Origin of the sequence: Wolbachia endosymbiont of Armadillidium vulgare str. wVulC (assembly GCF_001027565.1) — a bacterium.
Lineage (GTDB): Bacteria > Pseudomonadota > Alphaproteobacteria > Rickettsiales > Anaplasmataceae > Wolbachia.
This window is the reverse complement of record NZ_ALWU01000010.1, coordinates 1-230,686: the sequence shown is the minus strand read 5'-3', so window position 1 is coordinate 230,686 and position 230,686 is coordinate 1. Positions and strand designations below refer to the sequence as shown.

At 34.3% G+C, this 230,686-nt stretch carries 181 protein-coding genes, 7 tRNA genes, 2 other RNA genes and 49 pseudogenes (1 of these 239 cut by a window edge); 124 read left to right on the top strand and 115 right to left on the bottom strand.

The features are described 5' to 3' along the window. The 15 genes and pseudogenes from wVul_RS06685 to wVul_RS06615 all read left to right on the top strand — a co-directional run. Nucleotides 1-309: pseudogene (locus wVul_RS06685) on the top strand (IS110 family RNA-guided transposase); it begins 997 nt to the left of the window's first position. Beyond that, nucleotides 306-620 (top strand): head-tail joining protein, encoded by a 315-nt coding sequence (locus wVul_RS06680; protein ID WP_047759657.1) that lies wholly within the window; start codon nt 306-308, stop codon nt 618-620. Before wVul_RS06685 ends, wVul_RS06680 begins: the two are co-directional and overlap by 4 nt. Further along, nucleotides 621-1,102, top strand: a pseudogene (locus wVul_RS06675) (phage tail protein). Nucleotides 1,103-1,111: 9 nt separating this feature from the next. Further along, on the top strand, nt 1,112-1,594 hold the full coding sequence (locus wVul_RS06670; RefSeq protein ID WP_015588266.1) for a hypothetical protein: 483 nt from the start codon (nt 1,112-1,114) through the stop codon (nt 1,592-1,594). Then, nucleotides 1,581-2,045, top strand: coding sequence for a phage baseplate assembly protein V (locus wVul_RS06665; protein ID WP_047759656.1), 465 nt, complete (start codon nt 1,581-1,583; stop codon nt 2,043-2,045). The genes wVul_RS06670 and wVul_RS06665 overlap by 14 nt, the downstream gene beginning before the upstream one ends. Continuing rightward, nucleotides 2,042-2,296, top strand: a complete 255-nt coding sequence (locus tag wVul_RS06660) for a PAAR domain-containing protein (protein ID WP_047759655.1) — start codon at nt 2,042-2,044, stop codon at nt 2,294-2,296. Before wVul_RS06665 ends, wVul_RS06660 begins: the two co-directional genes overlap by 4 nt. Before the next feature lie 2 nt (nt 2,297-2,298). Continuing rightward, nucleotides 2,299-2,634: a GPW/gp25 family protein gene (locus wVul_RS06655; RefSeq protein WP_015588269.1), complete on the top strand. Its 336-nt coding sequence runs from the start codon at nt 2,299-2,301 to the stop codon at nt 2,632-2,634. A 2-nt stretch (nt 2,635-2,636) separates the two neighbouring features. Beyond that, nucleotides 2,637-3,437, top strand: a complete 801-nt coding sequence (locus wVul_RS06650; RefSeq protein WP_047759654.1) for a baseplate assembly protein — start codon at nt 2,637-2,639, stop codon at nt 3,435-3,437. Continuing rightward, complete coding sequence (locus wVul_RS06645; protein WP_047759653.1) at nt 3,437-4,597, top strand: phage tail protein; 1,161 nt, start codon at nt 3,437-3,439, stop codon at nt 4,595-4,597. The genes wVul_RS06650 and wVul_RS06645 overlap by 1 nt, the downstream gene beginning before the upstream one ends. Before the next feature lie 168 nt (nt 4,598-4,765). Continuing rightward, a complete protein-coding gene (locus wVul_RS06640) occupies nt 4,766-5,476 on the top strand; it encodes an ankyrin repeat domain-containing protein (RefSeq protein ID WP_047759241.1) in 711 nt (236 codons plus the stop codon). Between the two features lie 38 nt (nt 5,477-5,514). After that, nucleotides 5,515-6,012 (top strand): ankyrin repeat domain-containing protein, encoded by a 498-nt coding sequence (locus wVul_RS06635; protein WP_047759349.1) that lies wholly within the window; start codon nt 5,515-5,517, stop codon nt 6,010-6,012. 4 nt (nt 6,013-6,016) lie between these two features. Then, nucleotides 6,017-6,448: a DUF2924 domain-containing protein gene (locus wVul_RS06630; protein WP_047759350.1), complete on the top strand. Its 432-nt coding sequence runs from the start codon at nt 6,017-6,019 to the stop codon at nt 6,446-6,448. 2 nt (nt 6,449-6,450) lie between these two features. Then, nucleotides 6,451-7,926 (top strand): recombinase family protein, encoded by a 1,476-nt coding sequence (locus wVul_RS06625; RefSeq protein WP_047759351.1) that lies wholly within the window; start codon nt 6,451-6,453, stop codon nt 7,924-7,926. A 271-nt stretch (nt 7,927-8,197) separates the two neighbouring features. Further along, a pseudogene (locus tag wVul_RS06620) lies at nt 8,198-9,170 on the top strand (IS481 family transposase). Nucleotides 9,171-9,422: 252 nt separating this feature from the next. Beyond that, nucleotides 9,423-9,836, top strand: a complete 414-nt coding sequence (locus wVul_RS06615) for a hypothetical protein (RefSeq protein ID WP_047759652.1) — start codon at nt 9,423-9,425, stop codon at nt 9,834-9,836. Nucleotides 9,837-9,865: 29 nt separating this feature from the next. On the opposite strand, the gene wVul_RS06610 is transcribed toward wVul_RS06615, so the two are convergent. The 4 genes from wVul_RS06610 to wVul_RS06595 all read right to left on the bottom strand — a co-directional run bounded on the left by wVul_RS06610 (nt 9,866) and on the right by wVul_RS06595 (nt 15,875). After that, nucleotides 9,866-11,245, bottom strand: coding sequence for a hypothetical protein (locus wVul_RS06610; protein WP_047759651.1), 1,380 nt, complete (start codon nt 11,243-11,245; stop codon nt 9,866-9,868). Between the two features lie 214 nt (nt 11,246-11,459). Next, entirely contained in the window at nt 11,460-11,813 is a 354-nt protein-coding gene (locus wVul_RS06605) for an ankyrin repeat domain-containing protein (protein WP_047759354.1), read from the bottom strand. A 219-nt stretch (nt 11,814-12,032) separates the two neighbouring features. After that, complete coding sequence (locus wVul_RS09155) at nt 12,033-13,988, bottom strand: hypothetical protein (RefSeq protein ID WP_153295675.1); 1,956 nt, start codon at nt 13,986-13,988, stop codon at nt 12,033-12,035. A 714-nt stretch (nt 13,989-14,702) separates the two neighbouring features. Further along, a complete protein-coding gene (locus wVul_RS06595) occupies nt 14,703-15,875 on the bottom strand; it encodes an ankyrin repeat domain-containing protein (RefSeq protein ID WP_047759650.1) in 1,173 nt (390 codons plus the stop codon). A 149-nt stretch (nt 15,876-16,024) separates the two neighbouring features. Between wVul_RS06595 and wVul_RS10595 the strand changes: the two are divergent. Further along, a pseudogene (locus tag wVul_RS10595) lies at nt 16,025-16,427 on the top strand (IS3 family transposase); the annotation flags it as partial. A 44-nt stretch (nt 16,428-16,471) separates the two neighbouring features. On the opposite strand, the gene wVul_RS06585 reads toward wVul_RS10595, so the two are convergent. The 9 genes and pseudogenes from wVul_RS06585 to wVul_RS09125 form a co-directional block, all read right to left on the bottom strand. Beyond that, a complete protein-coding gene (locus tag wVul_RS06585) occupies nt 16,472-17,506 on the bottom strand; it encodes an Rpn family recombination-promoting nuclease/putative transposase (RefSeq protein WP_238580436.1) in 1,035 nt (344 codons plus the stop codon). Next, on the bottom strand, nt 17,503-17,922 hold the full coding sequence (locus wVul_RS09150) for a group II intron maturase-specific domain-containing protein (RefSeq protein ID WP_161794193.1): 420 nt from the start codon (nt 17,920-17,922) through the stop codon (nt 17,503-17,505). Before wVul_RS09150 ends, wVul_RS06585 begins: the two co-directional genes overlap by 4 nt. Then, nucleotides 17,912-18,217 (bottom strand): reverse transcriptase domain-containing protein, encoded by a 306-nt coding sequence (locus tag wVul_RS09145; protein WP_161794194.1) that lies wholly within the window; start codon nt 18,215-18,217, stop codon nt 17,912-17,914. Before wVul_RS09145 ends, wVul_RS09150 begins: the two co-directional genes overlap by 11 nt. 23 nt (nt 18,218-18,240) lie before the next feature. Next, a complete protein-coding gene (locus tag wVul_RS09140; RefSeq protein ID WP_153295673.1) occupies nt 18,241-18,597 on the bottom strand; it encodes a hypothetical protein in 357 nt (118 codons plus the stop codon). Continuing rightward, entirely contained in the window at nt 18,587-19,042 is a 456-nt protein-coding gene (locus wVul_RS09135) for a recombinase zinc ribbon domain-containing protein (RefSeq protein WP_161794195.1), read from the bottom strand. Before wVul_RS09135 ends, wVul_RS09140 begins: the two co-directional genes overlap by 11 nt. A 61-nt stretch (nt 19,043-19,103) precedes the next feature. After that, a pseudogene (locus tag wVul_RS10335) lies at nt 19,104-19,274 on the bottom strand (recombinase family protein); the annotation flags it as partial. A 52-nt stretch (nt 19,275-19,326) separates the two neighbouring features. Beyond that, a pseudogene (locus tag wVul_RS06570) lies at nt 19,327-20,653 on the bottom strand (IS110 family RNA-guided transposase). Between the two features lie 230 nt (nt 20,654-20,883). Continuing rightward, a complete protein-coding gene (locus wVul_RS06565) occupies nt 20,884-21,342 on the bottom strand; it encodes a recombinase family protein (protein ID WP_047759649.1) in 459 nt (152 codons plus the stop codon). Between the two features lie 17 nt (nt 21,343-21,359). Then, a complete protein-coding gene (locus wVul_RS09125) occupies nt 21,360-21,497 on the bottom strand; it encodes a recombinase family protein (protein ID WP_153295389.1) in 138 nt (45 codons plus the stop codon). A gap of 336 nt (nt 21,498-21,833) precedes the next feature. On the opposite strand from wVul_RS09125, the gene wVul_RS09120 reads away from it, so the two are divergent. From wVul_RS09120 to wVul_RS06545, 4 genes are read left to right on the top strand one after another with little or no spacing between them, the layout of a single operon-like run. After that, complete coding sequence (locus tag wVul_RS09120; protein WP_161794194.1) at nt 21,834-22,139, top strand: reverse transcriptase domain-containing protein; 306 nt, start codon at nt 21,834-21,836, stop codon at nt 22,137-22,139. Further along, nucleotides 22,129-22,548, top strand: a complete 420-nt coding sequence (locus wVul_RS09115) for a group II intron maturase-specific domain-containing protein (RefSeq protein ID WP_161794193.1) — start codon at nt 22,129-22,131, stop codon at nt 22,546-22,548. Before wVul_RS09120 ends, wVul_RS09115 begins: the two co-directional genes overlap by 11 nt. Further along, a complete protein-coding gene (locus wVul_RS06550; protein ID WP_238580435.1) occupies nt 22,545-23,630 on the top strand; it encodes an Rpn family recombination-promoting nuclease/putative transposase in 1,086 nt (361 codons plus the stop codon). Before wVul_RS09115 ends, wVul_RS06550 begins: the two co-directional genes overlap by 4 nt. 12 nt (nt 23,631-23,642) lie before the next feature. Then, nucleotides 23,643-24,368, top strand: coding sequence for a pyrimidine dimer DNA glycosylase/endonuclease V (locus wVul_RS06545; protein ID WP_047759647.1), 726 nt, complete (start codon nt 23,643-23,645; stop codon nt 24,366-24,368). Nucleotides 24,369-24,516: 148 nt separating this feature from the next. On the opposite strand, the gene wVul_RS06540 is transcribed toward wVul_RS06545, so the two are convergent. Further along, complete coding sequence (locus tag wVul_RS06540) at nt 24,517-25,683, bottom strand: ankyrin repeat domain-containing protein (protein WP_161794192.1); 1,167 nt, start codon at nt 25,681-25,683, stop codon at nt 24,517-24,519. A 217-nt stretch (nt 25,684-25,900) separates the two neighbouring features. On the opposite strand from wVul_RS06540, the pseudogene wVul_RS10590 reads away from it, so the two are divergent. From wVul_RS10590 to wVul_RS06525, 3 genes and pseudogenes are all read left to right on the top strand, one after another. After that, nucleotides 25,901-26,983, top strand: a pseudogene (locus wVul_RS10590) (IS3 family transposase). A 41-nt stretch (nt 26,984-27,024) separates the two neighbouring features. After that, nucleotides 27,025-27,330 (top strand): annotated as a pseudogene (locus wVul_RS06530) (pentapeptide repeat-containing protein); the annotation flags it as partial. A gap of 75 nt (nt 27,331-27,405) precedes the next feature. Then, nucleotides 27,406-31,434 (top strand): DEAD/DEAH box helicase, encoded by a 4,029-nt coding sequence (locus wVul_RS06525; protein ID WP_047759644.1) that lies wholly within the window; start codon nt 27,406-27,408, stop codon nt 31,432-31,434. 238 nt (nt 31,435-31,672) lie between these two features. Here the strand turns inward: wVul_RS06525 and wVul_RS09100 are convergent. The 7 genes and pseudogenes from wVul_RS09100 to wVul_RS06490 form a co-directional block, all read right to left on the bottom strand. Further along, a pseudogene (locus tag wVul_RS09100) lies at nt 31,673-32,425 on the bottom strand (IS5 family transposase). Between the two features lie 153 nt (nt 32,426-32,578). After that, complete coding sequence (locus wVul_RS09095) at nt 32,579-33,253, bottom strand: ankyrin repeat domain-containing protein (RefSeq protein WP_338062141.1); 675 nt, start codon at nt 33,251-33,253, stop codon at nt 32,579-32,581. 402 nt (nt 33,254-33,655) lie between these two features. Further along, entirely contained in the window at nt 33,656-34,936 is a 1,281-nt protein-coding gene (gene bioA, locus wVul_RS06510; RefSeq protein WP_047759643.1) for an adenosylmethionine--8-amino-7-oxononanoate transaminase, read from the bottom strand. Continuing rightward, nucleotides 34,933-35,544 (bottom strand): dethiobiotin synthase, encoded by a 612-nt coding sequence (bioD, locus tag wVul_RS06505; protein ID WP_047759642.1) that lies wholly within the window; start codon nt 35,542-35,544, stop codon nt 34,933-34,935. The genes bioA and bioD overlap by 4 nt, the downstream gene beginning before the upstream one ends. Next, entirely contained in the window at nt 35,529-36,239 is a 711-nt protein-coding gene (locus tag wVul_RS06500) for a methyltransferase domain-containing protein (RefSeq protein ID WP_161794190.1), read from the bottom strand. The genes bioD and wVul_RS06500 overlap by 16 nt, the downstream gene beginning before the upstream one ends. Nucleotides 36,240-36,249: 10 nt before the next feature. Continuing rightward, on the bottom strand, nt 36,250-36,903 hold the full coding sequence (locus tag wVul_RS06495; RefSeq protein WP_047759640.1) for a hypothetical protein: 654 nt from the start codon (nt 36,901-36,903) through the stop codon (nt 36,250-36,252). Continuing rightward, entirely contained in the window at nt 36,900-37,985 is a 1,086-nt protein-coding gene (locus wVul_RS06490; RefSeq protein ID WP_238580434.1) for an aminotransferase class I/II-fold pyridoxal phosphate-dependent enzyme, read from the bottom strand. The genes wVul_RS06495 and wVul_RS06490 overlap by 4 nt, the downstream gene beginning before the upstream one ends. Before the next feature lie 86 nt (nt 37,986-38,071). On the opposite strand from wVul_RS06490, the gene bioB reads away from it, so the two are divergent. The 3 genes from bioB to wVul_RS06480 all read left to right on the top strand — a co-directional run bounded on the left by bioB (nt 38,072) and on the right by wVul_RS06480 (nt 40,148). Next, nucleotides 38,072-39,022, top strand: coding sequence for a biotin synthase BioB (bioB, locus tag wVul_RS06485; protein WP_202966486.1), 951 nt, complete (start codon nt 38,072-38,074; stop codon nt 39,020-39,022). A 388-nt stretch (nt 39,023-39,410) separates the two neighbouring features. After that, nucleotides 39,411-39,560 (top strand): hypothetical protein, encoded by a 150-nt coding sequence (locus wVul_RS09090; RefSeq protein WP_153295653.1) that lies wholly within the window; start codon nt 39,411-39,413, stop codon nt 39,558-39,560. A 9-nt stretch (nt 39,561-39,569) separates the two neighbouring features. Continuing rightward, nucleotides 39,570-40,148: a hypothetical protein gene (locus tag wVul_RS06480; RefSeq protein WP_047759637.1), complete on the top strand. Its 579-nt coding sequence runs from the start codon at nt 39,570-39,572 to the stop codon at nt 40,146-40,148. A gap of 14 nt (nt 40,149-40,162) precedes the next feature. Here the strand turns inward: wVul_RS06480 and wVul_RS09085 are convergent. Then, a pseudogene (locus wVul_RS09085) lies at nt 40,163-40,298 on the bottom strand (IS481 family transposase); the annotation flags it as partial. A 78-nt stretch (nt 40,299-40,376) separates the two neighbouring features. On the opposite strand from wVul_RS09085, the pseudogene wVul_RS09080 reads away from it, so the two are divergent. Together wVul_RS09080 and wVul_RS09075 are read left to right on the top strand one after the other, a co-directional pair. Further along, nucleotides 40,377-41,177 (top strand): annotated as a pseudogene (locus wVul_RS09080) (transposase family protein). A gap of 201 nt (nt 41,178-41,378) precedes the next feature. Continuing rightward, entirely contained in the window at nt 41,379-41,516 is a 138-nt protein-coding gene (locus tag wVul_RS09075; RefSeq protein WP_153295409.1) for a hypothetical protein, read from the top strand. Between the two features lie 56 nt (nt 41,517-41,572). Here the strand turns inward: wVul_RS09075 and wVul_RS06465 are convergent. Together wVul_RS06465 and wVul_RS06460 are read right to left on the bottom strand one after the other, a co-directional pair. Further along, nucleotides 41,573-42,775, bottom strand: a pseudogene (locus wVul_RS06465) (IS256 family transposase). Nucleotides 42,776-42,908: 133 nt separating this feature from the next. Next, a pseudogene (locus tag wVul_RS06460) lies at nt 42,909-43,232 on the bottom strand (IS4/Tn5 family transposase DNA-binding protein); the annotation flags it as partial. Between the two features lie 110 nt (nt 43,233-43,342). Here wVul_RS06460 and wVul_RS09950 point away from each other — a divergent pair. Next, a pseudogene (locus wVul_RS09950) lies at nt 43,343-43,484 on the top strand (IS3 family transposase); the annotation flags it as partial. An 82-nt stretch (nt 43,485-43,566) separates the two neighbouring features. On the opposite strand, the gene wVul_RS06455 reads toward wVul_RS09950, so the two are convergent. Together wVul_RS06455 and wVul_RS06450 are read right to left on the bottom strand one after the other, a co-directional pair. Continuing rightward, nucleotides 43,567-43,794: a transposase gene (locus wVul_RS06455; protein WP_153295514.1), complete on the bottom strand. Its 228-nt coding sequence runs from the start codon at nt 43,792-43,794 to the stop codon at nt 43,567-43,569. 536 nt (nt 43,795-44,330) lie between these two features. After that, the gene (locus wVul_RS06450) at nt 44,331-45,077 is read right to left on the bottom strand and encodes a transporter associated domain-containing protein (protein WP_047759636.1); all 747 of its coding nucleotides are present in this window, start codon (nt 45,075-45,077) and stop codon (nt 44,331-44,333) included. Nucleotides 45,078-45,551: 474 nt separating this feature from the next. Between wVul_RS06450 and hemE the strand changes: the two genes are divergently transcribed. Together hemE and miaB are read left to right on the top strand one after the other, a co-directional pair. Then, nucleotides 45,552-46,568: a uroporphyrinogen decarboxylase gene (gene hemE, locus wVul_RS06445; RefSeq protein WP_047759635.1), complete on the top strand. Its 1,017-nt coding sequence runs from the start codon at nt 45,552-45,554 to the stop codon at nt 46,566-46,568. Between the two features lie 1,362 nt (nt 46,569-47,930). Beyond that, nucleotides 47,931-49,247 (top strand): tRNA (N6-isopentenyl adenosine(37)-C2)-methylthiotransferase MiaB, encoded by a 1,317-nt coding sequence (gene miaB, locus wVul_RS06435; protein WP_047759633.1) that lies wholly within the window; start codon nt 47,931-47,933, stop codon nt 49,245-49,247. 66 nt (nt 49,248-49,313) lie between these two features. On the opposite strand, the gene wVul_RS06430 is transcribed toward miaB, so the two are convergent. Continuing rightward, nucleotides 49,314-49,547, bottom strand: a complete 234-nt coding sequence (locus tag wVul_RS06430; protein ID WP_238580433.1) for a hypothetical protein — start codon at nt 49,545-49,547, stop codon at nt 49,314-49,316. 138 nt (nt 49,548-49,685) lie between these two features. Here wVul_RS06430 and ileS point away from each other — a divergent pair, with 138 nt between their 5' ends. Beyond that, the gene (gene ileS, locus wVul_RS06425; protein WP_047759632.1) at nt 49,686-52,931 is read left to right on the top strand and encodes an isoleucine--tRNA ligase; all 3,246 of its coding nucleotides are present in this window, start codon (nt 49,686-49,688) and stop codon (nt 52,929-52,931) included. A 41-nt stretch (nt 52,932-52,972) separates the two neighbouring features. Further along, the gene (locus tag wVul_RS06420; RefSeq protein WP_153295651.1) at nt 52,973-55,708 is read left to right on the top strand and encodes a hypothetical protein; all 2,736 of its coding nucleotides are present in this window, start codon (nt 52,973-52,975) and stop codon (nt 55,706-55,708) included. On the opposite strand, the gene pheT is transcribed toward wVul_RS06420, so the two are convergent. Then, nucleotides 55,705-58,044 carry a phenylalanine--tRNA ligase subunit beta gene (pheT, locus tag wVul_RS06415; RefSeq protein WP_047759631.1) on the bottom strand — a complete coding sequence of 780 codons (2,340 nt, stop codon included), beginning with the start codon at nt 58,042-58,044 and terminating at the stop codon, nt 55,705-55,707. The two genes, wVul_RS06420 and pheT, sit on opposite strands and share 4 nt — an antisense overlap. Nucleotides 58,045-58,686: 642 nt before the next feature. On the opposite strand from pheT, the gene wVul_RS06410 reads away from it, so the two are divergent. The 7 genes and pseudogenes from wVul_RS06410 to wVul_RS10180 form a co-directional block, all read left to right on the top strand. Beyond that, nucleotides 58,687-59,412 (top strand): F0F1 ATP synthase subunit A, encoded by a 726-nt coding sequence (locus wVul_RS06410; protein WP_047759630.1) that lies wholly within the window; start codon nt 58,687-58,689, stop codon nt 59,410-59,412. A gap of 60 nt (nt 59,413-59,472) precedes the next feature. Then, nucleotides 59,473-59,700, top strand: coding sequence for a F0F1 ATP synthase subunit C (locus wVul_RS06405; protein WP_047759629.1), 228 nt, complete (start codon nt 59,473-59,475; stop codon nt 59,698-59,700). 3 nt (nt 59,701-59,703) lie between these two features. Beyond that, a complete protein-coding gene (locus wVul_RS06400) occupies nt 59,704-60,183 on the top strand; it encodes a F0F1 ATP synthase subunit B family protein (protein WP_047759628.1) in 480 nt (159 codons plus the stop codon). Between the two features lie 10 nt (nt 60,184-60,193). After that, the gene (locus wVul_RS06395; protein WP_047759627.1) at nt 60,194-60,670 is read left to right on the top strand and encodes a F0F1 ATP synthase subunit B family protein; all 477 of its coding nucleotides are present in this window, start codon (nt 60,194-60,196) and stop codon (nt 60,668-60,670) included. A 5-nt stretch (nt 60,671-60,675) separates the two neighbouring features. Continuing rightward, nucleotides 60,676-62,259 carry a glycosyltransferase family 2 protein gene (locus wVul_RS06390; RefSeq protein ID WP_047759626.1) on the top strand — a complete coding sequence of 528 codons (1,584 nt, stop codon included), beginning with the start codon at nt 60,676-60,678 and terminating at the stop codon, nt 62,257-62,259. Then, a pseudogene (locus tag wVul_RS10185) lies at nt 62,241-62,780 on the top strand (COX15/CtaA family protein); the annotation flags it as partial. The gene wVul_RS06390 and the pseudogene wVul_RS10185, both read left to right, overlap by 19 nt. A 159-nt stretch (nt 62,781-62,939) precedes the next feature. Then, nucleotides 62,940-63,371 (top strand): annotated as a pseudogene (locus wVul_RS10180) (COX15/CtaA family protein); the annotation flags it as partial. Here the strand turns inward: wVul_RS10180 and wVul_RS06380 are convergent. Both wVul_RS06380 and wVul_RS06375 read right to left on the bottom strand, forming a co-directional pair. After that, a complete protein-coding gene (locus wVul_RS06380) occupies nt 63,354-65,450 on the bottom strand; it encodes an acetyl-CoA carboxylase biotin carboxylase subunit (RefSeq protein WP_047759624.1) in 2,097 nt (698 codons plus the stop codon). The pseudogene wVul_RS10180 and the gene wVul_RS06380 overlap by 18 nt on opposite strands. A gap of 53 nt (nt 65,451-65,503) precedes the next feature. Then, nucleotides 65,504-66,181 carry a hypothetical protein gene (locus tag wVul_RS06375; RefSeq protein ID WP_047759623.1) on the bottom strand — a complete coding sequence of 226 codons (678 nt, stop codon included), beginning with the start codon at nt 66,179-66,181 and terminating at the stop codon, nt 65,504-65,506. 151 nt (nt 66,182-66,332) lie between these two features. On the opposite strand from wVul_RS06375, the gene gltX reads away from it, so the two are divergent. Further along, nucleotides 66,333-67,787, top strand: a complete 1,455-nt coding sequence (gene gltX / locus wVul_RS06370) for a glutamate--tRNA ligase (RefSeq protein WP_047759622.1) — start codon at nt 66,333-66,335, stop codon at nt 67,785-67,787. Between the two features lie 265 nt (nt 67,788-68,052). Here gltX and wVul_RS09070 read toward each other — a convergent pair. The 4 genes and pseudogenes from wVul_RS09070 to wVul_RS06345 all read right to left on the bottom strand — a co-directional run bounded on the left by wVul_RS09070 (nt 68,053) and on the right by wVul_RS06345 (nt 70,331). Next, a pseudogene (locus wVul_RS09070) lies at nt 68,053-69,015 on the bottom strand (IS630 family transposase). Between the two features lie 102 nt (nt 69,016-69,117). Next, nucleotides 69,118-69,597 carry a hypothetical protein gene (locus wVul_RS06355; protein WP_047759620.1) on the bottom strand — a complete coding sequence of 160 codons (480 nt, stop codon included), beginning with the start codon at nt 69,595-69,597 and terminating at the stop codon, nt 69,118-69,120. Nucleotides 69,598-69,685: 88 nt separating this feature from the next. Next, nucleotides 69,686-70,189, bottom strand: coding sequence for a hypothetical protein (locus tag wVul_RS06350; protein ID WP_047759619.1), 504 nt, complete (start codon nt 70,187-70,189; stop codon nt 69,686-69,688). A gap of 57 nt (nt 70,190-70,246) precedes the next feature. Beyond that, a tRNA-Leu gene (locus wVul_RS06345) sits at nt 70,247-70,331 on the bottom strand. A gap of 107 nt (nt 70,332-70,438) precedes the next feature. On the opposite strand from wVul_RS06345, the pseudogene wVul_RS10585 reads away from it, so the two are divergent. The 3 genes and pseudogenes from wVul_RS10585 (at nt 70,439) to wVul_RS06330 (ending at nt 73,048) form a co-directional block, all read left to right on the top strand. Next, a pseudogene (locus tag wVul_RS10585) lies at nt 70,439-71,207 on the top strand (transposase). A gap of 280 nt (nt 71,208-71,487) precedes the next feature. Beyond that, nucleotides 71,488-72,682 (top strand): annotated as a pseudogene (locus wVul_RS06335) (pyridoxal phosphate-dependent aminotransferase). Between the two features lie 48 nt (nt 72,683-72,730). Continuing rightward, on the top strand, nt 72,731-73,048 hold the full coding sequence (locus wVul_RS06330; protein ID WP_047759618.1) for a QacE family quaternary ammonium compound efflux SMR transporter: 318 nt from the start codon (nt 72,731-72,733) through the stop codon (nt 73,046-73,048). 36 nt (nt 73,049-73,084) lie between these two features. Here the strand turns inward: wVul_RS06330 and wVul_RS06325 are convergent, their stop codons facing one another. Further along, nucleotides 73,085-73,597, bottom strand: a complete 513-nt coding sequence (locus wVul_RS06325; protein WP_047759617.1) for a hypothetical protein — start codon at nt 73,595-73,597, stop codon at nt 73,085-73,087. A gap of 395 nt (nt 73,598-73,992) precedes the next feature. Here wVul_RS06325 and wVul_RS06320 point away from each other — a divergent pair, with 395 nt between their 5' ends. The 5 genes from wVul_RS06320 to wVul_RS06300 all read left to right on the top strand — a co-directional run bounded on the left by wVul_RS06320 (nt 73,993) and on the right by wVul_RS06300 (nt 80,364). Further along, nucleotides 73,993-75,222 carry an MFS transporter gene (locus wVul_RS06320; RefSeq protein ID WP_047759616.1) on the top strand — a complete coding sequence of 410 codons (1,230 nt, stop codon included), beginning with the start codon at nt 73,993-73,995 and terminating at the stop codon, nt 75,220-75,222. A gap of 82 nt (nt 75,223-75,304) precedes the next feature. Continuing rightward, on the top strand, nt 75,305-76,522 hold the full coding sequence (locus tag wVul_RS06315; protein WP_047759615.1) for an MFS transporter: 1,218 nt from the start codon (nt 75,305-75,307) through the stop codon (nt 76,520-76,522). Nucleotides 76,523-76,597: 75 nt separating this feature from the next. Then, complete coding sequence (locus wVul_RS06310; protein ID WP_179943866.1) at nt 76,598-77,836, top strand: MFS transporter; 1,239 nt, start codon at nt 76,598-76,600, stop codon at nt 77,834-77,836. Then, complete coding sequence (gene glyA / locus wVul_RS06305) at nt 77,808-79,085, top strand: serine hydroxymethyltransferase (protein ID WP_047759614.1); 1,278 nt, start codon at nt 77,808-77,810, stop codon at nt 79,083-79,085. Before wVul_RS06310 ends, glyA begins: the two co-directional genes overlap by 29 nt. 79 nt (nt 79,086-79,164) lie before the next feature. Beyond that, complete coding sequence (locus wVul_RS06300) at nt 79,165-80,364, top strand: phosphoglycerate kinase (RefSeq protein WP_179943869.1); 1,200 nt, start codon at nt 79,165-79,167, stop codon at nt 80,362-80,364. A 22-nt stretch (nt 80,365-80,386) separates the two neighbouring features. Here wVul_RS06300 and wVul_RS10580 read toward each other — a convergent pair. Continuing rightward, nucleotides 80,387-80,852: pseudogene (locus tag wVul_RS10580) on the bottom strand (DDE-type integrase/transposase/recombinase); the annotation flags it as partial. A gap of 112 nt (nt 80,853-80,964) precedes the next feature. Beyond that, nucleotides 80,965-82,070 (bottom strand): IS3-like element ISWpi17 family transposase gene (locus wVul_RS09055; protein ID WP_153295427.1). Its coding sequence is split into 2 segments (ribosomal slippage): nt 80,965-81,797 and nt 81,797-82,070, totalling 1,107 coding nucleotides; the frame shifts between segments, so codons are not numbered across the junction. Between the two features lie 321 nt (nt 82,071-82,391). Between wVul_RS09055 and wVul_RS06280 the strand changes: the two are divergent. Then, nucleotides 82,392-83,872, top strand: a pseudogene (locus wVul_RS06280) (recombinase family protein). Nucleotides 83,873-83,939: 67 nt separating this feature from the next. On the opposite strand, the gene wVul_RS09050 reads toward wVul_RS06280, so the two are convergent. The 7 genes and pseudogenes from wVul_RS09050 to wVul_RS06255 all read right to left on the bottom strand — a co-directional run bounded on the left by wVul_RS09050 (nt 83,940) and on the right by wVul_RS06255 (nt 91,394). Beyond that, a complete protein-coding gene (locus tag wVul_RS09050) occupies nt 83,940-84,125 on the bottom strand; it encodes a hypothetical protein (protein ID WP_153295649.1) in 186 nt (61 codons plus the stop codon). A gap of 113 nt (nt 84,126-84,238) precedes the next feature. Then, entirely contained in the window at nt 84,239-86,458 is a 2,220-nt protein-coding gene (locus wVul_RS09045) for an ankyrin repeat domain-containing protein (RefSeq protein WP_153295647.1), read from the bottom strand. Between the two features lie 659 nt (nt 86,459-87,117). Next, the gene (locus wVul_RS09040; protein WP_153295644.1) at nt 87,118-88,272 is read right to left on the bottom strand and encodes a hypothetical protein; all 1,155 of its coding nucleotides are present in this window, start codon (nt 88,270-88,272) and stop codon (nt 87,118-87,120) included. Between the two features lie 396 nt (nt 88,273-88,668). Continuing rightward, a pseudogene (locus wVul_RS09035) lies at nt 88,669-88,833 on the bottom strand (TomO hydrophobic C-terminal domain-containing protein); the annotation flags it as partial. 12 nt (nt 88,834-88,845) lie between these two features. Then, nucleotides 88,846-89,670, bottom strand: a complete 825-nt coding sequence (locus tag wVul_RS06265; protein ID WP_153295640.1) for a hypothetical protein — start codon at nt 89,668-89,670, stop codon at nt 88,846-88,848. Beyond that, nucleotides 89,630-89,947, bottom strand: coding sequence for a hypothetical protein (locus wVul_RS06260; protein WP_047759610.1), 318 nt, complete (start codon nt 89,945-89,947; stop codon nt 89,630-89,632). The genes wVul_RS06265 and wVul_RS06260 overlap by 41 nt, the downstream gene beginning before the upstream one ends. Nucleotides 89,948-90,405: 458 nt before the next feature. Further along, a pseudogene (locus wVul_RS06255) lies at nt 90,406-91,394 on the bottom strand (IS110 family RNA-guided transposase). Nucleotides 91,395-91,884: 490 nt separating this feature from the next. On the opposite strand from wVul_RS06255, the pseudogene wVul_RS10330 reads away from it, so the two are divergent. Next, nucleotides 91,885-92,338: pseudogene (locus wVul_RS10330) on the top strand (transposase family protein); the annotation flags it as partial. Nucleotides 92,339-92,506: 168 nt separating this feature from the next. On the opposite strand, the gene wVul_RS06250 reads toward wVul_RS10330, so the two are convergent. Beyond that, nucleotides 92,507-93,379 (bottom strand): hypothetical protein, encoded by an 873-nt coding sequence (locus tag wVul_RS06250; RefSeq protein WP_047759609.1) that lies wholly within the window; start codon nt 93,377-93,379, stop codon nt 92,507-92,509. Between the two features lie 96 nt (nt 93,380-93,475). Next, entirely contained in the window at nt 93,476-93,832 is a 357-nt protein-coding gene (locus wVul_RS06245; protein WP_047759608.1) for a glutaredoxin, read from the bottom strand. Between the two features lie 69 nt (nt 93,833-93,901). On the opposite strand from wVul_RS06245, the gene ribF reads away from it, so the two are divergent. The 4 genes from ribF to wVul_RS06225 are packed head-to-tail and all read left to right on the top strand — an operon-like array spanning nt 93,902 to nt 97,961. Then, nucleotides 93,902-94,834: a riboflavin biosynthesis protein RibF gene (ribF, locus tag wVul_RS06240; protein WP_047759607.1), complete on the top strand. Its 933-nt coding sequence runs from the start codon at nt 93,902-93,904 to the stop codon at nt 94,832-94,834. After that, nucleotides 94,831-95,307 (top strand): signal peptidase II, encoded by a 477-nt coding sequence (gene lspA / locus wVul_RS06235; protein ID WP_047759606.1) that lies wholly within the window; start codon nt 94,831-94,833, stop codon nt 95,305-95,307. The genes ribF and lspA overlap by 4 nt, the downstream gene beginning before the upstream one ends. 4 nt (nt 95,308-95,311) lie before the next feature. After that, nucleotides 95,312-96,652 carry a M16 family metallopeptidase gene (locus wVul_RS06230; RefSeq protein ID WP_047759828.1) on the top strand — a complete coding sequence of 447 codons (1,341 nt, stop codon included), beginning with the start codon at nt 95,312-95,314 and terminating at the stop codon, nt 96,650-96,652. Continuing rightward, the gene (locus tag wVul_RS06225) at nt 96,639-97,961 is read left to right on the top strand and encodes a M16 family metallopeptidase (RefSeq protein ID WP_047759605.1); all 1,323 of its coding nucleotides are present in this window, start codon (nt 96,639-96,641) and stop codon (nt 97,959-97,961) included. Before wVul_RS06230 ends, wVul_RS06225 begins: the two co-directional genes overlap by 14 nt. On the opposite strand, the gene purN is transcribed toward wVul_RS06225, so the two are convergent. Then, nucleotides 97,955-98,521 (bottom strand): phosphoribosylglycinamide formyltransferase, encoded by a 567-nt coding sequence (purN, locus tag wVul_RS06220; protein WP_047759604.1) that lies wholly within the window; start codon nt 98,519-98,521, stop codon nt 97,955-97,957. The genes wVul_RS06225 and purN overlap by 7 nt on opposite strands. A 271-nt stretch (nt 98,522-98,792) precedes the next feature. On the opposite strand from purN, the gene wVul_RS06215 reads away from it, so the two are divergent. Beyond that, on the top strand, nt 98,793-99,209 hold the full coding sequence (locus tag wVul_RS06215) for a hypothetical protein (RefSeq protein ID WP_047759603.1): 417 nt from the start codon (nt 98,793-98,795) through the stop codon (nt 99,207-99,209). Here the strand turns inward: wVul_RS06215 and wVul_RS06210 are convergent. Further along, nucleotides 99,202-99,726 carry a Na+/H+ antiporter subunit E gene (locus wVul_RS06210; RefSeq protein ID WP_047759602.1) on the bottom strand — a complete coding sequence of 175 codons (525 nt, stop codon included), beginning with the start codon at nt 99,724-99,726 and terminating at the stop codon, nt 99,202-99,204. The genes wVul_RS06215 and wVul_RS06210 overlap by 8 nt on opposite strands. A gap of 107 nt (nt 99,727-99,833) precedes the next feature. On the opposite strand from wVul_RS06210, the gene wVul_RS06205 reads away from it, so the two are divergent. The 3 genes from wVul_RS06205 (at nt 99,834) to lgt (ending at nt 101,865) form a co-directional block, all read left to right on the top strand. Continuing rightward, the gene (locus tag wVul_RS06205) at nt 99,834-100,436 is read left to right on the top strand and encodes an ankyrin repeat domain-containing protein (protein ID WP_238580432.1); all 603 of its coding nucleotides are present in this window, start codon (nt 99,834-99,836) and stop codon (nt 100,434-100,436) included. 181 nt (nt 100,437-100,617) lie between these two features. Next, nucleotides 100,618-101,067 (top strand): SsrA-binding protein SmpB, encoded by a 450-nt coding sequence (smpB, locus tag wVul_RS06200; protein WP_047759601.1) that lies wholly within the window; start codon nt 100,618-100,620, stop codon nt 101,065-101,067. A 6-nt stretch (nt 101,068-101,073) separates the two neighbouring features. Beyond that, nucleotides 101,074-101,865 (top strand): prolipoprotein diacylglyceryl transferase, encoded by a 792-nt coding sequence (gene lgt / locus wVul_RS06195; RefSeq protein ID WP_047759600.1) that lies wholly within the window; start codon nt 101,074-101,076, stop codon nt 101,863-101,865. A 214-nt stretch (nt 101,866-102,079) separates the two neighbouring features. Here the strand turns inward: lgt and wVul_RS06190 are convergent, their stop codons facing one another. Continuing rightward, the gene (locus wVul_RS06190) at nt 102,080-102,622 is read right to left on the bottom strand and encodes a hypothetical protein (RefSeq protein ID WP_047759599.1); all 543 of its coding nucleotides are present in this window, start codon (nt 102,620-102,622) and stop codon (nt 102,080-102,082) included. A 728-nt stretch (nt 102,623-103,350) separates the two neighbouring features. On the opposite strand from wVul_RS06190, the pseudogene wVul_RS10575 reads away from it, so the two are divergent. Beyond that, nucleotides 103,351-104,182, top strand: a pseudogene (locus wVul_RS10575) (transposase). A 69-nt stretch (nt 104,183-104,251) separates the two neighbouring features. Beyond that, nucleotides 104,252-105,170 (top strand): annotated as a pseudogene (locus tag wVul_RS10570) (transposase family protein). Between the two features lie 122 nt (nt 105,171-105,292). On the opposite strand, the pseudogene wVul_RS06175 reads toward wVul_RS10570, so the two are convergent. The 5 genes and pseudogenes from wVul_RS06175 to dapE all read right to left on the bottom strand — a co-directional run bounded on the left by wVul_RS06175 (nt 105,293) and on the right by dapE (nt 110,025). Further along, nucleotides 105,293-106,495, bottom strand: a pseudogene (locus wVul_RS06175) (IS256 family transposase). A gap of 60 nt (nt 106,496-106,555) precedes the next feature. Next, nucleotides 106,556-107,300: pseudogene (locus tag wVul_RS09025) on the bottom strand (transposase). A gap of 348 nt (nt 107,301-107,648) precedes the next feature. Continuing rightward, nucleotides 107,649-107,792, bottom strand: coding sequence for a hypothetical protein (locus wVul_RS09480; RefSeq protein WP_179943865.1), 144 nt, complete (start codon nt 107,790-107,792; stop codon nt 107,649-107,651). Between the two features lie 76 nt (nt 107,793-107,868). Beyond that, nucleotides 107,869-108,048 (bottom strand): annotated as a pseudogene (locus wVul_RS09015) (IS4-like element ISWosp8 family transposase); the annotation flags it as partial. Between the two features lie 780 nt (nt 108,049-108,828). Further along, nucleotides 108,829-110,025: a succinyl-diaminopimelate desuccinylase gene (gene dapE, locus wVul_RS06155; RefSeq protein WP_047759593.1), complete on the bottom strand. Its 1,197-nt coding sequence runs from the start codon at nt 110,023-110,025 to the stop codon at nt 108,829-108,831. Between the two features lie 42 nt (nt 110,026-110,067). On the opposite strand from dapE, the gene wVul_RS06150 reads away from it, so the two are divergent. Continuing rightward, complete coding sequence (locus wVul_RS06150; protein ID WP_047759592.1) at nt 110,068-111,342, top strand: iron-containing alcohol dehydrogenase; 1,275 nt, start codon at nt 110,068-110,070, stop codon at nt 111,340-111,342. A 152-nt stretch (nt 111,343-111,494) separates the two neighbouring features. Here wVul_RS06150 and wVul_RS06145 read toward each other — a convergent pair. From wVul_RS06145 to dnaE, 6 genes are all read right to left on the bottom strand, one after another. Continuing rightward, nucleotides 111,495-111,566 (bottom strand) — tRNA-Met (locus tag wVul_RS06145). Continuing rightward, entirely contained in the window at nt 111,557-112,858 is a 1,302-nt protein-coding gene (purB, locus tag wVul_RS09010; protein WP_153295638.1) for an adenylosuccinate lyase, read from the bottom strand. The genes wVul_RS06145 and purB overlap by 10 nt, the downstream gene beginning before the upstream one ends. 112 nt (nt 112,859-112,970) lie before the next feature. Next, nucleotides 112,971-113,495: a 50S ribosomal protein L9 gene (gene rplI, locus wVul_RS06140; protein ID WP_047759591.1), complete on the bottom strand. Its 525-nt coding sequence runs from the start codon at nt 113,493-113,495 to the stop codon at nt 112,971-112,973. Between the two features lie 3 nt (nt 113,496-113,498). Then, nucleotides 113,499-113,777 (bottom strand): 30S ribosomal protein S18, encoded by a 279-nt coding sequence (rpsR, locus tag wVul_RS06135; protein WP_047759590.1) that lies wholly within the window; start codon nt 113,775-113,777, stop codon nt 113,499-113,501. Further along, nucleotides 113,777-114,550, bottom strand: coding sequence for a 30S ribosomal protein S6 (rpsF, locus tag wVul_RS06130; RefSeq protein ID WP_047759827.1), 774 nt, complete (start codon nt 114,548-114,550; stop codon nt 113,777-113,779). Before rpsF ends, rpsR begins: the two co-directional genes overlap by 1 nt. Before the next feature lie 48 nt (nt 114,551-114,598). Further along, nucleotides 114,599-117,919 (bottom strand): DNA polymerase III subunit alpha, encoded by a 3,321-nt coding sequence (gene dnaE / locus wVul_RS06125; RefSeq protein WP_047759589.1) that lies wholly within the window; start codon nt 117,917-117,919, stop codon nt 114,599-114,601. 896 nt (nt 117,920-118,815) lie between these two features. Here dnaE and wVul_RS09945 point away from each other — a divergent pair. Continuing rightward, a pseudogene (locus wVul_RS09945) lies at nt 118,816-118,974 on the top strand (DnaJ domain-containing protein); the annotation flags it as partial. Between the two features lie 796 nt (nt 118,975-119,770). Here the strand turns inward: wVul_RS09945 and wVul_RS06115 are convergent. Continuing rightward, on the bottom strand, nt 119,771-121,075 hold the full coding sequence (locus tag wVul_RS06115; RefSeq protein ID WP_047759587.1) for a bifunctional folylpolyglutamate synthase/dihydrofolate synthase: 1,305 nt from the start codon (nt 121,073-121,075) through the stop codon (nt 119,771-119,773). Further along, complete coding sequence (locus wVul_RS06110; protein ID WP_179943864.1) at nt 121,072-121,656, bottom strand: MlaC/ttg2D family ABC transporter substrate-binding protein; 585 nt, start codon at nt 121,654-121,656, stop codon at nt 121,072-121,074. Before wVul_RS06110 ends, wVul_RS06115 begins: the two co-directional genes overlap by 4 nt. Before the next feature lie 115 nt (nt 121,657-121,771). Between wVul_RS06110 and ssrS the strand changes: the two genes are divergently transcribed. The 3 genes from ssrS (at nt 121,772) to wVul_RS06100 (ending at nt 123,158) form a co-directional block, all read left to right on the top strand. Continuing rightward, a non-coding RNA gene (gene ssrS, locus wVul_RS09000) (6S RNA) lies at nt 121,772-121,933 on the top strand. A gap of 17 nt (nt 121,934-121,950) precedes the next feature. Continuing rightward, nucleotides 121,951-122,412: a type II toxin-antitoxin system RatA family toxin gene (locus wVul_RS06105; protein WP_047759586.1), complete on the top strand. Its 462-nt coding sequence runs from the start codon at nt 121,951-121,953 to the stop codon at nt 122,410-122,412. 14 nt (nt 122,413-122,426) lie between these two features. Continuing rightward, nucleotides 122,427-123,158 (top strand): thioredoxin domain-containing protein, encoded by a 732-nt coding sequence (locus tag wVul_RS06100; protein ID WP_047759585.1) that lies wholly within the window; start codon nt 122,427-122,429, stop codon nt 123,156-123,158. 28 nt (nt 123,159-123,186) lie between these two features. Here the strand turns inward: wVul_RS06100 and wVul_RS06095 are convergent, their stop codons facing one another. Further along, the gene (locus wVul_RS06095; RefSeq protein WP_047759584.1) at nt 123,187-123,465 is read right to left on the bottom strand and encodes a DUF2671 domain-containing protein; all 279 of its coding nucleotides are present in this window, start codon (nt 123,463-123,465) and stop codon (nt 123,187-123,189) included. Nucleotides 123,466-123,716: 251 nt separating this feature from the next. Between wVul_RS06095 and wVul_RS06090 the strand changes: the two genes are divergently transcribed. After that, a complete protein-coding gene (locus wVul_RS06090; RefSeq protein ID WP_047759583.1) occupies nt 123,717-124,364 on the top strand; it encodes an O-methyltransferase in 648 nt (215 codons plus the stop codon). A 1-nt stretch (nt 124,365) separates the two neighbouring features. Here wVul_RS06090 and wVul_RS06085 read toward each other — a convergent pair whose 3' ends face one another. Beyond that, nucleotides 124,366-125,019 (bottom strand): glutathione S-transferase family protein, encoded by a 654-nt coding sequence (locus wVul_RS06085; RefSeq protein WP_047759582.1) that lies wholly within the window; start codon nt 125,017-125,019, stop codon nt 124,366-124,368. A gap of 349 nt (nt 125,020-125,368) precedes the next feature. Here wVul_RS06085 and ffs point away from each other — a divergent pair. From ffs to dnaN, 7 genes are all read left to right on the top strand, one after another. Then, an RNA gene (gene ffs, locus wVul_RS08995) (signal recognition particle sRNA small type) lies at nt 125,369-125,467 on the top strand. A gap of 16 nt (nt 125,468-125,483) precedes the next feature. Then, complete coding sequence (gene dnaX / locus wVul_RS06080) at nt 125,484-126,959, top strand: DNA polymerase III subunit gamma/tau (RefSeq protein WP_047759581.1); 1,476 nt, start codon at nt 125,484-125,486, stop codon at nt 126,957-126,959. 21 nt (nt 126,960-126,980) lie between these two features. Beyond that, nucleotides 126,981-127,295: a YbaB/EbfC family nucleoid-associated protein gene (locus wVul_RS06075; RefSeq protein ID WP_019236840.1), complete on the top strand. Its 315-nt coding sequence runs from the start codon at nt 126,981-126,983 to the stop codon at nt 127,293-127,295. A gap of 341 nt (nt 127,296-127,636) precedes the next feature. After that, complete coding sequence (locus tag wVul_RS06070; protein WP_047759580.1) at nt 127,637-128,362, top strand: P44/Msp2 family outer membrane protein; 726 nt, start codon at nt 127,637-127,639, stop codon at nt 128,360-128,362. A gap of 294 nt (nt 128,363-128,656) precedes the next feature. Next, complete coding sequence (locus wVul_RS06065; protein WP_047759579.1) at nt 128,657-129,550, top strand: RNA polymerase factor sigma-32; 894 nt, start codon at nt 128,657-128,659, stop codon at nt 129,548-129,550. Beyond that, complete coding sequence (locus wVul_RS06060; RefSeq protein WP_047759578.1) at nt 129,543-130,040, top strand: invasion associated locus B family protein; 498 nt, start codon at nt 129,543-129,545, stop codon at nt 130,038-130,040. Before wVul_RS06065 ends, wVul_RS06060 begins: the two co-directional genes overlap by 8 nt. Nucleotides 130,041-130,151: 111 nt before the next feature. Next, nucleotides 130,152-131,303 carry a DNA polymerase III subunit beta gene (gene dnaN, locus wVul_RS06055; protein ID WP_047759577.1) on the top strand — a complete coding sequence of 384 codons (1,152 nt, stop codon included), beginning with the start codon at nt 130,152-130,154 and terminating at the stop codon, nt 131,301-131,303. A 1-nt stretch (nt 131,304) separates the two neighbouring features. Here dnaN and truA read toward each other — a convergent pair whose 3' ends face one another. After that, nucleotides 131,305-132,042, bottom strand: a complete 738-nt coding sequence (gene truA / locus wVul_RS06050) for a tRNA pseudouridine(38-40) synthase TruA (RefSeq protein ID WP_047759576.1) — start codon at nt 132,040-132,042, stop codon at nt 131,305-131,307. A 119-nt stretch (nt 132,043-132,161) separates the two neighbouring features. On the opposite strand from truA, the gene recA reads away from it, so the two are divergent. Then, nucleotides 132,162-133,229: a recombinase RecA gene (gene recA / locus wVul_RS06045; RefSeq protein WP_047759575.1), complete on the top strand. Its 1,068-nt coding sequence runs from the start codon at nt 132,162-132,164 to the stop codon at nt 133,227-133,229. A gap of 40 nt (nt 133,230-133,269) precedes the next feature. Then, nucleotides 133,270-133,422, top strand: a complete 153-nt coding sequence (locus tag wVul_RS08990; protein WP_153295635.1) for a hypothetical protein — start codon at nt 133,270-133,272, stop codon at nt 133,420-133,422. Here wVul_RS08990 and wVul_RS10565 read toward each other — a convergent pair. Next, a pseudogene (locus tag wVul_RS10565) lies at nt 133,419-134,224 on the bottom strand (transposase). The gene wVul_RS08990 and the pseudogene wVul_RS10565 overlap by 4 nt on opposite strands. Nucleotides 134,225-134,331: 107 nt before the next feature. Between wVul_RS10565 and wVul_RS09940 the strand changes: the two are divergent. Both wVul_RS09940 and wVul_RS06035 read left to right on the top strand, forming a co-directional pair. Continuing rightward, nucleotides 134,332-134,902: pseudogene (locus wVul_RS09940) on the top strand (IS5/IS1182 family transposase); the annotation flags it as partial. A gap of 33 nt (nt 134,903-134,935) precedes the next feature. Continuing rightward, complete coding sequence (locus wVul_RS06035) at nt 134,936-135,151, top strand: hypothetical protein (RefSeq protein WP_238580430.1); 216 nt, start codon at nt 134,936-134,938, stop codon at nt 135,149-135,151. Here wVul_RS06035 and wVul_RS06030 read toward each other — a convergent pair. Next, a complete protein-coding gene (locus wVul_RS06030; RefSeq protein WP_047759573.1) occupies nt 135,127-135,717 on the bottom strand; it encodes a nitroreductase family protein in 591 nt (196 codons plus the stop codon). The two genes, wVul_RS06035 and wVul_RS06030, sit on opposite strands and share 25 nt — an antisense overlap. Nucleotides 135,718-135,802: 85 nt before the next feature. On the opposite strand from wVul_RS06030, the gene wVul_RS06025 reads away from it, so the two are divergent. From wVul_RS06025 to petA, 6 genes are all read left to right on the top strand, one after another. Beyond that, nucleotides 135,803-136,330 (top strand): biotin transporter BioY, encoded by a 528-nt coding sequence (locus wVul_RS06025; protein WP_047759572.1) that lies wholly within the window; start codon nt 135,803-135,805, stop codon nt 136,328-136,330. Further along, complete coding sequence (locus tag wVul_RS06020; RefSeq protein ID WP_047759571.1) at nt 136,327-136,737, top strand: DUF1284 domain-containing protein; 411 nt, start codon at nt 136,327-136,329, stop codon at nt 136,735-136,737. The genes wVul_RS06025 and wVul_RS06020 overlap by 4 nt, the downstream gene beginning before the upstream one ends. 143 nt (nt 136,738-136,880) lie before the next feature. Beyond that, nucleotides 136,881-137,747 carry a tetratricopeptide repeat protein gene (locus wVul_RS06015; RefSeq protein WP_047759570.1) on the top strand — a complete coding sequence of 289 codons (867 nt, stop codon included), beginning with the start codon at nt 136,881-136,883 and terminating at the stop codon, nt 137,745-137,747. Nucleotides 137,748-137,811: 64 nt separating this feature from the next. Then, a tRNA-Val gene (locus wVul_RS06010) sits at nt 137,812-137,884 on the top strand. 51 nt (nt 137,885-137,935) lie between these two features. Further along, on the top strand, nt 137,936-140,638 hold the full coding sequence (gene gyrA / locus wVul_RS06005; protein WP_047759569.1) for a DNA topoisomerase (ATP-hydrolyzing) subunit A: 2,703 nt from the start codon (nt 137,936-137,938) through the stop codon (nt 140,636-140,638). Between the two features lie 92 nt (nt 140,639-140,730). Continuing rightward, a complete protein-coding gene (gene petA / locus wVul_RS06000) occupies nt 140,731-141,330 on the top strand; it encodes a ubiquinol-cytochrome c reductase iron-sulfur subunit (RefSeq protein ID WP_047759568.1) in 600 nt (199 codons plus the stop codon). A gap of 522 nt (nt 141,331-141,852) precedes the next feature. On the opposite strand, the gene wVul_RS05995 is transcribed toward petA, so the two are convergent. The 9 genes from wVul_RS05995 to wVul_RS05955 all read right to left on the bottom strand — a co-directional run bounded on the left by wVul_RS05995 (nt 141,853) and on the right by wVul_RS05955 (nt 150,304). Next, nucleotides 141,853-142,128, bottom strand: coding sequence for a type II toxin-antitoxin system RelE family toxin (locus wVul_RS05995; protein WP_047759567.1), 276 nt, complete (start codon nt 142,126-142,128; stop codon nt 141,853-141,855). Further along, on the bottom strand, nt 142,119-142,334 hold the full coding sequence (locus tag wVul_RS05990; RefSeq protein ID WP_047759566.1) for a hypothetical protein: 216 nt from the start codon (nt 142,332-142,334) through the stop codon (nt 142,119-142,121). Before wVul_RS05990 ends, wVul_RS05995 begins: the two co-directional genes overlap by 10 nt. A 1,110-nt stretch (nt 142,335-143,444) precedes the next feature. Continuing rightward, complete coding sequence (locus wVul_RS05985; RefSeq protein ID WP_047759565.1) at nt 143,445-144,227, bottom strand: SDR family oxidoreductase; 783 nt, start codon at nt 144,225-144,227, stop codon at nt 143,445-143,447. A 5-nt stretch (nt 144,228-144,232) separates the two neighbouring features. After that, a complete protein-coding gene (locus tag wVul_RS05980; protein WP_047759564.1) occupies nt 144,233-144,877 on the bottom strand; it encodes an alpha/beta hydrolase in 645 nt (214 codons plus the stop codon). A gap of 107 nt (nt 144,878-144,984) precedes the next feature. Then, nucleotides 144,985-145,350 carry a hypothetical protein gene (locus wVul_RS05975; protein WP_047759563.1) on the bottom strand — a complete coding sequence of 122 codons (366 nt, stop codon included), beginning with the start codon at nt 145,348-145,350 and terminating at the stop codon, nt 144,985-144,987. 101 nt (nt 145,351-145,451) lie between these two features. Next, nucleotides 145,452-147,257: an aminopeptidase P family protein gene (locus wVul_RS05970; RefSeq protein WP_047759562.1), complete on the bottom strand. Its 1,806-nt coding sequence runs from the start codon at nt 147,255-147,257 to the stop codon at nt 145,452-145,454. Nucleotides 147,258-147,389: 132 nt separating this feature from the next. Continuing rightward, nucleotides 147,390-149,405, bottom strand: coding sequence for a tRNA uridine-5-carboxymethylaminomethyl(34) synthesis enzyme MnmG (gene mnmG, locus wVul_RS05965; protein WP_047759561.1), 2,016 nt, complete (start codon nt 149,403-149,405; stop codon nt 147,390-147,392). A gap of 93 nt (nt 149,406-149,498) precedes the next feature. After that, complete coding sequence (locus tag wVul_RS05960) at nt 149,499-150,053, bottom strand: hypothetical protein (protein WP_238580456.1); 555 nt, start codon at nt 150,051-150,053, stop codon at nt 149,499-149,501. Nucleotides 150,054-150,228: 175 nt separating this feature from the next. After that, nucleotides 150,229-150,304, bottom strand: a tRNA-His gene (locus wVul_RS05955). Nucleotides 150,305-150,443: 139 nt separating this feature from the next. On the opposite strand from wVul_RS05955, the gene murJ reads away from it, so the two are divergent. Beyond that, entirely contained in the window at nt 150,444-151,931 is a 1,488-nt protein-coding gene (gene murJ, locus wVul_RS05950) for a murein biosynthesis integral membrane protein MurJ (RefSeq protein ID WP_047759559.1), read from the top strand. 131 nt (nt 151,932-152,062) lie between these two features. Beyond that, complete coding sequence (locus tag wVul_RS05945) at nt 152,063-154,597, top strand: AsmA family protein (protein ID WP_047759558.1); 2,535 nt, start codon at nt 152,063-152,065, stop codon at nt 154,595-154,597. 419 nt (nt 154,598-155,016) lie between these two features. Here wVul_RS05945 and wVul_RS05940 read toward each other — a convergent pair whose 3' ends face one another. The 6 genes and pseudogenes from wVul_RS05940 to wVul_RS05920 all read right to left on the bottom strand — a co-directional run bounded on the left by wVul_RS05940 (nt 155,017) and on the right by wVul_RS05920 (nt 160,106). After that, the gene (locus wVul_RS05940; RefSeq protein ID WP_047759557.1) at nt 155,017-155,559 is read right to left on the bottom strand and encodes an ankyrin repeat domain-containing protein; all 543 of its coding nucleotides are present in this window, start codon (nt 155,557-155,559) and stop codon (nt 155,017-155,019) included. A gap of 61 nt (nt 155,560-155,620) precedes the next feature. Beyond that, a pseudogene (locus tag wVul_RS08985) lies at nt 155,621-155,790 on the bottom strand (phage portal protein); the annotation flags it as partial. A gap of 83 nt (nt 155,791-155,873) precedes the next feature. After that, a complete protein-coding gene (locus wVul_RS08980; protein ID WP_153295633.1) occupies nt 155,874-156,962 on the bottom strand; it encodes an ankyrin repeat domain-containing protein in 1,089 nt (362 codons plus the stop codon). 79 nt (nt 156,963-157,041) lie between these two features. Beyond that, the gene (locus wVul_RS05930; RefSeq protein ID WP_047759556.1) at nt 157,042-158,217 is read right to left on the bottom strand and encodes a phage portal protein; all 1,176 of its coding nucleotides are present in this window, start codon (nt 158,215-158,217) and stop codon (nt 157,042-157,044) included. A gap of 355 nt (nt 158,218-158,572) precedes the next feature. Further along, complete coding sequence (locus wVul_RS05925) at nt 158,573-158,887, bottom strand: hypothetical protein (protein WP_238580428.1); 315 nt, start codon at nt 158,885-158,887, stop codon at nt 158,573-158,575. 43 nt (nt 158,888-158,930) lie between these two features. Further along, nucleotides 158,931-160,106, bottom strand: a complete 1,176-nt coding sequence (locus wVul_RS05920; RefSeq protein WP_179943863.1) for a hypothetical protein — start codon at nt 160,104-160,106, stop codon at nt 158,931-158,933. A 226-nt stretch (nt 160,107-160,332) separates the two neighbouring features. Here wVul_RS05920 and lipB point away from each other — a divergent pair, with 226 nt between their 5' ends. From lipB to recJ, 3 genes are all read left to right on the top strand, one after another. Next, nucleotides 160,333-160,950 carry a lipoyl(octanoyl) transferase LipB gene (lipB, locus tag wVul_RS05915; protein WP_047759554.1) on the top strand — a complete coding sequence of 206 codons (618 nt, stop codon included), beginning with the start codon at nt 160,333-160,335 and terminating at the stop codon, nt 160,948-160,950. Beyond that, a complete protein-coding gene (locus wVul_RS05910; RefSeq protein ID WP_047759553.1) occupies nt 160,950-161,924 on the top strand; it encodes an LD-carboxypeptidase in 975 nt (324 codons plus the stop codon). The genes lipB and wVul_RS05910 overlap by 1 nt, the downstream gene beginning before the upstream one ends. Nucleotides 161,925-162,382: 458 nt before the next feature. After that, entirely contained in the window at nt 162,383-164,122 is a 1,740-nt protein-coding gene (gene recJ, locus wVul_RS05905) for a single-stranded-DNA-specific exonuclease RecJ (RefSeq protein ID WP_047759552.1), read from the top strand. A 53-nt stretch (nt 164,123-164,175) separates the two neighbouring features. Here the strand turns inward: recJ and wVul_RS05900 are convergent, their stop codons facing one another. Beyond that, the gene (locus wVul_RS05900) at nt 164,176-164,409 is read right to left on the bottom strand and encodes a hypothetical protein (RefSeq protein ID WP_047759551.1); all 234 of its coding nucleotides are present in this window, start codon (nt 164,407-164,409) and stop codon (nt 164,176-164,178) included. Nucleotides 164,410-164,521: 112 nt separating this feature from the next. On the opposite strand from wVul_RS05900, the pseudogene wVul_RS09935 reads away from it, so the two are divergent. Beyond that, nucleotides 164,522-164,854, top strand: a pseudogene (locus wVul_RS09935) (IS5/IS1182 family transposase); the annotation flags it as partial. A 19-nt stretch (nt 164,855-164,873) separates the two neighbouring features. Here wVul_RS09935 and wVul_RS08975 read toward each other — a convergent pair. After that, nucleotides 164,874-165,867, bottom strand: a pseudogene (locus wVul_RS08975) (IS630 family transposase). A gap of 84 nt (nt 165,868-165,951) precedes the next feature. Between wVul_RS08975 and wVul_RS09930 the strand changes: the two are divergent. Next, a pseudogene (locus wVul_RS09930) lies at nt 165,952-166,287 on the top strand (IS5/IS1182 family transposase); the annotation flags it as partial. A gap of 751 nt (nt 166,288-167,038) precedes the next feature. Here wVul_RS09930 and tldD read toward each other — a convergent pair. From tldD to wVul_RS10560, 3 genes and pseudogenes are all read right to left on the bottom strand, one after another. Continuing rightward, nucleotides 167,039-168,457, bottom strand: coding sequence for a metalloprotease TldD (gene tldD / locus wVul_RS05885; protein WP_047759549.1), 1,419 nt, complete (start codon nt 168,455-168,457; stop codon nt 167,039-167,041). Between the two features lie 273 nt (nt 168,458-168,730). After that, nucleotides 168,731-168,874, bottom strand: a complete 144-nt coding sequence (locus tag wVul_RS08970) for a hypothetical protein (RefSeq protein ID WP_153295631.1) — start codon at nt 168,872-168,874, stop codon at nt 168,731-168,733. 82 nt (nt 168,875-168,956) lie between these two features. Beyond that, nucleotides 168,957-169,353 (bottom strand): annotated as a pseudogene (locus tag wVul_RS10560) (transposase); the annotation flags it as partial. 463 nt (nt 169,354-169,816) lie between these two features. Between wVul_RS10560 and wVul_RS09570 the strand changes: the two are divergent. The 3 genes and pseudogenes from wVul_RS09570 (at nt 169,817) to wVul_RS05870 (ending at nt 172,088) form a co-directional block, all read left to right on the top strand. Beyond that, the gene (locus tag wVul_RS09570; RefSeq protein WP_202966465.1) at nt 169,817-170,389 is read left to right on the top strand and encodes an IS110 family transposase; all 573 of its coding nucleotides are present in this window, start codon (nt 169,817-169,819) and stop codon (nt 170,387-170,389) included. A gap of 268 nt (nt 170,390-170,657) precedes the next feature. Next, entirely contained in the window at nt 170,658-171,056 is a 399-nt protein-coding gene (locus tag wVul_RS09565) for a hypothetical protein (protein WP_202966466.1), read from the top strand. A gap of 43 nt (nt 171,057-171,099) precedes the next feature. Continuing rightward, nucleotides 171,100-172,088: pseudogene (locus wVul_RS05870) on the top strand (IS110 family RNA-guided transposase). A gap of 986 nt (nt 172,089-173,074) precedes the next feature. Here the strand turns inward: wVul_RS05870 and wVul_RS05860 are convergent. The 4 genes from wVul_RS05860 to trmD all read right to left on the bottom strand — a co-directional run bounded on the left by wVul_RS05860 (nt 173,075) and on the right by trmD (nt 176,413). Further along, on the bottom strand, nt 173,075-173,872 hold the full coding sequence (locus wVul_RS05860; RefSeq protein ID WP_047759548.1) for a phosphoribosylformylglycinamidine synthase subunit PurQ: 798 nt from the start codon (nt 173,870-173,872) through the stop codon (nt 173,075-173,077). Next, nucleotides 173,869-175,119, bottom strand: a complete 1,251-nt coding sequence (gene pstA, locus wVul_RS05855) for a phosphate ABC transporter permease PstA (RefSeq protein ID WP_047759547.1) — start codon at nt 175,117-175,119, stop codon at nt 173,869-173,871. The genes wVul_RS05860 and pstA overlap by 4 nt, the downstream gene beginning before the upstream one ends. 221 nt (nt 175,120-175,340) lie before the next feature. Beyond that, complete coding sequence (gene rplS, locus wVul_RS05850) at nt 175,341-175,718, bottom strand: 50S ribosomal protein L19 (protein ID WP_047759546.1); 378 nt, start codon at nt 175,716-175,718, stop codon at nt 175,341-175,343. Beyond that, a complete protein-coding gene (gene trmD / locus wVul_RS05845; protein WP_047759545.1) occupies nt 175,715-176,413 on the bottom strand; it encodes a tRNA (guanosine(37)-N1)-methyltransferase TrmD in 699 nt (232 codons plus the stop codon). The genes rplS and trmD overlap by 4 nt, the downstream gene beginning before the upstream one ends. A 65-nt stretch (nt 176,414-176,478) precedes the next feature. Between trmD and purC the strand changes: the two genes are divergently transcribed. Then, nucleotides 176,479-177,201, top strand: a complete 723-nt coding sequence (purC, locus tag wVul_RS05840) for a phosphoribosylaminoimidazolesuccinocarboxamide synthase (RefSeq protein WP_047759544.1) — start codon at nt 176,479-176,481, stop codon at nt 177,199-177,201. Here the strand turns inward: purC and purM are convergent. After that, nucleotides 177,198-178,236, bottom strand: a pseudogene (gene purM, locus wVul_RS05835) (phosphoribosylformylglycinamidine cyclo-ligase). The gene purC and the pseudogene purM overlap by 4 nt on opposite strands. Nucleotides 178,237-178,373: 137 nt before the next feature. Here purM and wVul_RS05830 point away from each other — a divergent pair. The 5 genes and pseudogenes from wVul_RS05830 to wVul_RS09925 all read left to right on the top strand — a co-directional run bounded on the left by wVul_RS05830 (nt 178,374) and on the right by wVul_RS09925 (nt 180,636). Beyond that, complete coding sequence (locus tag wVul_RS05830; RefSeq protein ID WP_047759543.1) at nt 178,374-178,649, top strand: hypothetical protein; 276 nt, start codon at nt 178,374-178,376, stop codon at nt 178,647-178,649. Between the two features lie 14 nt (nt 178,650-178,663). After that, on the top strand, nt 178,664-178,999 hold the full coding sequence (locus wVul_RS05825) for a histidine phosphotransferase family protein (protein WP_238580455.1): 336 nt from the start codon (nt 178,664-178,666) through the stop codon (nt 178,997-178,999). 191 nt (nt 179,000-179,190) lie between these two features. Continuing rightward, nucleotides 179,191-179,886, top strand: a pseudogene (locus tag wVul_RS08960) (IS5 family transposase). Further along, nucleotides 179,873-180,123, top strand: a pseudogene (locus wVul_RS08955) (transposase); the annotation flags it as partial. The pseudogenes wVul_RS08960 and wVul_RS08955, both read left to right, overlap by 14 nt. Nucleotides 180,124-180,384: 261 nt before the next feature. After that, entirely contained in the window at nt 180,385-180,636 is a 252-nt protein-coding gene (locus tag wVul_RS09925) for an integrase core domain-containing protein (protein ID WP_238580427.1), read from the top strand. A 558-nt stretch (nt 180,637-181,194) separates the two neighbouring features. Here wVul_RS09925 and wVul_RS09395 read toward each other — a convergent pair. Both wVul_RS09395 and wVul_RS05795 read right to left on the bottom strand, forming a co-directional pair. Next, the gene (locus tag wVul_RS09395) at nt 181,195-181,344 is read right to left on the bottom strand and encodes a hypothetical protein (protein ID WP_161794189.1); all 150 of its coding nucleotides are present in this window, start codon (nt 181,342-181,344) and stop codon (nt 181,195-181,197) included. 524 nt (nt 181,345-181,868) lie between these two features. Then, complete coding sequence (locus wVul_RS05795; protein WP_047759538.1) at nt 181,869-183,311, bottom strand: replicative DNA helicase; 1,443 nt, start codon at nt 183,309-183,311, stop codon at nt 181,869-181,871. Nucleotides 183,312-183,413: 102 nt separating this feature from the next. On the opposite strand from wVul_RS05795, the gene wVul_RS05790 reads away from it, so the two are divergent. From wVul_RS05790 to wVul_RS05770, 5 genes are all read left to right on the top strand, one after another. Next, nucleotides 183,414-183,496, top strand: a tRNA-Leu gene (locus wVul_RS05790). Between the two features lie 22 nt (nt 183,497-183,518). Next, nucleotides 183,519-184,121 carry an RDD family protein gene (locus wVul_RS05785; protein ID WP_047759537.1) on the top strand — a complete coding sequence of 201 codons (603 nt, stop codon included), beginning with the start codon at nt 183,519-183,521 and terminating at the stop codon, nt 184,119-184,121. A gap of 147 nt (nt 184,122-184,268) precedes the next feature. Continuing rightward, the gene (locus wVul_RS05780) at nt 184,269-186,482 is read left to right on the top strand and encodes a lipase family protein (RefSeq protein ID WP_153295623.1); all 2,214 of its coding nucleotides are present in this window, start codon (nt 184,269-184,271) and stop codon (nt 186,480-186,482) included. Nucleotides 186,483-186,598: 116 nt separating this feature from the next. Continuing rightward, nucleotides 186,599-187,924: a dihydroorotase gene (locus wVul_RS05775; RefSeq protein ID WP_047759536.1), complete on the top strand. Its 1,326-nt coding sequence runs from the start codon at nt 186,599-186,601 to the stop codon at nt 187,922-187,924. A gap of 84 nt (nt 187,925-188,008) precedes the next feature. Then, the gene (locus wVul_RS05770; RefSeq protein WP_047759535.1) at nt 188,009-189,193 is read left to right on the top strand and encodes a ribonuclease D; all 1,185 of its coding nucleotides are present in this window, start codon (nt 188,009-188,011) and stop codon (nt 189,191-189,193) included. Here wVul_RS05770 and coaE read toward each other — a convergent pair. Continuing rightward, nucleotides 189,183-189,761 carry a dephospho-CoA kinase gene (gene coaE / locus wVul_RS05765; protein ID WP_047759534.1) on the bottom strand — a complete coding sequence of 193 codons (579 nt, stop codon included), beginning with the start codon at nt 189,759-189,761 and terminating at the stop codon, nt 189,183-189,185. The two genes, wVul_RS05770 and coaE, sit on opposite strands and share 11 nt — an antisense overlap. Before the next feature lie 136 nt (nt 189,762-189,897). On the opposite strand from coaE, the gene wVul_RS05760 reads away from it, so the two are divergent. From wVul_RS05760 to metG, 3 genes are all read left to right on the top strand, one after another. Next, entirely contained in the window at nt 189,898-191,301 is a 1,404-nt protein-coding gene (locus wVul_RS05760) for an NAD(P)H-dependent flavin oxidoreductase (RefSeq protein WP_047759533.1), read from the top strand. A gap of 81 nt (nt 191,302-191,382) precedes the next feature. Next, entirely contained in the window at nt 191,383-192,252 is an 870-nt protein-coding gene (locus wVul_RS05755) for a hypothetical protein (RefSeq protein ID WP_047759532.1), read from the top strand. Between the two features lie 116 nt (nt 192,253-192,368). Beyond that, nucleotides 192,369-193,898, top strand: a complete 1,530-nt coding sequence (gene metG, locus wVul_RS05750) for a methionine--tRNA ligase (protein WP_047759531.1) — start codon at nt 192,369-192,371, stop codon at nt 193,896-193,898. 19 nt (nt 193,899-193,917) lie between these two features. Here metG and wVul_RS08945 read toward each other — a convergent pair whose 3' ends face one another. The 6 genes and pseudogenes from wVul_RS08945 to der form a co-directional block, all read right to left on the bottom strand. Then, complete coding sequence (locus tag wVul_RS08945) at nt 193,918-195,159, bottom strand: hypothetical protein (RefSeq protein WP_153295621.1); 1,242 nt, start codon at nt 195,157-195,159, stop codon at nt 193,918-193,920. 662 nt (nt 195,160-195,821) lie between these two features. Further along, a pseudogene (locus wVul_RS10555) lies at nt 195,822-196,704 on the bottom strand (transposase family protein). A gap of 104 nt (nt 196,705-196,808) precedes the next feature. Next, nucleotides 196,809-197,300, bottom strand: a complete 492-nt coding sequence (locus wVul_RS05740) for a disulfide bond formation protein B (protein ID WP_047759530.1) — start codon at nt 197,298-197,300, stop codon at nt 196,809-196,811. 91 nt (nt 197,301-197,391) lie between these two features. Beyond that, complete coding sequence (locus tag wVul_RS05735; protein ID WP_047759821.1) at nt 197,392-197,988, bottom strand: hypothetical protein; 597 nt, start codon at nt 197,986-197,988, stop codon at nt 197,392-197,394. A 225-nt stretch (nt 197,989-198,213) separates the two neighbouring features. Beyond that, nucleotides 198,214-198,426 carry a hypothetical protein gene (locus wVul_RS09920; RefSeq protein WP_238580425.1) on the bottom strand — a complete coding sequence of 71 codons (213 nt, stop codon included), beginning with the start codon at nt 198,424-198,426 and terminating at the stop codon, nt 198,214-198,216. 132 nt (nt 198,427-198,558) lie between these two features. Then, nucleotides 198,559-199,884: a ribosome biogenesis GTPase Der gene (gene der, locus wVul_RS05725; RefSeq protein ID WP_047759529.1), complete on the bottom strand. Its 1,326-nt coding sequence runs from the start codon at nt 199,882-199,884 to the stop codon at nt 198,559-198,561. Between the two features lie 137 nt (nt 199,885-200,021). On the opposite strand from der, the gene wVul_RS05720 reads away from it, so the two are divergent. Next, on the top strand, nt 200,022-201,044 hold the full coding sequence (locus wVul_RS05720; RefSeq protein WP_238580424.1) for a hypothetical protein: 1,023 nt from the start codon (nt 200,022-200,024) through the stop codon (nt 201,042-201,044). 205 nt (nt 201,045-201,249) lie between these two features. Next, nucleotides 201,250-202,767 carry an acyl-CoA carboxylase subunit beta gene (locus wVul_RS05715; protein ID WP_047759528.1) on the top strand — a complete coding sequence of 506 codons (1,518 nt, stop codon included), beginning with the start codon at nt 201,250-201,252 and terminating at the stop codon, nt 202,765-202,767. Between the two features lie 33 nt (nt 202,768-202,800). Here wVul_RS05715 and wVul_RS05710 read toward each other — a convergent pair. Next, nucleotides 202,801-202,873: transfer RNA gene (locus wVul_RS05710), tRNA-Thr, on the bottom strand. 128 nt (nt 202,874-203,001) lie between these two features. Between wVul_RS05710 and mutM the strand changes: the two genes are divergently transcribed. Both mutM and pdxH read left to right on the top strand, forming a co-directional pair. Then, nucleotides 203,002-203,817, top strand: coding sequence for a bifunctional DNA-formamidopyrimidine glycosylase/DNA-(apurinic or apyrimidinic site) lyase (gene mutM, locus wVul_RS05705; RefSeq protein WP_047759527.1), 816 nt, complete (start codon nt 203,002-203,004; stop codon nt 203,815-203,817). A 16-nt stretch (nt 203,818-203,833) separates the two neighbouring features. After that, nucleotides 203,834-204,427 carry a pyridoxamine 5'-phosphate oxidase gene (pdxH, locus tag wVul_RS05700; RefSeq protein ID WP_047759526.1) on the top strand — a complete coding sequence of 198 codons (594 nt, stop codon included), beginning with the start codon at nt 203,834-203,836 and terminating at the stop codon, nt 204,425-204,427. A 454-nt stretch (nt 204,428-204,881) separates the two neighbouring features. On the opposite strand, the gene wVul_RS05695 is transcribed toward pdxH, so the two are convergent. Together wVul_RS05695 and wVul_RS05690 are read right to left on the bottom strand one after the other, a co-directional pair. Then, a complete protein-coding gene (locus wVul_RS05695; protein ID WP_047759525.1) occupies nt 204,882-205,112 on the bottom strand; it encodes a hypothetical protein in 231 nt (76 codons plus the stop codon). 384 nt (nt 205,113-205,496) lie between these two features. After that, a tRNA-Met gene (locus tag wVul_RS05690) sits at nt 205,497-205,573 on the bottom strand. A gap of 73 nt (nt 205,574-205,646) precedes the next feature. Between wVul_RS05690 and wVul_RS05685 the strand changes: the two genes are divergently transcribed. From wVul_RS05685 to wVul_RS05675, 3 genes are all read left to right on the top strand, one after another. Further along, complete coding sequence (locus wVul_RS05685; protein WP_047759524.1) at nt 205,647-207,779, top strand: ComEC/Rec2 family competence protein; 2,133 nt, start codon at nt 205,647-205,649, stop codon at nt 207,777-207,779. Nucleotides 207,780-207,840: 61 nt separating this feature from the next. Further along, the gene (locus tag wVul_RS05680) at nt 207,841-209,598 is read left to right on the top strand and encodes a hypothetical protein (RefSeq protein ID WP_047759523.1); all 1,758 of its coding nucleotides are present in this window, start codon (nt 207,841-207,843) and stop codon (nt 209,596-209,598) included. Further along, nucleotides 209,586-210,533 carry an RluA family pseudouridine synthase gene (locus wVul_RS05675; protein WP_047759522.1) on the top strand — a complete coding sequence of 316 codons (948 nt, stop codon included), beginning with the start codon at nt 209,586-209,588 and terminating at the stop codon, nt 210,531-210,533. Before wVul_RS05680 ends, wVul_RS05675 begins: the two co-directional genes overlap by 13 nt. A gap of 11 nt (nt 210,534-210,544) precedes the next feature. Here wVul_RS05675 and wVul_RS05670 read toward each other — a convergent pair whose 3' ends face one another. From wVul_RS05670 to wVul_RS09910, 3 genes are all read right to left on the bottom strand, one after another. Beyond that, nucleotides 210,545-210,709 (bottom strand): diacylglycerol kinase, encoded by a 165-nt coding sequence (locus wVul_RS05670; protein ID WP_238580423.1) that lies wholly within the window; start codon nt 210,707-210,709, stop codon nt 210,545-210,547. Further along, nucleotides 210,687-210,902 (bottom strand): hypothetical protein, encoded by a 216-nt coding sequence (locus wVul_RS09915; protein ID WP_238580422.1) that lies wholly within the window; start codon nt 210,900-210,902, stop codon nt 210,687-210,689. The genes wVul_RS05670 and wVul_RS09915 overlap by 23 nt, the downstream gene beginning before the upstream one ends. A 91-nt stretch (nt 210,903-210,993) precedes the next feature. Continuing rightward, a complete protein-coding gene (locus wVul_RS09910) occupies nt 210,994-211,440 on the bottom strand; it encodes an MFS transporter (RefSeq protein WP_237350128.1) in 447 nt (148 codons plus the stop codon). Between the two features lie 602 nt (nt 211,441-212,042). On the opposite strand from wVul_RS09910, the gene wVul_RS05660 reads away from it, so the two are divergent. Together wVul_RS05660 and wVul_RS05655 are read left to right on the top strand one after the other, a co-directional pair. Further along, nucleotides 212,043-212,408 carry an ankyrin repeat domain-containing protein gene (locus tag wVul_RS05660; protein WP_047759521.1) on the top strand — a complete coding sequence of 122 codons (366 nt, stop codon included), beginning with the start codon at nt 212,043-212,045 and terminating at the stop codon, nt 212,406-212,408. Next, nucleotides 212,409-212,834, top strand: coding sequence for an ankyrin repeat domain-containing protein (locus wVul_RS05655; protein ID WP_153295619.1), 426 nt, complete (start codon nt 212,409-212,411; stop codon nt 212,832-212,834). Between the two features lie 49 nt (nt 212,835-212,883). On the opposite strand, the pseudogene wVul_RS05650 reads toward wVul_RS05655, so the two are convergent. Beyond that, nucleotides 212,884-214,086 (bottom strand): annotated as a pseudogene (locus wVul_RS05650) (IS256 family transposase). Nucleotides 214,087-214,701: 615 nt separating this feature from the next. Continuing rightward, complete coding sequence (locus wVul_RS05645; RefSeq protein ID WP_047759817.1) at nt 214,702-215,718, bottom strand: Mrp/NBP35 family ATP-binding protein; 1,017 nt, start codon at nt 215,716-215,718, stop codon at nt 214,702-214,704. A gap of 91 nt (nt 215,719-215,809) precedes the next feature. Between wVul_RS05645 and wVul_RS09905 the strand changes: the two genes are divergently transcribed. After that, nucleotides 215,810-217,162 (top strand): WD_0033/WD_0034 family tandem repeat-containing protein, encoded by a 1,353-nt coding sequence (locus wVul_RS09905; RefSeq protein WP_238580421.1) that lies wholly within the window; start codon nt 215,810-215,812, stop codon nt 217,160-217,162. Between the two features lie 97 nt (nt 217,163-217,259). On the opposite strand, the gene typA is transcribed toward wVul_RS09905, so the two are convergent. The 4 genes and pseudogenes from typA to wVul_RS05620 all read right to left on the bottom strand — a co-directional run. Further along, a complete protein-coding gene (gene typA, locus wVul_RS05635) occupies nt 217,260-219,089 on the bottom strand; it encodes a translational GTPase TypA (RefSeq protein WP_047759520.1) in 1,830 nt (609 codons plus the stop codon). A gap of 1,075 nt (nt 219,090-220,164) precedes the next feature. Then, nucleotides 220,165-221,277 (bottom strand): annotated as a pseudogene (locus wVul_RS05630) (IS110 family RNA-guided transposase); the annotation flags it as partial. Continuing rightward, nucleotides 221,271-222,640 (bottom strand): annotated as a pseudogene (locus tag wVul_RS05625) (IS4 family transposase). The pseudogenes wVul_RS05630 and wVul_RS05625, both read right to left, overlap by 7 nt. 75 nt (nt 222,641-222,715) lie before the next feature. Further along, nucleotides 222,716-222,892, bottom strand: a pseudogene (locus wVul_RS05620) (IS110 family transposase); the annotation flags it as partial. Nucleotides 222,893-223,256: 364 nt separating this feature from the next. Between wVul_RS05620 and wVul_RS09900 the strand changes: the two are divergent. The 5 genes and pseudogenes from wVul_RS09900 to wVul_RS08935 form a co-directional block, all read left to right on the top strand. Then, nucleotides 223,257-223,522 (top strand): annotated as a pseudogene (locus wVul_RS09900) (hypothetical protein); the annotation flags it as partial. A gap of 88 nt (nt 223,523-223,610) precedes the next feature. Next, a complete protein-coding gene (locus tag wVul_RS05610) occupies nt 223,611-224,720 on the top strand; it encodes an outer membrane protein assembly factor BamB family protein (RefSeq protein ID WP_047759519.1) in 1,110 nt (369 codons plus the stop codon). Then, nucleotides 224,713-226,083: a dihydrolipoyl dehydrogenase gene (gene lpdA, locus wVul_RS05605; protein ID WP_047759518.1), complete on the top strand. Its 1,371-nt coding sequence runs from the start codon at nt 224,713-224,715 to the stop codon at nt 226,081-226,083. Before wVul_RS05610 ends, lpdA begins: the two co-directional genes overlap by 8 nt. 2 nt (nt 226,084-226,085) lie before the next feature. Continuing rightward, nucleotides 226,086-227,021: a tyrosine recombinase XerC gene (locus wVul_RS05600; RefSeq protein WP_047759517.1), complete on the top strand. Its 936-nt coding sequence runs from the start codon at nt 226,086-226,088 to the stop codon at nt 227,019-227,021. Nucleotides 227,022-227,317: 296 nt separating this feature from the next. After that, nucleotides 227,318-227,536, top strand: a complete 219-nt coding sequence (locus wVul_RS08935) for a hypothetical protein (protein WP_153295614.1) — start codon at nt 227,318-227,320, stop codon at nt 227,534-227,536. A gap of 21 nt (nt 227,537-227,557) precedes the next feature. On the opposite strand, the pseudogene wVul_RS08930 reads toward wVul_RS08935, so the two are convergent. Then, nucleotides 227,558-228,664, bottom strand: a pseudogene (locus tag wVul_RS08930) (IS3-like element ISWpi17 family transposase). 259 nt (nt 228,665-228,923) lie between these two features. On the opposite strand from wVul_RS08930, the gene wVul_RS08925 reads away from it, so the two are divergent. Beyond that, nucleotides 228,924-230,192 carry an IS4-like element ISWpi18 family transposase gene (locus wVul_RS08925; protein WP_076611312.1) on the top strand — a complete coding sequence of 423 codons (1,269 nt, stop codon included), beginning with the start codon at nt 228,924-228,926 and terminating at the stop codon, nt 230,190-230,192. 250 nt (nt 230,193-230,442) lie between these two features. On the opposite strand, the pseudogene wVul_RS08920 reads toward wVul_RS08925, so the two are convergent. Further along, nucleotides 230,443-230,668: pseudogene (locus wVul_RS08920) on the bottom strand (IS630-like element ISWpi10 family transposase); the annotation flags it as partial. Between the last annotated feature and the right edge of the window lie 18 nt (nt 230,669-230,686).

Sequence of the window (230,686 nt, the reverse complement as noted above, 5' to 3'; positions counted from 1 at the left end):
CGTAAAGTCATTAACCGTGCTGCAAATGCTTTGCGAATAGCTGCTCATTCTGTAGGAAAGAGTAAAAGTGCGTTGGGTGCATACTACAGAAGATTGAAAAAACGACTAGGAGCACCAAAAGCAATAACAGCTACTGCAAGAAAAATGGCATGCATATTTTATAGTATGCTCAAATACGGACAGGAATATGTAGAAAAAGGAATGGAATACTATGAAACACGCTATAAAGATAGAATTGTAAAAAATTTGATCAAAAAAGCGAGCGAATTTGGCTACATATTAGTTCAACAAGAAGAGTTAGTTGAGTGAGTTTCTTAGGAGAGAATATTAAGCGATTATTAGAAGATTGTTTTGCCCATTTAGGAGAAGTGGCTTTATATAAATCAAAGGATAAGTCATATATGGTACAGGTGTTAAAGCAAGAGCCAGATAAATTATACGAGATTGGTGAAGGGCAATTTGTAGGAGAAACTTTAGTGTTGGAAATAAGTGCGTTTGATGTACTGCAGCCAATTGTAGGAGATATTTTTGTTATAGGTGACCGTAAATATAAAGTATATTCTCCACCGCTGCAAGATAATTCAGGAATGGTATGGAAAATTCGAGCGTCAGGAGTATAAATGCGTATTAACACCGGTAGTATTATACAAAGTATAGATGCTGAAAGGAAAAAAGTGGAAAAAGTGACGGTGAGTGCATTAAACAAAACAGCAATATGGCTAAAATCAAAAGCAGCTAAGGAAATTAGTGAGGAAAAGAGAATAAAATTAAGTTTGATAAGAAAGAGATTAAGAATTTTTAAAGCAAAAACAAGCAGATTAGAAGTGTTAATTAGAGCAAATCTCTACGACATTAGAGCATCGACAATTGGCAAAATACAAAAAACAAGAAGAGGATCGAAAGTAGGAAAGCATGAGTTTATAGGAGGATTTGCAGCAGTTATGCCAAAAGGAAATAGCGGTATGTTTAAACGTGAAGGAAGGGCAGCATTGCCAATAAAGGAAGTTAAGTTGCCACTCGAACCTGAGGCTTCAAGGATAATATTGTTAATTATGAAGTTGAAAAGGTATTTGAAAAATATTTTATACATTACATGAGTTAAATTATATGCATGACAAAGTTCTGGAAAGATTTACATAAAGCAATTTGCAGCACACTGAAGGAAGAAATACTGGCTATACAGACATGTGAAATTTATCCAGCAATAAGGAAAGAATTAGTAGCGCCAGCGGTGTTTGTAGAACTAACAAGTTTAGAACCAGGTAAAGATGCAGGTACTGATGAATTAGCATTGAAAGCCAGGTTTGAGGCGAGGATTGTAGTTGATGGAACAGTAGAGGATTCCTCGGTAGTTGTTAGAACATTAGCTGCTGAGGTTGCGAGAGTAGTAAATAAAAATACTTGGAATGTGGAAAATGTTTCACCAGGAGAATTTATCTCTGCGGAAATTGACGGATTTAGGCCAGAGCTCGATGCATATTTAGTGTGGATGGTTGATTGGAGTCATCAGCTTCATTTAGGTAAATCAGTATGGGAAGAGGGGAAAATTAAACCACATACAATAAACGTAGGAAATATAAATGTTGGATCATAGTTTTGCGATTTCAGAGCTGAATAGGAAGCTAGCAAACGTTATTCGTATAGGAATTGTAAAAGAAATAGATTATGAAAAAGCAAAAGTAAGAGTGAAAATAGGAGAATTTTTAACAGATTATTTACCGTGGATAACAAGTAAAGCAGGAAAAGATAGAGATTGGTCTCCGCCAGATATTGATGAACAGGTTATGATATTTTCTCCTCTTGGTGAACTATCATTAGGAGTGGTATTAGGAGGAATATATCAGGAAAAATACCCTGCACCAGAGAATAAAAAAGAAATAAATAGTGTGAAGTTTCAAGATGGAACAATATTGTTATATGATAAGGAAAAACATCATTTAGAGATTGAAGTAGTAGATAAAATAACACTGAAAGCTGGGGAATCGAGCATAGAAATGACAAAAAGTGGAATAAAACTGAAAGCAGAAAGGATCGACTTAAATTGAACAAAGGAATAGTAAGGTTAGGAGACTACTGTGGAGAAGCTATACCACATTTCTGCATTAGCGGAAGTAATAATGTTTTTGTAAACGGTAAGTCAATATGTAGACAAGGAGACAGTTTTAGTGAAGGAAGAGCATTAACTGAAGGATCAAAAACAGTGTTTGCAAATGGTCTTAGTGTAGGAAGAGTAGGAGATATAGTTTCATGTGGGTTTAAAGTAATAAAAGGCAGTGAAAGCGTCTTTGCAAAATAGAAATGAAGGGTATGGATGCTAAAACAGGAAAAACGTTAGAAGGAATAGAGCACTTAAAGCAGTCGATAATTGATATACTGACCACTCCTATTAACAGTAGAATAATGAGGAGAGATTATGGCTCAAGATTATTTGAATTAGTGGATAAACCAATCAGTAGAGATTTTACTTTGAAGATCTATGCAGCAACAGCAGAAGCACTGGGGAAATTTGAGAAGAGATTTAAGTTAGAAAAAGTAAAGATTGCTGAAGCTAAAGAAGGAAAAATGACTCTTGTACTTGAAGGTATGTATCTTTCAGAAGGCAAGTTCATAAATATTAGTGGAGTAGTTGTTTAGAAATGCAAACATCTAATATTATTGAAAAACTAAGCTATGAGGAAATATTTTCGAGAATGAAAGAAGAGTTAGTCTGTAGAGATGAAACCTTTTCAGGATTAGTAGAATCGGATCCAGCAATGAAGGTATTAGAAGTAGCAGCATGGAGAGAGTTGTTACTCAGAGAAAGAATAAATGAAGCTGTAAAAAGTAATTTACTAAAATTTGCAACGGGAGAAGATCTTGGTAATTTAGCTGAATTTTATGGAGTAGAGAGAGAAAAAGAAGAAGAGGACGAACGATTTAGAAAAAGAATAAAAGCAAAAATAAAAGGCTGGAGTACAGGAGGAAGTAAAGAGTATTATCGTTATCAGGCACTGTCAGCAGATAGTAGAGTAAAAGATGCATTAGTAGAATCACCTATACCAGGGAAAGTACAAATTTCAATCTTATCAACACAATTATCCACAACTGGCATAGTGTCAGAAGAACTACTAGAAATTGTAAAAAAGCAGGTTACTAGAGATGATATAAGGGTTTTAACAGATACGATAACAGTAATTGGTTGCAATATTACGGAAATAGATATTCACAGCAGAATGAGCATGAGTCCTGTAATATCAGAGGAAGAAATCAAGAAGCAGTTTATTAAGAAGTTTGAATTAGCAAAAAGATTAGGGTGGAGTGTAACAAGATCATGGATAATAGCGAATCTATTTGTAGATGGTGTAGAAAATGTGGAATTGATCGAGCCAAGAGAGGATGTTGTGGTTCTGGGAAATGAATCTGCAAATTTGAAAAATTTAAAGATTGAGTTGAATTAATGTTATTGCCACCAAATGCAACAAAACAGGAAAAAGCGCTAGTAGATGCGATAGATTATAAGGTTGATCCAAGCTGTATTAGAGGATTTAAATTTAGATTGGAAGAAGAAACATTGCCGTGGATAATAGAAGAATATGGTTTAGAAGAGATACTGCGTTGGGTAAAAAATAAAAGAAGAGCTATAGTAGAAGGAGTAAAATTTCAAAGACTGCGAGGAACACCAGCGTCACTGAAAATAGCATTAAAATGGGCAAATATAGAAGATATTACAATTATTGAAGAGCCACCCGGTAAACACTTTTTTGAGTTGCAGGTAGGGATAAAAGAGGTACCAAATGACTTCTTCGTAGATGCAGTAGTAGAGCTTGCAAAACTATCATTACCTGCAAGATCCAGATTGATGAGGATTTTTAACGATTATTATAATGCGCAGAGATTTATATTGGATGAGAGTTTATTTGGAGATCTTCTTTCTGACTATTCAGGGGTAAAAATAGAAAAAGATGGACCAGTGTTATCATTTGGAAGAGTAAATTTTTTCAGGTCTAGTGGTCCAGTTATTAGGATAATAGAAAACTATCTACGCGATCATTATGAGCAAGCATTTAGTAATGACATATATCGATTAGATGTAGCAATACTTGGAGAAACCGAGCCTCACACAAAGAATTATAACGGTATTTATGAAAGAAGTCATCAGTGGAATAATTTACAAACGTTATATCCGCTACCACAGAGCTTATTACCGGCAATTAAGTTTGCAAAGGCGCAGATAGTATTATCGGACAGTTGGAATTTGGGAGAAATAAATGCATGTTTTCCAGTTAGTAGCGTAGAAGAAGAAGGAAATAAATTTGTATTGGGAAGTAGTAAACTATCTGAACAACTGTGGAATTTAAAATACAAGCCAATTTTAGAAAGGTTTAGCGTTACTCACCACTACAAGGTAGAAGATTTTACCGATCAAAAAGTTATAAGATTTGGTATAGCAGAACACAATGTTCATTTTGAAAGCGATGTAAATTCAGAGCAAAAGGATTCAATACACGAACCGGAAAATTACATTTTAGTATTTTACCCGGGAGTACTGAAGTGGCACGAACATCGACATTTGCACAGAAGTTGGAAAAATAGCCAAGTAATATCTATAACAAGTTAAGCACTTATGTTTAAATCCTCATATATTATATTAATAACAGGTTAAAGTGTATGAAATAAAAAGAAAAGGACTTGCTTTCTCATGCTAAAAAGGACATGACTTGAATAGCAGCAGGTAAATATAAGAAATTTGTCTGGCGCTGGAAAAGCTAATTTTGTGAGGTATGAAATGAGTTTTAGCAAGAGTAAGTTTTTTAAAGAAGTATCAAGTAACGGGTTTAAAAACATTAATAAAAGAAATGAAGAAGGAGAGACGATCTTGCATCAAGCAGTAGAAATCTCTGATTACAAAACAGTGAGATTATTAATAAAAAAAGGGGCAGAGGTTGATGCAAGAGATAAAAATGGTTATACACCACTACACTGTGCAGTATTCGCAAAAAGTTTAGAAAATGTGAAAGTGCTGCTAAGGTCTGGAGCGGAAGTAAATGCCACTCAATATGTCAGTGGATGTACGCCACTCCACTCTGCGTGCAAAATAGGAGGAGCAAAAGTTGAAATAATAAAAGAGCTAGTAAAGGCCGGAGCTACAGTTAATCAACTGAATAAGTACGGTGCAACACCAATGTATTACATTTGGGAAAGTGAAAAGTATCGTCTATGTGATAGCAAAGAGAGTGAAGAGGCGAGTAAATTTCTGAGAGAACAAGGAGGAATAACAAAAAGTAGAGAACTGACCTGCTATGGAATAGAGAGGCTAGTGGGAGAAATAGCAGACATGTTGAATGGGAGTTATTTGCCGGAGCTAAAAATAATAGAGATAGGAGAAATAAGGAAGAGAGACAAATCGCTAATAAAGGAAGAATGTAAAAATTTAGCAAGCAAAATAATGAGCCAAGTGAACGAAATGATAGATGAGGTAGCGAAAAGGAAGGTTTAAAAGAGGGATTTAAATTTAAAGAAAAGGTGGGGTGGATTATGTTAAAGCTTGGCAAATTTAATAAGTCAGCAAAAGAATTATTAGAGAACTCATATGAAAATATTTATGAAAGAGACGAAAAAGGAAGAACAGTTTTACATTATGCAGTAGACGCAAAAACAGTGAGATTATTAGTTGAAAAAGGAGCGAATGTGAATGCAGCAGATGTAGAAGGACACACAGCACTGCATCTAGCGGTAACAGAGAAACGTCTAGAAACCGTGAGAGAATTGATAAAATCAGGAGGGAATGTAAATGCTGAGGAATATGGAAATAAATGCACACCGCTGCACCTTGCATGTATGGTAGGTGAAAAAGAAATAGTGGAGGAGCTAGTAAAAGCAGGAGGAGAAATAGAGCAAGCAGATAAATTTGGAATGACAGCGATGGATTATGCGAAAAATAGCAAAGAAATAGCCGAGGTATTAAAGAAAGAAACGGACAGAATTGAAAAGTTATTTGAACAGCAAAGTGGGAAATCTTCTATGAGAGGCTAAAAGCATGGAGGAAGAAATAGAAAAGAAAGTAATGAATTTAGAGAAAAAAACATTAGAAGAGCTGAAGAAAATATGGAAGAAGGTATATGGAAAAGAAGCGCCTAGATACTCAAAGAAATATCTGATACCAAGATTAGCTTATAGAATGCAGGAAAAAGCATATGGAGAAATGTCAAGAAAGGGGATAAAAAGACTAGAGTATCTGGCAGATCGGCTAGAGAAGGGAAAGAGAATAAGTAGTGACAAATTGCCAGTAGCAGGAACAGAGCTAATATTAGAGAGAGGTGAAGAGACGCATGCGGTAATGGTAACAGATAAAGGTTTAATCTATAAAGAAGAGTTTTACACGTCATTGTCAGCAGTAGCTGGAAAAATAATGGGAATGAGTTACAATGGGCCGCTCCTATTTGGTTTGCGTGATCAAAAGGGAAGTTGAAAATGCTGAAAGAGGTAAGATGCGCGATATATACGAGAAAATCAAATGAGGATGGGCTAGAACAAAAGTTTAACAGTCTTGATGCACAGCGAGTAGCATGTGAGAAATATATAAAGAGCAAAGAAGGCTGGGTGATATTGGCCAAAAGGTACGATGATGGCGGATATTCAGGAAAAAATTTAGAAAGACCAGCAATAAAGGAATTATTTGAAGATGTGAAAGCAGGGGAAGTAGATTGTGTAGTAGTATATACATTAGACAGGCTATCAAGGGAAACAAAAGACAGCATCGAAGTAACGTCATTTTTTAGAAGGCATAGAGTAAATTTTGTAGCAGTAACACAGATATTTGACAATAATACGCCAATGGGAAAGTTTGTACAAACAGTGTTATCAGGAGCAGCACAGCTAGAAAGAGAGATGATAGTGGAGAGAGTAAAAAATAAAATAGCAACATCGAAAGAGCAAGGGTTATGGATGGAAGGAACTTTGCCGCTAGGGTATGATGTAAAAGATAAAGAATTAATAATAAATGAAAAAGAAGCAAAGGTGGTAAGGTATATATTTGAAAGATATTTGGAGTTGAAGTCAATGGCAGAGTTGGCGAGAGAGTTAAATAGCCAAGGGTACCGTGCGAAATCAGATATCTTTAAAAAAGCGACGGTAAGGAGAATAGTAACAAATCCAATATATATGGGAAAAATAAGGCATTATGAGAAGCAATATGAGGGAAAGCATGAAGCAATAATAAAAGAGGAAAAATGGCAAAAAGCACAAGAATTGATAAAGAATCAGCCATATAGAAAAGCAAGATATGAGGAAGCGCTGCTTAGGGGAATAATTAAGTGTAAGAGCTGTGATGTAAATATGACGCTGACGTATGCAAAAAAAGAGAATAAGAGATATCGATATTACGTATGCAACAATCATTTAAGGGGAAAAGGTTGTGAATCAGAAAACAGAAATGTAATAGCAGGAGAAGTAGAAAAAGAAGTGATGAAGAAAGCGGAGCAGCTATATGAAAAATGGGGAGAAAAAGCGGAAGAGTGGAAAAATTTAAGTTTCAGAGAACAGAAAGAAGTGGTGAAGAAATTAATAAAAGGAGTAATGGTAAGAGAAGATGGAACAGAGGTATATTCTGAGTCAGAGGAAACATTTATTCCAATAAAGAAGAAAGGGAATAAATGCACAGTAGTAGAGCCAGAAGGAAAAACAAATAATGCACTACTGAAAGCAGTGGTAAGAGCTCATTTGTGGAAACGTCAGCTAGAGGAAGGAGAATATGCAAATATAAAAGAGCTGAGTAAGAAAATAAACATAGGTACAAGACGTATACAGCAAATTTTAAGGTTAAATTATTTAGCGCCAGAAATTAAAGAAGACATAGTAAATGGGAGGCAACCAAGAGATTTGAGGCTAGCTGACTTGAGGGAAATACCGATGTTGTGGAGTGAGCAACTGGAAAAGTTCTATGGGTAGCGCTTGATTGAGCAATTAATAAGTTATTAATGTAACTAATATATAAAAGCAAACATTATGTAGAGGAAGAAATATAATGCTAAAGTTCAAAAATATCGAGAACAAGAAAAATACAACCTATGAGTTAGTATATAATGAGGGTAAATTGTATGATTCATATAGGTTATTACAATAAAAATGTAAGATAAAATAGAAATTTGTACTTGTGATAGTTTATATACCTTATTACAATCATGGTGGAAAATATATCAACAATAAAAGCCGCAAGTAAATGGACTCTAAAGTTAAGCTACGCCTGAATTGGGTAAAACTATATAAAAAATTAGGTCATGCAGGAAAAGTATGTCAGCACTATAATATTTCACGCTTTACCTTACGCAAATGGTGTAAACGTTACAAGGAGTTCGGTGAAAAAGGATTAGAAAATCTTAGTAGCAGACCTAAAACCTCACCTTTACAAAAAACCAATATATCTAATGATCAACTTATTCTCCACTTAAGAAAAACTAGAAAATTAGGAGCAAGACGTATTCAAGCTGAATTGAAACGTTTACATGATCTCTCTTTTTCATTGGCTACTATACACAAAGTTTTCAAAAAATATGATGTAAGTCTTTTACGTATTAAACGTCATTACCGCAAACAAATAAAGCGTTACAACTGTAAAGTACCAGGAGAGCGTATACAGATGGATGTATGCAAAATAGCTTCTGGACTTTATCAGTATACCGCTATAGATACGTTATAAAGTTGTTACATTGTACCCAAGACGTACTGCAGAAAACACTCTAGATTTTCTTGAACAATTAAGAGAAAGAATGCCATTTCATTGTCAAAGAATTCAAACCGATAGAGGACAGGAATTTTTTGCTTATGGGGTGCAAGAATATTTGAGAAAATGGAAAATCAAATTTCGTCCTATTAAGCCATTTTCCCCGCATTTAAACGGTAAAGTGGAAAGAGCTCAGCGTACAGATTTAGATGAATTTTACAGTAGTGTTAACATCAAGGATCCTGACCTACAAATTAAACTCAGAGATTGGGAAAACCATTATAATAGACAACGTCCTCATAGCTCTCTTCAAGGGAAAACTCCATGGGAAAAATATAAAGAGCTAGAAAGTACAATTCCTTGTTTAAGTGAAGTGCAAAAAAATTATATTCCGTCAAAGGAGCCTTTTGTCATGCAAAATTACAAGCATGATCAAAGATTAAAATCAATTCAAAAACACAACGTTACTTAACTATTTAAAATTCAGACTTAATCTGACAAATCAGTTGTTATGACCTATATGAATCACACATATTAACATAAAATAGCGAAGATCTTGATATATATTAACAAACAGTTAAAAGCAGGAAAATCTTTCCAGTAAGGAATGACAGGTTACTTGTGAGTTTAGTTCAAAATTTTAGTTAATAAATTAACTTATATTGACTTATATAAAAATATTAGTTACACTATTAGTAATTTATTAATAAAAGAGGCTAACATTATGACAGATTTTATAGATTTTTTCAATAATGATTCAGAATTTGTTGATGATAACTCTTATTATGAAGTACACAAATATAATAAAGATGATCAGCATATTAAAGATGATTTTTACTTATACTCGCTGGTGCTTCACCCGTGTGGAGATGAAGATGAAAATTTAGCATTTTTTCATGAAGATCATGAGAGAACATCTCTTATAGGGCTAGACAAAGAGTATTTGCAAATATCAGAGGGTAGCTGGAGAAGCGGAAGCTATTATAGTGATCTTTTGAATTCTGACTATGTGGTAAATGATGTAACTTTGGATAAAAACATAGTAGAATTTAATGTAACTCCAACTGTAGAGAGCCACTCAAAAGAGGTAAATAAAATTGTAATCTCAAAAACCGGCTTGAAGAAAGGTAATTTATAACCCTTGGCCTTGCCTAAAAATCTGTTATTTTAACCTAGAGCACTTATACTCCTCCTATTTCCACTTGACTTGCTATGCTGCACTGAGTGACTTGAGTTGATACTAGCGCCCTGATTTTCTGCATAACCTTCTCTACAGGAATTTGACGAAGAGTTTACTATATCGCCATACTCTAAATCTTTTACTGCTTCCAAGACTCCCTCCTCAATTTTTTCAGATAAGCTAACTCTTTCAGAAGACTGACAAAGTTTTCTAGATCGTTCAAAATACCCTTGTTCTATAGCTTCATTAACTAATAATCCACCAAGGAAGCAATTTTCCCCTATTTTTTCGTTACAGCTTTTCAATTTCTCTAACTTTTCTTGATCTCTTACTTCTACCCCTATGAGATTTTCATCCTCCTCATCAAGATATAATTCAACTTCTAACTCCCCCAAGCTGGTGTAGAAAGTTAACACTATACCGTCACTACCTGCAATGTCAGTGTAATTTCTGTCTTCCCCTTCAATGTCAATTCTTACTATACTTCCTCCTATTTTCAACGTGCAGACTTTTAATTCTAGAGGTTCTACCTCCAATTCATTTGTAATTTTTACAATCTCAACAATACTACCTTGTGGATACTTTATATAAGAATATATATTATCTATGTTTATTTCTAACTCATCTTGAATTTGTTTGTTTTTGTTCACAATGCTTTCATACACAGCACTTTCTAGCTGGCTTCTAATTTTTTTATATTTACCAAAAAGATAGTCATCAAATTGATCATTAAGTTTATTTACAAATCCCATAGTTGCATGTGACATCCTATCGTTATAGAAAAAACGTCGCTGCACTTTCCCGCCTTTTAATATTAAATCTTCAATAATATCTTGTATAATGCTCACATTTTCTTTATCTGCTGCTAGATCTTCACGATAGTGAATATGTCTACCAGAGGTTACTTCTGTAACATCGTCAAGAACATCTTGTATTTTCTCAAGTATTAAGTTCACTACAGTTATTCTATTGTCACCACAATATGAGTTTAACTTTATTCCCTTTTTAAGATACTCAATTACTATACTGTCAATATTTTCTAGAGCACTCTCTATCCAAGTTTTTGTAGATTCTTCATACTTTTGTATACTCCCTTTTATAATTTTCTCATACTCTTGTTTATTTTTCTCCGCTATATCATTCATCTTCTGAAGAAATTCGTCATTTAACAAACTCTCTTCATCAGTCAATGGTATTTCTTCTTCTACCAAAGATGAATCTCCTTCTAAAAGAAAAGGGTTATCTGAATCATAGCTTGAGTTCGAGTCTTCCTCTGAGTTTAAATTGCTTAGATCAATATTTGGCTGTGAATCCCAATACTCTGAAGAATAATAACTTTTTGAGCTAGTTTGTTCTGCATATGCCACACATCGCTTGTTTTTACCTCACTATTCATAGCATGTACCTCATCTTTGATACTTATTGTAACATGCAAGCGAAAATTAACAAGAAAAACATCCTGTCTACCAGCTTAATAGTTTCATCTACCCATTTCTGGTCCGCATAAGTTCTCCACGGTTCACATTGTTCATGTTGCCATTTTGTTCTGCAGCTTGCAATAGAGCTTGGTTGTTATTAAATTCAGCAAAATGGCAAAGCAACATTTTCATTATTATCCTGTATACTAGCGTCTGCTCCGTTATCTAATAGAACTTTTAGTGCATCTAAGGAATTACTTTCGCAAGCTATATGCAAAGGAGTCATCCCACTTAGATCCTGTGTATCAGATAGAAGTGCAACTATACAGCTGTAATTCCCTAGAGCAGCATGATGTACAGGACTCCACTCATCGTCGCTCTCACTAATAGTTGCATAATTGTTATTATTATCTTCTGCACCAAAAAACTCATCATCATGCTGTTCTTCAGTAGCTAATCCACCAAATGGCTTTTTTGCACAAACCTGCTTACTCTCTAAAATATATTCTAACACCATATTCCCTCAATCTATAAATATATTATGTACAATAATTAGCATGAATAAAAGCTAATGAAAGCATAACTTTTTTAATTTTCGTATTTTTTAGAGAGTTGTGTTCTCCTACTGTAACTTCATATGACTTTGAGCCTGCTATCTTCTCAATTAGCTATGCAACAAAGCCCTCCTTTATCCACAAATTATGTATTACAACTTTATCATTTGCTTTTGAAAATATTATAAAATTGTTTCTCTCAAAGTGTTACTTTTTGTTAATTGAGTTACATCTACATCACTAATTGATCGTTCAACTTCACCATCATCATTGGCGATTAATTGGCTTGTGCTACCTCCTTGATTTCCTGAAACACCACCATTTCCTTGTGCACACTGCAATTTTATTATTAATTTTTCAGTACTGAGTTTGCCAACCATACTTATAGCCTTACCGGAATTCATATCAGACCTAACTGTTGTTAACACATCTACTGCTGTAGCAATACTTAATATTTTTATGTCATTAGTAGACTCAAACATTACTAATGGAACAACAGCCATCACCATTCTTGCGGCATCATTGTAGAGAAAATCTTGAAAGTATATGTTGTTGGTCAGTTTATTACCTATAAAATATTCGGTAATCTTACCAAAACACCAACTAGATGCTATCAAAGAGCCAAGACGCATAAGTTTTACTGCAGTAGCAGAATAGAACGCTGGATCTTCATACCAACCCATATCCTGGTTTCTGAGGGCAAAACAAGCGTATTCTGCAATTAATGTCAACACTCCAGCAGCGTAAGTTACTCTTGACCACATTTGGTATTTTGATATTTGTCTTCTTTCTTCATCAGAAACAATGTTTTCAAAATCCACACTTTCACTTTCTTCTCTAGTCAATGTTATGTAAATTTCTTTAAGCCTCTTCTCCTCTGCTTTATTTTTTCCAATTTGCTTATACATCAAGTAAAAAAACTTTTTGATATACTCATCAGCTACTATCTGCTTATTACCAACCAGAGCAGGTACTATATTAGTATAAAGGAAGCTCCTTAATCCACAACTCACAAAATATGCAACCTTGCCTTGTTCTTCTATCACACCAGTGGGCGTGAAAAAACGCATTGGACCCCATCTGAGTATTTGATCTTTAGTATCGTTCTGAAATAAATCGATAGGTTGTAACACTAAATTCCCGAACCACCTAAACCCAGCGGTTATCTTAGATACTTTATTATTTGAAAAGCTAGGAATGTTTCGATCCAAAAATTGAATCTCACTTATTTTACCCACATTGCCAAAATGCTCAAATATATGATTATTGGTCTTTTCTGTTTTTACGCTCGAGAATATAATTTGTGGGAAAGATACAAGAATTTGCACCATAGCAAGCACAGTGCTGGGCCACGCGAGCTTCTCATACAATTCACTATCTTCACTCATGTTATATCTTGCAGCTGTTATTGCAGCTATATAAACAGTATAGAGAACTGCTATTTTTTCTGAGTGATCATTTACTGTATTTGATATCTTTAATGACAAAGCAACGCATTTTCTTTCAGAGTCAAACCTTTCACTTGCATTCTGTATGATTTCAGAACATTCTTCAAATGCCGAAGTTCTACTTGAAAAATCTAAGCAAAGCTTCTTCTCATTCTCGTAACTTTTTGGCGAAGATGGACATTCTTCATCGGATATATCTCTTTCACGAGTTATTGCTTCAGCTAGGTAACGAAATAAGAAATACTTTTTGGTAAGTGGATATGCTATATCCTTCAACATCTTTGCTTCTTTTATGATGTCATTTTTCCTTTCTTCGTTTTCCTCCAATAATCTTCTAGCTGCTTCTGCAAATTCACTGAATTCCGTCGTCTCATCCAATGTTAATTCGTTACTAATAAGTAGTTCAGCATATCTTCCTACTTCTCTTCTTTCTACTAATCTTGTTTGTAAAAATCTGTCTAAACAATCACATACTCCTTCAAAGTCAACACTATCAACATCTTCACCTTTAAGTCTTTGTGCGCTAATTACTCCTATTACTTCCTGTGTGAATGAGAAGTTTTTTTCTTCCACTGATAGTGTATGAATAGCTGATATGTTTTTAAGGACTTCAAAAAATCTCTGAATAAAGTTTTTTTTGTGATTATAAAAATTAAACAGCTCTTCAAGTTCTATTTCAAATCTTTTCATAATACAAACGAACCATAAAACGTATAAATAACTTAAATTTCAACGAAAACAATATAAATTCTATTCTTCTATACTAATACCAAAGCGTCACCGCTGACATAACGCTATCATAAGATAGCCAAACTATAAGTCAACCACTTTTTCAAAAAATATTTTAGCTAAAATATTATACCAATTAGCATAACAAAGTTTTTAATTATTTACTTTCTCAAAAACCGCAAAAAGTTCGTACCTTCGTGAGAACAATTTAAATAAAAGCGGCATTGTAAAAATAAAAACGTAAAATTATTTCAACAAAGCTAGGTACGTTAGTTCATATCTAAATATGGTGAAAGTAGGCTATTATAGCTGGTTTTGCGGTATAGTAGAATTATTATATAGAAAAGTTCGAACGGTACACTTGGTAGACCAACTCATCCCAAAAAAACTATTTCTCATGTTCCTTGGTTTTGGGCACTGAAAATGGTTGTTTTACTTGAGATCTTAATAATATGTTTTGCTAAATTAATGATAATTTACTTGTGTAAGAATTTAGAAGTAGACAAAAGATCTTATATTAAGCTTATTTAAGAGGCTTTTATAGGAAATTACTTTTTAGGTTAGAAGATTTTTCTACAATAGTGATTGACAAGTTTTAAAGGTGGGAATACTACACCTAAAATATAATAGAAGCTAATTCATTATGGTACGTAAGAGGGTACAATATTTTTTCATTTATTTATTAAAGAATTTTTGGTAATCTATGCTTTTAGATATTGTTGCGTTATTTAGCAAACTTCCAGGACACTGATTGAGTTTTTCAAACTTACTTATTGCCCCATTTAAGTCTCTTTCTATAGCACTAATCTCTCTTTCTCTTCTTGTCAAAAACGGATCAGCTCTGAATATTTTTTCTCCCGTAAACATCCTGACTATTACATCAACTAGCAGAACCGTTCCATTAACTTGTGAAGAACTAATCGAGCCTCCAGCTGAATAGGCAACATGCTGCTGTGCAGAAATAATGCTTTTGCATAAGCCATTGACTACAGTAGTAGTTGAATCTTTCAAATGACCAACCGCACTATTAATAAAAGAAGAAGATCTGACAGCACTGCTTGGTACAGATGTAGATTGCGCAGCATCATCTGGATTGATATTTATACTTTCCGCAGCAATTTCTTGTACTATCTTATCGTAATAATATTTATCAAGGTCTGAAGGTGTTGTGCCTTCTTTATTTTTAATATTAATATCAGCATTATTATCGTATAACAGTTTTATTATCTGAGGATGTTGGGAACTAATAGCCAAATGCATAGGTGTGTTCCCCTGTTCGTTTTGAACATTGACATCAGCATGATATTTAACAAGAAGTTCAACTATTTTTAAGTAATTTTTTCGGACAGCAGCATGTAAACATGTATCTTGCGAATCATCATAAAGATCAAATTTGCTATTTGGACTAGCACCACGCTTAAGTAAGACCTCCACTTTTTCCAGACTATTGTCATATATAGCCCAACCTACAAGAGTGCGCGCTTCTCCAGCACATAAAAAATAGCCACCAATTTTAGCCCCCTCATCGATTAGAAGCTCTATCATTTCTGTAGTGCAGTGCCTGACAGCATAATATATAGGGGAAAGGTCAAAATAATCCTTAATGTTAACATTAGCACCATTCTTAATCAAATACTCCGTTATTTTTAAATTTTTTTTATTAACAGCAATCGATAAAGGTGAGTCACCATTCTTATCTTTAGAGTTAATAATAATATTGGATTTAAGAATATAAGCCTCTGCTATTCTTGCTTTTTTAACATATTTTTTAACTTCCTGAAAACTCTCTTCCCTTACTGCAAAGCGTAGATCATCTTTCAATTTCTCAAATTCCGTACTTGTTAACATAACTCATCCAAAAAAATAACATCTTCGACTTTATATCACACAATTTAGTACGCACAAGTAAAATTTACAGAAGAAATGAAAAGAAATTTCTGACCTTACCAAGAAAAAGTAGACAGAAAGTTAAGACGTTTTTCGAAGAGGTGTTTGATATGACAAATAGAAGAGAATATACAACAAAGTTTAAATTAGAAGCTATAAAACTAGTAAAAGGAACAAGTCAACCATCAGCAAAAATAGGAAGAGATTTGGGTATTAGCGGCTAAGCAGGTGGGTAAAAACATACAATATCTGGAACCAAGGAAAAGGAATTTGTGACAAAAAAAAGTTTGATTTAAAGAAAGAGCTGGCAAGAGTAACGAGAGAAAGAGACATTTTAAAAAAAGCCCTGGGATATTTTGCAAACAAAAAAGAGTTTTTATAAAAGAACATGAAAACTGCTATAAAACACGGGAATTATGAAGGTTTTTGAACGTATCTGCTTGTATAGATGGATTACTCAGAAAAAAAACAATAAGAGAAGAGCTCATACAAGATATTCAGAAGGTATATCAAGTTCTAATTATTCTTCTCAAGCTCAAGGGTTTAATGGATAAAATTTAAATCCTTAACTTTTTGATTTCATCTACCAAAAGGCCAGTGATTTCAGCGATAACATCAATAGAGACACCAGCCTTGAGTGAGTTTTTAGCGACTTCAATTTTACCTTTTTGATGGCCGATTTGGATGCCTTCTAGTCTACCTTTTTCTTGACCTAATCTAAGCCCCTCATCAAATTTTTCAGCAAAAGCAGCAATCTCATCCATTATACGTTTTTTCCTTTGCTCATATGCTAGTAATTCTTCTTCTGACCAGTTAAACTTATTCATCTCTTCATAAGCTCGTTTTATTATTACGTCACTACCAACTATCTTATCTAGATCCTCTTCCCTTGTTTCTCCTGCATAACGAAAAAAATAACACCACTTTTCGACTATATTTTCTAATTGATCTTCTTGTGTTTTTGGGAATTTCGGTAATTCTATGAAAGTAAAACTAAAGTCCTTCAGGTCATGTTCAAATGTTTTTCTATCAAGAGTAACGTGATCGGATTTGTACTCTGGTTTATTAGGAAATAGGATAAAATCAGTGATAGCAATAAAGACAACTTCCTTCAGATCTTGATATTGACCACCTACGTCAGCTTGACTGGAATAAGCTTTGGCGGCATAGTATTGTGCACGTTTTTCGAAGCCAGTAGTTCTAGCGACTTGCATCTCAACAATTGTTTGAACACCTTTAGAATCTCTACAAAGTACATCAACAATATTTTCCTTTTTAGCAGCAATATCAGGATTTTGAATGGGATTTAGAAACTGCACATTTTCTATTTTAGCTTCATCAGTAAGGCCTAGAATGTCATTGAGAAAGTGGATAAGAATGCCTTTATTTTTTTCAGTGCCAAATATTCTTTTGAACGAGTAAGAGTTTAGTGGACTGAGATATTTTCCACTAAACTCTCCTCTAGGAACCGTACTTGAAAGTTTCCCTTCATACGGCTCGAGCCATCTTAAGTCCTTTTCTCGAGAACCGGCAACAGCTTCCTTCAAATATTCTGGCATTTCAAATTCCTTACTAGGATTAACATTAATCATATCTTATCATCCTCATAAAGAGAAGGATTATTTGATCTACGTTTTTCAAAGTAGGCATACCATTCTTTATCGTAGGGATTTGCCTCAGCTTGAATTTTCTTGTGGCGACGAATTGGTACGCTTGTTGCTTGAAAGAGTTCCTTCCACTCAACTGTACCTTTATTCTTAGTCAGCGCTGCAAAGCACCATCTTCTGGCTTCTTTTGTTTTAAAGTATTTCTCCTTAATCCAGCGTAAGCCTTTATTAGGGTGTCTGCGTTTTGACCATTGCCATAAGGCTTTAAAAATCTCAGAATCCACTTTCTCATAAGCTTTTCTTGCGCATATTCCCCTGTGGTAATAGACCCACCCTCGAATTTGAGGTGTGAGCAGTTCTATTACTTTTTCTTGGGTTGCTGCGCAGTTCTTACGAATCAAGCACCGGATGCGCTTCAGAAGTCGGTTTGTACTTTCTGCTGAAGGTTTGATGATTATCTTCCTTTCGTACTGTCTGACCTAGAAAATCAAATCCCTGTTCTACGTGTGTGATCTTGGTTTTTCCTGTGGATAGAGTTAACCCTCTGTCGCTGAGGAAATCCTCTACTAGCCTTTTAACTTTAGTCTCAAGAATTTCTTTTGATTTTCCAGTTACTATGAAGTCATCCGCGTAGCGAATCACGTGCACACCATATTTCTTGCGTTTTCTTGTTCCCGAAATGTTTACTGATAACATTTTCGAAACCATCAAGGGTCAAGTTAGCAAGTACAGGGGAGATTACCCCGCCAACAATGTTGCAAATTTTTCTTTTCTTCTCGATTATTTCCAGGAGAGTTTGGTAGCTCTTTTACACGAAATACCACATTTACGTCCTCAAGGTTAATTTCAATTCTCTTGACTAACGTTCTAATAATATCACGTTTAGTTAGCCAGCCTGCGTTATCAAGGTTTGATGTAATATTGGAAGAAAAGTCTTCTAAATTGGTTACAACCAAAGTTAATTCCTGTTTTAATTTCTTTTGATCGAATATCCTTTTCTTCTCCTCTTCAATTGTTTTTAAACTTTGTTTCATTGCTTTAATTCGTGGTTCAAATTCTTCTTGATTATTGAGCATAACTATCAATAAGTCTAGCAATACCACGTTTTAATTTATTTTCTTGTTTCTCTAGTAAATCGCTTTTTTGATCCCATGATGATTTTTTAAGCTCTGAAAGTCTACGCCTGTATTCTTCTAAAACCCTATTTGGATTTTTCAATAAATGCTTAACCTCTTCCCACACGGCTGTTTCTAATGCATCTGTACGAATGTGTTTATTATCACAAATTTTATTACCACCAAAACGGTAAGAATCTCTACCTATACAATGATAATAAGCATAATGATCAATTTTTTCTCCTCGCTTATTTCTTACAGGACTTCCGTAATATGCATAACGACAACGCTTACATACTTGTAGTGAATGTTTTGCTCCTCTTTCTCTTGTCCTGGCTATTTTTCTATTTTCAGCTAGTTGTTCTTGAACTATATCAAATACATCCTCGTCCACTATATTTGGCACTTCAACATAAATCCAATTTGCTTTTTCAACAGAATAGGTAGAGTAATTATCTTTCGGTTGTTCACAAGAATGTTTTTGTGGTCTTATATGTTGTACCTACTTTTGTTTTACCAAAAGCTGCTTGTCCTTTGTAAGCAGGATTTTTTAACATACCCCAAATCACACTTCTATCCCAGCACTTTTTTCCTGTTCGTGTTATAATAGACATAGTGTTTAGCCGACGACACACTTCCCCAACTTTCTCTTCCTCCTAATAAACTCCTTCAATTAACTGATCCTTTCTCCTAAGAAACTCCTTGAACTAACTCATCTTTTTTTACCAGGATATAGCCAAATTCAGAAGCTTTTTTACTCAGATTTTTCATAACCCTGTTTTGATAAAGTTTTTCGTAAGAATCAATTCCTTTTTCGACATACTCTTGTCCATACTTTAGCATATTATAAAAGATACATGCTAATTTCCTTGCCATAGCAGTGATCGCTTTTGGAGCTCCCAGTCGTTTTTTCCACTTTCTGCATTGTGAACCAAGAGCAGTATTACTTTTTGATACACATTGTGCAGCAAGCCGTAAGGCATTTGCAGCACGATTTACGACTTTACAAGTTTTCGTGCTAAACACTTTCTCTCCAGTGATTTTATTACCAGGACTCAGCCCCAACCAAGACGAAAATGTTGGCCATTTGTTATGGTTGATACCAGTCTCTGAGATTATGGTCTGTATACTTAGTACACTGAATCCTGGAACTCTAGTAAAATCTATCCCGATAACCCGGTATAATTCTTCATACAAATTAAAGTTTGGATCATTTTTTTGCTTGCCTTGTGCTTTACTTGTTGATTTGCTCTCATCAGATTTTGTTTCAAATGTTTTATAGTAGCTTTCAACGCTTCTATCACATTCCTTTATTTGTTCCTGGAAAAAAGTATATGCTTCATATTCTTGCTTAAGTGTAAACAAGTGTTCCTCTCTGTAGTCACCGGTTAATGCCTTTACAATAGTAGATTTATCATTTCTTATTCGTCCATCCCTTAATTCAGCTAATTTTTCAGGATCTCTTTCACCTTCAATTATCGCTTCAATAATCCTAATACCTGTTACACCGTTAATATCACTAATTGCCTTATGTAACTGAATGTTCATCTGAATTAATGCCTTTTGCATGCGTTGAGTGTGTGTACTTGCGCTTCTGATTAGATTATTACGTTGTCTGACGTAGCCACGCAGTACGCAAATTTGATCATCTGGTCTAAATGATCCTTGGAGCAGTCCATAGCTATGTAACTGTTGCAACCACTGGCAATCTTGAACATCAGATTTTCTACCAGGTACATTTTTAATATGCCGCGCGTTTACTAATTTTACTTCAAATCCATATGATTCAAGTATTTGAAATAAAGGAATCCAATATACTCCCGTTGATTCCATAGCTACCGTTTTAATTTCACACTTCTTCAACCATTTTGCTAAGTTATGCAGATCCACTGTAAAACAACCAAACTTTTGGATATGTTGCTCATCTCTTCCTTCTGGAACACATACATAATGTACAGATATCTATTCCTGCCGCATTAGGGTTCATTACTTCCAACTTATTTTTTACTTTTGCCATTTTATATCTTTAGTATATAATTTATCATTGAAGAAGCGCTTCAGCTTGAGACGGTAAAATTATTAAGGCACTCTCCTAAACGAGGTAGTCTGAATAGACTCCATCAATGGTTTAACCGTCACCTTCAAAACCATGCTAACCAACGGGCACTGTGACACCATTGGGATATCGGTCATAACTGCAGAAGTGCTTCCTACGCAATTATACCAACAAATTACTAAAAACTTAAATTAGGGAGTTTCTTTTTGGTTTGACAGGTTTTGCCTGTTCGATGCTACCCACAAAAATACTTTCCTAACAACATTAGCTTCTTCTTCGTTTATTTCAAATAAAGCTTGTCCTCCTCCCATATATTTATCTATATAACGATAACCATAAGGAGCTCCTCCCATTACGCTTACACAACCTTTATTAGCTGCGTAAATCTTTCCGCGACGACTTCGTTCCATAATTTTCGCTCGTTCATATTCTGCTATCATACCTTGCATTTGTAACAGTAACTGAGATTCTGGATTATTGTTAATCTCATAATTTAAGAAAACCGTTTCTGCTCCTGCTTTCTCAAATTCTTCAAATTTGATATGCATATTTCCTAGATAAGCGATCAGGTGAATGAATCTATCAATTTTACCTTCTGTTACTTTATCACGTAATTTTTCTAGATCAGGACGGACTAACACTGTAGCCATTGTCAATAAATTTATACTCACTTGTACCCATCCGTACTAATTTGCTTCTCTAAAGCTGCAACTTGACTTGCTATTGTATTTTCTTGTGCTTGTTTCCCTGAAGAAACTCTTGCATATAAACTCACTGTTACCATTTGATCCTCCTTGAATCCCATTTTTATGTTTTAAATTTTTTTGGCTTACTTGCTTTGACACGGCTTTTTCATAAGCATCTAACAAATACTTTTCTGCCAACTGGTTAGTTTCATAGCTACAGCTAATCCGTATAGCTAATCTCTTATTCCCCATGAACTTTCCTTGAAATAATATGTTCATATCATTCATTGAAACTGATGGTTAATTGATTGTTGGCACTATAAATAAATGGCACTCTTGTTTTTGGACATAGAAGTTTTCGAGAAATGCTTTTCTCTAATTTTACGTTTTTTGCAACATTGTTGGCGGGGTAATCTCCCCTGTACTTGCTAACTTGACCCTTGATGGTTTCGAAAATGTTATCAGTAAACATTTCGGGAACAAGAAAACGCAAGAAATATGGTGTGCACGTGATTCGCTACGCGGATGACTTCATAGTAACTGGAAAATCAAAAGAAATTCTTGAGACTAAAGTTAAAAGGCTAGTAGAGGATTTCCTCAGCGACAGAGGGTTAACTCTATCCACAGGAAAAACCAAGATCACACACGTAGAACAGGGATTTGATTTTCTAGGTCAGACAGTACGAAAGGAAGATAATCATCAAACCTTCAGCAGAAAGTACAAACCGACTTCTGAAGCGCATCCGGTGCTTGATTCGTAAGAACTGCGCAGCAACCCAAGAAAAAGTAATAGAACTGCTCACACCTCAAATTCGAGGGTGGGTCTATTACCACAGGGGAATATGCGCAAGAAAAGCTTATGAGAAAGTGGATTCTGAGATTTTTAAAGCCTTATGGCAATGGTCAAAACGCAGACACCCTAATAAAGGCTTACGCTGGATTAAGGAGAAATACTTTAAAACAAAAGAAGCCAGAAGATGGTGCTTTGCAGCGCTGACTAAGAATAAAGGTACAGTTGAGTGGAAGGAACTCTTTCAAGCAACAAGCGTACCAATTCGTCGCCACAAGAAAATTCAAGCTGAGGCAAATCCCTACGATAAAGAATGGTATGCCTACTTTGAAAAACGTAGATCAAATAATCCTTCTCTTTATGAGGATGATAAGATATGATTAATGTTAATCCTAGTAAGGAATTTGAAATGCCAGAATATTTGAAGGAAGCTGTTGCCGGTTCTCGAGAAAAGGACTTAAGATGGCTCGAGCCGTATGAAGGGAAACTTTCAAGTACGGTTCCTAGAGGAGAGTTTAGTGGAAAATATCTCAGTCCACTAAACTCTTACTCGTTCAAAAGAATATTTGGCACTGAAAAAAATAAAGGCATTCTTATCCACTTTCTCAATGACATTCTAGGCCTTACTGATGAAGCTAAAATAGAAAATGTGCAGTTTCTAAATCCCATTCAAAATCCTGATATTGCTGCTAAAAAGGAAAATATTGTTGATGTACTTTGTAGAGATTCTAAAGGTGTTCAAACAATTGTTGAGATGCAAGTCGCTAGAACTACTGGCTTCGAAAAACGTGCACAATACTATGCCGCCAAAGCTTATTCCAGTCAAGCTGACGTAGGTGGTCAATATCAAGATCTGAAGGAAGTTGTCTTTATTGCTATCACTGATTTTATCCTATTTCCTAATAAACCAGAGTACAAATCCGATCACGTTACTCTTGATAGAAAAACATTTGAACATGACCTGAAGGACTTTAGTTTTACTTTCATAGAATTACCGAAATTCCCAAAAACACAAGAAGATCAATTAGAAAATATAGTCGAAAAGTGGTGTTATTTTTTTCGTTATGCAGGAGAAACAAGGGAAGAGGATCTAGATAAGATAGTTGGTAGTGACGTAATAATAAAACGAGCTTATGAAGAGATGAATAAGTTTAACTGGTCAGAAGAAGAATTACTAGCATATGAGCAAAGGAAAAAACGTATAATGGATGAGATTGCTGCTTTTGCTGAAAAATTTGATGAGGGGCTTAGATTAGGTCAAGAAAAAGGTAGACTAGAAGGCATCCAAATCGGCCATCAAAAAGGCAGAGCGGAAGGTATTCAAATTGGCGCGGAGAAGGGTGAAAAACAAGCTAAGATAACAGTTGCAAAAAATCTACTTAAAGCAGGATTTTCTACTGATATTGTCTATCAAGCAACCGGTTTATCAGCTGATGAGTATGAAAACAAAGACTTAAGCTGACTTTATCTTTGGATGAACATCTTTGTATTAGACGAAAATCCTATAATTGCAGCAAAAATGTTATGTGATAAGCATATAGTAAAAATGCCATTAGAAACTGCTCTATTACTTAGTAGTGTTTTTTCAATAGCATTAAAAACGCAAAATCCTTTAGTCAGCATTACAGACCAAAATATAGAAGTTCCATATAAACTTACTCACAAAAACCATCCTTGCTCTTTATGGGCTAGGCAATCAAAAGGGAACTTTTATTGGTTGATAGAGTACGGAAAAGAATTATGTAAAGAGTACACTTTGCGATACAAAAGAAAACATAAATCAGAGGAAGTAATAGATTGGTGTGATAGTAATAAGGATTTACTCATTTTTCAATCAACTGATATGCAAGCTTTTATACAAGCACTGCCGGATCAGTATAAATGCAGCAGTGCTGTGGAAGCTTATAGGGGATATTATCTCAAGGAAAAGATGAGATTTGCTAAGTGGGAAAATGGCAGAGAAGCACCAGATTGGATAATCTGCTACACAATACCACAGCTAATACAGCTCATAAATAGAGAAGCCATCCAAATCGGTCATGAAAAAGGTAAAATTAAAGTTGCAAAAAACTCGCTCAAGGCCGGTGTCTCTATTGATGTTATCGCTGAAATCACTGGCCTTTCTGCAGACGAAATTAAACAACTTCAGGAAGAAATGGCATTTTGTAACTGTTTGTCCACTGTTGTATTATTTAAATAGCTTCTAGGTTTATTATTAGCAATGTCGTTAGGCATTTGCACTTGGCCACTATTAACTATCTGCTGCTCATCAAACATCTTTTCGATGTTGCCTTTTAAAACATTGTAAACTTCCTTCTATCTGGCATATTATACCACATTTCTTGCAGCTAAATCTGCCTACTGAAGTTATTTCCAGACTCGGTTATTCCTACATCAGAAAGATGAGTTGTTACTTTTGGTAGAATATTTGTACAAAAGCACTTTTTGCACTCTTCTAAAACATCATCTAACCCAACATTACCACTAAATTTAATTCCTCTCTCCAAGCTTGTTATTATTTTTGGATACGCTTCTTCAAGCTCAGTATGTATTCTATCTTTTTCTTTTGAGTCTAAACTTCTTATTTTGCTTTCTACAAATGAATCAAATTTCTTAAGCGCAAATCTAACTGCAATATTGATATCTGGTATAACCTCTACTCCTTTACTTGTTAAATTCTGATAGTGCCTACTCCTAGTATTATCTAAAGCTTCAGCAACACAACTAGCAAAAGCAATATTCTCACTACTCAAAAAACTACTAGGGCTGCTTGCTGAGTGGATAATAGATTGCTGAGCAGAAGGTAAAACAGGGACATTGCGGAACAAGCTACTGAGTGCAGCAGTAGTTGAAGCTCCCATCCAACTAAACACATTATCAATAAAGGAAGAAGGTTTGACTACATTGCCTGTCACGTCTGCAGTATCGCCAGCTTCTAACGCTTTAAGATTTCTAGTGGGCAATACTGCTTTATAATCAAACTCAATATCACCTTTCAACATGGATAATATTTTTTGTATTATATGGTCTTCACACATAAGTTCTGGATTATCTCCAATAACATCAGATGCCGTTTCACCATTTACATCTCTTACATTAGGGTCAGCATTATTGCCGATGAGAAGTTTTACCATCCCTACTCGACAATGGAAAGACGCTAAGTGCAAAGGTGTCTTACCCATTGTGTCTTGCAAATTGACATCAGCAAGATGAGAAAGTAGAAATTGTCCTGCTTCTTCTCTACCATATTCAGCGGCAACGTGCAAAGCAGTTCTCAAATCTTCACTATTAGCAGCATTAACACTAGCACCACTGGTAATCAAAAGATTCAATATCTCCAAACTATTCTCTTTAACAGCAAAACTTATAGGTTTTATACCATATTTTTCACCATTAAAAACCTTGCTTACACCTATATAATCTGCAGTTATAATACATTCTTCAGCTTTCAAAAGATTATGCTCTTCTATAGCAGCAAATAACTCGTCTGTAAAAACTTCAGTCTGTTTGCTCATAAAACACCTCATAAAGAATAACATTTTTGGCTTTATATCATATAATTTAGTATGCACAAGTAAAATTTACAGAAAAACCTAAAAACTTCTAATAGTGATAATTTGAGAGTATTATTACCCTTTTAACGCTAATCAACTATGTGACCTTACTCAGAAAAAGTGGAGAGAAAGTTGAGACGTTTTTATAGTAAAAAATGTTTTCATAAAGGGGTGTAATATGACAAATGGAAGAAAGTATACAGCAGAGTTCAAAGAAGAAGCTGTAAAACTTTTTAGAGAAAGGGAAGAAACAATTTCACAAATAGCAAGAGATCTAGGTATAAACCCTGGTGTATTAGGTAAGTGGATAAAGAAGTATAACGAGAAAAAGTCAGCAGCAAATGCATTTCCAGGCAGGGGTAGAGTAGCTCCTTACAATAAAGAGAGAGTTAGCAAAAGTAACAAGGGAAAGAGACATTTTAAAAAAAGCCCTGGGATATTTTGCAAGTTACAAAGATTTATTTATCAAAAAGCATAAAAACTACTATAAAATACAGGAGTTATGCAGGATTTTGAAAGTATCTGCTAGCAGATACTATAAATGGATTAGTAAGAAGAAAAGCACCAAAGAGTTAACAAGGGAGCTGCTGCTAGCAGATATTCAAAAAATATACCAAGCATTTAATTGTAGATATGGGGCACCTAAGATTCATGCTGAACTAAAGTCTTTAGGTAAAAATTGCAACATCAAAATAGTGCAGGATATTATGCAAAAATGGTATTCACGCTAAACTGAGGCGAAGATTCAAAAGCAAAAAACAGCAGACTGACAATAGAGTGATAGCCCCTAATATATTGGACCATTTACTACTGATCGGCCAAATAAAATATGGGTTTACATACATAAAAATTAAGGATGGCTGACTATATTTAGCAGCAATAATTGATCTATATTCACGTATGGTAGTTAATGAGTAGTACAATAGCTAAGCGATTAGTTATAAATGCCTTATTGATGGCTGTTGATAGGCGCAAACCCGCCAAAAATCTGCTATTTCATAGTGATCAAGGTTTACCTCTAAAAATTATTAATTTTTGCTGAACACAAAAAACATCATTTCCAGTATTAGTCATAAAGGCTGTTGTTATGACAACTCTGTTGTTGAAAAGCTCACTCAAATGGGAGCTTCTTATTGATACCTTGCAACACTCTGCTCAGCAAACTAGAACTGCTATATTTGAGTACATAGAAATTTTTATAACAAACAGCGTAGACATTCTACATTGCATTCCTGAAAAATTTGATTCATCATTTTTATAATAAAAATAGCTTAACTTCCTCTCTACTTTTTTTGGGTAAAGTCAATAACTTTAGTTGAGGATTTACAGGAAAAAATATCACAAGATGAAAGATTTGATGTAAATTACTCTCACTGTGAGCTTGAAGACATGAATCTAGAAAATGCTGACTTTTCCAATTCAATACTCAGCAGAACAAAATTCAAAAATGTTAACTTAAGTAAAGCAAATCTTGAAAAAGCTGATTTGCGTTATGCTATTTTCGATAACTCCTCTCTCACTGGTACAAATTTGACAAATTCTAATCTAGATTACTCCAATCTTTCAGAGTCAGACTTAAAACGTGCTGTGTTAAAAACTAGCAAGTAAAATTGACATTTAGTAAAATTCTTAATATATTATATTAATATACTTTTAAATTTATTTTATATATAGAAGATTTTTATGGTAGATGCAATTAATACGCCAGGCACAACTAATATACTAAACGCAACCAAGAGAAAAAAGATTTTGGATGTCTCAAAACTATTTCTCTCTGATAGTGATGGAGAAAATGGTAATCAAGAAATTCAAGAGATCAAAAAGCAATATAAAACATTATATAAAATACAAAAGAACGTTTTAGGAGACATGCTGAAGCATATAGAAAAAGGCAAAGACCCTGATATGCTATTGGATATAACCACAGGATTTGGCAAGTCATTCATTCAAATATCGTTCGCTAGTATTTTAAAAAATGCTAACACTAATTATAGAATAATAGTCCCTGATAATTTAGTATTGCAGTTTCAAAAGGAGGTTAATAAATTCTTTTACGGCGCAGAAAATGATGTTGAAGAATCCTCTTCTAACTCAACAGCAGAGCATATAAGAAAGCAAATAATAGGACATAAAGAGTTTTTCATAACAGACTGGCAAAACTCTACACAACTTCCAGAACCAACGGTTTTAATGATTGATGAAATAGATCTGGCAACAAAAGAGGACTTATATAGGAAACGTTTTAAGCATTTAGCAAAAAAATATCCGTGTATCAGCTTAAGTGCAACACTACAGGAGTGGTTATACAAAAGCATCAAGGAATCTACAGGTAAAATCAGCATTTCCTTGAAAAGGAAGATAGAAGAAATGGGAATTATTAAAGCACTCTCGATAAGTGCTACTGCAAGTAGTGTTATGAAAAGAACTAACAAGAGGTCTGGATTTGCACCATATGCTTGTATTATAGCAATATCGTATATGTTAACTGCATTATTTAAAATCTATTTAAACTCTTATGTTACAGAAAAATTTATCGCTTTCTCTCTCTTATATGATTTTTATAATTTTTATATTAATATATTTATATATCACCCTATCATAGGGCAGGTTTCACTTCTTCTCATTGTCCTTCCTGTCGTATCACTTATCAACCTAGTGGTGGATAAAATAGCCGATAGGGATATATCTAGTAGACTTATAGCAAATTTATTAGATGATGGAGCTTCTAGTCCAGCACATGAAGACGTTTGCAAAATTGAAGAGACTTTCATATGCAAAAAGAACCCTAAAGGGATAACTACTTACAGCCCTAGGGGTTACGAAACCTTAATTTTGACATCTAATTATGATGTGATTAGAAATTTAAGTGGTATCTATAGAGATGGAATAGATAAAGTATATAAAAATGGCAAGTTATCTAACTACAGTTACTTTCATGATAAATATGAACTGGGAAGGAAGCCTGGAGGACAATCTGTTGGGAAATTCGATTTTTCCTATAAAGAAGCGCAAAGAAGTTACTGCATAGAACAATGTAAAACGACAATAAGGAATTGCTTAAAGAGTGATAAAAAAGTAAAAGAGAAAGTAAATGAAATAGACTTCAGCGACACAGTAACTTACTCAGAATATAGAGTAATGCACGGCATAATTAACAATACTCTTTTAGCATTACTTCCAAAATATCCTGATGTTATTGCATTAGATAAAGCAAGAGCAGAAAATCTAGGAGAATTATGCAAGGAAGTTAAAGAAATATTTAAAGATAGTAATATCCAGAGAAATATAAAGGAATATCTAGAAAAAAAGGGGTTTAAAGATGATCTGCTTACTGAGCTGACAGAAAGCATTGAATGTGTAGTTAACGCTTTAAAGACTGGAGACCTAAATACCATAGTAAAAAATTGGGAACTTGATAAAAAACTCCATAATATGATGAAAATAGGAGATGAATATCAGGTATTAGATGATATATGCACTAAACTTGAAGAGATAACAACAGAGTCTGATAATCTTAGTTACTTTCGATCAGGTCGATATAAACTTCCTACTTACGATGTGTATAAAGATCAGCTAGAGCGGTATTTGGAAGATAATTTTGGATTAAAAAGCGATGAATTTATAAAAGAGACATATAAAGAACTGCAATATGAGAAAGGTGATAAAGTTTTCAATTGGCAGCCTAAAGATTACCCAGCCGTCGCTGCATTATTTAGAAAGCATAACCTTATAGAAAAGATAAATGAAAATGCAGAAAAATTTCCTCTATATAAATTAAAAGAGATATGTAATAGAAATAAAATAATTTTTGATAATTTTAGTCATTTAAAAATAGAAGGGCCATTTACTGGCTTTGATGAGAACGGAAAACCTAAAGCATATCAATATGCGTCGGAAGTAGTAACGGAATTATTCAAAGCAGGCCTGTTAGGAAACCTGGTGGACCCATCAAAAGGCACAGGATTTCAAAGCAATGTGCAAAGCATTTCTATGCTCATAGGCAAAAATGATGATAAAACTAATAATCCAGATGATATTAGTCAAGGCTATGGTAGAAATAGAGGACGAAACGAATATAAGAGGCCATGCTTTAGGCTAATTGCAAATCAAGGCGTAAAATTCTGTTTTGATGTAGAAAAATTAACGGCAGACAATTCTACTACACTTCTATTTGAAGCCAGAAACGAACGTAATAAAAGATTACCAAAAACAATTGTAAGAGAAGCCTCAGAGGAAATAATTCAGTATATCAATGATAGAATAGATAATGGCGAAGAAGTTAACTATGAGCATTGTAAAACACATATTATAGTTAAAAAACTTAAAGATCTATATAACACAAATAACCATGTTTTAGAAAAAACAACAAAAGAATTTTCTCACATTTTACAAAAAGTAAAAAAGGAGCTTACCTCATACAAAAAAAACATAAAAAATCAAGGTAAACCAAGTGCATTATATGCAGTTCCATATTACATTGCACGCATCTTTAGCATTGCTTTCTACTACTTCTGGGCTTTCCCTAATTATTTAATGTTTTGTCTTAGTACAATTGGTGAAGATAAAATAACAAATGGTGTTGCAAGTGCTGAAGCAACTTATGTTCGTATTATTAAAAACTATACCTTTATGGGTAGTATTGAAAATCAAAAGACAATAGATAAGCTCTTAGAATTATCAAAAAATAAACCTGAACTGTTTGATAAATTGATAAACAGTTCAGTAGGTAAAAAAGTGCTTAAAAACATCACCTCACCATTACAAGATGCACATATTTTAACAATACTAAACTCTATTTATCCAGAAAATAATAAAGATAAAGTAAAAAACATTAGATCACTTTTGAGTCAGGTAAAAAATAAAGAAACAATAAACACTGATGATAGGGAAACTGTCAATTATATTCTAGAAATTAGTAAAGAAATTGTAGCTGCCCATGCTTGGTATCATGACTCTAGCAAGATAATTGATATCAAGCATGAGCTAGCATTAAAAAACTATAGTACAGATAAAAAGGTTTTCCATATTAGAAATGTTGGCAATTCAACAGAATTTCTTCTTAGCGCTAAGGATGCTTGCATGACTTCTCTCAGGAAGAATTTTGGAAAAACTACTCTATTATCCGTAATGTCTGCACTAATTATATATCTATTCACAAATAATCCGATAGTATTTATTATAAGTGCTGTAATTTATTTACCACTGGCAATTTATATTTTCCGTCACTCAAATGTCGAGAATCCAGAAAAAAAAGTATATAGAGAAAGTTACGGTAACACAGGTGCACAAGTGTTTGTATTTCTTGTGAAATGGTTCCCATTGCTAGTAGTTCTTCCACAAGTTCCATATCTATTTATAAGTAATCTACCACTTGTATCGGCTATAACTACTTTTGGCTGCATTCCACTTATGGCTTTTGTTTTTGGTTATCCAGAAAGATTCAGATCAATTACTTTTAATAAGCAGATTGCTGATTGTAACAAGCTAGAATTTATGGCAAATGAAGAAAAGTTTTTACCCATAGAGAAAGCTTCTGATGCTATTGATGAAATTAGCTCTATACTACAGGATATAGAACCACTGACTGAATATGATATTATTCATGGTAGTGGTGAACATACAAATCCTATAGATAAGCTTCTTGCAATGCCAAAGCGTAGGTCAAATTGCATACCTTCTACAATAGGGTCAATTCAACCTATCTCCACCTAATTAATGGTGGAAGGCCGAAAACTTCTCCTTTTTTTCATTTAGTATCATAAAGCTTGCGTTTTCTACGTATTTTCACATTTTTTGTCTTTTCTCCATGAGAATTTCTATAGACCCACTGCGAAACGGTATGGAACTAATTTCAGAGTAAGAGAGGGCAACAGCAAGAATCAATAGATCTCTTTCGAAACTCATTTCACCAGCTTGAAATTGTAAATTCCTGCTAAATCTAAGAACCTGTTCATAATCTTTTGAGGAGCAAAGAAGTGAAAGCCAATTTGTAAGCTGGTGTTGAGTTTACGCTCGCAATTTTTCCATAACCGTCTACATTTTTCCAACCAAGCAAAAGACCTCTCTACAACCCATCTTTTTGGCAATACAGCAAAGGTATGTAATTCGCTTCACCTCAACAGTTGCACCAATAGTTGCTTTTATTTGTGTTGCAAAATTTTCTCCTGTATAGCCAGCATCAGCGAGTATATTTTTGACTTCAGAGAGTTTTGCTTTAGCATTTTTAACCATTTTTACAGCATTGCTACGATCAGCTGCTTCTGCCGTTGTTATATGAATTGCGTGTGGAAGACCTTGTGTATCAACTGCGCTTTATACCTGAAATTTTTTTGCCTGCATCATAGCCCTTTCTTTCAGCAGTATTTGCGTTTTTAACACTTTGAGCATCAATTATACAGAAACTGTTTCCTACCATTGTTGATACGGACCTTTCTAACTAATTTTTTTTAAAACACTCTCCAAAATACTTTCTTTATCTTCGCTTGGTTTTTCGCTCCATTTTTTAAAGTAGTCGTAACAACTTCTCCATTTTGGAAACTCTTGTGGGAACATTCTCCACTGGCAACAGCTTTTTAGGACGTACAGCACTCCACAAAATACATCATAAGTCTTCTTGGCTTTGTTTTTTTCTACAAGATTCTAGATCTGGTAAAATTATCTTGAATTTTTCACAACTTATGTCACTTGGGTATACACTTCTCATATATCTAATTTATATACATTATCTCCTACTTTATCCCTTCTTTGAGATCATGTACAGGTTCTAAGGGAGGGAGTAGTAGTAATACTGCTTTCCTTACCTGACCATAACAAACTGTATCAAGAGGTTCGTCACAGATAGATTAATACCTTATCATCAACGGAAATACTGCCAACCACCATCCCTCCCTGCTCTGAGGTTTTCGATGTTCGTATCATTCAGTCTTAAATCTGGCCTATTATCAGCTCGACTTGCAGATCCTGAAGCTTCCGTAATCGCTTGATTAGAGTAAAGATTACACTTATTTTTAAGCCTATGAGCCATTTTGTTTAACACTTTACTACAACAAGAAGGAGTCCTAGCACCTTTTTGATCAGAACTTAAATTTTGACAACTTTCTACATTAACACTTGCTTCACTCACTTTGTTTAACACATCGACAACATCAACATGATCATTAAACTTAGCAAAATAAAAAGGAGTATTTCCTTGCTTATTTTTTGCATGAACATCTGCTCCATGCTTCAATAGTAATTCGACTATTTTTGAGCTACCTTCCCAAGCAGCAATATGCAAAGGAGTATTTCCTTGCTTACTTTTTGCATTAACATCTGCTCCACGCCTCAATAGTAATTTGACTATTTCTGAGCTACCTTTCCGAGCAGCAAAATGCAAAGAAGTATTTCCTTGCTTACTTTTTGCATTAACATCTGCTCCTTCACTTATCAGACGTCCTACTTCATCAATATTACCTCCTTTAACAGCATCAAATAATTCAGTATTCATATCTTTGTTTGAATCGCTCATCCCATACCTACTGTAAAATTGTATTACTATGGTAAAGTTATTAATAATCCGTAAGCTATGGATAAAATTTTCTGGATTACAGCGTCACATGATAACTTATAGCCTTTCTTATAATTGACCTTGACAAGAAAAGGTAGAGGAAAAGTCAGGGATGTTTTTTGCAAAAGGAACAATATGAATCAGAGGAATTCCATTCTATTTAAAGCATAAAACTATTGTAAATCTCAATTGAGTACTTAATGCCCCTAACTTACCATATTAAAAACAGAATTAAGACACAAGAAAATACAACTTTTTCTCAAACAGATTGATATTAACTTAATACAAAATATTGCTAAAAATTTAAATAATACAACCATTTCCAGCGCTTAAAACCATCCAGTGTGAGAACAAGTTTTTTTGAGATGGGTTGGTCTGGTAAAGTCACTATGAAAAAATCCTGAGAACACTTCTAATTTTGTTATAAGCTTCTTCAAGCTCTGAAGTACTGATTGAATAAGGTGGTAATAAATAAACTGAATTGCCGAGTGGTCTGATTAAAAGTCCTTGCTCTAAAAATTTTATCTTTAATGTCTGTGCATCATGAACATTAAAAGCTCCTATTGTGCCAGTAACACGTGTATGCTCGACGTTCTTACAAGCTTCAGACAAATTTACTAATTCCTTTTTGTGTATACTATGAATCCTCTTAATTGACTCCATGGTATCGTGCTTAACTAATAAGTCTAAAGAAGCAACTGCAGCTGCACAACCTAAGGGATTGGCAGTGTAGGAGTGACCATGAGCGAACGCTTTAGTAAAATGTTCATTTAAAAATGCTGAGTAGACTTCTTCGGTAGTAACTGTGAGAGCAAGTGGGAGAAAACCTCCTGTTAATCCTTTAGAGATACATAAAAAATCAGGTATAATTTGAGTTTGTTCAAAAGCAAAGTAAGTACCAGTACGTCCAAAGCCGGTCATAACTTCGTCACAAATTATCAAAATTCCATGCTGGCGTACTAAATTGACAACTTTTCTAACAAACTCTGGACGGCACATCCTCATACCACTTGCTCCCTGCACCAAAGGCTCTAGAATTAATGCAGCAATTTTACGAGAACCAGCACGTAAGTGACTTTCTAATACTTCCAGAGAGTGTTTTTCTTTGTTTTCTATTTCTTCATCTTTATCCCAGGTTTCTGGGAAAGGTACTGTTAAAACGGAAAACAATAGATTTGAAAATGTATCGTGAAAACCAGACTTAATACCTACACTCATCGCACCAAACGTATCTCCATGATACCCTCCTTCAAAACTCAGGAAAGTAGTTCTTTCACGGGTACCCTGATTCCACCAGTACTGATAGGCCATTTTTAGTGCTACCTCAACAGCAGTAGAACCATTGTCTGAAAAGAAAAATCTGGATAATTTATCTGGTAGTAGAGTTTTTAACTTTTCGCAAAGCGTTACTGCAGGCTCATGAGTAAAGCCTGCAAAAATTACATGTTCTAAAGTCATGCTTTGCTCATATATAGCCTGAGCAATCTTGGGATGAGCGTGACCGTGCAGATTTACCCACCAACTGGAAATCAGATCGAGGTATGGTTTATTATTCTCATCATAAAGATATGACCCGTGAGCTTTCTTAATTGCAATAGGAGGTTTGGCTACTTTCTCTTGCGTAAAAGGATGCCATATGATTTTTCTGTCACGTTCGCTTAGATTCATCTTTCCAAGATAGCTTTTAATCGATTTGAGAGTGGTGTTTGCATCAGATGTTCTCTGTCAATTTGCTGTAGTTTAGGTACTGATGCTAACACCTGTACTCTACCATAAAATTCTATTGCTTCAAGATTATCTTGACTAAGTAGTCCATTTAAGATCACCCCCAAAATAGGAACATTTCTAGCATGTAGTGCCTCTAAACTAAGCAATGTGTGATTAATTGTGCCAAGTGTGGTCCTTGCAACTAAAATTGTTGGAGTGGCAAATTTTTTGATTAAATCAACCATTAGTGTGGTTTTATTGATTGGAACTAAAACTCCTCCAGCACCCTCTATGATTAAGTTATGTGTTTTGGGCAAGCTAATACTATCGATATTAATACTATCGTTCTCCAGTGACGCTGCCAAGTGGGGAGATAGAGGTCTTTTATAAACAAAATTTTCTTTATAAACGTTGGCGTTAGTCAAATTGCTTATTTGATGACTATCTGTACCTAGAATACTTCCAGTTTGGATGGGTTTGAAATACGAATACCCAGTGTGTAGGCAGAGCCAACTGCTTATAGTAGTCTTGCCAACGTCGGTATCTGTTCCTGTTACAAAGATCTGCATCTACTTAAAATTCCAAAAAATACTTTATAGGTAACATTAATCTTGCCAGTATAGGTTTTTACGATCTTCCTTAGGTCAGGTAAAAAAATTGCTTGGCTACCTTGATTTGCTCCTAGATTCCTAAGGTATCTAATAAATTCACTTGCGCTTGGAAAACACAATGTAAATTCTTGCGAGTCGAAAAAATATTTTTTTGGCTTCAGGTGAAGTAAATAGCTTTCTAATTCTTGTTTAGATGGATACTGATGAATTGGTGCAAGTAATAGGGATTTTGTGAAGACTCTAGACCATTCATTAAATGTACCATCCAATAAACACGAAAAAACAAAGACATTTGAATTATTGTATGATTCCTTTATCATCTTTTTTAAATTGCGCACCCATTGAAGTGCTAGGTTTGAAATGACAAGATCGTGAAAGCCAAAGTCTAGTGTTTCCATATCGCCTAGGATGAATGCAACTTCCTTATACACTGCTAATTTTTCTTTTGTTCTCGCCAACATACTAGGTGATATGTCATTTAAAGTAAACTCGCTTTGTGGAAAGAAACTAAACAAAATTTCTGGAATGTAGCCTGTACCTGTACCCAAATCTAAGATAGATTGTGGATGAAATTCAGGAAGGTAACTTTTTAACAAATTGACTAGCTTTGCAGCACATTCTTTTTGAACGAAAGCTACATTATCATAAGACAAGCTTGCTCTGCTAAAATTGTCCTGTATGTATCTCTTTTGTAATTCCATTACAAAAACTTATAATTTGCTCGTACACAAAATGATGTTCACACAACCCTAAACTATGGTAACCTCTGCTATGCATAACAACTTTAACATCTTTATTGAAGTTATCATAGATAAGTTCCTGGGGTACAATTGTATCATTTGTTGCACCTAATATTAATAGTGATATGTGTGGTAGCTGATGTACTGTGGTGAGTAGCTCTAAATCCTGCATTAGTTTTGCTTTATTCAACCGATTAAAAGAGTTGTAGTTTACACCGCATCTTTTATGGAAGGATATCAGAGTATCTACTGGATCCATTTGAAAGCGCTGTGTCATTACTTTTAACTCTAACTTGCGTTTTTTGTGTAACCATAAATCAAATCCCAAAAAATTGATAAAAGCTTGTATACCGATAAGTGCGTTAAACTTTACGTTTAAAGAAGCTAGTTTTATCAGTCCAAAGGAATGTCCAATACCAATAAATGTACTATCTTTTGGCAAGTCCAGGTTTTCTTCTCCAAAATAACCGAGATCTAAACAATGGTAGGGAACTTGAGAGAAATATTTATTTATGAGAGGTTGAAAAAACTTATAATTAAATCCCCAACCGTGACAAAATACAAAGTGATAGTTCATATTTGCTGAAGAGCATGTATTAAATGGTTTAGGTTACTTTCAGTATGATTCACATTGAGTGCAATACGTAGTCTTGATGTTCCAGGAGGAACAGTAGGTGGACGTATAGCAGAAACAACCAATCCTTGTTTCAAAAGCTTTTCTTTTGCACTCATTACAGTATCCTCATCACCTAGAATTATTGGTATAATGTGTGTAACTGAATCACCTGTGTTAAATCCAAGGTTTTGCAGGTTATTTCTCAAATTTGCAGCCTTAAAGGATAAAGCCTGACGTTGATCAGTAAGATGGGGCACTAAATCCCAACCTTTGACTGCTGCGCCAATTACCATCGGAGAAAGAGAGGTTGAATAGATAAACCCTGAGCATTGATTGATGAGATAGTTCTTTATAATATTAGAACAAGCAACATACGCACCAAAGCACCCTAAAGCTTTACTAAAAGTACCTAAGACTAGATGCGGAATTTCCTGAAGGTCAATGTTGGTAGATAAGCCATACCCATTATGACCAATAATACCTGTTGCATGTGCTTCATCTAAATATAGAAAAGCTTCATATTTTTTACTAAGAGCAAAGATTTCCTCTATCGATACAATATCTCCGTCCATACCGAAAATTGTTTCAGTAACAATGAACTTCGATCTTAAGTCATTTTTGAATTTTGTAAGTAAATTACTTAAATGATCCATATCATTATGTCGATACCGTACAAGCTCAGCATGGCTTAAAAATATAGCTTGATATAAACTTGCATGATTTAATTTATCAAAAAAGACAATAGGTTTATTACCCAATACTGATTGATCTAATAAGCTTGCAAGAGCAGTTATATTGGCCTGAAAACCTGAATTGAAGATAAGCGCTGACTCAGTTCCTTTATCTTGGGCAATCCTCTTCTCAAGGTCTTCAAATATTTTTTTATTACCTGAGAGCAACCGAGAACCAGTGGATCCTACTCCAAACTGTGCTCCAGAAAGCTTTGCTGCATCAAACAGTACTTCTGACTGACTTAGGCCAAGGTAATCGTTAGTGGAAAAATCGATAAAGTTCTTGTCTGAGTCTAGGATAGCTTGCGGCAATTGCCGATATTTCCCTTTACTCTGTAGTATATCATAATACTTACTGTATAGTTTATACACAACCTATTTATCAAGAAGGAGCTTAAATCATGACAAAAAAGTGGACTTTTGCCAAGGCAGACCAAATCTTTAATCTTCCATTTCCTGAGCTAATTTATACAGCACAAACAGAACATAGGAAGCAATTTAATCCTAGTGAAGTGCAAATTAGTACACTTTTAAGTATTAAAACAGGTAGCTGCCCAGAAAATTGCTCTTACTGTCCTCAGTCAGCACACTACAACACCGGGCTGCAGAAAAAGCCTTTATTAGAAATTGCTGAGGTGATTGAAGCAGCAAAATGTGCAAAGAAAGCTGGAAGCACCCGTTTCTGTATGGGGGCAGCTTGGCGTGGTCCACGTGATCAAGATTTAAAAGTTGTTTGCGAAATGATTAGAGAAGTGAAAAAATTGGGTCTTGAAACGTGTGTGACTCTTGGGTTGTTAAAAGCTTATCAAGCTAATATGCTAAAGGGAGCTGGTTTAGACTTTTATAATCATAATATTGACACATCTGAAGAATATTATAATAAGGTCATAACTACACGTACTTTTCAAGATCGCTTGAAGACATTAGAGTACGTGCGCGCATCTGGAATTAAGGTCTGCTGTGGCGGCATTCTTGGCATGGGTGAAACTAATGAAGATCGAATAAAAATGTTAGTTCTTCTTGCTAACTTGGATGAGCCTCCAGAATCAGTACCAATTAATATGCTAATAAAAATTCCTGGAACTCCTCTTGAGAATGTGGCTGATGTTGATCCATTTGATTTTGTTCGTACTATTGCAATAGCCAGAATTATGATGCCAAAATCTTATGTACGTTTATCAGCTGGGCGAGAAAAAATGTCAGATGAATTGCAAGCACTGTGCTTCCTTGCTGGCGCTAATTCAATTTTTTACGGTGAAAAGCTACTTACAACTCAAAATCAAGTACCTGAACAAGACAATCGTCTATTTCAAAGATTGGGACTACAAAAATTACACATAGAACATTAAAGGAATTTCTGCATTGACAGAAAAAAAAGATCTATTTTTACTACAAATTTGCCTCAAATTTTCTTTCCATCCTCGGATGAATCGTTATTGACTTAACAACATGTATTATTAATAAATTAAATAACTCAACTATTTCCAGCGCTCAAAACCAAGGGCAGTGTTATCTAAGTGGAGAAAGTCACCTCTCCCCACCATAAGTGTTGAAAGTGGTACTGAAAGGATATAAAGAGCTATTATTACAAAAAAACGGAGGTAATAATGGATCAAATAGAAGTAATACTAAAATTAATAAAAGATGAGGACCTAGAAAGATTGGGAAAAATAAGTGAGGTAGATAACTAAACTATTGGGCAAAATTATATTTAAAGGTCTAATGAAGCTAATATTAATGGGGCAGAAAACAAGCCTAAGAGCGCTAGAAATGGTAATAAACAGATGTATAATAGATAAAAATGATGATGAAAGTACAGTAACATACAGTGGCTTATCGAAAAGGTTAAAAGTTCTGATTATTTTAAAGGGATATATATCGATTTAGTAAATAAAGTTGAAAAATTATTACCTAAAAAAACATCTAATAACTTACATAGATTTAATCATAAATTTATCAGGTTATCTTATAAAAGATGGGTTAAAAGTAGGTGATGACAGTCAAGTGAAAGTCAGTGTTGGATTAAAGGAGCAATTACCGACAAGCATAAGATTTTGTAAAGGGCAAGAAGAAGGTAGCGAAGATATAGCATTGGTAAGAGCAATTAATGAAGCTAAAGTTGAAAAAGAGGGTATTTTATTATTTGATAGGGGAATTGCAAAAACTGGAACTTTCGTTGAGTTTGATGAAAAGAAATATAAATTTATTACAAGAATTCACCTAAAAAGAAGGTATGACATTATACGAAAGAATGGAATTGCTCAAAAGCAACAACCAGATGGATCAGAAATTTTGGAAGATATAACAGTAAATCTCTATCAAGCAAAAAGTAAAGTAGCAGAAAAGCATGACCTACGTTTAATAAAAATGCGAAACAAGACAGGAAATGAAATATGGTTTTTGACCAACTTGTTTGAAATGCCAGCTTATGAAGTAACAGAACTATATAGGTGTACTAGACACAACTTAATCTGACAGGCATAAATTAACTAACAGAAGAATTGAAAACTAATATCAGTCTCTTGTTTAATGTTACTAATATTTTTCTGGAAAGCAATGTGTTTGCTATCAAGAAAAGTCTGCATAGCCATAGCAATATTTACCTGAGTGAGGTCCGCTCTCATTAGACCTGCTGCAAAAGGTGATTGAAAAAATGATGGGAGAGAGGTAGAAGAAGAATCAGCAGATTGAGTAAGGTAAAAAATGAGCTTTAGTTACTATAATATGAGGAAACACCGAAGAAACTTTCGTAATATAACAGGTTTAACTATAGAGGAGTTCGAAAAAGTAGTGGAAAAAGTGAGGTCTGGATGGGAAAAGCTTGAAAAACAGAAAAAGTGCCATGGTAGAACTACCAACTCTGGAAATTTTGTGTAATTTTGTACTATCGCACTTACATAACACATAGATTTTTAGGATGCCTATTCAATGTGCACAACGCAAATGTATGTAGGTTACTTAAGAGAATAGAGCCATTACTCGCCAAAAAAGTGACTATAACAAAAGATAGAAGTATGACACCAGAAAAAATACTGAAAATTCTGGCTGATGTTACAGAACAGCAAATACAGAGGCCAGAAGATAGTAAAAACGGATATTCAGGAAAAAAAAGAACCAACACTATGAAAACTGAGATTATTATCGAAGAAGGAGGAAGAATTTTATCAGTGTCAAAGTCATATCGTGAGCGATTTTCGCATAAGGAAACAAGAAAAATATCTACCACTCGATAGCATAAAATATGCCGATTCTGGATATCAAGGTTGGCAAAAATTGCAAAGCAATGTTATAATTCCATATAAAAAGTATCGTAAAAAGCCATTAACTCCAGAGCAGAAAGAGCATAATAGAAGATTAGCATCATTTAGAATGAGAGTAGAAAGTAAGATCCGAGAGATAAAGATATTTAAGATTATGTCGAATGTTTATCGCAATTTTCAGAAAAAATATAACCTGAGGTTCAATATTATTGCTGGTATTGTGAATCTTAAGCACTCCTTTTAGTTAACCTTGATTTTAGTCACCCTCCATCGCTTGATTCGCAGCAGGTCTTAAGGTACGTTGGAACAAGTCAACAAAGGCGAGAATTAACGGAAGATACAAAGGAAGTCGGACTGATTGATAGTACTCAGAGTGTGGGAAACAAGGGGAAGCGATCAGCGGTATAGTTAGGGATTGTTACACCAACACAACAGAGGTTGGGATATGATGCAAGGAAAACTAAATCAGATAGCAGTAATCAAAGATGCTGTGAATGCTACACTGAAGAGCCGTATGCGGGAAATTCGCAAGTACGGTTCTGTTGGGGGGATCATAGCAACTAAACCTAATAGGAGGATTTAAAGTTATGATCGGGAGTGTTAAAGGGAGTGTTAAATAAACTGTGTCAAACCACATTTTTAGCTCAACTGAATTTTCAATCTGTTAGGAAAGAAAATATCAAGCTGAGAAATAGTTAATGCCCAATTAGGCAAAGCCATGACCCATTTTTGCTCTACTTTTTTTATAGCACAATATACCTGTTTGTACAAGGCGTTTGTGTTGGTAAATGAGCCTTTGGTCTTAGTAAATTTTCTGATCTGCCTATGCAGCCCCTCAATAGGATTAGTAGTATAAATTAACTTTCTAACTGGACCTGAATACTTGAAATAACTGGACAAATTTTCCCAATTATTCTGCCAAGATTTTACAACTAACGGATACTTTTCGCCCCATTTTTCTTCCAGCTCAAGCAAATAATTTTCAGCAATTTCTTTACTTGTAGCACGATATATTTTTTTCAAATCATTCATAAAAACTTTCACATCTTTGCTAGATACATATTTCAATGAATTTCTTATCTGATGCACTATACATAGCTGTACTTCTGCATTAGGAAACACATTATTTATTGCTGTAGGAAAGCTTTTTAGTCCATCTACACAAGCTATCAGAATGTCCTCTATACCTCTCTCTTTTAGGTCATTTAATACACCCAACCAGAAGTTAGCTCCTTCGCTTTCAGCTAAATAAAAGCCCAGTACTTCTTTTTTACCATTTTGGTCTATGCCCAATATATTGTACATACATTTACTTACACAATGCCCATCCTCCTTGACCTTAAAAAACATGCCATCCATGAACACTATCGGGTATACAGATTGCAGTGGGCGACTGCGCCATTCATTGATTATCGGTAGCAATTTGTCGGTAATACTTGATATTTCTGCTGCAGATATTTTGTGATCATAAATTTCCTCAACATGTGACGCTATATCTCCATACCACTGGCAAATGTGCTTAAGACCTTTGCTTCAAGTTCGGGATGTAGGCTTGTTTGTCTTTTTCTAACTACTTGAGGTTCAAAGCTTCCCTCCCTATCTCTTGGTGTTAACAATTCAAATGAGCCTGCACTTGTACGTAAAGTTTTTCCCATTTCTTCGATTATTTTCTTCGCTTTCACCAGACAAGTGGTGTTCTATTTCACCTTCCAGACTTGCCTCAAGCAGCTTTTTTATAAACGGTGTCATCTCTTCCTGTTAGCGGTCTTCCTTCTCGTATAGACGACAGGTTTCTAATTCTTTATAATCTACCAATCCGGTAGTTTTATTTACTTGACTCATGTCAAACCTCCGTTTTTTTATATCAATTATATTTTTATTTCTTGGTTTGACACAGTTTTCCCCTATCAGGAGGTAACTTACATGCCGTTGATCACCTTATATCACGCCATTTTTGATACTTTCAACACTTATGCCCCAACCCGCTTGTTTTTTTGTGGCCAGTATATGAAAGAAAACTTGTATCTTGAATTACAATAATTCTTTTATAATCTTTTGCTCTTTCAACAGTTTTTGTAATATGTGATGCTAAGATGTCAGCTTCTTTTATGCTCTCGTTTTGGAAAAAGCGATATGCTGCCTTTGCCTCTGACCAACTTTCACATGCTTGATTGATTGAACTTTCAGGCATATTTGCCAAGCTATCAGCAATATCTACTAATCGATCAGTTAATCTTTTATCCCCAAGTACAGCATTTCCAAATTCATTTTTAGCCCATTCATTACTCTTGCTTTCCATTTTACACCCTCAATATTTGCAAACTTTAATATTGTAATACTTTGTTTTTATGTCCATTTATATTTGTGGGTAATAGTAAGCTACTAGTCAGCCAAATAAAGTATGGGTTTACATACATAAAAACTAAGGATGGCTGGCTATATTTGGCAGCAATAATTGATCTAGTTGGCTGGTCAATGAGTAGCTAAGCGATTAGTTATAGATGCTTTATTGATGGCTGTTGATAAGCGCAAACCCGCCAAAGATCTGCTATAGCTAACCAAAGTAAGGTTTCCCCGAGTGCTAAAAAACAAAATCAATGGCAGATCAGGCCAAAAATTTGGCAGTGACTTTCTTACGTTATAGCAAACCAAAATTTCTCAATTGGATTTAAATCCGGCGAGTATGGTGGCAAAAATAAAACTTTACATTCAACACTTTCTATTAATTTTTTCGTTCTTTCAGATTTATGAAAGCTCGCATTGTCGAGAATGATCAGGTTTTTATATTGGGACAAGCCTATTTTCGATGTATGCTTCAAATATTTCGCTGTTACAATACCCATCCATGGTTTTTCCTTCATTCAGTGCTCCAATTATGCTCACTCTCCTTCTTTTTGATATCTTTTTTCCTGGTAGGTTAAGAATTGAGTTGAACTAAAAATTCGGTTTGACACAGTTTATTTAACACTCCCCCATGACATGAATGGAATGAAAGTGTATATTTATATGATTATTATTACAGCTTTATTATTTCTTGTTTATAAAATAAGAAACAACTTAGACGGATTTAAGATAGCACTATTACAGTTTACATTAGATCTTAATGACTCTTTTTTACGTTCAATTGTTTTACTATCAGGAGGTAACTTACATGCCGTTGATCACCTTATATCACGCCATTTTTGATACTTTCAACACTTATGGGGGCTAAACCCTTTTCACAATCTTCTATCTATCGTTTCTTGAACCACTCCCCTGAACGGATACTAAATGGTTGCTATATTGGGTGTATTCTCTTAACTTGACACCTATGGTTTCTCCCTACTTAAGTTGCACATCTGGCTACTGTAATCTCCCCCTTCCAAGGTAAAGTACCTTTCACCAAAAAATATTAAATTTAATTTTTGTAATCACTTAAGTCTATTATTATTTTGTTAATGCATCGTTCATTTGCATCCTTGATGATAAACTTTATACCATTTTTATACTTTATGACTTCATTTACAGAAGGTACCTTACCAGCAATTGAAAGAATCAAACCACTAAGTGTAGCATAATCCTCTTCAGAGTCACGCAACTCTATTTTTAGATTTTCCTCTATATCTTTTATAAGGGCCCTTGCCGACACTTCAAACTTACTTTGAGATAATTCAGTAATGGTGTATTCTGAATTTACCTCATTCCCGTTATCAATGTTTGGTATTAATTCTTCTATAAGATCAGTCATTGAAATTAAACCATCAGTTCCACCATACTCATCCAACACAATAGCTAGATATGATTTGGAAGATTTCATCCTAACAAAAAGATTTGTTGTTTTCATCGAGGATGGGACAAATATTACACTTTGTATAATATTTCTCAGATTAAAATTTTTATTCTTATCGAAAATAACATCTTTTACATAAAAAAAACCTATTACGTTATCAAAGTTATTCCTATAAGCTGGTATCTTAGTGTGGTAAGTACTTTTCACCTTCTTTATTACCTCATGTTTGCTTGACTCAATGTCTACTGCGCATATCTCAGTACGTGAAGTCATTATGTCCATTATACTACAATCACGGAATTTTAATAGACTATTGAATATACTAGGATCTGACAGATCATTTATTAATGCATCAGATGCACACTTTTTTAACACAGAAGTTTTATTGAAGAGGAAGAGAACAAATTCTGTATGCTATTTTTTCTACTAAGGTTCTTTTCTTATTCAATTTATTCCCTTTAATGGTGATAATGTCTTTAGATCAGATCTATCAACAAAACTGTTATTAAATGTTTAATAAGCATGTGAATAATGTCAAATTAACTTGTGAATTATTTGTTGATATCAAATACCAACAATTGATCAACAACTTTTTTAATAGCATATACATAATTTTATAACAATACATGACAATAGAGTTTTTCCATAAAAGAAAATTACTAACATTCTAAACATCTTACTTATGCACATAAATTATAAGGCAAAATCAATAGCATATAGAAGTTATTAACATATTTATCCACAAGTTAAGTAACACTAATTTTTACTAAATTTTAAGTTAATAACAATTTATTGATAGAACTATTACTACTACTATGCTTTAATATATAAAAAAGTAGATAAAATAGATTGGAAAGCACCAAACCAATAATAGTAAGAATTATTGAGCAGAATAAGCCAAATGAGAGAATGCCTATCTGGTTAATGCGCCAGGCTGGTAGGTCTCTTCCTGAGTATCGCAAAGCAGTAGAAAACATGAATAATTTCATTGAGATATGCTATAGCACAGATTTAGTGGTAGAGCTGACACTACAGCCTATAACAAGGTTTGACATGGACGCAGCGATAATTTTTTCCGACATTTTAATAATAGCTGACGTTTTGGGTTGTGATGTAAGTTTTATACGTGGTGTAGGCCCAAGAATAAAACCTATAGAAAGTGCTAAAGAGTTAAAAAGTCTGCAAGAAATTGAAGCTAAGATATTGCCAATTCTAAATGCCATAAGGAAAGTAAGAAGCCAATTATCAGCAGAAAAGTCCCTCATAGGCTTTGCTGGTGGACCGTGGACAGTAGCTTCATACATCATAGAGGGTGGTAGTAGCAAAACTTTTTCCAAGGTGCTAAATTTCTGTCCCTTGGACTTAGAGGAAATAATTAAGCAAATAACAGAAGCGACAATTATTTATCTAATCAAACAGATAGAGTTTGGAGCAGATGTTATTCAGTTATTTGATAGTAATGCTGGCGCACTTCCGTGGGAGCTTTTTGAAAGGTATGTCATCAAGCCAACAAAGGAAATTGTTTCGGCAATAAAGAATAAGTTTCCTGATTTTCCTATAATAGGTTTTCCACGCTCTGCTGGAAATCTTTATAAGGATTACTATAAGAAAACAGGTGTATCTGCAGTAAGTATAGATTATAATGTTCAAATAGAATGGGCGAAAGCAAATCTAAAAATTCCTCTGCAAGGAAACCTTAATCCTAGTCTTTTGGCCTACGATAAAGCAGAAGCAATTAAGGAAGCAGAGCGTATACTGGATTGTTTTAGAGATTTACCTTTTATATTTAATCTTGGGCATGGAGTACTTCCTGATACTCCAGTTGAAAATATTGCTACATTAGTGGATCTGGTAAGAAACTACTAAAACCCCTACATGAAAAGCCTTTATTTTGGTGAAACGAAAAAATTACTTTACAAATCTCGCCAATTCCCTTATCATAATATTGAAACTATATTATTTAACTTCCTAATCTGTGCAGATTAAAACGACAAGAAGACTTGTATTTGGCGTATTATTTTTGCACTATGTGCATGCTATGTCTTTATAAAATTTCCGGATTTTTCCCTATACAGGCTGAAATGGGCTGTTTAAGACATTACCCAACGTCAAATTTTAAAATAAAGAGTAGAATAACTAGCTACTGCGGGGGTTCCTTGTCTTTTTCTTCTATTGGTAAATTTCTTAAACATTTGTAACTTAGATTAATTGCGTTTAAAAGCAGCTAAATTGCAGTGTTTAAGACTAAAAAGCGCCGATACTGAAAATTAAACAATGACCGGGGGTTCTTTTGCCTTTTTTACAATTAGTAAATTTATTAATATTTATAGTTAAAGTAATTTAAGAGAGCCAGCGCGTGAGGCACAGCTGTACGAACATTATCTGTAGGATGCCAGTGTCAAGCACTGGAATGACATCATTATAAAGTAAATCAGTGTCTGGGCGCTGGGATGACACCAAAGAGTGCTACTTGCGTGACATCCTATCATGTCATGCCAGTACCTAGACACTGCCATCCAGTTAAGTTTACGAGTATAAAAGTAGAAATGAAAAAGTCTACTTTTTACTTTGGTTTGTGATTATAATTCTGATCGTTAAATTTTTTAAGCTGTGAAAAATTGGCTGCTATATAAGGGCAATGGATTTGTGCTATCATGGTTTGTGTAATCTTCTGAATTCTCACTAAGTGTTGATTTTTGTGAATGAGATGGGAAAGAATCAAGCCAATTCTGCGGATGAGTCACCTGACATCCCAAATAGCAAAAATTCCGTCTGATAGAATCAGAGTGTCTGTTTCTACATTCTTGATAGCAATCTTCCAGTGTACGTAGTATTGATGCCTCATTTTCACTCTGTAAAGATTGATATGTGGTTTTCCACATTTTCTTTATAAAAACCATAGGCGCCAGTTGGTTTTTAGCCTAAGAATAAAGGTCAAGTATCTGGAATTCTGGACATAAAATCCCCCTGTATAAAAAAGATAAAAAAATGCAGCGCATATACGACAGAAATTAAGTATGTGTGTGTGCACCCACTCACATACACTGAATTTTTATTGAGAAATTGACTGAAAAGTCTGCAGACGGAGATAGATTTTTGAGCTCTTAAAATACCTCTACTACTATAGTAAGGAAAGCGAGCAGGTTTGTCAAGCAATCTTTATTGGCTGTTGTACTAGAATCCAGTTTTTCGTATAATTTGCTAGGATTTGTATGAAGAATTTTAAATATGAAAGGCCTATATATTAAAACTTACGGCTGTCAGATGAACGTTTATGACTCCGTTTTAATGGAGAATATAGTTAAGCCTCTAGGGTTCAACGTTGTTAGTGATGCAGAACAAGCTGATTTGGTGATATTGAATACTTGTCATATTAGAGAGAAGGCAGCAGAAAAGCTTTACTCAGAGCTTGGAAGAATTCATTCATCAAGAAAAGAAGTGACTATAGTGGTGGCTGGGTGTGTAGCGCAAGCAGAGGGAGAAGAAGTGTTTAGAAGGGCTCCCTTTGTTGATATTGTTGTTGGTCCGCAGAGTATCGCTACTTTACCGGAGTTGATAGTAAAAGCAAGTAGAAGTAAAGGTCATGTAATAAACACTGATTTTCCTGAAGTTGCAAAGTTTGATAAATTGCCAGATGAGTGCTATGGCAATAGCCAGGGGTCTTCTGCGTTTCTTGCCATACAAGAAGGTTGTGATAAATTTTGTACGTTTTGTGTGGTACCATATACTCGCGGGGCTGAGTATTCACGACCAATAAATGAAATATTTCGTGAAGCATTAAAATTAGTTGCAAACGGAGCAAAAGAAATCAATTTGCTTGGTCAGAACGTCAATGCTTACCATGGAGAATGCGAAGGGGAAGTATGGGATTTAGGCAAGTTAGTTAGTCATATTGCTAAAATTGAAAAGCTAGAGAGGATTCGTTATACAACTTCTCATCCAAGGGATATGCACGAATCTCTCTACTTGGCACATGCGGAAGAGCCAAAACTCATGCCGTTTGTTCACCTGCCTGTGCAGTCAGGTTCGAATAAAATATTGCACGCAATGAACAGAAAGCACACTGCAGAGGAGTATTTGGAAATAATAGACAGATTTCGCAGATTGAAACCTGAAATCGAGTTTTCTTCTGATTTTATTGTTGGGTTTCCTGGAGAAACCGAAAAAGATTTTGAGGAAACTATGAAATTAGTGGAAAAAGTAAAATACGCTCAAGCTTATAGTTTTAAATATAGTCCAAGATCAGGAACACCGGGAGCGGAAAGAAAAGATCAAGTACCAGAAGAGGTTAAAACAGAGCGTCTTCTTCGTTTACAGAAATTAATTAGTGAACAACAACTTGAGTTTAATCAGAGTATGGTAGGAAAAACTATTCCTGTTCTATTCAGCGATAAAAAAGGCAAACATCAAGCTCAAATTATTGGCAAAAGCCCATATATGCAATCAGTGTGCATTGATGATCCTGATGGTAAATATAAAGATAAAATAATAAATGTAAGGGTATTGGAAGCTCGGCAGAATAGTTTATTGGGATGTGCTGCCTAATTAGAAAAAAGTGCTCCTGCGTTCTTGTACAGAAGCATTTTGTGTAGTTTTTTTCAAATTTATAAGCTATCTAGATTTAATACTTAAAGGACTATAACTCTGTGTTGCGCAATCATATGAGATTTGATATAATAGACTTGCGGGATTTTTTTTCTTTTCCCACTGATAGCGTATTTTCTCAATCTCTCCAGAATTATTGTATTCATAAAAACGCGATTCCCAAATAACGCTGCTTTTACTACTGCTTTTGTTAGCATCATGAAATTTCTGGTAAGGCCAACTGTTATTGTCTTTATTCATCTTCAACCTAAATAAATAAGTCTAGTGAATTAATATGTTGTATAATAATGTCAATACCTACCGATATTTATAGAAACAGAGTTTTTGAATTTGTAATTTTCTGGAAAGCCCTATATTCTTTGACTTTATCCGGTCAAAATGAACATAAAGCATTATCCTGATACAGTAAGTAGTCCTGATTTTTCGTCGTTAGAAAAAGAAATCATAAAATTTTGGCAGGAAAGCAAAATTTTTGAACAATCAGTTGAGAAGCGTTCTAAGGATAATTGTTTTGTCTTTTATGATGGCCCTCCATTTGCAAATGGACTTCCGCATTATGGGCATTTACTCACTGGTTTCATCAAAGACGCATTTGCAAGATATCAAACTATGCTTCAAAAAAGGGTTGAACGTAGATTTGGTTGGGATTGTCACGGATTACCGGCTGAGATGGGTGCAGAGAAAGAACTTGGAATATCGGGCAGGACTGAGATAGAGAAATTTGGCATTGAAAAATTCAATAACCATTGTCGTACTTCTGTAATGAAATTTTCATTAGAATGGGAGAAGTATGTGAATAGGCAAGCAAGGTGGGTAGATTTTCACAACGACTATAAGACCATGGATAAATCATTTATGGAGTCGGTTATGTGGGCGTTTAAGCAGCTTTACGATAAAGGTTTGGTATATGAATCAGTACGTGTTGTTCCATATAGCTGGGCGTGTGAAACCCCTCTCTCCAATTTTGAAACAAGGCTTGATAATGCATACAGAGAAAAAACTAGCAAAGCTGTAACTGTTGCATTTGAGCTTTTAGAAAACCCAAAGCAATTTAAACAAAAATGTAAGTTGCTTGCTTGGACTACAACTCCTTGGACTCTTCCTAGCAATCTGGCATTGGCGATAGGAAAGGACATCAAGTATTGTGCAGTGTCAGTCCAGCGCGTGACGCTGGAATCTATTTCTGGATCCCAGTGTCTGAGCACTGGGATGACAGGAAGTAGTGAAGGAAGTTCAATGAATGGTGAAATATACATTTTTGCTGAAAGCTACTTAGAGAAATTTATCAGCCACTCTGAACAAAACAATATTCCATATGAAAACTGCAATATAAAACTTCAAGCGAATGATCTTGCAGGTCTTTCTTATAAACCGCTGTTTGATTACTTTAAGGATACAAAAAATGCGTTCCGCGTTTTCATCGCTGATTACGTTACAGGAGAAGATGGTACCGGCATTGTGCATACTGCTCCTGGATTTGGTGAGGAAGATTTTTACCTTTGTCAAAGCCATGATATTCCAGTTATTTGTCCAATTGATAACAGTGGAAAATTTACTGCTGAAGTTTCAGATTTGGCAGGGGTTCATGTTTTTGATACCAATGATACAGTAATAAAAAAATTAAAAGAGCAAGGGAATTGGTTTAAAACTGAGCAATATATTCACAATTATCCACACTGCTGGAGAACTGACACTCCTTTGATCTATCGCACTATGCCTTCTTGGTATGTTGCTGTTACAAAATTCAAAAGCAGAATGGTAGAGCTAAATAAGAGAGTTAATTGGATACCAAACCACATTAGAGATGGTCAATTTGGAAAATGGCTTAAAGGAGCACATGATTGGTCAATTTCACGCAATCGATTCTGGGGTACGCCAATTCCTGTATGGCAATCAGATGATGCAAAATATCCAAGAGTAGATGTATATGGTTCAATGGAAGAACTGGAGAGAGATTTTAATGTTAAAATAGATGACTTGCACAGACCATTTATCGATACTTTAACGAGGCCAAATCCTGATGATCCAACAGGAAAATCAGTTATGCGTCGTGTGCCTGACGTGTTTGACTGTTGGTTTGAATCTGGCTCGATGCCATTTGCACAAGTCCACTATCCGTTTGAAAATAAAGAGTGGTTTGAAACTGCAGATTTTATCACCGAATATATAGCACAAACAAGAGGATGGTTTTATACGCTTTTTGTATTGTCTACTGCTTTGTTTGATAGGGAACCATTTAAGAACTGCATATGCCACGGTGTTGTTTTGGATGTAAAAGGGCAAAAATTGTCCAAGCGTTTGAATAACTATGCAGATCCAATGGAGGTTTTTGATAGATACGGTTCTGATGCACTGCGTTTTCTTATGCTTTCTGGATCTATTGTTTGTGGTGGTAATTTGCTACTCGATAAAGAAGGAAACTCAATACGAGATGTTCTGAAAAACGTAATAAAACCTATTTGGAACAGTTATCACTTTTTTACTATGTATGCAAATGCAGATGGAATTAAAGCTGAAGTTTGTAAGGATTATCAAAGTACTATTGATCGCTACATGATTTTCAAATGTTTTGAAGCTGTAGCAAGTATCCAAGCTTCTATGAATAACTATAACTCTCAAGAGGCTTGCAAAATTCTGATAGATTTTTTTGAAGTGCTAAATAATTGGTATATTCGTCGCAGCCGCGAGCGTTTTTGGAAAAGTGATTTGGATCAGGATAAAACTGATGCTTATAATGTTCTATATACGGTTTTTTATTACATACTAAGAGCTGCAGCTCCTTTGTTGCCACTTATAACAGAGAATATATGGCAAGGGCTTAAGTATGAAGAAACATCTGTTCATTTAGCTGATTTTCCACAATTAGAGAAGTTTGATAGTCAGCTCATTGCCAAGATGGATTTGGTAAGAGAAATATGCAATGCTGCACTCTCTATTAGAAACACGTTTAACATACGTATCAGACAGCCACTTGGTAGTATGATTATTTATCATCAGTTTTCCTGTGATTCTCTTAAAGATGAATATCAAGAGATGATAAGAGATGAGGTAAATGTAAAAAAATTAGAATTAGTAAACAGACTTGAAGATATTGCATCATTAGAGCTAAAACTAAATTTCCCACTACTTGGCAAGAAGATTCCAGACAAAATCAAGAAACTAGTTCAATACGTTAAGGAAGGGAAGTGGAAGCAAGTTGAAAACGAACAGATATTTCTGGGAGATGAAACAGAGAACTATATTATAGAAAAAGGTGAATATGAACTATTGTTAAAAGCAAACAGTGAATATTCTTCTGTATTTGATAACAATAAAGGAATTGTTATTCTGAGCACTGAGCTCAATGATGAACTAATTCTAGAAGGGCTCGCGAGAAATATTGTGAGGCTTATTCAAGAAACTAGAAAACAAGCTGATTTCCACATATCAGATAGAATCAGAGTAATAATCAAAGCAGAAGATGAGAAAGTTAAAGAGGCAATAAATAGGTGGGGTGAGTATATAAAAGAGCAGACTCTTTCTTTATCTTTAGAGGTTAATATAGAAATCGGAACTGATTTCTATTCTAAAGGATACCAAGATTTGACAGTTGGTATTAAGTTAATAAAGTTGCAAAGTTATTGATATTTATGCTATACTTAGGTTACTTGAGGTGAGATTATGATATGAATAAGGCTGTTGCAGATAATTATGAAGAAGTTGTTAACAATAGTGATGGTTTAGGTAAAGTACAATCTATTTCCAATGTTGCTATGGAAGAGGAAGAAGAGTTTTTTGATGCTATGGAAGCTGTTTCTAGTGTAGAAGAAGAGAGTGATTTAGGCCTTGTTGCTTCAGAAGAGGAGGAAGAGTTTTTTGATGCTGTGGAAAGACAAGAACCGTTAGCTAATCTTAACATTCCACTCAGTATATTTCATTATAAAGATTATAATTCTGACTTTTTTACCTCCTGGTATAATATGTCAAGCGAAATATTGAAAGAAATAAACAGAGCTTGCCCAGAGAAAAAAGTATTAAATTTAGCTCTGTCAGTTTTAATGCTTCCTTATATTGCTTTTACTGCACTGGGATTAGTCGTATGTAGTAGATTTAAAGCAAACAGCAAGAAACAAGAAGGCGTAGGGGAAGATAAGACAAAAAAGAGTGAAACCGGTGTATCAAAAAGATTGGCATATGGTGTTCTTGCTGCAATAGCAATTTTTGTTAATGTGACTGTACTTGTAACTTTGGTTGTTCCTGCAACAATTGCTTTGGCTACTTTTTATCTTTTAAATAGAGATTTATCTCACTCTTTAGTTGCTGCTCTTGAAATAAGTATGGGGCGGTATTCTAATAAGCATCAAAATATTGAGGTGTCTTTTCATGAAAAGGAAGTTTCTGGACCAAATATTGCGTGGGATATGGAAATAAAGTTTCCACCACAATTTAAACAATTACTTAGAGACTTATGTGAGAATGAAAATAATAAGTGGTTTAGTGTAACGCGGGATTCGGAGCATAATATCGTACTGAAATTGTCAACTAACATCAATTTAAAAAATGGTCTTAAGCCCTTACGCAATGAAGTCAAGAATGTGCTTGCAACTTCGATCCAAGAATGCGCAAAAACTATGGAAGAGCTGATGAAGGTAGAAAGGAAAGAGATTACATATGATAAGCTGAAGGAATTGTTAAGCGAGTTCAGGTTAAAAGTGGTGAGTAGCATAGATTCTAAGTTGACAACTCACTTAATAGAAAATGCTTATCAAGTTGCTTTTATACAAGCAGTTAAGTTTCAGCAAAGTAGACGTGGAAAAGATTTTTCGCTGGAAGATGAGCTAAAAAATACTTTAGTGAGGCAAGAATTAGAAAGTCAAGGTAGGGAATTACCAGATGAGAAAGGAGTGATAATAAGAGATCTGAAAAAAGCAGGAGCAAAAGTACCAGATGCTTTAGACGATAGTGAGCTTCCTGTATTTAAAGCAGAGTGGGAACGGCTTATACAAGAAGGGAAAATAACTAAGAAAACAATAATTGATGTTTATAAGGATACATATCCTGGAAAAACAGAGGAAGTTCTAAATAATGCTGAAAATAGAATTAAGGATTTAAAAGAAGAAGGACAAGAAAGATATATTAGGATACATGAAAAATTGAAAGCAATATATGATAAAGGAAAAAATAACTTAACAAATGATGATTTAAAAAGGAAATTAGAAGGTCTTTTTAAGTTCGAGTATGATGATCGAGAAGTTGAGCAAAGGCTAGTAAAATCAGTAATGAAAAAAGCAAAGGGTGAGTTAAGCCTATTAGGCACGCTAAGCTTAATAGACCAGTTTCGAAGTTTAGAAGAGGAAGGTCCTTTTAGCAAGAAAAGTTTAAAAGAAGATTCAGATAAAGTAAATGACTTTATAGCAAAGATATATTTAGAAATAACGAAATGTAAAATACAAAATTTATTCAAAGGCCAAACAAAGGGTATAGAGAATTCGTGTAAGCTATTAAAAAGGGAGGCACCAGATCTAGTAAAAAGGATTAATGCGCATCGAGCAGAAATTGCAAAATGCTTGGAACAACCTGCACTGTTGAGAGAAATAATAGAAGGAAATGAGGATTTAAATAAGTACTTAGAAGATGAGCAAAAGATAAGAGGAGAAAAGCATCCAAATACAAAATTAATAGAGAAGCACTTGAAAGATAACCAAGAAATTCTAAAAGCACTAGAACAATTAGAATTAGAGAAAAAAGAATTATTGATAAATGAAGAAACAAAAAATAATTATAGAGAAGAGTTAGAATCTCGTGAAAAAATAAAATTTGCAACAATAGAGAATAATTTACTAAAGGCATTCGAGCATGAGACTTTTAGTGAAGAAGCAGTTAAAAAGTTATTAGAGAAAGCGGAACTTGAGTACTATTTGGCAGAAAGATGCATCAAACATCCTGTAATTAAAACAAAAGATAATATCAAACATTTTTGTCAAGATTTATTGTCTCCTTTAATAAATAGGTTGGTGGAAAATATAGTAAATAATGTACCAAAAAGCGATAAGAGTTCATGGCTGCAACCTATAAAAGCTATTCAGACAGGTTGGGGATATATTAGAACAGGCCTTATCGTTGCAATATATGGGGATGAGAGTATAGAAGGAAAAGCGTTAGATGTGGCACATGATACTCATAAGGAAGTAGAGACATTTCTTAAGCATTTTCAGTCAAGTTATGAGAAAGCTGGGACTTTTTTAGGTGATTTATTTTCTGATGAAGGAGAAAAATTTAAAAATGATGTATGGCCTAAAATAGAAGAGCATTTGCGTGGAATGTGGGATAGATTTTTTAAGGATATTGAATTTAAGATTGGAAATAGATTAGATGAAGTAAGTGTGACACAGCAACGACCGGAAATTATGATTATGGCTTAATGATGAGTTCTCAAAGTTCCTTCGGTATTTTCACACACTAAGTTGACTATCATATTTGATTCTTTTTGGATTTCCTTTTCAGTTAAAGTGTGAGTTGGAGAGCAGAAAGTAACTGACAATGCTATGGATATCTTGTTCATTCCCATGGTATTTCCGTGGTATACGTCGAATATCAAAACTTCTGTGATAAGCTCTGAGCTTTTTTTCACCATATTGACTATACTACCTGCTGTTATGTCTTTATTCACAATAAACGCAAAATCGCGCTTTACACTTTGATATTTATAATCGATAAATTTTTTTCTACTTACAGGTAAATTTTCAATATTTTCTAGTATTACCTCAAAACCTACAACTTTTTGTTTGATGTTAAAGAAATCTAGTATACTTGGATGAAGTTCCCCAAAATAACCAACTATTTTACTTTTGAAAGAAAAGGTACCTGACTTTCCTGGGTGGTAATATTCTTTTTCTGCCCTCTCTATCGTTAAGCTATCACAATTGATGTTAAGAAATTCCAAAGCCGTTATGAGGTCAGCCTTTGCGTCAAAAACATCTACTTTCCTATCAGTATTATAATGGTTTCGCGGTAAATTATTTCCTGTTCTTATTCCACTTAAAACATGTTTAGACTGAGCTTCATCATCATAAATCGGCCCAATTTCGAAGATTGCAAGATCAGATACTCCATGGGCAATATTATCAGCAGTGACTTGCAATAAATTTGGCATAATACTTGGTCTCATCATATTAAAGTTATTGTTAAACGGATTATCGATGATAAATAACTTATTCGAGTAACCAAATTTTTCAGCTGTTGATTCACTCATAAACGACCAGGTTAGCACTTCATGAAACCCTCTGTTTGTCATCAAAATACGCAAATTGTCGTATGTACTATCTACTTCTTCAACATTATTTGGTAGTGATTCTTCTTTTATTTTGTCATAGCCGTATATCCTTGTTACTTCTTCAATTAGGTCAGCAGGTATAGTTACGTCCGGTCTCCAGCTTGGCACTTGTACATCCCAATTGCCTTCGGTTTTTTTATCAATACTAAACCCTAGTTTCGTTAAGATATCGAACACTTTATCAGGCGATACAGACACACTTCCTAATTTGTTTGCATTCTGATAATCAAAGCTCACCTTGGTGTCAGCCCTATCTAAGCTGCCAGCAGACACTACGCTTGAGGTTTCTCCACCACATAAGTCCGAGATCATTTTAGCTGCAAGATTGAGTCCCTCAAGGGTAAATCCAGAATCAACTGAACGTGCAAATCTGTAACTAGCTTCTGTGGAGATGCCAAATTGCCTTGAAGATTTAGTGATAGAGATGGGGTCAAACCAAGCAGACTCTAAAAAGATATCAGTAGTTTCAAAAGTGCATTCACTGTACTTACCACCTATAATTCCAGCAATTCCATGAACATTTTTATCATCAGAAATAACACTTATGTCTTTATTTAATGAGTACTCTTTATCATTTAAACCAACAAATTTTTCTCCCTTAGTTGCTTTGCGTACTACGAGCTCTCCTTCTATTTTTTTTGCATCATATGCGTGCATTGGGCGCCCGAAAGATATCATAATGTAATTAGTAATATCAACTATTGCAGAAATGGAGCGCATTCCTATCGATTCCAATTTATCTTTTAGCCACTTTGGGCTTTCTTGATTTTTCACATTGGCGATGTATATTCCACTAATAAAACTTTCCCCGTCATTCACTTCAACATCGATTGGTGAATTTATGGAGCTGGTAAGTTGTGGAACGCTTAAAGTCTTTAATATTCCAATTCTAGCTGCTGCTAGATCACGTGCTATTCCATAAACACCTAGGCAATCTCCACGATTTGGAGTAACATTTATATCAATTACAGGATCGCAATTGAAAAATTTATCTCCTGTTTTATAATCATCAGAAAGCTCGATTATTCCTTCACTTTCCTCTTGAGTCAGCGCAAGTTCAGAAGCAGAACAGAGCATTCCTTCACTTAGCACTCCTCGTATTTTTGCAGGCTTAATTGTGAAATCGCTTTCTGGTAATGTGCTACCAAGAGATGCAAGTACAGTTTTCATATTTTCTCTAACATTCTGTGCTCCACAGACTATCTGCAGAATTTTACTTCCATTGTCTACTTTACATAGTTTTAATTTATTAGCATTTTGGTGAGGTGCAACTTCTAGTACTTCTGCAACAACAAACCCGGCCAATTTGGAATTATCGACCACATTTTCTACTTCCAGCCCTATATGGGTTAACTTATCAGTGATTTCTTCTAAATTGGCATTGGTTTCTAAGTGCTCTAATAACCAAGATAATGTGAACTTCATCTATTTAATAAGAAATAAAAAAGTTATTGTAATGTAAAATATAATGATTTTAAAGTTTGTTGTAGTGGAATACTTCTACATCATAAACAATGATGCAGAAGCTTTTGTAACTTTATATCTTCTTCTGAAGAGAATTGATCTTCTTTATATCACCTTTTAAATCTATCTCCATAAAGAATTTAAGATTCATATTGTGGTTATCTGCATAGGCATCATAAATGTAACCATCAATAGTTTTAAGTTTCCTATCATATTATGGCTTTCATCTAGTATTTAGCTTCCTATTTGATAATGGCCAGTATATTCGTTAAAGGAGCCATCTGTTAGTTTAATGTATCCACTACCAAATTCCTGCTCTAAATTTAAAGGATGATTAGTATTAATAAAATCTATTTCGTTAATAATAATACCTCACTAAAAATTAAATTATAATTAAAATAAGATGTTAAGTCAAGATATTGAACAATTTAATAAGGTTGGTAAATTTTAAAACACAGAGCTGATTGTAATTAACACTCTAATTACATATTTTGTTAATATGCTAATGCTATAATGACATAGAGCTTTCTATCTTAATTCTTGACTTTATCCTATAAAATTTATACTTTATTTACTGTTACAGTTTAAGTACATAAGATCAAAATGGCGTTAAATCCGCTAGAACAATTTAAAGTATATACAATAATAGAGTTACCAAAACTATTTGGGTATGACATAAACTTTACTAACTCATCTCTTTTTATGATGATTTCGGTAATGTTGACAATGCTCTTTTTGCTTCTCGGAGTAAGAAAAGGGGCAGTAATACCAGGATATTTACAAGCTGCAGTTGAATATGTATATGATTTTGTTGTTTCAATAATAGAAAATAATACTGGAAGCAAAGGTTTGCAGCACATTCCTTTGATATTTACAGTATTTATTTTCATTTTATCATGTAATTTAGTTGGTATTCTTCCTTATAGCTTTACGGTTACAAGTCATGTGATAGTCACTTTTGCTTTGTCGATGGTAGTTTTTATTTATATAACGATTATTGGATTTAAGGAAAGGGGAGTAGAGTTTTTACGCATATTGCTACCAAAAGGAACTCCTGCGTGGCTTGCACCTATAATCATTATTATTAAGTTATTTGCTTATTTAGTAAGACCGGTTAGCCTATCAGTAAGGCTTGCAGCAAATATGATTGCTGGTCATACGATCATCAAAGTGATAGCGGGATTTATTGTGAATATGAACGTACTTTTCACTCCTGCACCTTTTTTGTTTATAATTGCACTAATAGGGTTTGAAGTATTCGTTGCAGTTTTACAAGCTTATATATTTACTATATTAATATGCGTATATTTGTCAGATGCAGTAAAGTAATTGACTTACCTGCAGGATATTTTATAATTAATAATGTAAAGGAATAGTTAAAGGTAATATATGGATTTAGTAGCTTTAAAATTTATAGCAATTGGTTTATCTGTATTTGGAATGCTTGGTGCTGGTTTAGGTATAGCTAATATCTTCTCTGCTATGTTAAAAGGGATTGCGAGAAACCCTGAATCGGAAGGTAAAATGAAAAGTTACGTTTATATTGGTGCTGCCATGGTTGAAATCATGGGATTGCTTGCGTTTGTACTTGCAATGTTATTAATATTTGCTGCTTAACAGATGCCACAGCTTGATGTTTCAACTTTCTCTTCTCAAATTTTTTGGTTTTTAATTTTTTTTTCTTCACTTTTTTCCATAGTGAATTACTTATTTTTACCAAAGTTGGAAAAAGTAATAAGCACTAGAAGTAAAGAAGTATTGAATTCTTTTAGTAATTCTGTTCACCTTTTGCAACTTGTAGAAAATCAAGTTGTAAAATATAATGCAGCTTTAAATCAAGCCAGAGTACAGGCAAAAAAAATCGTAGATGATGCACTTGCTCAGGTAGAAGAAATGAGATCTAATGTTAAGAATATATTAGAAGAGGAAGATAAAAAAGTAAGCAAATTTGTTGAAGAAAGAGTAGAAAGATTTAAATCTGAATACATTAATGAATTAAAACAGATGGCTACTAATATTGCTTTGATTTACTATACTAAGTTAACTGATTTTGAGGTTGAAGAGGAGTTTGTTGCTAGCTTGGTATCTGAAGAGTTTTAGGAGTTTTTTTATGTCTACATCAATGATTATCGGTCTTGCCTTCTTGGCAGGTCTTGTCTTTGCATATAAATTGCTAAAGAAAGTGATAAAAAATGCACTTAACAATAAGCGTAATAAAAGCAAATTTTCAAGTGAAGAAACTGAAAAATTCAGAAAAGATATGTTGGAGTATTACGAAAAATCTTCTAGAAAATACAAAAAATTAGATGCAGAAGTTAACAAAATGATGAATGAAGCATTCGATAAGGCTAATAGTATCATTAAGCACAATAAACAGCAGCTCGATCAGACATTAGATGACAATGCCCATTCTAACTTGAAGAAAGTCACTGACCAAGTTGAAAAAGCTCTTGGAGATTTACAAGCTAACACAGCAAGTATAGCTGCTGATGCTGTAAAGAAAATAATGCATGAACGTAAAGGTGATAAGCGTAGTAGTGAGGTCATATCTTCGTTTTCACGTGACTTAAGTAAAAAATTGCATTAAGTTTAATGCCTATACTTCAGATTAGTGAAAAAATCAGGCTCGATTTTAGTTTATGCAAAGAACAAGAAAAACTCTTTTATTATAAATTTAATATAATTCCTTGGCAAAAATTAAATAGTACTACTTTTTTTATAGTTGAGGATGCAAGTCAAGATATCAATAATTGGATCAAGGCTCACTACGGTGATGACTACGTATTAATAAAAGCGAACAGTGAACAGATTTTAAATCTTCTTAACTCGCACTTTGGTATTTCAGAATTTGCAGGCAATTACTTATATTATAAGAACCCTAATTTTTCAGCTAAAAGTATTAGGCTCAGTTCAATATTTTTTTCCTCTTTCTTTGTTATGATTTCGACTTTAACACTGAAAGAGAAATATGCATATTTTGCTTTGATGCTGATATTCATAGTTGGATGTTCTAGTTCTTTATTTAAATTCGTAACTAAAATTTTTGGCTTACGTAAAATTTCTAGCCAAAAAGTGGATTATAGTAAGCTAAATGAACCTGTATATACTATTTTATTGCCTGCTTTTAAAGAGAATGCGATTATAGAGCAATTGATTGAGAGCATTGAAAGTTTGGATTATCCAAAATCAAAATTAGATGTAAAGCTTCTGATAGAGAGTGATGACCAAGAAATGTTGGAAGCGATAGAAAAATGCACTTTACCGCAGTATTTTGAAGTAATAAAAGTGCCTCATTTTTTACCTAGAACAAAAGCTAAGTCATGCAATTATGCTATGAGCTTTGCTAGAGGAAAGTATGCAGTAATATATGATGCAGATGATAGGCCAGATCCGTTGCAGTTAAAAAAAGCACTAGTTGAATTTAATAAGGGTGACGAAAAGTTAGCCTGTGTACAGGCGAAATTAAATTACTATAATTATGATTGTAATTTTCTCACAAAATCCTTTTCTCTAGAATATATGAATTGGTTTCAATATTTATTGCCTGGATTTCAAAAAATGAACATGCCAATGCCTTTGGGTGGCAGCAGCAACCATTTTTCAATAGAAATTTTAAAGAAAGTGCTTTTTTGGGATGCTTACAATGTAACTGAAGATGCTGACATCGGTTTAAGACTTGCACAAATGGGATATAAAACCAGGATTATTGATTCAGAAACATTGGAAGAATCACCAACTACTGTGTTTGCTTGGATCAAGCAAAGAGCACGCTGGATCAAAGGTTATATGCAAACTTACATTGTTCATTTAAAAAATATAAAATTACTTTTTAAGCACACTGGGCTCAAGGGAATTTTGCTATTAAACCTTTTTGTTGGTTCCTCAGCCTTTATATTTTTCACTACTCCTTTTTTGTTACTTTCATTGATACTAACTCAAGTTTTAAGTGGATTATTTTTATATTATTTTATAGTAGTATACGTTATTAACTTGATTTTTTTGATAGTAGCTATAAAACAGCAAAAAATGCCTTTTTATTTTTATATAGTATCAATATTTTTTCCCGTCTATAATCTGCTACATAGCGTTGCAGCTTTTTTTGCCTTGTGGGAATTTGTTATTCACCCTCAGCAATGGAACAAAACTCAGCATGGCTTATGGAAGCAAAACCTGTAGCTATTTGGCTTTTTCTCTGCTCTGTAATGGTGATTCTCATGGTGGGAATTGGTGGATTTACCAGACTTTCAAAAGCAGGATTGTCAATCACGGAATGGAAACCTATTACCGGAACATTACCACCACTGAGTGAACAAGATTGGCTAAAAGAAAAATCAAAATATGAAGCTACACCTGAATACAAAGCATTTAACTACGGTATGAGTATGGAAGAGTTCCGCACCATATACTTAATAGAATATATACATAGATTGATTGCAAGGCTGACAGGTTTAGTTTTTATCTTACCATTTATATACTTTACACTAAAAAAAACAATACCTAAAAAGGCAGTAATAAGGCTATCTATAGCACTATTATTTGGAATTTTACAAGCTTTTGCTGGTTGGTATATGGTTAAAAGCGGTTTGGTAGCCAATCCTCATGTTAGTCACTATAAGCTTGCACTTCACTTACTGCTTGCATTGGTTATTTTTGCATTATTGTTGTATCAATTTTTTGACTATCAGATAAGTTTACAAAACAAAACTAGGACTAGATGTACTTCAGAATTGCCTTACGTGAAAAAAAGCAATGTTGTCATTCCAGTGCGTGACACTGGAATTTATGCTTTTCTTAAATTTTTTAAATGGATTCCAGTGTCACGCATTGGGATGACAGAATTTCAATCCATTAACAGTAGTATATATTACACAATACTTACTCTTATTCTAATCGTAGTACAAATAATCTTCGGTGCATTTGTTGCGGGATTAAATGCTGGCTTAATTTACAATACATTTCCACTAATGGATGGACACATTATTCCAGAAGATTTATTTTACTTACAACCTACATGGCTCAATATTTTTGAAAACAGAGCAACGGTGCAATTTGTGCATAGAGTACTGGCATTGCTGATATTAGTTCTGACAGTAGTATTTACAATAAAAAATGCCAATGTAAAACCAGCATATATTATGCTGCTCTCCGTCATCATTCAGGTAATTTTAGGAGTAGTCACTTTGTTGCTGCATATACCAATATCAATTGCTATAGCCCATCAAATGTTTTCGTTTATCTTATTTGGATCAGGTTTATACTGCTTGTGTTATTTAAGAAAGCAGATCTAATACCAAATCACCAGCCTGTACATTTTTTCCTTCTTTAACAGGGATATTTTTTATCACCATTTCTGATTCAGCACATATGATATTTTCCATTTTCATTGCCTCTACAACAAATAGAGGTTGTCCTATTTCTACCTGATCCCCTATATTTACGTGTAATTTAACTAATAAACCAGATATTGGGGATTTTATGGCATCTGCTGAAATCCCTTCTGTTTCATTGTTTAGCATTAATTTGCTTAGTTCAGCTATGTGAGGTTTCAATACACAACATTCAGCTTTCATACCCGCATGTCTTATGAAGTACTTGCTGCCTTGCCTTTCTATTTTAAGTGCTATATTGGTATCATAATTAATTGTGATATATAGCAATCTATAACTTGATTTCCACTTACCCACCACGGAGTATTTATTGTGATTATATACTGTTGTTAATGTATTATCTTGGTATTTTGCATTTATGGAGTACTCATTGTCATTTATATTCACTATGAATAAATCTCTTGCACGGTCACCTGTCGTTTCAATGCCATAAAATGTCATCCTAGTGCTTGACCACTCTTTCTTTTTTTTAGATTCCAGCGTCACGCGCTGGAATGACATCGAATCTGATGTTTCATCCACTGACTTATTGTGATACCTTACCTCATTTTCTAAATGAACATACAGTGCAGCAAAAATAAATATTTTAATATATTCCTCTGTAATAAAATCGTCTTGAAACCCACTGGGATAATGGTCTGGAATGAATCTTGTGTGGAGTTTTGCTGCAATAAAGTTTGGATGATGGAAGATGGATTCTAGAAATTCTATATTATTTGTTACTCCTTTTATATAGCATTCAGACAATGCTTTTTGCATTCTACTGATCGCTTCTATTCTATCTTTTCCATAGGTTATAATTTTTGCAATCATTGAGTCGTAGAACATGCTGATTTCTGAACCGCTAGCTACTCCATCATCTATTCTTACATGACCATTTTCATCTGGTTTGTCGTAATATTTGATTCTTCCGCTGGAAGGAAAAAATCTCTTTGATGGATCTTCAGCACAAATTCTGCTTTCTATTGCAGAGCCAATAAGTTTAATATCATTCTGACCAAATCTTAATTTTTCTCCGCAAGAAATTCTGATCATCTCTTCCACTATATCTATTCCAGTGACAAATTCTGTTACTGGATGCTCAACTTGCAATCTCGTATTTACCTCAAGAAAATAGAAGTTTTGGTCTTTATCAACAACAAACTCAACAGTACCTGCTGAAAAATAGCCAACTTGTTTTGCAAGGGAGACACATTGAGCATACATTTTTTGTCTTACTTCTTCACTAATGAATGGACTTGGCGTTTCTTCCATTATTTTCTGGTTATTCCTTTGTATCGAGCATTCTCTCTCTCCAAGACACACTATATTGCCATATTTATCCGCTATGATTTGTATTTCAATATGTCTTGGTAACCCTATATATTTCTCTATAAAGATACTGCCATCTTTAAAACTTTTCTCTGCTTCATTTGTTGCTGATGTGAATGCTAGTTCAATTTCTTTTTTGGAATTTACAATTCGCATTCCTTTGCCACCACCGCCTGATGCAGCTTTAAGCATAACGGGAAAGCCAATCTCTTCAGCAACTTGAGCTGCGTGAGCAGCATCTTCGATTTTACCCATACATCCTGGTACTACATTCACTCCAGCTTTTCTTGCCGCTTCTTTCGCTGTTATTTTGTTGGCTGTAACTTCTATTGTTTCTGCACTGGGACCGATGAAGTCTATATTATGTTTTTGAAGAGCACGTGGAAAATCTGGATTTTCTGCTAAAAAACCATAGCCAGGATGAACTGCCTGCGCACCTGTTTCAACTGCTACCTCGCATATTTTTTCAATGTTTAAATAACTGAGGCAAGATGGCGAAGGGCCGATATATCTTGACTCATCTGCTTGTCTTACATGCACAGAATTTACATCTGCATCCGAATATACGCATACACAAGATATACCCATCCTACGAGCAGTTCTGATAATCCTGCAGGCAATTTCTCCTCTGTTTGCTATTAAAATCTTACTATACTTCTTTTTTATCATCTTATCAGTATACTTTCTTCAGTTAAGAAAGTAAATTATTGCCTGCAAGTACTTCATACTGGAGTTAAACCACCCTCTAAAAGTTGCATAACATCAGGATCTGTCACTATAGTACTTTCGTTATGCAAGCCATATACCTCGTTACATGCCTTAAATAACAGATATGAAGACCCTCCAGAAGCTATTGTCGCTATTGAAGCCAATGCAAGAGACTGAGAAACCAAAAATAGAAGATACAAAGATACACACATAGCGGTAGCACACACTATAGCTCCTACTATATATAAGCATATATGAAACTTCTTATTACATATAAAGCCACATTTTATATCTGCAATTTGCTTAACTTCCTTCCGCTCTGCAGGGTCCAAGAAATAAAGGGGTGATACTGCCTTCTTCCCGTCATCCTTAATATAGCTTTTATCGAGGAGTGCTTCCTTAATATATTTCTTATTGTTCTCAAGTTCCTTTTTTAAGCTTTTTACTTTCTCCCGATCTTTAGCTTCTTTTGCTTTCTTGACTCTGCTCTCAGTATCTTCTTCTAAATACTCTATAATCTCTTTTAACGCAGGTAACAGAATTCCTTTACTTGCTGCTATATGAAATGGGTTTCCATTTTCATCAATTCTATGCTTAGCTACACAAGCAACTCCTTTCTTGCAAGCTTCAATAAATTTATTTTCATCCTCTTTTGTTACAACTCCTCTTGCAATTTCAAATAAATTATCCATATATACACCTCACTGCATTCACTAATATTAAATTATACAATGTAGTTTGTTAAAAATAAATGTAAATTGATCTTTCAAATTTACTATAGTTCCACGTTGTTGCAAGTGCAAATTTTAGTTATCATCGGTTACGTTATCACAATAGACAAATATGCCAGATGTAGTCACTAGATTCGCTCCATCGCCAACAGGATTCTTGCATATTGGAGGAGTTCGCACAGCTTTATTTAATTGGCTCTATGCGAAACGTCATGGCGGAAAATTTTTGCTAAGGATTGAAGATACCGATAGAAAACGTTCAACACAAGAAGCAATTGATGCAATAACAGATGGGCTAAAATGGCTTGGAATAAGCTATGATGGAGAAATAATATACCAATCAAAAAGAATAGATAGACACATTGAAGTTGCAAATCTTTTAGTTGAGAAAGGTAAAGCGTATCACTGTTATTGCCCTGAAGATGAAGTTGCAGAAAAGAAGGCAAGAGCAAGAGAAGAAGGAAAGATATATAAGCATAAATGTACTCATTCGACATCAAGCTTGAAGCCTGTTATCCGTTTCAAAGTGCCAGACTCAGAAGATATTGTCATTGACGATAAAATATACGGCCAAGTTAAAATAAATAGCGATCAACTTGATGACATAATCATCTTACGTTCTGATAACACTCCGACATATATTTTTGCTGTGGTGATTGATGACCATGGTGCCGGAATAACTGATATTATACGTGGCTCTGATCACCTCACTAATACCTTTAAACAATTACTAATATACCAGGCTCTTGATTTTGATGTTCCACGCTTTGCACACGTACCGCTTATTCATGGAGAAGACGGGAATAAGCTATCCAAAAGACATGGTGATACAAGTGTTTGCGATTATGAAAAGATGGGAATATTGCCAGAAGCAATGCGTAACTACCTGCTTAGACTTGGTTGGAGTCATGGTAATGATGAAATTATTAGCGATGATCAAGCAATAGAGTGGTTTAATTTGGAAAATATCGGTCGTTCACCTGCACGGCTTGATTTTAAAAAACTAGAACATTTGAATAACCATTATATTAACAATATGAGCAATGAAGATATTTTAAGTATTATTGTTCCAATGTTCGAGAGTAATGCAAAAGATCTTTCTTTAACCCAGTCCTTGATGTCATTCCAGCACGTGACCAGAAAGACAAAACCAGTGTCAGCTACTTGGATGACAGGTGGTAATGTGTTTTTGACTGATAAGAAAAAGAATTATTTATTACAGGGACTAACAGAGCTAAAGAAAAGAGCAAACTATCTAACCGAACTGCTGGATTTAGCAAAGTTTTATATTCAAGTTGATTTGAGTGAAGAAGCTCAGCAAATTGTCAAATCTAACCTAGATATAATTAAGTTACTTGCATCATTTCTTTCGAGTATAGGTGATGAAGATTGGAATAAGAATTTTTTATCTGCTCAGATCAAGGAATTTTCGAAATTACATAATATGAAAATGAGCGATATATACCACTCATTACGTGCACCTATAACAGGGGTAATGGATGCGCCTGGAATCATTGATATTATGATAATTCTCGGCAAAGACGAATGTATAAAAAGGTTGCAGTAGGGTCAGAGTAAAAAGACATTTGGGTTCAGTTTTAGCTGAAATAAATTGTGCGCAAGAACTTCCCATTAAATGTTATTTAATTCACTGACATCGTTATGCCTACTTTTGAACTCGCTTTATAAGATTTTCCTTCCATTTATCCTCCCTCTAACTAGCTATGCAGTAAAGCCATTGCATTACTCCTTACCTTCTTCTTATATCTTTTGATTTACAGCAAGTCTTCTGTTATTCTGGCACACACATGTAATACTTATACCAATTCTCATTATGAGGAGGACAAATAGGAGACATAGCAGAGTTGTTTAATTGTAGAGTGGGCAAGGGAAGCAACAAATTTACACAAAGTAAACTCAAGGAGAGTAATTGTATCGTATATTTTATTACGCAAAATGTTCTGTTTTATATATAACCAAAGTCTTGCAACTGCAGGCGAGTATGGTGATAGGTACATAATCTCAATATTTTTAGGCACCTTTAAATTTTTTGACTTATGCCAACTAGCACAATCCATAACTAAAAAAGCCTCTCTTGTTCCTAAATATTGGGACATCTGCTTAAGAAATACATTCAGTGTTGACATTCGGTGCAAATAAGCTAGAGTTCTCTCCATTTTTAGGATTAACTGCACTGTAGAGATAAAAATTTTGTCTACCTAATTTTATTTTAACCTTTGTCCTGATGCCCTTTTTAAACCAACCACGTCCGACTTTTGAATGTGTGCCAAACCGCGATTCATCAAAGAAAAACAGCTCTTTTCCAAGATACTTGCCAATAACTTCATTGAGATTTTTTTTTGAATTCCTCTTGTTTTCTTTTATCTTGTACATTGTGTTGGTGTAATATATGAAAATTTCATATATTACGGTGCACTGTAGACTTACTGACATTCAGACCAAATTTTTTCTGAATCTTTATTCTCATTTCTTTAATAGTAATATTAGGATTTTCTTCTATCCATACTTCAACTTGCTCAAGTTGGCTATGATTCAATCTAGTTTTTTTACAGCATTGAGCAGGAGCAAATAGTTTTTCTTCTCTTCCAAATTTTAAGTCATGAAGTTACTGCGTTTCTTGAAATGCAGCATATCTTTGCTACAGCCGTTATGCTATGCTTTTTTGCTAGCAATTACAGCATTTAGTTTTTTTATGCATTGTTTCTTACTTTTTTCAGCATTTTTCTTGCCGATTCCACCACTTGTTCATCTAATAGTTTTGATCTTAATCCTATTTTACCCCGCTATTTTACTTGTTTCAGTATGGACTTTTTTTTCTCTTTATTGTCTATCCGCTCTCTCCTTAATGGGCATTGGTATTAGTACCCCATATTAGTTTAAAATTTTCTAACTTTCATTACTTTTTGTAAACTGTTTCTAGTTTTGAGTATGAATGTTAATTCTTTTTTGTCTGAAGACAAAATTATCTTATCCATTTCATAGAGGCCATTTATAAGACATTCACATTCGCTACTCACTTCCGTCATCTCTTCCATTATTGAAATTTTCAGATTGAGCATTATGTATCTGTATACAGTTCCATACTCTGTTTCTAATGTGTTCTTCAATACCAAACTGTTTTCATTGTGTTCAACTACTGTATACGAGTCATCTGTAGATTTTTGATCATTCTCATCAAGCATAGACACTATATACCTTGCGTCTTTCTCAAAAAAGCTTAAGTATTCATCAGGAAAACTCAGTTCATTATGCTCAGTTATGTATGTACTATAATCTGCGTAATTAAGCTCAGCTGAACTAATATTTTCCTCAGAAAACTCTGAATAGTCGTTGGAAAAGTTTATAAAATCTATCATAATGCTACCATATTATATTAATAATCTATTAATATAATAACCAATATTGTTATATAAATCAAGTAAGTTAATTTATTAATAATGATAATCAAGCTCCAACTATTGCAGATTGAACGTTAGAATGATCGCTAGCTTTGAAATTATTATTTTCATCTATTTGCGGCTGATTAATCATAGTTCGAACAAGATTGGTTGCCATAAAGATATAGCCTAGAATAAAAAAAGCAATAGAAATAAGAGGAATAATAGGAGATTCGAGAGGCAATATAAATGTAATTCCTCCTATTAAAAATGAAATGCTAGGTGCGATATCAAGACAGATCTTCGTTAATTTCTTTTGCCGAGGAGTATCGGGTTGCTTATTAAGATCGTGCCGCCTAAAATGATCAGTTAATGACCATATATTTAAGGCAAGCGAAAGTGCACTTAGTATGGTGCTGGCAATACTAAAATATAGACTTAAGACAGAAATGTTCAAAGCTAATGCTGCTATGTACCCAATCAAAGAAGCAGTAGATAGTGCAGTAACTAAGCGTTTTAAATGAGTTCGTATTTTCTTTCTGTAAACAAGCTTCTTTTCCTTACAATTCATAAACTTAAGTGTAGTAAATATGTTATAGCATTAATTAACTCAAGAATCAGTATAGAGTGCCCGAGAGAAGACTTGAACTTCCACAACTTGAAAAGTTACTAGCACCTGAAGCTAGCGCGTCTACCAATTCCGCCACCCGGGCAGGCTTTGTTGCATAGGAGAAAAAGATTCAGCAGTGATTCTGTTATAGAGTAAATATCTATCAAATAAATACAGCTTATACCACAAAGAATGAAAGTCAGCAACTGAATTGAATATAACAAGTTTCTAGGGGAAATATTTTTCGTTTCATTAATGAAGCGATTGGAAACTGGTATGAGAATAATCCAAAAGTGGCAGGTACATCTATAGTGATAAAGTTGTGGTTTTGATACACATATCTTTTTAGAATTGCAAGCAGTTGGTTTTATAAAAGGTTATAAATGGGTAAAGATCTCAAGGTCATCAGCTATACACAAGCTTCTAGAAGATTTAAAAAGCTTAACATAAAAATCAATGACTGCAGAGTTGATAAAAATAATATTGAAATTGCAATAGATAGCACTAGAATTAGTATTATAGCTATAACCATAATAAGGAGAATGTAAGAAAATATATAGAAAGTCACATGTTATTTTAAACATAAACAGTAAAAAAGTGATATGCATGTACAGCTACCGGCATGCCTAATGTTGAATAAAATAGGCAATAAACAAAATATTTTACCTGTTCTTCAGCTTATGATATGGTAAGTATATATAAACAATGCAAGCTGCAAGAAAACACGCAAGAGTCTATGAGAAAGCTATCAGAGAGAAATAGCAACATTAGTGTAATAAAATCATGTGAAAGCTATGAAAAAGGTAAAGAAAGATGGAAGAGGAAGTAAAATATGGTCTATACTGAATGCTTTTTTTATAGGTTAAAAGAGACATTTGGGTTTAGTTTAAAAAATAAATCTGAGATAAATAGGGAGAAGGAACTACTTATTAAATGCTACTTAATGAACAAATTTTTGGTATGGCTGAGTTCGAAATAGTAACATGAAATTATTTGTTCAGGAAAAAACTTCACTAGATATGCAATAAAGCCTAACGGGCTTATAAAGCGTTTAAGACATCACCCAACGTCAAATTTTAAAATAAAGAGTGAGCTACTTTGGGGCTTCTTTTGCCTTTTTTTACTTGGTAAATTTCTTAATACTTATACTAAATCAATTTAAAAGTACTTAAAAAATGTCAAACCTTGTACAAAATAATAAAATTTCTAGCTTTTTTGTTGTGTAGAGTTTATCATTTTTATTTAACTTTAGTGAGATTATGTCGGACCTTGCAAGAAGGATGTCTCTAATAAAACCATCACCTACAATCGCTGTGACCGATAAGGCAAATAGATTAAAAAGCGAAGGAAAGAAAATTTGCGTTTTAGCTGCAGGAGAGCCGGATTTTGACACTCCAGACCATGTAAAAAAGGTAGCTATTCAAGCGATAAATGAAGGCAAAACTAAATATACTGCTGTTGATGGAACGCGTGAGCTTAAAAACGCAATAATCAATAAGTTAAAAAGAGATAACAATCTAGAATATACACTGAACCAAATCTGTGTCGGCGCTGGCGCTAAGCAGGTGCTATTCAACTTGTTTATGGCAACAATTAACTCTGGTGATGAAGCTATAATTCCAGCTCCTTATTGGGTTTCATATGTTGATATGGTAAGCCTTTTTGGTGGTCTGCCAATTATTGTAGAGTGCAAGCAAAACTTTAAGCTGACACCAGAATTACTGGAAGAGCAAGATAACTAAGAAAACTAAATGGTTAATTCTCAACTCACCAAATAATCCGGCAGGAATTGTCTATGCATATGATGAATTGAAAAGCATAGCGCAAGTATTGCTTAAACATCCACATGTGAATGTTGTTACAGATGATATTTATGAGCACATAGTATACGACGAAAAGTTTTTTACCATTGCTCAGGTTGAACCAGAGCTTTATGATAGAGTTTTTGTGGTCAATGGAGTATCAAAAGCCTATGCAATGACAGGATGGAGAATAGGGTATATTGCAGGTAGGAGTGATGTGATAAATGCTATCTCTACATTACAGTCTCAAAGCACTTCTAACCCAAACTCGATAGCACAAGCAGCAGCAGTTGAAGCATTAAACGGTGATCATAGTTTTTTGAAAGAAAGAACAAAAATTTTTAAAGATCGTAGAGATTTTGTGGTAAAAAAGCTAAATTCTGCTCCAGGATTGTCAGCATCTATTCCACAAGGTGCATTCTATTTGTTTGTTTCATGTGAAGGTTTATTGGGTAAGAGCACAAAAAGTGGTAAAGTAATAAGTAATGATCTTGATTTTGCTGAATATTTGTTGGAAGACCATTTAGTTGCTGTTGTTCCAGGAATTGCATTTGGTCTAGAAAATTTTATCAGAATTTCTTATGCAACCTCTCAGGAACAATTAGAAATTGGATGTAATAGCATTACTAAAGCATGTGAAATGCTAAGTTAACTTTTTAATATTCTTATGTATAATATATCAGTGAGATAGAGTTAATTTATGGCGTGGGTGTATTTACTATTAGCTGGTTTGGTTGAGATAATATGGACCACAGCACTAAAATATAGCAATGGCTTTACTCGTATTATACCTGTAGTAATTATTTTAGTTAGCGGTTCTGTGAGTCTTTACTGGCTGTCATTAGCAATGAAGTCTATTCCTCTTGGTACATCTTATGCAGTTTGGACTGGTATAGGCTCTATAGGTGCAGCAATAATAGGAATAATGTTTTTTAATGACCCAGTAAGTTTTGGACGCTTGCTTTCTCTTACTTTGGTAATACTGGGTATTGTGGGCTTGAAGGTGTTTACTAAATAAAAGTTAGGTATATGAATAAGCTGTCTACAAAGTTGTCTATTTTACCATCTCAGGACTTTCTACTAGAGTTGCCTTGGATTTTTCGGTTCTCGAAGAGGGCATTCCTATTGATTTGGCAAGTACCTTTCTAATGTTCAATATTTCATTTTTCTCATTTTGTTGAGTTAAGTTAATATCGTTTATTTTATTCACTAAACCTTTTCCTTCCTTTAAAATTTTTAAATCGCTTTCGTTGATGTGATGTTCATTGTTAAATTCTGCAACGCTCTCTTTCTTCTTTGGATGAATATTTAGAAATTCTAACACCTGGTGTTTAGCAACAGCTTGAATAAATTTCTTATCGTGAAATCTTGAATTGTTATGTAGTTCTTCTAGGCTTTTATCATATTGTTTTGCTTCGTTTACAGTAAGTTTTATTATTTCTTCTACGCTGCTTAAAAGTTCTCTGTACAGCTTGTCGTATCTATTGCCTGTGTGTGCTGCAAATGTTTGCTCAATGTATTTTGTTATGTAGTTTTCTAGTGTGTTGTCTGCTGTGTTTATGTTCATTCACTCACCTTGCTTTTATATTATTTTACACACGAGAAGGTTAATATTTAGTTAACTGCAGCGTTTCTGATACTGAATTTCATTGAAAATTATATTATTCAAGATATAATCACTGTCACGAGGGAATAAAAGTGTAAATAAAATGGACTTTGTAACAAAAATAAAACTTAAGGTAAAGATGAATAAAGGTAAAATCATAAACATCCTTATCATTTGTGGTGTAATTTTTTTCATATACCTTATTCATGAACCAGTTATAGATATGCTGAAAGAGATTATGAATAAAATAAAAGGTCTCTTTTAAAAAATATCCTCAGATTAGAGTAGACATTTAAAAGAGAGTTGCTTCTTGCTGATAAAATACCTATAATTCCAGCTTTGAGGTAAGACTAGCATTGCAGAGAAATTTTTTCATATGGTTGCTAGCATCGCTGTTCTATACATACCAATACATATTGCGTGTAATTCCAAATGTTGTAGTTCCTGAGTTGATGGTAAGGTTTAATATAGGAACAACAGAGATAGGACAATTTTGTGGACTATACTATATAGGTTATGTGTTAGCACATATTCCTGTGGGTATTTTGTTGGATAGGTTTGGTTCTAAAGTTGTTGTACCAATTTGCATAGCATTAACATCTTTAGGTGCTTTGCCTTTGGTTGTTTCCGACAATTGGAGTTGTTCTGTTGTTGGAAGAATAATTACTGGTATTGGATCCTCTGCTTCAGTACTTGGACTTTTTAAAGTGATAAGTATCTATTACTGCAGAGAAAAGTTTGCCGTAATGTTTAGTATATCAGCCATTATTGGCATTTCGGGTGGTATATTTGCCACTAAACCATTACATATCTTATTTGATAAATTTGGATGGGATTATGTGCTTATTGCATTTATAACACTTGGACTATTGCTTGCTTTAACTACTTTTATATCTATACCTAAAGCTGATACTTCAGATAGAGTAGATATTAAAAATTTAAGCAAGATTATATTCAATAAGAATGTTTTATTGGTAAGTTTGTTTGGTGGTTTTATGATTGGACCATTAGAAGGCTTTGCAGATGCGTGGTCCACAACATTCTTCTATGAGATGTATGCTATAGATAGACACGTTGCACATAGCATTTCAAAATGGATACTAATAGGCTTTAGTCTTGGAGTTTTATTACTTCCTCATGTATTAGCAAGGTATCCAGATAGGCACTATGAAATAATAATTTTTTGTGCCATGGCTATGATAATTATGTTCTTATTGCTGTTTATGTGCGATGTTAATCCACTGTTAGCATGTATATTGCTGTTCATTATCGGTTTTGCTTGTGCGTATCAAGTTGCTTTGACTGATAAAGTTGTGTCTTGTGTAAAAAATGATTCAGTAGCAAGCGCAGGGTCCATAAGTAATGCTATAGTTATGAGTTTTGGTTATTTTTTTCATACCGTTATTGCAGGCATAATGAATTTTTATTGGGATGATAAAATGGTTGATGAAATTCCATTTTATGGAGCTAATGTAATGATTAAATCTATGTCAATAATACCTGTATGCTTATTGATAGGGATGATAGGCTTCTTGTCGCTTAAAATTATAAGCTGCAAGAAGAGCTTGCCAAATTTAAAAAATTGATGTACTAAATCTGTTTCATGGGTAGGTTTTTGATGGTTTTCATAACTAAGGTGCCTATAATCCGAAGCTTGAGGTAAAATTGATGCTACAGAGGAATTTTTTAATATGGTTATTAGCATCGCTGTTCTATGCATATCAATACATATTGCGTGTAATTCCAAATGTTGTAGTTCCTGAATTGGTAGTGAGGTTTAATATAGGAATAACAGAAATAGGACAATTTTGTGGACTATATTATGTAGGTTATGTGTTAGCGCATATTCCTGTAGGTATTCTTTTAGATAGATTTGGTTCTAAAGTTGTTATACCGATTTGTATTACATTAACATCTTTAGGTGCTTTACCTTTAGTCAGTTCTAACGATTGGAGTTATTTTATTATTGGGAGAATAATTACTGGTATTGGATCCTCTGCTTCAGTACTTGGACTCTTTAAAATAATAAGAATCTATTACCATAGAGAAAAATTCGCCATGATGTTCAGCATATCGGTTATTATTGGCATTTTAGGTGGTGTATTTGCCACCAAACCATTACATGTCTTACTTGATAAGTTTGGGTGGGATTATGTATTTACTATGTGTATAATGCTTGGATTATTGCTTGCTTTAACTACCTTTATATCTATACCTAAGGTTGGTACCTCAGACGAAGAATTGAATATTAAAAATTTAAGCAAAGTTATATTTAATAAAGATATTTTATTGATAAGTTTGTTTGGCGGTTTTATGGTTGGACCATTAGAAGGCTTTGCAGATGCGTGGTCCGCAACGTTCTTGCATGAGATGTACGCTATAGATAGACACATTGCATATAGCATTTCAAAATGGATACTAATAGGCTTTGGCTTTGGGCATTTATTACTTCCTTACATATTAGCAAAAAATCCAACCAAGCACTATGAAATAATAATTTCTTGTGCTATGGCCATGATAATTGTGTTCTTATTACTTTTTATATGCAATATTAGTGAACTCTTGGCATGTATGTTACTATTCATTATTGGCCTTGCTTCTGCATACCAAATTGCTTTTACTGCTAAAATTGTAAGTTGTGTAAAAAACGATGCAGTAGCAAGTGCAGGGTCTGTAGTTAATTCCATAGTTATGAGTTTTGGTTATTTTTTTCACGTCATTATTGCAAATATAATGAATTTTTATTGGAACGGTGAAATTATCGATGGAAAGCCATTTTATGGAGCTGATGTAATGGTTAAATCTATGTTAATAATACCTATATGCCTACTAATAGGAATGATAGGCTTTTGGTTACTTAAAGTTATGAGCTGTAAAAAGAGCTAGGCAGATTTAGATGATTAATATAGTATTGCTTTTTATAACTAAAGTATCTATAATCCTAAATTTTAGCTGAGATTCATGTTGCAGAGGAATTTTTTAATCTGGTTATTAGCATCGCTATTTTATGCATACCAATATATATTACGCATAATTCCAAACATAATTGCGCCTGGATTGATAACAAAATTTAACATAAGTATTGCAGATGTTGGTCAATTTGGTGGGCTGTATTATATAGGCTATACGCTTGCTCATATACCTGTTGGTCTTGCGCTTGATAGATTTGGGCCAAAGTTTGTTTTGCCTGCATGTATTGTTTTAACGTTTGCTGGGACGTTGCCGCTGATATGCTTTGATCAGTGGTATTACTCAATACTTGGTAGAATGATTGTTGGAATTGGATCATCTGCTTCAGCAATTGGGCTCTTCAAAGTTGCAAGCATGTATTTTTCACAAGAAAAATCAGCAAGGATGGTTAGCTTATCCATAATAATAGGGTTACTGGGAGCAATTTATGGTGGATTACCTCTAGATTTCTTGCTCAATAAATTTGGTTGGAACTATGTTATATACACTTTCTCAGCGTTTGGTTGCTTGCTTGCCCTACTTTTATTCTTAATAACGCCAAATAGTAACATAGAGGAGAGTAGAAATGACAACATACTTCAAGATTTAAAAACTGTACTTTTCAATAAACATATCATTCTAATCAGCTTTTTTGGTGGCTTAATGGTTGGACCACTAGAAGGTTTTGCTGATGGTTGGGCAAAGGCGTTCTTATGTGAAGCATATCAAATGACTGGAGATCTGGCATCTTTGCTTTCCTCTCTTATGTTTATAGGAATGGGAGCGGGATCATTCTTTTTAGCTTATTTACTGGAGAAGTATCCAGACAAACATTACGAGGTGATTATTGCGTGTTCTTTTGCAATGATCGCTAGCTTCCTCTTGCTTTTTACACAAGTTGGCGGTTTATATATTGCACTACCTACACTTCTTGTTATCGGCTTTGCATCTGGGTATCAGGTAATTACTATTTACAAGGCAATAAGTTATGTAAATAATAACTTGGTAGGCTTAGCTACGGCTATATCAAATATGATAGTTATGGTTTTTGGCTATTTTTTTCATACTGGAATTGCAAAGATAGTAGACTTGTGTTGGGATGGGATGGTAATACAAGGAAATCCTGTGTATGGTACTGAGTTGCTAGTCAAAGCAATATCAGTTATTCCTGTATGCCTGCTTTTGGCTGTTTTTGGATTTATGTGGTTAAGGAAAAGGGCTTATGACAAGTGTTTCAGAAAGGATTTATGACTCTGAAAGTAGTCTAAAGTCTTTTGATAATGAAATTTATCAATCTATAGAAAAAGAGCTGCAACGCCAAAAATCGCAGTTGCAACTGATTGCATCGGAAAATTTTGCAAGTAAAGCAGTAATGGAAGCACAAGGTTCTTTTCTGACTAATAAATACGCAGAAGGTTACCCTGGTAAGAGATATTATTGTGGTTGTGAGTATGTGGATGAAATTGAAAGTCTAGCTATAGAAAGGCTTTGTAAGCTGTTTGGTGTTAAATTTGCGAATGTTCAACCTCATTCTGGTTCTCAGGCAAATCAAGCAGTGTTTGCTTCACTGCTTACTCCAGGTGATACAATACTTGGATTGTCACTGAACTGTGGTGGACATTTAACTCACGGTGCAGCACCAAACCTTTCTGGTAAGTGGTTTAAGTCGATTCAGTATACAGTTAATAGAGATACTTATCTACTCGATATGGACGAGGTAGAAAAGCTAGCGCTGGAGCATAAACCGAAGCTAATCATTGCTGGTGCTTCTGCTTATCCAAGAAAGATAGATTTCGAGCGCTTTCGCGAAATTGCGAATAAAGTTGGTGCGTACTTGCTTGCAGATATTGCCCATTATGCGGGACTTATTGCGGCTGACGAATATCCGTCTCCTGCTGAACATGCGCATGTTATGACTTCTACAACTCATAAAACTCTACGAGGTCCTCGTGGCGGAGTGGTAATGACAAATGATGAAGCATTACATAAAAAAATTCGGTCTGTAGTTTTTCCAGGATTGCAAGGTGGACCACTTATGCATGTGATAGCTGCAAAAGCTGTTGCGTTTAAGGAAGCATTAGCGCCAGAGTTTAAAACTTATAGTAAGAAAGTTGTGGAGAATGCAAAAGTGCTAGCTCAAGCGCTGCAAGGGCATAGTCTCGACATTATAACTGGTGGCACTGACTCTCATATAGTGCTAGTTGACTTAAGATCACGAAAATTGACCGGAAAAGACGTTGTGGATAGCCTTGAAAGGGCTGGCATTACCTGCAATAAAAACTCCGTACCATTTGACACAGAGAAACCAACTATTACTTCAGGGCTACGTTTTGGTACCGCTGCTGAGACAACGCGCGGACTTGAGGCAGAAGATTTTAGAGAAATAGCTGATCTAATAAATGAAGTAATTCAGGGATTAATTGATGGAAATAGCACTGATATTGAAAGAGCAGTAAAAAATAAAGTTGAAAGGGTTTGTAGTAATTTTCCTATTTATTAATTTATTTGGCATTCAAATTTCCTTCCTTTACTTTGGATTAAACTATTGTATAGTGATTTTATAGCTCCTTAATTTTATGATAAATGTACCTAGCATAGAGAGTTGTGATTTTCACAATAAAAATGTTCTGCTCAGGGTTGACTTCAATGTTCCTATAAAAGATGAAAGAATTCGTGATTCTACTCGTATTTTAAGAGCGCTACCTACCATTCAGTATTTGGCAAATGCGGGTGCAAAAGTTATTATTATCTCACATTTTGGGCGTCCAAAAGCCAAAGACAGTAACTTATCGCTAAAAAACGTAGTTGAAACTTTATCGCAGCTGCTAAGCAAAGAAGTGGAATTTGTTGATGATTGTATTGGTGAGAGAGTACAAAGAGCAATAAATGCGATGGGTAGAGGAGATATAATATTACTAGAGAATCTGAGGTTTTATAAAGAAGAAGAGCAGAATGACTCAAATTTTGCTAAACAATTAGCATCTCTAGCAGATATATATGTAAATGATGCATTTTCTTGCTCTCACAGAGCTCACGCTTCTATTTCACGCATTACAGAATTTTTACCTTCTTATACAGGATTTTGCTTGCAAGATGAGCTAAAATATCTTGAGCAAGCCATATCATTTGACGCTAAGCCTATTACTGCGATAGTCGGTGGAGCTAAAATATCAACTAAAATAAAAATGCTTATAAAGCTAGCAGAAAAGGTTGATTACCTTATTCTGGGGGGGGCAATTGCTAATAATTTTTTGTTATTTAATAAAGTGAATATAGGCAAATCTTTTTTTCAAAATGGCGTTGATGACCTTTTGCATGATATCGTTGAAACAGCAAGTGAAAACAATTGTAAAATAGTTGTGCCTGAGGACGTTCTAGTTACAGTAAACTCTGATTATAGCACTAGCATTTTAAGAAAAACCGAATCCGTTTTGGACGGTGATATAATTTTAGATATCGGACCTCAAACTTTAAGCACAATAAGCGGTATAATAGCAAGCAGTAAAACTCTACTATGGAATGGGCCTATTGGTGTTTTTGAACATTCAGCTTTTGCAAATGGTACAGTGGAGGTGATGAGAGTAGTAAGTAATTTGACACACAAAGGAAAATTAACCAGCATAATAGGAGGAGGAGATAGCCTATCTGCAGTAAATGCTGCAGGTCTTACCGATAAAGATTTTACGTATATTTCAACTGGTGGAGGAGCATTTTTAAGTTGGCTAAATGGTGATAAGATGCCAGGACTGCGATCGACTGACCTTACCCAGAAAAAGTAGAGAGGAAGTTAAGGCATTTTTATTATGAAAATGATGAATCAAATTTCTCAGGAATGCAATGTAGAATGTCTACGCTGTTTGTTATAAAAATTTCTATGTACTCAAATATAGCAGTTCTAGTTTGCTGAGCAGAGTGTTGCGAAGTATCATCAATAAGAAGCTCCCGTTTGAGTGAGCTTTTCAATAACAGAGTTGTCATAACAACAGCCTGTATGCTGGAAATGATGTTTTTTGTGTTCAGCAAAAACTGATAATTTTTAGAGGTAAACCTTGATCACTATGAAACAGTAGATCTTTGGCGGGTTTGCGTTTATTAACAGCCATAAATAAAGCATCTATAATTAATTGTTTATCCATTGAACTACTCATTAACTACCATACGTGAATATAAGTCAATTATTGCTGCCCAATATAGCCAGCCTTCTTTGGTTTTTATACAAGTAAACCCATACCTTATTGGGCTGGTCCGTAGTAAAATTTTGATCCAGGTATAGTGCACCCATTTGTCTAGACCATTTTTTTCAAAGTGATCCGATTTTTAAAATGAATATGTTGATAAATACGTCGACACACATTTAAAGTATTTATCAACATATTCATTTACTGTTTATGATAATAAAGATCAGCAGGAACTTTATAATGTAGAGTCTGATGTCGCCTTCTATAGTTATACCAAGCAACAAAATCATTTATTATAAGATTCAAATCTCTGATACTATTTGGTCTATAATAATATATAGCTTCTTGCTTTAAAGTTCTCCATAAGCGCTCAACAAATATATTGTCGAAGCAACGTCCTTTATGGTCCATACTGATTTTGATATTAGCACGCTCTAATTCCATAATAAAGTTGTAGCTAGTAAACTGCATCCCTTGATCACTATTAAAAATCTCAGGTTTACCTTGTTTTAGAGCTTCTTTGAGAGTATAAAGGCAAAATCCAGCATCGAGATATGGTGATAATGAATGAGCAATAATATAGCGACTATACAAGTCCATTATTGCCACAAAATAGACAAACTTACCTTCTACCATAATATATGTTATATCAGTAGCCCATACCTGATTAACTCTGCAAATAATCAAATCTTTGAGTAAATAAGGATATATTTTATGCTTTTTTTCTTTAATACTTGTATTACATCTTTTTCTACAATACAGCCCACTAATCTTCATTTTTTTCATAATTCTTAAGATTTTTTTGTGATTGACTACTACTCCACTCGCTATGATTTCAGCAGTAATTTTACGATATCCATAACGGCAATCAGAAGCCAATTGAATCAAATTTGCTACTTCACTTTCGTTATTAATTATAGGCCTATAATATAGGCTAGATCTGCAAATCCCCAATAAATCAGCCTGTTTCCTAATTGACAGATCAGAATCTTTTTCTATAAACCTTACTCTATCTTTTTTGCTTATTTCAGTAATTTTTTTTTCAAATAACTATTTTCCACTGTCAATTCTCCTATTACTTTATGTAAACTTTCTATTTCTTGCGCTAAGATTCTTTGTTTTCTCGCACTTTCACTTTCTTCAACAAATAGGTCTTTTAACCTTGCCAATACTCTATCACGCCAATCATATAGATTTGTTGATGGTATTTTATATTCACTACATATCTCAGATGTGCTTTTTTGATTTTTTATTGCTTCCAAAGCTATCTTTGCTTTTAACTCTGGTTCATATTTTTTTGTTGCCATACTTTTACCCCTTTACCTTCCTACTCGGATTAACCATTTTTTTTTGGTCTAGTTTATGGGGTGCATTATAGAAAATGGAGAACAGATCAAGGTATCGGTGGTTGAATGTCATGCTGATGGCAGATATTAAAGTAGGTCGTCATGATTTGGTTAAGCTACGCTACCCCGACTACGCGCATAAAACATTGGAAAGCCCGGTGCATAACGAAAGGTGCACGCCGGGTTTGGGAATAGAGGAAGAGGAAACCAATATGAGTAATCATAGAACGGCCTCTTCCTCATATTCACATGCGTGATAAAAGTGGAAATTGAGGAGAGAGAATGCTAAAAGAGGTAAGGTGTGCGATATATACAAGAAAATCAAATGAAGATGGACTAGAACAAAAGTTTAATAGCTTGGACGCGCAGCGAGTAGCATGTGAAAAGTACATAAAGAGCAGAGAAGGCTGGGTAATATTGGCGAAAAGGTACGATGATGGCGGATTTTCAGGGAAAAATTTAGAAAGACCAGCAATAAAGGAATTATTTGAAGATGTAAAGGCAGGAGAAGTAGATTGTGTAGTAGTATATACATTAGACAGGTTATCAAGGGAAACAAAAGACAGTATAGATGTAACATCATTTTTTAGAAGGCACCGAGTAAATTTTGTAGCAGTAACGCAGATATTTGACAATAATACGCCAATGGGAAAGTTCGTACAAACAGTGTTATCAGGAGCAGCACAACTAGAAAGAGAGATGATCGTAGAAAGGGTAAAAAATAAAATAGCAACATCAAAAGAGCAAGGATTATGGATGGGAGGAGTTTTGCCATTTGGGTATGATGTAAAAGATAAAGAGTTAGTAATAAATGAGAAAGAAGCAAAAACAGTGAAGCATATATTTGAAAGATATTTGGAGCTAAAATCAATGGCAGAATTGGCAAGGGAGTTAAACAGAGAAGGATATCGAACAAGGTCTGATATCTTTAAAAAGGCAACGGTGAGAAGAATAATAACAAATCCAATATATGTGGGAAAAATCAGGCATTATGAAAAAGAGTATGAGGGAAAGCATGAAGCGATAATAGAAGAAGAAAAATGGCAGAAAGCACAGGAATTGATAAAGAATCAACCATATAGAAAGGCGAAATACGAGGAAGCACTGCTTAGGGGAATAATTAAATGTAAGAGCTGTGATGTAAATATGACGCTGACGTATGCAAAAAAAGAGAATAAGAGATATCGATATTACGTATGCAACAATCATTTAAGGGGAAAAAATTGTGAATCAGTAAATCGAACAGTAGTAGCAGGAGAAGTGGAAAAAGAAGTGATGAAGAGAGTAGAAGATTTATATGAAAAATGGGGAGAAAAAGCAGAAGAATGGAAAAATTTAAGTTTTGGAAAGCAGAAAGAAGTAATGAAAAAGCTAATAAGAACAGTATTGATAGAAGAAGATGGAATAGAAGTGCATTCTGAGTCAGAAAAGACATTTATACCAATGTGGTTAAAAAAGAAAGGAACAAATGCACAGTAATCGAACCAGAAGGGAAAACAAATAATGCGCTACTGAAAGCAGTGGTAAGAGCTCATTTGTGGAAACGTCAATTAGAGGAAGGAAAATATGGAAGCATAGGAGAGTTGAGTGCAAAAATTAATATAGGTACAAGACGAATACAACAAATTTTAGGGCTGAATTATTTAGCACCAAAGATTAAAGAAGACATAGTGAGTGGAAAACAACCAAGAGGTTTGAAGTTAGTTGATTTGAGAAAAATACCGATGTTATGGAGTGAGCAGATGAAAAGGTTTTCGGCTTAGCATCTTAATTTACAAAAGCAACAGGAGATCGATGTGCCAGAAATTGAGAGAAATTAGTGCTAAAGGCTTAATTATATAATAAAAATAGTGATAATCTTAACTTGCATGTGAAACGACCCCAGAGCTTCAAAATTATTGCGTAAGAGCCTAATGTTCCTGAAAGCCCCTCTCCCGCTGAACCATGTTTTGATGCTGCAGATGAAAAATCATTAACACGGCAAAGACAAGCAATCCTGGCTGGTGTTGCTGGCACAGTGTTATTAGTAAGCAGCGTTGTATCCTATGTCCTGAAAATGCATATCATAGCAGTAGTTGGCGGAATTGGGTTGACTTGTTTAAGTTTTGCGCTGTATAATACTACAAAGCTCAAAAAAATGAACGAGCTGCTTCTCCACTGCCTATAGAAACAGATACATTTGACTTTTTCGTCCCTGGATCTTCTGATTTCTCACAAGCTTTGACAATACCAGCGACCATTAATATAGCTGCTGCTAAAACTGTTAAAGCTAGTGCAGCTACAGGATACGCCAACACACAGGCTGCAATAGCACCAGCTATACATAGCCCAACAACACTTAGGACAATCTTTCCTTTGTGTTCACTCCAGAGGATCATACCGTTAGCATTATTTTCTGCATCTAGTATGTCTTGACGGATCAAAGATGCAATTGCTATATTTTGTAAATCCTTATTTTCTGCATCTGGTATGTTTTGACGGATCAAAGATGCAACTGCTATATTTTGTAAGTCCTTTTTGTCAAATTTTTCTAACTCTTTTTTGAATATATCAGCTTGTCTATATACTATATGTTCTATTTTTCCTGAAGAATTATTATTACTATCCATATTTGTTAAAATACTATACAGCATATTATCAGCACGGAAGACAACTTCATCTTTCCTTTCTTCTCCTTCTTTTTGAGAAGATACAACAGCAAACTTACCGCGCGTAATATTTTCTTCTATCTCTCTTTCTTTACGTTCTATTTCACGTTTTATCTCTCTTTCTTTACATTCTATTCTAAAAGGGAGATAATTTTTAAGCCAATCATATGTAGGAAACGGTGCATACGAACAATTTTTTCGATAAGCTTTAAGCTCCTCCTTTAGTCGGTCTCTGTTATCGCGATTTTTTAATAGATTTAAAACATTTTCTGGACGCTCATTACACAATAAAATAACCCTGTATATTGTGGGAAATTTACAAGATAGCATCTGCTCCATTTTTCCATAAATCTCAAAATCGTCAGGACAATTATCTTTAAGAATACTTTTATTTCTATCACTTAGTTCATAATAGTGTTCTTGTAATAAGTCAATTAACTCACCTATACCAATTAGTTTTCTATCAGAACTTTTATCTTCAAGAATACTTATAATACACTTATAAATACTGCTAAATTCATAACTATCAATATTAGCCTCTTGCTTTAATAACAAACGACACCACTCAATTTTCCCCCTAATTTCGGCTGAGATAACAGGCGTTGCATCAAAATAATCTGCGTACATAAAACTACAAGTTTGTCCATAATGAAGAAAAACTTTACGATAAAGTTTTTCTAACTCTACTAGAGTTTTCTTTATGAAAGTATTACCTTGATTGTCTTGAATACTAACATCAGCTCCTGCTTCTATTAGAACCTTTGCTACCTCTGTACAGCCCTTGTAAGCAGCCAAAATTAAAGGAGTCTTTTTAAATCTATCTACTGCATTAACACCTGCTCCTTGATTTAACAGAATTTTTACTACATCTTTGTGACCCTCCATAGCAGCAAGATGTAAAGGAGTTCTTTTCAATTCATCTACTACATTAATATTTGCTCCCCTACTCAATAGAGTTTCTACTATATTAAAATGATTATTTTTAGCGGCCCAATGTAAAGGAGTATGTCCATCTTCATTATCAATTTTATCAACATACCTAAGTATTAATTCTGCAACACGTACCTCATTCAATCTGCATGCATAACTTAAAGCTGTACCAAGAGGACCAATATCAACATTAAAGTCAATTTTTATACCTTTCCTGTCAAGAACTACTTTAAAACATTCAACCCACTTGAAATCTTCACAGGCATTTGAAACAAAACAGTATAACAAGCGTACTTTTCCAACTTGAGGAATATTTACAAATTGCATTAGAAACTTTTCAAAATCCTCCACTTTTAGTATTAGATTTTTTACCTTTTCTAAATTTTTATCTAGAAAAGCTTTACGCAGCTCAGACTGAATATCACCTGTTTCTCTTTTATCAGTATCGTACTTCTTTCTTTTTTCTGGATCTCCTAATACTTTGTATGCATCACAAATTTCTGTGCTACGTTTGAGTTTCTGTTGAAAATAATCCCACTGCTCTTTTTCTGACCTTAAAAGTGATTTTCCATATCTTAGTTCTTTTGATAGCCTATAGTACTCCTTCCTTTCCTCACCTGGCAGATTTTGCAAAATTTTGTCCTGATGATTCTCTAGTAATAATTTCCTATATGCTGCTTTTATCTCCTCGAAGGTAGCATTCTCTGACACTTCTAATACCTTATAGTGGTCAAACTCAGAGGAACCATTAACGTGATAAAAACTAGGCATAAATTCCTTTAGCAGTGCTGTAACATTTTCTTCGTCATTGATGGTATCACTAACTCAAGTTTTTGTCAATATTAGAAACGCAATTTACATCAAAATTCTCCAACAAAGGGAATAACTAAAAACTGCTGTTAACCTATATTAAAAGCCCGTTCTAATTTAACAAAACACTACGCTTTCTAGCATCAACGAAAATTTATTTATTTACTTTTTTTAAAAAGCATAAAAATAGTACATATATTTGTGAGAACAATTGAAATAAAAGCAGCATTATGAAAATAAAAACGTAAAGTTGTTGCAACAAAGCTCAACAAATTAGTTCATACAAAAATTTAGCCGAAATTGGCCAATTAATCACTTAAAATCCGTATCCGTTCAGGCAATGGCGTCAACTTAAGGAAAAATATCAGCGATCGTGTATAAAATTTCTCTCTAAAACTTTTACCATTAAATTACCTAAAAACTGCAAGAAATAGCACTTTTGTTTCTATTTTATTTCAACAAAGAAGTTGCTAAGGTAGGCTCTTAAGTTGACACCATTGCCTGCCCTGACAGTCCTTCTTTTACTGTCAGTATACTCCAAAAATCATAAGCATCGGAATAACCTTTTAACAAAAAAATACAAAAGGAAGGTAAAAGATCTTCTGCTTGGGCTTTTGTTATCAAACTTTTTCAGGTACTTGTTGGTTAAATACTTTTAAGTCAGGTTTATCTAGCTTATCACTAGGCTTTGATACTGAATATGTAATACCACCAGCAATAACTCCTATTACTAACGCAGCTGCTACAGCTATGCCAGCTATAGCCAATATTGATAACTCAACGCCGGCAATACTGCATCCAATACCTATTGTCAGTGCAGTTATAATACCCAAAGTAACACCAGTTTTTATTGCTTTGCTAGTTATAGTTTCTGCCTCTTTTAAAGGCTGTATTATATTTTCATCTTTAGCTAGACATCTCGAAGTTTCACCACACTCATTCTTTATTGTAGAAGAGGGATTATTTGGCTCTTGAACTTGAATTGTTGCTTTTCTTAAGTTTTCTATATCTTCATTACTTAAATATCCAGCGATCTTACGACTAAACGGACCTTCTTTCCCTACACGTTTAGCAAATATCTTACCTATAATTATCTCAGCTATCTGCAAAGCATCCAATCTCTGATTTCCTATTTTGAGTTGATGCTTTAGATCATTACTATATATAGGAAATTTACTTTTATAGTCACCTTCTGATGTTTTTAATAAAACTCCCTTCCATGCACTATATGCTAATTCATTACTATCACCTGTCAAAACATTGTAAAACGTAACATTATTATGAATCTTTTCTTCCTTCATTCTTTTTACTTCATCTAGACATCTATTCCAATATTCCGACTGTTTTGTAATACAAAAGTAATCAACTGAAAAAAAGGACAGTTCTACTATTTCAGATAGTTTGGGCTCAAATTCATATACTGCTAGAAATTTTACTATCTGCTCATAATCCTCTCTTTCTGGACACGCGAGAGAAGGTGGATTAGCGAAAGTAGCTCCTCTATCTGATAGAGCTCGCAATATTTTTAGACTCCTATTTGTAACCGCTCCTGTCAACAACTTGGTACCTAAAGTTATATAACCATCGACATTGAAAGAATAATTTATATCAAAATTATATCTCTTCCACTCTTTATATACATCTCCACTTTTTTCTTTTAATTTTTCCTTTATTTTATCGATTACATTATGCTCATCTAAGCTACTGTCACCTTCTACCGTATTAAATATATATCTCCAATCATCAATGCCAATACAAGTAATACGACCACCCATAATCTCCTCCCACTAAAAAGACAATATAATTTAACTATTACATATTTTAATAAAAGAATCAAGAAAGAAGTAATAAATTAACATAAAAAATGGAGGTTTGACATGAGTCAAAAAATAGCAAATAGAACTACCGGTTTGGTAGACTATAAAGAACTAGAACTATCATCGATAAGAGAAGCTGACAGAAAGATAATTTCTTTGGAAGAGTCTATAAATTATTAAATCTTCTGTAATTCTTTAATCTCACTTATGAAAAGTTAGTAAATTCAACACTCCCACTAAAATTGGATAAATTGATTACAAAAAAATAAGATTTTCAGTAAGTTGCTTGCATAGTTGGCCTTTCATAGGTAGCCATGTAATAAAGCCAACCCTCCTGCTTCTCCTTACCTTAAGTTATAATTCTGCCACTGTTATTTGATTCACTACAACTTCAGCATTGCTATCTTTAAGTAAATTTGCAGGACTATTACAATAGCATATGATTGCAGCAGCAACAAGACAACAAGCTCCAACTGCTATTCCCACTGCTAACATTTCTAAGTAAACTGCAATAGCTACACCTAAAGCAACTCAAGCTATTGTTAGCGTGGAAGCAGCTACAATAATTTTCTTTTCAATTCGTGGAGCAGCATTATTATCATCTCCATCAATTTGAGCTTCCGTTTCTCTTGCGATATTCTCCTGCTGATTAAATAGCTCTTGTGCAAAGCGTTGCATTACTTCTATCTCTGACAATCCCTCGATAGCAAGAGCGTATTCACCTCTACTTGGTATGTCTTTATTGTAATTCTGTAAAACACCCTTAATATTTTCGCTAAAGTATTTATTTATCTCTGCTAGAATTTTTTGCTGTTCAAAGGTAATTTCTTCAGGTTTAGTAGTATCTACTATAGCTATAGCTAATACAAAATCTCCAAGAGCTTTTTTTAATTCTGGATGAAGTTCCACATGTTGAATTAGCTTATTAGCTAAACCTTCCATAAATGGCTTAATATTTTCTTCTGTAATAACATCTTTTCGTGCTTCTAGCTCTTGTTCTTCTTTTAAATATTGATCATATTGTGCCACGATTTTGGAGCTAATTTCGTTTATACTACCAATAATTTGGCTCCATGTACCTTGTAGACAAGCACTGCTATTTTCACCATACGTTGTTGCTGCTATATATATTTGTTTTAGAAGAACGAACTCTTTTTGCTCTCTCCAGACCTTTTCTATATCTAGACCACTGATTTCTTTAAACAACTCATCTACTTTTCTATCTTCGTCTATATCATTTAATAATCCATGTAATTCTATTTTATTAAACTGTTCTTTATTGAGAATTACGCTATTTCCAAGTTTTTCTTTTACCTTAGATAATTTGCTCATTACCAAACTTGGGTTTTGCTCCATAAGAGTAACTAGCAATTCTTTTTTTTCTTTGTAATGGAACAGAAAAATTATCAATAAGTAGTTTTATATAACCTATAGATTCAGGTATAGTAATTTTTGCGTCATCCCTTGCGTAATCATACTGCATCCTCTCTGTAGGGTATCCCTGGTCATATTCCCCGTGGCAGTTCTTTCTTAAGTACTTCTGCTCTAGTGCTTGCTCGGCTTTATCAATAACAGCCTTAATAAATTCTTCATCACCTGGTATAGGATCAGTCTTACGTAATGTTTCCTCCATTACACTTCTTTTTTCATTATCAGTTAAACTAAGAAGTCCTAGCCTTATTTCATCATTCTGATATTGTTTTAATAGCTCTATACTTTCTACGTAAGAAACCGCTGCTTTTTTTAACTCTTCTTTATTGGCTTTCGTGGATTCAACCAGTTTTTTAGCAAAAAAATTTGTCCTTTTAACTATTGGACTTCTATGGACAGATTGATCATCTTGTGCAATATGTTTATCATCTCTTCTTTGATTCCTTTTTTCTTCAGGGACTTTTCTTCTCGGCTTGACACAGTTTATTTAATCATAGGCGTCAAGTTAAGGAAAAGTGGCATAAGAAAGATACCGTCTTGCTAGTCAACAAAAAAATTACTCAAGCTGTATCATAAAATCAAAAAATACTTCTGATTGTGTAACAGTACACAGATTACAGTTAGTGAATATGTTGAATGGATTGGAAGCATTTTTTGATTTTAAACTACAGTCAACATCCTAGTTCTGTAATTCTTGATATGATTTGGATCAAAAGCACTTTTGGATGTCAGGATACCGAAAATGATATGGAGTAGCTTACGCTCCCACAATTGCCATATTATGCTTACCCTTCTTCTTTAGTCTTTGGCAAAAACTCACAATGATAGGATTGTGATTCTTGGCTACTATGGCAGGAAAGAAAAGGGCCTTACGTAATGTTTGTGAACCTGATTTACTTAATCTTGGTTTAGAATGTACAGATGAACCTGATGTTATATTTTTCGGTATAACTCCTGTATATGCTGCCAATTGCCTGGCATCTCTAAAAGCTTTTATGTCAGGGATTTCAGCTAAAATAGCTATTGCTGATTCCTCTCCTATTCCTGGAATAGTCAATAGAAGTTGAAAATTTTCCAACAATTCTTTGTGTTGCTTTAATAGTTCACGTACGGAGTTTTTTATTGTTTCTATTTTTTGAGCTATATTCATTGCAAGGTCTTCCCAAGCATTTACAACTTCTTTAGGCAGTCTCTCTTTTTTTTCTAGGTGGTTATTTACTAATTCTTTTAACGCAACTGAGCAACGATAAAGATGTTTTAATTTTTTCATTTCAGAAGAAGGTGGTGTCCAACGAGTTGGTTCCTGTCTTTGGCAATAATCAGCAATAATTTCTGCATCAGTCTGATCATTCTTTTGTCTTACGAGCTTACTCCTTGTATAAGATTTAATACAATAAGGATTTACAACACTAACAAAATGTCCAGCATTGTGCAGAAATTCAGCCAAAGCTTCGCTATAACAACCACATGCATGCCTTTACTTCTTCCACATTATGCTTTTGTAGAAAACTCAGCAGACCTTGAAACCCAAGATCATCGTTCTTAAAGCTCCTTTTCCTAGTTTCACGCTTTTCTTTTTTACTTATGAATGAAAGAAAAACATCAAAGCGATCTTTTGATACATCAATTCCAAGAAAGTTGTTGATCATATATAACCCCATACGTTACCATTTAAAACGAAAAGTAAGGCTAACCTTGTGGATACAGAATTAGAGCCATTTAGGTCTTTCTACGATACCGTCCAGCCTATACTTTTGAGGAGGGAACTCTTATCTTTCTTACAGATTTTATATCTAAGAGGAGAAACAGAGTTCTTCCCTCCTCCACCTAATGCTTAAGCTTAAAACATTAGGTGCTTTTTACAAGATACAAGAAGAGAAGCAGTAAAAATTATTTTAGACATTAAACGATAAAATTAGTAATTTATAGACTCTTAAAAAAAATTATCTTATTTTAGATCAAGATTTCTTAAAAAATAAATATAACAAATAAACCTTAAATAGTTGCTATATTGGGCGTATTCTCTTAACTTGATGCGTATGGTTTATTTAGCACTCCTAAACCAAATAAACAATGCATGGAAGATCGTTTGTTAATGACACTACTGTACCTATTTCCATAAAGCTATGAAAGTGTCTGCATTCGCTGATAAAGCATCAAGATTTTGCATTGCCTGGAAAAAAAGAGCTATTAAATGCAATATGAGATTCTGGTAGTAGACGGAACAGAAACTCCCATAGAGAGAGCAAATAAAAGCAGAAAAGATTTTTTTCAGGAAAAAAAAGAAACATACAATAAAGACACAAGTAGTTATAGCAAAAGAAAGTAAGAAAATTATATGTACTTCCTTTGCTAACGGTAAACGACATGACTTTAGGATTTTTAAAGAGTCGATGTTATCAAGTTTTAGCTGATAGGGGTATGCAAAAGTTTCATAAAAATGTTCAACTCCCTCATAGGAGATCAAAAAAGCAGAGAACTTTTTAGCCAAAGAGTTGTAGTTATTGGTTTACTTAAGCGATTTAAAATAATTTCAGACAGGTATAGAAATAGACGAAGGCGTTTCGGTTTACGGTTTTGCCTCTTTCTATAATTTTGAGCTGCTTCCTTAGATTATGCAAGAAGTCTAATGTCATTCTAGTGTTTAACATACATCTGTATGTAGTTGCATTGGAATGACAGAAAGCAGCTCAAAGGCTCTACTCAACCAGTAAAAAAACAGATATATGTAGACATTGGCTAAAGCCATTCTAATAACATTTTAGTGAAACTTAACAAGTTTATCTATAGTTTTAGTGATAATTTTTGGAGTATTTGGAGAAACTTCTGAGCCCAGCCTATTTAATTGCTCTATAGTAAACTCGCTATTCTCATTTATTATAAAATCACATAAAATATCTTCTATATCTTTAATAACACTTTCATACTCTCTTAGAGGATGGTTATTCGGATATCTATGGATAGTTTTGATGCTAGAATACTCAACGAAAGCTTGATCTTTAAAAGCAAGTTGTCTCAATTTCTCTTTGAATTTTTCTTCTTCCTCTCTTGCTAAAAAGCAAGACTTTATCAGTGATTCTGTAATCGAGTTTATAGCCTGGTGTATTTCAGAATGCACTATAATTTTGATGATATTTTCTTCCACTATGCAGTCATAAATGCTTTTTTCGCTCTTTAATGATTCTATAAGCATTTTGCTGTTTTGTAAATTCAATTCCAGATTCTCTTCACTCATAGGAGTCATTATAAAAGTATTCTTGTTTACTCTGATATTAAATTGCGGAAATCCTTCAGAAAAAGAAAATGCTATATCCTTAAACTCAAGTGCATGATTATATGCAGAAAAAAAGGTATTTGCTATGACGCTGTTTGGTACCTTCATTCCATGCTTACTCAGGTGATATAGCACATTTTCAACATCACGATATGTAAAACCTGTATCTTTTATCAATTCAACAACTTCTATGCGATTGTGTTGTTTATACTCTATTCTCACTTCTTCTGTAAAAAGCGTTCTAGCTGCTATATGTTTATCAAGGACTGTGAAAATCTTGATGAAATTCTCTAAATCTTGTTTGTTAATTAATTCAATATTAATTAAGTTTTTGCTAATAATTGTAATATTTTTTATCATTTCTTTCCCACTAAAAAAACTCACTAGATGAATTGTATTTTTAATTAATTAAAAATTGTTTAAAGTGAACATGCCAGCAACGGTAAGGCAAAAAAATCACATAAAATCATCATGTGATATAACACATACCTCATGTTCATTACTGCTGCTTGTGTAAGCTGTTGCATCAATGCTATCTTCATTGTTATTTAACATATCATCCAACTTTCCTTCTTTTTCAAGATCCATCAATTTGTCGCTTCCTGCAATATGGTGAATATAATTTCCATTGTCATCAGTAATAAAGATCTGTGGAACCGTTCTAACGTTATACTTTGATTTTATGTCGTTAAATAGATCTGAGTTTTTGAGCACATCGATTTCTTCATATTCCACACCTTTTTTATCTAATAAATCCTTTGCCCTTATGCAGTATGGACAGCCCTTCTTTACATATATCACAACATTTTTCACAATTTATCTCCGTAGCTTACTAAAATATAGTTATTATATATAAGAAATATTTATAAAATATCAAATTGTATGAAAGTTATTTATAATTGTGAGCAAAGGATAGAAGATAATTTAGCACTAACTTTCGGAAATTTCGATGGCGTTCATTTAGGGCATAAATTCGCGATTTCTACTCTAAAGAAGATAGCGCAGGAAAAAGGATTACCTTCCGCAGTTTTAACTTTTGAGCCCCATCCATCGACTGTCTTATCTAGCAGAAACAATTTTAGATTGATAGATCAAGAACAAAAAAAGGAACTAATCTGCAGCCATGGCATAGATTACTTATATATTATCAATTTCAATGAAGGTTTTGCTCAAGTAAGCTGCGATGACTTTATTAGTAAGATTCTAGTAGATAGGTATAGTGCTAAACACATAACTGTTGGAGAAAGTTGTACTTTTGGTCATAAACGACTAGGTAGCATATTAACTCTAGAGAAATATTCTGAAACGTATGGATACTCTTTAACTAAATTAGAGCCATTGATAGTTGATGGAGAAATTTGCTCTTCTTCTTCAATCAGAGAGCATTTACAAAAGGGTGAAATAGAAGTTGCTAATAAGTTGCTCGGCAGGCTTTATCAAGTCTCTGGTGTTGTGACAAAAGGTGCGTGTAGAGGTAGAGAAATAGGATTTCCAACCATAAACATTCCGTTAGAAGATTACATGATAAAACCTAAGTTTGGTACATATTACGCTAAAGTGGCACTTTCTGAAAATAGTGCAAATTGGCTATATGGAGTGGTCAACATTGGTATGAGACCTACATTTAAGGACTTAAAAAAACCTATAGTAGAAATGCACATATTTGACTTCAATGAAAATGTATACAATTTAAAGGTTGATATACAACTTTTAAAATTTATTAGGCCAGAAAAAAAATTCCATAGTATTAACGAGTTAACAAAACAAATAGATCGTGATATACTAAAAGCTTACCAGTTAAAGATAAACTTATGAAGAGGATATGTTTAATTATTATATTGATTATAGTATTGTTTGATCAAACGAGTAAATTGTGTATAAAATCATTGATTGATGAGGGGGAGTCAATCGAGGTTACTAGTTTTATGAAATTAGTTGAAGTTTGGAATTCAGGGATTAGTTTTGGAATGTGTAGTGCTCTGCCTCATGGCAGCTTCTTTTTTTCGGCATGTTCAATATTAATAATTGGTATACTTGCATACTTGATATACAAATCTAATGATAAGTTAATTTACCTTGGTTTTTCTCTGATGATTGGTGGAGCGATCGGAAATGTAATTGACAGAATCTATTGGGGAGCTGTATATGATTTCATATATTTTCATATCAATGATTGGTATTGGCCAGCCTTTAATTTAGCGGATCTATCTATAGTTTGTGGAATGTGTACATTGTTATATAAGTGGTATATATACGATAGGTCTATCTCTAAGCAAAATGAGGAATGAAATAATGCTTCGCAAATTCTTTAGTTTTTTTATACTACCTGTGTTTTTTTTCATTTGTCCGATTTCTTTGGAAGCTGAAAGCGTAAAGCACAGCATAAAGCATGCTAAGCTCAGTAATGGACTAGATGTCTATGTTGTTCCTAATCATCGGATTCCAGCTGTTTTTCATGCAGTAATATATAAAGTTGGGGGAATGGATGATCCAATCGGCAAAGCAGGATTGGCTCACTATTTTGAACACTTAATGTTTGAAACTACAGGGAAATTTAAAGACATAGAATCCACTTTGGGCAGCATTGGAGCACAGTTTAATGCGTTTACCACTAAAGAATATACCTGCTACTACGAATTGGTTCTCAAAAAAGATTTACCATTAGCAATGGAAATTGAAGCAGATAGAATGGGCAATTTTGATGTTACTCAAGACAAAATAGATAGAGAAAAAAATATCGTATTAGAAGAAAGGAAGATGAGATTTGATAATAATCCTGAAGCTTTATTATGGGAGGAAATAAACAGTGCATTTTATCGTAATGGTTATGGCAGATCTGTTATTGGTTGGGAGAGCAATATTAAAACTTACAATCAGGATGACATAACGAGGTTTCATGATAACTATTATCATTCAGGTAATGCTATACTGCTCATTGTTGGCGATGTGGAATTTGATGAGGTAATGAAATTAGCGGGAGAAAAATATGGCGAAATTAAAGCTAAGCCTGTGGTTAGGCATTATCCAAACCAAGATCCAGTACATAACGCAGATATATCGGTAACTTTAGAAAGCACTGAAGTGAAAGAGCCAGTTTTATACTTTCGCTATCGTGTTCCTTTATTTGAGCAAATAAGTGAAACTTTTCCTGTTGATTTGGCAGTTGATGTTTTGGGGAATGGCAAGTCTAGCAAGCTATATAAAGATTTAGTTCTAGATAAGAATGTAGCAGTGGAAGTATTTGCTTATTATAACAGTTTAGCTTTTAGTAATGGCTATATTGAGATTTGTGTAACTCCAAAAAGCGGAGTGGATTTGGATACTGTTGCAATAGAGTTAGACAATGCTGTTAATAGATTTACCTCTGAAAAAATAACAAATGAAGAACTGCAAAGTACAAAGTCTAAATACAAAGCAGCACAATTTGATAAACTATCTGATTTAACTAATATAGCAATATTTTACATACCACGTCTAGCACTAGGTATTCCACTTGATGAAATAGACATTTCATATAGCAAAATTAATTATGTCAACCTAGAGGATGTAAACAACAAAATTCACGCTATCTTTTCTACTAATAAATTAGTCGGTCGTTTGCTACCAAAAGGAGGTAATAATGAAGATAAGTAAACTTGCATTTCTACTTTTTCTCTGTTTAGGCTTTAATTTGCAAGCAAGCAGTCACTTAAATATAGAGGAGGTTACTACTAATAAAGGATTTAAGTTTTTGTTTGTTGAAAATCATGATCTACCAAAAGTTTCACTCAATACATCGTTCAAAGATGCAGGTTGCGTGTATGAAAGTCCAGAAAAACAGGGGCTTGCTTGGTTTACTTCTCTTGTAATTCAAGAAGGAGCAGGAAAAAATGATGCCAAAGATTTTGTAAAAAAGCTTGAGGATAAAGGAATTAGTTTAAATTTTATTGCTGGTTTAGAAGCATTTAGGGTTTCATTAAATACTTTATCTGAGAATCTAGAGGATGCAATTTCACTACTGAGTGATGCTATAATGCGCCCTAAAGTTGATCCTGAAGGATTGAATAGAGTTTTTGAAAAAATCAAAGTAAACTTTAATAATTTTGAAAAAGATCCTTATTTTATTGCTGCAAAAGAGTTAGATACGTTGCTGTTTAAAAAACATCCTTACTCAAAAAGTGAATATGGAACTCTTGACACTGTAATGAGCATTACTAGAGATGACGTTTTAACATACATAAAGCGTAATCTTACTAAGGATAATATAGTTATAAGTGTTGTTGGTTGTGCAAAAAAAGAAGAAGTTAGCACACTGATCGATAAATATTTATCTAGATTAGCATCAAAAAGGTCAAAAGTTAGAAAAATAGCTGTAAAAAATGATTTTGGTCCTGCAGAAAGTAAGAGTGTTTTTATGGATATACCACAGAGTGTAATACTTTTTGCTCAAAATGGTGTAGCTTATGAAGATCCAGACTACTATAATGCTCAAGTTTTGGTTGATGCGCTTGGTGGTATGGGGCTGAATTCAATATTAATGAAAGAATTGAGACAAAATCTAGGTATTACTTATGGTGTTGGTGCACGTAATGTTCCTAATAAGCATGGAAATATTATATCTGGATTTATGAGTACTGATAGTTCTACTGCTAGCAAAGCTATATTGGCGGTAAAAGATACATTTAGCAAAGTAAAAAAAGAAGGAATTGACGAACAATTATTCAAGAATGCAAAAACCAGTTTAGTAAATAACCTTACCTTCTCTTTCCTATCCAATAATGCGAATACAGCAATGTTGCTGGATAGTATGCAGATAGACGATCGTGATGTTAACAGTATAAATAATTATACGAATATCATTAATAATATTAAATTGGAGGAAGTAAACAAATTGGCAAGTTCTTTACTAAATCCTGAAAATTTATTCTTTGTTGAAGTTGGAAGAAACGCTCAAGGTCAATAATTAATACCTTCTGCTATTGATCTTACTGCTTCCACATAACACTTATGCTCTTCAGCTAAGATGCGCTCTGAGAGGCTTTGAACATCATCATTTGGTAGCACTGGCACAGTAGCTTGAGCGATTATGGCTCCAGCATCAACTTCAGGAGTGACATAATGTACAGTACAACCTGTAATTTTTACACCTGCTTTCAGAGCTTGCTCCTGGGCATTTAGGCCCTTAAAGGATGGAAGTAAAGAGGGATGAATATTTATAGCTTTGTTATGCCATTTATTCAGGAAATTAGCCTTTAGAATTCTCATAAATCCTGCAAGGCAAATTAAATCAACCTTATGTTGAACAAGTATTTCATGAATTTTATCAGTATCAAGTGGCTTATCCTCAACAACAAACGCTGGAACTCCTACTTGCTCTGCTATTTTAAGGCCTTCAGCTTCACTGTTATTTGTGATAATACATACAGTTTCTGCGGGAAAATTCTGATCATGACATGCTTCTATCAAAGCCTGCATGTTTGATCCTCTGCCTGAAATGAGTACTCCGAGCTTTATTTTTTTCATTGTAGCATAGTGTGAAACTTAATATTAACAAAACAGCTCAAAAGGAAGCTTTATTTTAGAGTAAATACTATTGTATAGCAATAACTATCATTTTACACTGCTGGATAACATGGAATTAAAGAAATCATTTAGTTTGGAGTAACTTTAACGTTTAATTTTAGGAATATTATGTGATTTATGGTAAATAAATGCATATTTTTATGGTTGCGTTATTATTTATTTAACAAAGTATTAGTATAATTACTACACTGAATTAAATGGAGAAAATTCAATGAATAAGTTACCAAATAATGCAAAAATAAGCAAATCTCAGGTTACTCAGTGGGAGATAATAAAAAATTGTGAATATTCTGATAATTGTTTGTCAAAAATAGTAACTTTATATGTCATTAAGATGGTGCAATTATCAGATATTTATACGAGTAATGAACCTGAAATTAACACTATACTTACAAGAATAAGCATAACAAGTGAAAATGCATTTTTAAATAAGGTTGTTAATATTGAAATCATGGAGGATATTTTTCCACATAAATTCAACAGCAAGAAGAAAAATAACATATCAAGGCTAGAAGATTTGTACAATTATTTATGTTCTATTGTTGGTGATAGCCTTCCGAAAGAAATGCTTGAAAGCCTAATAAGAGAATATAGGGACGCTGTTAACTTATTTAAAGCAATTACTTAACTAGATGTAGCATTTTTAAGACTTTACTTTCTATTTCAAAAATGCCACTTTCAAGATCTTTATCTATCAAGCATATGGTAGATAAATATGTTTTCTGCTTCTTTTCAACATTGATAGTTAAAGTCCCAGGGGTAATCGTAATCGAGTTAGCAAATAATGCAATGGTCTTATCATTATGTCCTGTGCATCTTCTTACAATAACAATTGGCTCAACTGTAGATTTGAATCGTAGTACCTTTTTTGTTACATAAATACTTGACAAAATAATTTGGTACATTAGCCAAGGTACATAACTTACAAACTGATAAAACGACAGTCTACCCCTACCATTTAGAATTTGATTAAGAGTGCTTTCAGCGTTCACTAATCTTCTAAAGACAAGCAATGTAAATGCAGAGGAACACACTCCACAAAAAAATAAAAATGGCTCAAAATAACCAGACAATATAATCCATAGAGAAAACAAAATCACAAATGATAGAGAAAAAAAACCTAAATATTTTTCCTTACTTTTCATGGTTTGGGAGAATAAATTTAAATTATTTTTTAGGAAAATAAAAAAGGTCTTGATCCTTTGGTTCAAAGATTATGATAACCAGGGTATTTTAATAAAGTGGGGAAGTTATGACGCTTGATGATTTCATAAAAATGCTTGCAGAAGTAAATGATACTCCAGGTTTAAATAAGAACAACATAGTTGAAAGAATAAAAACAAAATTAGAAAGAAGTGATTTATGGAGATGGGAGAATAGTGGATTTAATATAAATCATATATTTACTACACATAGTGATCTAGATCCTGTAGAAACTACATTGTTGCATTTTGCTGCTAAGAGTGGTTATGAGAACATAGTAAGAGCTCTAATTGAATATGGAGCATATGTTGATGCATGGAACAGCGATGGATGCACTCCTTTACATTTTGCTGCTGAAGGTGGTAATGGAAATATAGTAAGAACTCTAATTGAACACGGAGCATATGTTGATGCGTGGGATAATGATAGAAGTACTCCCTTACATTTTGCTACTAGAGATGGCAATGAAAATGTAGTAAGAACTCTGATTGAGCATGGAGCATGTGTCAATGTGTGGGATAGTTGTGGACGTACTCCTTTACATTTTGCTATCGATCATGAAAGTATAAGAGACATTTTAATTGAAAGTGGGGCATATGTTAGTAAGCAGAATAATAACGTATATGCTCCTTTACACTTTGCTGTTGAATGAAATTGTAAGGATGTAATGAGCTTTTCGTCAAGCAATAGGGCTAAAATGGAGGTAGAGAGAGTAGAGCAGATTACACCTGTGAAAAGATTGAAAACCACACCTGCATTTTTGAAATAATCGTTTTGTTATGAATTAAACTAAAAATTCTGTAACATATTGAAGCTTAAAGATATCTTTAGATATGGAAGTTATTGCAGAAAATAGGAAAGCAAGGTTTGAATATTTTATCTTAGAAGAATTTGAAGCAGGTATGATTTTGTTAAGTAGTGAAGTGAAATCACTAAGAGAGAGAAAGGCAAATATTTTTGATGCTTACGTTACCGAAAAAAATGGTGAAATATGGTTATACAATATGCATATTGCAGAGTATAAAGCTGCAAACCAAAAGAATCATAAGCCGAAAAGAGAACGTAAATTGCTTTTGCATAAAAAAGAGATAAATAAGCTAATTGGTCAAATCAAAACCTCTGGAATAACTGTTGTGCCACTTTCTATCTATTTTAATGATAAAGGGTTGGCAAAAACTAAAATTGCTATTGTGAAAGGAAAAAAACTCTACGATAAGAGAGCAACCATAAAGCAGAGAGAGTGGAACCGTGAGAAAAGTAGATTGTCTAAGAATAATTTGTAGTAAAATATGTCTTTAAATCCAGTAATTTTCAGCATCGGTCCTGTTTCTATATATTGGTATTCTTTAGCATATGTCTTGGGTATAGTTTTTGCATATTGGTATTTACATAAGTTAGACAATCAAAAAATATTTACTAAGAATTTTTACGATTCGTTATTAATAGCCACTATTATAGGTATTATCCTTGGAGGCAGGCTTGGCTATGTATTGATATATGATCCAGTTCTTTATATAAGCAATCCTATCGAGATATTAAAGACCTGGGAAGGAGGGATGTCATTTCATGGCGGTGCTATAGGAGTTTTGCTTGCAGTAATAATCTCCTGTAGAAAACATAACATTCCTATATTTTACACACTGGATTTAATTTCTTGTGGAGTTCCGATAGGTTTACTCCTAGGTCGCATAGGCAATTTTATAAATGGAGAGTTATTTGGCAGGGTTACAACTATGCCATGGGGTATGATGTTTCCAGAAAGTGGTGATAATTTGTTACGCCATCCAAGTCAACTTTATGAAGCATTTTTTGAAGGAGTGCTGCTTTTTATAGTTGTAAATTCACTATTTTTCTTGACCAGAATGAGATTGTATTACGGTGCGACAACTGGTATTGCAGTTATGTGGTATGGAATAGTGCGTTTTGTGATTGAGTTTTTTCGCGAGCCAGACTATCAAGTTGGCTATTTATGGTTCGATTTAACTATGGGACAGTTACTTTCTATACCTATGATTTTGCTGGGAATGTTTGTATATTTAGGTGCGTTAAACTTAAGATTTAATACGAAATCTGTTCAATAGAGAAAAGGTAAGTTGAGTAGAGAAATATAGTAGGAGTCTATCTACTCCATAACATGTACAACTATACAAATTTTTCGTGTTGCAGAGAATAAATGTAAGACCAGCAAACCTTTGTTGAATAGCTATGAGAAAAACTTAGTAGCTACTGACCAAATTCATTATTAAGCAGATACTCATTTTCCCTTAGAACCTTCTTGATTGAGAAGCTACTCTGTTAAAACATATTTTTAAATTTTTGCCAGAACCTTGGTTGATTATCATTAACCTTTGTGAATGCTATGTTTAAACTGTATTTTGGATCGTTTGGCAAATCATATCTAATGTTAAGCGTTGAAACTTTGTTCTTATTATAAGCAGAAACATCGTCATATGATAACTTTGTCGTGTAGCATTTTATACGCTTTTGCTGATCATACACTATATCACCTGATTCCCCTTCTAGTTCCACAAATTTCGTTTTTTTCTGACATTCCTTGATTTTTATTAAATCATTGTCTAGTGATATTGAAATCGGCAGCGTATTTCCAGCATATTCTTTAGCTAAAAGCTCACTTTGAGGATACATTTTTATTTCCCTTTCAAAATGTGAGTCTATAAAATTATTGCTCCAAAATTTATCTCCAGAATGTACGTATTCGTCAGTAGCGTAAGGTACACCACCATAACTGCATTGAATTTTGTAATCTCCAATACCATTGTCTTGAAAAAAATCATGAACGGTAGTGTAGCTACCAGTAACATCGTCTATGTAATCCATTACCTAACCCTTAAAACCTTTGATTCATTATACAACATGTAATGACATTAATCAACCAGAAAACCTTTTTGATAACAAGTATCTAGGGAGCATATTGATAGGATTGTGACATCCGTATTCATAAGTGTTGAAAGTGGTGATAAAAGGACATAAAGAGCTATTATTACAGAAAAATGGAGGTAATAATGGATCAAATAGAAGGAATACTGAAATTAATTAAAGATGAGGATCTAGAAAGATTGGGAAAATTAAATGAGGTAGATAACTAAACTATTGGGCAAGATTATATTCAAGGGTCTAATGAAGTTAATGGGGCAGAAAACAAGTCTTAGGACGCTAGAAATGGTAGTAAATCGGTGTGTGATAGATAAGAATGATGATAAAAACAAACAGTGAAAAAGGTTAAGAACTATAAATACCAATTACTTTAAGGAAGTATATGTTAATTTGATAAATAAAGCTGAAAAACTACTACCCAAAAAACGTCATATAACTTACATAGATTTAATCATAAACTTATCAGGGTTGTATATTAAATCAAAGTTGCAAGACTGTAATGAGCAAGCTTGTCAATTGGGTTGATTAGGTAGGTACCTTAGCCTAAAACAATGTAATACGAACGGTAGAGGGATCTAAAAACCCCTGTATAGCATTTATTTATTTGATTATATTTATAGGTACAAGAATGGCTAGAACAGTTTTTTGATGTTTCAAAAGAAACACTTGATATCTCAATCAATAATAAACATCAGCGTATAGAAAATGTCGAGACAGCTATATCTGAGTTTATAAAGTCAAAAATGGCTAACGTATTTGTTAAGTTATGTGTAAACAGGGGGTTACGAAAAGCTTGTAATAAAATTATTACAAGAATATAACATAGTTGTTCATAGAGCTCACCCAAATCGGGTTTGCAAAAGCCTGTAATCACTTTGCAAAAACTGATAAATTGGATGCAAAGTTATTAGAAAAGTATGCTGAGCTTATCACGAAGAATGACGGGATAAAGGAATGTGTAGTTTCACAAGAGCATGAGGAATTGAAAGAACTAAGGGCAGTTGAGCGCAATCTAAATGATGAAGTTCACGCAAACAAGTGTCGTTTGCATAATGCTAAAGGAAAAGCCAGAGAATACATAGAAAAACAGATAGAATTTACCAAAAAACAATTGGAACAAAATTAGGCAAGACATAGAAGATATAATAAACTCTGACGCTAATTTGAAGAAAAAAAGCGATACTATGACTAGTTATAAAGGAGTTGGACGAAAAACTGCAAGTATCTTACTCATAGAAGTACCTGAACTTGGTAGTTTAGATAATAAGGAAATAGCCTGTTTAGTTGCCAAAAACCAACGAAAGCGGAAGGAAAATAAGCAAAGCTCAAATCATAGGAGGCAGATTTTATGCTCGAAAAGCATTATACATGTGTGCTGTAGTTGCAATTCGTCATAACAAGAAAATGAAGGTACTTTATCAGCGTTTAGTTGATGTGATGAGAAAAATTATCGTGTGTTTAAATGCCATGATAAAAAATAATCATCTTTATGTTGATGTTTAAGACGGTAGTACTGACCTTACCCAGAAAAAGTAGAGAGGAAGTTAAGAAGTTTTTTCAAAGAGGTGTGATATGACAAAAAGAAGAGAACATACAGCAGAATGCAAAAATGAAGACTGGAAAAAGAAACAGGTCAATCATCAGCAAAAATAGGAAGAGATTTGGGTATTAGCGGCTAAGCAGGTGGGTAAAAACATACAATCCCAGGAAAAGGAACTTGTGACAAAGAAAAGTTTGATTTAAAGAAAGAGCTGGCAACGAGAGAAAGAGACATTTTAAAAAAAGCCCTGGGATATTTTGCAAACCAAAAAGAGTTTTTATAAAAGAACATGAAAACTGCTATAAAACACGGGAATTATGAAGGTTTTTGAACGTATCTGCTTGTATAGATGGATTACTCAGAAAAAAAACAATAAGAGAAGAGCTCATACAAAGAAAAGCATCACAATGCAGGTACGGAGCTCCTAAACTGAATTAAAGGCTTTAGGTAAAATCAAAACAATGTTATGCAGAAAAATGGCATTCAAGCTAAGCTTAGATGAAGGTTTAAAACCACAAATAACATATTGAATCAGAATTTCACCACTGATCAACCAAACAAGATATGGGTTTACGTACATAAAAACCAATGAAGGATGGTTATATTTGGCAGCAATAATTGATCTAGTTGGCTGGTCAATGAGTAGCTAAGCGATTAGTTATAGATGCTTTATTTATGACTATTGCGCAAATCTGCTTATAGCGATCAAGGATCACAATACACCTCTAAAAATTATCAATTTTTACTGAGTACAAAAAGTATTATTTCTAGACAAAGGTTGTTGTTATGATAATGCTGTTTCAGAGAGCTTTTTTAGTTCACTCATACTCATTGATACTTCACAACACCGCAATATTTGAATATATAGAAATTTTTTATAATAAACAGCGTAGACATTCTACATTGCATTCCTTAAGACCTGCTGCGAATCAAGCGATGGAGGGTGACTAAAATCAAGGTTAACTAAAAGGAGTGCTTAAGATTCACAATACCAGCAATAATATTGAACCTCAGGTTATATTTTTTCTGAAAATTGCGAGGGAGTGTTAAATAAACTGTGTCAAACCACATTTTTAGCTCAACTGAATTTTCAATCTGTTAGGAAAGAAAATATCAAGCTGAGAAATAGTTAATGCCCAATTAGGCAAAGCCATGACCCATTTTTGCTCTACTTTTTTTATAGCACAATATACCTGTTTGTACAAGGCGTTTGTGTTGGTAAATGAGCCTTTGGTCTTAGTAAATTTTCTGATCTGCCTATGCAGCCCCTCAATAGGATTAGTAGTATAAATTAACTTTCTAACTGGACCTGAATACTTGAAATAACTGGACAAATTTTCCCAATTATTCTGCCAAGATTTTACAACTAACGGATACTTTTCGCCCCATTTTTCTTCCAGCTCAAGCAAATAATTTTCAGCAATTTCTTTACTTGTAGCACGATATATTTTTTTCAAATCATTCATAAAAACTTTCACATCTTTGCTAGATACATATTTCAATGAATTTCTTATCTGATGCACTATACATAGCTGTACTTCTGCATTAGGAAACACATTATTTATTGCTGTAGGAAAGCTTTTTAGTCCATCTACACAAGCTATCAGAATGTCCTCTATACCTCTCTCTTTTAGGTCATTTAATACACCCAACCAGAAGTTAGCTCCTTCGCTTTCAGCTAAATAAAAGCCCAGTACTTCTTTTTTACCATTTTGGTCTATGCCCAATATATTGTACATACATTTACTTACACAATGCCCATCCTCCTTGACCTTAAAAAACATGCCATCCATGAACACTATCGGGTATACAGATTGCAGTGGGCGACTGCGCCATTCATTGATTATCGGTAGCAATTTGTCGGTAATACTTGATATTTCTGCTGCAGATATTTTGTGATCATAAATTTCCTCAACATGTGACGCTATATCTCCATACCACTGGCAAATGTGCTTAAGACCTTTGCTTCAAGTTCGGGATGTAGGCTTGTTTGTCTTTTTCTAACTACTTGAGGTTCAAAGCTTCCCTCCCTATCTCTTGGTGTTAACAATTCAAATGAGCCTGCACTTGTACGTAAAGTTTTTCCCATTTCTTCGATTATTTTCTTCGCTTTCACCAGACAAGTGGTGTTCTATTTCACCTTCCAGACTTGCCTCAAGCAGCTTTTTTATAAACGGTGTCATCTCTTCCTGTTAGCGGTCTTCCTTCTCGTATAGACGACAGGTTTCTAATTCTTTATAATCTACCAATCCGGTAGTTTTATTTACTTGACTCATGTCAAACCTCCGTTTTTTTATATCAATTATATTTTTATTTCTTGGTTTGACACAGTTTATTTAACACTCCCAATTGCGATAAACATTCGACATAATCTTAAATATCTTTATCTCTCGGATCTTACTTTCTACTCTCATTCTAAATGATGCTAATCTTCTATTATGCTCTTTCTGCTCTGGAGTTAATGGCTTTTTACGATACTTTTTATATGGAATTATAACATTGCTTTGCAATTTTTGCCAACCTTGATATCCAGAATCGGCATATTTTATGCTATCGAGTGGTAGATATTTTTCTTGTTTCCTTATGCGAAAATCGCTCACGATATGACTTTGACACTGATAAAATTCTTCCTCCTTCTTCGATAATAATCTCAGTTTTCATAGTGTTGGTTCTTTTTTTTCCTGAATATCCGTTTTTTACTATCTTCTGGCCTCTGTATTTGCTGTTCTGTAACATCAGCCAGAATTTTCAGTATTTTTTCTGGTGTCATACTTCTATCTTTTGTTATAGTCACTTTTTTGGCGAGTAATGGCTCTATTCTCTTAAGTAACCTACATACATTTGCGTTGTGCACATTGAATAGGCATCCTAAAAATCTATGTGTTATGTAAGTGCGATAGTACAAAATTACACAAAATTTCCAGAGTTGGTAGTTCTACCATGGCACTTTTTCTGTTTTTCAAGCTTTTCCCATCCAGACCTCACTTTTTCCACTACTTTTTCGAACTCCTCTATAGTTAAACCTGTTATATTACGAAAGTTTCTTCGGTGTTTCCTCATATTATAGTAACTAAAGCTCATTTTTTACCTTACTCAATCTGCTGATTCTTCTTCTACCTCTCTCCCATCATTTTTTCAATCACCTTTTGCAGCAGGTCTTGAGAAATTTGATTCATCATTTTCATAATAAAAATGCCTTTACTTCCTCTCTACTTTTTTTGGGTAAGGTCACTATACCAGTTACTATATTGCTGACCGCTTCCCCTTGTATTCGGCTTTCCCACACTCTGAGTACTATCAACCAGTCCGGGGACTTCCCTCTTTGTACCTCAATAGGAATACAAAGGATCCCCAAGTTCATTTAGAACCCATCTCAATACATGATACGGCCTTAGATCCCGATAGAGTGAGTGATAGCTTGCCTTATCGTTATCCTTCATACTGTCTTCCACTAAAATGCAAAATGTTGACCTCTATGATGTCGGAAATTTCGGGACTCAATACCTTCACTTTCGTTGCACCCTGTATTGTCCGTTCCATTAGCTTTACTACGTTTGTTACCTTACGTAGCATAATGGTCCGTTTTAGGCTGTTGGCTAGACTTTGCCTAAGTTGACCAACTGTGTTCTAGACGCTTCTCTTGGCGCACACATTCTATTCCTAAACTTTTCTTAATTAACTTTAAAATCATAGAAAATACTGTCGAAAAAGGAAGTTTTCTTGTTCGTGTGAAACTGTTTTTTCCAATACAATGGATTCTCTGAAAAGCTTTCGAGTATATTATATTTTTAATTTGTAGAATAAGATTTTTCCTTTTTGCATGTTTCACCTAAAAAGGACATATTTTAGACTTCTTTGTTGAAATAAAACAGAAACAAACGTGCTGTTTATTGCAGCTTTTGGGTAATTTAATGATAAAAATTTTAGAGAGAAATTTTATACACTATCGCTGATATTTTTCCTTAAGTTGACGCCATTGCCCGTTCAGTCCTGTCTCTTGTAGTATTTTACTCCTTAATATCTCCCCTTAAGTCGACGCCATTGCCTGTTCAGGTGATAGCTAATGTGCAAATATTGAAACCAGTGCTTCTTTTCTTGTCATCCCAGTACTGAGATGACATCGTCATAAAGTGAACCAGCTTCACACGCCACTATTTTCGGTCTCTTTTAGCTATAAATATTAAGAAATTTACTAAGTAAAAAAAAGGCAAAAGAAACCCCAGTTACTATCTATTGTCAGTATCGGCGCTTTTTAGTCTTAAGCACTGCAATTTAGCTGCTTTTAAATGCAATCACAAATGTTTAAAAAATTTACCAGCAGAAAAAAAAGACAAAGAATCCCCGTAGTAGCTAGTTATTCTACTCTTTATTTTAAAATTTGACGTTAGGTGATGTCTTAAATAGCGTTTTTCAGCTTGTGTAGGGAAAATCCGAAATTTTTATAAAGACATAGGATGCACATAGTGCAAAAATAGTACGCCAAATACAAGCCTTCTTGTCATTTTAATCTGCACAAGTTGGAAAGTTAAATAATATAGCTTCATTTTCATGGTAAAGGAAAGCGGGAAGGTTTGTCAAGTAAGTTTTCTTCTCTATAGGCAGCTGCACCTCAAGCTAATAATGGACCATCGGGAACATTACCAATTACATTGATCTGGTTTAGTATTTTATTAGTTGGGTAAAAATAATTTTTTATAAACTCCTTATATATAGCTGTTAATTTGTGTATATCGTCTACTGACACACATTCATTTATCTGATGTGCGGTTCTGTTGATCATACCAAATTCAATCACTGGACAAATATCCTTAATAAACGCAGCATCAGATGTACCACCACTTGTGCTCAGTACAGCATCAATACCGGTCATTTTATTTATCGCATCAAGCATAATATCAGTATTTCTATCAGGAGTAGAGAGAAAAACGTTCCTGCTGCTTTGCATAGAAAGTTTATAATCGTTGGTTACATTGGAGCATATTTCATCAATCAGCTTATATAAACTATTAGGTATTTGTATATTGTTGTACCGAATGTTGAAAATTGCAGATATTGAACTAGGTATTAGATTGCTAGTATTATTTCCAACATCGATAGTAGTAACTTCGCAATGTGAAGGCTGAAAATATTTATTACCATTATCAAAAGTGGTATCTTTTATTCTACTTAATATCGATATCATTTTATATATTGGGTTATCCGCTAGGTCTGGGTAGGCAACGTGCCCTTGTTTACCATGGCAAATCAATTTAAATGTTGCAGAACCTCTTCTACCTATTTTTATGGTATCACCTAATTTCTCACTACTCGTTGGTTCTCCAACTATACAAAAATCTATCTTTTTTTGCTTGCTTTTCATCCATTCCAAAACGGCCTTTGTTCCATGTTCTTCCGTGCTTTCTTCAGCGCTGGTAATCAATGCACTGATTGAACCGCTGAATCGAAACTTACCTGCAACTGAATCTACGATAGCAGCAATAAATGCAGCTACTCCGCCTTTCATATCAGCTGCTCCTCTTCCATATAGCATTCCATCTCTAACTTCTGGCTTAAATGGATCAGATATCCAATCTTTTAACTCACCTGGTGGTACAACATCAACATGTCCAGCAAAACACAAGTTTGGTACTCCATTTATATATTTCGCATAAAGATTTTTAACTTTATCGCCAAACTCCAAAATCTCACATTCAAAACCACTTTTCTTGAGAATGGCTGCTATATGCTCTATTGCCCCATCGTCTTTTGGTGTTATACTTTTAAAAGAAATTAATTTCTTAGTTAGCTCTACAGGGTCAATCTTCATATCAATCTTGAAATACTAACATTACCATATTGTAAACATTCTATGCGATATTTAAAACAAATATTACAGCAAACTGAACAAGTTCTTATAAGGGAAGTAAAAGTACTTGCTGATAATATTTATGAGATATGTAGACAATACGGAAATGACATTTTTCTGATTGCAGATGAAAATACAGCAAAACTTTTAAACAAAAACATACTTAATAAAGTTTCTCATTTAATTATTCCAGCCACACCTGTCATTCCAGCGCGTGACGCTGGAATCTATGATGGATCGCAGTGTCACGCTACTTGGATGACACCAAATAGACTGAACAGAGCTGCTTCTCTCCAAACTGTAAACCTAGTTAGAAATAAAGCAAAAGATAGTGACTTAATAGTTGCATTTGGCAGTGGCACTGTTAATGATATCTGTAAGTACGCAAGCTATTTAGAAGGCAAAGACTACATATCCTTTCCAACAGCTGCTTCCATGAATGGATATAGCTCTGCAAACGCTTCAATATTAGTTGATGGATATAAAAAATCGTTCGGAGCACATCTTCCAAAGGCAATATACATTGATACCGATATAATTGCCAATGCACCACCACGCCTCACATTAAGTGGATTTGCAGATTTCATCTGCCGTTCAACAGTACAAGCCGATTGGCTATTATCTCATCTATTACTTGGCACAGAATATAATGAACTCCCCTTTAAACTTGTTCGCAATCTGGAGGAAATTTTGCTCAGAGAACACTTGGCACTTGCTAAAAAAGATAAAAGAGTAGTTTTATTACTTATGGAAGCCTTATTGATTTCAGGACTCGGAATGGTGATGTCAAAAGGCAGTTACTCTGCAAGTCAAGGAGAACATATGATAGCTCATGCAATTGAGATGGTAACACAGGATTATTCCTCCTCGTTACATGGGGAAAAAATTGCTGTGACAACGATTACCATGGCTAACTTGCAAGAGGAGATATTGTCAATACAAAACCCGATTACCAAACCGATCACTTTAGATGTAAAACATATAACTCAGTGCTTTGGTAATACCGAATTTATAAAAATTCTAAAGCAGAAGCAAATGATGCAGCAAAAAATTCAAGAGATTATTTGCAAAGAATGGAGTAATATTTCTAGTTTAATTAAGCAAAATTTACTATCTGCAAAACACCTGCAGAAAGTATTTGAAGATCTATCAATTCCGTACTTACCGGAGCATCTTAATTGGAACAAAGAGCAATATTGCAAGGTAGTCAATCTTACATTTGCAACAAGAGATAGATTCACCTTTCTTGACCTAGCTAATTGCATAGAAGAAAGTTAAGTTTTGTAGTGAAATTCTGTCATCTGAAAGAGACCAAAGGTCAAGTTTTTATAACTTCATACTCATCATTACCTAGCACAACTGAATTTGAATGAGCTGACATACTGTTTTGCCAAGTGCGCTGCTCTTGCCGAACCATAGTTTAGCTTGAGTGGCTGAGGAGGGATTTGAACCCCCGACCAAGAGATTATGATCCTCCTGCTCTACCACTGAGCTACTCAGCCTCATTAAAAACCTTGCTATATATATGATCTATATGTTTCGTATAATACTTCAAATCAAACAAAGATTCAAGTTTTTTAGAGTTAATAACTTCAAGTAAGGATTTATCTTGTTTCAGTTCGGCCAGAAAATCACTATTGTTTTGTTTCACTTTCATTGCATTGCTCTGAACAATTTTATACGCCTCTTCCCTCGCCAAACCACTATTTACCAACTCGAGTAATACTCGTTGTGAAAAAACCAAGCCTTTTGAAGAATTTAAGTTCTTTTCAATGTTTTCCTTATTGATCACCAATTTATCTATCAAATCTGTTAATCGTACTAAAGCAAAATCCATTGCTGTACAAGCATCAGGAGCAATGCATCTTTCCACAGACGAGTGCGATATATCTCGTTCGTGCCATAATGCAACATTTTCTAATGCAGGAAAAACATAGCTGCGTATTAAGCGTGAGAGCCCGGTTAAATTTTCACTTAAAATAGGATTACACTTATGCGGCATAGCAGAACTTCCCTTCTGCCCAATAGAAAAATATTCAGAAATTTCTCCAACTTCAGTTCTTTGCAAGTGACGTATTTCAACAGCAATATTTTCTATTGAACTTGCAACCACTCCTAAAACCGAAAAGAACATGGCGTGTCTATCACGAGGAATGACTTGGGACGATATGGTTTCAGGTATAAGTCCCATTTCTTTCGCTACATACTCTTCAACAAATGGATTAATATTTGCAAAATTACCTACTGCACCTGATATTTTACAAATTGAGATCTCTTTTTGCGCGCTAATTAATCTCTGATAATTGCGTTTAAATTCAGCATAAAATCTAGCAAATTTTAATCCAAGAGTTATTGGTTCTGCATGCATTCCATGACTGCGCCCAACACAAACAATATCTTTATAGTCCTCAGCTTTTTTTTTCAATACTATAAGTAAATTTTTTAGATTCTTGAGTAAAATATCACATGACTCTTTCAACTGCACTGCAAGGCATGTATCTAAAACATCAGAACTTGTCATTCCGTAATGGAGATAACGAACATCAACTCCCGCTTTTTCAGCAATATATGTCAAAAAAGCTATAACATCATGTTTTACAATGGATTCAATTTCGTTAATACGCTCAATATCAAATTCAATAGCACCAGAGAGCTTTTCAGCAACATCATTTGGAATAACTTTTAATTTTGCTTGAGCTTCACATGCTAATTTTTCTATTTTGAGCCATATGTTGAACTTATTTTTTTCTTCCCAAATAGAAGAGATTTCTTTACGGCTATAGCGCGGGATCATTAAATGATCCCCGTCTTATCTTTGAACATTCTAGATCCCAGTGTCACGCACTGGGATAACAGAAAAAAAAGGCACTGGAATGACAGGAATAGTTGAAATATTTTATTCACTGCTATTCGTTACTTGTATCTTCTTGTTGCTCAAATTTCTGATTTTGCAACTTTACTTGCCTCAATTCATGTGCATCTTTTTCAGATCTTACAACGTATATGGTAATTGGTACTATCACTTTACTATGTAATTCTATATTTACTTGATACTCGCCCAAATTTTTGATACTTATTCCACCAAAAGATAAATTATGATGACTTATCTCATACCCTTCTTGTAATAAAATTTTTGCAATTTCACGTGTTGTTACAGAGCCAAAAATCTTTCCATCCTCTGAAGCCTGCTTTATTAATATTACAAATTTATCATACAATGATGATCCAAGCACTTTTGCTGCACTTAACTTTTTGATATTTTCTTCTTCCAATAACAAACGCTGTTCCTCTAACTTTATTAAATTTTCCTTAGTAGCTTTCATCGCCTTTTTTTGTGGAAAAAGAAAATTACGTGCATAACCTGGCTTAACTTTGACAACTTCACCAAGCTTACCTAAAGTTCTTATATTTTCCATTAAAATTATTAACATAAATTACCTAACTTTTTTAGTACAATAAGGAGCAAGAGCTAAAAAGCGTGCCCTAATAATCGCTAAGCGTAACTTCCTTTGTTTTTTTGCACATACACCTGTTAATCTTCTAGGTAATATTCTACCATAGTCAGAGGTAAACTTGGATAATAAATCTGTATTCTTATAATCTATGTCTTCATCTTTAGACGCAGCAAGAGGGCAAACTTTAGAACGCCTAAAGCCAGTCCTATTATTTATAGATACGTAAGAATTATTAAAACTATTTCGTCTTTTCATCATTATGCGCTTTGCTCCTCAATTTGTTTATTCATCATATAAGATTTACCTTCAAAAAATTTATTAACCTGCACAGACAAGTGGCGAATAACGTTCTCATTAAGTTTCATTCTACGCACAAATTCATCCAAAATGCTTGCAGTAGAACTTATGCACATTATACAATAATGACCGCTCTTCACCTTATTTATCGGATATGCAAAATCCAATAGACCCCAATATTCATATTTTATCAATCCTGAAGCTTCAATGTTTTTCAAAAGCACTTCCAGCATTTTATTCAATTGATTTGAGCCTGCTATTTTAAAATTTTTTAAAACCTCTTGGAGGATCTTTATTAGATGTTGTGAAATATTTTCCTTAAAAGCATTTACTATATTATAGATAAATGCACTTTTAGTATTAGCTTCCGGAAGCTTTGTAAAATCTTGTGTTATTCCAAAATCCCTTAGTTCATCTTTCAACTCTTTATCGATTTTTGACTTTATTTCTTTTAAATTTGAGAAATCTTCTTCCAACTCAACCCATAAAATTTTTGTAAGCTCTTCCAAGACACTAGAGTAAACAATCAGACTCTCTTTAATGTTTTCAGCACTTATCTCTAACTCTTGTTTTGTAACTGTGCCATATTCTCTTTCTATAAAACTTTTAACCCCCTGAGAAATAACATCTGCTTTAATATTTTTCAACGAAATAGCCAATTCTTGGACCATTTCTTCTACTTCTTGCCGCAACAAGCTCTGTTGTGCTATAAAAGTAAATTCATAAAGATTCACTATATCTTCCTTTAATATCAATTAAACACTTTATTATATAAAACTTTTTTATATAAGCAAGTTATTTGTATTAATTTCTATGCCTTTAATCCAACTTAAGTTAGATATTTCACAAATAGCTTGGGGGGTGATTGAATATGCACCTGGCAACAAGATGCTTACTTTATGTTTTTCAAGAAGAAGCTCAAGCATTATTTTGGTTTTGCCTCCATTTTTCAACACTGAATTCAACTCCTCAGCAACTTTTTGCAAATCTGCACATACAGCAGTTAAAACTAATCCTCTCATTAGAGAAGTGACCTTTTCTGTAAATTCAGATATGTCCTTTCCTGATAGCCTCGTTGTGCTCTCCGAAATTTCAAGGTCAATTACTACAAATGTTCCAGGCGAAAATAGATTCCTTTTTTCTTCTATTATTTCATTATTGTAGAATGCTACTTCAGAAACATTGTGGGGGTCAGAAAGCGTGAGGATAACAAATCTTCCACGCTCTGAAGTTCTCATACGTACATTTAATATTACACCAGCAGTTTTTGTCGTCTTACTCTCTCCGATAAACCCAATATTTAATTTTTTCAAAAGAGTTCTAAATTTTTCAAGTGGGTGATTAGTTAAGTAAAATCCCAGTGAAAATAACTCATGCTCTAATTTTTCCTCTTCATTGAAATCTTCCACATCCTCGAGTTTTGGCTTGAGGACATCAAGATTGCCAAATAAAACAGCTTGATTTGACTGCCTATTTTTATTTGCAAAGTAAATCAGCGTATCTATTGATTCATATAGTTGCTTTCTATTTTGATGCACACTATCGAATGCTCCAGATTTAATTAAGCTTTCTAGTGCCCTTTTATTTATTATATGACCCGAATTTTGAACGAATTCCCATATGTCCTTATAAGGACTTGAGCGTGCGTTTACTACCCCTTCCGCTATAGACAAACCAACATTACGCAGAGCAGCAATTCCGTAACGTACATGTTCACTCTCTATTGAAAATTTAGCCTTAGATTTGCTGATATCAGGTGAAAGAACAGCAACTCCACTGAACTTTGCAGCATGATAAAATAAGTTTAGCTTGTCTCTATCATCAATATTTAGATTCATCAAGGCCGTAAAAAATTCTAACGGGTAGTTAGCCTTAAGGTAAGCTGTTTGGTAAGATATAATCGCATATGCAGCTGCATGAGATTTGTTAAACCCATAACCAGCAAATTTTGCAACAAGGTCAAAAATATAACTTGCCCTATCATAATCAACACCATTTTTCGTTGCTCCTTGGATGAAAAGTTCACGTTGTTTATCCATCTCTTCTTTGATTTTCTTACCCATAGCACGTCTGAGTAAATCTGCCTCTGCAAGGCTATACCCAGAGAGAATACGTGCTATTTCCATTACCTGTTCTTGGTAGATTATCACTCCGAATGTTTCTTTCAACACCTCCTCAAGCAATGGATGAATATAATCTGGCTTTTCAAGCCCGTGTTTTCTTGCAATATAAGTTGGAATGTTATCCATAGGCCCTGGACGGTAAAGGGAGATTAAAGCAATGATGTCTTCAATGCAGTCTGGTTTTAGCTTTATTAAAGCTTCTCTCATACCCGAACTTTCAAGCTGGAATACTCCAATTGCATCACCTCTTGAGAGCATTTTATAGGTTTTCTGATCATTCAAAGGTACTGAAGAAATATCAATTTTTTTTTCATTGCGATTGACTAAACGACAAACATGATCTATTAGCGTTAGCGTACCAAGTCCGAGAAAATCAAATTTTATTAGCCCAGCTTTTTCCACATATTTCATGCTATATTGAGTGATTGGCAGAGCTGAATTTGGATCATAATACACAGGAACAAAATTTTCTAATTTTTGATCGCATATTACAATTCCAGCAGCATGAGTTGAAACATGACGGTATATTCCCTCAAGCTTAAGAGAGATATCAAGGAGTTTTGCAATTACTTCATCACTGTCCCTTTCTTTCTGCAGATTTTGATCAAACTCTATCGCTTGTGATAAAGTTACAGGGTTTACTGGATTAAACGGAACCATTTTGGATATTTTATCCACCTGAGCGTAAGGCATCTGCAGCACCCTACCAACGTCACGCAGCACAGCCCTAGCCTGCAATTTTCCGAAAGTGATTATTTGAGCAACATAACCGTACTTCTTCCAAACATAATCAATAACTAAGTCCCTCTTTTCCTGGCAGAAATCAATATCAAAGTCAGGCATCGATATACGATCAGGATTTAAAAATCTTTCAAAGATCAGACCAAATTTTATTGGATCAAGATCTGTAATTTGTAGTGCCCAAGCAACAATTGATCCAGCACCAGAACCCCTTCCTGGACCAACTGGAACGCCATTTGCTTTGCTCCAACGAATAAAATCAGAAACTATCAAAAAGTAGCCAGCGTAGTTCATCGAAGTTATTATGCCCAGCTCGTAATTTAGCCGATTGTGGTATTGCTTAAGGCTTATGTCCGTTTCATTTGCAATACGAAGCTCTAATCCCGCAATCGACTGCTCCCTCAATTCTTCATTCTCAGTTTTATTTTCTCGACAAGGAAATTTAGGCAAAATAGGCTGCCTACTTCTTGGCATGTAAGAGCATCGTCTAGCTACTACTAAGGTGTTATAAATTGCTTCGGGGATATCGCTAAACAGCTCCTCCATTTCTGCCACAGATTTGAAATAATGCTCAGTGGTTAGCTTTTTCCTGTTATTTTCGAGAGCATAACTACCCTCTGATATACACGTTAATATATCATAAGCTTCATAGTCAGATCTATTTGTAAAGAATACGTCATTTGTTGCAACTAGTGGTATATTGCGCTGATAAGCAAAGTCTATCAAAGCTCCTTCAAGCTCTAGCTCTTTATTCAGCCCATGACGCTGCAATTCAACATATAAATGACCATCGAATGCTGAAAGCAGTTTTTCAACCGTTTCTTTATCTTGCCCCAATAATAGTTGAGCCAAACATCCACCGGTTAAAGCGATTAGACCCGTACTTAAATTCAATAGCTCATCAAAATCAACGTAAGGAATATCGCTGTTGTTCTTGCGCTTTCTAAAAGACTCACTCACCAAAGTGACTAAATTAGTGTACCCTTGTTCATTTTTTGCAAGCAATAATATAGATAAATTTTGTTCTGAATGTTTAACTATAATATTGCATCCTATTATTAGCTGTATTCCCCTACCTGCTGCATATTCTGCAAATTCGAGTGAGCCAAATAAATTACCTGAATCAGTAATTGCAACCGCCGGCATTTTATTTCGCAAACAAAGACCGATCAGCTCCTCAATTTTAACCGAGCTTTCAAGCAGCGAATAAACACTATGAACACGTAAGTGTATGAACATAAAAAACTTTAGATTAGCAATAGAAGGATAACATTAATTTACCCGTAAGGATATGAAAAGGTCCAACAGGAAAAACTTGACAAACCTTGCCATTCCCCTTACCATGACAGTAAGAGTATTTATCCTTGTTTTTGATCCGCGCGGGTTCAATAACAAAAATTCAGTAAAAAACTCAGATATTTATTGGCAAATTACATAAAAATTATAGCGGCTTTTTTTATTTTTTCTACATTCAGCCAAATCGCGCTTAAAATAAGCGTTAGCACATTATTACAACGCCAATTTAAATTATTATAGGGTCAAAACTCGCTATACGGGGGTTCTTTTGTCTTTTTTTTATTTAGTAAATTTCTTAATATTTATAGCTAAAGTAATTTTAGAGAGCCAGCGCGTGACGCTGGTTCCTGGATCCCAGTGTCGGAGCACTGGGATGACAACAAAGGGCTACTTGAATGATACCCATATTCCAGCATTTGATGCTGAAATCCAGAAATTTTTACTATAAATAAGCATATTGAGCACAAAATTATGCTAAAACACAACGTTTTGAGATTACGGAAAGCCAGTGTCAGCTACTTGGATGACACCACAGAGGGTACTGGGATTACACAAAAAGGGCTACTTAAATGACAAGATAGATAGAACTGGCATGAATTGGATTTGAGTAACTCAAATGACCAATGAAAACTGTAACCCTAAACATTGAAGCACTATTATGCACTAAATGATATTTACATACACTTATCATGCTAGTCATGACAAAAATAGTTCATACAATAAGCATGAATGAAATAATTGACATGATTTGGAAATGTATATATTATTAATAGTTAGTTAATTTATAGGATATGACTAGAAGGATTTTGAATGAAAATGAGTATCAAGCTTTTAAGCAGTTGTTTTTAATATTTAATATTCAAAAGAAGGATGTGGTAAATTCTGATATTGAGAATATTAAGAAAAAGTTTAGTAAACAATATCGTGAATTATCGTTAAAATATCACCCAGATAAAAATCCAGATAATAAAGAAGCAGAGGAGCAATTTAAGGTTATTGCACAAAATAAACCATTTTTTGAAGAATTTGTAATAAAGCCGTTGGAGAAGGGTTTAAACAAAAGGAATAATTTAATGAAAGAATTACGTGGTAAGTTATGGAACCATAGTTATGAAGAATTGCAAGGATACTTAGGTGATAAGGGCAGAAATAAACTTCATAGTAAGCAGCAGTCAATTAACAATAATATAATTGCTTATTCAAAATATTCTTCTTATTCAAATCTCTTAGGAAGTCTTTTAGTATTCTTCACATCAATTGCATTTTTAATAATTAATGGTATTTCTTGTAATGTACCAATAGCAGTAGTTTTTTTTTGCTCCCTTTTAGCAGAATTTGTTTTGAATCCAGCTATCGCGAGCATTTATATTAGAAATGGAAAAGAGTTTAATAAGCAGACTAATATTTTATTGTTGTTTAACTTTGACCAAGAATGCGAAGATTTTTCAGAAAGCGATAGGACTAAATTAAAGTGGCTAAAAAATTCATTTATTTTGAGCAACATAATCTGTACATCTTTAATGTTCTTCGGTGTGGGATTAGATTTAGTTGCCAATGGCTTTGGTATAACTAACTCTATGATGTTATCCGGCTTATTACTTTCATTACCATTCACGCTTTTAATTGTTGCTTTACCTGTTTTAAATGCTGCAAGTAATTATATTCTCAAAAAGACAACTATAAATTTAATTGAGGAGCAATTTAAAGGTGATGGTCAGTTTATAGAAGTTGATAACGAAAAGCCAAGCAGTACTATGAGCAATCAAAGTTATTTTCCCATCGGTCAGTTAAGTCTCACATATCATTAAAGTTAGTATTCTCCATAGCGAAGTCTCTGGCTAGAAATAACGAGCCACAGATCAGTATGGTTTTGATGTTTTGGATAGAGGCTTTTAATATGTGATTTAATATTGCATCGCCGATTGATTCACATTCAATAGCGTTTACTCCTATATTATTAGCTCCTTCTCTAATAGAACTTGTATTTGTTGCTTTAGGCTCAGATTTAACACAAACTGCGCATAATAGTTTGATATATGGCTTTAAGTGCTCTAAGAACTCTGCCACGTTTCTGTTGCGAGTGACACCAAAAATCACATAAACACCTTCAGCAAAATTGTCTCTTATCCACTGAGCTAACACTCTGGCACCATCGTTGTTGTGTGCACCATCTAGAAATAATTGCCAATCTTTTGGTAATAAAGAAATTAAATTACCTTTTTTTATAGACTCTAGCCGCGCAGGCCAATAAGTGCGCTGTAAACCTGAAGCAATGTCCTCTTTTCCAATATCAAATCCATATTTTCCACTTAAAATGCTACATGCTACAATGGCAGTTCCTGCATTGATTATTTGGTGATCACCCTTTAAAGATGGCAGAGAAAATTCTATTGATTGAATAGCTGATTGAAAGACCATTCTGTTATTCTGTTTTTCGCAATTCCATTCAAGCCCTCCTCTGTACAGAGGAGATCTCTTATTTATTGCATGGTGTTCTAGCGTATTTATTATAGATTTCTCTTGTGGCGCTATTACGCAAGGAACATTAGGTTTCATTATTCCAGCTTTTTCACTTGCTATAATCTCCACAGTAGGACCAAGATATTCTGTATGATCAAGGGCAATGGCAGTGATAATTGTTAAAATCGGATTATCTATAACATTTGTTGCATCAAGCCTTCCACCCATACCTACTTCAACTAAACTAATATCAGCTTTATGACGAGAAAAAGCTAAGAGAGCTGCAATTGTTGTAGCTTCAAATAGAGTAATAGATTGCTTTCCAATTGCGATGCGACATTCTTCTAACAAATTATATAATTCATTGTCGTCGATATGGCTGCCTGCAACAACTATTCTCTCATTAAAATTCACTAAATGCGGAGAAGTGTATGCATGAACCTTATATCCTGCTGCTTGCATTATATATCTTATAAACGATAGTGTCGATCCTTTACCATTAGTTCCAGCTATGTGAATTATTGGCGGTATTTTTTTCTCAGGATTGCCTAATCTATTGAGAAAGCTTTTTATGCGGTCAAGAGAAAAATCCTTTGGTCTACTGCCAAGCGGCTTAGGCCAATGAGGCATGTACATCATGGATTATTGTTACATTTTAATTCGTCTATTACACTTGCCATGCCATGCGTGTCGATTTTTTCACTAAATTGAGAACGTTGATTAATGGCAATACTTATCCCACTCATTATAACATCGTTTATTAAGAAAGAACTATCACTTTTAGTAACTTTAAAGTCAATATTTGTAAATTCCTCATCACCATAAGAAAGTCTTGTTCCTATCAGACAGGTTTCATTGTCAACTGCTTTTGTACTCATTATGATCATTTCACTATTATTTATGTATTTATACAAGATTTTAGCGCACAAACGCGTGAGATATACTTCATATTCTTTTAGAAAATTTTCTTTTTCTCTCTGAGTAGCCAATTTCCAATATTTCCCTATGACAAATCGAGATATTCCTTTGAGGTTAACGTTATTCTGAATGATCTCCCGAAGCTTTTCGTGTACATGCTCTAGATTTTTTCTGTTTCCTTTCATAGATGTGCTGTCTACTTGCTGCTTCATGACAAGCACAAAAGTTTTGTGACCTATGCAATTAGCGTAAGCGCTTGAATAGGTTACAATAAAAATAATTAAGAATTTAATAATGTTCATAAGATATATTTATTAGCTATGATACTAAAAATGCAAAATTTAACAAAGGCAAAATAATAATCGCTAGCTTTAATATATCTATAGACATACTCTATATAAGTAATCTATAATTAATGGGGGTCTGTGCTATACGTTATGAGTTAAGTTAAATTTCCCGAGCGATAATTTCTGATCAAGGGGATTGCCTCTGTTAATTTCATTGAAATTAGTACGTGATACCCACTTTAACTTTAGGTCTCAGGAATCTACTAAGACTGACGGTAGATACGGATCCCATTTTCATTATTCAGGTTTATGTTATACCAATATAAAGAACAAGGTATCTTTTTCTGTTCATCTCATGAGATATTTCAAGTTGTAATTGACGTTGAGAAGTATCCTGATTTTGTTCCTTGGTGCAAAGCTGTTTATATAAAGGAAAAAACTGATAGCCAAATGATTGTGGATCTCCTCGCAGCTTTTCATGGTATTAAAGGAAGCTACACATCAGGAGTGACCTTCCTTTCTCCAAGTGGAACAAATGAAAGTTGGATAAAAGCTGTGTCATCAAATGGAATATTTAGACATTTATACAACGAATGGAAATTCACTCCTATGAACGAAAATAAAACTATGGTAGAGTTTTATATAGAGTTTGAGTTTAAATCCAACTCATTTTCCACTTTACTAAAATCAGTATATAAGTATACACAAAGCAAAATAATTTCTGCATTCAAAGACAGAGTGGAAAGCGTTACCGAGAAAAAGTTATCTTGACATTATTTATATAAATGCATTATTTTTTTAATAAGTTAAGTGTTTCTATTGTAATGATTTTTAGATTATTGTTTTTACTAATTTTTATAAGTGTTAGTTCTTATGGAGCTATTGAACAAAACTTACCCAATACTCAAAACACTGATGAAATAACACCAAAAGAACTACTATCACTATTGCCTGATGATAAATTATTAGGAGATCCAAAAGCACCAATTTTAATGATAGAATACGCTTCACTCACTTGTTATCACTGTTCTCTTTTTCATAAGAAAGTTTTTCCTAAAATCAAAGAGAAATACATAGACACAGGTAAGATGTTATATGTATTTCGTCATTTCCCTTTAGATTATAGAGGTTTAAAGGCTGCAATGCTGAGTCATTGCTATGAAAAACAAGAAGACTACTTTAATTTCAACAAAGCTGTTTTTAATGCAATAGACTCGTGGAACTACTACAATTTCAGTGACTTAACTGTACTACAAAGAATTGCTTCACTAAGCAATTTGAAGCAAGATGCATTTAACCAATGCATTAATGATAAAAAAATGATGGACAAAATTATAAATGATAAATTACTGGCAATTGATAAACTTGGTATCACGGCTACTCCAATATTTATCATCAAGCTTAACGATGATAAATATTATGTAGAGAATAGTAAAATCAAACATGAAGGATATAAAGAGCTAAAATACTTCACTAACGTAATAAATGAATTATATGGAAAAGCTATAGTGAAATAGTACCACTGCAGCTTATCACATAAAGACTCTATACTGAATCATTGCTTTTTGCCGCTGTTTGTTGCTTTTTACGCTCAAACTCTCTTTTTTTACTGTGCCAAGCATAGTAATACATGGCAATTTTATTCTCTATTAATACTATCGTTCCATCATAAAATTGGACCATATCCATAACTTTTTTCTGAGCTTCGTTAAAGCGTTCTTTGTACTTCTCGCGGTAAGCTGGATTGTATAGTAATCTCACCCCTTCATTATTATTAGACTTTTTGTTTAACGTTTCAACTTCATTAGCAATGTTATAAGACATATAACCCCCTCTAATTGATTATAAAAAATTACATTTTAAGAGAGATGTGAATAAACAACTCCTTAATTCTAGTATAACAATTGATTATTATACTAGTTAACCATAGTAAAATATATAATAATTTTTGTCACTTAAAATTTTACTTTATAAAATAACAACTTAAAATAAAAGTTTTTATTATTTTAAACTATATTATTATATCTACAAATCTTGTATAGATTGAACCTCCCTAATTTATATTATAAAACTTAATGCGTCATAACTTTAGCACAAAATCGTTGTACATAAGAAACTTATTTGCAAAAGAGTATAAAAAAATAGAAGAATATTGTACTCTTGAGAAGGGGCAACGTATTCAAATTACTCCTGAAGAAGGAAAGTTACTCAGTTTATTTATCAAAATTCATAAAATCAAAAGTATTGTTGAAATTGGCACGTTATATGGTTATTCGTCAATTTGTATGGTAAAGGCTCTATCAGAAGACGGTCATATATATACAATAGAAAATAATCCTCAGCATTGCAAAATAGCAAAAAAAAATTTTAGTATTTTTAATCTGAGTGACAAAATTTCTTTAATAGAAGGCAATGCATTGGAAAAACTTAATGAATTGTCAGCAAAAGCACCTTTTGATATGATATTCATCGATGCTGATAAAGTTAGTTATCCTAAATATTTAGATTGGGCAGAGCTATACATTAAACAAGATGGGCTGATTGTTGCAGATAATACTCTATTGTTTAACACAGTATTCTTAGAATCCCCTCCAAAAAGAGTGTCAGAGAAGTCATGGCATGCTATGAGAGAGTTTAATGATAGATTGTCAGATGAAAAGAAATATTTCTCTATATTGATTCCGACTGATGAAGGAATGACTGTAGCTTTAAAGCTAACGTAAGTTAAAAATCAAGATCAGCATAATGTTTAGGAGGAGTTAAGCCAAAAACTCTCTCTAATAATATTTCGCGAAAGCAAGGCCTTGATTTAACAATGGAGTACCATTCTTTTAAAATCTTACTTTTTTCCCATGGAAAACTATTTACGTAGTCTATTATAGAAATATGCGATGCTAAGGTAATATCGGCCAAAGTGAACTTATCGGTTGCAAGCCAAATATTTTTGCTAATTAAGTATTCAATGTATTCTATATGGTAAGATAGGTTATGTTGAGCTGCATGAAGAAACCTAGAGTCAGGGCTGCGGTTAATTATCACTTTCTCGTTTATGACATATTTAGTAACTTCATTATAAAATTTATTGTCAAACCAGTTAATTAAAGCACGTGTTTTAGACTTAATAACAGTAGAAGAGTCGAGCAGTTTGATGTTGCTGCTATAAGTCTCCTCTAAATATTCACAAATAGCGTTACTATCTGCTATAATAAGGTTGTTATCCATAAGCACTGGTACCTGTCCAGTTGGATTAATCTTCATGAATTCATTCCGCTTCTCCCATGGATTTTCGTATACCAAATCGCAACTCAGCTTTTTCTCCTTGAGAAGAGCTCTAACTTTTCGTGAAAACGGACAAAGAGGAAAATGATACAAAATCATAATATTCCTCTTTTGTTGTCCCAGTATCTATAGGTTGTCATGCAAGTAGCTGACACTGAAATCCAGCTTATTTCATTATAGACATTATTTTTAACATGTACTCCTAGAATCCATTGTCCATTGCATAATTTCCAAATATTTTTATACTTGGATCCCAGTGTCACGCACTGGGATGACATAAATAAACGCTGAAATGGCATAAATAAACATTGGAGCGACAATCTTATAATAACTTGCATAACAACTAACTTTTTGTTTATTTGAAAGTAACAGTGTACGAAATTTAATATATCAAGCTATCGAGCTGATATAGAATATACCTTGCTAAATAAAAAAAAAAGTATAACCTTTTATAAGGTATGCAGGCAAAAATTCTGTAACTTGGTCAGATCAGAAATGAAGCAACCATATCAGAACCTTTTTGGGTTGCATACCTATTTGTACTATTTGTTTTATTCTAGGCTATGAACATAGCATTAAAATATCGTCCTAGTAGCTTTAAAGATTTAGTAGGTCAAGATATATTAGTGCGTATACTAGAAAACGCTTTTACTCTCAACAAAATTCCACAATCTATACTGCTTTCTGGCAGTAGTGGGATTGGTAAAACTACCACTGCAAGAATAATAGCTTTGTGTTTAAACTGTTCATTGGGGCCAACTTTTGAACCTTGTGGATTATGTGCGAATTGTCTGGCGATAAAAAATTCAAGTCATCCAGATGTAGTTGAAATCGATGCAGCAAGTCACACTAGCATTGAGGACGTGAGAGTGATTTTAGGGGATATTTGCTATTTACCGATAAGTTCTAAATTCAAAGTTTACATTATAGATGAAGTACACATGTTATCTAGTAGTGCATTTAATGCATTACTTAAAACTCTAGAAGAACCACCATCTAGCGTAAAGTTTATTCTGGCAACTACAGAAATAAAAAAGATACCAATAACTATTATTGCACGTTGTCAAAGGTTTGACTTACATAACATTCCTGCAGCTAAGATAGTGGGGCGTTTAAATGATATTGCACAAAGAGAAAATTATTTTATTGAAAAAGAAGCATCGGAATTAATTGCTCACCACTGTAGTAATTCAATGCGTAACGCTTTATTTTTGATGAATCAAGCAGTGCTATATAGCAAAGATGGTACAATATCCACTCAAAGTGTTACAGACATACTTGGTCTAGTAGATAGAAACGTTATATTTGATCTGCTGGAAGCAGTATTAGATAGTGATTTACAGAAGGCTTTGTCAGTATTCGACAACGCGGTAAAGACAGCAAATTCACTCAATATTTTTGAAGATCTGCTGCAAACAATCCAGTTAGTGTGCCGTTTTTTAATTACAAAAGAGATTGATACAGAATGTGAGAAGAGCAGAGTAAAAGACTTGAGTACAAAGAAGTCTTTAATATTTTTTTCGAGATTGTGGAAGGTGTTGCTTAAAAGTATTCAAGATATAAAAGTTTCAACATGCAATGAGGTTGCTGCTGAAATGATGTTAATTAGCCTTTGTTATCTTTCCGATTTACCTTCTCCGGAACAGGTGATCAAGAAAGTTCTTTCGCAGAGTATACAGCAGGGAAATACGCGTAATATAGGAAATAAACAGCAACAAAATTATGATTTTGACAAGGTTTTGCAATTATTAAGGCAGAGTAACCAAATTTATCTTTACAAACAACTGTGTAGTAATCTACAATTAATAGATTGTAAACCTGGGTATTTAAAATTAAAAGCTGTATCTAAGTTGAATAGCAATTTTTGTAATGATTTGAAAAATTACTTAAATCAAGCTACTAAGCAGGAGTGGGTTATTATAGTTGATACGAGTTATATGAACAGGGAAGTGAGCAATTTAAATTATGCACCTGCAGTTAAGGGTATACTGGATACGTTTAAAGGTGCAAAGGTGGTTAATGTAGAGAATAAGGAGTGAGTTGTGGATTTTAGTCAAATAATGAAGCAAGCGCAGGAAATGCAAAAGAAGCTTGCGGAAGCTCAAGAAAAATATATTGGAAAAGAGTTTCAAGGTATTTCTGGTGGTGGTAAAGTTTCTGTATTAGTGGAAGTTATAAAAATAGGTAGCTATAAAGCTAAAAAGGTAAATATAGACTTAGAGCTTATGAGAAATGAAGAAAAAGATATAGTAGAAGATTTAGTGACAGCAGCGTTTAATGATGCTATTAAAAAAGCAGAAGAGGATATGGCAAATGCAACTTCTGATCTTGCAGGTATGATGGGTTTACCACCTGGATTTAAACTTCCTTTTTAAATCTGTATTACTGAAATTTCTCTTGATGTAATGACTAAGTATTTTCTTTTTACTATTTCTAGTGCTAATGTATTCTTAATATAGCATATTTGCATTACTGCATGAACATGAAGCAAGTTACAGTGGTAAAAACAAAGCAGAAGATAAAAAGACTAGTGAAGTGAAAACCAAGAACGAAAAAAGTCATATAATCCTGTTTATTTATTAATAAAGCCTTTGTATTCTTCTGAAAAGAAGTTAAGATATAGAATATTTTGTGTTATTAAGTTAGCACTTGACTTAACTTTAGTTATCATTTAGACTGCTAAAGTGGAATTTTAATTTTTTTAACGAGGGCAATTATGCATTATAAAAAGTTTTTTTCAGCAGCTGCTTTAGTGACGTTGCTAAGCCTATCAAACTCTGCTTTTTCATCAGATCCTATTGGTCCAATAAGTGATGAAGAAACTAGCTACTACGTTCGTTTGCAATATAATGGTGAAGTTTTACCTTTTAAAACAAAGATTGATGGTATTGAGTATAAAAAAAATAACGACGCTCAAGATCCTTTAAAAGCATCTTTTATGGCTGGTAGTGGTGCATTTGGTTATAAAATGGATGACATCAGAGTTGATGTTGAGGGACTTTACTCACAACTAAACAAAAACGACGTTAGTGGTGCAGCATTTACTCCAGTAACTGTTGCAGACAGTGTGACAGCGTTTTCAGGATTAGTTAATGTTTATTATGATGTAGCAATCGAAGATATGCCTATCACTCCATACGTTGGTGTTGGTGTTGGTGCAGCATATGTAAGCAATCCTTTAGCAACAAAAGTTGCTGGTGATAAAGACTCTGGATTTGGTTTTGCTTATCAAGCGAAAGCTGGTGTCAGTTATGACGTAACTCCAGAAATCAAACTTTACGCTGGCGCTCGCTATTTTGGTTCTTATGGCGCTAACTTTGATGGAACAAAACAAGATCCTGCACATCCTGATGATCTAGAGAAAAAGGTTACTGATAAAGGCGCACACAAAGTTTTTTACAGTACTATTGGTGCAGAAGCTGGAGTAGCGTTTAATTTTTAGTCTATCTCAGTCTTGTTATCCCAGTGGGTTTTTCTTGTCATTCAAGTAGCATGACACTGGGATCTAGAAAAAAGAAATGTGAATTCCAGTGTTTGAACACTGGAATGACACATTGTTTATTTAAATTATAGCGTTTATTGTTACGCGCTAGTAATTTTAATCAGGTAGCTGATGTTGAAGTGTATTGTTGCTAAGATTTCAATTGGATGGAAAGTTGTGCTTTTTTTAATTAAAGCTTGAATTTCTCACTAAAAATCAATATATTATATACATGGAGTTTTAATTTAAGTTATTATGTTGACCCCAGTAGCGAATTTATATGTTAATAGTAGCACTAATCTTATGCAATATATTGCTGAAGTGCGAAAATTTCCTATGCTTTCCCAAGAAGAGGAAGTGCGATTAGCAAAAAATTGGCAAGAACATAAGGATATTTCTTCTGCTCACAAGTTGATTACCAGCCATTTGAATTTAGTAGTAAAAATTGCAATGAAATTTAAGAACTACGGGCTATTGTTGATGGACTTGTTCATGGAAGGAAATATGGGTTTAATGCATGCAGTGAAAAAGTTTAATCCTGACTTGGGATTTCGTTTTTCAACTTATGCAGTATGGTGGATTGAAGCTTCAATAAAAGACTTTATATTGAAATCTTGGTCACTTGTGAAAATAGGTACAACGCAAGCGCAAAGGAGATTATTTTTTAGTTTACGTAAAATGAAAAAAAGAATTTTACAATACACAAACAGAGAAACTTTGAGTAACGAAGAAATAAAAGCAATATCAAGTGAGCTTTCTGTATCTGAAGAAGATGTTGTACAAATGAACTATCGTTTAGCTTGTAAGGATCAGTCGTTAAATAATTGTATAAAAATAGGTGACGACTCTAAAAAGGAGTTACAAGATATGATTCCGTGTAATTTAGTCAGTCAAGAAGTAGCTTACCAGAATCATGAAGAAAAGGCATTAAAAGAAACAATTTTAAGCAATGCATTGACAACTCTTAACGAAAGATCAAGAGACATTTTTATTAGCAGATATTTGTCTGAGAGTACTCAAACTTTGGACGAGCTTAGCAAAAAATATTGTGTTTCAAGAGAAAGAATAAGACAGTTGGCTGAGCAAGCGATGAGTAAGGTAAAACAACATATAAAATCAGAGAGTTTGAAACTTGGTTTACATGCGTAGTCTTTTCGTATTTCTAATATTTTTTTCAATAGGCACCTTTGCATCGGTTAGTAACGTACAACTGAACGAAAAATATAAAGATTGGTTTGTGTATACTGCATTGGAAGATGGTGAAAAAGTGTGTTACATTGTATCCTACCCTAAGAAAAAAAGTGAACATTATACAGCCGATCGCAAACCGTATGTAATGATCAGTTACGTTGATAAAAAAGCAGATGAGGTAAGCGTCACTTCTGGCTTTCAATATAATAAGGAGCCTGTAATTCTCAATATTGATAAAAAAGCTAAATATCAATTGCCGATAATACAGGGAAGTCTTGCGTGGTCAGATAATACAAAAACGGACCAAGATTTGATTCTAAGAATGAAGCAGGGATTATCAATGATAGTTAATGGAAAAGTAAAAACAGCAAATGTTGATGATACTTATTCCTTGCTTGGGTTTCAAAAAGCGTACCAAAAAATGCATGATTTATGCCATACAAAGTAAATTATTGATCACTAAAGTATAATATAGGCTGTTTTGTCTCTCAGACAAAAATATGGATATCACTTTACATAGAATATGAATATCATTTAAAATATATTTTTGAGAATTAATATGTCAGAAATTGCAGATGTAGGAATCAAAGAACAAAGTACTGTGTGTGAACAAATGCGTTTTAGTGTAAGTCGTGCAAGTCTTTTAAGCACGTTATCGAAAGTAAGTGGAGTGGTTGAAAGGCGCAACGCGATAGATGTTTTGGCATGTATAAATATCAAAGCACAGTATGGCAGCATAAAACTGAAGGCTACTGATCTTGATATTTCAGTATTTGCCTCACTTGCTGCAGATGTATCAACTGAAGGAGAAGTGAAAATCTCAGCACATACTTTATATGACATAGTGAAGAAGTTGCCAACTGATTTGGATGTCAATTTCGAAATGAATAATCAAGGAAAATTATTGATATCCTGTGGAAATGCAAATTTTTCTTTACCGAATGTAGTTTCAAATAACTTTCCTGTCCTTGAAGAAGATGGTCATCGATACAATTTCACTCTACTAAGTGCAGATTTGGTAGACTTATTGACTAAAACAAGGTTTGCTGTGTCGCTAGATGATACAAGGTATAATTTAAATGGGATATATATACATACAGATGAGCAATTTCTGTACTGCGTTGCAACTGATGGCCACCGTTTATCACGTATGAAGAGCCATAAGCCTAAAGATATCAACGGCGAATTTGGTGTGATCATTCCACGTAAAACTATCATGGAACTGTTGAAAGTATTGGGTGATTGTAATGAGGTTAATGTAAAACTTTCAGATAGAAAAATCAAATTTGCATGTGGTGAGTATATTCTAATATCAAAACTGATAGATGGGACTTTTCCAGATTATAAAGCCGTTATCCCAACGTCTCAAGACAAACAAATGATTGTTGAGAGTAGTAAGCTTGCTAGTGTTATAGATCGAGTTTCTGTTGTTGTGTCCGATAAAATAAAATCCATTAAATTTTCATTGCAAAAGAATTTATTAACTCTACATTCAAACTCCCAAGAGTGTAGTGATGCAACTGAGTCTATAGAGGTGGATTACGATGGAGCTCTTGTGGAAGTAGGATTTAATTCTCGTTATTTGCTTGATGTTTTATCCTGTATAAAAAATAAGTGTAAATTTAGCTTGTCAGATGGTAATAGTGCTACAATTATCACTGATGAAGATGATTCAAGCGCACTATATATAGTGATGCCAATGAGGACTTAAGCTAGTAATCTATCTTTACTAAGTATAAGCCGCAAGGTGGTGCAGTGATTCCAGCAGCGTTTCTTTTACATTGACTTAATATATTTAGCATTTCTTGTGGATTAGTTCTGTTTTTTCCAAATTCAACTAAAGTGCCAACAATGATCCTCACTTGGTTATGTAAAAAGGAAATAGCAGATATTTTGATGTGTATATGACTTCCATTTTGTACTATATCAATATCATCGATTGTTCTGACCGGATTTGTAGCTTGACAATCTTTTGAGCGGAAGCTTGAAAGATTATGTTTTCCAAGCAGGTGTCTAGCAGCTTCACGCATGATGTTTACGTCAAGTGGGTTAAATACTTGCCACACATAACCGATTTCCAGAGCTGCAGGAGCGTAGCGATTAATTATTCTATATTCATAATATCTTTTTTTTGCTGAGAAGCGTGCATGAAATGCATCATCTGCAACTTCTGCACCAAGCACAACTATAGGAATCGCTTTTAAGTGATAGTTTATTCCATTTCTTATTCTGTAAAGCTCAAATTGCCTTTCCATATCAAAATGAGCAACTTGCCCCAAAGCATGAACCCCTGAGTCAGTTCTGCCACCACAATTCAAAGTGACTTTCTCACCGCTAAAATTAAATATAGCGTTTTCTATGGTCTCCTGAATTGAGTTAGCAGGGTGTTGTTGCTTCTGCCAACCAGAGAAACCACTACCATTGTATTCTATCGTTATTTTGTATCGCACTACAAAGTCTATCTATCTTAATATAATTTAGGTCACTAACGTTCTTCGTTATTAAAAAACCCTTGGCAGATTGTTCGCGTTCAATTACCATGGAGATTATACAAGTTAATAAATGATCCATGGCAAACAACCCAGAAGAAAGAAATAATGATAAGCAAAAAGCACTAGATAATGCAATAAGTCAAATTGAAAAAGCATTCGGTAAAGGTGCAATAATGAAGCTGAAGCAAAACCCTGTAGAAAAAATAGACACGATATCCACAGGGTCGATTGCACTTGATTCAGCTCTGGGTGTTGGGGGACTGCCAAAAGGACGTATAATTGAGATATTTGGCCCTGAGAGTTCTGGTAAAACCACCCTTGCTTTACATGTAATTGCTGAAGCACAGAAAAAAGGAGGATTATGTGCATTTATTGATGCGGAGCATGCGTTGGATGTTATATATGCTCGTAAACTTGGGGTGAATACCGATGATTTAGTGATTTCACAACCAGACACTGGAGAACAAGCGTTGCATATTGTTGAGTATTTAGTATGTTCTGGTGCAGTTGATGTAATAGTTATTGACTCTGTTGCAGCATTAACTCCAAGAGCTGAAATTGAAGGGGATATGGGCGATCAGCACATGGGATTGCAAGCAAGACTTCTAAGTCATGGGCTCAGGAAGCTAACCTCTGCAGTTTCAAAAGCAAACTGTATATTGATATTTATTAACCAAATTCGTATGAAAATAGGAGTAGTATATGGAAACCCTGAAACTACCACCGGTGGAAATGCGTTAAAATTCTATACTTCTATAAGACTTGATATAAGGAAAGTTGGTGCAATAAAGGATAAAGAGAATATCACGGGTAATGAAACGAGAGTTAAAGTTGTAAAAAATAAAGTTGCTCCTCCATTTAGAGAAGCAAAATTTGATATAATGTACAATGAAGGCATATCAAAACTTGGAGAAATAATAGATATAGGAGCAAAACTTGGTGTGCTTGAAAAGGCAGGTGCTTATTATTCATATAACAATACGCGTCTTGGGCAAGGAAGGGAAAATGTAAAAAATTACCTTAAGGCAAACAAAGAAATTGCATATGAAATAGAAACAAAAATCAGGGATTTATTTAAAAATCACGATGATTCTATCGCAATAGAAGAGGAACACGAACAACTTCTAGAAGAATCAGTATTCTAATTTAGATTAGGATGAAGTTTTAGTATCCATTCAGATGCATGTGAAACGCAGTGCTCCCTTTCTTGTCATCCCAGTGCTTGGCACTGGGATGGTTTTGTTGCATAGCACTTCATGTGGTGGTGGTTTACGACAAATTCATGTAACTATTTCAAATTTAGTTATGCCAATATCAGTAAATTTATTGAGCAATTAGCATTTTATTAGCAATTCTTTTTCTCGATTTATCTCAGATTTATTTTTGAAACTAAATCCAAATATTTGCTTTAATCTATAGAAAAATGCTTCAATATAAGACCGTGTTCCATACTTAACTTTTTTCTTCCATTTTTTAATACCATATTTATAGTTCTCATATTCTACTTGTTTCTTTCTGATAAGTAGTCAGCTCTAGTATCCTTCCTAGGCCGAATAACAGGTATAATGTTGTATTTCCTGCATTCTTTATACACACTTCTTATATCATAAGCTGCATCTGCTCGAATAGAATATACTTATCACTTAACACATCACAGACCGATAAATAGTCCGGAAATTAGTATGCTTATTGCTTTCTTATCGTTTATGTTTAAAACAACGTGTAGTTTTCTTACTTGATCATAACGATTGTATTTTCTTTCTCGAATATTAAGTTTACTATGGCTACCATTGTTATTGTAGATACTAACTCTCGTGCTATCTATAGCAATTTCAATATTTTTCCAATCACATTTCTACGATCATCAATTTTCAAGTTTTGAATCTTCTGGAAGCTTGCGTGTAACCTTAAGGTTTTTGCATCATATAACCTTTTACAAAACCTACAGCTTGCCTTAGACCAATTCTAAAAAGAACATGTATTAGAATCACAACTTTATCACTATAAATGTACCCGCAACTCTTGGAGTGTTTGCATACCAATTTTCTATAGCTTCGCTGACAAAATAAAAAATATTTCCTCTCCCTTGAAGAAACTTATTATATTCACCATGATTACTGACTCTCATTTTTTGCGGCATGTTTTCATTAAAATGATTATTTTACTAAAATGTGTTGGTAACCATATATTTAACAAGAACCTTTCCTTTATTACCACCTTAAAATACTCTAGCTATGCAACAAAGCCATTCTGTATTATCAAACTTATATAACACACCGATTCTTGAGTAACTTGTATAACTCAAACATTTGCCGATTATTCAAGAAAATGGAACCACTTTTGGCTAAAAAAATCTCAATAAAAAAGGACAGGCCAGAAAGAATTTTGAAGATATTAGCAGATGTAACCAATACAACGGCCAAAAGATAGAAAAATTGTCTTATTCTGGAAAGAAAAGAGTAAACACAATGAAAGCAGAAATCGTTATAAAAGAAGATGGGCAAATTCTATCAGTGTCACACAGAGCACGATTTTAAGATACGAAAACAGGAAAAAATGTTGCCAAAAGAGAATGTAAAGTATGCAGATTCTGGGGTGGCAAAAATTGAGAGTAACGTTGTAATTCCACATAAAAGGTATCGGGCTGACGGATGATCAACAATCGGAAGCTGGTATCATTTAGGTAGAGCATAAAATCCGTGAAATTAAGATTTTATGTCGCATACCTATCGCAATTTTCAGAAGAAATACAACATGAATAATTGCTGATCTGGTAAACCTCAGACATGGGTTTTTATTGATCCTGCTGTTCGCCTAACTCATGCTGAAATTAGTTGCATACCGTTTCGCAGTGGGTCTTATTTTTAATTGGCACTTTGCTGTTTATGGCTTTCGAGAAGATATGTGGGACGGCATGGATTATGAATTGGGAAGTAAAAAGCTTCTATGGAAAGACTGGCAAACAATTGAAGAGGGTAGAATGAAAAAGCATTATTTACCAGATAATCCAATTTTTAAGATATTAAGAGAAGAATGGTCAAGTCAGCTCGCTGGCCATTCGTCATAAAAAAATATTTCTTCTATTGGCTTTCTTTTTTTTTCTTTGATTTCAGCACCCTCTTCTTCGTAACCAACTGCTATTACTGACATTACATTAAAATCACCGGATATATCGAACTCTTTCACTATTTTATCTCTATCAAAACCGCCCATTTGGTGGGCCATTAAGTTCATAGCTGCAGCTTGTAGCATAAGTCCATAATTCGCTGCGCCAGTATCGTGATTAGCCCAAAAATTTTCACCTTTATCAGATTTACGGAAATTCCTAGCGCTTAGAGATATAATTAGTATTTGTGCATCTTTTGCCCACTTTTGATTAGATTCATCAAGGCAATTGAGCAATTTTTTCCATGCGTTTTGATTGCTCTGTTTATTGCATATCATATATCTCCAAGGTTCATCACCAAAACACGAGGGTGTTAGCCTTACAGCTTCTATTAAAATATCCATTTCTTTCTGAGATATTGCTCTTGTATGATCGTATGAACGTCCGCTGTGTCTTGTTTTCATCAACGATAATAGATCTTGTGGTTTACTTATCATTTTTAATTTTATAGTGCATAAATAATTCATTGTAGCGCAATACAAGCAAAATTTAAATTGCAAAACCTCTTACACATATATATTACATTTAATAAGTTATTTTTATTGGGAAGGTATGTTTATAACACAATCTAGCAGTAGGTCAACGCTGGCTGAAATATTGTCTTGCGTTTTACTTTTGTTCTTGACGGCTCAAATAAGCATACCATTGCAGCCTGTACCTATCACATTGCAAACTTTAGGAGTGATGCTTATTGGGCTTAAATTTAATCGCAGAACAGCGTTTTATTCCGTACTTACGTATATGTTACTTGGTGCAGCAGGGTTGCCTGTCCTTGCAAGTTTTTCTGGTGGGTATCACATTTTTCTCGGGCCAACAGGTGGGTATTTAATTGGCTTTTTAGCTGCAGTGATGGTGATGAGTAGAGTAAATGAACTTTTAAACTCTAAATGTGAATCACTTGTACGTAATTCTTTAAGTTGCCTAGCTGGTACAGTTGTAATCTTTGTTTGTGGTGTTAGTTGGCTTGCTATTTACGTAGGTCTGGAACAAGCAATAATGGTAGGCGTTTTACCATTTATCCTTCCTGGTTTGGTAAAAATTTTTCTACTTGTAGCGGCTTTGCAGTATTTGAAAAAGTGATAAGGTTTCGTCCTCATCATTTCATGTGCACTCTTGCATTTCAGGGATATGGGTATTCTCAGGGTTTTGTAGAAAATTATAAAAAGATAGCAAGTGAAATGGTTAGTGATTCCAACACTCAAATCAAAGTGGTCGGCAATCTTGATAGTATTTGTAGTGCTTGCCCAAACCAGACTAAACAAGGTAAATGCACCACACAAGCTAAAGTTTTAGAGCTAGATAGAAGGCATATGGAAATTTTAGGAATAAAAATTGGCGAGACTTTGACCTGGAGTGAAGCGGTAGAAAAGATTAGAGAGAAAATGTCTTTAAAGAAATTTGACTACGCATGTGAGGGGTGCAACTGGCAGCCATATGGAATATGTAAGAATGCTCTTTTAAATTGTCATGCTTACAAAGGTAGTTGACAAAATGTTAAGATAAATTGAAGTACTTTCATGAAAATGAGGCAAATATGAAGTACAAAAATGCATTCTAAATAGTGTCTGCCAATTAATAATATCTTTATTATTATATTAGATAAGTAATTTAGCATTTATGAATTTGTAATGTGTTGCGTATAGTTCAAAGAAATAAGGTTTACTGGTTACACGCTGCAGCCAATCCCACAACACTAGGACCTATGTTGATCTGCATGTTAATTTGCGTTGTAATTTTATGGAGGTCTTCTGTTACCTATGCTAGTGAAAATTTGGAAATACAAAAGGCCCTCGATAATGTTGTCAAGAATATAAAAGCTGATAAAAAATATAAAGATCTTGATGTTATTGAGAGAAAAAGTGACAAATTTAATATCAAAATTTCGCAGAATTTTGGCAAGAATTTTGACATATACTCTATTTTAAAAAAAGCAAAAGATTCCTTTGAGTTGGGAGATAATGAGACAGCTATTTCTCTCCTTAATCAGATTATCGCAAAATTTCCTTATCATAAAAGTGCTTTAATTGGACTAGGGAATATTTATTACACTAATAAAGAATACAAAAAAGCTGTAGAGATTTACACAAAACTGTTAAAAGAATACTCTAGTACCCCTTATATATTAAAAAATTTTCTGACGATAATCTCACAATATGATCCTGATTTGGCATTGAGTGAAATGTTGAAATTATATGATATACACAAGAATTACGCTCCTTTATCAGCAAATTTAGGTCTGATCTATATGAAAAAAGAGGATTATATAAAAGCTAGAGAATATATGACAGAAGCAATTTCTCTCGATCAAAACAATATTTTTTATACCTATAATTTAGCTGTTATTCTAGATAAACTCTCAGATTTTAAAAATGCTGCAGCATTTTATTTAAAGTTGTTGAACATGTCAAAAAATGCAAGTGAGAGAATACCTTTACACAAGGTAGCAGCAAGACTGAAATTTATAAAACTCCACAGTGCGCACTCAGCGATTTCATAAGAGGTACTTGCATCGCTATTTTTGTTTACAACAACAACATTGAACTATAGAATTGTATCTAGAGGGGCAATTAGCTCAGCTGGTAGAGCATCTCGTTTACACCGAGGAGGTCGGCAGTTCAAGTCTGTCATTGCCCATTAGTCTAGCTGAATGTTAGTATTACAATTATTTCAATCAAAGTATAAAAAATGCAAGACAATATAGTACCAGTTTCGATAGTAAAAGAGCTAGAAGATTCTTATCTCTCCTATGCAATGAGTGTAATCATAAGCCGAGCTATACCTGATGTGCGAGATGGATTTAAACCTGTACATAGGCGTATATTATATGCAATGTCGAGAGCTGGATTCGATGCCGGTAAGCCATATAAAAAGGCAGCTCGTATAGTTGGGGACGTAATGGGAAAATATCACCCACATGGTGATGCAGCTATTTATGATTCCTTGGTCAGGATGGCTCAAGATTTTTCTCTTCTTTTACCGCTCATTGATGGGCAAGGTAACTTTGGTTCGATAGATGGAGATCCGCCAGCTTCAATGCGATACACAGAAGCAAGGCTTCAAAAAGTGTCGCACTTTTTACTGAATGATATTGATGAAGATACAGTTGATTTTAGGGCAAACTACGACGGAAATGAAACGGAGCCTGTCGTATTGCCGGCAGAATTTCCGAATCTATTGGTAAACGGTGCAAATGGTATTGCAGTTGGTATGGCAACCAATATTCCTTCTCATAATCTTGGCGAGATAGTTGATGCTTGCATGTTATATATAGATAACCCTGAAGTTACTCTAGATGAATTGCTTGAAGTAATACCAGGGCCTGATTTTCCAACAGGTGGAACGATTCTTGGCAGATCTGGAATAAGATCAGCGTTTGCTAAAGGCCGAGGTTCGATTGTCGTGCAGGGTAAAACCCATATAGAAAATCTGCCACAAGATAGGCAAGCGATAGTTATTGATGAGATACCCTACCAAGTAAATAAAGTAAGATTAATTGAGAAAATAGGTGAGCTCGTAAAAGAAAAAAGAATTGAGGGCATAACAGAAATTAGGGATGAGTCTGATAAGTCTGGTATCAGGGTAGTAATTGATCTCAAAAAAAACACTGAAGCAGATTTTATATTGAATCAAATACTAGGACTTACTTCTCTGAGAAGTAGCTTTAGCGTTAATACTTTAGTTCTGAACAACAACAGACCTACTTTGATGTCATTGAAAGAAATCATAGCTGCTTTTATTGATTTTAGAAAAGAAGTACTACTCAGGAGAACAGGGTTTCATCTAAGAAAAACGAGAGAAAGAGCTCATATATACATAGGGCTCTATATTGCGGTCCTCAGCATAGATGAAGTGATAAAAATCATCCGTGGTGCAAAAGATCCTGAAGAAGCAAGCAGAGAGCTTTTAAACAAGAAATGGAAAACCTCAGCTGAAATAAACGCAATTATTGAGCTAATCTCAGATAGCACGAGCTTTTTGAAAGACGGAGTGTATAGATTAACTGAACTACAAACGAAAGCTATTCTTGACATAAAATTGCAACGTTTAACAGGCCTTGAAAAAGACAAATTAGAAACTGAGCTAAATTCAATGATCAACTTGATAAAAGAATATATTGCTTTTCTTGGCTCAGAAGAGAAATTAATGCAAGAAATAAAAAACAATTTACAAGAAATAAAGAATAGATTTGCCGTACCACGAAAAACTGCAATAGAAGAATCAGATATGGACATTGAAGCTGAAGATCTAATTCTACAAGAGGATATGGTAGTGACCGTAACTATGAATGGTTACATCAAACGTGTTAAGCTCTCTCACTATAGAACCCAGCATCGTGGTGGAAAAGGAAAGCTAGGACAAGGATTAAAAGAGGAGGACATAATCACAAAATTATTTGTTGGAAATACTCATACTAGTCTTTTATTCTTTTCTAATACCGGTCGAGTTTACAGATTAAAAGTTTATAAACTGCCTCTTGCAGAGCCAACTGCACGTGGAAGAGCGCTTGTTAATATATTTCCGCTTAGCGATGGTGAAACAATAACTAATATAATGCCATTACCAAGTGAAAATGACGAAAATCAAAACATAGTTTTTGCTACTGCTCATGGAAACATAAGGCGTAACTCCTTAACAGACTTTCACTACATTCCAAGCAATGGAAAAATAGCAATAAAGCTCGACGAAGGGGACAAATTAATATCAGTTAAAGTATGTAGCGAAATTGATCATGTTCTACTTTCAACAACACTTGGAAAAAGCATCAGATTTGTTGTAAACGATGTGCGTCAATTTAAGAGTCGCAATTCAGATGGCGTAAGAGGTATCAAACTTGCAAAAAGTGACAGTGTGATATCCATGACCATACTAAATGGCATAGGTATTGCAACAGAAGCAAAAGAACTTTACTTAAGAGTTCCGCTTGCAAAAAGACTGGAAGCTGCAACCAACAATTCAATTGATTCTAAATTAGAAAAAACTTTGAATGATTTAGGAATAGATAATGAATTATTCTTAAAACTCGCAGTGAATGAGGAGTTCATATTAACTATTACTGAAAATGGCTTCGGTAAAAGAACTTCTGCATATGAGTATAGGATAACCAATAGGGGCGGTTCTGGTGTTGTCAATATTTCTACTACTAGCAAAAAAGGTAATGTTGTTGCTAGTTTTCCAGTTGAGCTGGATGACAATATAATGCTTATTACAGACAAAGGGAAGTTAATTCGCATTTCAGTCAACGAAATTAGAATTGCAGGACGTAGTACTCAGGGAGTCACTCTCTTTAAAACAGAAAGTAGAGAAAAGGTGGTGTCAGTGGCAAAAATTGAAGATCCTGATTCCACTAAAGATAGTATTTCTGAAGTTGAAAATTCTATTTCTTCTTAATTGTAATAAAGGCTAAGCAAACAGTGCAAATTTCTGTTGATTAATCTATAGTATTTAAATTAAAATATATATATATGGTCAAGTAGAGATTGATGGGTAAGAAATTAACTAAAAATAAAAAATCATTGACAAATGAGAAGAATAAAAAAACACTTCCTGTTAAAGATCTTACCAGAAATAAGAGTAGAAGAGATTTTATAACGTTAACTACGTGCGCCATGGCAGGTATAGGAGCTGCAAGCGGTCTTTGGCCGCTGGTTAAGTCTATGAGCCCTTCTGCTGAGGTTTTAGCAATATCTACGGTTGAGGTTAATCTATCTGATATTCAAGAAGGGCAAGGAAAAAAAGTAAAATGGCAAGGTAAACCAGTATTTATTCGCAGACGTACAAAACAAGAGATTGAGGCTGCAAGAGCCATAAATGCAGAAAGTTTGAGAGATCCTGAGTCAGACGAAAAAAGAGTATACAAAGGGAAAGATGAATGGTTAATTATGATTGGAATATGTACCCATCTTGGATGTGTACCAGTTAATCACGCCACAAAAGACGGCAACGGTTGGTTCTGCCCTTGTCACGGTTCATATTATGACACATCAGGCCGAGTGATTGGCGGTCCTGCACCAAAAAATATGGCTATACCTGACTACTTTTTTCCAAGTGAAAATGTTGTAGTAATTGGCAAGAAAGCTTAACACATAGAAAAGTGGCTAATGTACAAATAAAGCGCGTAGCTGTACGAATAAAGGTTATTTCCTCGGTATAAAAGATCCATATTCTGGTTCTGCTGATTATTCAATTGATTTGCTAAGTGAGAAGAAGCAGACATACTCGTAGCAGTTTTGCGGCCTGCAGAGCCATGTATAGTGCTATTTGCTAATTGGAAGGCAAGCACATCCTTCCTTTAAACCACCAGTTATGGTGTCAAGCTGCTCTATTCCTGTTGTTATTCCTTCTATTCCACTCGTGTTTGCAAGTAGTTTATTGTTTTATAGTCTTTGAGATAATCAAATATTGGTCTCTGAGCCCTCCTTCCTCTTTACCTTAAACCGGAGACTCCTCAAACTCAAGATCTTGTTTTCGTCACCTCTCCCAATGAGTTATATATATAACTCATAGTGGGGGATAGCCAAAAAAATGAGTTATTTTTGAGCTGAGCGAAGCCGCCTAAGGTGAAGAGCAAGGAGGGTTGTATAATAATATATTTGAGTTTATATTTATTTTTTATAAATATCACATCTATGTCCTATCTCTGTGATAGTCACTATATGCTCTAATTGATTTACCCTGTAAATTATACGGTACTCACCAACTCTTAGCCTTCTACGTCCTTTTAAGTTATGATATAGTGGTTCACCAAAATTCATTGGATCAACTGTAAGACGTTCTTTTATAGCCTTTTGAATTCTTAGCCTTATTGTCTTTGGAAGGTTTGGTAAATCTCTCTCAACAACACTCTTGAGGGACTTAACTTTATAATGCTCTAATCCCACTTAATATCTTCAAGATCAATTGTTTCTGCACCTTCAACATCACGCTCATCAGAAATTTTAGACACTAAAAAATCCTCAATTTCAAGCTCGATTGCTTCTTTGAGTAGTTTCTCTGCTAATTCTTGAGCAGGTTGCTTAGTAAGTTCAGATAATTCAGCAAGATGCTGTAAAGTTTCTTTACTGAAAGCTATATTAGCGTTTGCCATAAGTTTTACCAAAGTCTACTAATAATTATACAACATCTTCCTGAAATTTTCAATAAAGAAAACATATCTGATCTGAAAAGTAATTATACTATAATTAACATAATATTAATGCTTATATGTTAAAATTATATTGATTTTTTAATTAAGGAGTATATTATGGTAGAATATAGGTATAGCGGGAACCCTTTAAAGTGCGTCAACGATTGTCGTACAGATTTCTCGAACCATCAAGAAATAGGAAAACTGACGGATTGCGTTAAAGAGTGTCAAGCTACTCATTTTAAATTTCCCCCATCTCATTTAGAAGAGCCAACACCTATTAAGTGATATATTAATAGATATTAGAGATAATTTCTATGATCTTGCAAAGGATTTCCATGATCTTGCAAATTCAGTGTCTGTTCTGTAGCAGATACAGGTTTAATATCAAAAAAATGTGAGGCTTCTTTTGTACTCTATTCTTCTGAAATTTTCAATAAAGAACTATATTGACAAGTAATTACAGACTTAGTATATAGCTTTTGCTGATGTTAAGGAGAAATGACACAGACTAAGTATAGTATTGCAAGACATCAAATGTTAGTAAGTTAGTCTACTTTGAGGAATTTCAAGATATAAGTTTAGCAATTAATAAAGAAAAGCTTCTAAAGGTATCTGTTCAGATTCATGTGAAACCAGTGCTTCTTTTCTTGTCATCCCAGTGCTTGACACTGGGATCCAGATTGACGAAAACGCTCTACAACGTTTTTTGTGAAAAAGGACTGGATGCCAGTGTCAAGCACTGACCATTTGTTTCTACGTTTTTGTCTATCTTATTTTGCCACCCTGCTGAACGGATACTTCTAAAGAGCTGGCAGAGAAAATGGAAAACAAACCAAGAATGGAAAAATTTATATGATGAAATCATATCTGGATTCCAGTACTTGAATGACACCCATTTCTTTCCAGTGCTTCCTTTCTTGTTATCTCAGTTTCCATCATGTCATCCCAGTACTGGGATCCAGATTGACGAAAGCGCTCTTACAACGTTTTTTGCCAGTATCAGCTACTTTCATGACAACCATTTGTTCCCATAGTTGTCGTCTACCTTATTTTGCCACCCTGCTGCAATTATTTTCTCCATTCTGATGTATGTAAGCTTTTTAATCCCATCTTGTAATCAGGATAAATTAGAGAGATATCAAGATCTTTTTTAATTTTAGTATTACTCACTTTTTTTGATCCTAAATAAAAACTCTGCACATAATCTGGCAAGGAAGTTGGCTCTGGAGGGCTAATATTGAGAAGCTCGGCTGCATACATTACCACTTCTGATTGCGTAGCAGGTAAGTCATCCGCACAATTGTATATTTCACAAGGCTTTATATTTTGCATGGAAGAAAATAAAATATTCGATATATCTTCAACGTGAATACGAGAAAAAATTTTTTTCACATTTCTTGCTTTGCCAAGCTGTAAGTCAATTAACGCATTTCTACCAGGGCCATATATTCCAGCCAAACGGAAAATATGCACAGGTAATTTGCTATTTAGCCACTTCTTTTCAGAATCAAGGCGCTTTTCTCCTCTGATTTCTATAGGTTTTGTTTCAGATTCCTCATTCACCCAATTACCACAGTGGTCACCATAAACGTTAGTTGCAGACAAATAACCCACCCATTTTACGTTTTGCAGACCATATCTTTCCACAATATCATCGCCGTCTGGAGGAATAGAAATTAAAACATGCGTTGCACTTTTAAGTAGATCTTGGTTGACTTTCTCATAATCAAAAAGAGTTACATTTTGTATACTTTTATTTCTTGATGTACCGCTAACTTTCCAACCTAAGTTCAGTAGTTTTTTCGATAGAAATTTAGCTACATATCCATAGCCAAAGCAAAATAAGTGCATGGAAATTAATTTTTAAAATTCTTTTTGATAAATTCTACCCCTAACTTTATTCCCTCTTCATTAATAATATGCCCTAATCCATGAATTGGGTATCCTTCAACATTTACTCCATTTTCTTCCAGAGCTTTAACCGCTAAGTCAAGGGACGAAAAAGGTACCACATCATCAGCGTCACCATGAATAACACATATGCTAGGTTTTGATTTGATCTGCGGTGCAGTTTTTGAAGGCGAAAGAAATCTACCAGAATAGGCAACAACTGACGCACAAGACTGAAGCCGGGTAAGAGCTACATTTATTGCAAGCATTGCCCCTTGAGAAAATCCAACTAAAGAAAGCTGCGTATCTTTTAAACTAAGTTCCTTTAATTTTGTATCAATAAAATGACTTACAATTGATGTGGCATTTTTTACCCCACTATATAGTGCTTCCTCACTACGATCTTCTAAGCTAAACCACTGATAACCATCACCTATTTCTCTCTTAAACGGAGCATTGGGAACTACTAAATATGAATCAGGCAAAAACTTGCTCATAACTTTAGCAAGGTGAGCGAAATTATCGCCACTTGAGCCCCAACCATGAAAAAAAATAATCAAATTTTTCTTATTTTCATCTGCACAAATTTCTTGGCTTTTAAGTTCAATCATCTCTTTATGTTTTTTTTAATGGCGATACCAAATTTCAGCCTCACTATTATTAAGCAAATTTGATATGAATAAATACTACTTGCGTAACCTTGATAACTAGAATAAAACTACTGAGCTTCAATTTTTTCTATCAATTTTTTGACCAAGCCTCTCAATCTTTTGCTAGAATCATCAAGCTCTTGAATTTGTGAAGCATCTTTTCTCATGAGCTCTTTGTGATTACTCTTTATGTAATCATACATTTCCTTCATCTGAGCAATCATCTTGTTGATATCCATATCACCCATATCAGGTATCATGCTAGGCATATTTCCTTCTAGCATACCACCAGCCATAAGTTGCTGAGACATTTGCATGAATGGCTTTAAGGTCTGTTGAAGCAAATTAGGGTCGCTTGCCAATTTTTCTATCTGCTCCTTGCAAGTATCCATGTACTGCTTCATAAATTCATCTTCTTGCACTTTGTCTGTCATAATTACACCTACTTGAAACCATATCTCTTAATTATATATTGTTTTAAATTAAAAACAATACAAAAACTACCATATTAATACTTAATTAAATAACAAATTATCTATTTTAAAGGGTAACACACTTTCTTTAACCATTCCTTATCTTTCATGCCATTTTTTAAATTTTCATAGACAAATTGATGGTAGATATTTATCCAGTTAATTTCATCTTCAGTAAGTATTTGCACATCTATTAGCCTTCTATCATACGGAACAGAGGTCAATTGTTTAAAGCTTAAGAAGCCATTTTCTCGCTTTTCAACATACATCAGATTTTCAATTCTTATTCCATACTTTCCTGGAATGTAGTAGCCAGGTTCATTAGAAAGTATCATTCCTGGCATAAGTTTCACTTTATTTCCCTTTGATATTGCTTGCGGTCCTTCATGCACTGAGAGATAACTTCCTACTCCATGCCCTGTACCATGCATGTAGTCCATTCCAAATTTCCATAAATGTATACGCGCTAATATATCCAACTCCCCACCAGTAGTGCCAGGGGGAAAGACCGCACTTGCTATCGCAATGTGAGCTTTTAGCACTGTTGTGTAGTGAGCTCGTTGCTCATTGGTTGGACTGCCAATTGCTATAGTTCTCGTAACATCGGTTGTGCCATCAAGGTACTGACCACCAGAGTCAATTAAATATAACCCTTCTTTTTGAATGACTTTATTTGTCTTATTATTTGCACGGTAATGAATAATTGCTCCATTTTCATTAAATGCAGAAATTGTTGGAAAACTTGGTTGCTTAAATAAATCCTGCTTTCTTCTATATTCTAAAATCTTCGCTTCAGCTTCGAGCTCAGTAATTTCATTGCCAATAAGCCAATGTAGAAAATTTGTAACTGCTACTCCATCTCGAATGTGTGCATTTATAGCTCCGGTTATTTCAATTTGATTTTTTATTGCTTTATGAATCAAACAAGGATCTTCTCTCTCAATTATCTGCTTATTTTCTATTAGACCTTTTTCATTACCTATTGTCATCCCAGTGCTTGACACTGGGATCCATACTTTTTTATTTCTGGATTCCAGCGTCACGCACTGGAATGACACCGAAGCTGATTTTTCATTTAAATAATGGTTATACAAGGGATCTATTGCATTCATAATGCTCATTGGAGTTGTGCTTGGATCTATCATTATTGAATCTAGCTTATGCAGTGAATTTTCTAGCTCACTAATATCAAAAATATTTATATGATTATCAAAATTTGCCTGCATAACTGAATGTTCTTTATCTCGAATAAATAAATCAACGTTGTCGTTTTTATACAATATAGCACGGCCGAATATACAAGGAGTATATTCAGCACTTTCATTTCTTAAATTTAATAACCATGAAATTGAATTTGGATCAGTCAGAAGCACTGCCTCAGTTTCTATGTTTTTAGCTACTCTTTCACATTTATCCTTACTACTCTCACCAGAATACTCAGCTGCGTGTGAAATTATCGTTTGTTTTTGATGACTATTTTTTCTTTCAATTGAATAGGATACTAGTTTACAAATACCTTCATATTTTCTTATTTCTTTTATAGTAAAATACTGTGGATAATAACCCAGTGAGGTAGTCAATGTTAAGTTTGCTTTTACCCACCTGTGTGGATCCTCTTCTTGTATATTATATATTTGAAAATTGTCTTGATCGAGTTGATTGTGAGCTTGTGTAATGTAGCGTCCATCTGTAAAAAATGGACACTTGTTGTTTTTTGTAACAATAAGTAGCCCATTTGTTCCTGTGAAGCCACATAACTTAGTTAGCTCCTCTGAATACTCATTTAAATACTCGTCTTTGGTATGCAACATAAATGCATCAACATTTATTTCGCGCATAAAAGAGCGAAATTCTTCGATTTTTGACATGATATTACCTCTAGACTTGAAAGATATTTGAAATTTTTAGGAAATTTTTGCTTAAAAAAGCAAGCCTACTATGGCAACACAGCTGCTTTAGACTATAATAATTAACAAAGCTACCTCTGTCAAGCAAAATCTTCAATTAGTAATTTTTCTATTTCTCAAACACACCAATATGCTAACTATCGCTGCTGGAGTGATGCCTTGTATTTGTTTCGCAATACCAATTGTTGCTGGCTTTATTGCTTGCAACTTTTCTATCACTTCACTGGACAGACCTTTAATCTGTGAATAGTTGAAATTAGTTGGAATTTGAGTACTCACTTCCTCTTGCAGAAACTTCATGTCTGCTTCTTGCCTGATTAAGTAAGGTCTGTATTTTGCTTCTATTGCAACTGCTTCACATATTTCATTTTTAGCTGTCCTATCAGTTATAGTGTTATTCCAGCACATGACGCTGGAATCCACATTTTTTTTAGTGTCAACTGCATCCGTTCTATCATCATTCAAGTACTGGATCCCAGTGTCAAGCACTGGGATGACAGGAAGAGGCACTTTGGTGTCATTCCAATGCGTAACCATGTTTAATTCTGGCCATATTTCTCGTAATTTATTCCAGTCAATATTTGGATAACCAAGTAAATCTAGTGCTGTTTTTCTTATTCCATCATAAGATATTTTAATACCATAAAACCTAAGTTGTTCAGGAGTAATTGTTAGGCTCTCCAATTTCTCCTCAAGTTGCTTAATAGACTTAAGTTTACTCTGTAAAACGGAGTATCTCTCATGCGACACAAGGGAGATATCATAACCTTTTTGTGTCAATCTTCTATCTGCATTATCTGACCTAATTGCTAGTCTATATTCTGCACGCGAGGTGAATAATCTGTAAGGTTCAGCTATCCCCTTAGTGACCAGATCATCTATCATTACACCGATGTATGAATCTGTACGATGGAGAACAAAAGATGCAGAAAGCGCTGCATTAATTCCAGCAATAATTCCTTGTCCTGCTGCTTCTTCATATCCAGTGGTACCATTAATTTGGCCAGCAAAGTAGAGACCTTTAATTTTCTTAGTTTCAAGAGTATGAAATAGCTCTCGTGGATCGATATAATCATACTCAACTGCATATCCAGGTCTTAATATTTCTGCATTTTCGAGCCCTTTAATACTCCTTATCATTTCACACTGCACCTTGATAGGCAATGAATTTGAAATTCCATTTGGATATATAGTGTTATCGTCAAGCCCCTCTGGTTCTAGAAATATTTGGTGACTATTTTTTTCTGCAAATTTTTTAACTTTAACTTCAATTGATGGGCAGTATCTTGGTGCAACAACATCATCTAAATGTGAAGAAGCCGACCTATGAAGATTCTCTCGAATTATTCTGTGCGTATTTTCATTAGTATGAGTAATAAAACATGAAACCTGAAGCTGGTTAATTTTCTCTGTGAGATAAGAAAACGGTGAAGGTGGGTTGTCGCCCACTTGCTCTTGTAATACCGACCAATTTATAGTGCCACGATCAAGCCTTGGTGGAGTTCCAGTACGCAGTCTACCTAGTTTGAAATTATATTTCTTCAGCGTATTTGCAAGCTCTACTGCAGGTTTATCTCCCATTCTCCCTGAAGGAGTTGCTTGCTCTCCTATATGAATCACACCACGTAAAAAAGTTCCTGTAGTCAAAACAACTTTACTTGTCAGTATACGTTCACCTGAGCTTGTTATTACAGCTTTTATATAAGACTCTCCGTTGCTATCGCTTTCTATAAGAAAATCTTCAACTGACTCTTCTTTTACCGTCAAATTGTCATAATTTAGAATAATTTCTTGTATTGCTTTTTTGTATAACTTTCGGTCTGCTTGTGCGCGTGGTCCCCATACCGCTGCACCTCTGCTACTATTTAAAATGACTGAGTGTATGCTTGCTCGGTCGATAGCCCTTCCCATTATTCCATCAAGAGCGTCTACTTCCCTAACTACAACACCCTTTGCAACCCCTCCAATTGCTGGATTGCAAGACATTTCCCCTATAGTTGAAATTTTATGGGTTATAAGTAGCGTGCTTGCACCAAGACGAGCTGCAGCTGCAGCTGCTTCACACCCAGCATGACCGCCACCTACTATCACTATGTCGTATTTATGCATTGAGTAACTCCTACTCTATAATATTCCAACTATTAGTAATTGATGTCAAATTTTACAGATTCCAGTATTGCACACTACTCTTACTTGATCAGCTTAAACTGCCGTCTCTTTTGCAGAAAAAACTTCTTCAACTATAGGAGAGGTAATACTTTTATTCACTTCTTCTTCCGGAAAGGTAATACATTTATCCACTTCTTCTTCCTGAGATATTTTTACATATGTAGAATCTATAATCGAAATTGCACCTGCTACAGATGTAATTGCTGTTTCATCTGCACAACGCGCTATAGCTACAGTTGCAAAAAACCCTAAAATCGGTGCTATCAGTGCTATCATTCCATTTATTAATGTAAATCCTATTATTAGATTAGGAAAAACAGCAGCTATGCCTGCAGTAAGTATAATTCCAATTATAGCACTTGCAGATATAGTAATACTCAAAAGAATTGCTGCTTTTTCATGATTTTCCCCAATAGGATCTCTTTTGCAAAGTTTGTATAGCAAACATCCTATGTGAAGAATCGCAAGCAATACTGGAGCCGTAGAACCAGCAATTCCACCCATGGCTAAAGGTGATGAAGTATCAAAACTCAACCACCAAGCTAATACTCCTAGTACTGACACTATACTATAAACTAGCAAACACACATACATACAATCCCCTCACTAATTAACAAATGCCATTTTTACTCTAAATCACAAACTACCCCCTTCACTCTCAGCCATCTAAGCAGCACATTGGAGTAACAAAAAATGCTAACGGCAAATAATGGCTTTGCAAAAATAGAGAATGTTTATGTTTCTGTAAAGTGGAAAATTTTAGTGGGGCGAGCGACCAGGATTGAACTGGCGACATTCAGTACCACAAACTGACGCTCTACCAACTGAGCTACGCCCGCCAAGATATAAAATTTCTAACATATAAGCGCAAATAGTCAATTGATTATTTAACCTATCCCCTTTTTTGGAGGGTTTTAAGTCAATAAATATTTTCATTTATGCTTTTACCATTATAGTTAATCGTATTGACACTGTGGTATGTTTAAAAGTATTTTCACATTTAGTTTTTTTACGGCTATTTCAAGAATCTCAGGGTTAATAAGGGATGTATTGATTGCTACGGTTATTGGTGCAACTTCTCTTGCAGACATGTTCTTTTCTTCGTTTCGTTTTGCCAATCTATTTCGAGCATTTTTTGCAGAGGGAGCATTCACTACCTCATTTATACCATTATACTCTGCAGAATCATATGATGATAAAAAGGCATTTAATTTCGCAAGTAGTGTAATATCCATGACGTTTATTATCCTAGTAATTTTTTGCCTTATCATGCAAACTTTTTCCCCTTATATGATCCAAATTTTTGCTCCTGGATTTGACAAAAACAAATTTACCCTCACTTTAACTTTATCAAGAATTATGATGCCCTACATAATCTTTGTCTCAATTGCATCACTTATTGGCGGAATGCTGCAAGTAAAACAACGTTTTGCTTCAACAGCTATTGCACCAATTATTTTGAATCTCTGTTTAATCATCAGTTTGTTTTTACCTTACATTGAAACACCTGCTCATAACCTTTCTATAGCTGTCCTGATCGGAGGGATTTTACAGCTAGTTCTGATACTGTTTAGTGCATACAAATTAAAGGCTTTCTTTTCTTTTAGCCTGGCATTAAGTAATGAAGTGAAGTTATTTTTTAAGCGTGTGATACCTGCAATTATTAACAATTGTGTAACACAGATAAGTGTATGGATTGACACAATCATGGCAAGTTTTATACCAAGTGCAGTGTCCTATATATATTATGCCGATAGACTAAATCAACTACCGCAAGGAGTAATTGGTACTGCAATTGGCACAGTGCTTCTTCCATTAATTTCAAAACAAGTAAATGATATTGAAAACATAGTAAAAATACAGAACAAAGCTCTCAATATAGGATTAATGTTAATTATGCCAATAACTGCTGCTTTTATCATTATTCCTGATATAATTTTACTTACGCTTTTTTCTTACGGTCAATTTGATTATCATGCAGTGCAGCAAACTGTTCCTACATTAGTAGCATTTTCTCTTTCTTTACCTGCATTTATTATAAACAAAGTACTGCTGCCCACATTTTTTGCTAGGGGAAATCTAAAAATACCAACTATATTTTCGCTAATATGTCTTGGAATCAATATAGTGTTAAACCTTTTGTTGATGAATAAGTATCAGCATATAGGAATTGCTATTGCTACTTCCATTTCCACTTGGATAAATTCCATCTTATTAATTAATTATTTAATAATAAATAAAATGTATAAGATTAGCCAAGTGTTATTACTAAATATTGTAAAAATTCTCGTTGCAACATTGGTTATGTCAATAGTTCTTTATCTCTCTAATTACTTATCAGTAGGGTTATTTTTCCTGACTCGTATTGTTTATTTAGTAACTTTAATAGCTTTGAGTGTTATTGTTTATTTTAGTACTCTCTATTTAATGTTTAGAGGAAATTTGAATAATTTGAAATATGTATAAACTAGATCTTTTGCTAAAGGAACAGCAAACGGTGTCATCCCAGTGCGTGACACTGGGATGACAGGATTGGATGACAAAAATAGGCGCTGAGATGACAAGACGAGAAGGAATGCTGGAATGAGAGGTCTATTATGAAACTTTCTTTATACGCCATATTATCAATCTCTTTAGTATTAGTCCTTCTTCATGTTGCCGCAGCTTTTAAGGATTGGAGTGGCTACAGGGAATATATAATAAAAGAGTTAGAGAAGAAGTATGATGCGAAAGTACATATTGCAGGAAAAGTTGAAGTTTCACTCATTACTCCAAAACTCACTATTTATAATATATATATACAATACAATAAAAATAAGGAGCAAAAGTTATCAGACTTAATTAGTGCAAAAAAAATTGAAATAAGGCCATCGTTCCTATCGTTGTTTTTATTTTCATTGCAACCAAAGTCAATTACATTGCTTGGTATGAAAAGCAATAAAGAAAATTTAATTAACATCATAAATGCAAAAGCCAGTGATAACATAGTCGATATAGTAATAAAAGACAGCAAAATAAGTTTTAATAATAATTCTGCTGATACTGTTAACATACAAGAGGTTGCTGTAAAAAAAAATAAGCAGTTTTTTGGTAAAGTAAAGATTGGTAATAACAATTATGATTTTTCAGGAAAGGTTAATATAACAAAAAAGGATGTACACATTAGTGTTGATTCAAATTTTGCAAATTTGCTATTCACAGGTAATAAAAATCAAGAAGAGCTCCAGGGTAATTTAACACTAATGATTAACAATAGCTCTGATTCTGTAAGCAACTTAGCAAAAATCATTAATCTTAGCTTCCTTTCTTATGCGATTCCCAGCGAAAATATTAAGATATCATCCAATATCAGTCTCAATGAAAGTGAGTTTATGGCAACTGATTTAAAAATTGATTCCAAAAGCATGCAGGCCAGCGGTACAATACAAAACGATAGAAAAAGCGATTACACTAATTTCAATATTAGCTTCAGTAAAGTTGACTTAGATTCCATACAAAATGATTCACAAAGAACAACGAACATGAAAGACCTTCTGGAATGTTTTAGAGCAGTTGTGCCAAAGAACTTGAGCTTAAATTTTAATATGGAAGCTTCTAACATTCAATATCAAAACAAAATATTGGACAAATTTCATGCTACGCTAAAATTTGCTGATAGCGAAATAAAAGTTAATACGCTTCTTCAATTTCCTGGAAACAATAACATATCTCGCTTATTAGGGAAAGTTTCAAATAATGGCAACTTGTCTGAATTTAATGGTGATTTATTGATAAAGGGCGAGTCATTCATCTCACATTTTTTCCCTTCTATAAAAACAAAAGAAGATGAGAAAAATCAATTTACACTAAGTTCTAAATTGCACCTTGCACCAAGAATATTATCCATTTCAGAAATTAGATTAACAAATGATGAGGAATTTTTAGAAGGATCAATCAATGTAAATCACACGAAGAAACACAATGTGATTGGTGGTAAGTTTAGTATACGCAATCTCAATGTAGATAAATATAATTATTCATTATTCAGTAACTTATCTAATGTGCAATGGCTGAGCAACCTGAAGTATGATGTAAATATAAGAACTAGTGTTAAAGATTCTATATTAAATGATACAAAAATCGAAGATTTGTATTTCCTGTTAATGATAGAAAAGGGTAAGCTAGCTGCAGATGAAATAAAGATATCTGGAGAAGATTTTGACATTACCGGCAGTGCGAAAATATTAGTGGATCAAAAATACACTAAGCCTTTGCTAGATGTAAACCTTACAGGCAATAAATTTAATGGAAATATCTTTAAATTACCGAGTTTAGCAGAGGTAAAAAGAAACTCAAGAAATGAAATAAATCAAATTCAATGGTCAACAAAGCAGCTTGATTTCTTGGGTGATAAAGAAGGCTTTGACGCAAATGTGCAAATCAAAACTGTAGAATTTAAAACTGGGCAGAACGTCTTGAAAGATTTTAATTTGGACACAGTGATAAGAAACAACACTATCACTATCAGGCAGGTAGGTTACGTACTAGGAGACGGGCAAGTGTTTTTTCAGGGTTATTTAAGATTAGATTCAATGTATGCAAAATTTTCCATTTCCAATTTGGACACTAAAAAGATTGGTAAGGTTATAGGAATTGACAATGTAGATGGTCAGATAAGCTTAAGTGGTGAAATCAAAACTCAAGGAAAAAGCTTTCATGATTGGGCGAGTAATTTATCAGGAGATGTAAACTTACAAGCACAGAAAATAGAGTTTATCAATGTAGATTTTAATTCATTTATTGCTAATTTATTAAGTAGTAAAAACAAATCTGAAATCTCCACACTTGCTCATACTGATATATATAAAGGCAGTACGCTCTTTAAAAATATTATTGGAGAAGCAAGTATTAAAAGTGGTGTATGTTCAACTAATTCACAGTTTTATATCGATCAAGCATCAGGTTCTATTTCTTCTAATTTAATCTTATCTAACTTCTCCTTAGCTTCTATATTCAGACTCTTTTTCAGACTACCAAACCATAATAGTCCTCTTTATATCGAGGCACACTTAGATGGCCCTATTTGGCGTCCTAAGATGAGTTTTGATGTAGATCAAATTTTCACCACTTTAATTGACAAGAAAAATAATTAATCGTATCTGTTCAGATGCATGTGAAACCAGTGCTTCTTTTCTTGTCATCTCAGTGCTTCCTTTTCTTGTCATCCCAGCGCCCTCTGTGGTGTCATCCCAGTGCTTGACACTGGGATCTAGCTTTCATGCAGTCCCGATTAAAACGACATGCTTGAACATAAGGTTGACTACTTGTACACTTACCAGCCTATCAAAGTTCTTGGATCCCAGTGTCAAGCACTGGGATGACAAGAAAAGAGGGCATTGGCATGACATCTTCCTACAGCTGTGCGTCAAGCACTGACCATTTATTCCTATGTTTTTTGTCTATCTTATCTTGCTACTCTGCTGAACGGATACATTCATTTAGCTACATGATTTAGAAGGCAGTAAACTTCATCTACCCTCAAGTTGATTTGTGTTTAATTGTAATAGTTTAATTAATAATAATACTGACTAATTGCTTGTCTTTCCAGTTCTTCAATGCTTATGTCGCTACAGCTTGTGCTTGGACTCTCTGTATCTTCAAGCAACAACTGCGTTATCTCCGTGTGGCCTTTGAGAACAGATGAATGTAAAACAGTAACGCTAGAATTATTCACTATATCAACATTTGCTCCGTTTTTAAGCAATAATTTTACCATATTTACATGGCCTGCCTGAACAGCATGACATAAAGGAGTAAAACCATAATTGTCCACTGCATTAACATTTGCTCCGTTTTTAAGCAATAATTTCATTTCCTCTAAACGATTGCCGCAAGCAGCATAATGTAAAGGAGTAAAACCATAATTGTCCACTGCATTAACATTTGCTCCGTTTTTAAGCAATAATTTCATTTCCTCTAAACGATTGCCGCAAGCAGCATAATGTAAAGGAGTATCACCATTAAGATCTGCTGCATTAACATTCGCTTTGCGTCTCGATGACAATTCTATATGAGGAAGAGTAAAATTTACTGAATTTTCTTGTTCTTGATACATAAACTACCTCCAATTTATTACAGCTTAGAATAAATACCTACACTATACTTAGCAATAAATATCAACTCAACTTATCACCATCCTGCAGCGGTGGCAAGCCAAATGCTTCCCTTTTTTCATTAAGCGTCATGAAGTTTGCGTTTTCCACATCTTTTGCCTTTTTTCCATGAGAATTTCTATCGCGTCTTTGTCGTATGACAAGCACAAGTCCTCACCAAATTTTGGTGTCAGTCAAGTTAGTACTGGCAGAACTTTTCATAAAATTTTTCATTAAATATACATAGGCCCAGCTGGGCCTATGTATATTACTCTAATTAATGAGCCTGACCAATTGCTGGAAGCCATTCAATGTTTGAACTGTTAAGATTTTTTCTTGGTGTGTTATTTTTAACCACTTCTGAAACAGCTGCATGTAATTCCAGTCTTGGAATGTGCAATGTTACAGTATCTTTAAAGTTAACAAAATCAATCAAAGATCTTTTAGGATTCCCAAGATTTGTTTCAAATCTATCTCTGTTTTCTCCTAGAAAAGTTTTTATTTTATTAGGCGTATCATCCTTATCTATGTAATAATCCAATTGTGGCAGAGCATCAATTAATGGCTTACAGTTACGCAAAAAAATCTCTTTTTCTACTTGATTAGCTTTATTGATTAAAACACCAGCATATTCTGGATATTGTTTTTGCAAGTCTTCTTGATTAATAAGACTACTATGTACACTTTTATTTCTTCTCCACATATCAACTAGATTATCAATGTTGCTTTCTCTTAAAAAGTCATATAGTGGCTTATTTTCCTTTTCAATCTTTTTGACTTCTCTCTGACAATTTTGCAAATGTTGTGAATAATTATCACGCCTCTCGTTTGAAGTGTTTATAAATTTGCTTTTGAACTGTAAATTCTCTTCACTTACATATAAACCAACGGTTTCTAACTTTGCTATGTGATTTACTATTAGCTCAGTGATGTCCATCTGACCTATAGTATCATATTCGGAAGTAACTCCTGTAGCATCTGCCCCATTTTCAATCAGGAGCTTTACCATTTCTCTTTCGCCATGGATGATAGCAAGGCGTAAAGCAGTATTTCTATCTTCATCTACTTCATCAACACTTGCTCCGTTTTTAATTAATAGCTTTGCTATTTCTCTTTCGCCGTATATAACAGCAGAACATAAAATAGTTTTTCCATCCCGACCTACTGCATTAATATTTGCTCTGCTTCTAATCAATAGATTCACCATTTCTTTTGTACTATTCATAACAGCAAAATACAAAATAGTATCTCCATTTTCATCTACTGCATTAACATCTGCTCCAGTTTTTATCAACCTCCTAGCTTCGTCTATCTTATTAAATAGAACAGCGCCATAAAGCTGCTTATTTAATTCTATTTGTTGCATAATTTATCTCCATTTTATTAATATAATTAAGCATAAGTATAAATACTTAATTAATATATTAATTATTTACTAATAAATGTCAAGCTTTTAATATATCGTCTGGCAGCGGTGGCAAGCCAAATGCTTCCCTTTTTTCATTAAGCGTCATGAAGTTTGCGTTTTCCACGTATTTCCACATCTTTTGCCTTTTTTCCATGAGAATTTCTATCGCGTCTTTGTCGTACGACAAGCACAAGTCCTCACCAAATTTTGGTGTCAACCAAGAGTTTAGGTGACAGACAATGTTTTCCAGTGTCGGTAAAACCGTCTGCTCCCAAAGAGAAAGACGTGCTTCGACTAAATTACTGTAAGTATTATCACCGGGTATGCCAAGCAACTGTGGTGGAACGCCAAAAGCTAGCGCAATATCGCGAGCTGAGCTGTGTTTTGACTCAATAAAATCCATGTCCCTCGGTGATAAGCTCATTTCCTTCCACTCTAAACCTCCTTCAAGCAATATAGGTCTTCCAGCGTTGACAGGACCTGAATAATGATCGTTTATCTGTGCTTTCAAGCGTTGGTACTGCTCTTGACTTAAGTTTCCACCGCTTCCATCCTTTTCTGATTTCACAACTATTGCACCGCTTGGTCTTGCACCATTTTGCAGCATTGCCTGATTCCAAGCACCCGCCTGATTATGCTGATCTATACTATATGCAGCCGCCTCAATTGGTGACAGTCCATACCAATCACTCAAGGGGTTAAAGGTTTTAAGATGCAGTACTGTTGAACGCCCAGTCAATTTATCAACTTTAAAGTCATAACTGTTGTTATTTACGGTATAACGATAGATATAAGGAATGTTATTTCTCCCTGGAACAATTTCAACCCTATCGGGGCGCAGAAGATAAAGCTCTGTTGGTTTGTTTTGCAGCTCAATCATCAATATATAAGAATTGCCGTTAACTAATCGATAAGTTACAATCCCCTCAATAAATTCCGATTTTGATGTCATTGGATTAGGAGAATAAAGCAACTTCAGTAATGGATGTGCTTTTAGTTGCGATTTTCCCTGGTCAGTGAGCTGGCAGAGAGTAAAAGGTACCGAAGATGCAGCACTTGCAATCATATTAATTGCTCGAAAGGCAATAACATTTTTTATGTAACCTTCCTCAGCAAAACTTACATAATCACGCCTACTCCAACTTGGTTCCATCATTAGTTGCAAAGCAGAGTATTCACTGCTTTTCTTTTTTTGAAAAATGTTAAAATTCATATGTGCCTCCTGAAAAATTGAATTTAAGGTAGAATTAATTTGGGATGTTAGAGTAGCTGACACTAGGATCTAGGAAAATAGAATCAACACACAAAGCTACTTATTTCGAAAACAGTATGTTAAACTAACTTTGCCTCGAACACAAAGCCAGCGCGTAACCAGAAAAAAAGAAGAATGGATCCCAGTGTCTGAGCACTGGGATGACATCGAAGTGCTACTTGGGTGACAAAGAGAAGGCACTAGGATGACACCGTAAAGGCCAGCTACCTAAATGATAAGAGAAAACATTACATTAATAAAGAAATATAATTAAAGAATACTTATGCCTCCAAGGTAGGCATAAGTATCGCTTCTGTTAACAAAGCTGAGGCTCTCTTTGGAATTCCTCAACTTTTGGGTTGTTAATTTTGCTATTGCAGCTATTTAATGCATAAGAAGTATAAAGACAAATGCCTGTCACTATTCCAACAAGCATGCACATTCCTGTTACCGCTGCAGCTACAGTAAAAGCTGTGCCTAAAGTTCCACTTGTAAATATAGCTGCTATTAACGTTGGAACAAATAGACAGAATGAAGGTTTGGTTATGTAGCTATGAATCTTGTCAGCTCTATCAAAATTTTTCCACAGTTCAGCAAGATCTTTCAATGGACCAGTAAGATTTCTTGCCATTTTAACCTGGGTTTCTAAGTTTTGCTTAAAGTAATCACTCAAACTAACATTTGGAGAGTTGTGAGTAGGAGTTAAAAAAAAAAAAAAATAACTCCTGTGCTTTAAACTCCCCATTCATGCACTTAAAATTCCTAACATTAAGTCCGGGTCCAATATACTTAAGGTCAAACTGCATATTAGGATTCAATATATGATTTAAACTATTTGCCTTTTTATCTATTAAAGCTTCGAACTTTTCTTTATTCTGATCATAATAGTCAATAAAATCTTTTAACTCTTTTGATAGCTTTTCTAGATCTATTTTTATGCCATATATTCTCAGTTGGAACAGAGTATTAAAAAAGTTTTGTAAATAATCCTTGGTATTACTAAAGCTGAAATACAATGATCTACCGTGATCAATTTTTGCCCAGAGTTTTTCTGTTACTTTTTCACCTTTTGCATCCTCATACTCTTTTTCTATTACACCAAAATTTCCTGGTCGTATATCACTCTCTCCAAGCAATATTTGTGCAGCTAATATTTTCTCAAAACCTTTTGCATCTTGGTAATTTTTACCTTTTTCCTTAGGATCCATTAATGTTATAAACTTATCCAAAAACTTTGATCTCAGATGAAGCTTATCCTGGCTTTTCTCTTGCTCAATGCATTCTTTAGATTGATCTTGAAACTTATATTCCCCTTTCTCATATTTCTCGTGGCTTTCACTACTCTGTGCCTCGTTCTTTACAAATCTTTTTTCTGGCAAATCGTTATTTGTTACCAATTCAACAATTGGAGCTCTGTCATATAAAAACAGCTTATATAAATCACCAGCAACATATTCCCTGATAAAATCAGCAATATTTAAGTCGTCATAACATATACTGCTTTCTACCTGCTGCCATAATAGATCAATAAGCTTGTTTATCACAAAGTCTGGCAAATAAGGAGCTTCCAATTTTGCAGCTTTTCTTGATCCTTCGTAAAAGGATTTTTTGAATTGTTCTAGTCTAGACTGTTTTTCCTTTTTTGTAAGTGTGTGGTTCAGAACAGATTTAATCATGAAAGTAGCTTTATCGCTTTCACCATACTGATGCTCTGCTTGAAACCCTGAGCTGCAGCCTACTTCCTTCTCCCCTACTTTCTTAAACTCGCTCATAGGCTGCAGTGTTCTATCATGGAAATGTTTTTCAAGAAGTTGAGTTTTTTGTTTAAACTCTGTACTTATATTTGGCATAATTACCCCCTAGCTAAAAATATAAATGTTAAATATTTATTAATGATGTTAGCATATCTAGCAACATATGTCAAATTCTTCATCATTAGGCGATAGCTTCCCTTTTTTGTTACAAAGCCCTATATAGCTTTATATGGAACGCTTTAAAAGCTCACCAAAAGCCTAAACTTGCTTGAAAATCAAGTTACTTATTGAGTAGTATAGAACTTAATAAAAGAAATTGAATATGGCAGAATGGCTAATATCTAACCAACTTGTTGATTATAACCATGCTATAAAATTAATGGAAGCAAAAATTCAACAAATTCACAATAATTTATCTGATGAGCTAGTATGGCTACTTCAGCACCCTTCACTTTACACAGCAGGAATCGGTGCAACAGATAATGATATTGTTGAAAAATTGTTTCCTGTCCATAAAACAGGCAGAGGTGGTAAATATACATATCACGGGCCAGGGCAGCACATTATATACTTAATGCTAAACCTCAAAAAAAGAAACAAATGTGACATAAAACTATATATCAGAGACCTAAGTAATTGGATCATAAATGTTTTAAAACACTTTAATATACTTGGGGAATTTAAGGAAGATAGAATAGGCATTTGGGTGAACAACAACGGAGTAGAAGAAAAAATAGCAGCTTTTGGCATTCGCTTGAGAAAATGGGTAACTTATCACGGCGTAGCGCTTAATGTCTCTCCGAATCTTTCCCACTATAAGGGTATTATTCCTTGTGGACTGAAAGATTACGGCGTTACATCAATGGAAAAACTAGGAGTAAAAGTTTCTCTTTGCGAATTAGATGATATATTAAAACAAGAGTTTCATAAGATATTTTAATGTATTCTTCTATTCTTTATTTTCTATGCCTTTTACTCACTAATCCTGCAAATCAAGTTGATATTATCGCTCCTTCTTCGAAGGGAAAAGAATCAGATTTGCCTACTATAAAAGAATACGTAAAAACTTTGGATTTTAATCCCCATATTTCGGAGAAAATATACAGTAACGACAATCCATTTTATTCCAACTCTGACGAATTTAGAGCAAATGATCTGATTAGTGCTCTAACCGATGATAGTAAAATAATCTGGTGTATTAGAGGAGGAGAAGGAGCTTCTCGGCTGATTCCTTATCTAGAAAGATTACCCAATGATAAAAAAGAAAGAATTGCTCAAAATAAAAATAAGAAAATTCTTATAGGCTATAGTGATATCACTGCTTTACATATTTATCTGCAAGTTAAATATGACTGGCAAACTCTTCACGGCACCATGTTAGAAATGATAGTAAATAACTCCGTTTCTGAAAGTTCTGTTGAAAAATTGAAAGAGTTAATTCTTAAGCAATGCGACTCTATAAGATTTGATAACCTAAAGATGATAAATAATGGAATTAGACTAAAAAATGGCAGATTAGAGTCTAAAATCATCGGTGGTAATATGACTTTAGTCGAAAACAGTATAGGAACTGCTTGGCAAATAAATGCAAAAGACAAAATTCTATTTTTAGAAGACATAAGAGTTTATCCATATTCAATTGAGCGCAGTTTAGATCACCTAAAACAAGCTCATATTTTTGATGGAGTACATGCAGTAATATTCGGTGACTTTGTTAATTGTTATAATGATAATCTTGTTGAAGTTGTAAAAGAAAGGTTTGCAAAAAGTGTTAACTTTCCTGTATTTACAATGAAAGGAGTAGGACATGGACATACAAATGACCCTTTACCTCTCAACACTTACACTACCATCAGCATGCAAGACGAGAAAGAAGGTTTGTTCTTTATGGATTTCACCACAGTGGAAAAGTAGCCTCTTTCTTTTATCATTCCAGATTCTTGCAAACAAAATACTATAGAATTAAAGAATTACTACACACTAAAAAGGGCATGTGTCAATTACGCTTAGACAAACTAGTGTGAAAGATAAGCTAAATTTTTTAATATAAAAAATATCTTACAATGGAAAAGCATAACGGATTGCATTATACATAAAACATAATCTAATTTTAAACCACTTAAGAAAGAACTCCTACGTTACACTACCTAGTCATGATCAACATCTCCGATTAAAAAAATACTATAATAGGGATAAGTTAAAAATATAATAATAGTGTTTCTAATTGCTTTGTCTTTGCATTAAAAAGCCAATTTTCAGTGTCAGCTACTTTCATGACATCCTCCTGTATCTTTTTTCTAGGTTATACAGAAGTCTAACACAATTATAGAATAAGCTTAAAAGTTCTGATACAGTATTTATTTACAAAGAATATGCTACTCGACATTGAAAAACGCAGCATAACAAATGCACTGTGGGAGTTACAAGAAGCAGATCAAAGGGAAATTTTAACTCTTATACAGAGATTTGAGTTACCAGAAATATTAGCAAGAATATTAGTTAGTCGTGGTGTTAACATAAAAAATGCACATGACTTCTTACATCCACTAATCAGATCGCTATTACCAGATCCCTTTCACCTCCTTGATATGGATAAAGCTGTTTCTCGCATAATAAAAGCAATAAACAATAATGAAAATATTGCAATATTTGGTGACTATGATGTTGATGGTGCAACATCATCAGCATTGATTAATAGGTACCTAAGAGCGATTGAGACACGCTCTATAATCTATATTCCAGATCGTGTTGATGAGGGCTATGGATTAAACACAGATGCTTTATTACAACTTAAAAAGAAAGGAATTGATTTATGTATTTCTGTTGATTGCGGTACGCTTGCATATCAACCAATAGAAGATGCAAAGGTCTTTGGACTTGATATTATAGTTGTCGATCATCACCTTGGTATAGAAAAATTACCAAGTGCTGTAGCAGTTGTTAATCCCAACCGCCTTGATGAGAGCTCCCCTTATAACAACCTAGCAGCAGTTGGAGTGTCATTTCTGCTAATTGTTGCTCTTAATAGAAATTTACGTGAAGAAGGATTTTTTACCAACAAAAAAGAACCAGATTTATTTGATCTACTGGATCTTGTTGCACTTGGAACTGTCTGTGATGTTATGCAGATTACAGGCCTAAATAGGGCTTTTGTTTTACAAGGATTAAAAGTTATGTCAGCAAGAAAAAACGTTGGCTTACGTGTTTTGTTTGACGCTTTGGGAATCCTTGAAAAACCAAGTGTTTCACGGTTAGGGTTTAGTATTGGGCCATGCATAAATGCCGGAGGAAGAATTGGAGAAGCATCCCTTGGTGCAAGGTTGCTTTCCACCGATGATGAAGAAGAGGTGCATTTAATCACGCTAAAATTAATAGACTTAAATAATGCAAGGAAAATGTTAGAAAATGAGGCTCTCTTAGAAGCTACAACACAAGCGGAAAAATTTGCCCAATTAGGTGTAAATTTTATAATGGTAAGCGGCAATTGGCATCAAGGAATAATTGGTATAATTGCATCAAGGCTAAAGGAGCAGTTTCACCTACCAACGATAGTGATATCTTTAAACAATGGAATAGGAAAAGCAAGCTGCAGATCAATTTCTGGAGTAGATATTGGTGCTGCGGTTCTTTCTGCGAAATTTACCAACCTAATCATTGAAGGTGGTGGTCACAATATGGCAGCAGGATTTTCGATTAAGGAAGATAAAATAAGTGATCTACATGATTTCTTTACTGAAAGATTTGCAAACTCCACAAACGACAAAACCATCAAAGTTGATGGTATAGTAACAGCTAAAGCAATAAACTTATCCCTGTGGAATCAACTGCAGCGCTTAGAGCCATTTGGTGTTGGCAACCCCGAACCGAGATTCATCATTCAAGGAGCAAAGATAAGGAGGCCTGAAGTTGTAGGAGTTGACCATGTAAAATGTTTTATTGCTGACGACAATATTATGGTAAAAGCTATTGCGTTTCGCTCTGCAAATACTAAGCTTGGCTCTGCTATTATGCAGGGTAATGTTAAAGCCATTTTGGGTAAAATCTCTATGAATTATTGGAATGGCAATGAATTTGTGCAGTTTTTAATAGAAGATGTGTTGAGTATCAGTTGATTTTACACTCAAAGAACCAATAATAGCAATTATTAGTTCTTTAAGCAGTACTGTTAAAGTATATCTACTAATGATGTGAGACTGTGTACTATATCCATGGAGGAATCACACTTTGTGTACTGTACATCTTGACTATCTATCCATTCTTTAAACTCTTCTGGATTTTTGTTGTCAATATCCCATATTTTGTTAAATATATCATGCCATTTTACATTATCTCCTAACATAAAATATTCAGAAATATCATCAATTATCTCAGGATGCTTTTCTCCTAAAAATTTAAACATAAGACCTGCAGCAAAAGAGGAGAAATGGTTATATAAAGAGCAAGAAAAAGTGAGGTAAAATGAGCTTAATAATCTAAAAGAACATCCGAGGAATTTTCGAGATGTAACAGGTCTGACAATAGAAGAATTCCAAAAGGTTGTCGAAACCAGAGTGGGAAAAGGTTGAAAAACAGAAGAAATGCCATGGAAGAACGTCAAAATTGCCTGTATTGGAAGGCAAAATCTTCTGTATAATTCTGTATTATTGAACTTATATAACACACCGATTCTTGAGTAACTTGCATAACTCAAACATTTGCCGATTACTCAAGAAAATGGAACCACTTTTGGCTAAAAAAATCTCAATAAAAAAGGACAGGCCAGAAAGAATTTTGAAGATATTAGCAGATGTAACCAATACAACGGCCAAAAGATAGGAAAATTGTCTTATTCTGGAAAGAAAAGAGTAATACCAAAATCCATTACTAAGCGAACAAATAAGAAACATTACAAACTCGTTTAATAGTAGTGCTGGAAATATTGACAATAAAATTACACAAAACATCTTCAAGTAAACCTATGGTATCGTAGATACTATTGCGTAAAGTATTGTATTTGATATATTGCCACAACCTTTCAACAGGATTTAGTTCCGGTGAATAAGGAGGCAAGTATATAATGGTAATGTTTTCCTGAATTTTCAAACTTTTTGATCTATGCCAACTTGCACAATCCATTACAAGAAAGGCTTCTTTCGTGCCTAAATCTTTCGACATCTGCTCCAGAAATATATTCATACAATCAGTGTTTACATATGGAGCAAGTAGGCTAATTTTCTTACCACTTCTTGGATTTACCGCACTGTAGATATAGAAATTTTGTCTACCAATTTTCATTTTAACCTGCGTTCTGAACCCTTTTTTAAACTATCCGTGTCCGATTTTTGAATGAGTTCCAAATCGTGATTCATCAAAAAAACACCTCCTTTTTAGGGTGGGAATTGACTATTTTATTGAAGTATCTTTTAAACTCTTCTTGCTTATTTTTATCTTGTTTATGGTGCATTGGCCTCGGTGTTATGTAAATCCTTTGTATCTCACGGTGCACTGTTGATTTGCTGATGTTTAGGCCAAATTCCTCTGAGATTTTTATTTGCACTTCCTTAATAGTAATATTTGGATTTCTTTCTACCCATATTTCAATTTGCTCACGTTGATTTTTGTTTAATTTGCTTTTTCTTCGCCGCTGAGACGGGGCAAATAATTTTTCTACTCTACCAAATTTTAGATGCTTTATCCATTCAGTCAAAGCAGTCCTTGAAATTTTACATATTCTTGCCACAGCGCTTATACTACTTTCTTTTCCTGCTATCACCGCTTGTAACTTTTTTGAAACATATGCGTTATTTCTGACCTTTTTTAACATTTCTTTCGCCAAATTTACAACTTTTTCGTCTAATAGTTTTGATCTTAATGCCATTTAAACCTCGCTATTTCACTTACTTTAGTATGACTTCTTTCCCATTATTATCTATCTGTTCTTTGTATAGCGGGAATTGGTATAAACACAATGAAAACGGAAATTGTTATAAGAGAAGATGGGCAAATTCTATCAGTGTCACACAGAGCACGATTTTAAGATACGAAAACAGGAAAAAATGTTGCCAAAAGAGAATATAAAGTATGCAGATTCTGGGGTGGCAAAAATTGCAGAGTAACGTCGTAATTCCACATAAAAGGTATCGGGCTGACGGATGATCAACAATCGGAAGCTGGCATCATTTAGGTGGAGCATAAAATCCGTGAAATTAAGATTTTATGTCGCATACCTATCGCAATTTTCAGAAGAAATACAACATGAATAATTGATGGTCTGGTAAACCTCAGACATGAGTTTTAATTGATCGCCTAACTCATGCTGAAATTAGTTGCATAACGTTTCGCAGTGGGTCTTATGAGAAATTTGTTGAGGTTATTTGATAGGCAAGTTATTTTATTCATCGTTACTTCTCTCACTAAAAACATATCTGTGAGAACTTATTATTCTATCTCCTCATATCTTTTTCCTTAACTTGACGCGTATGATAGGCTGAACGGTATTGACCTAAATGGTTCTAATGCAATTGATAGTTTCTCCTTTTACAATACCTGCTTTATGTTATCTTCTAACCAATCTAACAAATATTTCTTAAAATAACTTTACCCCAAATCTATCTTTTATCCTACTCAGTGATGAATGATTTAGTACTTTATCTTCAAGACTGAATCTGCAAAACTACCTATATTCTACATTAAAGTGGATCTCTCTACATAACTGACGATTTGACCATATTCCATATAGATGGCAAATAATTTGCATCCTAAAATTCTCTATTTCTTCCTTTTTCAACAGCCTGTCCTACCTAATACGAGTTGTAGTAATTGAAACAGTGCATCCATAAGCTTTGCTCAATTAAAGGCTTCTTGCTTTTTTTAGGAATTTTCTGAAAATTACCCTATTGAATTCCATGGTATTATTTTTTGTAACATTATTACACACGTTATGATAAGGAAGTTGAAGAAATTTGTTAAGTAGTTTTTATGAGCTACTTGAATAACGGCTACAATGTTTATACAATTGTGCGTCATGTGCTGGAATTCGTTTTAGCCATCTATATCTTAGTTCCACCAACAGTTATTGCGTCGACTTTGAGTGTTGGTTGACCAACTCCAACGGGCACATTTTGTCCATCTTTTGAGCATGTGCCAACACCAGGATCTAACTTTAGATCATTACCAACCATAGATACTTTTTTCAACACTGTTGGACCGTCACCAATTAGTGTTGCTCCTTTTACTGGCTGTGTAATTTTGCCATTTTCTATTAGGTAAGCTTCCGAAGATGAAAAAACAAATTTTCCTGACGTTATATCAACTTGCCCACCATCGAAATTTACTGCATATAGACCTTTCTTTACGCTAGATATTATTTCCTCCGGTGTATGTTTTCCAGGCAGCATATAGGTGTTTGTCATGCGCGGCATAATAACTTCTTTATAACTTTCTCTTCTACCATTACCGGTTGGATTTACACCCATGAGTTTAGCGTTCATATGATCCTGCATGTATCCTTTGAGGATCCCATCCTCTATCAATATATTATAACTGGGTGGAGTGCCTTCGTCGTCTACGCTGATAGAGCCACGCAAATTAGGCAGAGTTCCGTCATCAACTACTGTAATGTCACTAGCTGCTACTTGTTTACCCATAGAATTTGAAAATGCTGAGACTCCCTTACGATTAAAATCGCCTTCAAGTCCATGACCTATAGCTTCATGTAATAATACCCCTGGCCAACCAGAACCTAGAACAACCGTCATTTCTCCGGCTGGAGTTGGAGTTGCTTCAAGATTTACCAGTGCTTGTTCTAACGCTTGGTTTGCAACTTCTTTCCACTTTTTCTCAGAAATAAACTTACTATAAGAATCCCTTCCACCGTGTCCTGCGGAGCCTCTCTCGGTTCGACCATCTTTCTCTACGATGACTAACACATTAAAACGTACCAGAGGCCTGATATCGCTTAATCTGTGATCACCCTTTATTATTTGTACGACTTGCCATTCTCCATTTAGAGTTATTTTTACTTGCTTCACGCAGTTATTCTTGGACCTTACATATTCATTAACCTCATTGAGTAGTTTAATCTTTGAGCTTAGATCCATTTCATTTATGGGGTTAATCTTTGAATACATGCCTTTTTTCCCCTCATTTAAGTTTATTGAATTTATTTTGTTTAAAGATACTGAGCTTTTCACTATAGAGGCAGCATTACTAATTTCCTTTTCACTAATTTCAGAAGAGCAAACAAAAGATGTACTATCCTCACAAAAGGACCTTAAACCAAACCCCTTTCTGATATTCAAATCCATGTGTTTCAATATGTTATCATCAAAAACCAGGGACTCTGACTGGCAAAGCTCTAAAAATAGTTCACCACCATCACTATTGCTCAAAGCATTATTGACTATTTTATACACGTTATTAATATTAACATTGTTTTGAGCAAAAAATATTTGATCTAGATTTGGCATTACCTTTGAACTAAAAATTGTTTAAGTATATTATTTAATTTTAACATAGTAAATCACAAAAAGCCCGTTAGGCTTTATTGCATATCTAGTGAAGTTTTTTCCTGAACAAATAATTTCATGTTACTATTTCGAACTCAGCCATACCAAAAATTTGTTCATTAAGTAGCATTTAATAAGTAGTTCCTTCTCCCTATTTATCTCAGATTTATTTTTTAAACTAAACCCAAATGTCTCTTTTAACCTATAAAAAAAGCATTCAGTATAGACCATATTTTACTTCCTCTTCCATCTTTCTTTACCTTTTTCATAGCTTTCACATGATTTTATTACACTAATGTTGCTATTTCTCTCTGATAGCTTTCTCATAGACTCTTGCGTGTTTTCTTGCAGCTTGCATTGTTTATATATACTTACCATATCATAAGCTGAAGAACAGGTAAAATATTTTGTTTATTGCCTATTTTATTCAACATTAGGCATGCCGGTAGCTGTACATGCATATCACTTTTTTACTGTTTATGTTTAAAATAACATGTGACTTTCTATATATTTTCTTACATTCTCCTTATTATGGTTATAGCTATAATACTAATTCTAGTGCTATCTATTGCAATTTCAATATTATTTTTATCAACTCTGCAGTCATTGATTTTTATGTTAAGCTTTTTAAATCTTCTAGAAGCTTGTGTATAGCTGATGACCTTGAGATCTTTACCCATTTATAACCTTTTATAAAACCAACTGCTTGCAATTCTAAAAAGATATGTGTATCAAAACCACAACTTTATCACTATAGATGTACCTGCCACTTTTGGATTATTCTCATACCAGTTTCCAATCGCTTCATTAATGAAACGAAAAATATTTCCTCTTGTATCTTGTAAAAAGCATCTAATGTTTTAAGCTTAAGCATTAGGTGGAGGAGGGAAGAACTCTGTTTCTCCTCTTAGATATAAAATCTGTAAGAAAGATAAGAGTTCCCTCCTCAAAAGTATAGGCTGGACGGTATCGTAGAAAGACCTAAATGGCTCTAATTCTGTATCCACAAGGTTAGCATCGGACAGATATAAAACCTGTCAAACCAGAAAGAAACTCCTATTTTCTACTTTTTTGAATATAATTTTACGGAGAAGCGCTTCTGCAGTTATAGCCGAGTAGGCAATGGTGCCTTAGTGCCCGTAGGTTAGCATGGTTTTGGAAAGAAAACCACTGATGGAGTCTTTGAGACTACCTCGATTAGAAGAGCGTATAATTCAACCGTTCCAAGCTGAAGTGCTTTTCAATTATTATATGATGGAGGTTAGAAATGGCAAAAACAAAAAGTAAATTAGAGGTCTGATGCGGCAGGAATAGATATCTGTGCATTATGTATGTGTACCAGAAGGAAGAGATAAACAGAATATACAAAAATTCTGCTGCTTCACAGAAGATCTTTATAACTTAGCAAAGTGGTTAAAGAGGTGCAAAGTTACTACAATAGCCATGGAATCAACAGGAGTGTATTGGATCCCCTTGTTTCAAGTACTTGAATCATATGGATTTGAAGTAAAATTAGTAAACGCAAAATATGTTAAGAATGTGCCTGGAAGAAAATCTGATGATTGCCAGTGGTTACAACAACTGCATAGCTATGGACTGCATTTAGACCAGATAATCAAATTTGTGTATTACGCAGGACAACGAGATAACCTAATAAAAAGTGCAGCAGCACACATTCAACGTATGCAAAAAGCGTTAATTCAAATGAACATTCAATTGCATAAGGTGATAAGCGATATAACAGGAGTTACTGGCATACAAATTATTAAAGCAATACTTGAGGGTGAAAGAAATCCAGAAAAATTAGCTGAATTAAGAGATGGACGAATAAAAAATGATAAATCTACCATTGCAAAAGCATTAACTATAGAGAGGAACACCTGTTTACACTAAAACAAGAGTTTGAGCTATACAATATTTATCAGGAAAAAATAGCAGAATGTGATAGAAGTATTGAAGGATATTATAAAACATTTGAGACAAAGTCAGGTGGGAACAAGCTATGTAATAAAATAAAGCGTAAGTCTACAAAACATAGGCCAAATTTTGCTATACACGAAGAACTGCATAGAATTACAGGTAGGGATTTCACAAAAGTTCCAGGACTTGATGTAGTAACCATACAAACAATAATTTCAGAAACTGGCATAAACCCTAATAGATGGCGGACAGAAAAACACTTTTCATCGTGGTTAGCCCTGCCAATAAAATTACAGGAGAAAAAGTGTTTAGCACAAGAACGCGTAAAGTCATTAATCGTGCTGCAAATGCATTTCGAATAGCTGCTCACTGTGTATCAAGAAGCAACAGCGGAATAGGTGCGTACTGTAGAAGAATAAAGAGACGACTAGGTGCACCAAAAGCAATCACGGCTACCGCAAGAAAACTAGCATGCATTTTTTATAGTATGCTAAAGTATGGGCAAGAATATGTTGAAAAAGGAATGAACTATTATGAAACACGTTACAAAGAGAGAGTTAAAAAAAACTTGATCAAAAAAGCACAGGAATTTGGCTACATCTTAGTTCAAAAAGATGAACTGGTTGAGGGAGTTTCTTAGAAGCCTTACTTTTCGTTTTAAATGGTAATGTATGGGGTTATATATGATCAACAACTTTCTTGGAATTGATGTATCAAAAGATCGCTTTGATGTTTTTCTTTCATTCATAAGTAAAAAAGAAAAGCGTGAAACTAGGAAAAGGAGCTTTAAGAACGATGATCTTGGGTTTCAAGGTCTGCTGAGTTTTCTACAAAAGCATAATGTGGAAGAAGTAAAGGCATGCATGTGGTTGTTATAGCGAAGCTTTGGCTGAATTTCTGCACAATGCTGGACATTTTGTTAGTGTTGTAAATCCTTATTGTATTAAATCTTATACAAGGAGTAAGCTCGTAAGACAAAAGAATGATCAGACTGATGCAGAAATTATTGCTGATTATTGCCAAAGACAGGAACCAACTCGTTGGACACCACCTTCTTCTGAAATGAAAAAATTAAAACATCTTTATCGTTGCTCAGTTGCGTTAAAAGAATTAGTAAATAACCACCTAGAAAAAAAAGAGAGACTGCCTAAAGAAGTTGCAAATGCTTGGGAGGATCTTGCAACGAATATAGTTAAAAAAATAGAAATAATAAAAAACTCCATACGCAAACTATTAAAGCAGCACAAAGAATTGTTGGAAAATTTTCAGCTTCTATTGACTATTCCAGGAATAGGAGAGGAATCAGCAATAGCTATTTTAGCTGAAATCCCTGACATAAAAGCTTTTAGAGATGCCAGGCAATTGGCAGCATATACAGGAGTTATACCGAAAAATATAACATCAGGTTCATCTGTACATTCTAAACCAAGATTAAGTAAATCAGGTTCACAAACATTACGTAAGGCCCTTTTCTTTCCTGCCATAGTAGCCAAGAATCACAATCCTATCATTGTGAGTTTTTGCCAAAGACTAAAGAAAAAGGGTAAGCATAATATGGCAATTGTGGGAGCGTAAGCTACTCCATATCATTTTCGGTATCCTGACATCCAAAAGTGCTTTTGATCCAAATCATATCAAGAATTACAGAACTAGGATGTTGACTGTAGTTTAAAATCAAAAAATGCTTCCAATCCATTCAACATATTCACTAACTGTAATCTGTGTACTGTTACACAATCAGAAGTATTTTTTGATTTTATGATACAGCTTGAGTAATTTTTTTGTTGACTAGCAAGACGGTATCTTTCTTCTAGAAATTTGTTATATTCAATTCAGTTGCTGACTTTCATTCTTTGTGGCATAAGCTGTATTTACTTGATAGATATTTACTCTATAACAGAATCACTGCTGAATCTTTTTTTCCTATGTAACAAAGCCTGCCCGTCTTGGCAACGCACTCTCTTAACTGACTCAGCAGATCCCAAGGACATTGTCTACTACAGATTTTTTCTCACAACCAAAAAGAAACGTATAATATCCCATAGACAGAGTCAAGAGAAGGAATATAGCTGGAAGCAAAAATGAAGCAAGTACATTTTGCGATCCAGGAAGGATAAACCAGACAGCAATTGCTGCTGATACAGCTAAAAATAACCCTGACATAACGAGTTTATTTTTCTTCTGTATCCGTTATCAATAACTGTATTTACGCCAATGAAAGCTACATCAACCATTGCTCACACCTCACTAAAGTAATATTAGCTTAATAATAGCATTGTTGTGATAAAAAGTCAATATTATGAATATTTTAATTAATTTCTCAAATAATCTAACTAAGTAGAAAAAAGGCAAAAGAAGCTCAGAGTAGCGAGTTTTGACTCTATAATAATAGAAATTGGCGTTGTAATAATGTGCTAACGCTTATTTTAAGCGCGATTTGGTTGAATGTAGAAAAAATAAAAAAGACATACAGCCGCTATAATTTTATGTAATCCGCCAATAAATACCCTGAGTTTTTTACTGAATTTTGTGATTGAGCCTACAGGTCAAAAACAATGGGTCATAAGTACCCTTACTGCCACGATAAGAGAAATAGCAAGGTCCGTCAAGTGGCTTTTTGCAATACCAGAATCGATTATAAATCCCTACAAATCAATTTTAACAAAAATACCTTAGTGCATTTTCAAATACAAGCATCCCATCACCATATTTTGGCACAGCAACACCTAAGCGTTTGTACTTTTCCTTTTCAAACGGCCAGTTATCTTGTTGAGTGAAAAACATTCCCCTCTCTGGGTGAGGCATTAAAGCTAGCACTCTACCACTTTTGTCTGACAAAGCTGCCAGATCATATGTAGATCCGTTTGGATTGTAAGGAAATTGTAAATTTGCATAGTCACCATCTCCATCAACGTAACGTAGTGCAAAGGAATTATTTTCAACCAATTGATTTAAAATATCTTGATCCATAAAAAACCTGCCTTCTCCATGAGCAACAGGAAGATATAGTTCATTCAGACCCTGTAGCCAAACAGAATTACTTTGTGGATTAACTTTCACTCTAACCCAACAGCATTGATAATTACCTATATCATTAGGAATTAAAGCTAGATTAGAGAATTCTGGAACTAATTTTACTAATATCTGGCAACCATTACATATTCCTATAATAAGCTTATCCTGAGATAAGAAATCTTGAAATTCGTCTAACAAGTTGTTCTTAATACGCAAAGCAAATGCATTGCCAGCACCAGTGTCATCACCGTAGGAAAAACCTCCTGGAATTGCAAGTATATTGCTTGATTTTAGTTTATCTGGATTATTTATAACCTCATTAATGTGAACAATTTTTACTTCTACATTGCTGATATCAAGTTTTCTGCTACATTCCATAAATGCAAATGCAGTTTCTTTTTCACAATTTAAGCCATAACCAGATAAAACAATAACTTTCATGAATCAAAAAACTCGAACTTTCTTTTTACAAAATTTGCTATTAAATTCAAAGCAAATAGCATTAACAACAAAGCTATAATTGCAATGGCAGCAAGTTCAATAAATGCAATTTCAGGACTACTTGACCATATATATATTTGTACAGGTAGAACAGTTGCCGGATCGAAGAAGGATGTAGGTGTATCAGCAATAAATGCTACCATACCTATCATAAGTAAAGGGGAAGACTCTCCTAAAATCCTTGCAATTGCAAGCACAGCACCATGTATTATCCTTGGTAACGCAATCGGCAAAGAGTGATCCAATATTACCTTGACGTGAGGTGCTCCAAGAGCAAAAGCTGCATCTTTTATTGCAATAGGAACGTTTGTAAAGGCATTTTTTGTCGCAATGATAATATTAGGCAGCATCATAAATGAAAGAGTCATCCCACCAACAAGCGGTGAAGAACGGGGTAGCCCAAATATGCCAAGGTAGAGAGTCAGTCCTACTACACCAAATATTATCGAAGGCACTGCAGCAAGGTTGTTCATGCTAATTTCTACAATACTAGTTATTAGCCTATTTTTAGGCATAAATTCATAAAGACAGACGCCCGACATAATTCCTATTGGTAGTGCCAATACTAAGCACACTACAATTGTCATTAATGAACCGATAAATGCCCCTAAAATCCCTGCATTCTCGGGCTCACGAGAATCAGACTTAAGAAATAGAGACTTATTAAAAAATTTTCTTACTCTCCCCTTTTCTTTCAAGCAATCAAGTAATTTAGCGTAACGATCATTCAAACATTTATTTTTATATACTGAATTGATCACACTCGATGCGGTAAACCAAATCTCATATTCACCACTATTTTTTACTCTCTTAAGAAAAAACTTCTCTAGCTCCTTGTAAGAGTTACGACTTAAAATTTCGTCACTGTCTTTAAAATCAATTCCTTCAAATACTTTATGTAAAGAATTATTGAGTAGGATAATGGACTTATATCGGAAATCACCAGGATTATTCGTTAAAGTAAGATCAGCACTTATTTCAATTGGCAATAAAATTTTCGTTACTGTTAAGGCGCTATAGGAGTTAACTAATATACTTAACAATATACATATAGGGCAGCCAAGTGAGATAACTAGTGCCGTGAAAGAGCAAAAGCGTAACATTCTGTTCTTTTTATTTTTCCTTTTTATACGAGCGTGCACACGCCTTGACTGAAGCAATTTAAGAAATTTTTTCTTTATACTCATTTATTTTTCCTGGATCCTATCGTCAAGCCCATAGATATACAAACGTCCAGTTTAATAACCATTGATGTCATACATAGTAGCTAACACTGGAATCCAGTTATAAAAATATCTACAAATCAGACAATAGACTCTATGCTAAAAATCACATCCATGATATAGGATAAGGCAGATCCTAGTGCCATGCACTGGGATGACACAATTGACATCACTCCCTATTGTATCTACTTAGATTTCTTTTTAACATAAGTAGTACGTTCTTTGACCCTTGCAGCTTTCCCAAACAGCTTGCACAGATAATACAATTTTGCTCTACGGACCTTTCCCTTTCTTATCACTTGTACTGAAATCAATGCAGGAGAGTAAACAAAAAATTGCGATACTATACTTTCTCCATGACTTACCTTTCTAACTGAAAAAGAAGAGTGTAATCCGCGGTTTCTTTGTGAAATGCACACGCCTTCAAATATCTGTATACGTTCACTTGCACCGTCAACTACTTTAAAAGTGACCTTCAAATCATCACCAGGACGAAAGACCGGCAGCTCTTTAGTTAGTATTTGCATTTGCTGCTCATTAAATTTCTCAAGCAAATTTGTCATTTATCATCTCCATTCAACAACTCGGGTCGACGCTCCTTTGTTATAACATAAGATTGCTCCTGCCTCCAATCATTTATTTTCCTATGATTGCCAGACAATAGAACCTCAGGAACTTTATGCCCATTCCACTGCTCAGGTCTAGTATATTGAGGATATTCAAGCATACCACCACTATAACTAAAACTTTCTTCAATAACGCTATCAGAATTACTTACTACACCTGGAAGAAGCCTAACGCATGTATCAAGAACTACCATTGCAGCCGGCTCACCTCCTGAAAGTATATAATCTCCAATACTTAACTCATAAGGAGTATATACATCAATTATTCTTTGGTCAATACCTTCAAATCGACCACACAATATTGTTATATGAGGAAACTCTAATAATTCTCTGGCAATATTCTGATTAAATTTTGTGCCAGATGGAGTCATATAAATAAATCTAGTATTTTTATGAACAGAAAGCACGTTATTAACTGCATCGCCAACCACATCAGGACGCATAACCATTCCTGCTCCACCTCCATATGGAACATCATCCACAGTTGAATGTTTATCTTTTGCAAAAGAACGAATACTTATTACTTCAAGGTTCCATATTTTTTTTTCTAACGCTTTTCCGGCAAGAGAATAGTTCAAAAACCCGGGGAACATTTCTGGAAATATGGTTAACACTGTAACACTAAATGTCATTAGCAAATTTGTAGTAAACTAAGCAGCAATTTGATATTATCTTATAGTATACAGCTAAATTAATCATGTCATCGAATAAAATCATTTACGAAGGTAAAGCAAAATCCATTATAGCAACTGAAGACTCGTTAACTGTCATACAGCACTTTAAAGATGATGTTACAGCGTTCAACAAGGAAAAATATGAAATCATTGAGGGTAAAGGAATAATTAATAATCATGTTAGTGCTTTTATCATGAAAAAGCTTGAAGAAGCAGGAATTAGCACGCACTTTATAAAAACTCTAAACGAAAGAGAACAGCTAGTTAAAAAACTTAAGATAATACCTCTTGAGATAGTGGTTAGAAATATTGCAGCTGGCAGCTTTTGCAAACGTTTTAATATCAAAGAAGGTGAGGCACTTACATCTCCTATAATCGAGTTTTTTTACAAAAATGATGACCTAGCCGACCCAATGGTGAATGAAAATCACATACTGTACTTTAATTGGCTATCTAGCAAAGAAATGGATGAAGTTAAAGCTAAAACTTTAGAGATTAACAAAATTTTAGTCGACCTATTTTCAAATGCAAATATACATTTAGTTGATCTCAAATTAGAATTTGGCAGATTAATAAATGACAGTACTAAAATCATTTTAGCCGATGAAATCAGCCCTGATAACTGCAGGTTATGGGATAAAAATACTTATAAAAAGCTAGATAAAGACGTCTTTCGTTTGAATTTAGGTGACTTGAAAGAAGCATACTTAGAAGTTGCAAAAAGACTGCCAGTAAAGTTAGGTTAACTAAATACCACTCTATCAGATAGAGGATTACATGCTTCATCAAGTTTTCCAATAATTTCAATTTTTTCTCCACGCTTTTGGAAATGGCTTTCCACATCCTTAACATTTTCGGGATCTACAATCAGCACCATACCAATACCACAATTAAATGTTTTTAACATTTCTCTCTTTTCTATTTTGCCTTTTTCTTCCAGCCATAAAAATATATCTGGCCACTTCCAGGAGTTAATGTCTATGTTTGCAAATAAGTTTTTTGGAAGAATCCGCGGAATATTATCTATTAATCCGCCACCTGTGATGTGTGCAATGCCTTTTATTTTTGACACGATAGGCAACAAAGAATCAACATATATCTTTGTTGGTTCAAGTAGTATTTCACCCCAAGATTTATTATTCCATGGAGATATATCATTATAATTTATACCTAAGCTTTTGAAAATATGGCGCACCAAAGAAAATCCATTTGAATGAATTCCATTTGACTCTAAGCCGACTATATAGTCACCTTCCTTCATAGCATCACATTTTGGAAGAATTTTGCTTTTATCAACTACACCAACTACAAATCGTGCAAGGTCATAGTGATTATTACCATACATTCCAGGCATTTCCGCAGTTTCTCCACCAACCAATGCTATTTTAGCTTGCTTTGCACCCCTTTGCAATGCTTTGGATCACAGATACTAAAACGTCTTTGCTCAAAACGCCTGTTGCAAAGTAATCAAGAAAAAATAAAGGCGTTGCTCCTTGTGCAAGTAAGTCATTTACACACATTGCAACTAAATCTATACCTATAGTATCATGCTTATTCACTTCTTGAGCTATTAACAATTTTGTTCCCACTCCATCAGTTGAGGAAACGAGCACTGGATGGTCGTACTTCTTACTCAGTGTAGAAAAATCAAACAATGCAGAAAATGACCCTACTTCGCTAATTACTTCTTCTCCTTTAGTCTTTTCAATAATAGGTTTAACTTTTTTTATCAGCTCATTATATAGTTTTAGATCTATTCCCGATTTAGCATAAGTACTCATAGTTCTTTTATAAATCTCACAATTATTAATACTACATTAATGCTTGGACACAAAAAACACAACGAAACTTTCTCTTAAATTGACTACTACGTGCCTACCAATATAGGGTTAACTTAAATCATTTATACTTTTATCCAATGAATAAAAACATAATGTTAATAACAGAATGCCTATCAGGACGAATTCTTCATGATCTTGCTAGTTCTATGCAAGGAATAGTGGGTGGATTGGAAGAGTTTGAAGAAAACAATCCTAATATGCTAAAAGAAATAACATCACTACTTGAAGAAAGCTCTAATGGTTTAATATATAAATATAAAGTTATGAAGCAAGCGTATTCTTCTTCATTAGATAATCGCAGCTTTGATAAGACTAAATCCAATATAGAAAATTATTTATTAAAAAAAAAGTAAAGCTTAAGTGGAAGATAAGTGAATGCCCTACAGAAGACTTAATTGAAAGAATAAATAAGATAATCTCCAATATGGTGATAACTATAGTCAGTGCAGTGGCACAAATTGAATTAGTGTCTATTTTGCTGGCTAAAACAGAAGATAAAACACTACTAACTATAAAAGTAGAAAATGAACATAGATCAATAAGCACATCATTAGTAAGCAAGTTAACAAAAAAAAATGATATTCCTTTGGACACAAAAAACATTAGTATCTATATGACTTCTTTACTGTTAGAGCATTATAACACTAAAATCAATTGTACTTGCGAAAGTAATTCGCTGAATATAGGCTTAACTATAACTTAAAATGACCTCGTATTTCATGAAAAGCACTCAATGTTGTAAGTTTGGGTATTAAATAAAGAAAGGAAAAATTCTGTAAAATAACTTAGATATAAAATCTGTAGTTAATTTCTTTTTGAAAGCTACAGATTCTTAGAACCTGTTTAAAATCTCTAGAGGATGAGGTAAAGTAGGCATAGATTTAAGAGTGTGGTATATATATATGCAAAACAAGTGATGTAAGTCGAGAACAATTTGAAAAAATCAGACCAATACTGGAAAGCAGCAGAAAGAAAACAAGGCCAAGAAAACTTATGGTATATTTTGTGGAGTGCTGTACATTCTAAAAAGCGGTTGTCAATGGACCAAAGGATTTTCCAAAGTGGGAAAACATATACTACTATTTTCAAATCTGGAATAAAAAAAATGGAGAAGAATCAAGTTTTCTGCAACTAGTCTTAAAAAAAATTAATTGAGACAAAGCAATGGTCGGAGAGAGAAAATCAGCTTTTGTATAATTGATGCACAGAGTGTAAAGAACACAGATACTGCTGAAAAGAAGGGCTATGATGCTGGCAAAAAGATTTCTGGTATAAAACCCATGTTGCAGTTGATACTCAAGACATGCAATTCATGTGACAACTGCAGAAGTAACTGACCGTAGCAGTGCTTTGATAATGGTTAAAAATGCTAAAGAAAACCTCTCAAAATATACTAGTTGATGCCGGCTACACTGGAGAAAATTTTGCAACTCAAATAAAAGATACTATTGGTGCAACTGTTGAGGTGAAGCGAATTACACAGGTTTGCCGTATTGCCAAAAAGATGGGTTGTTTTTTGCTTGGTTGGAGAAGTGTAGACGGTTATGGAAAAATTGCGAGCGAAAACTCAACACCAGCCGGGAGTGTTAAATATTCTGGGCCAGTTAGGCAGCTAATTTATACTACTAATCCCATTGAGGGGCTACACAGGCAAATTAGGAAATTTACCAAGACCAAGGGCGCATTTACCAACACAAATGCCTTGTATAAGCAGGTATATTGTGCTATAAAAAAAGTAGAGCAAAAATGGCTCTGCCTAATTGGTCTTTAACTGTATCTCAACTTGACATCTTCTTTCCTGGTAGATTGAAAATTGAGTTGAATTAAAAATTCGGTTTGACACAGTTTATTTAACACTTCCGATTCTTTAAAAAAAATTATCTTATTTTAGATCAAGATTTCTTAAAAAATAAATATAACAAATAAACCTTAAATGGTTGCTATATTGGGCGTATTCTCTTAACTTGACGCGTATGCTTCAAAAAATACTCTGGATTTCCTTGAACAGCTAAGAGAAAGAATGCCCTTTCATTGTCAAAGAATTCAAACTGATAGAGGGCAGGAATTTTTTGCTTATGAGGTGCAGGAATGTGCTTAGTAGAATGGAAAATTAAATTTCGTCCTATTAAGCCGTTTTCTCCACATTTAAATGGCAAAGTGGAAAGAGCACAGCGTACAGATTTAGATGAATTTTATAGTAGCGTTAACATCAAGGATCCTGAATTGCAAATTAAACTTAGAGGTTGGGAAGAATATTATAATAAACAACGTTCTCATAGTACTCTTCAAGGAAAAACTCCATGGCAAAGAACTAGAAAGTACAATTCCTTGTTTAAGTGAAGTGCAAAAAAATTATATCTCGTCAAAAGAGCCATTTGTCATGCAAAATTACAAGCACGATCAGAGGTTAAGATCACTTCAAAAATATAAAATCTCTTAACAGACTACCTATTTCGAGTTTAGACTTGATTTGACAAATCAGCTGTAATAACCTCTATGAATCACACACATAAAACTAGGCTCTGTGAACAAAATTTTAGAATAACCATATGAGTACTCTGATAAAATTCAAAAAACCCATAAAGACCTCAGTAGTCTTATCAAAACGAGAGAAAATGCGTTTAAAATTTTTAATTTTCCCGAAGAAGCACTCAATCAGATGCCGCTCTTTATAAATATGCTCATCATAATGTTTCTGCACTTTACGATTCCGCTTTGGTGGAATAACAACAGTGCATCCTTTACTTTCAAGACTAGCAATAAAAGCATATAGCCTTTATCGGCCACTACAGTGGAGCTAGAGACATTTTTAATCAGAATTGTGATGCCTGCGTTCCTTTGGCCTAAGGTCAGAATAAATTTGAGTGGATTTCCCAATGCGTCAACAAGTGCGTGATTTTAGTTCACCTTTATCCGCCCTAAGACCTCTTGAGCCTGAGAATCTTTTCTATATCCAGCTGAACATGAATGAGATCTGATGATTGTTCCATCAATTATGGAGATTTCCAAATCTGGATCTTGTTGTGCATACTTAAGTAATTTTGCCAAAATTCCCTTTTCGCACCACTTTTTAAACCTCTTATGTATACTCCTGTAATTACCGTAAATTCTTGGTCATTGGCGGCCACTTTGCCACACTGCTTCCATAAATATTCTTAACTTCTCCTCATTTTTACTGTGTATTCCTTTTGTGCTCTTTAAAAATGCAAAAATTTGCTTCCAAATTTCCTTTTTTATGTGATATTTCATACGGTAACTTCTCTATATTTATGATCATTAGGTTAAATTACCGCTTTTTTATACTTCCTGCCCTCAATTAATTTGACCTGCTAACATTTTGTTCACAGAGCCTAGTGAAATTACCTCTTTCTTTTCTGTCTTAATCGATTGCTTTTTCATTAAAAATTCATTGAGGTTCTTTGATAAGCGAGTTATTTTATTCATTGTTGCTTCTCTCATTAAAAATGTATCTTGCAGAACTTATACCTTATTATTCTATCCTCTTCATTCTTATTTTTCCTTAACTTGACTCGTATGATTTGTTGAATACTTCCAGCATTTCCTAAAGACCACTAGAGACTATATCTTTCTGTATAATCTTTAAACGCACCTCTGTTAGAGTCAAAATGTAGCTTCACACTACCAATTGGTCCGTTTCTTTGTTTTGCAATAATCAGTTCTGCAATATTTCTAATTTTCTCCATTTTCTCTTGCCACTCTCGATGTTTATTACTCCCTTCATTTGGCTGTTTTCTTAATTCATAATATTCTTCTCTATAGAGGAACATTACTATATCTGCATCCTGCTCTATGCTTCCTGAATCACGTAAATCGGAAAGTTGTGGTTTCTTATCATCCCTCTGCTCAACAGAACGAGAGAGCTGCGATAGTGCGACAATGGGAATATTTAGTTCCTTTGCAATTGCTTTCAAACCTTGTGTCACTTCTGAGATTTCTTGCACTCTATTTTCATTGCTTCTCTTTGTTGTTCCTCGAATTAACTGTAGATAATCGATAAATACCACTTCTACATTGTATAGTTGATATAGCAGACGTATTCTGGTACGAAGGGCACTAATTGATAGTGCAGGAGTGTCATCTATGATGAAAGGTAATTCGGATAGATCCGTACTAGCATTAATGAACTCGTGTAATTCAAAATCACTAATTCTCCCAGTCAGTGCCTTATAATAACCAATGCCTGAATCTATAGTAATCAATCTTGCGGTCAATTGCTCTGCTGACATTTCAAGTGAGAAAAACGCTACGTAGTGTTGTTTATCTGTTCTTTTTTGCAAAATCTTACAAGCGTTAAGTGCGATGTTCAGCGCCAATGCTGTCTTCCCCATTGAGGGCCTTGCAGCTATAATTAACAGATCAGATTTCTGCAAACCACCAAGAAGCTGATTTAGATCTTGAAGCCCGGTTGTAATACCTAGCGCTTCTGGATTATTCTTCAGCTTGCTAATCTTCTCAACCACATCTTTAATTGAACTTGCAAGCTTTATGTATGTCTTCTCGCCTTGCTTTTTTACTGCTAAGTTGAACAATTTTGTCATTGCTTGCTCAATTTGTACCTGTGCAGGATTTTCAATGTTGTAGTTATAACTATCGTCAACTATCTCCTGTCCAAGCTTGATTAAGCATCTTCTTAAATAAGTATCACGGATTATTCTGGTCAAGCTATAGATATCAAGTGCAATACTTGCCTTTGCAGCAAGCTTTGCTAAGTACTCAACTCCACCACATTCGGCAAATGCTTTATCATTCTCGAAAAACATCTTGAGGCTCAGTTCATTAGCAACTATACCGTGTTTTCTGGTTTTAGATATTTGGGTAAAAATGCTTTGATGTAGCGGATCATAGAAATTATCTGCTGCAATTATATCTTCGACTGCATCACAAATTCTATTATCACGAACCATTGCACCAATGAGCATTTGCTCTGCTTCTAAATTATGTGGCAATTTGCATATTTCTTCTCTTGAATCAATAAGATTAGCTAATTCATTCATTTTAAGTTTTTAGAGTAATGATTGATTATTGTAGAATATTCAGTCCTTACTTGAAAGAGAAAAAATTTGACTAATCCTGTGTTGCTTATAGCATTAAAGTAGGCCCCTGTGGTGGAATGGTAGACACGGCAGACTCAAAATCTGTTGCTTGCAAAAGTATGCTGGTTCAAGTCCGGCCAGGGGCACTCAAACATTGGAAAGTGCTTTATGTTACACAAGTTTTTTGATCGCTTGTTTTCTATTTTTTCTTCTATAAATGCTATTCAAAAGATAAAGAAAGATGAAAATGGAATATGCTACGTAACGGGACTTAGGCGCTATTTGTCAGTGCTGCTTGATTTAATTATCATCGTTTTGTTCTTGCAGCTTTGCGGCCAAGCCTTAAGCCAACTCTTCATGAGCTCAGAGAGCAGTAAAATATTAGGCCAAATTGCCGCAAAATATCAAACGCAAGTGCCATTATCTGCAGAGGAAACAGCAATGCAGAGTAAACTCACTAAGCTACTAATTCTAAATCAAATAATCCAGTTCATTATGCTTTTTAGCTATGTGGTATATATGTGGATAAGGTTTGGTGCTACACCTGGAAAATTCTTACTTGGGCTTAGAGTTGTGAATGCAAAAACTTTTGAGAAACTAACTCTAAAACAAGCAACCAAAAGATTTTTTTCTTTTATATTGTCAACGGCACCATTATTCCTGGGTTTCATATGGTCAAGTTTCGACAAACGCTGCCAAACTTGGCACGATAAGATCGCAGACACAGTAGTTGTCACAAATAATAGCCTTAAGCTTAGTAGGGTGAATTAAGTCTTACATATTATTTTTATGTTTTTGGAAAAAGTAAATAATTCAAAAGATTTTAGTAATTTTACTAAATAAATTAAGCGTGATACTTGCTAAATACTTACCTCAATGGTATACTTAAGTTAATTAAGTTTGTAGTAGGTAAAAAGTATGGCTCCCCCTAATCTAGAAAATGGACTTCATACTTCTTTCAATGGATCGACTGTCGCTGAAAGTTCTATGGATTCTCTTGGTAGTTTTGTACATTTTGAAGAGGTAATAGAGGTAATAAAAGAAAATATAGCCAAAGATTTAGAACCACGTAAGAGTGAGTTAGAAGCTAATGGAGTTGATTTAAACACACTTTTAAATCAGGAAGCTTCTCACTTGATTAAAATACAGGAGAATATAGAGCATTTTAAAGATGCTGAGTTAAATAATGCTTCTGATCTTGCTGATCTGATAACAGGACAAGTTGCAGGATTTAGTGAACAAAAATTACTAGAAATGTGCACTTTTAGCAAGATTTCCTACGGTAATATGGACAAAAAATTAGAGAAAGATAAATATAAAACTAAAAGGAAATTTGAAGAAGAAGGTTATCAAATTATAAAATTTTACGACAATGAACTCATTGAAGATAAGTATTGCTTGGATACTGATTATAAATTGGAGCAACACGATGTTGGTTATGCTTTAACGGGCAAAAATTCATACAACCGAGATGCTGGTTATGTTTTTATCAAAGACGAGGAAGTAACTATAGCTTACCATGGGACTCGTGATTTGAATGATGTGAAGGAAGATCTTCGTGCTTCTTTAGCTAAATTATCATTTTTACCTGAAGATCATTATGTCCACTCTGGTTTCTACTTCTTATTCAAACGCTCTTGGCCTAGCATACATAAAGTATTACAAGGTTATGCTAATGATCAAGGGTTAGCAATCAAAGATTTAAAAATCAATGTTACAGGTCATAGCATGGGAGGTGCTCTTGCTAGTATAGCTGCTTTATGCCTTAATAAAACAGAAAATGCCGAAGATGTTCATGTTGCAACTTTTGGCTCTCCAAGAGTTTTCTATAATGGTGCTGCTAAAGTTTACAATGATTGTCTTGGAAATAAGACTATTAGAGTAGCTTGTCAATCAGATCCAGTACCATGTTTGCCATACGGTAATGCTGGTATGCATTATAAGCATGTAGGTAAACCATTAAAACTGGAAACGGGTAAAGCTTTAGAGTATTTGGAGCCACACTATCATAAAGTTGATACCTATTATAACCTTATCCAGGAAGTGCAGCAGGAGAATTTTAAATCAGACAACAATCCATCTAAGTATCGTCATATTGCTTATATTTGTGGCCTATTTTACCATGCAGTTTTGTCATATGTCGATGTGAATGATAAGGAGTTCTTTAAAAAAGTTGAGGAAGAAAATAAAGAGATTAAGCTTTCTGAAATACCCATTGAATATGCTCCAAACGTAGAAGAAAAACTTAAAAAAGGAGAAGAAGAAGTAGCTAAGCTTACTAATGAAAAAACTCAATTAGAGGGAAGGTTAAAGAATATACAACAAAGTTTGGTTGGAAAAACTAAAGAGCTAGATGATGAAAAAGAAAAATTAACACAAGAACAACAGAAGACTAATCAACTCAATGATCAAGTAGATAAACTTACTGCAGAATTTAAAGGGACAAAAGATCAGCTTGCAGAAAAGAAAGCAGAGCTGGATGAACAAACTAAAAAAGTAACCAAGCTTAATAGTACTATAAAGGAACTTAAGTCAACAAACGCTAAGCTAGAAAAGAATGCTGGTAATCTGAACAATCAGCTCACAGAAGAAAAGAAGATGCTGGAGGAGGTAAAAGCTCAATTTGAACAAGAAAATTGTCATTTAGCTAATCAAGTAAAAGAAGTTGAAAAGAAATTCCAACAAGCAGAAGCTCAATTTGCAAAGTCAAAGCAAAAACTAGCTGAAGAAACTAGTAAAGTAACGCAACTTAGCAAGGAATCTGATAAAACAAAAGCTCAGCTTGAAGAGGAAAAGAAAGCAATTGGAGAACTGAATGATCAAGTAACTCAACTGATTGCGCAAAATAATCAACTCAAAGAGGTTGCTGATAAACTAAATAATAAAAATGAAAAATTCTTAAAAGCAAGAACTTACAGTAAAAGGCAAGGTAATTATGCCTCTACTTCCCTTGTGTTATTTGGGACATTTGCTGTTGGGGCAAGTCTAACAATGATTCATTTAGCAATATGTATTTCGCTTGCTGTAGCTGCATTAACTTTTCTTGCAGTAGGGTGTTACTGTGCGTATAAGGCAAACACAGCACTTAATAATGTCGAGATCGAAAATAATAGTTATAGAATAGCTGCTTAGATATTAAGTTAGTAATTTAAATATTCTTTATTGCTAGTTATTATACCATCACTTTAATTTGGTTGTATTTTACTAAAAAAACTTTAGATTTATTTTGTAATCGATACTTAAATATAATGACACAATCTTGGAATTTATTGCAGACAGGGCAAAAGGAAGGCTATAAAATTGCGTATATAAATGCTCGTATTATCGACCCAGGAACTAAACTTGATATAAAAGGTTCATTGTTAACTGAAGGGGATAAAATTGTTGATTTTAGCGAATCATTACTTTCAACAAGTGGAGTTGATGAAACAATAGACTGTAAAGGGCTTGTTCTAATGCCAGGCCTTATTGACATTCACGTGCATTTTCGTGAACCAGGTCAAGAGCATAAAGAAACTATACATACGGGTAGCAAATCTGCAGCTGCAGGAGGCGTTACAACTGTAGTTTGTCAGCCAAACACTGTTCCAGCAATTGATAGTGTTGTCTTGGCTAAATATTTGAAATATAGAGCACTTGAAACTTCACATGTGAATGTTGAATTTTACGCTAAAATCACCACTTCGGAAGAAAAATTAACTAAAATGGCACTTTTAAAGGAAGCAGGTGCGGTTGGGTTCACCGATGATGGTATGCCAGTTATGAACCCAATGATTATGAGACAGGCGCTGCTTTATTCAAGTATGCTTGATGTTCCTATTGCTCAACATGCAGAAGATTTAAATTTATCTGCTGGTGGTGCAATTAATGAGGGTAAGATTTCTGAAGAATTGGGAGTGAAGGGAATCTTGAGTGCATCGGAATCGGTTATGGTAACTCGTGATATACTGCTAATGAAGGACATAGAAAATGTACACTACCATATTTTACATGTATCTTCAAAAGATTCACTTGATGCTATTAAACGTGCAAAAGATTTGGGATTAAATGTTACATGTGAAGTAACTCCTCATCACTTTACTTTAACCGAAGATATAGTAAAGCAACATGGAGCAATCGCAAAAATGAATCCGCCGCTTCGCACTGAAGAAGATCGTTTAGCTGTGATTGAAGGTTTAAAAACAGGTGTGATTGATTGCATTGCAACTGATCATGCACCCCATGATCGTAGTTCTAAAGATCTACCACTTGAAAATGCTGCATTTGGTATTGTTGGCCTTGAAACAATTCTGCCCCTTTCACTTGAACTATATCACAGTGGACAAATGGGTCTACTTGATGTGCTTGCAAAATTGACATATAAGCCTGCAGATATAATACATGTGCCACGTGGTCGTATACAAAAAAACCTTGCAGCGGACTTAATTTTAGTTGATTTGAATCATGAATGGGAAATTAAAGTTGACACCTTTGCTAGTAAGTCAAAGAATTCTCCTTTCGATGGACGTAAGGTAAAAGGGTGCGTAATACGTACTGTTGTGTCTGGCAAAACTGTATATTTACAGAAGAGTTAGTTATCATATAGTTGTGCTTTGAATTTCAACCAATTGTAAAGATTTAATATAAGTGGTAAAATATAGCCACTGAATAAAAAATATATGCTAATTAGTACGACATCGGAACTGGAGAATGCATGTGAAGAGTTGATAGCAAAAGAGCCAAAATTTATAGCAGTTGACACGGAGTTCATTAGAAACAATTTAATCTACTACCCAAGATTGTCGCTAATTCAAATTTCTTACGGAGATAAGAGTTTTATTGTAGATATACTAGTACCAGAGATTGACTTGTCGCTCATTAAGAAGATAATGCTGAATCGAGACATAACCAAAGTTTTTCATAGTTGTCGGCAAGACATAGAGTCCCTATTAACTGTGTTTAAGTGTGTTCCCACTCCCATTTTTGATACTCAAGTTGCTGCTATGTTTTGTCATTATTATCATGACTTTATTGGTTACTCAAAAGTAGTAGAACAATATCAAGGGATAGTGCTAGATAAGATTAAAGCTAAAAATTCAGACTGGTTAGGTCGTCCACTGTCTGAGGACCAATTAGACTATGCAATAAGCGATGTGGTACACTTATATGACCTACACCAAATATTGTGCAGTAAACTTGAAGAAAGTAATAGGATGAGTTGGTTTCAAGAAGAGATGGAATTATTGGTTAATATAAATAGGTATTTGCATAGTCCAAAAGATGCATGGAGGAGGATTAAATTTAACTATGAAGCAAATCCGAGGCTAATGTTAGTTGTTAAAGCAGTAAGTGAGTGGCAAGAGACTTTAGCACAACGCTATAATATCAATCGTAATAAAGTAATTAATAATGCTGTAATAATTGGTCTTATTGAAAAAAATGTGGAGCGTATTGACGAGGTTTTAGATGACCTTAAGAGGAACACAAAAAATATAAAAGAGGAAGATTTATTAGAATTTATAGATATTTTCAATGAGAATGAAAAGGAATTTGTGCAGCAAAATTATACTCTGTCAGATAATTATGATAAATCTGTATTTGATATACTCTCGATTATTTTAGAGAGCAAATGTAAGGAAAATAACATATCAAGAAAGTTAGTTTCATCAAAAGATGAGTTAGCTGGATCAATATCTGGGAAGATAGATAAATTATTCAAGGGATGGAGATATGATTTTTTCGGCAGATCAGTAGAATTGTTTTTGAACGCAGGCTCAAGGTTTGAAATTTTCATGGTAAAACCTGCGGATAGTACAGCTAAAATTCGGAGTAATCTGGTGGAAAATAACCGTATCACATGCTGAAGTCTAACGAGTTTATTATATCTTTCACTTGAGAAAAAACATTTGCGCTGGTATCGATAATGAAGTCACTCATTTGCCTTTTTTCTTCAATAGGTAGCTGAATACTGGACATTAAATCCAGCTTTTCTTTATCCATATTACGCTCACTGAGCCTTTTAGCTTGCACAATGCTATCTGCATGGATGAAAACAATAAAGTCGCAATATAAACGGAATCTAGTTTCCAGCAGGAGTGGAATGTCCAAGACTAAGAGCTTCCTATCGGTCTTTTTTTCCTGAGCAATAAAAATTTCTAATTCATTTCGCACAGCAGAATGCACTAAAGACTGGAATTGCTTCCAATTTTCATCATAGGCTAAAAAATATTCAAACAATACTGTTTTATCAATTTTTCCATTTACTACTACCCCAGGAAATTTTTCTTCTGCATAACTTATTATGTTTTCGTCCACTTTATAAAGCTGGTGCACGACAGAGTCGGCATCAAACACAATGGCATCAAATTCTTTAAAGCAATTGGCTACAAAGCTCTTTCCAACTGCAATTCCACCTGTTAGACCTATTATCATATAGCAAAAGACTTCTTAAAGAGAATATGTGCCGTAGCTGTTATGTCTACTTAAAACTGAATGTATGTGTATAAAAAGAAAAGCTATTATTTTTTTAGTAATCAAGTAAAATAGAGTAAAAGATTAAGAGGAAATTTTGAAAAATAAGATAAAAAAGATAGTGATTTCAGGGAAAGAAGTGTGGCCAATCGTCGAGGGCGGCAAAGGCATTGCAATCAGTGATGGAAGATCAGGTGGGGCATTTGCTGCAGCAGGTGCTGTCGGTACGTTTTCTGGTGCAAATGCTAAACTTATCGATGACAACGGCGAGTTAGTACCACTGGTTTATAAAGGTAAAACAAGAAATGAAAAACATAAGGAATTAATTGAGTATAGTATCGAGGCTGGAGTTAGTCAAGCAAAAATAGCGAATGAAATATCAAAAGGCCGTGGGAGAGTACATATGAATGTGCTTTGGGAAATGGGGGCAGCAGAACAAGTGCTTCATGGCATATTAGAAAAAGCAAAAGGCTTAGTTCATGGCATCACTTGCGGTGCTGGTATGCCTTACAGACTCGGAGAAATTGCAGCTAAATATCAAGTTTATTATTACCCTATTATCTCATCGGCACGCGCTTTTAAAGCATTATGGAAGCGTGCTTACCGAAAAATATCTTCTTTTTTACTTGGTGGAGTAGTATATGAGGATCCATGGCTTGCTGGTGGTCACAATGGACTCAGTAATAGTGAAGATCCAGAATTACCGCAGGCTCCATTTGAAAGAGTTGCAGAGCTTAGATCTTTCATGAATGAGGTTGGTCTTTCTGAAACGCCAATTGTTATGGCGGGGGGAGTGTGGCATTTGAAAGATTGGGAACATTGGTTTGACAATTTACAAATCGGACCAATAGCTTTTCAATTTGGCACTCGTCCACTTTTAACAAAAGAAAGTCCGATTTCTACAGAGTGGAAAAAGAAGCTACTTACTTTAGAAGAAGGTGATGTATTTTTAAATAAATTTAGTCCAACAGGGTTCTACTCATCTGCAGTAAGAAATAACTTCATACATGAGCTACAGGAACGAAATTCACGTCAAATAAAATTTTCGGAAAGTGCAAGCGAAGAGTTTAATAATGAATTTGCAATGGGTAGCAGAGGTAGAAAGATTTACCTTACTGCAAAAGGCAAAGAACTAGCAAATACATGGACTAAAGCAGGTTATACAGAGGCAATGAAAACTCCAGATACAACTGTTATTTTTGTGACACCAAGCAAATTTTCAGAGATAAGACAAGATCAAATCAATTGCATGGGATGTTTGAGCCATTGTTTGTTTAGCAATTGGAAAGATCACGGTGACCATTCAACAGGACAAAAACCAGATCCAAGGAGTTTCTGTATACAAAAGACACTGCAAAACATTGTACATGACGGCAATGTTGAAAATGAACTCATGTTTTCTGGACACAATGTGTACAGATTTAAGCAAGACCCATTTTATGAGAATGGCTACGTACCGACAGTAAAAGAACTGGTGGGAAGGATATTAACTGGGTATTAGGTTATGGTTGAATTGACAAGTAAACTTTACTTTGTTATAATAAGTATTTATTAATTTAATCTTAATTTGAGGAAAATATCTATGCGTGATAGTGCTTTAGAAAGGTATGCTCTTGCCTATATAAAAAAATCTGACAGTAACGATAATGTTAAAGAGTTTTTACAGCATACACTGAATTCGACTTGGAATGAGCAAGAGTTCGACAGAATGTATGGAGAGTTTACACATAGCATTCCAACTCGTAGGCACAGTACAGAACGTGATAATGGAAGTAGTAGGCAACAACCTACGGGACCTCAGGTTACACACGTACATGTACACAATAATAGAGGTTTAGATTTTTGGGATTATTTTCTACTGCGTAGCCTATTTAGTGGTAATACTGGTCATACTACAATTATAAATAACCTTGGTTCTGGTAGTAGTAACCAGCTAAGCAGAGAAGATAAGAAAAAAGACGCAGAAGACAACAGGAAATTATTAGCTTTAGGGATAGTAGCTGTAGTTGCGTGTGTTGCTTTCCATGCTTTAATGTGTGTTTGGTACAACAGCAGCGAAAAAACGGCTAGAAAGTCAGAAAAGGTAGATTACCTGGATAATAAACTTAAAATGTTCAGAAATATAGAATTTGCAGTTGGTGCAATTTCTTTAGCAGCTTTGGTAGGTTGCGCTATTAACCCAGTCTTACCAGTTTGGGGTTTAGTCATTCTTGGTATTAATTCTCTTGTATGTTTTGCTGGTGGTTTGGCTTTTCATATGAAGCATGAGAAAGAGTCAGAAAATATTGAGAGAGCTAAAGAAGCGGTAGATAATTATCATAGAGATCCTTCGTATCGTGAACCACCACCTGCTTACTCTCCAAGTGCTCCTTCTTATGATGGCACACCTGGGTATGCATTTGGTGATCCTAATGCGACACAACAGTTTGGAGGTTGTGCTGCTAAAGCATAAGTTACTAATCGAGAATACCGCTGCAACGCGCAGCGGTATAATGGATTTTCAGATCGTTTGTGTTATATTGATTTTTATTACTAGTGCAGATATGATTAAGTTTTAAGCACTATGAAATGAAGCAATTTGAGAGCTTTTATATCACTACGCCAATATATTACGTAAACGACAAGCCACACATCGGCCACGCATATACTTCCCTTATCTGTGATGTTGCAGCTAGATTTATAAAACTAGCTGGAAAGAACATCAAATTTACTACTGGTACAGATGAACATGGACAAAAAATTGAAAAAGCAGCTAAAGCAAAGGGAATAGAGCCAAAAGAATTTACAGATGAAATAAGTGTTACGTTCAAAAAATTAGCTGAGCTAATGAACTTTGATTGTGATGATTTTATTCGCACCACAGAAGAACGTCATGAACAAGCAGTTATAGTTCTATGGAATAGGCTTGAAGAGAGAGGACAAATATATCTAGATTCTTACTCAGGTTGGTATTCAGTTCGTGACGAAGCTTTTTATCAGGAGTCAGAGTTGATAGATGGCAGAGCACCAACAGGCGCTGAAGTTCAGTGGATAAAAGAAGAGAGCTATTTTTTTCGCTTGTCAAATTGGCAGAACAAACTGCTAGAGTTATATGAAAATCAGCTGAATTTCATCTTTCCTGAGAGCAGAAAAAACGAAGTGGTATCATTTGTAAAGTCAGGACTGACTGACCTTTCGATTTCTCGTACTAGCTTTAATTGGGGAATAAAAGTACCAAGAAATGACAAGCACGTAATTTATGTTTGGATAGATGCACTCACTAACTATCTCACGTCAATAGGCTTTCCTAATATAGAAGATGAGGAATATAAGAAGTTTTGGGCAAACTCTTTCAATGTTCATGTAATCGGTAAAGACATATTGCGTTTTCACGCTGTATACTGGCCAGCGATCCTTCTTGCAGCAGATTTATCACTGCCAAAGCAAATTGCAGTTCATGGTTGGTGGCTAAACGAGGGGGAAAAAATATCCAAATCCCTTGGTAACGTTATAGATCCAATTGGTCTGGCAGAAGAGTTTGGTGTTGATCAACTACGCTATTTTCTCCTTCGGGAAGCAAGTTTCGGTCAAGATGGTAATTTCAGTAAGAAGAACATGATCAGCCGAATAAATTCAGAATTGGCAAATAATATAGGCAATTTAGTGCAAAGAACAATTTCATTTCTGCACAAACAATGCTCTGGAGTTGTACCAACAATTGATCGAAATTTGCTTAAAGATGATGAGAGTTTACCAAATTGCAAAGCCATACTTGATCAAGTAATGGATCATCTATCAAAGTATGAATTTAACCAGATTATACTTCTGATTATTAATATTTCTTCCAAGGCCAATGCTTACATAGACAAAAGTGCACCTTGGACGTTAAGTAAAACCGATAGAGAGCGCATGAATTTAGTAATCTACAAATTACTCGAATACATCAGAATAATTGGCACTTTATTGCAGCCAATTGTTCCAAAGTCAGCAGAAATGATACTTGGCCAATTACAGATCCCAAAAGAACAACGCGATTTGAAATCTTTGTGCAACGCATGCGTAAGCTTAGGTGTTACATTACCTAAACCTACGCCAATTTTTTTGAGGGTGAATATTTAAAGAACCCTTAGTAAACCATTCATAAACCAGGCTGAATTGGTCGTTCTGCAGTTAATTTACTTAATTCAACAGAATTAAAAAAAGTGCCTTGGCGTTTTGATGTGTCTATACCATTATCTATTTTTACAAAAGATGGTACATTAATCTTTTTATTTGACTCAGCCGTTTTTTCACTCTCAACTTGGTCTTGTAACATACTAACAGGATGTTCACGAGAACCAAAAGGATTTAAATTCTTTAAAAACCTGCCATATGTACCCATAAAATAATTAGCAAAACCCGTATTAGCATCGCTGTATTTTGCAATAGCTGTCTGGTTTGATCCAACAGTTTTACTACTCTCAGCGTGAGTTATGCTTGGTTTAGCAAATTGATAATCATTATTACTGTCCTCATAGAATAGGTTAGGAAGAGTACCACCATCTATAATTTCTTCTGAAGTTTCTGATTTATTCAAATTCTTAACCCATTGAGGTTCAGAAGAATTTTGAGATATACCAAAATTATTTTCAGCACTCTTCAAAGCATTATTTAATGTTTGTTCGTATTCATTAGCTTTATTTCCCAACACAACCTGTGGTATAGGTACATAGTGAGCGGATGATAAATTTACAGTAGAATTACCATTAGCTTGGCTAAGAGGTGTTTGCTGATCAGACAAACCAACAGTAGGAACTGACATACTTACGGGAGCTATAAATGCCGATGCTATAACTGGTGCTAGAGTTAATGCTATAGTTGATGTGTATATCACTTTATCTCTAAACTGCTTTGCATCTTGAGTTGCTTTGTCTTCAACTTCTTTTGCTACTACATTCAATTTTGGTTGATTACCTTCTTCTCTAAATAAATTGCTAAGAGCTTTAGAATCTAAAACTTCTTCTCGATTTCTTTTTTTACGCTCTTTATGCACTCTCTCAGCATCTTCATCGGAGTTAATAATGTATTCTACCTTTTTATCGAGTTGTTTTTGCATTTTAGCTTTTTCTTCGACACTTTGAGCATCTAAATAAGAAGAAGTAACTTTTAGCTCTTTGCTCTTTTCAAAAATATCTCTATTTTTACCTTTTATCTCTTTTGCTTGATTAGCCAATTGAGTATCTTTCTCGGAGATAGCTCTATCTTTGCCTTCTATCTCTTCTGCTTGCTGAACTAATTGAGTATCTTTCTCGGAGATAGCTCTATCTTTGCCTTCTATCTCTTCTGCTTGCTGAACTAATTGAGCATCCTTCTCAGAAATGGTTTTATTTTTACTAATCACTGTAGCTGAAAGCGCAAAAACTAGAGCAGAAAATACAGCACCACCAATAATAAATGGAAGGCCAACACTTAATGCTGCAACTGGAGCTAAGAAACTGACATAAGGAGCTGCAGCAAACACTCCTGATGCTAACAAAGTTGCTATAGCTAAAGTACTACTAACAAGATAAGGCGCATTGGCCTTATTAAACATATTTTTCATTATATACCTCACTAAAATTATTATCTAGTGTAGCATAAAATAAAAAACTATGCTAGTCCTATTTGAAAGTAAAGGTAGCAAAAAAAGCTACAAATCTATGTAGTATTTAAACTCGCTCCTACTGGGACCTGAACCTAATCCACTACAACATATCAGAAAACATTATCTCTATTTTTTCTGGTTACACACTGAATTTTTTCTCAGCATAATGATTATGAGATTGCTTTTTAGCTTGGTTTTACTCAACTAAAGCTAAGTTATTAGAAATTACCTGGTTTATTTGAGCGTTAGCAATATGAGTATCTTGTTGTTTACATTTAGTACAATACATAATAGATGCAGCTCCAATAGCAGCTCCAACACAAGCAGCTCCAGCAATTAAGGCAATTTGATTAAAGCCTGACCTTACCCAGAAAAAGTAGAGAGGAAGTAAAGAAGTTTTTGCTATGAAAATAAAAAGTTCAGGAATGCAATGTAGAATGTCTACGCTGTTTATTATAAAAAATTTCTATATATTCAAATATTGCGGTGTTGTGAAGTATCAATGAGTATGAGTGAACTAAAAAAGCTCTCTGAAACAGCATTATCATAACAACAACCTTTGTCTAGAAATAATACTTTTTGTACTCAGTAAAAATTGATAATTTTTAGAGGTGTATTGTGATCCTTGATCGCTATAAGCAGATTTGCGCAATAGTCATAAATAAAGCATCTATAACTAATCGCTTAGCTACTCATTGACCAGCCAACTAGATCAATTATTGCTGCCAAATATAACCATCCTTCATTGGTTTTTATGTACGTAAACCCATATCTTGTTTGGTTGATCAGTGGTGAAATTCTGATTCAATATGTTATTTGTGGTTTTAAACCTTCATCTAAGCTTAGCTTGAATGCCATTTTTCTGCATAACATTGTTTTGATTTTACCTAAAGCCTTTAATTCAGTTTAGGAGCTCCGTACCTGCATTGTGATGCTTTTCTTTGTATGAGCTCTTCTCTTATTGTTTTTTTTCTGAGTAATCCATCTATACAAGCAGATACGTTCAAAAACCTTCATAATTCCCGTGTTTTATAGCAGTTTTCATGTTCTTTTATAAAAACTCTTTTTGGTTTGCAAAATATCCCAGGGCTTTTTTTAAAATGTCTCTTTCTCTCGTTGCCAGCTCTTTCTTTAAATCAAACTTTTCTTTGTCACAAGTTCCTTTTCCTGGGATTGTATGTTTTTACCCACCTGCTTAGCCGCTAATACCCAAATCTCTTCCTATTTTTGCTGATGATTGACCTGTTTCTTTTTCCAGTCTTCATTTTTGCATTCTGCTGTATGTTCTCTTCTTTTTGTCATATCACACCTCTTTGAAAAAACTTCTTAACTTCCTCTCTACTTTTTCTGGGTAAGGTCAATATGTTCTGTTATTGCTTTCAAACTTCCAGCTACATATACTCTTGCTATTTTTTGCACCAATTGTGCCTTAAATTTCTTTCTTTACAATATATCTTACCTGATACGAACAGGACTACTATAAGGTAAATAAGATTCCATGTTGCTAAGGAAATTCCAAAAATATAATGAGGCCTGTCACAAGATGGAGAGTAATTAGGATTTAATAGATTATTTCTCAATTCTTCTATGCTAACGTTACCACTTGCTTGCTCTGTACAGCCTAAAACATCATGAAATAAGTGAAGCTCAAGACCTACATGATAAAAAGATATTATCGCACCAATGAGATAGCTGCAAAACATCGCATAGATTAGAATTTTGTTGCCTTTTAGCATATACACTACTGCAAGTAATCCTGTAACATAGTAAACTACTCGCTCGTACATACATAACTCGCACGGTAGCATATTGAAAAAATACTCCAGCACATATGCAAAAATTAAAGCAACAGCACTTGATAAGAGAAAAATTGTAGAACTGTTATTTATATCTGACATAGTTAATGAGTTACCACAACAATCGAAAAAGTCAACTTTTGTTTAGTATTGCTCTATATGATTATAGAGCAATACATGTCACTTTTTTTATCTAACTTCTATACATATGCTCACAACTTGATACTGATTTGACTTGGATACTAGTTGCAACACTAGCATCACCATCTATTCTTGCAATCTCTTCCTTGGTATACAATTCATTCTTATTCTTCATCCAGCTGTTATCATATTGAATATCAACCTTCCCTCCATTGATTTTAAACCCAAACGCTCTTTGTATAATCGATCTTTTCACTTTGAAAAACCTGTCCCGATATTCGTCATAATTTTTACAATCAGACAAAGAAATAGAAGGCTTTTCATCAAGTGGGGTACGACTTATCATATTTTCCATCATTGTATAAATATGATGTAGTGATGATCGAAGCATAGGATAATGCTTTTGGAATCTATACTTCATTTCATTATAAACTTCCATAATCTTTACTCTACCAGTATCACTTACAGCAATTATAGCATTTTCAATATTTGGTATACCGTCATAATCGTGACCTGTTTCGTCATTTTCAGCAACTAGAAAACCCTGCTTAGCCTGAATCTCACCAAGTTTTTCGTTTTCTTTAGGTAAAATATCAAAATCGAAATAGATCATAGGAGACTTCAGTGCCAACAACATAAATATACGCATGCTGTCTATCTCAACACCAAAAGATAATCTTTTACTTTCTGGAATAGAGTATAGATCTCTAAAATATCGAGATACAGTGTATTTAGAACATTGAGACAGTTCAATTTCCTTATCCGGTTGTAAATGAAAGCTAAATTCATACTCTCTTTAATCCAGCTCATTAAAGTCTATAAGCTCTATGTTTTTGTTTGGGTTAAATTCTCTGTTTGATATTTTATTTTCCAACTATTTACGTTGCTCAGGAGTAAAACCAGATCCATTTATTACTAATTTCACTACACGCGTATCTTCCCTTTTTGCCCATTCGCTCAATCTCTCCAAATATTTTTCTGGAATCGGGTATCCATATCGCCTTGGAAGCCACTGAAATACTAAAGGTGTATCAACCGTGAAAGTATGTGGAGATCCAGGCCTTAAATCTTGTCCCTTATAATTCATAGCAAAAGTACTAAATAAGTTAATACTTTACTATGTAATATTAATTTATCAACTATTTATTTAAGTAATATTATTCACTTATTAACAATACTAATAAGACAAAAAGCTATATTCTTAATAAAACAAGATTACCTACTTTACATAGGGATTTTTATTCTTTTTCAAAAGTAATCTGACTGGTACGCCTTCAACAAAGAAGTTTTTTCTAAGACCATTAGTTAAATAACGTTTATAATTTTCATCAGCACTCTCAGGGACATTGCATATCAAAGAAAAAGCCGGAGGTTTGGTGCCAATTTGAGCAATATACTTCATTTTAATCTCTCTACCTTTTACAAGTGGGTGAGAATGTTTTTCCACAGCATCTATTAGCCACTTATTCAGTTTTGCAGTGCTGATCTTCTTGTTCAAGGATTCACTCACTTCAAGACACTTATCTATTACATCACCGCAGCGCATACCTTTCAACGCAGAAATTGTTACAGTTGGTACTTCCAAAAATAACCGAGTCACTTCCTGTTGTTTGACAAATTTTATTAGCTTACTTCTGTCATCCTTACCTATTAAATCCCACTTATTTAAAACAATGATAATTCCCTTCCCCCCTTTAATTGCAGCTTCAGCAATTGATAAATCCTGCTGCTCAACGCCAAGCAGGGAGTCTAGCATTAAAACTACCACATGAGAGCGCTTTATTGACTCTATGCTTTTTTCAACAAATCTTGATTCTAAATTGTCAATAACATTTGCCTTTCTACGGATTCCCGCAGTATCGATGAGAGTGATAAGTTTTCCATTATGGTCGTATGAGATATCCACAGAGTCACGCGTGGTACCGGGTTTTGAGCTTACTATTAGTCTATTTTCTGCAAGTAAACTGTTTAAAAAAGTTGATTTTCCAACGTTTGGGCGACCGATGATCGCAATCCTCAGTCTAATGGACTCACTTTCAGGCAGCTCAGTGCCTTTACTAAAACCTTCAATAACACCAGCTAATGCATCGTAAAGATCAACCATACCAAGATTATGTTCGGCTGAGATGTATACCGGACCTATGAAATTGAAAAACTGCAAATAATCAACGTTTTCCGATTTATGACTTTCACATTTGTTTGCTATTAGTATTACAGGTTTATTCGTTTTTCTCTTCAGCCACTTTGCAAACTCTTTGTTCTGCTCATTTTGCACTTTTGCATCAACAAGAAAGAAAACTACATCTACGCTCAATAAAGAAAACTCTATTTGTTCAATAACTTGTAGTGAAAAACTGGTTTGATCGTTCCATCCTCCTGTATCTATGACTTTAAACTCCAAATCGCTAATTCTTCCAACTCCTTCTCGTCTATCTCTCGTTACTCCTGGAATGTCACTAACTACCGCTGCTTTTCTTCTTATTAGTCTATTAAAAAGAGTTGACTTACCTGCATTTGGAAGGCCTATTATAGCAATTTTCAGCATAGTTTAAGAGCATGTTTTGTACATAGTAGATTATAATCAAAATTTTTCATTTTAACTATTGACTTGATAGATTATATACTTATTCTAAAATTAGGATATTTTATCTTAAGTTTATTATATAAAGTTGGAGGGTAGTTATGTTAGCATTCGAGCAAGTACAAAGTTTAGAATCAGAACAACAAAAGTTACAGGGGAATGTATTAGAAAAAAATTCACAAAGATTTGGAGAAAAGTTTATACCAACCGCAGCAATACATGAGCATGTTGACGAAAAGATGGCAGACAACATCTTTGCTGGGTTGCGTGATATGTATACAGTAGAGTTTGAATATAACATAGCATCAGACAAACCTATAACTGTAGCTGTAGAAAATATGGCAGAGGGGTTTCAAAAATCTATAAAGCATTGGAAACAAGAAAAGATCATGTTTAGCGCGCCAGTGTATGTAAGTAGAGGAGATGGACCAATACTAGATTATATGATAAAGAAGCTTCACCATCTCAAAAATAATGACGTAAACATTAATGAGGACGGCAAACGCAAACTAGAGCCTGTTTTATCAGAAGTGTATGATCTAGTTTCAAAAGGTAATCATGTAAGTGAAAAAGTGTTAAAACTATTGCCAGAAGGTATAATCGAAAAACGTAAAGAATACTTACAAAACCTAAAGAAAATTGCAAGTGAAAGTATTGATCATGGTGAAAAAGACAGAGTTATAGTAGAAAGAGATAATGCGTTTTATTGTGTAAAATACTCAGAAAAAAGCATTGTAAGTCCTGCAAAATTTTTGAACAACTCAGAATTTCAAAATTTAGAGGGAATACTAAAAGTTGGAAAAGATAATACAATAAAAATAAGAGATGGACAATATCACGGTGTAAAAGGCAAAGTAAAAATGACCTTTGAAGTAGGCGATGAAAAAATTGAAATGGTTTTATTCTCTGAAAAAGCTGAGGATTTTGGCAATATAATGGTACATATGGATGATAAAAGCTGTGAAGTCTTCTTAAAGCATTGTGCAGAGCTAGAAAAAGAGACTCGTATAAGCAAGGTCATTGAAGCTGCCAAAAGCTTTGTGCAAACAAAAAGCAATGCGCCTTCTTCTAATCTAGACGATACTAATCTATCTCAGCATTCTAAGGAAGTTCTAACAGTGTAAGCTGATAGACAAAGCATGTACACTGTTAAACAGTGTACAATTGCTTGGCGTTAAAAATGCTAGACTATAAATCTGTTTCTGATAGTCGCAGTAACCACGTGCAGTTTCATCAATTTCGTTAGACCTTAAGAAGGTGTTTATGTCAAAATAGACACTGCAAAAAAGTAATGTATACTTAACTTATTGAAAAATAACTTCCCTTGATATGCAAGACTTTCAAATACTAGAAACTAAAACATTAGAAGCTGAAAAAGGAGGCGGTCCTGATAGGGTTAACAAGCAACATGAAAAAGGAAAGCTAACCGCTAGAGAAAGGCTGAGTATACTGCTAGATGAAAATTCATTTCAAGAATATGATAAGTTTGTAAAACATCACGCAACTGATTTTGGCATGCAAAATGCTAATTTTTTAGGTGATGGCGTTATAACTGGCCACGGCACTATTTATGGCAGAAAAGTTTTTGTTTACTCTCAGGATTTCACTGTATTTGGCGGATCACTTGGTGCATCACATGCAAAAAAAATATGCAAAATTATGGATATGGCAATTAATGCCAGGGTTCCAATTATCGGACTAAACGATTCTGGTGGAGCCAGAATCCAAGAAGGAGTAAATTCCCTTGCTGGTTACGGAGAAATTTTTCAAAGAAATGTCAATGCATCAGGCGTTATACCGCAAATTTCCTTGATTATGGGTCCATGCGCAGGAGGTGCGGTTTACTCTCCAGCACTGACTGACTTTACTTTCATGGTGAAAAACAGCTCATACATGTTTATAACCGGGCCAGATGTAGTAAAAAAAGTTACATACGAGGACGTAAGCCACGAAGATCTCGGTGGAGCAAGAATTCATACAAGCAAAACAGGAGTAGCAGATTTTGTGTTCAATAATGATGTTGAAATGCTACTAGAAATGCGTGAATTCTTTACTTTCTTACCAGCAAATAATCAAGAATCACCGAAACCTAAATCAACCTGTGATTCAGTTAATGATATTGATGAATCTTTAAATACTCTGATTCCTACCAATCCTAACACTCCTTATGATATGTATGAACTTATCGAAAAGGTGTGTGATGAAAGGAAGTTCTTTGAACTAAAACCCAATTTTGCTCGTAACATCATAATCGGCTTTAGTAGAATTGGAGGTAACACTGTTGGTATTGTTGCAAATCAACCTATGCATCTTGCGGGATGTTTGGATATTGACTCTTCAAGAAAAGCTGCAAGGTTTGTAAGGTTTTGTGACGCATTTAACATTCCCATCATCACACTTATTGATGTTCCGGGGTTTCTCCCAGGTACAAATCAAGAACACAATAATATAATACAACACGGAGCAAAATTGCTTTATGCTTACGCTGAAGCGATCGTGCCGAAAATTAGTTTGATCACCAGAAAAGCGTATGGTGGTGCATACATTGTCATGAACTCTAAACATCTAAAAGGTGATATAAATTACGCCTGGCCAACCGCTGAAATAGCTGTAATGGGACCTGAAAGTGCAGTTGAAATTATATTTCGACACGAAAAAGATCAGCAAACACTAATTAAAGAATATAAAGAAAAATTTGCTAACCCATTTTTTGCTGCATCGCATGGATATATTGATGATATAATAGCGCCAAGTAAAACAAGGTATCACTTTCACAAAGCGCTAGAGCTACTCAAAAACAAGAAAGTAGAAAAAATATGGAAAAAGCATGACAACTTACCTCTGTAACTTTCTTCTCAGTCTTTATTATAAGGTCTACAGTGCCGTTACCAAGACTCGAACTTGGGACCTCGTCATTACCAATGACGTACTCTACCACCTGAGCTACAACGGCAAGTTCACGTATTATGATAATGAATAACATGAAAAAAAATAAGGAAAAAGAAGAAGAGAAAAAAAGATTGGCAAAAGCTTTAAAGCAAAATATTCTAAAAAGAAAAAAACAGCAACAGAGTAGACAAGATGCCAGAGCTCCCAGAAGTGGAAGTAATCTCTAACTTCTTGCTTGATAAAATTAAAAACAAGCAAATTAGTAATGTTATAGTTAATAATTGGAATTTACGTACCCCAATAACAAAAAATATTGATGATTTGCTAAAGGGCAAAATTATAAACGATATCAAGCGTAGAGGTAAATATATAATCTGGCACGCAGATAATAATTCGGCTATAATCATACATCTTGGCATGAGCGGAAAGCTTATATATGCTGACCACGATCAAGTGCGAAATAAGCACGATCACGTGGTATTTTTATTTTCTGACAACACTTCAATAATCTTTAATGACCCAAGAAGGTTTGGATTAGTGATTGTTTTAAACAGAGAACAAGAACTAAACTTTTTTAATAACCTCGGAATAGAACCTCTCACAGATGAATTCAGTGGAGGCTATCTGCAGGAGTTGCTGAAGAACAAAAAAGTAAATATCAAATCTGCATTAATGGATAATAAATTGATAGTTGGGGTGGGCAATATATATGCTTCTGAAAGTTTATTTAGAGCCTGCATATTACCACTTAGGCCAGCACAAGACTTGACATATACAGAGTGCGAAAAACTTGCTACTGAAATAAAAAATACTCTGAGTGATGCAATTACTGCCGGCGGTTCAACACTGAAAGATTATGCACAGCCATCTGGATCTGCTGGATACTTTCAAAATAACTTTTACGTATATGGTAAAGTTCAAAAACCTTGCAAGATCTGCAACAATATCATAACACTTATACGACAAAATGGCCGTAGCACTTATTTTTGCAACGCATGCCAGAATTAAGATTTTATTTTTTGATATGATATTTTCACCTGAAAAAGATCCATTTGATTTGTTTTCAAAGTGGTATGAAGAAGTACTCAATTCGTCATATAGAGAACCACCTGCAATGACACTAGCAACTTGTAGCAAAGACTGTATTCCATCTGCAAGAGTAGTATTACTAAAGGAATACAGCAAAGAAGATTTTGTGTTTTTCACTAACGTAAACAGTAAAAAAGGGAAAGAATTGACTGAGAACCCCAAAGCTGCATTAGTGTTTCATTGGATAGAATTTGCTAGGCAAGTGCGAATTGAAGGAGATGTTAAACTTCTAAACGATGAAAGAACTGACAAATACTTCTCTTCTCGAGCACGCGATAGTCAAATTAGCGCATGGTGCTCAAAACAATCGAGCATTCTAAAAAATTGGCAAGATTTTGAGCAAGCTATAAATTCGAAGGAGAAAGAGTTTCACAATACACAAATTTCTCGTCCCGACTTTTGGGTGGGGTTTTGTGTAATCCCAAAAGTAATTGAATTTTGGCAAGAAGGTGAACACAGGAGACATATCAGATTTAGGTACACTCTTGTTGAAAAAAGCAATTGGAAAATAGAGCAGCTTTATCCTTAACGGGAGTGTTATAATAAACCATACGCGTCAAGTTAAGGAAAAGTGGCATAAGAAAGAAGAGAAGCGGTAAAAATTATTTTAGACATTAAACGATAAAATTAGTAATTTATAGACTCTTTAAAAAAAATTATCTTATTTTAGATCAAGATTTCTTAAAAAATAAATATAACAAATAAACCTTAAATAGTTGCTATATTGGGCGTATTCTCTTAACTTGACGCCTATGGTTAAATAAACTGTTTAAAAGATATGCATTTGATAATTGTTGTTCCAGTGCACTTATCCAAATAGCCCCTTATCCCAAAGTTAAGAAGCTTATTTTTTCATTGTAAACTCTCTCTAATAAGACTACTTCTTTTTTTCTCATCAAGCTTTGGTTTTCTTAACCTGATGCGTTCCACTGTGTAAGTTTTCACATCACTTGCTGGATGCAGAGATATTGATTTTCGATAAGTCAACTGTCATCTACTGATGAGCTAGGTCTGGTATCCTTCATATGTTGTACCAAAAGCTCCATAACCTTTTTTTGCCCAAGAAATTGCTGAAATGAACATAGTGCATCCGGATCAACTAACCCAAGAAATGTCTGGAATGCTTGTGGATTCGAGCTATCATTATGCCAGCTACTGTTTTCAAGCAAGAATACTTTATATTGCTCTTGGCAACTTATTTGAATTTTTTTCATGCTTGCTATATTCACCAACTTATTAGAATTTCTGAATCAAGTATTTACTGACTCTTTTAGCTATAAACATTAAGAAGTTTACCAGCAAAAAAAGACAAAGAATCCCCGTAATAGCTAGTTACTCTACTCTTTATTTTAAAATTTGACGTCGGGTGATGTCTTAAACAGCGTTTTTCAGCTTATGTGGGTAAAAACCCGAAAATTTTGTAAAGACATAGGATGCACATAGTGCAAAAATAGTACACCAAATACAAGTCTTCTTGTCGTTTTAATCTGCACAGATTGGGAAGTTAAATAATATAGCTTCATTCTTGTGGTAATGAGGTTGACGAAATTTGTCAAGTTGTTTCTATCTGAAACCACAATATTTGTACAGTTGGAAGATGGTTGCGGGAGTAGGATTTGAACCTACGACCTTCAGGTTATGAGCCTGACGAGCTACCGAGCTGCTCCATCCCGCGTCGTTGCTTATTTATTATTATATATGCAATAATAAATAATATAAAGAATAAAATCACACTATTACGTATATTTATGTATCTATTAACCTTTTTTAACATAATAGTAAATTATATACGTAACAATCTGCGCAATGAAAAATATAACCTGATACTGTGGGTTCCTGTTTTTCAGTGTGTAGGGGCCTTAACCTATTTTTCCCTAAATTGTGAACCAAGCTGTATATCTATTTTTCTTTTGCTTTCACCTATACTAATTTTGATTGCCATATTACATAAAAAGTACGCGATATTATGTATCGCTTTAATTGCAGTGCTTGTAGGATTTACAGCCAGCAAATTAAGAACGGCTTCAATAGACACTAAAATCCTCGACAAAGAAAAGTACGTAAAAGATATTGTTGCTACAGTGAAGGATATTAACGATAGGGGCTCATATAAACAATTTTTGCTTTCTGTCTCTACTATCTCAAAATCCTCTCCTGTCATCCCAGCACCCCCTTTTGTCATCCCAGTACTTGATACTGGGATCCAGAAAAAAAAGATATGGTCACGCGCTGGAATGACACCGGATAGAGCTCTAGATAACATCAGAATATCAGTTAGAACTAAAGTGGAAGAAGGCATTAAAATAGGCGATCAAGTAAAATTATCAGCAAAACTCTTCCCTCTAAAGATTGCGCCTTCGGAGTATGCATATGATTTTGCACGAATAGCATATTACCAGAAAATAAGTGCAACAGGTTTTGCAACAAGCAAAATAGTCCTGCACAAGAAGGCTGAAGCAAGGAAATTTCAGGAGTATATAGAATCTTTCCGTCAGTATATCTATGAAAACCTGCAGCAAAATACCAAAAAACCACATGCGGACATAATTTCTGCATTATTAATTGGCAAAAAAGACGGGATAGATCAAAAAACTATGAATGCAATACGAGACTCAGGTATAGCACATTTATTCGCTATATCTGGTCTACATTTATCGTTCGTTGCTGGTCTATTTTTTATAGTATTTCGTAATTTATTCGCAATATCTGAAACTTTGACTCTTAAGTATAACACCAAGAAAATATCTGCATTCCTTACTATTTTACCAACCACGTTTTATTTATTGATCACTGGTATGCAAATTTCCGCTCAGCGTGCCTACATTATGGTGATTTTAGTACTCGTTGCAATAATGATAGAGAGAAAATATCGAGGATTAATAGCAATTGCGTTTGCTGCTTCGGTGATACTTATAATAGAACCAGAAGCAATCTTAAAACCAGGCTTTCAGATGTCATTTTCTGCTGTCTTGGCGTTGGTTGCCAGTTATCAGATTAATGCCAATAAATTTTTAAAAATAAAAATAATAAAATATTTTGTGTCGATAATGATCAGCTCAGTAATAGCAAGCTTAGCAACGGTTCCATATACAATATATAATTTTAATTATTTTTCAATCAGCGGCATTATTACAAATCTGATTGCCATACCAATAGTTACACTCATTATTATTCCACTTGGAATAATCTATGTTTTGTTGATTCCCTTAGGCATTGAGTGGATTATAACGCCGCTAATAGAACGACCAATTGAAAGCGTTTTGTACATAACAAATGCAATAGCTAATCTTCAGTATCTAATTATTCCCATTCGCACTTTTCCTGCCTCATCAATTATTATCATAACATTTGGTTTATTGTGGCTGTGCTTGTGGGAAAGAAATTGGCGTTTCTTGGGAATTTTCTTTATTGTGCTGGGTATTTGCTTTAGCACCGCATATAAAACCCCCGACATCCTAATAAATGCTGATAATGTTGCTGTAAAAGAAAGTGATAACTTACTATATTCTCTCACCAGGAAAAATAGGAACTTTGTTGTCAAAACATGGGCGAAGCAAAATGGGCAGAACCAAATTTTGAATCATACAAAATATAGCAATCCAGATAAAAGACTAAAGTGCAACGATTATGGCTGTATATACAATAAAGGAAATAGTAAGTCAGTGTTGCTAGCTTACAAAAAAGAAGATATTCTAGAAAATTGTGGTAAAGTTGATTTAATAATCCAACTAAGTGAATTCAACTATTCAGTTTGTAATACTAAAACTATCAAATATGCCGATTTAGGAACGTATGGCACACATTCTGCTTGGTTAACAAATCGTTACGTAAAGATTAATACAGTGCGCTCCAATAGGCCTTGGCATATGTTGAAAAATTAAGAAACTTGATTTTAAGGTTTGGTTAATGTATACCTAAATAAATTCAAACTAGAAAAATGTTATGGTTACAGACACTAAAGATCCTTTCAAAGACTATTTTGATTTTTTAGGATTTAGAAAACTTTCTGACCAGCCCAGTAGAATTTTGAGCTCTATAAGAAAGTATTCTGGTACTATATCGATAGCAAGTACCATTGCTACTCTTATAGCATTTACTGCCTTTTCTATTCAGCCTGTTACAGTAAGTATTGCTGGATTTGCGTTCACGCCAGCACCTCTTGCCTTTATTCCTCTTACAGTTTTCTTATTTACTGCTATTATAAACTTTATAAATACACAAAAAATAAAAGAGAATGAAATAGATAAAAAAATAGGAAACTATCAAGTTGACGAACAGTACAGCCAGATTGCTCAAGAAGCTAAAAAAATTGAAATTGTAACAAATTTAGATAAAAAGGGGGAAAAGCTTTCAATAGTTTTACCAATTTCTAAGACGCAGAGAGAAATACTAGAAGATATAGAAACAGAAAATAGAAATAGGATTCTCTTGTTTACTGGATCATATGTATTTGGTGCTATTATAGTAGTTTCAGCAACATCACAATCCATTAATGCTCCAATAATATTAATAGCTTTATTAGTCGCTATTCTTTTATGCATCATATCAACACTTAGCAATCTAATAAGTAATAGCGTGGATCATGAAAATCATACTATTAGAAAACACAGTTCTTTAGGTCTTCTATTTCCATACTGGTCTGGAAAGGGCATGGTTGTATCAGTAGTAGAAAATAAGCTTGGTAAAAGGGAAAATGAACTAATATCTCTAATGGAAAAACTACTTAGTCCGTTTTGCAACTCATTTGACAGTAACCTTAAAAAAGCTTGCGATTTACTTGATAATAGTCTTTTAAAGCCTGCAAATATTAACATTAAAGAAACGCTTGACAGTATAGGGAAGGATCTCAAAGCTTTACTTGATAAATTAGAAAAAGATATAAAGAAAAATGTAGATGAGGTGAAAACAACTGCTAGTAAAGAAATAATTGCCTGCCTGAAAGATATTAGTGAAAGTGTGGATGTTCTGTGTAAAGAAGTTAGCAAAGACGTAAAAGATAAACTGAGTGAAGTGGACGTAGAAAAGGTAATGAGTTTAGTAAACAACTTGAGTAATCTAGCAGAGACTTTAGAAGATAGAATATCTAGACTTAAACCTGGAGCCCGTATGGGATTATCCGGAGCGGTTTTTGCAGATGAAAGACTGCCTAACGCACCTAATAACCCCAACCCTCAACAAAATGGGCAAGGAAGCAGTAGTCGATCTAATGCTAACGGATCTGCAAATAAAGAGATGCAAACTAGTACTAATGAATCCGCAGATCAAGAGATACAGACACAGTTATTAGAAGAACACAACCAACCACATGAGCCTGATAATGAAGATAATACTGATCAACTAGTAGATGAAGAGAAGGAGCTACAAGAACAAATGGCAGTCTTAGAAAAACAAGATAGAATAAGGCAGCAGAAAAAAGATTTATTTGAACGAAAAAGAACAGATGAATGGAAAGAAAAAATCAACGGCAAACCAAGTGACTTTCTATATTATTTATTAGAATCTATTAAGCTGGAAGAAAAAGATAATAAGGTTGAGGCAACATTACGAAATTTTGATAATAAAATAATAATTCACTGGAAAAATGGCTCTCAAACGACTTGCCATATTAAAAAACGAGGTGATCTGCAAATTGAGTCTAGTGCAACAATGTTTATAGACCCAAATGTTCAAGCAGCATTTGAAGTAGCTTGTGCAAGGTAGTTGCCATAGACATAACTTTAAACATTAATAGTGATGAGAAAAAATTAAGGTTAGACACCTATATAGCTGAAAAATGCAACATATCGCGCAGTAAAGCGCAAAGATTGATACAAAATGAGCAGGTGAAATTACTTGGCATACCGATAATTAATAATGACCACATAGTAAAACCAGATGAAGAGTATGTGGTGCATCTCGTTCAACCTGACATATCCACATCAATTGAGCCTAATTATGACATAAAACTTGATATTGTCTATGAAGATGAGGACATTATAGTTCTGAGTAAACAAAGTGGATTAACAGTGCACCCAGGTGCTGGGACAAACAATGATACGCTTTTGAATGCAGTTATCGCTTACCTTGATGCAAGACCAAGAATCGTTCACAGGCTTGATAAAGATACTAGTGGACTAATGGTAATTGCAAAAAATGAAGAAGCCCATGGTTTTTTGTCTGAATTGTTATCAAATCGTAAAATAAAGCGGGAATATTTAGCAGTAGTTTGGGGAGCATTACCTTCCCAGCAGGGAACTATAGAAACTAATATCGCTCCCAAACGCGGTAATAAAGAAATGATGTGTGTAACAAAAATCACAGGCAAATTAGCAATCACTCACTATTTAGTGCAGAAAATTATAGGACAAGCAAGCCTGGTTAAATGCACTTTAGAGACAGGCAGAACACACCAAATTCGAGTCCACATGAGCCACATAGGACATTCCATAGTTGGTGATCAAGTTTACGGCAAAAATAGTAGTAAAAGCACAAAATATGCTAAAAACTCTAGTTTCATTCGTAATTTCAATAGACAAGCACTACATGCTTACAAATTAGGATTACACCACCCAAAAAGCAAGGAATACATGGAATTTGTCTCTGATTTACCGCAAGATATAAAAACTTTAATTGGTGAGTTTGACAACATATCTTAATAACATTCGTATTAACCTGTCAATATTATCATCCATGTTATCAAGAAGTTAATTAATGAGAGAAAAACTGCTGCACTACCTAGATCTTTTACTTTTTTTGAAAGTATATGTTGTTCACTGGAAATACGCTCAATTGTCGTTTCAAAAGCAGTGTTAACAATTTCCACAATTAACACCAGGAATAGGCTGCTTATCATTACTGCACGTTCTAGTTGGATACTTCACTAGTACATAAGGAAATAATAAAACCCCAAAACCTATTAATATCCATTTTGAAATACTATATGCAATGTGTCTATCTATAGCGTACATCTCATGCAAGAATGTTGCAGACCATGCATCTGTAAAGCCTTCTAATGGCCCAATCATAAAACCACCGAATAAGCTTATCAATAAAATATCTTTATTGAATATAACCTTGCTTAAATTTCCAATATTTATTTTGTCTGAGGTACCAACTCTAGGTATAGACACAAAGGTAGTTAAAGCAAGCAATAATCCGGTTATTATAAATACAGTAAGTCCACCCGAATTCATCAAATAAGATATGTAATGGTTTAGTGGCAAATATACCACCTAAAATGCCAATAATAGCTGATATGCTAAACATCACAGCGAATTTTTCTCTATGGTAATAGATACTTATTATTTTAAAAAGTCCAAGTACTGAAGCAGATGATCCAATGCCAGTGATTATTCTTCCAACAATAGAATAACCCCAATTGCTAGAACTAACCAAAGGTAAAGCACCCAAGGATGTTAGTGCAATACAAATCGGTACAACAACTTTAGAACCAAATCTATCTAAGAGAATACCTACAGGAATATGTGCTAATACATAGCCTGCATAGTATAACCCACCAAATTGCCCTATTTCTATTGCTCCTATATTAAACTTTATTGTCAATTCAGAAACTACGACATTTGGAATCATGCGTAATATATATTGGTATGCATAAAACAATGATGCTAATAACCATATTAAAAAGTTTCTTTATAGCATCACCTTTGTCTGAAACCTGGGATTATAAGTGCTTTAGTTACGGAAAGCAATATTCTTATGAATATCTATTTTAATTTATTGAATTTATAACAGAGTTAAATTTATAGCTACTATGCATCAACTAAATCTGATGTACATCTCCAGAAAATAGGATACCGATTCTAAGAACCTATTTAAAATTTTAAAAGATGAGCTTGGTTGCTGGAGATGGTTATATTATCTAAGTTTTTAGTAATATTTTATATAAAATTAATGAAAAATCTTCATCGAAAATTATTTCAAAAAAAATTCTAAATATGACTTAACAAATGTTAAAAGTAGTATTTACCTTCATTAAGTTGGGTTCTTGTGTGAAAGCAAAAGATGCTTAATTTGTAATGCACTGATGGATATGGCTGAGCTTCTTATAGGGTGATTGATACGAGTGGTGGAGCATAGTTAAGGTTTGCATGCAGCGCATATGAAATCAGTGGTATATTCATTGTTTATGTATAAGGGAGGGTGAAATGGGTGTAAATCAAATTTCTAATGCATACAGAATTAGTAACAGGGTTGTAAGTTGCGACGAAGTAGCTTTTAGTGTTGTGTGCTATGCTGCTGAGAGTGGTAACTTGGATCTAGTTAAGTACTTAGGAGATAAAGGGATAGACTTTAGTGCTGCAGATACAGGTAGTAATACATTTATGCTCTGTGCTGTTAAGGGTGGTAATTTGGATCTAGTTAAATACTTCGTAGGTAAAAGGGTAGGCTTTAGTAGTAAGGATGTAAATAGTGGGGCACTTATATACTATGCTACTAAGAATGGTGATTTGGAGTTGGTTAAGTACCTAGTAGAGGAAGTTGGAGTTAGTGTCAAAGGTGCTTTCTATTAGATGTCTCTGCAACATGCTGTTGTCAATGATAATTGGGACTTGGCTAAATACCTAGCAAGTGGAAAGAGAACTAGTGTTAAAGGTGCTTTCTATCAAATGTCTCTGTACCATGCTGCTAGGAGTGGTAACTTGGGTTCAGTTTTGTATCTCGTAGAGGAAAAGGGAGTAGATATTAATGCTAGAGATGTGGGTGGTGAAACGCTTTTGCACTATGCTGCTAAAAGTGGTAACTTGGAGTTGGTTAAATACCTAGTAGAGGAAAAGGGGGCAGATGTTAATGCTAGAGATATGAGCAATAAAACACCTATACGCTATGCTGCTGAAGGTGGTAACTTGGATTTAGTTAAATACTTTGCGGGGAACGTTCAAAGAAGCATACGCGTCAAGTTAAGAGAATATGCCCAATATAGCAACCATTTAAGGTAGATATCTTATTTATTAGGGAGTGTTAAATAAACTGTGTCAAACCACATTTTTAGCTCAACTGAATTTTCAATCTGTTAGGAAAGAAAATATCAAGCTGAGAAATAGTTAATGCCCAATTAGGCAAAGCCATGACCCATTTTTGCTCTACTTTTTTTATAGCACAATATACCTGTTTGTACAAGGCGTTTGTGTTGGTAAATGAGCCTTTGGTCTTAGTAAATTTTCTGATCTGCCTATGCAGCCCCTCAATAGGATTAGTAGTATAAATTAACTTTCTAACTGGACCTGAATACTTGAAATAACTGGACAAATTTTCCCAATTATTCTGCCAAGATTTTACAACTAACGGATACTTTTCGCCCCATTTTTCTTCCAGCTCAAGCAAATAATTTTCAGCAATTTCTTTACTTGTAGCACGATATATTTTTTTCAAATCATTCATAAAAACTTTCACATCTTTGCTAGATACATATTTCAATGAATTTCTTATCTGATGCACTATACATAGCTGTACTTCTGCATTAGGAAACACATTATTTATTGCTGTAGGAAAGCTTTTTAGTCCATCTACACAAGCTATCAGAATGTCCTCTATACCTCTCTCTTTTAGGTCATTTAATACACCCAACCAGAAGTTAGCTCCTTCGCTTTCAGCTAAATAAAAGCCCAGTACTTCTTTTTTACCATTTTGGTCTATGCCCAATATATTGTACATACATTTACTTACACAATGCCCATCCTCCTTGACCTTAAAAAACATGCCATCCATGAACACTATCGGGTATACAGATTGCAGTGGGCGACTGCGCCATTCATTGATTATCGGTAGCAATTTGTCGGTAATACTTGATATTTCTGCTGCAGATATTTTGTGATCATAAATTTCCTCAACATGTGACGCTATATCTCCATACCACTGGCAAATGTGCTTAAGACCTTTGCTTCAAGTTCGGGATGTAGGCTTGTTTGTCTTTTTCTAACTACTTGAGGTTCAAAGCTTCCCTCCCTATCTCTTGGTGTTAACAATTCAAATGAGCCTGCACTTGTACGTAAAGTTTTTCCCATTTCTTCGATTATTTTCTTCGCTTTCACCAGACAAGTGGTGTTCTATTTCACCTTCCAGACTTGCCTCAAGCAGCTTTTTTATAAACGGTGTCATCTCTTCCTGTTAGCGGTCTTCCTTCTCGTATAGACGACAGGTTTCTAATTCTTTATAATCTACCAATCCGGTAGTTTTATTTACTTGACTCATGTCAAACCTCCGTTTTTTTATATCAATTATATTTTTATTTCTTGGTTTGACACAGTTTATTTAACACTCCCGGAAAGAATGTTGTCGATATTTTGACATCACGTCTAAATGGCCAGAACCCCTTTCAAAAGCTACAGAATCTAGTAGCTGTCACTGCTTAGTTCTTTATTCATTCTCACAATCCGTGAACGGTTACTTTCCCACTCTGGTTTCGACAACCTTTTGGAATTCTTCTATTGTCAGACCTGTTAGATCTCGAAAATTCCTCGGATGTTCTTTTAGATTATTAAGCTCATTTTACCTCACTTTTTCTTGCTCTTTATATAACCATTTCTCCTCTTTTGCAGCAGGTCTTTTGCTGCAGTTTTCAATTGCCCAAAATTTATGAATGATGAACCGCCTCTTCCTTTTCTGTTTTTATTGATACCTCTTTTGCCATTTCATTGAAAAATTTGTTGAGGTCTTTTGATAGGCAAGTTATTTTATTCATCGTTACTTCTCTCACTAAAAACATATCTGTGAGAACTTGTTATTCTATCTCCTCATATCTTTTTCCTTAATTTGACTCCTATGCTTTTTTAAACATTCCCATTTTGAAAATAGTTTAAACGAACTTTATAGACTGCATACAAAAGACCTAACATCTTTAGCAATGCCTTCATAAATCGCTACTAAATCCTCACTTAGCATTGAAGGATCTCCACAATCAGAAGCACTACATATTTGTGGATCTAGAGGAATTCTGCCCAAGAGTTTTATTCTTAGCTCTTCAGACATTTTTTTTGCACCGTCTTTTCCAAATATGTGTATTTTTGAATTGTCTTGAACAAAATAGCTCATATTTTCCACAATGCCAATAATTGGCACGCTGAGCTTTGTGAACATATCATAAATTTTTCGTGCATCAACTAAAGCAAGCTCCTGTGGAGTTGAAACTATTATTGCCCCAGTTAAACTAAAATTCTCCATCAGACTTAAATGCACATCGCCGGTTCCAGGTGGTGTATCAATGATTAAATATTCTGTATCAGACCACTTTGTTCCCATTAGCAAATTGTAAAGTGCTTTTGTGATCATAGGTCCACGCCATATTGCTGCGCAGTCTTTATCGATAAAATAGCCAATTGAAATAGTATAGAGTCCATACTTCTCTATAGGCATTGCTTTGCCACTCTGTATTTCTGGCTTTAATTTTTCAGTGTCCAGCATTTTAGGAATCGAAGGACCATATATATCTGCATCAACCAGTGCAACTTTATGTTTTAATTCTGCCAACGAGAGAGCCAGGTTTAGTGCAACCGTAGATTTACCCACACCTCCTTTACCAGAGGCAACAACAATTATATTTTCCACTCCTTCAATATGAAGTTTAGCTTTTTGCTGCCCAGCTTGCTTTTGACCAGCAGCAACCACGGTTACTTTCCCTACTCCTGGTATAGCTTTAACAGCTTTCTCACAATTTCTTCTTAATTCTTCATTTGCCTGTGTGTTACCAGAAATCTCAAGCGCAAAACCAACATCTCTACCTTTTATGATGATTGAGGGTATTATACCAAGAGCGATTACATTTTTACCACTTTTTTGCTCTATGACTTTTTTTAAGCTCTCTCTTACGATCTTCTCATTAATCATTGTAGATTTTTCCATAACATATGATAGAATTTCTTCTATCAGTGTATACTAACATAAACTGCACTTACTTTAAAATGGGGCTATAAGAAATATGTTGAATCACAAAAACTTAACACAAAAACAACGAATTTTGTATTTTCAATTAAGAAAGGCCATACGGAATAAAAGGAGCATCAGTAATATCCTGGAATCAGCTTCAAAGAATGATTTACTAAAAGTTCTTACAATCGGATACATCACACGATTTCCAAGAGGTGGTGGACGCACTTTAACACTACTTAGCTTAGCCATATTCAAATGTAATGATGAATGTATTAATTCTATTTTAACATATTCTCAAAATAACAGTATACTGCAAGAGATTATTAATATTGAAAATATTATAGACTATCAAGGTAGTCTGATCTATACCCTAACATCGCTTGGCTTTGCTATACATCAAAACAAGGAAAGATATATTAATACTATTTTAATAAAAGCTCAGGAAAGTGGTATACTACAAGACATTCTTGCTGCTAGAAATATTATAGCATATGCTTTAGCACCACTTAGTTTTGCTATTTATCAAGGTAATAACGAATGTATCAATTCTATTTTAGAACAAGCTCAAAATAATGGTATGCTGCAAGGCGTTTTTGCTACTGAAAATATTGTAACACGGTTTTTAGATCGTCTTACATACATTTTTACACCGCTTAGCTTTGCTATATATGAAAGTAATAAAGAATGTTTTAATGCAATTTTAACAATCGCCAAGAATAATGGTATATCGCAAGATATTCTTAACAATCGGACGTACATTTTAACATTGCTTGGTCTTGCTATATATAGAAACATCAATGAAAATGAACATGTTAATTCTATTTTAATGCAAGCTCAAAATAATGGTACACTGCAAGAAATTCTGGTTGCTAAAAATATTGTACATTCTCCAAATGGTTGGATGTACAACTTAACATCACTTGGCTTTGCTATACATGAAGGTAATCATGAACATGTTAATTCTATTTTAATACAAGCTCAAAATAGTGGTATATTGCAAAATGTTCTTGCTGCTAAAAATACTGTACATTCTCCAGATGGTTGGACGTATAGCTTAACATCACTTGGCTTTGCTATACATGAAGGTAATCATGCACATATTAATTCGATTTTAATTCAGGCTCAAAATAGTGGTTTATTGCAAGATGTTCTTGATAATCACAATGCTGCAATATCTCCAACTGGTCAGAGGTACAGCTTAACACCACTTGGCCTTGCTATATGTAAAGGTAATATTGAATGTATTAATTCTATTCTAGTACGAATTAATGATATACCGCAATACATCTATGCTACTTTTCAACCAACTGCAGCGATTAATAAAAGAAATGTTAGGAGTGCATTAGATGATGTATCTATTTTCCCCAAACGTGTCAGACTGCAAGAAAATATCAGAACTTAATTAGTATCCATTTATCAGGATGGCAAAAAAGAACAGTGTCCATAACGTCATGCCAGTGTCCAGACACTGGCATCCAGCTTTTTATCAGAAACGTTGATTAATCTTTATTCTTCGCCCTTCCTGCACGCTTACGTTCATTAGGGTCGAGGAACTTCTTGCGCAGACGTATAGATTTTGGAGTCACTTCCACCAACTCATCATCGTCTATATACGCTATCATATCCTCCAGTGTCATTATCTTTGGCGGAGTGAGTTTTATAGCTTCATCACTACCTGAAGCTCTCACGTTGGTTAATTGTTTACCTTTTAGCACGTTTATCTCTAAATCATTGTCACGGCTATGCTGACCAACAATCATACCACAATATACCTTATCCTGTGGCTTAATAAACATAATTCCCCTATCTTGCAGATTGAAAATTGCGTAGGCTACTGCTTCGCCTTTGTCTGTTGAAATTAAAACCCCATTACGCCTTCCGGAAATTGGACCTTTATGTGGAGCATAGCTGTGAAATAAACGGTTAATTATACCAGTGCCGCGAGAATCAGTTAAAAATTCTCCTTGATAACCAATCAGTCCCCTTGATGGTACTAAAAACGTTAACCTCGTTCTACCGTTGCCAGAAGGTCTCATGTCAGTTACTTCACCTTTTCGAAAGCTGAGTTTTTCCATGATGACTCCACTATATTCATCATCTACATCAATTACTACTTCCTCTATAGGCTCAAGTTTTTTGCCATTTTCCTCTTTGAATAGCACTCGAGGGCGTGAAACAGAAAGCTCAAAACCTTCTCTTCTCATATTTTCAATCAGCACTCCAAGCTGCAACTCACCACGTCCACCTACTTCAAATGCTTCGCCGCTTGGCGCCAAAGTTACAGTAATTGCAACATTTGTTTCTGCTTCTGCATATAAACGATCCTTTATAACAGTTGAGGTAAGTTTTGTTCCCTCTTGCCCAGCAAAAGGTGAGTCATTAACGCTTATAGTAATCGCCATCGTTGGCGGATCAACTGGAGTTGAGCTGACTGCAGTTGTAACTTCTGGTGCTGCTATAGTGTCTGAAACCGAAGCTTTCTCAAGTCCTGCAATGGCAATTATGTCACCTGCTACAGCCTGCTCTACCGGAATGCGTTTTAAGCCAGAAAATGAGAGTAACTTAGTTAATCTTCCACGCTCAACCACTTTACCATCCAAATCAATTACCTTAAGATCTGAGTTAACTTGTGCGGTTCCTTGGTAAATCTTTCCTGTCAATATTCTGCCAAGAAACTTATCGGACTCAAGTAAAGTAACTAGCATAGCAAAAGGTGCATTTTGGTCGTAAACGGAAGGTTTTATGTAATCTATCACCGTTGAAAATAATGGGCTTAAATCTTTTCTCTCATCAGATAGCTCCTTAGCACACCAACCATTTCTACCTGAAGCATACAATACTGGAAAATCAAGCTGCTCGTTGGTTGCATCAAGGTTAAAAAATAACTCATATATTTCATTTAGTACTTCATCAATTCTGCTGTCTGGTCGATCAACCTTATTGATTATTACAATCGGTTTTAAATTTGCTTTTAGTGCTTTTGACAACACAAACTTAGTCTGTGGCATTGGACCTTCTGCAGCATCAACCAGTAGTAACACGCCATCTGCCATGCAGAGCACCCTTTCCACTTCTCCACCGAAGTCCGCATGTCCTGGTGTATCAATAATATTTATTTTTTCATCATCCCACATTATTGATGTGCATTTTGCAAGTATTGTAATCCCACGTTCACGCTCTTGATCGCCACTATCCATCACTCGTTCTTGAACTTCTTGATTCTCACGAAACGTACCACTTTGTTTTAACATGTTATCAAGTAAAGTAGTTTTACCGTGGTCAACGTGTGCAATTATGGCAATATTACGTATAGATTTAAATTCGTTCATTTTCTATCATTTCAAAATTAATTTAGTAACAAGTATACATATAATATATTTAGAGTAAATAACTGATTAGTTAAGCGTCAGGTAATATATAGTAAATAATTAATTTATATGATTAAGGTTTCTAATATAGAAATATCACTATAGAGTGTGGCTAAAATATGATCACTGAATTAATACATGATCTCCTTGACTATTCTCCTGAACAAGCGAACGCTTTTTTGCAGTTATTTAGTACAGAAAAGTAATGGGAGCTGCAGTATTATGCAGGAAAAGACTTTAAGAAGTCTCCTAAATAGGAGTTTCATGTTTAGCAGAAATTACACGGTATCTGTTCAGGGGAATGGCTAATGTGCAAATATTGAAACCTGTGCTCCCTTTCTTGTCATTCCAGTGCGTGACACTGGAATTGCATTGTTGTAAAGCAAGGTAAAGAATATGACTAACAGAATGCTAACTTTCTAAGCCGTAGGAACAAAAACTCCTTTACAAATTTCGTTAGTTCACTTATCATGACAATAAGGGTATTTATGACTCAAAACTTGTTTTTGACCTGCAGGCTCAATGACAAAAATTCAGTAAAAAACTTAGGGTACTTATTGGCGGATTACATAAAATTATAGCGGCTGCATGTCTTTTTTATTTTTTCTACATTCAGCCAAAACGCGCTTATTTTAAGCGTTAGCACATTATTACAGCGCCAGTTTAAATTATTATAGGGTCAAACTCACTACGTGGGGGTTCTTTTGCCTTTTTTGCAATTGGTAAATTTATTAATATTTATAGTTAGAGTAATTTAAGAGAGCCAGCGCATGAGGCACAGCTGCACGAACATTATCTGCAGGATGCCAGTGCCCAGACACTGGCATCCAGGAATTTTATTACGTTGGCAAGCACAAAAGTAGCTGCTTCATGTTAGAATACAGCGTTTCCAATGATTACGAAAAAGCTGAATTCCAGTACTGGAATGACATTAACTGATTTTCCTTTGAATTTCAGTTATGCAAGAAATATAATTAGCCTCTTTGGTTTCATTCCAGTGTCTGGTCACTGGCATGACATCTTCCTCCTAAGAAACTCACTCAACTAACTCTTCTTGTTGAACTAATATGTAGCCAAATTCGCTCGCTTTTTTGATCAAATTTTTTACAGTTCTATCTTTATAGCGTGTTTCATAGTATTCCATTCCTTTTTCTACATATTCCTGTCCGTATTTGAGCATACTATAAAATATGCATGCCATTTTTCTTGCAGTAGCTGTTATTGCTTTTGGTGCTCCTAGTCGTTTTTTCAATCTTCTGTAGTATGCACCCAACGTACTTTTACTATTTCCTACAGAATGAGCAGCTATTCGCAAAGCATTTGCAGCACGGTTAATGACTTTACGTGTTCTTGTATTAAACACTTTTTCCCCTGTAACTTTATTAGCAGGACTGAGTCCCAACCACGACGAAAAGTGCTTTTCTGTTGGCCATTTACTGTGGTTTATACCAACTTCTGAAATTATGGTTTGTATACTTAATACATCAAATCCAGGAATTTTAGTGAAATCCATACCAGTTATTCGGTGCAGTTCCTCATACAAAGCAAAGCTTGGCTTACTTTTGCTATTTTTATTCTTTTGCTTACTTAGCTGTTTGCTTTCACAAGACTTTGTTTCAAACGTTTTATAATAGACTTCAATATTTCTATCACATTCTGCTATTTTTTCTTGATAAATATTATATAGTTCAAATTCTTGCTTTAGCGTGAATAAGTGTTCCTCTCTATAGTCACCAGCTAACGCTTTTGCAATAGTAGACTGATCATTTTTCATTCGCACGTCCCTGCTAATTTTTCAGAATCTCTTTCGCCTTCAATTATAGCTTCAATGATTTTCATACCAGTTATCCCAGTAATATGACTAATAACCTTGTGTAATTGTATATTCATTTGAATTAATGCCTTCTGCATACGCAGAATATGTGTAGATGCACTTTCAGTGAGATTTTTGCGTTGCCGCACGTAACTGCGCAATACACACATCTGGCCTAAATGATCCATGAAGCAGTCCTTAGCTATGCAGTTGTTGGAGCCATTGGCAATCTTGAACGTCAGACTTCCTACCAGGTACATTCTTTACATGCCGTGCATTTACCAATCTTACCTCGAATTTGTATGACTCAAGTATTTGAAATCTTACTATTACCCATAAGTATAAAGTTCAGTAGCAAGTCTCCATCCTTCTGATAAATCAAAGAGACGTCTCCATCCTTTCCAAAGAGTAATGGGGCCTGGTTCTGGGTCATTTTTTCTGGCTAAGTGGCCTCCAAGCTGAGCAATCCATGAAACAACCTCTTTTATAGTAGGAGTTACATTTGGGCATTTGTGTATTTTCGCGTATAAAACTTTCCACTCTTCTTCAGCTAATAAAGTAGTGTTGGATTGGTTCTTGCAATTGTTGTAATAAAAAAAATTCTCCAAGCAATAACACTCATAACCGTTAAATACCTCATTAATCTTTCTGCTGTTTCAAGTCTACATTCTTCAACTTTAAGGCCAGATTTTAAAATTTTATGAAGTATCTCTATCTTCCATCTAAGACAATACCAACTAACCTTTTCAACTGCCTCATCAAAAGTATTAACAGGAAGATTCGTTAAAAGCATCCACTCTAGCGGACTTGCTTCAGGAGGACAGAACAACATAAACTGCATAAAGTGGTAGGTTATATAACTCTTTATACCTTATGTGCCTTTTAGGCGGATCCATCATAAACTTCCCAAACTTAACCTCTAAACATGCTGTTCTTTTTGGCTTATTATCTCTAGCAGGGATTTCAATTTCTATTGTACCAATGCTAGAGAAGTCTTCAAAAAATTCCATAATTTTTGTTTATCGTTGGAAAATCTGGATTTTCTATTTATATCTCGATCTTTGGAAGCTCTTACTAAAACTGCTGAGTTAAGATTACGTGCAAGTTCAAAAAATTCATAAATATCTGCCTCTCTATCACATACAGTTATAGCTTCAGTTTTAGTTGAGTCTATAATGCTATCTGTTTTCTTTAGGCTTTCTAGCCACTTTATACTTTCTTTATCTTCAATATGTGCTCTTTTACGATTCCTCTCTTTTAGCTCTTTGGCTTCTTCAGAAACAGGTGGTCTCGAGTAAATTTTTATTCCTAATGCCAAGCCTTCTGTACTAACAGCAAAAGCTGTATGCAGCATAACACCTTTACTACGTTTTCTTGAGATAATTCCCAACCCACTTGTTTTTTTATGGCCCGTGTATGAAATACAACTTGTATCTTGAATTACAAGAATCTTTTTATGAGCTTTTATTCTTTCAACAGTTCTTGTAGTATGTGAAGCTAGAATATCGCTTTCTTTCACGTTCTCATTTTGAAAAAAACGATATGCCCCTTTTGCTTCTGACCAACTTCCACATGCCTGATTAATTGAGCTTTCAGGTAAACTTATTAAACTATCAGCAATATTCGCCAATCGGTCAGTTAGTCTTTTATCTCCAAGTGTCGCATCTCCAAATTCATTTTTAGCCCATTCACTTGCCATTTTTATACCCTCAATATTTGCAAACTTTAATATTCTAATACTTTATTTATAAGTCCATTTATATTTGTGGGTAATAGTAAGTTCTAAAGTCACTAAAGAATTAGGTAAGATATCTGAGAATTTTTGACACAATTGTTGCCAACCAGAAGTATTATTGTCAAATTCGACAGCATTCTTCTGCTTGTGAACTGCAACAACATTTTTGAATTTTCCGATGTCAATGCCAATAAAATTTTGATAAGATGCAATCATGATAACCTCGATAGTTTTATTAATTTAAGATTGTAAACGGGTATGTCCCACACAACTATTCAAACGTATCGAGAGATGGGCTAGTGTACCTTGATAACGACGGTTGTAATACCAATTTTCCCTCGGTCGCACATGCCCGTGATAGCTCTATTCCTATAGTGAATAGAGCTATCTTTCCCTCTTGTTCGTTTTATAACATATTTTTAACTTACAATATTCTCTTTGGTTACTTACTCTCATTTTTTGTGGCATAAGTTATACTTGTTTGAAAAATGCTTATTTTACAACAAAATGCGTTACTAACCATATATTGAAAAGCTTTTCTCCTTACAATATAACACTAGCTATGCAACAAAGCCATGCGGGTTATACGGGAGAAAAATTTGCAACTCAAATAAAAGATATTATTGGTGCAACTGTTGAAGTGATAAAGAGTAAGGAATTGCATACCTTTGCTGTATTGTAGAAAAGATGGGTTGTTTTTTGCTTAGTTAGAAAAATGTAGGCGATTGTGGCGAGCGGAAACTCAACACCAGCTTACAAATTTGCTTTCACTGCTCTACTCCTGAAAAGATTTTAAACAGGTTCTTAGAGCCCCTTTCACATAATGGTATGACATTCTATTTATGAATCAATGCTTTTAATATACAATAAGAACATTTTCGTTGTGATTCAGGTTTCTAGTATGTATATTAATGAATCTTGTTTTCACTAAATAATGAAAATAATAATTGTCATGATAATGTTATTGTATAGTAACTATACAATGGCAAACGAACGAATAAGTCTAGTGGATAAAAAACTATCTCAAGGATATGTAGCTCCAGTGCTTACAGAAGATAGCATTATTTTACCAGACAAGCACGGCGCTTTATATTCCTTTGATATTGATAACTCAAAGGCTATGAATTGGAAATTACACCTCTCACATAGGAAAAAAATTGGTAACATGAGCCTATCGCATTATGAAAAAAATGTTTTCTTTATAGTGGATAACACTTTACACGCAATAGATGCAAAAACTGGCAAGATTGAGTGGGAAAAAGAATTGAGAGCTCCAGTAAGAGGGAAAGCAGCAGTAATAAATAATAAATTGGTAGTATTGACTATTGATAATTATCTGTACGTGTTTGATATAAAAGATGGCAGCTCCGTTTGGGCTTATCAAAACGGTATCAATGAGGTTCGAGGTTTGTATTCCATATCGCCAACAACTTCTAACGATAAAATAATAGCACCATTTTCAAATGGTGAGTTAATAGCTTTTAATGAAGACGGTAAAAAATTGTGGAGCCAAAAATTGGCTACAAACCTTTTGGATACACAGCTCACAGATGTAACTACTACACCGAGAGTGCTTGGCGATACTTTAATAGCTACAAATAATTCTTATATTTATGGTATTAACGTGAGATCAGGAAATATTTTATGGTCAAAGTCACTGCAAGTAAAAAGTGTATCAGACATTGAGTCATATTATAGTCCTCTTATTCCTGCAGAGAAACAAAAAGAAGGCGGAAGAATTTTTATAGTTACTAAAGATGATAAAATAATTGGCCTGAATATAAAAAATGGAGAAACAGTCTGGACACCTGATTTAATAGAAAATATGCAACTATTTGCTCCAATTATGTATGCCCATACACTGTGGGTGACAAGCAATAAAGGTTCAATGCTTGCTTTTCCTGGATCTGAAAGTGCAGGAAAGGTAATCAAAGTACCTGGTAATGTGTTTCACACTCCAGTGTTTACTCACGATAAAATATATGTAACAACTGAGGGAAATGGTGTTTATTCTTTAGAAAATAGGTTTGTTCTTTATGATTGATTATGATCTGATTGTTATAGGTGGTGGTCCAGGCGGTTATAAGTGTGCTATCGCTGCTGCAAAACTTGGATTGAAAGTTGCCTGTATAGATAAAAATAGCATTTTTGGTGGTACATGCTTGCGAGTTGGGTGCATACCTTCCAAAGCACTACTTCATTCTTCCTATCAGTATGCTCACACAAAAAATGATCTGTCGAAGCTTGGCATAAAAATTAAGGATGCAAGTTTCGATTTAAAAGAAATGCTAGGCTATAAGGACGCCAGAGTTCAGGAACTTGGAAAAGGTATAGAATATCTGTTTAACCTTCACAAAATCACTAAAATCAATGGGCTTGCTTCTTTTGACCAAGGTAATCTTGAAGTTTCAGTTGAAGGTAAGGTGCTGAAGACAAAAAATATAGTAATTGCAACCGGTTCTGACGTTATTTCTTTGCCAGGAATTAATATCGATGAGAAAGACATTATTTCTTCCACCGGTGCACTATCTTTAACTGAAGTACCAAAAAAACTTGTCGTAATCGGAGCTGGGGCAATAGGGCTTGAAATGTCTTCTGTATGGAGCAGGCTAGGGTCTGAAGTCACTGTAGTAGAATTTTTTGACAGAATCGCTGCAGCAATGGATGAAGAATTAAGTAAGTCTCTACTTTCTAGCCTGCAAAAACAAGGAGTAAAATTTCTACTTAGCACTAAAGTTGAGGAGATAAAACAAAGTAGTAACTCTTTGAATGTGAAAGTTTGTTCTGTAAAAGATAATCAAATAAACACTATAGAGGCGGATAAGGTATTGGTGGCAGCAGGACGCAAACCATGTACTGATGGTCTTGAAAAAATAGAAAAAGATAATCGCGGTTTCGTTCAAGTTAACAACAGATATGAAACTAATGTGAAAGGAATATTTGCTATTGGTGATGTGATCGGTGGAGCAATGCTTGCTCATAAAGCAGAGGAAGAAGGGGTAGCAGTCGCAGAGATAATAGCAGGACAGTCACCTCACGTTGATTATGAAATTATACCATCTGTCATTTACACTCACCCTGCGGTTTCTTCGATCGGTAAAACCGAAGAGGAACTCAAAAATGCTGGCCGTCAATACAAAGTTGGTAAATGTCAATTTGCTGCAAACGGCAGAGCAAAAATCATTGATGATGCTGAAGGATTCGTGAAAGTGCTGACTTGTAGCAAAGCAGATACAATACTCAGTGTGCATATCATAGGGGCATACGCTGATACGCTAATCAACGAAGCAGTGGTTGCAATGGCATATGGCGCAGCAGCAGAGGATATATACAGAATTTGTCACTCTCATCCTGATATAAATGAAGCCTTTCGAGATGCGTGCATCGATGCTTTCTTTAAAAAATAATTGTGGACCTCGGTTCAATCATTGAAAAATGGTATGAGTGGCTGAGGTGCAACAGATCTTATTCACCAAACACTTTAGAGTCATACATGAGGGACTTGAAGGATCTTATAAGTTTCCTAAATACTCACATTGGTGGAGAAGTAAATGTTGGTACTCTGAAAAATTTAAGTATACCTGAGTTAAGAAGTTGGCTTACCTCTCGTTATGCAAGAGGTGTGAATGCAAGATCTAACACTCGAGCACTCTCAGTAATCAGAAATTTTTTCAAGTACATAAAAAACAACTACAATATAGACAATGAAGCTGTATTTTCCTTATCAAGGCCAATTCAGAGAAGAACTCTTCCTAAAGCACTTTCAATATCTAACATAAAAACTCTATTGAAAGAAATGAAACTATCCGACCTGGGCAAACCTTGGGTGATAAAAAGAGAAATTGCAATTATCGTCCTGCTATATGGAACGGGCTTAAGAATCAGTGAAGCGTTGAACCTTAGGGTTAGTGATATTAACAATGAAAGTTTAATAGTAACAGGTAAGGGAGATAAACAAAGGCAGGTATTCATTCTTCCGGTAGTAAAAAAATGTATACAGGAGTATATAAAAGCCTGTCCTTATTTTGATGAAGCACAATATCTTTTTTTGGGAGTAAGAGGAAAAAAATTGGGAAGAACTTATGTGGCCAATCGTTTGCAGAAAATAAGGAGAATGTTAAATTTACCAGAAATTTTATCTCCACATGCATTTCGTCATAGTTTTGCTACTCATTTGCTTCAGGAAGATATTGACATAAGATCAATACAACAACTGCTTGGTCATTCGAGTCTTGAGACCACTCAAGTTTACACTCACCTCAATTATCAAGATGTTTTTAACATGTATAAGAATTTTCAGCAGAGTTTGAAGCACCGAACAGAAAAAATCTGTCAAACCACATGAAGAAACTTGTATCTTCAAGGAGTAAGGCATTGTATCTCTCCAGGTTTAGTTTTTAGTAGCTTTTAAATATAATAATACAGGAAGCACTTTTGCAGTTATAACCGAATTCTTCACTGGTGCCATAAGTGCCCGTTTTGTAGCATGATTTTGGAAGGAACGATGCGAACCATTGATGAAGCCATAGCGCTTCCCTATTATAAATTATAGGAGTTATCATGGGTGCGCCAAGAGAAGCGCTTAGAGTACAGTTGGTCAATCCAGACAGAGCTTAAGCCAGCAGTTTGGAACAGACCACTATGCTGCGTAAGGTAACGAACGTAGTAAAGCTAGTGGGATGGACAACACAGGGTACAACGCAAGTGAAGGTATTGAGTCCCGAAATTCTCGATGTCATAGAGGTCGACACTTTTCATATAGTGGAAGACTATAGTGCACCCATTTGTCTAGACCATTTTTTTCAAAGTGATCCGATTTTTAAAATGAATATGTTGATAAATACGTCGACACACATTTAAAGTATTTATCAACATATTCATTTACTGTTTATGATAATAAAGATCAGCAGGAACTTTATAATGTAGAGTCTGATGTCGCCTTCTATAGTTATACCAAGCAACAAAATCATTTATTATAAGATTCAAATCTCTGATACTATTTGGTCTATAATAATATATAGCTTCTTGCTTTAAAGTTCTCCATAAGCGCTCAACAAATATATTGTCGAAGCAACGTCCTTTATGGTCCATACTGATTTTAATATTAGCACGCTCTAATTCCATAATAAAGTTGTAGCTAGTAAACTGCATCCCTTGATCACTATTAAAAATCTCAGGTTTACCTTGTTTTAGAGCTTCTTTGAGAGTATAAAGGCAAAATCCAGCATCGAGATATGGTGATAATGAATGAGCAATAATATAGCGACTATACAAGTCCATTATTGCCACAAAATAGACAAACTTACCTTCTACCATAATATATGTTATATCAGTAGCCCATACCTGATTAACTCTGCAAATAATCAAATCTTTGAGTAAATAAGGATATATTTTATGCTTTTTTTTCTTTAATACTTGTATTACATCTTTTTCTACAATACAGCCCACTAATCTTCATTTTTTTCATAATTCTTAAGATTTTTTTGTGATTGACTACTACTCCACTCGCTATGATTTCAGCAGTAATTTTACGATATCCATAACGGCAATCAGAAGCCAATTGAATCAAATTTGCTACTTCACTTTCGTTATTAATTATAGGCCTATAATATAGGCTAGATCTGCAAATCCCCAATAAATCAGCCTGTTTCCTAATTGACAGATCAGAATCTTTTTCTATAAACCTTACTCTATCTTTTTTGCTTATTTCAGTAATTTTTTTTTCAAATAACTATTTTCCACTGTCAATTCTCCTATTACTTTATGTAAACTTTCTATTTCTTGCGCTAAGATTCTTTGTTTTCTCGCACTTTCACTTTCTTCAACAAATAGGTCTTTTAACCTTGCCAATACTCTATCACGCCAATCATATAGATTTGTTGATGGTATTTTATATTCACTACATATCTCAGATGTGCTTTTTTGATTTTTTATTGCTTCCAAAGCTATCTTTGCTTTTAACTCTGGTTCATATTTTTTTGTTGCCATACTTTTACCCCTTTACCTTCCTACTCGGATTAACCATTTTTTTTTGGTCTAGTTTATGGGGTGCATTATAAGATGTGTAAGATAACGGCTTGCAACACCTGATCAATATGGTTAAAGCTAAACTGCTTGAATTCCAATCTTCAGGGGTGGAACTTCACCACTGCCATTAAGTTAAGGGAAAGTGATGGACTGTATTGTAAAATCAGGTAAGATCCACAAATTAAAAGAAGTAATGACATGAGTAAAAAAAAGAATAATCATGTTTATAAAAAATAAATTGATGAGTTTAAACTTTATAAACGCACACAGAGCATCCTCAAAAGACTTCTCACGAAAAAGAAAGCTGCCCTTCATTAATGTATTTCTCCTGATTTTTAGAAAGAGTGTAAAGTCATTACAAGTAATGCTTAATGAGTTTGTTCTGCATACAAGAAAAGATTACACAATTACGGCAAGTGCATTTACTCAAGCAAGAAAGAAGCTAAAGCATACTGCGTTTTCAGAGTTAAATGATGATATAGTTTCCCTATACTACCAAGATCAGGAATTTAAAACCCACCATGGCTTCAGAGTACTTGCATTTGATGCTTCAATACTGATTCTGCCAAAGAGCGACAAAATAATAGGCGAGTTTGGCTCAAGAGCAGTATGGAATGGAATCCAGAGATTTGAAGACTATACAAGTGCAACCTTTGAAGTTTGCTACGATGTGCTAAATAATATTGCAATAAAATCTGTGCTAAGTAGAGGTGACAGCTATGAGGTTGATTTAGCGATCGGTATGCTTGAATCCATAAAATCAGACGATTTGTTAATCTGTGATAGAGGATACGTATCTTATCGATTTCTTGCTGAGCTTACAGGAAGGAAAATCAATTATATAATTCGCTGTCCAAGTTCGTCTTTCAATGAAATAAACGCTATGTTTAAGCCGGAAAGCCCATCTAGTATGGTGGTAGCACCTATTAAAGTAGCAAGACAGCTACGAAAGCTAGGATTACCTGATGAGATGAAATTCAGGTTAGTCAAAATAATACTTTCTTCTGGAGAAGTTGAAGTGTTAGTAACATCTCTGTTAGATGAGCAAAGTTTTACAGTCGAAGAGTTTGAGAGATTATATTACTTGCGCTGGGGAGTAGAAACATTTTTTTCTAGGCTGAAGGGAAGATTAAATTTAGAGAATTTCACAGGAAAAAGTATTGAAACTATCAAGCAGGATTTTTGGTCAACTATCTTCATCAGTAATCTAGAAAGTATCATGATAGAAGATGATGAAGAGACATTGAGCGCACAGAATAGTAAACTAAAAAAAAGCATCAATAAATCTGTCTCATTTAATGCGATTAAAAACTTAGCCTTTGATATTTTTTCTACAGAGTCAGACATAGACTGCATTATGGATCGACTATCACAGTTATTTTTGATGAACACTTTAGTGGTAAGAAAAGGGAGAAGAGTTGATCGTCATAAGATATCTGATATTCGTTCACTCAACTACCAGAAAAGAGCTAGAAAACATGTGTTTTAAATTCAAGATATCTTTTCAGTATCATTGCATTAGTACATTCTTTGCAAAATAACCTGCAATTATTACTTTTTTAAATAACTTGCACTTTTCAGACTCCCTTTTCTTAAAAATTCACCCTAGTATTTACCATAATTATCAATCGCTTCAAATTTTTTGTCCAATCTTAACTTCTCTTTCCCTTAACTTAATGGCAGTGGGAAGTTCTCCTGGTCTACTCTCCTGACTTCCTCTCTACTTTTTCTGGGTAAGGTCAACCGAATAAATAAGAAACATTACAAACTCGTTTAATAGTAGTGCTGGAAATACTGACAATAAAATTAGACACAACATCTTCAAGTAAGCCTATGGTATCGTAGATTTTGTTACGTAAAGTATTGTGTTTTATGTATTGTCACAACCTCTCAACAGCAGGTGAATAAGGAGGCAAATATATAATGGTAATTTTCCTGAATTTTCAAACTTTTTGATCTGTGCCAGCNTTGGGAGTGTTAAAT

Coding starts and splice junctions, on each gene's coding strand:
- wVul_RS05680 (WP_047759523.1), top strand. CDS start 207,841: ATGGTTACAGACACTAAAGATCCTTTCAAAGACTATTTTGATTTTTTA.
- miaB (WP_047759633.1), top strand. CDS start 47,931: ATGAAAGGCCTATATATTAAAACTTACGGCTGTCAGATGAACGTTTAT.
- wVul_RS06605 (WP_047759354.1), bottom strand. CDS start 11,813: ATGGTGTTAGAATATATTTTAGAGAGTAAGCAGGTTTGTGCAAAAAAG.
- wVul_RS09925 (WP_238580427.1), top strand. CDS start 180,385: ATGTGCTTAGTAGAATGGAAAATTAAATTTCGTCCTATTAAGCCGTTT.
- wVul_RS06545 (WP_047759647.1), top strand. CDS start 23,643: ATGAACATCTTTGTATTAGACGAAAATCCTATAATTGCAGCAAAAATG.
- wVul_RS05770 (WP_047759535.1), top strand. CDS start 188,009: ATGCTAATTAGTACGACATCGGAACTGGAGAATGCATGTGAAGAGTTG.
- wVul_RS06025 (WP_047759572.1), top strand. CDS start 135,803: ATGTTTATAACACAATCTAGCAGTAGGTCAACGCTGGCTGAAATATTG.
- pstA (WP_047759547.1), bottom strand. CDS start 175,119: ATGAGTATAAAGAAAAAATTTCTTAAATTGCTTCAGTCAAGGCGTGTG.
- lspA (WP_047759606.1), top strand. CDS start 94,831: ATGAAGAGGATATGTTTAATTATTATATTGATTATAGTATTGTTTGAT.
- recJ (WP_047759552.1), top strand. CDS start 162,383: ATGCTACTCGACATTGAAAAACGCAGCATAACAAATGCACTGTGGGAG.
- wVul_RS06540 (WP_161794192.1), bottom strand. CDS start 25,683: ATGAGCAAACAGACTGAAGTTTTTACAGACGAGTTATTTGCTGCTATA.
- wVul_RS05900 (WP_047759551.1), bottom strand. CDS start 164,409: ATGTTTAAATTTTTAGGAGAAAAGCATCCTGAGATAATTGATGATATT.
- ribF (WP_047759607.1), top strand. CDS start 93,902: ATGAAAGTTATTTATAATTGTGAGCAAAGGATAGAAGATAATTTAGCA.
- wVul_RS06325 (WP_047759617.1), bottom strand. CDS start 73,597: ATGAACATAAACACAGCAGACAACACACTAGAAAACTACATAACAAAA.
- wVul_RS06405 (WP_047759629.1), top strand. CDS start 59,473: ATGGATTTAGTAGCTTTAAAATTTATAGCAATTGGTTTATCTGTATTT.
- wVul_RS06455 (WP_153295514.1), bottom strand. CDS start 43,794: ATGAAGGAAAAACCATGGATGGGTATTGTAACAGCGAAATATTTGAAG.
- wVul_RS09915 (WP_238580422.1), bottom strand. CDS start 210,902: ATGATTGGGCCATTAGAAGGCTTTACAGATGCATGGTCTGCAACATTC.
- wVul_RS06410 (WP_047759630.1), top strand. CDS start 58,687: ATGGCGTTAAATCCGCTAGAACAATTTAAAGTATATACAATAATAGAG.
- wVul_RS05715 (WP_047759528.1), top strand. CDS start 201,250: ATGCAAGACTTTCAAATACTAGAAACTAAAACATTAGAAGCTGAAAAA.
- wVul_RS05610 (WP_047759519.1), top strand. CDS start 223,611: ATGAAAATAATAATTGTCATGATAATGTTATTGTATAGTAACTATACA.
- wVul_RS08925 (WP_076611312.1), top strand. CDS start 228,924: ATGTTTATAAAAAATAAATTGATGAGTTTAAACTTTATAAACGCACAC.
- lgt (WP_047759600.1), top strand. CDS start 101,074: ATGTCTTTAAATCCAGTAATTTTCAGCATCGGTCCTGTTTCTATATAT.
- wVul_RS05735 (WP_047759821.1), bottom strand. CDS start 197,988: ATGCGTATATTTATGTTGTTGGCACTGAAGTCTCCTATGATCTATTTC.
- wVul_RS09120 (WP_161794194.1), top strand. CDS start 21,834: ATGTTATCAGTAAACATTTCGGGAACAAGAAAACGCAAGAAATATGGT.
- metG (WP_047759531.1), top strand. CDS start 192,369: ATGAAGCAATTTGAGAGCTTTTATATCACTACGCCAATATATTACGTA.
- wVul_RS05990 (WP_047759566.1), bottom strand. CDS start 142,334: ATGGCAAACGCTAATATAGCTTTCAGTAAAGAAACTTTACAGCATCTT.
- wVul_RS06355 (WP_047759620.1), bottom strand. CDS start 69,597: ATGATAGATTTTATAAACTTTTCCAACGACTATTCAGAGTTTTCTGAG.
- wVul_RS09125 (WP_153295389.1), bottom strand. CDS start 21,497: ATGGGATTCAAGGAGGATCAAATGGTAACAGTGAGTTTATATGCAAGA.
- wVul_RS06400 (WP_047759628.1), top strand. CDS start 59,704: ATGCCACAGCTTGATGTTTCAACTTTCTCTTCTCAAATTTTTTGGTTT.
- wVul_RS06395 (WP_047759627.1), top strand. CDS start 60,194: ATGTCTACATCAATGATTATCGGTCTTGCCTTCTTGGCAGGTCTTGTC.
- mnmG (WP_047759561.1), bottom strand. CDS start 149,405: ATGCATAAATACGACATAGTGATAGTAGGTGGCGGTCATGCTGGGTGT.
- wVul_RS05830 (WP_047759543.1), top strand. CDS start 178,374: ATGAATAAAAACATAATGTTAATAACAGAATGCCTATCAGGACGAATT.
- wVul_RS05755 (WP_047759532.1), top strand. CDS start 191,383: ATGCGTGATAGTGCTTTAGAAAGGTATGCTCTTGCCTATATAAAAAAA.
- wVul_RS06525 (WP_047759644.1), top strand. CDS start 27,406: ATGGTAGATGCAATTAATACGCCAGGCACAACTAATATACTAAACGCA.
- purC (WP_047759544.1), top strand. CDS start 176,479: ATGTCATCGAATAAAATCATTTACGAAGGTAAAGCAAAATCCATTATA.
- wVul_RS06030 (WP_047759573.1), bottom strand. CDS start 135,717: ATGAATTATTTATGCACTATAAAATTAAAAATGATAAGTAAACCACAA.
- wVul_RS05940 (WP_047759557.1), bottom strand. CDS start 155,559: ATGTATCAAGAACAAGAAAATTCAGTAAATTTTACTCTTCCTCATATA.
- wVul_RS06640 (WP_047759241.1), top strand. CDS start 4,766: ATGAGTTTTAGCAAGAGTAAGTTTTTTAAAGAAGTATCAAGTAACGGG.
- wVul_RS06190 (WP_047759599.1), bottom strand. CDS start 102,622: ATGGATTACATAGACGATGTTACTGGTAGCTACACTACCGTTCATGAT.
- wVul_RS06350 (WP_047759619.1), bottom strand. CDS start 70,189: ATGAATTGTAAGGAAAAGAAGCTTGTTTACAGAAAGAAAATACGAACT.
- wVul_RS06265 (WP_153295640.1), bottom strand. CDS start 89,670: ATGGAGCAAAACCCAAGTTTGGTAATGAGCAAATTATCTAAGGTAAAA.
- wVul_RS09045 (WP_153295647.1), bottom strand. CDS start 86,458: ATGCCTAGTTTTTATCACGTTAATGGTTCCTCTGAGTTTGACCACTAT.
- rplI (WP_047759591.1), bottom strand. CDS start 113,495: ATGTTAATAATTTTAATGGAAAATATAAGAACTTTAGGTAAGCTTGGT.
- wVul_RS05930 (WP_047759556.1), bottom strand. CDS start 158,217: ATGAATTTTAACATTTTTCAAAAAAAGAAAAGCAGTGAATACTCTGCT.
- wVul_RS06150 (WP_047759592.1), top strand. CDS start 110,068: ATGCGATATTTAAAACAAATATTACAGCAAACTGAACAAGTTCTTATA.
- wVul_RS06230 (WP_047759828.1), top strand. CDS start 95,312: ATGCTTCGCAAATTCTTTAGTTTTTTTATACTACCTGTGTTTTTTTTC.
- glyA (WP_047759614.1), top strand. CDS start 77,808: ATGACAAGTGTTTCAGAAAGGATTTATGACTCTGAAAGTAGTCTAAAG.
- wVul_RS09090 (WP_153295653.1), top strand. CDS start 39,411: ATGGGGCAGAAAACAAGCCTAAGAGCGCTAGAAATGGTAATAAACAGA.
- wVul_RS05660 (WP_047759521.1), top strand. CDS start 212,043: ATGGGTGTAAATCAAATTTCTAATGCATACAGAATTAGTAACAGGGTT.
- wVul_RS06315 (WP_047759615.1), top strand. CDS start 75,305: ATGCTACAGAGGAATTTTTTAATATGGTTATTAGCATCGCTGTTCTAT.
- petA (WP_047759568.1), top strand. CDS start 140,731: ATGGGTAAGAAATTAACTAAAAATAAAAAATCATTGACAAATGAGAAG.
- wVul_RS08980 (WP_153295633.1), bottom strand. CDS start 156,962: ATGCAACAAATAGAATTAAATAAGCAGCTTTATGGCGCTGTTCTATTT.
- wVul_RS09155 (WP_153295675.1), bottom strand. CDS start 13,988: ATGAAAAGATTTGAAATAGAACTTGAAGAGCTGTTTAATTTTTATAAT.
- wVul_RS06110 (WP_179943864.1), bottom strand. CDS start 121,656: ATGAACATTATTAAATTCTTAATTATTTTTATTGTAACCTATTCAAGC.
- wVul_RS06070 (WP_047759580.1), top strand. CDS start 127,637: ATGCATTATAAAAAGTTTTTTTCAGCAGCTGCTTTAGTGACGTTGCTA.
- wVul_RS06650 (WP_047759654.1), top strand. CDS start 2,637: ATGCAAACATCTAATATTATTGAAAAACTAAGCTATGAGGAAATATTT.
- murJ (WP_047759559.1), top strand. CDS start 150,444: ATGTTTAAAAGTATTTTCACATTTAGTTTTTTTACGGCTATTTCAAGA.
- wVul_RS06115 (WP_047759587.1), bottom strand. CDS start 121,075: ATGATGTACATGCCTCATTGGCCTAAGCCGCTTGGCAGTAGACCAAAG.
- wVul_RS06670 (WP_015588266.1), top strand. CDS start 1,112: ATGACAAAGTTCTGGAAAGATTTACATAAAGCAATTTGCAGCACACTG.
- dnaN (WP_047759577.1), top strand. CDS start 130,152: ATGTCAGAAATTGCAGATGTAGGAATCAAAGAACAAAGTACTGTGTGT.
- wVul_RS08970 (WP_153295631.1), bottom strand. CDS start 168,874: ATGGTAAGTATATATAAACAATGCAAGCTGCAAGAAAACACGCAAGAG.
- wVul_RS06085 (WP_047759582.1), bottom strand. CDS start 125,019: ATGATTTTGTATCATTTTCCTCTTTGTCCGTTTTCACGAAAAGTTAGA.
- wVul_RS06210 (WP_047759602.1), bottom strand. CDS start 99,726: ATGAAAAGTAAGGAAAAATATTTAGGTTTTTTTTCTCTATCATTTGTG.
- wVul_RS05775 (WP_047759536.1), top strand. CDS start 186,599: ATGACACAATCTTGGAATTTATTGCAGACAGGGCAAAAGGAAGGCTAT.
- bioD (WP_047759642.1), bottom strand. CDS start 35,544: ATGCAGATCTTTGTAACAGGAACAGATACCGACGTTGGCAAGACTACT.
- wVul_RS06635 (WP_047759349.1), top strand. CDS start 5,515: ATGTTAAAGCTTGGCAAATTTAATAAGTCAGCAAAAGAATTATTAGAG.
- wVul_RS06250 (WP_047759609.1), bottom strand. CDS start 93,379: ATGATAAAAAATATTACAATTATTAGCAAAAACTTAATTAATATTGAA.
- wVul_RS06625 (WP_047759351.1), top strand. CDS start 6,451: ATGCTGAAAGAGGTAAGATGCGCGATATATACGAGAAAATCAAATGAG.
- wVul_RS06095 (WP_047759584.1), bottom strand. CDS start 123,465: ATGTCTTATAACATTGCTAATGAAGTTGAAACGTTAAACAAAAAGTCT.
- wVul_RS05645 (WP_047759817.1), bottom strand. CDS start 215,718: ATGATTAATGAGAAGATCGTAAGAGAGAGCTTAAAAAAAGTCATAGAG.
- wVul_RS06645 (WP_047759653.1), top strand. CDS start 3,437: ATGTTATTGCCACCAAATGCAACAAAACAGGAAAAAGCGCTAGTAGAT.
- wVul_RS05795 (WP_047759538.1), bottom strand. CDS start 183,311: ATGAATGAATTAGCTAATCTTATTGATTCAAGAGAAGAAATATGCAAA.
- wVul_RS05655 (WP_153295619.1), top strand. CDS start 212,409: ATGTCTCTGCAACATGCTGTTGTCAATGATAATTGGGACTTGGCTAAA.
- dapE (WP_047759593.1), bottom strand. CDS start 110,025: ATGAAGATTGACCCTGTAGAGCTAACTAAGAAATTAATTTCTTTTAAA.
- gyrA (WP_047759569.1), top strand. CDS start 137,936: ATGCAAGACAATATAGTACCAGTTTCGATAGTAAAAGAGCTAGAAGAT.
- lpdA (WP_047759518.1), top strand. CDS start 224,713: ATGATTGATTATGATCTGATTGTTATAGGTGGTGGTCCAGGCGGTTAT.
- wVul_RS06105 (WP_047759586.1), top strand. CDS start 121,951: ATGTTATACCAATATAAAGAACAAGGTATCTTTTTCTGTTCATCTCAT.
- wVul_RS05685 (WP_047759524.1), top strand. CDS start 205,647: ATGTATCTATTAACCTTTTTTAACATAATAGTAAATTATATACGTAAC.
- wVul_RS06215 (WP_047759603.1), top strand. CDS start 98,793: ATGAATAAGTTACCAAATAATGCAAAAATAAGCAAATCTCAGGTTACT.
- wVul_RS06225 (WP_047759605.1), top strand. CDS start 96,639: ATGAAGATAAGTAAACTTGCATTTCTACTTTTTCTCTGTTTAGGCTTT.
- mutM (WP_047759527.1), top strand. CDS start 203,002: ATGCCAGAGCTCCCAGAAGTGGAAGTAATCTCTAACTTCTTGCTTGAT.
- bioA (WP_047759643.1), bottom strand. CDS start 34,936: ATGAATCTAAGCGAACGTGACAGAAAAATCATATGGCATCCTTTTACG.
- wVul_RS05980 (WP_047759564.1), bottom strand. CDS start 144,877: ATGATTGAACTTAAAAGCCAAGAAATTTGTGCAGATGAAAATAAGAAA.
- wVul_RS06260 (WP_047759610.1), bottom strand. CDS start 89,947: ATGGAGGAAACATTACGTAAGACTGATCCTATACCAGGTGATGAAGAA.
- ileS (WP_047759632.1), top strand. CDS start 49,686: ATGAACATAAAGCATTATCCTGATACAGTAAGTAGTCCTGATTTTTCG.
- wVul_RS06420 (WP_153295651.1), top strand. CDS start 52,973: ATGAATAAGGCTGTTGCAGATAATTATGAAGAAGTTGTTAACAATAGT.
- wVul_RS06065 (WP_047759579.1), top strand. CDS start 128,657: ATGTTGACCCCAGTAGCGAATTTATATGTTAATAGTAGCACTAATCTT.
- pdxH (WP_047759526.1), top strand. CDS start 203,834: ATGATATTTTCACCTGAAAAAGATCCATTTGATTTGTTTTCAAAGTGG.
- wVul_RS06495 (WP_047759640.1), bottom strand. CDS start 36,903: ATGAACTATCACTTTGTATTTTGTCACGGTTGGGGATTTAATTATAAG.
- wVul_RS05695 (WP_047759525.1), bottom strand. CDS start 205,112: ATGAAAAAAATTCAAATAAGTTGCCAAGAGCAATATAAAGTATTCTTG.
- wVul_RS06380 (WP_047759624.1), bottom strand. CDS start 65,450: ATGATAAAAAAGAAGTATAGTAAGATTTTAATAGCAAACAGAGGAGAA.
- wVul_RS09145 (WP_161794194.1), bottom strand. CDS start 18,217: ATGTTATCAGTAAACATTTCGGGAACAAGAAAACGCAAGAAATATGGT.
- wVul_RS06330 (WP_047759618.1), top strand. CDS start 72,731: ATGGCGTGGGTGTATTTACTATTAGCTGGTTTGGTTGAGATAATATGG.
- wVul_RS06205 (WP_238580432.1), top strand. CDS start 99,834: ATGACGCTTGATGATTTCATAAAAATGCTTGCAGAAGTAAATGATACT.
- wVul_RS06430 (WP_238580433.1), bottom strand. CDS start 49,547: ATGAATAAAGACAATAACAGTTGGCCTTACCAGAAATTTCATGATGCT.
- wVul_RS06585 (WP_238580436.1), bottom strand. CDS start 17,506: ATGATTAATGTTAATCCTAGTAAGGAATTTGAAATGCCAGAATATTTG.
- rplS (WP_047759546.1), bottom strand. CDS start 175,718: ATGACAAATTTGCTTGAGAAATTTAATGAGCAGCAAATGCAAATACTA.
- recA (WP_047759575.1), top strand. CDS start 132,162: ATGGCAAACAACCCAGAAGAAAGAAATAATGATAAGCAAAAAGCACTA.
- pheT (WP_047759631.1), bottom strand. CDS start 58,044: ATGAAGTTCACATTATCTTGGTTATTAGAGCACTTAGAAACCAATGCC.
- wVul_RS09920 (WP_238580425.1), bottom strand. CDS start 198,426: ATGAATTATAAGGGACAAGATTTAAGGCCTGGATCTCCACATACTTTC.
- wVul_RS08935 (WP_153295614.1), top strand. CDS start 227,318: ATGCTGCGTAAGGTAACGAACGTAGTAAAGCTAGTGGGATGGACAACA.
- wVul_RS06565 (WP_047759649.1), bottom strand. CDS start 21,342: ATGGCTACAGTGTTAGTCCGTCCTGATCTAGAAAAATTACGTGATAAA.
- wVul_RS06090 (WP_047759583.1), top strand. CDS start 123,717: ATGCGTCATAACTTTAGCACAAAATCGTTGTACATAAGAAACTTATTT.
- wVul_RS06630 (WP_047759350.1), top strand. CDS start 6,017: ATGGAGGAAGAAATAGAAAAGAAAGTAATGAATTTAGAGAAAAAAACA.
- wVul_RS09040 (WP_153295644.1), bottom strand. CDS start 88,272: ATGGGTGGTCGTATTACTTGTATTGGCATTGATGATTGGAGATATATA.
- wVul_RS05860 (WP_047759548.1), bottom strand. CDS start 173,872: ATGAAAGTTATTGTTTTATCTGGTTATGGCTTAAATTGTGAAAAAGAA.
- wVul_RS05975 (WP_047759563.1), bottom strand. CDS start 145,350: ATGACAGACAAAGTGCAAGAAGATGAATTTATGAAGCAGTACATGGAT.
- wVul_RS06075 (WP_019236840.1), top strand. CDS start 126,981: ATGAAGCAAGCGCAGGAAATGCAAAAGAAGCTTGCGGAAGCTCAAGAA.
- wVul_RS09480 (WP_179943865.1), bottom strand. CDS start 107,792: ATGCTACGTAAGGTAACAAACGTAGTAAAGCTAATGGAACGGACAATA.
- coaE (WP_047759534.1), bottom strand. CDS start 189,761: ATGATAATAGGTCTAACAGGTGGAATTGCAGTTGGAAAGAGCTTTGTA.
- wVul_RS09905 (WP_238580421.1), top strand. CDS start 215,810: ATGTTGAATCACAAAAACTTAACACAAAAACAACGAATTTTGTATTTT.
- wVul_RS06615 (WP_047759652.1), top strand. CDS start 9,423: ATGACAGATTTTATAGATTTTTTCAATAATGATTCAGAATTTGTTGAT.
- wVul_RS05925 (WP_238580428.1), bottom strand. CDS start 158,887: ATGGCAAGAAATCTTACTGGTCCATTGAAAGATCTTGCTGAACTGTGG.
- trmD (WP_047759545.1), bottom strand. CDS start 176,413: ATGACATTTAGTGTTACAGTGTTAACCATATTTCCAGAAATGTTCCCC.
- wVul_RS05720 (WP_238580424.1), top strand. CDS start 200,022: ATGTTAGCATTCGAGCAAGTACAAAGTTTAGAATCAGAACAACAAAAG.
- purB (WP_153295638.1), bottom strand. CDS start 112,858: ATGATCCCGCGCTATAGCCGTAAAGAAATCTCTTCTATTTGGGAAGAA.
- wVul_RS06655 (WP_015588269.1), top strand. CDS start 2,299: ATGAAGGGTATGGATGCTAAAACAGGAAAAACGTTAGAAGGAATAGAG.
- wVul_RS06100 (WP_047759585.1), top strand. CDS start 122,427: ATGCATTATTTTTTTAATAAGTTAAGTGTTTCTATTGTAATGATTTTT.
- wVul_RS05910 (WP_047759553.1), top strand. CDS start 160,950: ATGTATTCTTCTATTCTTTATTTTCTATGCCTTTTACTCACTAATCCT.
- rpsR (WP_047759590.1), bottom strand. CDS start 113,777: ATGATGAAAAGACGAAATAGTTTTAATAATTCTTACGTATCTATAAAT.
- wVul_RS06060 (WP_047759578.1), top strand. CDS start 129,543: ATGCGTAGTCTTTTCGTATTTCTAATATTTTTTTCAATAGGCACCTTT.
- wVul_RS05985 (WP_047759565.1), bottom strand. CDS start 144,227: ATGCACTTATTTTGCTTTGGCTATGGATATGTAGCTAAATTTCTATCG.
- wVul_RS06375 (WP_047759623.1), bottom strand. CDS start 66,181: ATGGATAATTTATTTGAAATTGCAAGAGGAGTTGTAACAAAAGAGGAT.
- typA (WP_047759520.1), bottom strand. CDS start 219,089: ATGAACGAATTTAAATCTATACGTAATATTGCCATAATTGCACACGTT.
- lipB (WP_047759554.1), top strand. CDS start 160,333: ATGGCAGAATGGCTAATATCTAACCAACTTGTTGATTATAACCATGCT.
- purN (WP_047759604.1), bottom strand. CDS start 98,521: ATGAAAAAAATAAAGCTCGGAGTACTCATTTCAGGCAGAGGATCAAAC.
- smpB (WP_047759601.1), top strand. CDS start 100,618: ATGGAAGTTATTGCAGAAAATAGGAAAGCAAGGTTTGAATATTTTATC.
- wVul_RS09140 (WP_153295673.1), bottom strand. CDS start 18,597: ATGCTCAATAATCAAGAAGAATTTGAACCACGAATTAAAGCAATGAAA.
- wVul_RS05785 (WP_047759537.1), top strand. CDS start 183,519: ATGTTACACAAGTTTTTTGATCGCTTGTTTTCTATTTTTTCTTCTATA.
- wVul_RS06310 (WP_179943866.1), top strand. CDS start 76,598: ATGTTGCAGAGGAATTTTTTAATCTGGTTATTAGCATCGCTATTTTAT.
- dnaX (WP_047759581.1), top strand. CDS start 125,484: ATGAACATAGCATTAAAATATCGTCCTAGTAGCTTTAAAGATTTAGTA.
- wVul_RS06665 (WP_047759656.1), top strand. CDS start 1,581: ATGTTGGATCATAGTTTTGCGATTTCAGAGCTGAATAGGAAGCTAGCA.
- wVul_RS06390 (WP_047759626.1), top strand. CDS start 60,676: ATGCCTATACTTCAGATTAGTGAAAAAATCAGGCTCGATTTTAGTTTA.
- wVul_RS05945 (WP_047759558.1), top strand. CDS start 152,063: ATGAAACTTTCTTTATACGCCATATTATCAATCTCTTTAGTATTAGTC.
- wVul_RS05970 (WP_047759562.1), bottom strand. CDS start 147,257: ATGTCAAAAATCGAAGAATTTCGCTCTTTTATGCGCGAAATAAATGTT.
- wVul_RS09075 (WP_153295409.1), top strand. CDS start 41,379: ATGATGCAAGGAAAACTAAATCAGATAGCAGTAATCAAAGATGCTGTG.
- der (WP_047759529.1), bottom strand. CDS start 199,884: ATGCTGAAAATTGCTATAATAGGCCTTCCAAATGCAGGTAAGTCAACT.
- gltX (WP_047759622.1), top strand. CDS start 66,333: ATGCCAGATGTAGTCACTAGATTCGCTCCATCGCCAACAGGATTCTTG.
- wVul_RS06550 (WP_238580435.1), top strand. CDS start 22,545: ATGATTAATGTTAATCCTAGTAAGGAATTTGAAATGCCAGAATATTTG.
- wVul_RS09565 (WP_202966466.1), top strand. CDS start 170,658: ATGGCGGACAGAAAAACACTTTTCATCGTGGTTAGCCCTGCCAATAAA.
- wVul_RS05780 (WP_153295623.1), top strand. CDS start 184,269: ATGGCTCCCCCTAATCTAGAAAATGGACTTCATACTTCTTTCAATGGA.
- wVul_RS05740 (WP_047759530.1), bottom strand. CDS start 197,300: ATGTCAGATATAAATAACAGTTCTACAATTTTTCTCTTATCAAGTGCT.
- tldD (WP_047759549.1), bottom strand. CDS start 168,457: ATGCCAAATCTAGATCAAATATTTTTTGCTCAAAACAATGTTAATATT.
- wVul_RS06595 (WP_047759650.1), bottom strand. CDS start 15,875: ATGTTAACAAGTACGGAATTTGAGAAATTGAAAGATGATCTACGCTTT.
- wVul_RS05920 (WP_179943863.1), bottom strand. CDS start 160,106: ATGCCAAATATAAGTACAGAGTTTAAACAAAAAACTCAACTTCTTGAA.
- dnaE (WP_047759589.1), bottom strand. CDS start 117,919: ATGTTCATACACTTACGTGTTCATAGTGTTTATTCGCTGCTTGAAAGC.